Source organism: Halomonas sp. HMF6819 (genome assembly GCF_044335525.1).
In the GTDB taxonomy this organism is placed as follows: Bacteria; Pseudomonadota; Gammaproteobacteria; order Pseudomonadales; family Halomonadaceae; genus Vreelandella.
In genome coordinates, this window is the sequence record NZ_JBIQVY010000001.1 from 796265 (window position 1) to 1022797 (window position 226533).

Below are 226533 nucleotides of genomic sequence, written 5' to 3' on the forward strand. Positions count from 1 at the left end.
CGCTGGCGTAGACCTTCGGATCGCGTTTACAAAGGGCGAGATACTCCTCGAGGGTCAACTCTTCCTGCTGAATACGGGCGAACCGGTCTTGAACGTGATCAAAGATGCTCATTGAACTCTCCTGTGGCCCAGCCTCAGGTATACCGCTCAACCACCCTGTCAGTGCGGTGTACCAAACGAGGTATCGCTCTATTAGCGTAGACAGCATTAATCGAAAAAGAGTGATAAAAACTTCAACGCTAGAATGAATTTCGGGTTGAAAACAGGATGTTTCGCCTACCGCTTTAACGCGGTACTGGAACCCGGGGGGCGGCTCATGTTCGAATGGGAAGCACTAACTCAGGTCACGCCGAAAGGCGCCTACCTGACCGTTGATACGCTTGCTTTCTATGCCTGCTTTTACAACACTGGCTGTTCCAACATTTGCTTTTCTGACGCTTGCTTTTACAGCACTTGCTTTTACAAAACCCGGAGATATGAACGTATGCCGATTCGTCGCGCGCTGATTACCGCTTTACTTCCCCTGCTGGCGGCCACCGCCGCTTCAACGGTTCAGGCCCAGCAGAGCGCCCCGAACGTCGATACCCAGCGCTTTCAGGATTGGGAAGTGCGCTGCCCCGCCGGCAATACCGGCCAGCAGAGCTGCACCATGAACCAGATCGTCAACAATCCGGACAGCAACGAGCCGCTGATGCGCGCCATGGTGGGCTACCCACCCCAGGCCCAAGGCATGGCGGTGATGGCCTTCGTCATGCCGCTGGGCGTTAACCTGGCGCCGGGCATGCAGCTGCAGGTCGACAGCAACGAGCCGGTCGGATTTCCCTACCAGTTCTGCCAAGAGCAGGGCTGCCGGGCGGATCTGCCGCTGGAAGCAAGCCTTCTGCAGCAGCTTCGCGGCGGCTCTACCGCGACCGTCAGCGCCATCGCGCCGGACGGCCAGCGTCTGGATCTGAACCTGTCGCTCATGGGCTTTACCAGCGCGAGCCAGCAAATCTCGCCCTGATCCCGCCTTCCCCGCACCGCACGCCGCACTTTCATGTGCGGCGCGCGCGTTTCTAGCGTGCGCTCATTGCCTCGCTGACATCGGCCAGAAGCTGGTCCAGAAGCTCGACGGTGGTGTTCCAGGCGCATACGAAGCGCGCCCCGCCGGCGCCGATGAAGGTATAGAACGTCCAGCCGCGGGCTCTTAACGTCTCGACCACGTGGGCAGGAAGCTCGACGAACACGCTGTTGGCTTGGGTGGGAAACATCAGCGATACATCGGGAAGCTGCTGCAAGCCCTCACTGAGATAGCGCGCCATGGCGTTGGCGTGCTGGGCATTGGTCAGCCAGGCGCCACTTTCCAAAAGCCCAAGCCAGGGGGCGGAGACGTAGCGCATCTTGGAGGCGAGCTGGCCGGCCTGCTTGCAGCGATAGGAGAAGTCCTCGGCGAGCTCGCGGTTGAAGAACAAAATCGCCTCGCCAAAGGCCAGCCCGTTTTTGGTGCCGGAAAAGCAGAGCGCGTCCACGCCCACCTGCCAGGTCAGCTCCGCCGGGCTTGCGCCCAGGCTTGCGCACGCATTGGCGAAGCGCGCGCCGTCCATGTGCAGGCGAAGGTCATGCTTGTCCGCCACCGCGCGAATGGCCAAAAGCTCCTCGCGCGAATACACCGTGCCCACTTCGGTGGCCTGGGTGAGCGAGACGACTTTAGGCTTGGGGTAGTGGATATCGGAGCGCTTGGTGACCAGCGCCTCGATGCCGTCCGGGGTGAGCTTGCCGTTGGCGCCGGGCGAGGTCAAAAGCTTGGCGCCGTTGGAGAAGAACTCCGGGCCGCCGCACTCGTCGGTTTCGATATGGGCGAGCTCGTGGCAGATCACGCTGTGGTAGCTGCGCCCCATGGCCGAAAGCGCCAGCGAGTTGGCGGCGGTACCGTTGAACACGAAAAACACGTCGCAGTCGAAATCGAACATTTCGCGAAATCGATCCGCCGCGCGCGCGGTCCAGGTATCGTTGCCGTAGGCCAGATCATCGCTATCGTTGGCCTTCATCAGGTACTGCATCGCTTCCGGGCAGATACCCGAGGTGTTGTCGCTGGCGAGAAACCGGGGGGTGCACTCCGAAGGCATGTTGGATGGGTCCTTGTGGCTGACGAGCGCGGGCGAGCTGGGTGCCACTCACCGGACGCTGCGGTACGAAAACGCCCGCGGCGAGCGGTACGCGCGCCGCGGGCAAGAGGGTCTCAGTCTAGCGCTAATCCAATGAAAGCGTCATACGGACTCTAAACGCCGCCTAGAGCGTCGCCGCCAAGCGCATGCCCTGATCGATCGCCCGCTTGGCGTCGAGCTCGGAAGCTTCATCGGCGCCGCCGATCACGTATACCTCGCTCCCGGCTTGTTCAAGCGGTGTGACGAGATCGCGCACCGACTCCTGCCCGGCGCAAACCACGATGCTGTCCACCTTCAGTACCTGCTCTTCGCCGTTTTGGCGAATGTGCAGCCCCTCGTCGTCTATGCGCAGATATTCGCAGCCAACGAGGGTTTTCACTCCGCGCGCCTTGAGCGCGGCGCGGTGCACCCAGCCGGTGGTCTTGCCAAGGCCCTTGCCGGGCTTCGAGCTTTTACGCTGAAGCATGGTGATGCGCCGGGCCGGTACCGGCGGGTTGGGTGCCGTGAGGCCGCCACGCTCGCTGACCTTCAAATCCACGCCCCACTCCTGGCACCAGGCGTCTACATCGAGCGCCGGATGCCCCACGTGGGACAAAAGCTCGGAGACGTCGAAGCCGATGCCGCCAGCGCCGATCACCGCCACCTCGGGCCCGACACGGTCCGGCTGTTCGATCGCATCGGCGTAGCTAAGCACGCTCGGGTGATCCGCGCCGGGAAGATCGAGCGCGCGCGGCGTCACTCCGGTGGCGATCACCACCGCGTCGAAATCGGCAAGCGCCTCGGCGGTGGCTTCCACGTTCAGGCATACCTTTACGGCGTATTTATCCAGCATGACGTGGAAGTAGCGTAGCGTTTCGTCGAACTCCTCCTTGCCGGGAATCTTGCGCGCGTAATTGAACTGCCCGCCAAGCTCGCCCTGGCGCTCGAACAGCGTCACCGCGTGGCCGCGGCCGGCCGCCGCCACCGCCGTGGCGAGCCCCGCCGGGCCGCCGCCGACCACCGCTACCCGCTTGGAGGTTTCAGCGGGCGCAAGGCTGAACTCGGTTTCGTGGCACGCCCGCGGGTTGACCAGACACGATGTCAGCTTACCGGCGAAGGTGTGATCCAGACACGCCTGGTTGCAGGCGATGCAGGTATTGATCTCATCGCTCTGGCCCTGGGCGGCCTTTTGCACCCAGGCCGGGTCGGCGAGAAACGGGCGCGCCATCGAGACCATGTCGGCGTGACCCTCGGCCAGCACGCGCTCGGCCACCTCCGGCATGTTGATGCGGTTGGTGGTGATCAGCGGAATCGACAGCGCCGAGCGAATCCGCTGGGTCACTTCGGTGAACGCCGCGCGCGGCACGCTGGTGACGATGGTCGGCACCCGCGCCTCGTGCCAGCCGATGCCGGTGTTGATCACGTTGGCTCCCGCCGCCTCGATCGCCTGGCCAAGCGCCACGACCTCCTCCCAGCTGCTGCCCTCTTCGACCAGATCGATCATCGAGAGGCGAAAGATGAGCAGAAAGCGCTCGCCCACCGCTTCGCGAATGCGCTTCACGATCTCCACTGGAAAGCGGATGCGCGCCTGAAAATCCCCGCCCCACTCGTCATCGCGCTGGTTGGTGCGCCGGCAGATGAACTGATTGATCAGATACCCTTCCGAGCCCATCACCTCGACGCCGTCGTAGCCCGCCTTTTGGGCGAGCAGCGCGCAGCGCACGTAGTCGTCGATCTGCTGCTCGACCTCGTGGGTATCCAGCGCTCTTGGAGCGTGCGGGTTGATCGGCGCCTGCAGCGCCGAGGGCGCGACCAATTTCGGCGAGTAGGCGTAGCGCCCGGCGTGCAGAATTTGCATGCAAAGATGCCCGCCCTCGGCGTGCACGGCGTCCACGACCTGGCGGTGCTCGGAAAGCTCTGACTCATCGACCAACGCGCTTGCGCCTTCGAACACCGCGCCTTCCGGGTTGGGGGCGATGCCGCCGGTGACGATCAAACTCACGCCCAGGCGAGCGCGCTCGGCGTAAAACGCCGCCAACCGGGCGAAGCCGCCACGGGTCTCCTCGAGATTGGTGTGCATCGAGCCCATCAGCACGCGGTTGGGGAGCGTCAGATGGCCAAGCATTATGGGCGTGAACAGGTGCGGATAGGCGAGCGGCTTTGTCATCACGGTCTCTCGGCGTTGTTGAAGTCGTTATTAAAATCGTAGCTGGAATCGTTATTGAAATCGTAGCTGGAACCGTTGTTCAAACAGTATCGAGCGCTTTTACGGCGCGTTCTAAACAATATTCAAACAAGCGTATGACATTGGCCAGCCGGCGTACAGCGTCGGCGCCCTGTGGCGGCGCAAGGGTTTTGGTTTTGCCCCCTTGCCCACGCGCCAAAAGCGCGTCACATTAACCGGCTAACGAACAAGGAACCCGCTATGCCGTTGATTTACTTCCTCGCTCCGCTGGCCACGGTGATGATCTGGTCGGGCAACATGACCATCAACCAGCTCACCGTCGGTACCATCGCGCCGAGCAGCATCGCCTTTTTGCGCTGGTTTCTCGCTTTGCTGGTCATGACGCCGCTGGTGCTGCCGGCCACGCTCAAGCATCTTCCGGAGATTCGCCGCAACTGGCCAAAGCTTGCCACGCTAGGGCTACTCGGCATGGGGCTTTGGCAGGGTCTTGGGTACGTGGCGGCGGAAACCACTACCGCCACCAACATGGGAATTCTCGCCGCCATGGTGCCGCTTTTGACGGTGCTTTTGAGCGCGCTGATTCTGCGCGAGCCGCCCACGCTTGGCGGGGTGATCGGCGGGCTGTTGGCGTTTGTCGGCGTGAGCATTCTGCTCGGCCAAGGCAACCCGCTGTCGCTTTTGAAGCTCGAGGTCGCCTTTGGCGATGCGCTGATGGTGATCGCCGCGATCTGTTACGCCCTTTACGGGGTGATGCTCAAGCGCTGGCAGATGAACCTGCCGCCTTGGGTGATGCTTTACGCCCAGGTCTGCTTTGCGGTGCTGTTTTTGCTGCCGCCCTATCTTCTGGGGCCGATGACGCCGATCGACGGCCAGAACGTCTGGCTGATTCTCTACGCCGGCATTCCCGCCTCGATCATCACCACCTTTTTGTGGATGCGCGCGGTACGCCAGATCGGCGCCAACCAGGCGAGCATCTTCATCAATTTGATGCTGCTTTTTAGCGCGCTGATCGCCATGGCGTTTTTGGACGAGCGGATTGCAAGCTTTCATCTCTACGGCGGCCTGCTGATTCTGGCCGGCGTGATCATGGCGCAGACGTTCACCCGCCCGCTGGTCGGCATGGCCGGCAAAAAAGCCCGCAGCGCGCAGCAGTGATACACTAGTCACACTCTTTTTCACGTCTTTCTCAACGGTGGGTACCCACGACTATGTCCCTTGAAGAGCTGCATCTCAATCTTCGCAACCTGACGAGCGACGACTACGACCAGCTGAAAACGCTGATGGACGCGGTTTATCACGACATCGGCGGCGCCTGGCCCAAGCACACCATCGACAAACTGATCCAGGCCTTCCCCGACGGCCAGATCGCCATCGAGGACGACGGCGTGCTGGTGGGCGTGGCGCTCACCGTTCAGGTGGATTACGACGAGTTCTCCAACCCTCACCGCTACGACGATTTGATCGGCCACCGCGAAGTCATCCTCAATGACGAAGAGGGTGACGCGATGTACGGCCTCGACGTGCTGATTCACCCGGATTATCGCGGCTACCGGCTGGGCCGGCGCCTTTACGAGGCGCGCAAGGAGCTCTGCCGCTCGCACAACCTGCGCGCGATTCTCGCCGGCGGGCGCATTCCGGAGTATCACCAGTACGCCGACGAGCTGACACCGGCCCAGTACATCGACAAGGTCTCGCGCAAGGAGATCTACGATCCGATCTTATCGTTCCAACTGGCCAACGACTTCCAGGTCAAGCGGCTGTTGCGCAAGTACCTGCCGGAGGACGCCCAGTCCCGCGGCTACGCCACACTCCTGGAGTGGAACAACATTTTGTTCGAGCCCGCCGACAGCGTGCTCGATACCCGTCCCACTCAGGTACGCGTCGGCGCGGTGCAGTGGCAAATGCGTGAATTCTCCTCGGTGGAGGCCGCGCTTCAGCAGATCGAGTACTTCGTCGATGCGCTGTCGGATTACCAAAGCGACTTCGCCGTGTTCCCGGAGCTTTTCAACGCGCCGCTGATGGGCCTACAGGACCGTGCCGCCCAGCAGGACCAGATGGCCGCGGTGCGTTTTCTCGCCGGCTTTACCGAGCGCTTCAAAAGCGAGTTGTCGCGCATGGCGGTCTCCTACAACATCAACATCGTTGGCGGGTCGATGATCGAGGCGGGTGCAGACGACCGCCTCTACAACGTGGCGTACCTCTTTCACCGCGACGGCGAGATCGAAAAGCAGGCGAAGCTGCACATCACCCCTCAGGAACGCCGCGACTGGGTAATCGAAGGCGGCGATGATCTGCAGGTGTTCGACACCGACGCCGGCCGCGTGGGCATTTTGATCTGCTACGACGTCGAGTTCCCGGAGCTTGGCCGGCTGCTCGCCGATCAGGACATGGACATTCTGTTCGTGCCCTTCTGGACCGATACCAAGAACGGCTACCTGCGCGTGCGTCACTGCGGCCAGGCCCGGGCGATCGAAAACGAGTGCTACGTGGTGCTATGCGGGAGTGTGGGCAACTTGCCGTCGATCGAGAACCTCGACATCCAGTACGCCCAGTCGGCGGTATTCACGCCCTCGGACTTCGCCTTCCCCCACGACGCGGTACTGGCGGAAACCACGCCCAACACCGAGATGATCTTCTTCTCGGATCTCGACCTGACGCGGCTCACGGTGGTGCGCGCCGAAGGCTCGGTGACCAACCTAAAAGATCGCCGCAAGGATCTGTTCGACCTGCGCTGGCGCGACTGGTCCTGGAAGTCCGGGGCGAATCTGGACGATTGAAGTAAAACAGGTCATAACGCCGCTCCGGCCAACCCCGGCAGCGCTATTGTAGGAGCCCAATTCATTGGGCGATGGCGGCGTTAGCCGCCCCCAGGTGATAGCGGCCCGTTATGAGGCCATCCCGCCTAACACACCGGCAGCGCTGCGCGCTGCATCGCTGGCTGACGCCTGCTCCTACGGGGTGTCCGGCCATACCAGATGGCGCGGCACCCGGCCCTTGTCGTCGAAAGCAACCCCTTCGGCGCGCAGCTTTTCGTGCTGGCGGGCCGCGCCGCCGTGGTCGGCCAGCGCAAGGCTTGCCGAGATCACCCGGTGCCAAGGCAGCTCGTGGCCCTCGGGCAGATGCCGCATGGCGGAGCCGACCGAGCGCGCCGTGGCGCCTTCGGTCATCGCCGCGATACGCCCGTAGGTGGTCACCCGCCCTTCGGGAATCTGGGCCACGATGGTGTAGATCTGCTCCAGAATCACCGAGCGCATGAAGTAACCTCTTGGAGAGACATCAAGGAACGGCCGCCTCAAAGCCGATGGTTTCGGCACTAAAAGATGGCGTTGACCCCGCCAAAACGGGCGGGGTCAGCGAGCGCTAGCGCGCTAGTCGCGATCCGGCCAAGCGTTGGGGTCGACCTTGTGCGCGAGCTTCGGGAAGTCGCGAGGTCTGAACACCGGCTCCACCCCTGCCTTGAGCTGGGTTTCGTAATCGCGAAACAGCGCAAAGGCGATGGGCGAAAGCATCAAAATCGCGATCAGGTTGATGATCGCCATGGTGCCCATGGACAGGTTAGCGAAGTTCCAGATAGCCTCGAGACTCGCTCTCGCACCAATCATGATCATGCTAAGCACGGCGATACGATACACAAACACAGCTATGGTAGCGCGCCCCTTGGCGAGGTATTCGATATTGGACTCACCATAGGAATAATTGGCAATGATCGAGGTAAAGGCAAAGAGCAAAATACTCACGGCCACAAACATGCCGCCCCAATCGCCTACGTGGATTGAAAGCGCCATTTGAGTGAGCTGAATACCCTTGTTTTCATCGCCAGCTAAAAGCTCGGGGCCAGCCATGATGATGATCGCCGCCGTCGCGGTACAAATGACCAACGTATCTAAAAACACGCCGAGCATTTGAATGAATCCTTGGGCAGCCGGATGATCAGGCCGAGTGCTGGCGGTAGCCGCGGCGTTCGGCGCCGAGCCCATACCCGCCTCGTTGGAAAACAGTCCCCGCTGAATACCATTCATGATCGTTTGCGAGATCGCATAGCCAACCACCCCGCCCGCGGCCTGATTCAGGCCAAATGCGCTTTGCAAGATCGTCATCAACGCAGCAGGAAAATCCGCTATGTTGAGACCAACTACCACTAGTGCCAGTATCAGGTATAACAGCGCCATCAACGGGACAACGAGCTCGGCCACCTTGGCAATCGATTTTAAACCACCAAAAATAATCGGTGAGACCACTACCACTAGCACAACGCCCATCACCCAAGTGGGAACATCGAAGGCCTGCTCCATTGCTTGGGCAATGGCATTTGACTGAACGCTATTGAAGGCCAAACCAAAGGCGATGATCAGACAGACTGAGAAGAGCACCGCCATCCAGCGAAGGCCAAGACCTCGCTCGATATATCGGGCCGGCCCGCCTCTAAAAGTGTTATCACCATGATCGGTCTTGTAAGCCTGGGCGAGCGTAGATTCAATAAAGCTGGTTGACATGCCGACGACGGCCGTCATCCACATCCAGAAGACAGCACCCGGGCCACCGTAGTAGATCGCGACCGCAACACCTGCCAGATTGCCGGTTCCTACTCGGGCTGCAAGGCTTGTCGAGAGTGCCTGGAAAGAGGAAACACCACCGTCAGCATGACGTGAGTTTTTAAGCAACTTGAACATGTGGCCAAAGTAGCGCGCCTGAATGCCACCAGTTCGTAACGTAAAATAAAGACCGGCGCCAAGTAGCAAATATATGAGCACATAGTCCCATAACAGCCCGTTGCCGAGCTCAACCGCCGAGTTCCAAAGCGGCGCAAAAGAGAAATCCATACAGGCACCTTTAATAACGTTTAAGCCGGGCCATTCTTCATGGCCAAGTGAAAATGGCAAGCAAATTCATTATTTCTTTAGTCTCACTGCTTGAATCGTTAAAGCGTGAGACGGCTATTCCCAGCATCGTATTAGGCCTTAACCCAAGGCTCGCATGACAAAGACATCACGCGCTTCGGTTTCTCTACCCAGTGATCGAACAAGACGTAAGCCGCCATTGAACGCCTTAAGACGAACAAAAAGCGATCCATGCAGATGCTCATCGTGGATAACAGGAAGGACTGGGCTATCGTTGAAGCGCAACTTGATGAGCGCCATCTTCAACCCACCGGCCGGCTAGCGTATGCTGACGCTCTTTGAAACGGCCGGTGATCAACGGGATGTCACGCACGCTTTTAAAGGGCCTGGGCCTGGTCGCCCTGCTTGTTACGCTCGCCTTCGGCTGGCGCTGGCTTCAGCACTCCGGGTACATGAGCGCCCAAGGGCTCAACGATGCCATCGAGTACGTCAGCCGTTGGCGCGACGCGCCCTGGATGTTCGCCGCGGTGCTGGTGGTGTACAACGCAACGCTTCTGGTGATGTTTCCGCTAACGCTTTTGGTGGTGGCGACCGGGCTTTTGTTCGGCCCGGCCTGGGGGCTTTTCTACGCCACGATCGGCACGCTGAGCTTTTCGGTACTCTCCTACTGGATCGGTCACTGGCTGGGGCGCGACGCGCTGATGGACTACGGCGGGCGCCACCTGCGGGGGCTGTCGGGCTACCTCTCCAAACGTGGCATTCGCACCATGATCGTGATCAACGTGCTGCCGCTGGCGCCGTTTCCTCTCACCAACATGCTGGCCGGCGCCTTTCACCTGCGCTTTCGCGACTACATGATCGGCTCGACGATCGGCATCGTGCCGGGACTGGCCGCGGTGATTCTGCTGGGCAGCCAGCTCGGCGCGCTTTTGACCGCCGCCAGCAAGCGTGAAGTCGCCTTTGCGCTCGGCGGGCTGGCGCTGGGGGCGGTGCTTCTTTACGCCCTGAAACGCTACGCCGATGCGCGGGCGGCGCGGCGCAAGGCTCAGCGTGCAGCACAAGACGAACCAACGCGTGAGGATCAGCGCGACGACGTGTGATGCTGGGCCAGGGTTTGGGCGTAGAAGTGGGTGATTGCGTCGGCGAAGCGCTCGACGTCGTAGTCCTTGGCAAAGGCCCTGGCCTGATCGCCGAGAGTGCGGCGTAGCGCGGCGTCCTCACAAAGCTCGAGCACCCGTTCCCCCCACACCCGCAGATTTTGCGGCGTCTTAAAGCCGTTGTAGCCGTCGCGCACCACGTCGTCGATGCCGCTGGAGCGCACCGCCACCACCGGCAGCCCCGCCGCCATCGCCTCCAGAATCACCATGCCTTGGGTTTCCGAGGTCGAGGCGAATACGAACAGATCGCCCAGGTGGTAGTAGCTCGCCATCGCCTCCGGCGCGACGGCGCCCGTGAGCGTCACCCGATCCGACAGCCCAAGCTCGTCGATGCGCGCCTGCAGGCTCTCCCGGTCCGGCCCGTCGCCAATCAGCAAAAGTCGTAGGCGCTCGCCGCCCTGGCCTTGAAGCTGCGCCAGCGCGTCGAGCATGAAGCCGATGTTCTTCTCACGGCTCACCCGCGAGACGCTGATCAACACCCGCTCGTTTTCGTCGATCTTCCAGCGCTTTTTGAGCGCCTCGACCTCACCGTCGTTCGCTTTCGCGTAGCGGCGGGTGTCAATCCCCGTGGGCTGCACCAGCGTCGGCGTTTTCACACCGATCATGCGCAGGTACTCCTCCGCCGAGTAGGTCGGCACGATCACGCCATCGCAGCGGTTGGAGAAGCGCTTGATCAGGTAGTGCGAAATCAGATTGCGAAACAGCGCCCCAGGCAGCGGCACGAAGTGGGCGTAGTGTTCGAGCCGGGTGTGGTAGGTGTAGATCACCGGCACGTTCAAACGCCGCCCCATCCAGAGCCCCATCGATCCCAGCCAGAACGGGTGGTGGACGTGGATAATGTCCGGGCGAAACGCGCGAAGGCGCTGACGAAAGCGGCGGTTGAAGGGGTTGGTGAGGCGAAATTCACGCTTTTCGCCGAAGGCAATGAGCGTGGGCAGGCGCTCCACGCCGTCGTCGTCCTGGCGCTGCTCGGCGTAGCGCGGCACCAGCAGCGTGACGCGATGGCCAAGCGCTGCCAGGCTTTTGCGCAGCCGCTCAACGGAGATCGAAACGCCGGAAACGAACGGAAAGTAGTTGTTCGACACCATCGCCACGCGCAGGGGCTTGCCAAGATACGGGGTCGGGTCGAGATCGAAGTTCGGATAGTAGTCGCGCTCTTCGAAAATCAGCCGGTAAAGGCGCATCGCCAGAAGCGTCAACAGCCCCACGATCAACAGAAAGCGCGGGTAGCTGACATAGAAAAACGCATAGAGGGTCGAGGCGATACTGCCCAGCAGCCGCCACCAGCCGGGCTGGTCGACGTTCAGGCGAACCGGCGTGATCTGGACGCCGTCCCTGCCCACCTCGACCACCACGTAGTGGTGAAAGCTGCCCTGAATATCCATCAAAATACCGCCGGCGCCGCCGGTGGTGACGTAATCCACGCCGTCCAGCGTCTGGTGCGAGTAGAGCGACAGGTTGGCCGAAAACACTGCGTCCACCCGGTAGCGCTCGGCAAGCGATTGAATGCCTTCACTCAGACGCGGGTCGTTCAAGTAGTTATCGGCCTCGAACAGCGGCGCTTCGCTGATCACGTTGTGAAGCGGCAGCCCAACGAAGACGAAGCGGTGCGCGGCGGTCGAGGCGGAAAGCTCGCGCTCGAGCCAGTCGAGCTGCCAGGAGGTCGAGGATTTGCCCGTCCCGTCGAGGAAAATGAAGTGGCTGTCACCGGCCACGAAGGCGTAGAAGTGCGGGCCGAAATACTCGTAGAACAGGTAGCTTCCGAAGTCGCTGTCTTCATTGTCGCCGTAGGTGAGTACGAAAGGCATCGTAAGCTTAGAGAGGCTTTCGTAAATCGCCCGGTAGCTCTCCTGCTGGCCGCTCGCCACGGCGTTGCCCGCCGAGACCATGAAGTCGAGCCCGCTTTCGTTGAGACTTGGCACGATCGTCTTGCCAAACACGTTCACCGAGTTATTGATGTTGCCCACCACCGCGAAACGGTAGTGATCGCGCCCGGTCAGCGCCGTGCGGATCTTCGATACCTCCAGCGTGTGAAGTGATTCGAACTCCGGCTCGCCGGCGTAGAGCCACACCTGGTGGATCACCAACCCCGCGACCAGCGCCAGGTTGAGCGTAAAGGCAAGGCGCAGCCAGCGCTTGCGAGACAGACGAAGAAAACGTGGGACCATGGCGCTCGAGATGTTCGACAGGAAGGTGGACGTTGAGAAGCGATCGTTGAGAAGCCGTCTTTGAAAAGCGATCTTTAAAAATCGAAGCAAAAACGGCCAAGCGTAGCACAGCCAAGGCGTCTCAGTGCTCAAACCGCTTCAAGGCAGCGGTTCACTCGCCCTGAAGCGTTAGCACCAGCCGGCGGCGACCGCCGTGGTCACGATGCTCGCACAGATAGATCCCCTGCCAGGTGCCCAGGTTCAATCGCCCGCGCGTCACCGGCACCTGTACACTGGCGCCCAAAAGGCTCGCCTTGAGGTGAGCGGGCATGTCGTCGCTGCCTTCGAACACATGCTGGTAATATGGCGCGTTTTCCGGCACCGCGCGGTTGAAGTGGCTTTCGAAATCCGCGCGCACCGTAGGGTCGGCATTTTCGTTGAGGGTGAGCGAGGCCGAGGTGTGCTGAATGAACACGTGTAAAAGCCCCGCCTCGACCGGTGGCATGTCATCGAGCGCGCGGGTGATCTCGTCGGTGATCAGATGAAAGCCGCGCGGGTGCGCCGCCAGGGTGATGTCACGCTGTTGCCACATGAACGCTCTCCTGTTCCGGGTGGGCCTTGGGTCGAATTGGTGAAAGCTGATCGATTCCGCCACAATACGCAAGTTGCACGCCACTAAAGAGCCCCATGTTCAAACGCTGGTTCACCCGCACCCCCGCCTCGCCGCCGGCGGATAGCTGGCGTAAGGCCCGTCAGCAGACGCCGCTTCTGGCTGCGCTTGCGCCGATGGAGGCCGAGCTTCTGGCCGAGCGGGCCTGGCAGTTTCTTCGCAACAAGCGTCTGACCCGCCATGTCGAGCTTTCAAACGCGCCGTTTGACGATGCCGACCGGCTAGCCATCGCCGGCCAGGCGTGCCTGCTCACGCTTGGCTGGAGCGATGCGGAGCACCGCGAGGCTTTCGCCAACGTTCACGAGATCGTGATCCTGCCGGACAGTTTCACCCGCGAGGTGGAAGAGATGGACGAGTTCGGCGTGGTGCATCAAGGCATCGACGAGCGCGTCGGCGAAACCTCCTACCAGGGCCCGGTCGTCATCGCCTACGCCGATCTGATCGAAAGCGGCGACTTCGTCGGCTTCAACGTGCTCATCCACGAGCTCGCCCACAAGCTCGACATGGGCAACTCCATGGATATCGACGGCTTTCCGCCGCTGCCCCGCTCGCTCTCGGCCAAGCGCTGGCACGCGGTGTTCTCGAGCGTCTGGGAGGATCTCAACGCCTGCCTCGAAAAGGGCCTCACCCCGCCCATCGACGACTACGCCGCCAGCCACCCCGGCGAGTGCTTCGCGGTGTGCTGCGAGTACTTCTTTACCGCGCCGGATCACCTGGTCGAGGCCTATCCAGCGCTTTATGAGCTGCTGTGCGACTACTTCAACCAGGCGCCTTTGGGGCGACTGAACGCCCCTGAATTAGGGTAGCGGCGGCACACGCCCGGCCATTTCCCAAGCCAGCAAGTCGATGAACGCGCGCACCCGGGCGGGTACGTGACGCCTGGCTTGGTACACCGCGTAAAAATCCGCGCGCACCCCTAACCACTCGGGCAAGAGTGCGACCAGCGCCCCGCTCTTTAGATGCGCGTGCACGTCCCACCAGGAGCGCAGCATGACGCCATGGCCGTCCAGCGCAAGCCTGGTGATCACCTCGGCATCGTTGCTCGAAAGCCGCCCGCTTACCTTCACCGAATGCCCCGGGCCGCGCTTGCCCCTGGGCTCGAAGCGCCAAAGCGGGAAATCGGTGTCGTTCTCCTGCACCACCAGGCACGCGTGGCGGGTCAAATCCTGCGGGTTGTCGAGTGCCGGCATGCGCTCGATGTAACCCGGTGCGGCGCACAGCACTCGGCGGCTTTCGAGAATAGGTCTTGCGATCAGCCGTGAATCCGGCGGCTCGCCGACGCGAATGCCGATATCCAAGCCGTGATCGGCCAGGCTCAGGGGAAAGTTGGTCAGCTCCAGCCAGCCTTTAACGCCGGGGTGAGCGTGGCAGAACGCCGACAAAAGCGGCGCGACGTGGGCGCGGCCAAAGCCGAAGGTGGCGTTGATACGCAGCGCCCCGTTCAGCGTTTGGCCCTGCGCCTCGTTGAGCGTGCCTTCGAGCTCGGCAAGCTCCTCGAGAATCAGCGAACCGCGCGCAAGGTAGCGCTCGCCTTCTGGTGTCAGCGTCAGTCGCCGGGTAGTGCGTGCGGCAAGGCTCACGCCCAGGCGGGCTTCGAGCTGTTTCAGGCGCTTGCTCACCGCCGACAGCGAAAGCCCAAGCGTGCGCGCCGCCGCGGTCAGACTGCCGGCGCGGGCCAGGTGCTGGAAAAAGGCAAGATCATCAAAAGCGGCCACGTATTCTCTACTCAAAAGCAACAATGGCTTGCAGTGTAGCCCGATTATTTCCCGCGCCAAAGCCGCTACACTCGGTTAAATATCCCACCACCGAGGAGCTCTTCATGGCCCACACCATTGCAGTGATTGCCGGCGACGGCATCGGCACCGAAGTCATGCCAGAAGGTATTCGCGCGCTCGAAGCCGCGGCGAAGCGCTTCAATCTCGATTTGGACTTCACCACTTTCGAGTTCGGCAGTTGCGACTACTATTTGGAGCACGGCCAGATGATGCCGGACGACTGGTTCGAGCAGCTCAAGGGCTTCGATGCGCTTTTCTACGGCGCCGTCGGCTGGCCGGAGAAAGTGCCGGACCATATTTCGCTTTGGGGCTCGCTTTTGCAGTTCCGCCGCCGGTTCGACCAGTACATCAACCTGCGCCCCTGCAAACTGATGCCCGGCATCCAGAGCCCGTTGGCCGGTCGCAAACCCGGCGACATCGATTTCTACGTGGTGCGCGAAAACACCGAGGGCGAGTACTCGAGCATCGGCGGCAAGATGTTCGAAGGCACCGAGCGCGAAATCGTGATTCAGGAAACCGTGATGAGCCGCACCGGCGTCGACCGCGTGCTGAAGTACGCGTTTGATCTCGCCAAAACCCGCCCGCGCCAGAAGCTCACCTCGGCGACCAAGTCCAACGGTATCTCGATCACCATGCCCTACTGGGACGAGCGCGTCGCCGAGATGGCCAAGGCGTACCCGGACGTCAGTGTGGACAAGTTCCATATCGACATCCTGACCGCCAATTTCGTGCTTCACCCGGACTGGTTCGACGTGGTGGTGGGCAGCAATCTGTTCGGCGATATCCTCTCGGACCTGGGCCCGGCCTGCACCGGCACCATCGGCGTTGCCCCCTCGGCGAACATCAACCCGGAAGGCCACTTCCCCAGCCTGTTCGAGCCGGTTCACGGCAGCGCCCCGGACATCGCGGGCAAAGGCATCGCCAACCCGATCGGCCAGATCTGGTCCGGCGCGATGATGCTCGAACATCTCGGCCACGAAGAGGCCGGCAAGGCAATAGTCGACGCCATCGAAGCGGTGCTCGAAGCGGGCGATCCGCAGGTCTTGACGCGGGACGTCGGCGGGCAAGGCACGACCGAGACCCTGGGCCGCGCGATCGCCGAGAAAATCGCGGGCTAAACCGGCGTTGTAAAGGAGTCGGCGCGCCGGTCGATCAGGTGCTCGCGGCCAAGGTGATTGATATCGGTCACGCCCATGAGCGCAAGATCCCGAGTCAGTTCCTCCTTGACCAGCGTCAGGGCGTGGCGCACCCCGGCCTCGCCGGCGAAGGCGGCGGCGTAGTTCATCGGCCGGCCGATGAACACGAACGCCGCTCCCAGGGCGAGCGCCTTGATCACGTCGGTGCCGCGACGAAAGCCGCTGTCGATCATCACCGGGATATGCTCGACCGCTTCGACTACCCCAGGCAGCGCCTCGAGCGCGGCCGGGCTGTAGTCGAGCTGGCGCCCGCCGTGGTTGGAGACGATCACCGCGTCGCCACCCAGCGCCTCGACCCGCCTCGCATCCGCCGGGTTGAGAATGCCCTTGACGATCAGCTTGCCCGGCCACAATGCCCTGACCCGCTCGAGATACTCCCACTGCAGGTGGCTGCGCCCGGAGAAGTCGCGGGTGACGTTTTTCGACATCACCGCAATGCCGCGGGTGGCGTAGTTGTTCTCGAAGTGCGGCATACCGTGGCGGTAGATCGTGCGTAGAAAGGTGCCGAACAGCCAGCGCGGGCGCGTGATGCCATCGAGCGCCAGGCGCAGGCTCGGGCGCAGCGGCGACGAAAACCCGCTCTTGCGGTTGTTGTCGCTATTGGGCGGCACCGGGTAGTCCACGGTGATCACGAGCTTTTTGTACCCCGCACGCTCGACGCGCGCCAGCAGCGCCTCGATCTCTTCGAACGTGCCGGGCAGGTAGGCCTGAAACCAGTCGGTCTCCCCCACCCGCAGCACCTCCTCCAATGGGATTAGCGAGCTTCCGCTGAGAATCATCGGCACGCCTTCGCGGGCCGCCGCGCGGGCCTGAACGATATCGCCGCGGTAGGCGGACAGCGCGCTAATACCCATCGGCGCGATGCCGAAGGGCGCGCGGTAGGTATCACCCAAAAGCTCGGTTTCAAGCGAAATGGCTGATACATCCACCAGCGCCTGAGGCATCAGCCCGAGTTGATCAAAGCAGCGGCGGTTCGCCGCGTGGGTATGGCCCTCCTCGGCGCTGTTGGCGATGTAGCCAAATAGCGGGCGCGGCAAGTGGCGGCGCCCCAGCGCTTCGAAGTCGTGCAGGTTGCGGGCTTTGTCGAGTCGGCTCACGCGAAATTCCTTGGAGGTGGATGCCCTAAAACGCGCAAACCCCACGAGCGTGGGGTTTGCGGGGCTAACGGGCACTATAGTAGCGCCTGGCGGCTTTCAAACAATTAGCCCATGGTCTCAGCGGGCGAGCTTCGCGGTAATGCCCGCTACGTGCTTGCCCTGAAAGCGCGCGAGCTTCAGTTCGCGCTCGCTTGGCTGGCGGGAGCCGTCGCCGCCGGCCAGGGTGGCCGCGCCATACGGGTTGCCGCCGCTGACTTCGGAAATATCGAACTGCTCTTCGATACCGTAGCCGATCGGTACGATCACCATGCCGTGGTGGGCAAGCGTGGTCCAGGTGGAGGTGACGGTCATCTCCTCGCCGCCGCCGGTACCGGTAGAGGTAAACACGCTCGCCACCTTGCCACGCAGCGAGCCGTTGGCCCAAAGGCCACCGGTCTGATCAAAAAAGGTGCGCATTTGGCCGGCCATGTTACCAAAGCGGGTGGGCGTGCCGATGATGACGCCGTCATAGTCGGCGAGCTCGTCGGGTTTGGCTTCCGGCGTGGTAAAGTCCTGCTTGCCGCCAGCGTTTTTGTAGGCCTCCTCCGGCATGGTTTCCGGCACGCGCTTGACCGTGACTTCGACGCCCTCCACTTCCCTGGCGCCTTCGGCGACGGCCGCGGCCAGCGTATCCACGTGCCCGTACATGGAATAGTAAAGTACCAGTACCTTGGTCATTGCTCTCTCCGTTTGAGTCGACAGATAAACCACCCCTTTAGCCTAGCGGAAAATTAACCCAAGTGAAGGTCGCGGTGGCGTCGCTTGAATTGCCGGCGTTTGTCTCTTGCGCTTTTGCCCATCCCGCACTAGTTTTCAATGCGACCGTCACAGCAAAAAGGGAGTTTTACATGACGATTTTCGAAGCGCTTCGTAAGGACCACGACATTCAGCGCGACCTGCTGGCCAAACTGGTAGAAACCCACGGTGATAGCAGCGAGCGCGATACGCTCTATCAGCAGATCCGCGCCGAGCTCAAGTACCACGCCAACGCCGAAGAGCGCGCGCTGTACATTCCGATGATGGACATCGACCTCACCCAGGAGAAAGCCCGCCACAGCGTCGCCGAGCACCACGAAATCGACGAACTGATCGAGCTTCTGGACGAAACCGACTACAGCGCCAGCAACTGGCTAGTACACGCCAAGGAGCTTCAGCACCTGGTGACCCACCACCTGGACGAGGAAGAGCAGGAAGTCTTCCAACTGGCCGGTCGTGGTCTGCCGGAACAGCAGAAGACCTCACTTGCCGGTGAGTACCAGGACGAGATGCAGCGCCAGCGCGCCGAGTAATTCACGCCGTCCAAAAGCGCCTGCCCTCGAAGGGCAGGCGCTTTTTTTATGCCTGTTCAATGCGACTTTGCTGCCAGGCGGGCGTTGGCTTACACCTACGCCCGCCCCTTTTACAGCCTGGCGACACCGCTTTTTGTTTAGCCCGGCCCAACGTGATACATCTTCTGGATCGAAAACAAATAGCTCGAACAACGAATACCTCGAAAACAAATATCTCGAAAAAAGGGAGAATCGCGCATGCTGAGCCAGTGGCTGGACGGAGCGCTCGATGACGACATGCCCGCCAAGCGCGAGGGTCGCTTCGCCAGCGGCCGCTACCGCTTTGGCGCCCCGGGGGTGCTGGAACTCATCCCGAACGCTTCAAACATCGATGCCCACGCCTGCGTCTTTTCCGCTGCGATTCACGGCAACGAAACCGCCCCGGTGGAGCTTCTGGGCCAGTGGCTCTGCGCGCTAGAGGCGGGTAGCGCGCCCCTCAAAGCGCCGGTGCTGGTGATACTGGGCAATATTCCCGCCCTCAAGGCGCAAACCCGCTTTGTAGAGACCAACCTGAACCGGCTTTTCGAGCGAGGCCTGACAAAACAAGGCCAGGAGGCCGACCGGGCTCGCGAGCTGATGCGCGAGGTGGATCGTTTCTTCGAGCGCTATAAAGGCCGCCCGCGGCTTCACTACGACCTGCACACCGCGATCCGCCAAAGCCTCTATCCGCGCTTTGTGGTCGAGCCCTTTGGCGAAACGGCCACCCATGCCCGCCAGTGGACTTGGCTTGCCGGCGCCGACATGCAGGCGGTGCTGCACCAGCACCAGTCGAGCTTCACGTTCTCCCACTACAGCAAGCACTACCACCAGGCCCAAGCGTTTACCTTCGAGCTTGGCCAAAACGCGCCCTTTGGCCAAAACGATCTGGCACCGCTCACCCCCATGCTTGAGCTCATTCAGGCGCTCGGCGCCGGCGAAACGCCACAAGAAGGCGCCGAGCCTCCGCGCTTTTTCAAGGTCGAGCACGAGCTGATGCGCCGCTCGCAGGCGTTTACGCTCTGCTTTGACGAAGACGTGGCGAACTTTACCCGCTTCGAACCCCACACCAAACTCGCCCAGGACGAAGAGGCCGGCGACTTCATCGTTGGCGAAACGCCGCTTCACGTGGTGTTTCCCAACGCACGGGTGGAGATCGGCGCGCGGGCGGCGCTGCTGGTCACGCCGGTCGCCACGCAAGCAGCCAGACCATAAACGCCCTACACTAGGCAAAACCGTTGAACACGATCGAAGGCGGCGCTCACAGGCCGCCAGGATCAGCGCATTAAATCGCATAACAACGAGCGCATCGGGTATAAGGCCTGATAGAATCGCTCCCTTTTTCGCGCCAGCCGCTACGAATATCCGTATCGACACCGTTCGCTTAAGCGGCAACTCTGCTCTGGAGCCTGGTTATATGGCCACAACACCCACCCCTCTCGAAGTGCGCAATATCAAAAAGCGCTTCGGGGATACCGAAGTTCTCAAGGGACTCTCACTCGAAGCCCACAAGGGGGATGTCATCACCCTGATCGGCGCTTCAGGGTCGGGAAAAAGCACCTTTCTTCGCTGCATGAACCTGTTGGAGCAGCCCGACGAAGGCGAGCTGATCGTCCACGGCGATCCCATTCGCTTCAAGCAAACGCGCCAGGGGCGCGAGCCGGCGGATAAAAAACAGGTCGTCGCCATGCGGGCGAAGCTTTCGATGGTGTTTCAAAGCTTCAACCTCTGGGCGCACATGACGCTTCTGGAGAACATCATCGAAGCCCCCGTACACGTTTTGGGCCAATCGAAAAAGGAAGCAACCGAACACGCCTACGCGCTGTTGGAGCGGGTGGGTCTTACCGCGCGCGCCAAGGCGTACCCGGCGCAGATGTCCGGCGGCCAACAGCAGCGCGGCGCGATTGCCCGGGCGCTGGCCATGGACCCGGACGTGATGCTGTTCGACGAGCCAACCTCGGCGCTGGACCCGGAGCTTGTCGGCGACGTGCTAAAGGTCATGCGCGACCTGGCGAAAGAGGGCCGCACCATGATCGTGGTCACCCACGAAATGAACTTTGCCCGCGACGTCTCGAGCCAGGTCATCTATCTGCAGGAGGGGCTAATCGAGGAGTCCGGCACGCCCGCTGAGGTGCTGGACAACCCGCGCTCGCCCCGGCTCAAGCAGTTTCTCACCCCTAACCACTGACCGACGAGGCGACCATGCTGGATTTGCAAGGCTACGGCCCGCGCCTTTTCGAAGGGGCGCTCGTCACCGTCGAGCTCGCCGCGCTTTCGCTCGGGCTTGCGATCATACTGGGGCTGATCACCGCCACGGCCAAAATGTCGCGCAGCTGGCTTCTGCGGCGCGTGGCCGGCGTCTATACCACGCTGATTCGCGGCGTGCCGGATCTGGTGCTGATGCTGCTGCTGTTCTACGGCGGCCAGATCGGCGTCAACGCCATCAGCGACGTGCTCTACTACAACTACGATATCGACATCTATATCAGCTTCAACGCCTTTGCCGCCGGCGTGCTGACCATTGGGTTCATCTTCGGCGCTTACATGGGCGAGACCTTTCGCGGTGCCTTCATGGCCGTGGACGCGGGCCAGATCGAGGCGGGCAAGGCCTACGGCATGGGCAGCGCCCTGCTCTTTCGCCGCGTGCGCTTTCCGCAAATGATGCGCCACGCCCTGCCCGGGCTCTCCAATAACTGGATGGTGCTTTTAAAGACCACCGCGCTGGTCTCGGTGATCGGGCTGACCGACATGGTGCGCGTGGCCGCCGAGGCCTCGCGCGCGACCCACGAACCCTTCGTCTTTTTGATTCCCGTGGCGGTGGCGTACCTGCTCATCGCAAGCGTCACCGAGTGGATCTTCGCGCGCCTGCAAAAGCGCTACGACATCGGCTTCGGGGAGCACTGACATGTTCGATCTTTCTACCTGGTATCATGAGCTGCTCGACGACAACGCCATTTTCACCCCTGCCACCATGGCCCACTACTGGGAAGGGCTTGTCACCACCACGCAGCTGGTGTTTCTTTCGCTGGTAGTGGGGCTGGTGCTGGCGGTGCCGCTGGCGATTTTGCGAAGCTCCAAACGCAAGTGGATTAGCCTGCCGATCTACGCGTACACCTACGTGTTTCGCGGCACGCCGCTTCTGATCCAGCTCTATATCATCTACTACGGCGTGGTGTTTTTCGACGGCATTCAGGAGAGCTTTCTGTGGCCGGTCTTTCGCGACGCCTTCTATCCGGCGCTGATCGCTTTCACGCTCAACACGGCGGCTTACACCACGGAGATCTTTCGCGGCGCGATCAAGGCGACCGCCAAGGGGGAGATCGAGGCGGCGCGGGCCTACGGCATGTCGGACGCCCTGATGATGCGGCGCATCGTGATTCCCAGCGCCTTTCGCCGCGCCCTGCCCGCCTACGGCAACGAGGTGATCTTCATGCTTCACGCCAGCGCCATCGCAAGCGTGGTGACGCTGATGGATTTGACCGGCGCGGCGCGCTACGTCTATTCGCGTTTCTATACGCCCTTCGAGCCGTTTCTGTTCGTAGCACTGATCTATCTCTGCCTGACCTTCGCGATTCTGTTCTTTTTCCGCTTTTTGGAAAAGCGGCTACTAGCGCACCTCAGCCCGCCGTCGCTGTAAGCGACGGCTGCGTCAAACGAACGTTGGTTTTTAATGCGTTTTCGACTTTGCGCTCGCCCCTGCTTGGGTTACGTTAAAGAGGATCACTGAATACACCCGTTCACGACAGTGGAGTTTGATGATGAAAAAACTGCTTTCGCTCTCTTTGTTAGGCCTTGCGGTCGCCGCCGCGTCCTCGGCCCAGGCACGTGACTACGACACCGTGCGCATCGGTGTGGACGTTCCCTACGTTCCCATGGAGTACCGCACGCCGGAAGGCGATCTCACCGGTTTCGACATCGAACTGGGCAACGCGCTGTGTGAAGAGGTCGGCGTGACCTGCGAGTGGATCGAGCAGGAGTGGGACGGCATCATTCCCGGCCTACTGGCGCGCAACTACGACGCAGTGATGTCGTCGATGACGATCAACGACGAGCGCCGCCAGCAGGTGCTGTTCTCCGAGCCCTACATCACCATGCCGTCGGCCTGGTTCGCGGCTAGCGATCTGGACATCAGTGAGGCCAACGAGCAGACGCTCGACGGTCTGACCATCGGCGTTCAGCGCGGTACGCTGCAGGACAACTACGTCACCGACAAGTACGGCAGCGTCGCCGACATCAGCCGCTACTCCACCGCCGATGACATGGTGCTGGACATGGACGCCGAGCGTCTGGACATCGTGTTCCTCGACTTCCCGATCGGCCAGTCCACGCTGGTCGAAAGCGACGAAGGCGATTACACCATCGTCGGCGAGCAGATCACCGAGCCCAAGGAGTACTTCGGCGACGGTTTCGGTATCGCCTTCCGCCAGCGCGATGAAGACCTGGCCGAACGCTTCAACGAAGCGCTCGCGACGCTGCAGGAAAACGGCACCTACGACGAGATTCACGCGCGCTACTTCGACGGCGAATAATCTCTCTTTGTAAGTGTCTCGTCATTAAGCAAAACCCCGGCAAACGCCGGGGTTTTGCTTTTTGGGGCAACGCCCGGAAGCTTTGGGGTATAGTACGGATCGATAGATAGCTCGTTTGCACAGTACGTATGGATCGTACGTATGGACAGTACGCACGGATCGTACGTGCGGCTTCGCCCGAGCGGCGAACGCGCCGCCCGCTAACCGACCGGGCTTGAACTCGACGCGACCGTTCAAGTCTGAAGCCATTCAAGCCATGTCAACACGGAGGTTTTATGGCACATATTCCCGGCGACACCGCCCACGCCCACCTGACTTCTTCGCCGCGTCCTGCGGCGATAGCTCCCGAGCGCCCGCTGTCACACTGGACGGCTTGGGCGCAGTGGCTCGCGCTTTTGACCATGACCATCGATCACCTGGTGCGCTACGTGCTGCCGCACAGCTGGGATCTGGGCTGGGCGGGATCGTCCATCGGGCGCATCGCCTTTCCCCTGTTCGCGGCCATGGTGGCTTGGCACGGGCTGTTCAATACGCGCAATCCGCTGCGCTACGCCCGGCGGGTACTGGTGATCGGGCTCATCGCCCAGGTGCCGTACATGATGATGCCCCGATCCAGCGACGCCTTCATTCTCAACGTCTGCTTTACGCTGGCAAGCGGCTTGGCGTTCGGGGCGTTGGCGCGTCAGGGCTGGCAACACTACCGTCAAGAAACACTCGGGTTTGGCTGGCTGCTACTGGGGGCGGCGGTGGCGGTAACGCTTTGGTATCTGCTTGGCTTTTGGGTGGAGTATGGCCATAACGGCCTGATGCTGATCCCACTTTTCATGTTCGCCATGTACGCGCTCAACGACACCGATAACGCGCTTAAATCGAGGCTATGGGCGGGGCTGGCCGCGTTTCCGGTACTGTGGATCGCTGGCCAAATGAACGCCTCGGACATGTCCAAGTCGTTCACCGTCGGCACCTGCATCGTCGTTCTCATCCTCGCCGCCGGCGGTGCCCGCTACGTTCCCCAAGTATTTAAAACCATGCCGAGGCGGCTCTGGCTTGCCTGGTATCCGGGCCACTTCGCGCTCATCGCGCTGTGGGTGGTACTTAGCGGTCAATTAACGCTGTAACGCGGTCAGGTAGCGCGGCCTTCTTTAGTTGGTCGCGCATTTCCGGGCGGTAGCGGCAAAGCCGGCCGCGACCTTGCGCCTTGGCCTGATACATTGCGATATCGGCCTGCTTGAGGATCTCGGCATGGTCGCACTCGGCGGCATTGAAGCACGTGTAGCCCATGCTTGGCGTCACATCCACCTGCTGGCTCTCCAAGTGATAAAACCCGCCAAGCTTGCCTCTCAATGTTTCCATGCACGCCTTCGCCATCTCTTCGGCCCGATCGTCGAAGGGCCAGTCGAACAGTTTGAGCATCACGAACTCATCGCCACTTAGCCGTGCCGCCATGTCGTCGTCGCCTAGGTGGGCCTCCAAGCGCTTGGCGACCTGTATGAGCAGATCGTCACCGGCGGCGTGGCCGAAGGTATCGTTGATCATCTTGAAGCGGTCCAGATCCAGAAACATCACTAAGCCGGTTCGCTTGCGGTTCGATGACTCCTCGCACAGCGCCATTAGCCGTTCGATAAACAGACGCCGGTTGGGCAGATCGGTCAGCGAGTCGTAGTAGGCCTGCCGGTAGATAGTCGCTTCATGTTGGGTGCGCTCGGTGAAATCCTCGACGATGGCCATACCGCCGATTCGCTGATTATTGACGCAATTCACGCCGTTAAAAATGGCGCGCAGCGGCGTGCCCTTCTCAGCGCCGGGCAGATAGAACGTGCCTTCGAAATAGCCCGAGCCCTTCTCGAGGCTGTCGCGCACCCCTTGGGCCACCTGTTGATTCGCCGAGCGGTCGAGCATGCGATAGCCGACGAAGTCCTCGCGCGTGCCGCCCAAAATCCGAAGTAGCTGCTCGTTGCAGTCGGTGATCATTCCATTACGGTCGAAGTGCAGCACCCCCAGCGGCGAGTGATCAAAAATCGAGCGGTAGCGGTTTTCACACTCCTGAAGCTGCGCTTTGCGCGACTCGATATTTACCTTCAACGCGATGTTATCGTGAATGATGCGGTGAAACCGAATACAGGTCGTTAGCATCAGCGCCAAAAACACCAGTACGACGACGCCCATCAGTATCGATAGCATCGTCGCTTGTAACAAAAAGACGGCGGCTAGTGGCAGCAAAATGAGGCTAATGAACCCAATCCCGACCCACTTGACCGGCGAAAGTGTGGTCGTGCCGCCAGCGGCGATACCGCAAACAATGACCGCTAATGCCGCTGTTTGAGTGGGATTATCGGGGGAATAAAATAGCCCCCCCGCAGCTCCCCAGAGTGTCGCCGAACCAAGCGAACCCGCGCTAAAAATGTAGAGCCATATTTTTTGATGGGCGTTGGCCGCATCCTGTTGGTACCAGCGAGCCAACACCAGCCGCAAAATCGTTATGACGCCAAATGATAATAACCAGACCGAGATAGCAACCGGCGGATGCGCCGACCATAGGATCGCGGCGGTAAAGGCCGCCACGACCAGGCTGCTTATAACGGGCTGCCATAGCTTTTCGTATAGAAGTGCGACCTTCGCCGCTTCAAGATCGCATAGCGAGAGCGACTCATCGGCATCGCCGGCGCCATATCGAGCGGCCCCAGCGGGTTTGAGCTTCCACAGCATGTCCATTCCCTGCGCTTTTGGGTCGCCTAAAGTAAGGCAACCTGTCTTCGTTCAATGAAGTCTTATGCAGTAGTTGTAAACGAATTATCTCGTTAAAGCGAATACCAAAATCGACTTATAAAAAAAACCGCCTGACAGAAGGCGGTTAATGACATTCATTTCGTTACTTAAACCTTAAAACTCCACTGTACCGGAGGGGCTTCGGGTAAAAGCGCTTGGCACTGGCGCACTTTATCCAAAAGCTCGGCGTGCGAGTCGGCCAGCACGTTGATGTGCGCAAGCTTGCGCCCGGCGCGCTCGTCCTTGTCGTAGCGGTGTAGATGAGTATGCGGGATCGCCAACAACGCGGCGTTGTCGCCTTCGCGGCCGATGACGTTGACCATACAGGTCGGCGCAATGGCCTCGGTCGAGCCCAGCGGCAGCCCTTGAACCGCCCGCAGGTGATTTTCGAACTGGCTGGTCGCGGCGCCGTCCATCGTCCAGTGGCCGGAGTTATGCACACGCGGCGCCATCTCGTTGGCCAGCAGGCTTCCATCGGTGGCCTGAAAAAGCTCCAGCGCCAGCACGCCGACGTAGTCGAGCTCGTCGAGCAATTGGCGAATATAGCCGTCGGCCAACGCCTGAACGCTGTCGTCGAGATCCGGCAGCGGCGCGACCGAGTAGCGCAAAATGCCGTCTTCGTGCTGGTTCTCCGCCATTGGGTAGAACACCACCTCGCCATCACGCCCGCGCACGGCGATGATCGACACTTCGCGTACGAAATCGACGAACGCCTCGACGATCAGCTGAGAGTGCCCAATCGACGCCCAGGCATCCTGGGCCTGATCGGCGGACTTGAGCACGGCCTGGCCTTTGCCGTCATAGCCCTCGGTGACGGACTTGGCGACCACCGGGCAGCCAAGTTCCTCGGCGGCCTGGGCCAGCGCCTCGGCGCTCTCCACCACGCGGTAGGCCGGCGTCGGAATGGAGAGCCGGTCGAACAGCGCCTTCTCTTCTACCCGGTTTTGGCACACGGCGATCGCTTTACTGCCCGGGTAGACCGGCTTGTGCTTCTCGATCTCGCTCACGAGCGCCACCGGCAGATGCTCGAACTCGTAGGTCACGACATCGACTTTTTCGAGAAATGCGGCCAAATGCTCGTTGTGCGGATCGACGATCACCTCGCCAATGCCCGCGCTGGGGCTACCCGTGGTGTCCAAAAAGGTGAAGCGGTTGCCGAGCGGATAGCCGGCCAAAGCGAGCATGCGACCCAGCTGGCCGGCACCCAAAACGCCAATGTTCATGGTGGTCTCCTTAGGCCTGGTCGCTATCGATGCGGGGGTCCGGGTTATCGAGCACGGCTTGGGTCTGCTCGGCGCGGAAAGCCTCGACCGCCTCGCGCACGGCGCTGTCCTGAAGCCCGACGATCTGCGCGGCCAGAAGGCCTGCGTTGGTCGCTCCGGCCTTACCGATGGCAAGCGTTCCCACGGCGATACCGCCGGGCATCTGGGCAATGGAGAGCAGTGAATCGAGCCCCTTGAGCGATTTGGACTCCACCGGCACGCCGAGTACCGGAAGCGGCGTTTGAGAGGCCACCATGCCCGGCAGGTGAGCAGCCCCCCCCGCGCCGGCCACGATCACCTGAAGGCCGCGCTCCGCCGCGCCCTTGGCGTAGTCGAACAACAGATCCGGCGTGCGGTGGGCCGATACCACTCGGGTCTCAAAAGCAACGCCCAGGCGCTCGAGCATTTGGGTGGCGTGTTCCATCACGGGCCAGTCGGATTTGGATCCCATAATTACGCCCACTTGGGGTGCGCGGCTGGACATGGATTCGCTCCTCGGCCGAAGGCCATCAATCGGTAAAAGACGAAAAGCCGCAAGGCTTGGCTATCATTTTTAAAGGCGCATAGTTTACCAGAGCGGGCCGAATTAGGGGCTTCGATCGGTGGAGGAAATTTTAGCCGAATCAGGCATTGAAAAGCGCCCCCGATAGCGGCATTGTGTAGGTGTCACTTTTGACCCATGGAGTCACATGAGTACGGCAACGTCGACTGCTCACGTAGAAACGCTGGACCCTCCTCGAAGCAGCCCTGACCTCGACGTCAGGGAATTGGAAAAGCGCACGCGCTTGATGCGCATCATCACTCGTCTGGTCGCCGTATCGGATCTGGGAAGCCGCGAAATCGCCCGCCGGGCTGGCCTACCCGTCCAAAAGATCAGCGACCTGCTCGCCGGAAGGCTCGAGCATCTGGACTTGGACGAACTCAACGTCCTGCGCCGCACACTAGAGCTGGAGGCGCCAACGCCATAGCCTCCAGGTTTGAACCGATAAACGCCTCGCCAAACGCGAGGCGTTTTTTTATGGCGCAACCCTTACCCGAGCGCCACGCCGCCCAGCGTCACGATCAACACCACCGCCCAAACCGGCAGGCGCCACACGCTCAAGAGCAAAAACCCGGCCAGCGCCAGGGCGAAATCCAGGGGCTTAAACACCGCACTTGTCCACACTGGGTCGAAAAGCGCGAGCCCCAGAATCCCCACGACCGCCGCACTGGCCCCTCGCAGAAGCGCCTGAGCCCATTGGCCGCGGCGAAAACGGTGCCAAAACGGCAGCACCCCCACCAGCAGCAAAAAACCGGGGGCGAAAATCGCCACCAGCGCCAGCGCCGCCCCCACCCAGGCACTCACGCCCGGCCACAGCGCGCCGAGGTACGCGGCAAAGGTAAAAAGCGGCCCCGGAATCGCCTGGGCGGCGCCGTAGCCGGCCATGAACGCTTCGCTCGAGATAATGCCAGACTGAACCGTCTCGGCGCTCAAAAGCGGCAGCACAACGTGGCCACCGCCAAACACCAGCGCCCCGGCGCGATAAAAGCCGTCGACCATATCGAGCCACGCTGCCATTGGCGCCAGCAGCGGCAGCGCTCCCAACAGCAGCGCGAAAAGCACAAGCGCGACGCCACCGGCCCGGCGCGAGACGCCAAAACAGAGCGTATCGAACTCGGCACTACTCGAGTGCTGCCGGCAGAGCCAAAGCCCCGCCGCCGCGCCGAGCACGATGGCGGCGACCTGCCCCGCCGGGCCGCCTGTGAGCGCGGCCACGAACACCGCGCCCAACGCAATCCCCGCGCGGGCTCTATCCGGGCAGAGGCTTTGCGCCATGCCCCACACCGCGTGGGCAACTACCGCTACGGCTACGAGTTTCAGGCTATCAATCACGCGCTCGAAAAGCGGCCCGTCGAGTGCCGCCGCGCCCAGCGCGAACAGCACCAGCAACAGCGCCGAGGGCAGCGTAAACGCCACCCAGGCCGCAAACGCCCCCCACGGGCCGGCGCGCAGGAGCCCGAGCGCAAAGCCCACCTGGCTGCTCGCCGGGCCGGGCAGAAACTGGCAAAGCGCCACTAGCTCCGCGTAGGCCGCCTCGGTCAGCCAGCGTTTTCTCACGACGAATTCGGTATGGAAATACCCCAGATGCGCGACGGGGCCGCCGAAAGACGTGCAACCCAGCCACCAAAACGTTCGAAAGACGTCGAAAACCCGCCCGCGCCGGCTCGCCATTAGAAGGCCCTCTGATGAAACGAAAGCCCCACTCTAGCCGAGCCGTTTGACGCGCACGTGACAAAAAAAGGGCCGCGAACGCGGCCCTGGAGGTTGCCTTGAAAGGGCTTAGTCGTCCTGGTCGGTGACAGCACCAGTGCTGGCTGAGCTAACGTGGCGAGCGTACTTGGCGAGCACGCCGCGGGTGTAGCGCGGCGCGGGCTGCTGCCACTGGCTCTGGCGGCGGGCCATCTCGTCGTCGCTAACGTCGATATCGATGGTGTCCGCGTCGGCATCGATGGTGATGAGATCGCCGTTTTCGACCAGCCCCAGCGGGCCGCCCTCGAAGGCTTCCGGCGCGACGTGGCCGACCACGAAACCGTGGCTGCCGCCGGAGAAGCGCCCGTCGGTGATCAACGCGACGTCATTACCCAGGCCGCGGCCCATGATGGCGGACGTCGGCGTCAACATTTCACGCATGCCCGGGCCACCCTTCGGGCCTTCGTAGCGAATCACGACCACATCGCCGGCGACGACGGTGCCGTCGTTGATGCGCGCCTGGGCTTCCTCTTCCGAGCCGAACACCCGCGCCGGGCCGGAAAAGCGCGTGCCTTCCTTGCCGGTGATCTTGGCCACGGCCCCTTCTGGTGCCAGGTTGCCGTAGAGAATGCGCAGGTGGCTCTGCGCCTTGATCGGCTGGTCGAGCGGCGCGATGATCGACTGATCCATCGGGTAAGGCTCGACGTTAGCCAAATTCTCGGCCAGCGTTTTGCCGGTGACGGTCAGGCAGTCGCCGTGGAGAAGTCCGGCCTCGAGCAGAATCTTCATCAGCGGCTGAATGCCGCCGATGGCGACCAGTTCGCTCATCATGTAGTGGCCGCTGGGGCGCAGATCCGCCACCACCGGCACGCGCTTGCCGATCTCGGTGAAGTCGGAAAGCGTGAGCTCGACACCGATGGTGCGCGCCATGCCGATCAGGTGCAGCACCGCGTTGGTGGAACCACCCAAGGCGATGATCACGGTGATCGCGTTCTCGAAGGCCTGGCGGGTCATGATGTCGGAGGGCTTGATATCAGCTTTCAAAAGCTCGAGCACCGCCTCGCCGGCCGCTTTACAGTCGTCGCGCTTCTCCTGGGAGATGGCGTTCTGCGCGGAGCTTCCCGGCAGGCTCATGCCGAGTGCCTCGATCGCCGAGGCCATGGTGTTGGCGGTGTACATGCCGCCGCAGGAGCCGGGGCCAGGAATCGCGGTCTCTTCGATCTGCTTGAGCTCGATCAGGTCCATGTCGCCGCGCGAGTGCGCGCCCATGGCCTCGAATACCGACACGATATCGGTGTGGCCCTTGCCCGGCATGATGGTGCCGCCGTAGACGAACACGCTGGGGCGGTCGAGCCGCGCCAGGCCCATCACGCAGCCCGGCATGTTCTTGTCACAGCCGCCGATGGCGACCAGCCCGTCAAAGCCCTCGCAGCCGGCCACGGTTTCGATGGAGTCCGCGATCACCTCGCGCGAGACCAGCGAGTACTTCATGCCTTCGGTGCCGTTGGCGATACCGTCACTGATGGTGATGGTGTTGAACACCACGCCCTTGCCGCCAGCGGCGTCCGCGCCTTCGCGGGCAAGCTCGGCCAGCTCGCCGATATGGCTGTTGCAGGGCGTCACCATGCTCCAGGTCGAGGCCACGCCCACCTGAGGCTTTTTGAAATCCTCGTCGTTAAACCCTACCGCGCGCAGCATCGCACGGCTGGCCGCCTTGCCCGGGCCGTCGACGACCGGGGCGGAGTGGCGGCGCGAACCTTGCGCTACTTCGTCTTGCGACGTGCCGGTTTGTGAAGCGTTCTGCGAAGGGCTAGTCGGCTCGGTCATGGCGGGCTCCTTATGTTTTTCGTGTTCTAAAAAACGTCATAGCTTGGCGATGCGCGGGCCTCACTGCAAGATGCACGGAGTAATTATCCGGCAAAATTCCACTCACACGGCGAGTAAAGACAAACGTGTCGAAACTCATTAAGATCATGACCTTCCAACAACGTATTGATTTTCAAACGACACTGCGAGGACGCCATGGAACCGCATGAGAAAAACGAGCTATTGAAAAGCATCGCGGAGCCGCTTTACCGCGGTAAACTCTGGATGCAACTGATCGGCGTCATGCTCATTCTGGGTGGGGTGTTAACGGCGATTACCGTCGTCGGTATTATCGTTGCTTGGATTCCCATCTGGGCAGGTGTGGTGCTCTTTCAGGCGGCCAGTGCCAGCCAGCGCGCCTATCAAAGCGGCGACGAGCGCGAGCTGCGCTTTGCGCTTTCAAAGCTCAAGACCCACTTCACCATCTTCGGCGTACTGGTGCTTTTGTACCTGCTGCTGTTCGTGGGCATGACGTTTTTGGGCCTGATGGGCATCGGCAACGTCACGCTCTCCTACTAAACGTCACGCTCTTCTACTAAATGAGCGTTGGCGTTAGCCGGCCTCGCTGTACCGTTTTCCGGGGGTGTTCATGTCGAGCCTTTCTGCACCGCCGCTAACGCCGGGTTTCATGGTGGTTCACGCCAACCGTTTGGAAGACCTGCGCGCGGTGGCGATCGAGTGGATGCGCCTGCACCCACTTGGCCCGCTGGAAAACGAAACCATTCTGGTGCAGAGCAACGGCATCGGCCAGTGGCTAAAGTTGGCCCTGGCCGAGGACCCGGAAAACGGCGGCGCAGGCATCGCCGCCGCGCTCGACGTCACCCTCCCCGCCCGCTTTCTCTGGCAGGCCTACCGCAACGTGCTTTCTCACGTCAGCCACGATGCCGACGCGGTGCCGGAAACCTCGCCCTTCGACAAGTCACGCCTGGTGTGGCGGCTGTTGCGCCTGCTGCCCACCCTGGTAGCGGACCCGACGTTCGAGCCGCTCGCCCGCTTTCTGGCGCTCGACCGCGACCAGCGCAAGCACTATCAGCTCGCCGAGCGGTTGGCGGATCTGTTCGACCAGTACCAGGTGTACCGGGCGGACTGGCTCGATGCCTGGGCTCAAGGCGACGACGTGCTCATCGGCGCCCGCGGCGAGCATCGCGCGTTGGAAGAGCACCAGCGCTGGCAGCCCGCGCTTTGGCGAAGGCTTAGAGAGGACGTGGCCGCCACCCAGGGGCACAGCGGGCTCGAAAGCAGCCGGGCGAGCGTTCACCAGCGCTTTCTCGAGGCCACCGAACATCTGGAAGGCCAGGCCTGCCCCCTGGACGTGCCCCGGCGGCTGATCATCTTCGGCATTTCGTCGCTGCCGAGCCAAACCCTCGAGGCGCTGGCCGCGCTTTCGCGCTGCTGTCAGATCGTGCTCTGCGTGCATAACCCCTGCCAGTACTACTGGGCGGATATCATCGAGCACAAGGATCTGCTGCGCGCCAGCCGCTACCGCCAGCGGCGCAAGGAAGGCATGCCGGAGGCGCTCGACGTGCTCGGCACCGGCGACGCCGAAGGCGCGCTGCATCTGCACGCCCAGCCGCTACTCGCCGCCTGGGGCAAACAGGGCCGTGACTACCTGCGTCTGATCGACGAGCACGACGACACCGGCGATTATCAGAGCCTTTTCGAGCAGCGCGCGCTGCGTATCGACATGTTCGAGCCCTTCTCGCTGGAAGGCGGCGGCACGCTCTTGAGCCAGCTTCAGGACGATATCCGCGAGCTGCGCCCGGTGTCTGAGACCCGCGAGCACTGGCCAGCCCCAGACGCTGCCGACGACTCGATCGTCTTTCACATCGCCCACGGCCCCCAGCGCGAGGTCGAGATTCTGCACGACCAGCTGCTGGCTGCGTTCAGCCGTGATCCGAACCTGCGCCCGCGGGATATCATCGTCATGGTGCCGGACATCGACCGCTACGCGCCGCATATCGAGGCGGTGTTCGGCCAGCTCAGTCAGGACGACCCGCGCTCCATTCCGCACACGCTGTCGGACCAGGCCAGCCGCCACCGGCTGCCGCTGATGATCGCGCTGGAGAAACTGCTGCGCTTGCCGGAGCTTCGGCTTTCCACCAGCGAAGTGCTGGACCTGCTCGACGTGCCGGCGCTGCGCCAGCGCTTTGGGCTCGAGGAGCGCGACCTGCCTACGCTGGAGCGCTGGATGGAAGGCGCGGGCATTCGCTGGGGGTTGAACGCCCGCGCCAGAGCGCATCTGGAGCTGCCCGGCGGGCTCGCTCAGAACACCTGGGCCTTTGGCCTGCGACGGCTTTTGCTGGGCTACAGCGTGGGCGAGGCCGGCGCTTGGCAGGGCATCGAGCCATTTGACGATATCGGCGGGCTGGAGGCGCGCCTGGCCGGGCCCCTGGCCACACTTCTGGAAAAGCTCGAAGCCACCTGGGAGCGCTTTTGCGAGCCGGCGGACGCTACCACTTGGGTGGCGCGACTGCGCGCGCTGCTGGAAACCTTCTTTCTCACCGACGACCCGGCGGAAAGCGTCATGCTGGCAAAGCTCGAAAACGGCCTGCAGCAGATGCTCGAGAGCACCCAGGAAGCCGCGCTCGATGATGCGCTTCCGCTCTCGATGGTGCGCGAACACTGGCTGTCGCAGATCGACGAGCACAGCCTTTCCCAGCGTTTTCTGGCCGGCGCGGTCAACTTCGCAACGCTCATGCCGATGCGCGCCATTCCCTTCAAGCGGGTGTGCCTGCTGGGGATGAACGACGGCGAGTATCCGCGCTCCCAGCCGCCGCTGGATTTCGACCTGATGGGCGGCGACTACCGCCCCGGCGACCGCTCGCGGCGCGAGGACGACCGCTATCTGTTTCTTGAAGCGCTGCTTTCCGCACGCGACCAGCTCTATGTGAGCTGGGTGGGCAAAAGCCAGATCGACAACGCCCCGCTTCCACCGTCGGTGCTGGTCGGCCAGCTGCGCGAGCATGTGGAAGCCGGCTGGCAGCGCAACGGCAATGACCTTTTAGCGCGGCTGACCACCGAGCACCCGCTTCAGCCCTTCAGCCGGCGCTACTTCGGCGGTGATGACACGCTGTTCACCTACGCCCACGAGTGGCGCGAGGTGCACACCGCGCAGAGCGCCCGTCACACGCCACCGCTTCCCGCGCCCGCCGAGAGCGAGCCGGCCACGCTCAACCTCGCCCAGCTGGGCAGCTTTTTGCGCGAGCCGGTGAAGAGCTTTTTCAATACGCGCTTGGGCGTCTACTTCGAGCAGGAAGCGATTGCCGAACTCGACGCCGAACCCTTTGCGCTGGACGGCCTGCAGAACTGGCAGCTTCAGGACCGGCTGATCGCCGCCCAGCGCCGCGCGGTCGATAGCATCGAGCCGCGCATCGAGGCGCTCAACGAGCAGCTGTCGCGTTTTCAGGGCCAGGGCGTGCTTGCGATCGGCGCCTTTGGCGAGCGCATGCGCGCCTCTCTCGCCGAGCCGATGGAGGCACTTTTCGAGCAGTACGAGCAGATGCTGGCCGCCTGGCCGCATCAGGAGAGCGCCGCCCAACGGATGTGGCTCGCCTTTGAGCAAGGCCCAAGGCTCGAGGACTGGCTGGGCGAAGTGCGTTTGAACGAGGCCGGCGAGCGCTGCCGGGTGCTGCTTTTAAGCTCGAGCCTGGTGAAGCAGAGCAAGTACCAGTGGCACCACCTGCTGCGCCACTGGGTCGCGCACCTGGCGGGCAATCTGGACGCCCCCATGACCACCGCGCTGATCTCGAAAGCCGGTAGCGTCACGTTCGAGCCGGTAGCGCGCGACGTTGCGAAGGCGCACCTGGCCACCCAGCTCGACGCCTGGCGCCAGGGCCAGCAAGGGCCGCTGCCGCTGGCGACTCAAGCCGGGTTCGAGTGGCTGGGCAAACTCGGCACGGTAGAGAGCGACCGGGACAGCCCCGCGTACGCCGCCGCCGAAAGCGCCTATGAGGGTGGGCGCTACCTCAGAGGTGATCTTTCTCAAAGTGCTTATCTCGCCCACCAGTGGCCAAGCTTCGAGCAGCTTTACAGCGCCCGCACCGCAAAGGGTGAAGGGTTTGCTGAGCTGGTCGAGCATCTCTACGCTCCACTGTTCAAGGCGGTCAAGGGTGACAGGAGAACTGGCGAAAGAAGTGGCAAGAAAGATGAGAAGAGCAGCGACAAAAAAGGCGGGCGTTAAAAGCCCGCCGCGTGGCGTTTCAAAGCGCGAGCCGCTTTCGGCTCGATCAGGGGCAGGTTTCCGGCGTGGCGTGGCTTAGCGACAGAATGCGTTTGGCCAGGGCGATCATGTCCGGGTCGCCGGTGTGCTTGTCCGGCACGTCCGAAAGCTTGATGACCGGCAGCCACCCTTGCCCTTCCGGGCGCGCCTTGACCATCTTGATCACCATGTTCATCGGCTCGACGCCGACATCGTTGGTGAAGTTGGTGCCGATGCCGAAGGCGGTGCCAATGCGCCCTTGGCAGAACGCCTGAATACGCTCGACCCTCTCCGGCGTCAGCGCATCGGAAAAGATGATCGTTTTGGTTTGCGGGTTCACGCCCAGGCGCTTGTAGTGCTCGATGGTCGCCTTGGCGAACTCCACCGGGTCGCCGCTATCGTGGCGCACGCCGTCGAAGAGTTTGGCGAACTTCTTGTCGAAGCTTTCGAAAAACGCTTTCGAGGTGAAGGTGTCGGTCAGCGCGATGCCGAGATCGCCGCGGTAGACGTCCACCCAGTGCTCGAGCGCCAGGCTGTTGGCCATTTTGAAGCCAAAGCGCGCGCCGTGGAACATGAACCACTCGTGGGCGTGGGTGCCGATCGGCTTCACCCCGTGGCGCATCGCCAGCAGCACGTTGCTGGTACCGGTGAAGGTGTCGCCGCCGTAGTGGCGAAGCGCGCCCACGACCCGGTCGTGCACCGCAAACGAAAAGCGCCGCCGGGTGCCGAACTCGGCGATCTTGAGGCCCAGATCGCGGTAGTGTTCGATCTTCTCCCGGGTGCGCTCTTCGATCAGCTCCGCGGTGTTGTCCGGAGCGTGCTCCTCGCGCAGCACGTACCAGAGCTCGCTGATCAGCGCCATCAGCGGCACTTCCCACAGGATGGTGCGATACCAGGGGCCTTCGATGACCACCGATACCTCGCTGCCCTGCTGCTCGACGATCACCTCCGTCGGGTCGTAGCGAAACCCGGCGAGAAAATCGAGATAGGTGGGATCGAGATACGGGCAGGTGGTTTCCAGATAACGCTTCTCGTCCTCGGTAAGCGCAAGCGAGGCCATCTTGTCCACTTCCCGGCGAAGTGCCGCGCCGAACCCGTCAGGGAAGCGATGCTCGCCCCGGTTGATGAACGCGTAGTGCGCGTGGGCGTAGGGAAAGCGCTTGATCACGGCGTTTTGCATCGTGATCTTGTAAAAATCGTTATCGAGAAGCGATGTCAGCATGGGGTCTCATCGTCAGCATGAACCAGGTGCCCCCGCGGCATTTCAGGACCGGACTGGCGGGGCTGGCCGACAAGATTAGCAGGTGACGGGCCTGACTCACAGCCCGGGCAAGCGCTGCCCGCCTTTTGATCCCCTCAAACCATCGCGATATAGTGCCAAACCTGCGCCTCCGGGCGCCTTTTCCCGCCGCGCCCGGAGACCTCATGAGCCAACCCGCCCCGCTCGACCCACTGCGCCTGCCGCTACACGGCAGCCGCTTGATCGAGGCCAGCGCCGGCACCGGCAAGACCTTCACCATCGCGCTTTTATACGTGCGCCTGGTGCTGGGCGGGCACGCCACCGACGACGACACCGCCTACCAGCGCCCGCTCACGCCGCCGGAAATTCTGGTGGTCACGTTCACCAACGCCGCCACCCAGGAGCTTCGCGAACGTATTCGCGCACGGCTGGTAGAAGCCGCGGCAGTGTTTCGCGGCGCCCAGGACGACGACCTGCTGTGTGAGCTTCGCGCCCAGTACGATGAAGGCGCTTGGCCCGCCTGTGCCCGGCGGCTGGAGTTGGCCGCCGAGTGGATGGACGAAGCGGCGGTATCGACCATTCACAGCTGGTGCTACCGGATGCTGCGCGAGCACGCCTTCGACAGCGGCAGCCTCTTCTCGCTGAACCTGGAAAACGACCAGCGCGAGCTCGAGCAGGAGGTGGTGCGCGACTACTGGCGCACCTTCTACTACCCGCTGGACATCGAGGCCCTGGGCCACATCACCCGCTACTGGGCATCGCCGAAGGCGCTGCATGAAACGCTTACACGGCTTTTAGCGGAGTGCGAGGCGCTGGGCGAGCCGCGCCCGGCCCCCGAAGTGACCCTGGCCGCGGTGGAGGCGCAAAAGCGCGAGGCGTTGGCGGCGCTAAAAGCCCCCTGGCCTGAATGGCTCGACGAGCTGGTGCCGGCCCTGGAAGAAGCAGCGAAGGCCAAGGCGTTCAAGGGCCAGAGCTTCAACGCCAAAAGCCGCGCCAACTGGCTGGGGGCGCTCAAGGAGTGGGCCCAAAGAGATCTGGAGCGCCCGGCGCTGACCGATGCCGCCTGGAAACGCCTGACGCCGGAAGGCATGGCGGAGATCTGGAAAGAGGGCGAGCCGCCCTGCAGGGAGGCCTGGCAGGCGCTTGGGGCGCTCAAGCCCGCCCTCGATACATTACCCGAGCCCCACAGCGATCTTCTGATTCACGCCGTGCAGTGGTGCAAGGTGCGCCTTGAGCGCGAACAGCAGCGCCGCGCCGAAATGGGCCCCACCGAGCTGTTGACTCACCTGGACCGGGCGCTTCAAGGCCCCAACCGTGAGGCGCTGGCCGCCCAGATCCGCCGCCAGTTTCCGGTGGCGCTGATCGACGAGTTCCAGGACACCGACCCGGTGCAGTACCGTATTTTCGACGCGGTCTACCGGGTAGCGACCCCAGGCCGCGACAGCGCGATTCTGCTGATCGGCGACCCCAAGCAGGCGATCTACGCCTTTCGCGGCGCGGATATCTTCACCTATCTGCAGGCCCGCCAGGACACCGACGGCCGCCACGTGACGCTGTCGACCAACTTTCGCTCGACTCGCGCCATGGTAGAGGCGGTCAACCACTGTTTCCGCTACGCCGACGCGCACCCGCGCGGCGCGTTTTTATTTCGCGACGCGCACGGCGACAACCCGCTGCCGTTTCTGCCGGTGGACGCCCGGGGCCGCAAGGAGCAGCTGGTGCACGAAGGCGCCCCGCTTGCCGCGATGACGCTCTGGCCGCTTGCAAGCGACGAGCCGCTGTCCAAAACCGCCTACCAGACCGAGATGGCCGAACGCTGCGCCTCCCACATGGCCGCGCTGTTGGAGGCGGGCCGCCGCGGCCAAAGCGGCTTTGAAAGCGAGCAGGGCCTGACGCCGCTGAAGCCTTCCGACATGGCGGTGCTGGTCAACGGCCTGGCGGAGGCGCGCGCGATCCGCCTGGCGCTTGCGAGCCGCGGGGTGAAAAGCGTGTACCTGTCGGACCACGACAAGGTGTTTGCCTCCCCCATGGCCGCCCAGGTGGAGCGGTGGCTGCGCGCCTGCGCCGAGCCGCTGGCAAGCTCGCGCCAGGCCGAGGCGCACCTGAGAGCCGCACTCGCAACGCCCGCGCTGGGGCTATCACTTTCCGAGCTCGACCACCTGCAGCAAAACGAGCTGGCTTGGGAAGCCCGCGTGGTGCAGTTCGGCCACTACCACCGCCTGTGGCAGCGCCAAGGGGTGCTACCGCTGGTGCGCCGCCTGATGGCAGACTTCGAGATCCCCGCCCGGCTATTGAGCGAGTTCGAAGACGGTGAGCGCTTACTCACCGATCTGCTGCACTTGGGCGAGCTGTTGCAGCAGGCAAGCCAAGAGCTCGACGGCGAGCACGCATTGATCCGCTTTTTGATGGAGGCTATTGCCGACCCGGACAGCCAGAACGACAGCCACAAGCTGCGCCTGGAAAGCGACGCGGACTTGGTCAAGGTGGTCACCATCCACAAGTCCAAGGGCCTCGAGTACCCGCTGGCGTTTCTGCCCTTTATTCAAAACCACCGCCCGGTGAAGGCGGACGACCTACCGCTTCGCTGGCACGATGCTGATGGCCAACTGCGGCTCAGCCTGAACGCCGACGAGGACGTGTTGGCCATTGCCGAGCGCGAACGCCTGGGCGAGGATTTGCGCAAGCTGTATGTGGCGCTGACCCGCGCCCGCCACGCGACCTGGTTGGGCCTGGCACCGCTGAAGGAGGGCGAGGCGAGCGCGGTGGGGTATCTATTGAACGCGGGCCAGCCCATCGCCCCCGCCGCGCTCGTCACGGCGCTGGAGGCGCTGGCGAAAGGCAGCGATATTCACGTGGCCGAGCCGCCGGCGCCCACCGCGCTGCGGCTGGCCCCGGCGCTTGATAGCGAGATGCTGGGCCACGCCCGCGTGCCAACGCGGGCCGCCCGCGAGCACTGGTGGATCGCCAGCTATTCGGCGCTGCGCCTTTCCGGCACGCTCACCGCGCCTTCGAACGCGCCGCTGGAGCCCACCACCGCCCAGGAAGCCACCGCGTTCGAGGTGCTCGACGAGCCCCAGGACCTGGCCGAGCCCCAGGCCTTTCATCTGCATAAGTTCCCCCGCGGGCCGGGACCGGGCACCTTTCTGCACGGCCTTCTGGAGTGGGCGGGCCGCACCGGCTTCTCTACGGCGCTGGAAAATAGCGAGGCCTTCGAGGACATGCTTTGGCGCCGGGTGCAGCTTCGCGGCTGGCAGGTGTGGCAAGCGCCGCTTTCCGGCTGGCTAAAGGCGCTGTTAGCCACGCCCCTGCCGCTTGGCGGGGCGCAAAGCGTGGCGCTGACCGAGCTTAGTGATTACCAGGTGGAGCTGGAGTTCTGGCTGGCCGCGAAAGCGGTGGACACCCGCCGGATCGACGCGCTGGTGAGCCGCCACCTTTTGCCCGGCCACGCCCGCCCGGCGCTGGACCGCGACACGCTCAACGGCATGCTCAAGGGCTTCATCGACCTGGCCTTCGAGCACGACAGCCGTTTTTACGTGCTGGATTGGAAATCCAACTACCTGGGCCCGACGGACGCCGCCTACGAGCAGGAGGCGCTTCGCCAGGCGCTGCTGGAAAAACGCTACGATCTGCAGGCCGCGCTCTACCTGCTCGCCCTGCACCGACTGTTAAAAGCGCGCCTGAGCGACTACGACCCGCACCGCCACCTGGGCGGCTCGCTCACCGTATTCTTGCGCGGCAGTTTGAGCCAGGGCCGCGGCGTTTACGCCGAGCCCGCGCCCATCGCGCTGATCGAAGCGCTGGACGCCCTGTTCACCGGCGCCCCCCTGGAGGCCACCGCATGAGCCGCAAGGACACGCAAACCTTCGATCTTTTCGATGCGCCCCAAGCGGGCGAGCCCGCCCCGTGCGAGCCCAGCGCCGATGCCGCCCCCACCGCCCCGCACGCCGCCCTTGTTGAGCCCCAGGCGCTGCTCGATCTGCTCGAGCGCTGGGTGGCGCGGGGCTGGCTGCGCGATCTGGACCGGGCGCTGGCGCGCTTTCTGCTGACCGAAGCGCCAGACGCCCCGGCGCTTTTGCTGCTGGCGGCAGCGCTTGCCAGCCACCAGCTCGGCCGTGGGCACGTGTGCCTGGAGCTGGCCGCCACCCTGGAAGCGCCGGATTTCGCCCTGTCGCTGCCGCCGGAAGGCGACGACCTGATCGAGCCGCCGATACTGCCAAGTGCGCTGCTCGACACCTTGACGCTTACCCAGTGGCAGGCCGCGCTCGATCACCCGCTGCTGGTAAGCATTGGCCCCGGCAACACCCCGCTGGTCGTCAGCGACACGCGCGTGTATTTGCGCCGCTACTGGCAGTACGAGCAAACCCTGCACGCGGAAATCGCCACCCGCCTCACCGCAAACGAAGATGTATTTGAGCTGGCTAATACGGGTAGGAGCCCAGTTCACTGGGCGATGGATGACGCCAGTCATCCCGATCACGCCACAGTAACCAACCTTCTGCCCCGGGCCCTAAACACCCTCTTCACCAATACCCAAACCCTGGACTGGCAAAAAACCGCCTGTGCGCTGGCCGCTCGCCGCCGCTTCGCCGTGATCACCGGTGGCCCCGGTACCGGCAAGACCACCACCGTGGTGCGCCTGCTCGCGCTGCTGCAAACCCTGCGGCTTTCACACGCCCCGACAAAGCCGCTACGTATTCGCCTGGCCGCGCCCACCGGCAAGGCCGCCGCGCGGCTCAACGAATCCATCGCCGGCCAGGTCAGCGGCTTGCCCACCGCTGCGCTCGAGGCGCTGCTGGAAGAGCAGGTTGCAGGCGCGCTTGAAGGCGCTATTCCTGTCGAGGTCACCACCCTTCACCGGCTATTGGGCGCGCGCCCCGACACCCGCCACTTCCGCCACGGCCCGCACAACCCGCTGGCGCTGGACGTGCTGGTGATCGACGAAGCCTCGATGGTGGATATCGAAATGATGACCGCCGTGCTCAGCGCCCTGCCCTCGAACGCGCAGCTGGTACTGCTGGGCGACAAGGACCAGCTCGCCTCGGTGGAAGCCGGCGCGGTGCTGGGCGAGCTGTGCCGCCGCGCCGAGGCCGCCCACTACACCCCGGCGACCGCCGCCTGGCTTGAAACCGCTACCGGCCAGCCGATACCGCCTGAGTACATCGACGAACACGGTCAGCCGCTGGACCAGGCAATCACCATGCTGCGGGTCAGCCACCGCTTCAATGAGCAAAGCGGCATCGGCCAGCTGGCCCAGGCGATCAACCAGCCCGGCCACGCCATGAGCGAGCGTGACAAACAGCAGGCGGTGAACCAGCTAATGCGCCAAGGCTACCCGGATTTACAGCACCGCGTGCTGGGCGGCACGAGCGGCCAAGGGGACGCGACGCTGGACGCGCTGGTGATCGACGGGAGCCCCGCCGGCTTTGCGCAAAACGGCGAAGGCCGCACCGACCACAAGGGCGCCCCCGTGGCCCCGCCCACCGGCTACCGCCACTATTTGAACGTGCTGAACACCCAGCGCCCCGAAGGCGCCTCTTTCGAGGCCAACCCGCACGCGTTCGATACCTGGGCCGGCCAGGTGCTGGCCGCCTACGGCCGCTTTCAGCTTTTATGCGCGCTGCGCAAGGGCCCCTGGGGCGTGGAGGGCTTGAACCCACGCATCGCCCACACCCTGCGCCGCGAAGGCTGGCTGAGGGCCAACGACGTGACGCTGGAAAAAGGCTGGTACGAGGGCCGCCCGGTGCTGGTCACCCAGAACGACTACGCGCTAAAACTAATGAACGGCGACATCGGCATTACGCTGGCTGTGCCGGACCCGCGCGCGCCCGGCCAGTCGCTGTTACGCGTTGCCTTTCCGACGAGCGACCCGGCACACCCCATCCGCTGGGTGCTGCCTTCGCGCCTGCATTCGGTGGAAACCGTGTACGCGATGACCGTACACAAATCCCAGGGCTCCGAGTTCGTGCACACCGCCCTACTGCTGCCCGCCACGATCAACCCGATTTTGACGCGCGAACTCGTCTATACCGGCATCACCCGTGCGCGCGAGTGGCTGACCGTGGTGGAAGCCAAGCGCGGCATTTTGAACGAGGCGGTGGTGCGGGAAGTCATGCGGGCTTGATCCGATCAGGGAGTCAGGTTAAAACCCCACGACCGAATACCAGCAAGACAACGTTCGGCCAGTAAAAAAACCGCGTCGATGGAGGCGGTATAACACTTAATAACGCAAGGGATTTGCCAATGAAATATCAAAAACGAATGGGCCACATGGGGCGACAGGCCTTTTCCATGTTATCTCGGCTCGGCCGCCACGAACTCGCCCTGCTGCTCTGTTTGGCGGTCATTTCCGGCGGCATTTGGGGCTTCGTCGCGCTGGCCGGTGAAGTCATCGAGGGCGACACCCAGAGCTTCGACGAGCGCTTGCTGCTCGCCCTGCGCAACCCCGCCGACCTGAACGACCCGATCGGCCCTGGCTGGGTCGAGGAAATGGGCCGGGACTTCACCGCCCTCGGTGGCGTGGGCGTGCTGGTAATGCTCACGCTGGGAGCGCTGGGGTATCTGCTACTGGCCAGGCACTTTCGCGCCGCCCTGTTTGCGCTGGTGGCGGTGCCCGGCGGCATCCTGCTCAGCACCGTGATGAAGATGGGTTTTGATCGCCCCCGGCCGGATCTAGTGCCCCACGAAGCCATGGTCTACACCGCGAGCTTTCCCAGCGGCCACTCCATGATGTCCGCCGTGACTTATCTCACTCTCGCCGCACTACTAATCCGCATCCAGCCCGCGCTGCGCCTAAAAGCGTACCTGCTAATACTGGCGATACTGCTGACCCTGCTCGTAGGCGCAAGCCGCGTCTATTTAGGTGTTCACTGGCCGACCGACGTGCTCGCCGGCTGGACCGCCGGCGCGAGCTGGGCCGCGATCTGCTGGGGCGTGATGCACTGGATGCAGGGGCGTGGGCAGATTGAGGCGGCGGAGAGTGAGTCGAACAAGGAGTAGCTGGCAACCTGATTATGACCCAATATCTGGTGTTTGTTCGCATTGCCTGTGCCCGCGAATGGTTCAGATATTAAGAAGCCAAACGCGGGTTTTGTATAAGATTTTAGTATGGTGGATCTTAAAAGATCAGACAAGCTTGGTTATTAAAAGCATATAATAAGGAATAAAATATTATTTAAATAACATAAGACTAGCTATGCGATATTTGAATAATTTTTTCAATTTTACGATCAATTCTATTATTTGTTAGAAATGCATATACACTATCTTCATAGTTTGGAGATAGAATGTAATATGTTTCATCAGACTTTTTAGACTTAATTAAAACTATATCCTCTTTAACTAATTTAAATAAGAATGATTTATTTATTTGCTTTATCTTGTTTGACATTTTTATATAGGAAATCTTGTTGTCTGTGAATTTACCACGATGGTAAAAACTTCTGAGGAACTCTCTTAACTCTTTTTCAAATAACTCTTGATTTTTTACTGATTTTTCTTGAGCATTTTCAATAACTGCACTTAAATCACCCAGTCGACAACTAGAAAATATATTAGCGCTAATTTCCTCAGGAATAACTTCATTAAAAATTGAATCAAAATAACAATTTTTAAAGTGAGCATTATCAAATCTAGAGCTTGTGAAATTCTTATATCCTACGAACTTAGAGTCCACTATATTTAACCCTGTAAAGTCTATAGCTTTTTCATTTCCGTAAATGGCAAGATTTACTATTTCATTCTTACCACCCATTAATTCAACTAACTTTTCGGAAAAACTTGCTTTTGATATTGCTGGACCGGATATATCTGAAATAATCTTAATCAAACATGATATAGCTCTAAATTTTGTATCATTTTTATGATGAACCTCATCTAGTTCAATAGTTTTTTTAATCTCTGAAATTATAACTTTTGCTAAAGATAAAAAAACCTCGCCCTTATCTTTAAAGTATTTAACAACTTCATCAATTATAATATTTTCGCTATAAACAGTTTTTGATAGTAATTTAAAAAAATCAGAACTAATGTCCTTTCTATTTATTGAGTGAATTATACGAATTGACTTAAAATAATCAGAAATAAAATCATATTTAAAACGACAAATATTATTTTCGTCAATTGAAAGAAGTGGATTTCTAAGCAATTTCAATGATAGAGCTGAGGTATCTCCTGTAGAGAATATTGAAACAGTATCTATAAAGTCTTCCTTAGTAAAACTATCTTTATGTGCACTAGATATTTCTAAAAAAATATCTAAAACATCTTCAACAGGTATGTCTATTTGTTGTCTTTCATGCTCTCTACGAAGAATAGCATAAACTAAGTAATCAATAATTCCCGTGTTACTTTCATATTTCTTACCATGAAAAGATAATTTCATTTCAAAATTATTATCTTCAAAAGAATCTTCAACTAAGGTTGCAAGCAAATCTACTACAAATGGCAATACTCTATTTTTCTCATCAGCAGAAATCAAAGGCTCAATATTAGCAATTACTTTCTTTCGCATTGCATCTGCGGATTCGTATGTACGAAAACGTCTTTCCAAATATTTATTACAAGCTTCAGAATCAAATCCAAGAAGATTATACTTTGTCAAACCTTCGTAATTTTCAATACTCTGGGTATCAAAAACATCATTTCTAGATGTTATTAAAACTCTACATGATGCTAATTCATTATTAAGCTTGTCAATAGAGCTTAAAAATCTATCGAAGTTAAAACCTTCCGGGAAGAGTGAAATAATCTCATCCATGCCATCAATAACTAATATTAACCTACCTGTAAGAAGCGCAGCTTCAAATGTAGTACGGTCATATGTAAGAGCATCCTCTCTCAAAACTTTAGAATAAACTTCATAAAGATCGTATACAGATTCTATTCTTACAGAATCATATATATCTGTATTAGACTTTGCTCTTAATGCTTCTGATTGAATAAAAACTGACACAGCGCTTTCAGGGTTTTGATAGTGACTAGCAATATATTGGCAGAGAGTGGTCTTACCAGTCCCTCCAGGAGCAATAATTATATTAGCAGACACTTGCTCTTCTTTATCAAACTTCCTTTTTATAAATTCAAATGCTGGCCCAAGATCAGAATAACTCCCATCATTTGAAACAAGAGGTTGATCAATAAAAAATTTAGTTTTATATATATCAGAATTTATTTTTGCTTCATCATCAATACAAAACTCCCAAATATATTCAGAAAAAGACAGTTCATTCAAAGAAATATCAATATTATTCTCTTTAAACAATTTTGTAAGATACCCTTTTTCGCTCCCTGTAGACTTCAAAACAGTTAGTCGATCAATTTTAATATTGTGCTCAGAAATCAAAAAACAAAGTCTTTCGATAGTGGGTTTTATAACAATATTATCAAAGAGAAAGAGGTAATAATCCGTAGCTGGTGATTTAGTTTCCCAAAGTTCAAATTTAATTCGATTTTTTCCTGAGAAATCTCTCGTATCCTCTCTTTTAAAAACTAATTTCTTTTTTTTATGATTCATTCTTAAAAAGTCTTCAACACGTGTAAAGTTTTTCGACATGGAGTTGCTGATTAAAGACTTTGTTTTCGAAGGCCTTTTAGCTTTATAAGTCCCTTTTACATGTCGTAAAAGATAAGAAATAGATTTTTCGAACATTTCATCTTTTCGAAAATCAACATAAAATTTTTCTTTTAAATAATTTGGTGTAGTGGAGCCTTCTCTAAGAATAGATACGATATTACTACTATTACCATCTAATGCTTCTTACCAATGTCTAGCTACTGACATTTTGGTTTCTATTCCAACACCACCAGATCTGTTATTGGATTTTTCTACATAGTTGCTAGTTACAATTACTAGCATAATATCGTTTTCATAAACCCCTCTTTCCATAAAAAAATTCTTATCATCAGAAATATCTAAGTCATATTGATCCAAGATAACATGTATTTCAAAATACTCATCTAAACTATCGGCTAATTTCTTAACCCATTCTTTATGTTCATCTGAATCCCAGCTTTAAGTAATAAATATTTTTTTACTTTCCATTTTTCTTCTCACAGTTTTAAGTAAATTTTTAGCTCATAAAGTGGTTTTTTAATCTTTCAAACCAAGCCGTTGTGGTAACAGCGCATTTATTCCGACGTTTCCAGTCGTTACTAAAACCACATCTTAATGCAAATTAAACAAAAAAACACGTGATGATACCGGTAAAGCTGCTGGCTTACCTCAACGTCTACCAATTTTGCGCAAGATCGTAGGAATACTGGCTATCGTACTTTCAAAACTACAGCCTAAAACCGTACAAGAAAATAGCAAATCGATGAGACGGTTTTCCAATTCTGACAGCTTTCACAGTGAACAAAACCTGAGATCAAAAACGTTCACCTAATCCATCTAAACAACATCAAAGTTTTGGTGCCGACAGGGCTATGATGATAGATGCACGACCATCGTTCTTATCTGGCGTAGCCTAACGAATGGCGTAGAGCAAAACGCTCGCGGCCTAGCCAAGCCTTCCAATGCCAAATGCACGGGCTAGTTGGCGTTCAAAAAATTATAGTGTCGATGGCTTTTTCCGGGTTGCGGGCGTTTAGATCACCACTTTGATGCTCGGCACCTCACAGGTCAAGCGGTAGCGCTCCTAGTTCACCCTGCTCAGACTGGCACGAGGCTTGATTTAACTTAAAGGGCATGGAGTCTTATAACGATAGATTCATATTGCACGATGTGAACCAGTCTCACACAAGGAGATGATCCGTTCAGACCGAGTTAAATGTTTACTCACTTACCTGCTTACCCAACGAAACAAGATCCTTTGCTACACAATTCCGAGCCTCCTCGGCCTCTAAATTATTTTGCTGCTCGGAGCGGTACTCCTCAGGCCGGGCAATTAACGTGGTTTTCATACAAAGCGCCTTGGCGGTGCGCAGGTCGGCGTTATGTGCGGCGCTTAGCATCACCTCTGCAGGCGGTAAATTCAGTAAGCGGCATGTGCCCAGACAAACCTCTGCGTTCGGCTTGTAGTACTCGAAAAGCGCAGCACAGAAGAACATGTCCCATGGCAGATCAATGTGGAGGGCCACATCTATCACCAGCGAGGCGTTGCCCTCGGTCAAAGTGCTCGTGATGTAGTCTCCCTTGAGTTGCGTGAGGCCACACTGCACGCCCGGCCACGGTTCTAGCCGGTGCCAGAAGAGGTTGATGTGGTCGATGGTGACTTCATCCGATGTAATATCGTGTTGATCTAGAAGCTGGTTCAGACTTTCATGGTGCATTTCATAGAGAATTGTCCAAGGGATCTCACCCTTGCGGACTCGGTCCATTGAAGTTGCGTAGCTCTCCCGCTACTGATAGCTCAGTTCTTCTTTAGGGAATTCGATGCCTAACTCTTGCACCAATTCGCTGAACTACTGAATCAAGCTGGAGCGCCAGTTGGCCACAGTGGCAAATACGTCAAACAGAATCACTCTAATTTATTCCCCCCTTTACCCGATGGTTCATTCGAGCCTTGTTAGCAGGGCGGGTAATCAGGCTCATCAACTACAAAAGTGAGTTTTTTACAATTCAATATTGTCTTAGCGCTTTACATCGTCTTTTCGATTATCTCATCTTCGTGGTTTTATGGTCGCGAGTCTAAACTCCCTTCCATGATGCATAGTGTCTTATCAGGTTAAATCGCTTACTGGATGCTGCTATAGAAGTCCACCCTGTAAGCCTTACACTAGCTCGGCTACCTTCGCGTCATTGAATATATTAGCCCCATCTATATTATGTTCTGGTTTCAGCGAGTCACGATGACTCGAGCCGTTTTACTGCCGGTGCGTTGAGTACGCTGTGCCAACCGCTTTAACCCACCGTCAAAACCACTCCAAAGGAAACCGCACAATGAAGCCCATCGTTATAGTGGCGGGCCTGCTGGCTTGCACTGCCTCTGCCGCTTTTGCGCAGGATCGTATGGATAGTGGTTTGACCTATTTTCGGGACTACTGCCTGAAGCCCGGAGGGAATCTGGAAAAGTCGATAAACCGGCTGTCCAGCTCTGACATTTTCGGCGATAAACTCAGCATGGGGTCGGACCTCACCTATGTCAGCTACACCGGCCCAGACGGCATCAATGCCTCGGTGATGATCGGCGACTCGATGACGGACGATAGATGCACCATCATCATGACCGGTATGGACGAGCCAATGGCGCAGAGCGAAGCGCTGGCGGCCACCCTGGCGCAGGCCGCCGGTGCCGAGTTCACGCAGTGGGAGGCGTTCGAGGATTTTGGCAACGGCGGCTTTGGCTACAGTGATGTCCAAGGGGATGTGGTCGTCGCGCCAGTGACCACCGGTATTACGGGCGACTATGTGCACCTGAGCTTCTACCCACAATGATTCCAATCTCGCAAGCGCCTCTAACCGTGCTACTCGTCATCTGGCAGATAATCGCGGCAATTGGCGTCGTTGTTCTTGCACTGGCGCACAAGGATGGAGCAAAACGTCCGTTCTTCCGACGCCATAGGATTGTTTATGGCCTGATCTGGCTGATCGTCACGCCCGTGGCGGGCACCTATTTGCTGCTGACGCTGGCAGGATGGGCGGCAATACTATGGATTTGGATTCAGCGATAACGTCGGCTGAGCCTCTGATGACGCTTTCACGACCTGCCTCGGGCGCTTTACCGAAGCAGATCCCTATCAATAAGGCTCGCTCGAAGCTTGTGACCTTGCATAGGTTTTTGGGCGTGGCAGCGGTACTTAGCTTGCCGCGTTGATGCTGGGCATTTCACCCACCAAGCGATAATGCTCGTTGTTCACCAGCTCGACGAAGCGCTTGCCGTTTTTCACGTGGCGAATGTTGATCTCGCTGTCCTTGGTGTAGCGGTGGCCAATGGTGATTGCGTAGGAGTTGAACGCCCAGCTTACAAAGCCCTTGAAGAACAGTGCGGTATCCAGGTCGCGCCACTTCACGCCACGGCTGCCCTTCTGCCAGGGAAACACGCCCTCGTCGATCCACACGCCGGCCTCATCCACGAAAAGCCGTACGCTTCTTACGTAAATGACGTTGTAGATAAAGCTCACGATGGCCGCCACCAGCGCCACGTAGCTAAGCCAGGGCTGATTCGCAAAACCGGTAATGAGAAGCCCGATGGCCCCCACCACCAGCGCCATCAAGAAAGGCCTGAAATAGGCCAGCCACGAGAGTTTATAAACGTTCGAGCGATCGATGGTGTCCTGCATGTTCGTTCCTGGTTGCTTTAGCGTTGACTGTATTATTTTACCTGAATACAAACGGCGCAGTCGCGTTGAGCTGCATAACGCTAAAGAGCGCGGCGAACGCGCCGCGGCGAGCGGCGCGTTGGCTCACTCAGGATGACACAGGCGCTCGAGCTCCTCGGTAAAGCCCGGGTAGGTAAGATGGGCGTTGTCGATGACTTCGAACACGCTCTGTTCGCGGGAGTGCGCGTGCTGGTGGGCGAAGGCCTGAAAGGCGGCATTGGGCGTGGCGTTCACGTGGGGGTAATCCAGCGCCTCGCGCGGGCCAAGCCCGCCGGCCAGCAGCCACAGAAAGTCGTCAAGATCCCGGGCGATCACGCCGTTTTCGCCTTCCGAGCCTAAAAACACGATCGGCTGCTGCTCGATGGGCGTTTGCGGCAGTACCATCCAGAACGCCGCGTAGCCGCCGCTTCCGTCCTGACCGAATACCCGAAACTGTGCGCCTGTGGCGTGCGGGTTGCCGGTCCAGGCCTGTAGCCACTCTGTGGTTTCCTCGGCGGTCAAGAATCGCGTGTAGAGTTCAAAATCAAAACCTTCGTCGATATCGAAACTCAGCTGATCGAGCATGGCCAGCCGTTCCGGTAACTCGGTATCCCAGTTGTCGATGCTCATGGTGTGCTCCGTTCGGTGGGTTATTTTTTGAGCCTGCGGTGGTGCGTGAGTTCATCGAACTCGATCAACGCCAGCGCCTCAACAACAGCGCCATTACCGCGCCTTCCACCACGCCAGTAGCTTAGGCTCCAGCTCGCCCTTCTCCGGCAGCTGCCCGCTTCTGGCGAAGTTTGCCCAGAGCGTGCGCAGGCGCTGGCCGCAGGCGTGAAGCTCGTCCTCCGCCACGCCCTTGACGATATCCGCATCACGCCAGCTGTGCGGCTCGCCCAACAGCAGCGGAAGTTCCAGCGTGTGGGCGGCGCCATAGGGGGCGCGGCCCTTGTTCCAGTCGAACCGGTAAATGAAAGCGCGGCCACCGGCTTTGGCGTGGCGGCGGGCAAAGGCGTGGGCGTCATACCGGTAGACCTTGCGCGTGGTGGCAGCGACCATGGCGCCGGTGAGCGGCGCGCCCAGAAGCGGCATGTGGCGCAGGCGCGTCAGCCCCGGCGACATGACCAGAAACAGCGCGGTTTCTTCACAGGTGGTACCGATGAACACATCGATATTCGCCGCCGCACGCTGCCAGGCGGCGGGCGCCTGCTTCTCCTGGGGCAGCGGGTAGTGGCCGTACTGGGTCGAAAACGGCATAGCGGATTTAAGCCCAAAGCCCTGAGCGGTCTTGACGACCTTCGTTTGCAGGGCAAGCACCTCGCCCAGCGGCATGTCGTCGGTGGCTGCGCCGGCCTGCTCGAACATCCTGGCGTTCATTTTCGCCCGCCCCCGGCTGATGCCGAGCGGCGCACTCTGAATGATGGCGCGCTGGAAAAGGCCTTCGGCGCCTTCGGCAATCATCAGGTGCGCCGCCGCGTCGCCCCCGGCGGAGTGGCCGAACAGCGTCACGTTGTCGGGGTCGCCGCCAAAGGCTTCGATGTTGGTGTTAATCCATCGAAGCGCCGAGATCAGATCGAGCAGCCCCAGGTTCGCCGGGCGCCCTTCCCCGCCGAGAAACCCCAACAGCCCCAGCCGGTAGTTCACTCCCACCACGATCACATCGTTTTCAAGCGCCAGCGGGCGGGTGTCGAAGACCGGCAGATCCGCCGTGCCGAACACGTAGGAGCCGCCGTGGATCCACACCATGACCGGGCGCGGCGTGCTGGCGGGGCTTTCCGGCAGCGTCACGGACAGGTGTAGCGCCTCTTCACTAACGACGAACTCGCCGGCACTTACGCCCAGGGCGTGGTTGAGCTCCGGCACGATATTCTGCGGCGCGGCGGGCGACCATTCGGTGGCGTGAATGGGCTCGTTTGAAGGCGGCTCGTCTACCGGCGGGCAGAAGCGCTCAACGCGTGCGTAGCGGATGCCGGTGGCGCGAATCGCGCCGCGGTCAGTCCAGCCGATGATCTCGCCGGCGGGGGCGGTAAAGCGTGGGGCGTCTTGCAGGGTATCGGTCGTCGGCATGGGCATCCTGTTAATCAATGTCTTCGTTGACCAGCGGCCAGCCGCCCATGTCCATCGGCGGATCAAAAGTGCCGTGCCAGCCCACCAGCACGCGCTCGAATGCGTCGACGAAGTAGCGCTGCCCGGCGTCGATGGCGACGACGCTGTCACCATAGCCGACCAGCAGGCCTTGTTCGGCGCGCCGCGTTTGGCACGGGTGCCAGTGGCCGCTGGCGGGGTGAATGTCCGGATCAGTTGGGGCTTTCCAGTGGCCGCCCGCTTTGGGTGCGGCCTGGGCCAGCCACTCGCCAAGCGCCGTGTGGCCGCGCCGGGTTGCGATCGCGTCGGGCGTTTCGCCCTCGTGGGTGCGCGCCTCGAGACACGCGCCGAGGCGAAGCAGTTCGCGGCTGGCGTCTTCTCGGCCGAAATAAGCGGCCTGATGCAGAAATCCCCAGTTCGATCCCGCCTTTCGATAACGGCTACAGCGCCGGGCCAGCACTGGAAACGCCTGCCACTGGTCGAGCACGCGCGGCCATTCGCCCTGTTTGGCTTGGCGGTAGAGCGTGTCGATCAGCGGCGTGAGTTCGTTCATGGGCGCGTCCAGTGATGGTCATCGACCGGGAATGAAAGCGTTATCTTAGCGTGGCTGCGCCAGGCTGACAAAACGGCGGGCGCGGGCGCATTCTTTATTGGACGCCTTGGTCGATCACTACCTAGACTCAAGGCTTCTGCCTTTTGAGTGCCCTGCCCATGCGCGTTTTCTCCAATCCGGTCGGTGCCGGCTCCTTGTGGTTCGACAACCTGACCACGGCGGACGGCGTGCCGGTCGCCTACGACCCGCAGGCCCGCGCGTTCATCCCCATGCCGCCGTTTTGCGCCAATCGCGAGGTGATCGGCTGCAACTGGATTGCGCCGCAAAAAGGCCAGCTTTGCCGCGCCTGCGCGATGACCGCCGTGGCGCCGGACCCGAGCATTCCCAACGCCACCGCCAATTGGGCACAAACCGAAGCCGCCAAGCGCTGGGTGATCGACAACCTGGGCCGTTGGAACTGGTTTCGCCCGGAAGACCCGGGCGCGCCGCCGGTGTTCCACCTGCTGGCGGAGGGCAAAAAGCCGGTCATGATGGGCCATGTGGATGGCGTGGTGACGATCAGCATCGCCGAGGCCGACCCGGTGCTGGTCACCACCCGGCGCGAGGCGCTGGACGAACCTTACCGCACCATGATCGGCCACATGCGCCACGAGATCGCCCACATGCTGTGGTGGCGGTTGAGCCTGCGTGAAGACTTTCTCAAAGCGTTTCGCGACATGTTCGGCGACGAGCGCGCCGACTACGGCGAGGCGCTCCAGCACCACTACAACGAAGGCCCGCCGGAGAACTGGCGCAAGGAGTTCGTCTCGACCTACGCCTCGGCCCACCCTCATGAAGATTGGGCGGAAACCGTCTCGCACATTCTGCACCTGACCGACATCACCGACAGCTTCGTCTCCTCGGGCATGGATTCACCGGAGCTGCCCCGCGACCACAAGTGGGACGCCTACGCCGAGCCGGACGCCGAGCGGCTGATCCATATCGCCACCGCCCTGATCGCCGGTGTAAACCACGTCAACCGCGCGATGGGGCTGTCGGATGTCTACCCCTTCATGCTGACCGAAGTCACGCTCGAGAAACTCGCGTTCGTGCACGGCTGGCTGCGCCGGGGGGCGCAGGGGCTCTAACGTTTTTATCGTCATGCGCCGCTCTATTGCGGCGCATGGCTCAAGCTTTTTTAAACGACAACTTGTCTGAGCGGCTCCCTTTACCCGCCTTCGCTTTATTCTGCCCATGCGTCCTGGTTGTTTGGCGTGTTTGAGCAATACGCATTAGGCGTTGGAACGTGGGGCACTCCATATGGCTGGGGGCTGTGCAATTCGCCACGTGCCGTAAGCCATCGCGAAGCGCGATCATTTCCTTGATGTGGCGATCCAACTGGTCGGCTCTGGCACTGACCTTCTCACGATCGATTTCTGGCCGGCGTTCGTCGCCCAGCATGTCTCGTATCTCAGTCAGCGAGAACCCGGCCGTCTGCGCCAGAGCGATCAGCGATAAACGTGTGATCACCCGCGTTTCGAATACTCGGCGTAGTCCTTTGCGGCCCACGGATTGAATAAGCCCCACTTCTTCGTAGTAGCGAAGTTTCGAGGCAGGAACACCGCTTTGTTGAGAGAGTTCGGAAATATCGAGCACGGCCTTGACCTAAAGTCGACTTGAAGTAATAGGCTACTGATCTTCAGTAGATGCTTCAAGGAAATCGATAAGATGACTCCCTCCCCTCCATGTAATCCAAAAGACTTCGAACGCGGCCCGGCATTTACCCTACTCGCCATCATTCAGGCCACACTCATATTCACCATCACTTTGATCGCCGTTCCCCTGCCTTTGATCGCCAGCGATTTCGGTCTTGAAATTGCTGATCTCCTCGTGCTTCAAATCGCCTATGGCTTGCCCTATAGCGGACTCTTGCTACTTGGCGGCAATCTAACCGATCGCTTTGGTAGCACGCCTGTTTTACGAACAGGTCTCTGGATCTTTGGGATCGCTTCTTTGGGGTCGGCTCTGACGCCTTTCTTCGAACTTCTTGTTGCCATGCGGGGGTTACAAGGAGTTGACGCAGCCATGGTCGCTCCTGCAGCGCTGGCACAGGTCGCTGGGCTGTTTCCACGTGCTGACGACTTCGAGCGCGCCATAGCACGTTGGGGCGGCATTTCGGTACTGGGCGCCGCTGCCGGAACGGTGCTATCAGGCGTGATCACCACTTGGGTTTCATGGCGTTGGATGTTTCTTGTACCGGGTAGCGTTTCAGCCATCGCCTTGCTGATGACCCAACGCGTGTTACCTTCCTTGACGCGCCGGCACCGAGACCAACCGCTGGATCTACCCGGCGCCTTGCTCGTGCTATTGGGGCTATCGGCAGGCGGGTATGGTTTGGCTATAGGCGGTGAAACCGGCTGGACCTCGTCTCTCGTTCTCGTCGCGCTGTTATCGGGGGCTGCTTCACTGGTGAGCTTTATTTGGCATGAGCGTCGAATAGCGTCCCCTTTGCTGCCAATCGATTTTATGTGTAATAAAGAGCGTGTGGTTGGCGCTTTGGGCATCTTTCTGGCTGCTGCCAGCATGGGGCTCGTGACCTTCATTCTGGCGCTCTATCTTCAAGGAGAGCCAGCGTGGAGCCCACTGGAAACGGCCGGTGCCATGACACCCTTTCTCGCCATTTTAGTATTAGGTGGTGCCCCTTCTGGCTATCTCGTTACACGGTTAGGCGCTTGGCACGCCATGGTGCTTGGGCTACTGCTGGCAGCTACCGGGCTTTGGTCGCTGTCAGGCTTCAGCCAGAATTACCTGTTCGATATATTGCCCGGTTTATTACTGTTACCTGCGGGCACTTCACTTACCTTTGCAGCCTCAGCGGTATTGATGACGAAGGGCGTCCCGCCAGCACGCATGGGGCTTGCTGGCGGTGTCATGAATACCGCCATGGAGCTTGGACCCACCGCTGGGCTGGCCGCTTTCATGACGCTAACGGCGCTGCGTGCCGATATCGAGGCCGGCTGGATGCTGGTTTTTCTGGCGGCAAGCACGGCCTTCCTGCTGCTCTCGCTAGGGGCGCTTTTGATAGTTGGAAGAACCGTTACGGGAGCTCAAAAATGAAGAGCCTTCTGGTGGACGCTTTCATACTCGGTCTGGGCGCAACAGCGTTCATGGACATCCTCGCATTACTGCAAAAGCGGCTATTAGGAATTCCTTCGCTGAACTACGCGCTGGTCGGGCGCTGGCTGGGCCACTTGCCAAGCGCCATCCTGATTCATCGATCCATTGCTCAAAGTCCGGCTATTGAGGCAGAGCGTGCCTTGGGGTGGCTCACGCACTACGTGATCGGTATCGCCTTTGCACTGATCTTTCTGATAATTGCGGGCACGCAGTGGCTGGCACACCCAAAGCTGGTGCCTGCACTGGTTTTTGGCGCGGTAACGGTCCTGGCCCCTTTTCTCATTTTGCAGCCAGGTATGGGGGCGGGCCTGGCCGCACGTAAAACGCCTGCTCCCAACATAGCTAGAAGACGCAGCGTTTTGGCACACGTAAGTTATGGCGTTGGCCTATGGATTGCAGCGTGGGGCTACCGTTTCATTGTTTGAACCCGATATACACATCGCGTCTCACGCGGATCCGCGAGGCGTCTTATCGGGCACTGCGCGGCGTTCGGCGCCGCTGGTAAACGAGCAAAGCGAAAGATTGCGCGAATCATCATGTAAAGACGCGCCGTTACTCCAAAAGCGCGCGGCCAAGATAACCGGCGAAGCGCTCGCACAGTTCGCGGGAGTTCGAGGTGCTGAGCACCAGCTGGATGGCGGGCAGCGTCGGCACGCCGTTGCCTTCATCGAGCACGACCAGCTCGTCCGTCAGCGCGCTTTGGGGCAGAATGCCCACGCCCAGCCCGCTCGCCACCGCCTTTTTGACGTTATCGAAAGAGCCGCTGACGTAGGCAAAATAGTGCGGCCGCCCCACCGCGTTAAGGGCGGCCACCGCGCTTTGGCGAATCACGCAGCCCTCCATGAACGTTGCCAGCGGCACCTCGCCCATCTCGTCGAAATGCGCCGCCCCGGCGCTCACCCAGTAAAGCGGCTCCACCTGAATGACGCGCTCGGCGCTCGACACCACCGGCTGACCGGCGATGCCCTTGAGAATTACCACGTCCAAGCGCTGCTCATCCATCATGTGCGACAGCACGCTGGACGAGGCCGCCGTCACCTCGACGCGCAGCCCCGGGTTTTCGGCCAGACAGAGCGAAATCACCCGGTGCAGGTTGTGGATGGCGAAGTCGTCCGGCACACCGAGTGCGATGCGGCCTTCCAGTGAAGGCGTTTTCAGCGCGCCGATCGCCCGGCTGGTGCGCTGAAGAATGTCTCGGGCGGCGGGCAGCAGCCGTCGCCCCTCGTCGGTCAGGCCGATCACGTGGCCCTGGCGGCGCTCGATTAGCCGACACCCCACGTCCTCCTCCAGCCGCTTGAGCCCAGCACTCAGCGTTGACTGCGTGCGCGCCAGCACCTCGCTTGCCCGCCCAAAGCCGCCTTCCTGGGCAATGCACACGAAGGTGCGCAGCTGCTCCAGCGTAATGCCGCGCTCATTCAGTCGCTGCTCGTCCTGCTCCGTCATTGCCATTCAAGCCCCGCCTAAACACCGCAATCGATTTTGTCGATTATAAGCAGGCCATAATTCATTTAACAAATAGCCGATGTGACGGAAGAATCGAGTCGCCGGGTTTCCCGCGCCAAGCGCTGACCCGACGCCTCCATCCATCAAGAGAAAACCCTATGTTCATGATCGTCGTCCCCATCTTCATGGTCATTTTGCTGGGCTACGGCTTTGGCAAGGTGAAACCGGAAAGCGGCAATGCCGACAAGCTGATCAACGACTACGTCCTCTTCGTCGCACTACCGGCGCTGCTCTTTCTGGCCATCGCCCGTGCCGAGCTTTCGGAGCTTGCGCAGTGGGGCTTTATCGGCGCTTCGCTGCTGGGCATCGTCGTGGTCTATCTGCTCGCCGGGTTCATCGCCCGCGCCCGCGGCGTTGGCCTGCCCCGCTCGTCGATTCTGAGCATGGGCGCCTGCTACGGCACGACCGGCTACATGGGCGTGCCCATCCTCATCTCCGCCTTGGGGCCTGAAGCCGCCCTGCCCGCCGCCATCGCGACCATCCTGCACAACATTCCCGCCATCATGGCGGTCATCATCAGTTGGGATCTGTTCGCTGGCCGCGCGCACGCCGCCCGGCCCTCGGCGGCGGCGAGTCTCTGGAAAGCCTTCAAGGCGACCTTCACCAACCCGCTGACCGTCTCGGTGCTCGCCGGTCTCGTTTTCGTGCTTCTGGGGGTGCCGGTGCCCGAATTCTTGGCCACGTTCGCCGACTTTCTGGGCAGCGCCGCGGGGCCCACCGCACTTTTCGCGCTGGGGCTAGGACTCTCGCGGTTGAACGTTCAAGAGCACGTGACGCGCGAGGCGCTGGGGGTCGTCGCGCCCATGCTGCTGCTCAAGATCGTTCTGCAGCCGCTCGTTACCTGGCTTGCCGGCGTGTATCTGTTCGGCATGGCAAATGATAACGCGCTGTGGCTCGCCGCGGCAGTGGTCATGGCGGCGCAGCCCATCGGCGCCGGGGTCTACGTGTTTGCGAAGAAATACGACTACCGCCAGGAAACGGTGTCGCTGGCGATCATCGTGTCGCTGTTGGTGTCGCTCGTGACGCTACCGCTCGTTCTGGGATGGATGAGCCGCTAGGCCGGGCGTTTCAAGCGCTGGGGCTCTCGCTCAACACGAAAGAGTGAAGCTCGATATCGGTGCGAAACTGCCAGCCCAGGCGTTGCCAGAAGCGTTTGCCGGCGTCGTTATCCACCAGCAACATCAGGTGCGCCTTGTCGATGCCCTCCGAGCGCAGGGCATCCAGGCAGCGGCTGACCAGCGCGCTGCCGATGCCTTGCTTGCGCTGCTGCTCGACCACCGCCAGGTGCTGGATGAACCCACGGTGGCCGTCGTGGCCCGCCATGATCGTGCCGATGATCTCCCCGCCCTGCTCGGCCACGATACTCAACCCCGGGTTGCGCGCAAGGTAACGCGTGATGCCCTCGAAGGAGTCCGCGTCGCGCAGGCGCACGCCCGGCGTTTGCTGCCAAAGCGCCACGGCGGCGGCGTAGTCGTCGAGGGTCATGGGGCGGTAGTGCATGGGGGGCATCCAGAAAGTCAGTGGGTGGCGGTGAAGGAAGTGTGGATCGAGCACGCATACCCCGGCGGCAGATTGGCCGGCAGTGTGTTGGCATCGAAGGTGGCGATGCGCGAATGCTCGGCGCTCACTCGGGGGGCGAACTCACCTGCTAGCGCACAGCCGTAGGTGACGATGAACACGTGTTTGCTAGGAATAACCTCGAACAGGTAGCTGTCGATGATCCCCAAGGCTGTCACCTCGACATCCAGCTCTTCCTGGAACTCTCGGATCATGCACTCGGCGGAGCCTTCGCCTATTTCAATGCGTCCGCCGGGCAACTCCCATTCGTTTCGATCGTTGAGCGCCAGCACTACTTCGCTTGAAGGCAACAGCAGTACGCCTTTAATGGAGACTGGAAACATGGTTCTCTTGGCCGCTGTACAGTTGCCCTTGGTGGATATGGCATAGCGCCAAGTCCGGCTCGGTGCCATTGGCTGCTACCGTCAGTTCGCCTTCTCTATTCCAGCCACCACTGTTGCCGCAGGTTAGCCAGCCGCCAGTGGTGGATATGTGGTTGGAAAGCAGCACCGGCAGGTGATGACGTTTTGCCATGCTGGCCAGTAACTTGGTATCGGCTTCATAACCCGTCTCGGATATCAGAGCACTGGCGATATACACCTGCGCCTGTTGGGCAACGGCAGCTTCGATATGGGCGGGGTTGGCGAAGTCGGCGCATACCGCCAGCGCGATGCGCGTATTGTTGACGCTAAACAGGCAGTGCTGGTTGCCCGCCGAGCAATAAACATCCTCGCCTTCGTGCAGGTACTGCTTGTTATAGAACTCACGTCGGCCATCGGGGAAACAGATCACGGCCCCAATGCTCGGCTTCCCCTCCTCGTTAATCAGAGGACACCCTGCAATGATCACGATCGCGTGACGAGCGGCCGTCTTAGCAAGTGAGTCGAACACCTCGGAGGTTTTCGACAACGCAAGCGCCTCCAGCAACTCGAGCTCATAGCCAGTCAGCGAAAGCTCCGGGAAGACGACCAGGTCTGCCCCCAACTGCGCCGCACGCTCAATGTACGCCACATGCGTTGCCAAATTTTCTTCTATCGCTCCTTTTGACACGGGGATCTGGGCTAACCCAATCGTTATATTACCTGTGCTCATTGCGTCCTCACTGCCACAAAAATAAAGCCGCTACCCGCCATGGCTAGCGCACATCACTTTAGCGGTTGATCTTGACAAAACCAACGACGGGTATTGAGCAATTCTGTACAAGCATTCGAGCGGCCACCTGCCTTAAGCTTACCGGGTGACAGACGAGGAGCGCGGTATGCGAAACGCCAGCCGATTTGAATTCATCAAGAGCCAGCACGTACCGAGTTTGACCGTGCTGCACGCGGCGATGGAGGATTTCAGCTACGACCGCCATGCCCACGAAGAGTACGCCTTTGGCGTGACCCTGGCCGGGCGGCAGGATTTCTTCAGCGGCGGGCAGTTTCACCAGAGCCCGCCGGGCAATGTGATCGTGTTCAACCCCGAGGAGGTGCACGACGGCCAGCCCGGCGGTAAGGATACGCTGGATTACCTGATGCTCTACGTTCATCCGGAACAGGTGGCGCCGCTTTACGCCGAGGTGCTGGGTCATGAAAGCAAGGCAGGGTTTCGTTCGCCGAACACGCTGATTCAGGATGCCCGGCTTAAGGGCGATATTCTGGAGCTGGCGAGGCTAGTAACCCAAGGCGCGGGAAGCTGCATCGACCAGGAAAGCGCGCTTTACCGGGTGGTGGAGCGCACAGTTCAACTGGGCGGCACCTCGAATACCGTGCCACGCCCTACCCGGCCGGAAACGCTGCTCCACCGGGCGAAAGCCTACATTCATGCTCACCTGGAGCGGGACATGTCCCTGGACGAGATCAGCCAGGCGGCGCATCTTTCCAAGTACCACTTCCTGCGCCTGTTTCGCCAGCACTACGGCATCACGCCACACCAATACGTGATCAACTGCCGTATCAACGCGGCGCGCACGGCGCTAGACACGGGCGCTGCCACTAACGAGGTAGCGCAGCGCTTCGGCTTTGCCGACACGAGCCACTTCAACCGCCGCTTCAAACGTATCTACGGTATGACGCCGAGCCAGTACCGGCGCGATATTTCACGCTAAATCCCCCTCCGAGGTTTTACCATGCTGGGAATCATCCTGTATGGGCTGGGCGTCATGTACACGCCCGGGCCCGTGAACCTGCTCGGCCTGAATCTGGGCATCAATGGCCAGGCCAAATATTCCATTGGCTTTTGCCTGGGCGTGGGCAGCGCGATGCTGTTCTACCTGGTGGTACTGGGCTTCGCCGGTGCTGCGTGGATCGACGGCCAGATTCTTGTGGTGCTCAGTGCGCTGGGCTGCGGCTATATTCTCTATCTCGCCTGGAAGATCGCCCGCGCCAGCGCAGAACTCGAAACCGATGACGCGCCCACGCAGCTTTTCAGTTTCCGTGACGGGGTGGCGATGCAGCTTTTGAATCCCAAGGCCATGGTGGCGGTGTTGCCCATCGTCACGCTGCAGTTTCCGGCGGCGGGTATCGACGGCGTGAGCCTGGTGGTTTGGGCCGTGGGGCTTTCGCTGCTTGCCGCCGGCGCCCCCGGCAGCTACATGCTGCTGGGCCGTATTGTCGGACAGCGCATCCAGCAACCGCACCTGGTGAAAGGCTTCAACCTCGCCATGGCCGCACTGCTGGCGGCCGTGGCGGTGTCGATTGGCGTCGAGCACGTGTGGGTGCCGCTTACCTCTGCGGCAGGCTAGCGGTTTGCGTAGACAAGGCTAATGTCTATCGGTGCCGATCTCGTGGCTTAAAAACAGCCTCGTCGAATGGTGCACATAGCGGTAGATGCCGGTGCAATGATGGGCACTGGGCCCGGCAACGTTCAGCACTCGGACATCGAACTCGCGCACGAAGTCGTCCAGCAGCGTAGCTGCCGTCTCATACGTTACCAGGTCGATATCGATCAGTTTGTAAGGTTTAGCCTGACGAATACAGAAGAGCACCGTCGCCTCGGTGCCGCCGCGCGGGTAAGCGCTATAGAAAATGGCGGTGCCGTCGGCGTCCTGCACGTTGCGTTTGGTGCGCTGACGGTAACCGCCGCCGATTTCCGTCAGTGTATAGACAGCGCCAAGCGGCCCATCCTCGGCCATCCGCCCTACCGGGCAGGCGCCGCCAATGGGAAAGCCCGCGTCGAGCGCGGCATCGAGTGCCGCCCGGTCGGCGCCGGTCTGGCCGCCGCTGATGATCTTTTCCAGCATCTATCGTTATCCGTCCTGGCCCATGCCGTCTTGCGAGGGCGACGGATTAGCAGGGCTCTCGCCCAGGGCTGGCAGCACCACCTGTTCAACCAGACGCTCCAGCAGATCACGATCGATCGCGACCCTCAGAATCAGGGCGCGATAGGCCGCCATGGAGGGAATGATCTGGGCGGCGAGGGCAATATCTGCCGTTGGCGGGATGTCACCTCGCGCTTGGGCGCGCTCCATCAGCACCGCATTCGCCGTGATCCATGGCTCGAAAATCGAGTAGTCGCCCGTGTCTGCCAATCCCGGCACCTGGCTGATCATCGACACCACACCCGCCATGGCGCGCAATATCCGGTCCACCTTCGCGCCGTCCTGTGGCCGAAACATCGCCAGAAGATCGCCCCGTAACGAGCCGGTATCCGGCAGCGCTTCCAGGTCGATCTGTTGCGCCTTCATGTGCGCGACCGCGTCCAGTACCAGATCGGTTTTCGTCGGCCAGCGGCGATACAGCGTGCCTTTCCCGGCCTGCGCGCGATCCGCCACCTTTGCCGTGCTCAGCCCGTCATAGCCGACCTCCGCCAGCAGGTCGATCGTCGCCTCCAGAATGGCGACGTCACGTTCGGGGTCGCGTTTGCGTCCTCGCGCGGCAACAGGAAGATCATTGTTAGTCATTGACATTTTTAATCCGATACTACATGGTTCCGATACCACTTAGTTCCGATACTTTTTGGTATCGAAATTATCGAGTGGCTTGATCATAACCGGAGCTTATCATGCGCTACAACCTTCTGGGCCGCACCGGCCTCTTCGTTTCCGACATGTGCTTGGGCACCATGACCTTTGGTCAGAGCGGCGGCCCTTATGCAGCCGCCAGCGGCGTCATGCAGGACGAGGCCGAAGCGATCCTGCGCCGTGCTTTTGATGCAGGCATCAACTTCATCGACACGGCCAACGTCTATGCGGGCGGGCAGTCGGAAGAGATCGTGGGTCGCGCCCTGTCCTCGCTCGGTATCGCGCGCAAGGACGTTGTGCTGTCGACCAAGTTCGAGCATGGCACCGGCAAAGGTCCGAACGATGGCGGTGCCTCGCGCCAGCATATCCTGCGCGAGGTGCACGGCAGCCTGAACCGTCTCGATACCGACTATATCGACCTTTACCAACTGCACGGCTTCGACCCCGCCACCCCGGTCGAGGAAACGCTGCGCACCCTGGATGATCTTGTCCGCCAGGGCCTTGTCCGTCACATCGGCGTGTCGAACTGGGCCGCGTGGCAGCTGGCCACGGCGCTTGGTGATGCCAAACGTCTGGGACTGGAGCGGTTCCAAAGCTATCAGGGCTACTATTCGCTGGCCGGGCGCGACGTGGAGCGTGAGATTACCCCGCTCTTGCAGGCAGAAGGTCTGGGCCTGATGGTCTTCAGTCCGCTCGCCGGGGGCTATCTGACGGGCAAGTATCGCAACAGTGATGAAGGCCGCCGCGCCACCGTTCCATTCCCCCCGGTGAACGAAGCGCGCGGCGCGCCGCTTCTGGACGTGATGGACGACATCGCTGCGCGGCATGGCACCACCCTCGCGGCCATCTCGCTGGCGTGGCTCTTGCACCAGAAGGTCGTCACCAGCGTGATCCTCGGCCTGAAACGGCTCGATCAGTTGGAGGACAACCTGAAGGCCGCCGAGGTGGCGCTGTCCGAGGACGACCTAGCCGCTATGAATGCGGCAAGCGCCCTGACCCCGGAATACCCCAGCTGGATGATGGCCTCGGGTGAGGGGCCGCGCCGCAGCCTGATGGAGACCGGCAGGATGCCCGAGACGCAGTGGGGTGCCCAATGACGATCCTGGTCACCGGCGCGACCGGCCAGGTCGGTGCGGCAATTCTTGACCGTCTGCACGGGGCAGACATCCGTGCGCTGACCCGCGACCCCGCGCACCTTGGGGAGCGCGACGGAGTCACAGCGGTTCAGGGCGACCTGACCGACCCGGTATCGGTCGAGGCGGCGCTACAAGGCGTCGATACGCTATTTCTGCTGACATCGGTCAGTCCGGATGAAGCAAACCAGGCGATGATGGCCGTGAACCTGGCAAAGGCGGCAGGCGTGCGCGGCATCGTCTACCTGTCCGTCAGCCACGCAGGCCGCTATGTCGACACGCCCCATTATGCCAGCAAGCATCTGGTCGAGCGGATGATCTGGACGGCCGGGCTGCCCGCCACCATTCTGCGCGCCAATTACTTCATGCAGAACGACCTGACGGCAAAGGACGCGCTGCTTGAAGGCGTCTTTCCTCAGCCGATCGGTAAGGTCGGCGTGGCCATGGTCGACGTTCGCGACATCGCGGATGCCGCGGTGGCCGAACTCCTGCGGCGTCATCAGGCCGATGCGCCGCTGCCTGCCAGCCTGATCGAGGTGTGCGGCCCGGAGGTTCTGACCGCCGCCGACGTGGCGGCGATCTGGACCGACGCGCTTGGGTTTGAGGTTTCCCCCGGCTCGGCTGACCTCGGCGCCTTCGAGGCCGGTCTGCGCGACCGGATGCCCGCCTGGATGGCCCATGACCTGACGCGCATGTTCGGCGGCTTCCAGCGAGAAGGGATGGTACCGGCGCCGCAAGCGGTTGCCACGATGGAGCAACTGATCGGCCATCCGCTGCGGCGTTATCGCGACTTCGCGCAGGAGGCGGTGGCGTCGTGGAGAACCTGAGATCACCAGGCCGTCTTCGGCTGATAGTGGAAATGGGGGCGCTGTTCGTAGCGGCCCCCGTTGTGATGGCCTTCATCGCGACGCCGGGGCAGCTTTTTCCCTCGATCCTGCCGCTTCTGGGGATCGGTCTGATTCTCCTGCACATGACACCCGACTTTCGGTGGTCTTCGATCCTGCACGGTTGGCAAAACACGCGCGCCCTGCTCATCGCTGCCGCAGGGCTGACGACGTTCATCGCGGGCTGGATCGCCATCCAGTGGCTACAGCCCTGGGCGACCTTCTGGCTATGGCGCGAGGAACGATCCGTGTTCTGGGGGTTACTGGTAGCTTATCCGCTGCTGTCCGCCCTGCCGCAGGAACTCATCTACCGGACGCTCTTTTTCCGACGCTACGCCGCGATCCTGCCGACGGGCCGCCGTGCCATCCTGCTCAATGCCACGCTGTTTGCCCTCGCGCACGTGATGTTCTGGAACTGGGTGGTGCTGCTTGTGACGTTCTTGGGCGGACTGTTGTTCGCTTGGTCCTACCGTCAGCGTGGCCTTGTCGAGGCCTGGGCCCTGCACGGCCTGACGGGGTTTTTGCTGTTTGTCACCGGCGTCGGCTGGTATTTAACGCCTGAGGCGTCGGCCCGGCCCTTCTGACCTTTCTCTTCCCGGCCTCTCTCCGGTCTCTTACCGGCCTCTCCCCGGCTTTCATGGCTTATTTTGAAAGTGTCCGGAACGCGGCGGGCTATAAAGCGCGATATTTGCTCTAAGCTGTTGGTCGACATGCCCTATCAGGAGGAGACAACGCATGAATGCACAGAAAGTGGCGCTGGTCACCGGCGGCTCGCGCGGTATCGGCGCAAGCATTGCCAGAAAGCTCGCCAACGACAACGTCACGGTGATCGTCAATTACGCAAACAGCTTTGATGAAGCGGCGAAGGTGGTCGAGGAGATCGAGGGTCAAGGCGGCAGCGCCAAAGCGTTTCAGGCGGATGTGGCGAATGCGGACGCGGTGCGCCAGCTCTTCGACGAGATCGAAGCGCAGTACGGCCGGCTCGACGTGCTGGTCAACAGTGCCGGGATTCTGAAGCTCGCGCCGCTGGCCGAGTGCGACGATGCGCTGATCGACGCCCACATCGATATCAATCTGAAAGGCTCGATCTACACCATGCGCGAGGCAGCCAAACGCCTGCAGAACGGCGGGCGAATCATCAACCTGTCGACCAGCGTGGTGGGCCTGAAGCTCGAGAACTACAGCGTGTACGCGGCGACCAAAGCGGCGGTGGAAACCCTGGGGGCGATTCTCTGCAAGGAGCTTCGCGGACGCGAGATCACCGTCAACAGTGTCGCCCCCGGCCCCACCGCCACGAAGCTCTTTTTCGACGGCAAGTCCGACGAGTTGATCGACAAACTCGCCAAAATGCCGCCGCTGGAACGTCTGGCCGAGCCCGAGGACATCGCAAGCGTGGTGGCGTTTCTCGCCTCGCCCGCCGGCGGCTGGATCAACGGCCAGACGCTGCGCGCCAATGGCGGCGTTGTCTAGCTAACCACCTCCTCTTCACGGCAGCGCCGCACGCTCTGGGCCAGCTCGCGGACCAAACCGTGCACGCGCGCCACGCTTTCGTCGGGTGTCGCGGCTTGCTCGATATGGTCCACCAGCGCTGAGCCCACCACCACCGCATCGCTGAAACGGCCGATAGTCGCGGCCTGTTCCGGCGTGCGGATACCGAAGCCTACCCCGATGGGGAGCCGGGTATGGCGTTTTAGATCGGCGACTGCGCGCTCGACACTGTCCGGCGTGGCCGCCCCCGCACCGGTTACCCCGGCCACCGAGACGTAGTAGATAAACCCGGAGGCGTTGGCCAGCACCTGCGGCAGGCGCTTGGCATCGGTGGTGGGCGTGGCCAGGCGGATGAAGTCGATGCCGTGGCGGGCGGCAGGCGTGCAAAGCTCGTCGTCGTGCTCCGGCGGCAGGTCCACCACGATCAGGCCGTCCACGCCGGCCCGGGCGGCGTCTTCCAGAAAGCGCTCGACCCCGTAGCAGTAGATGGGGTTGTAGTAACCCATCAGCACGATCGGCGTGTCCTGGTTCTTCTCGCGAAAGCGCTTCACCATGGCAAGGGTTTTGGCCTGGGTCTGGCCTGCGTCCAGGGCGCGCAGGGCCGCTTTCTGGATCGCCGGGCCGTCGGCCATCGGGTCGCTGAAGGGCATGCCCAGTTCGATGATATCCACCCCCGCTTCCGGCAAGCCATCAAGCAGCCGCTGGGAGGTATCCGGGTTCGGGTCGCCGGCGGTCAAGAAGCTGACCAGCGCCGGGCGGTCTTGCGCTTTCAGTGCGGCAAAGCAGCGCTCGATACGTGAGATGCTGTCAGTCGAGTTGGCTTGGCTCATTGGAACTTGTCTCCTAGATGGTGAGCAACGCTCATCATGTCCTTGTCACCGCGTCCGCTCAGGTTCACCACCATCAGGTGATCGCGGGGTAGCGTGGGCGCGCGCTTGGCCACTTCGGCCAAGGCGTGGGCGGTTTCAAGCGCCGGAATGATGCCCTCTTCGCGGCAGCAGATCTGAAACGCCTCGAGCGCCTCGTCGTCGGTGGCCGAGACGTACTCGACGCGGCCCTGCTCGTGAAGCCAGGCGTGCTCGGGGCCGATGCCTGGGTAGTCGAGCCCCGCCGAAATCGAATGGGCGTCGATGATCTGGCCATCCTCGCTTTGCAGCAAGAAGGTGCGGTTACCGTGAAGCACGCCAGGAGTGCCGCCGTTCAGGCTCGCCGCGTGCTGGCCTGTCGCCACGCCCTTGCCGCCGGCTTCGACGCCGATCATCTGTACGCTGTCATCTTCAAGGAAGGGGTGGAAAAGCCCCATGGCGTTGGAGCCGCCACCGATGCAGGCAACGAGCGAATCCGGCAGGCGCCCTTCTTTCTCCTGCATCTGGCGGCGGGTTTCATGGCCGATCACCGCCTGGAAATCGCGCACCATGGCGGGGTACGGGTGCGGCCCCGCCACGGTGCCGATGATGTAGAAGGTGTCGTCGACATTGGTCACCCAGTCGCGCAGCGCCTCGTTCATGGCGTCCTTCAGCGTACCGGTGCCGGAGGTGACCGGCACCACCTTGGCGCCCAAAAGCTTCATGCGGAACACGTTGGGCTGCTGGCGCTCGATGTCGGTAGTGCCCATGTAGATCACGCACTCAAGGCCGAAGCGCGCCGCCACCGTGGCCGTGGCCACGCCGTGCATGCCCGCGCCGGTCTCGGCGATGATGCGCTTCTTGCCCATCTGTTTGGCCAGCAGTACCTGACCGATGCAGTTGTTGATCTTGTGCGCGCCGGTGTGGTTGAGCTCTTCGCGCTTTAGATAGATCTTCGCGCCGCCGAAGTGCTCGGTGAGCCGCTCGGCAAAATAGAGCGGGCTTGGCCGACCCACGTAGTCGGTTTGAAAGTAGGCAAGCTGTCGCTGGAATTCGGGGTCCGCCTTGGCCGCGGCGTATTCATCGCGCAGCTCATTGATCAGCGGCATCAGCGTTTCCGCCACGAAGCGCCCGCCGAAGCGGCCGAACATGCCGTTGCCATCGGGCAAGGCGGTCGAAGGAGTAAAAGGCTGGTTCATCGCGACCTCGAAGGGCTGGAAAGACGTTGCCTGGTAAGGCGTTCATTGATGTCGTCACGTTACCCGAGACGCGAGGGACAAAAAATCGATAAGATAGCGGTTATCTGTGAGTTTTAATCAACTATCGAGAATCCCTTCATGCAGAACAGTCTTCCGCCGCTGAGTGCGCTGCGTGCCTTTGAAGCCACCGCCCGGCTTGGCAGCGTGAGCGCCGCCGCCGGCGAGCTCAGCGTGACCCACGGCGCGGTCAGCCGCCAGCTCAAGACGCTGGACGAACATTTCGAGACGGCGCTGTTCGCCAAATCCGGTCGTCGCCTGGTGCTGACCCCGCACGGCGAAACGCTGCAGCGCGGCCTTGGCGAGGCCTTTGCGCAGCTGCGCGATAGTTGCGCCTCGCTCAAGCGTGAGGTGGAGGGCGCGCCCTTTACTCTGGCCTGCCCCGGCAGCCTTCTGGCGCGCTGGCTGATTCCTCGGCTCGAACCGCTGCGCCGGGCGCTGCCCGAGCTCAACCTTCAAGTGGTGGTCAGCGACACCGAGCAGCCCGGCGGCCAACAGAGCGCCAGCGCCACCCTTGCGTTTCTGGAGCCGCCCTGGCCCGTGAGCGGTGAGGTGATCGAGCTAATGGCCGAGGAGATCTGCGCGGTGGCAAGCCCGGCACTTGCCGCACGTCTTGACGCCGATGCACCGGCATCGCTGTTCGAACAGACGCTTCTGACGACCGCCTCGCGCCCTCAGGCGTGGCCGGCCTGGGCCCACGCGCTGGGGCTCGATGAAAGCGCTCTTAACAAGGCGTTGGAACACAGCCTGGGGTTCGACCACCTCTACTACCTGATGGAGGCCGCGGTCGCGGGGCTCGGGGTCGCGATCGCGCCCCGGCTGCTGGTGAAGGATGACCTTAAAAGCGGGCGGCTGGTCGCACCCTGGGGAAGTGTCGCCACCCCCGCCCGCCTCTGTCTGTGGCTACCGGACGAGCGCCGCACCGGCGCGGGAGAGCAGCTGGCAGCGTGGCTCAAGCGGGAGCTTGACGCGTCACGCTAGCGTTTGGCGGTACTCGGCCAGCGCTCGGATATCCGCAGGCGTGGTGCGACAGCACCCGCCGATACCCGCGGCGCCGGCAGCGCGCCAGATCGCCGCGCCCTGAACGAGCCCGGAGGGCGCGCCGCTGTGGTCGCAGGCCGCCGGGTGCCAGGTTTTGGTGGTCGGGTCGTACTGTTCGCCGGAGTTGGGGTAGACCAGTACCGGCAGGTCGCACGCCTGCTTGATGGCCTCGATCAGCGGCGCGATATGGGCAAGCGCGGTGCAATTGATACCGATGGCCGCCACGCCCGGGCGCCCTGCCAGGGCCCTGGCGCACTCGGCAATCGGCGTGCCGTCGCTGATATGCGCGCCATCCTTCGCCGAGAACGTGATCCACGCCTGCGCTCCGGGATGATCGGCGAGCAGGTCGGTGATCGCCAGCGCCTCGTCGAGCGACGGCAACGTTTCCGCCGCCAGCAGGTCGGCGCCTGCTTCCAACAGCAGTGCAAAGCGCTCGCGATGAAACTCGACAAGCCCTGCACGGTCCAGGTCATAGCCGCCGCGGTACTCGCTGCCGTCGGCAAGATACGCGCCATAGGGCCCCACGGAAGCCGCTACCAGCGGTTTCGGGCGCCCGCTATCCGGCTGCCAGACAGCGTCGCGGGCATCACACGCCAGCGTCACCGAGCGCGTGATCAGCGCGCGCGCCTCCCGCTCGGAGAGCCCCGCCTGCACGAAGCCGGCAATCGTCGCCTGGTAGCTTGCGGTGATCGCACAGTCGGCGCCGGCCTCGAAGTAGGCCTGATGCACCTGGCGGATCTTCTCCGGCGCCTCGCTTAAAAGCCGCGCCGACCAGAGGCTGTCGTTGAGATCGCATCCCAGCGCTTCGAGCTCGGTGGCCAGCGCGCCGTCGATCACCATGAAAGGCACGTCGCGAAGCAGAGTCTGGAGTGGGTTGGCGTGCTGGCTCATGCGGTGGTCTCCTTGGCGGTGCGGGCACGTTTGGCCGACTGGCGGCGGTGCAGGTAGTGAATCAGATAGCAGAGCGCGATGAACGGCACGCCGAAGTAGAGTGCGATGCGCTGCTGCGGATCAAACGCGATGCCGATACAGGCGGCAAGGCAGGCGCCGAAGGCGATCAACGGCACGAACGGATAGCCCGGCGTGCGGTAGACCAGATCCTCGAGCCGGCCGCCTTCGCGCAGGTACTGGCGGCGGAAGTTGAACTGGCTCAGCGCGATCGCCATCCACACGATCACCACCGCAAGCCCGGAGATCGACACCAGCACCAGATACACGGTTTCCGGCGCGTAAACGCTCGAGAACAGCGCCCCGAAGCCGCCGATCATGCTCAGTAGCAGCGCGTTCATGGGAATGCCGCGCTTGTTGAGCCGGCCAAGCGATTTAGGCAACGTGCCCTGATCCGAGAGGGTCCAGAGCATGCGCGCCGAGGCGTAGAGCCCGGAGTTGGCCGCCGAGAGCAGCGCGGTGATGATCACGAAGTTCATGATGTCGGCCGCCCCCGGCACGCCGATGCGCTGGAAGACCGCGACGAACGGGCTTTGGCTGAGCCCGGCCTCGGTGTGAGGCAGGAGGGCGGCGATCACCACCATGGTACCGACGAAGAACAGAATCAGCCGCCAGAGCGTGGCGCGAATCGCCTTGGGGACGTTGCGCGCCGGGTCCTCGGCTTCACCGGCGGCGATGCCGATCAGCTCGGTACCGGAGAAAGCGAACATCACCGCCAGCAGCGTCATGCCGATCGTCAGAAGGCTTGGCGGCATCGCGCCCTCGCCCCACAGCGCCGAAAGCCCGGGGGAGGCCACGGCGGCGCCGGTGTCGTCCTGCAGCGGCACGAAGCCAATGATCGCCGCGGCGCCGATCAGCACAAACGCCACCACCGCCAGCACCTTGATCAGCGAAAGCCAGAACTCGGATTCGGCGAAGAAGCGCGAGGTGAAGGCATTCACTCCGAACACGATGGCGGCAAAAAGCCCACTCCAGTACCAGCCGGGAATATCGGGAAACCAGCGCCCCATGAACACCGCCGCCGCGGTGAACTCCGACCCCAGCGCTACCGTCCAGGTGAGCCAGTACATCCAGGCGACCATATAACCGGTGCCGGGGCCGATGTAGCGCGTGGCGTGGGCACTGAACGCGCCGGAGTCCGGCATGTGCACGGCAAGCTCGCCCAGGCACATCATCACAAGCCAGGCAACGATACCGCCCACCAGGTACGCCAGCACCGCGCCCATCGGGCCCGCCTGCTGCACCGTATAGCCGGAGCTCAGAAAGAGCCCGGTACCGATCACCCCGCCAAGCGACAGCATCACCAGGTGCCGCGTGCTCATACTGCGCTTGAAGTGCGCGCCCTCTTGGTCACTCATGATACGTCCTGAAAATTGCCTGTTCGGCCCATCGGGCTCGCGATCCCGCTCAGCGGGCGCGCCATTTTAGTGCAAACTCATGACGACAAAAAGAAATTAAAAAGCAATCATCTATATTTTAATGGCATATAAAGGCGCGCAGTGCAGTGACCGAGAATGATGCCACGCCAAAGAGTGAGCCCAGCGCTACTGGTTCGAGGCGATCAGCGTCCCGCCAGCGGCCATGAACAGCCCCCCGGTCGCCCGGTTGAAGCGCTTGTAGCGCCGCGGGGTCTGGAACCAGCGGCTGATGCTGGCGCCCAAGCCCGCGTAGGTCGACATCAGGGTGAAATCGATCACCAGCCAGCTCAGCGCCAGGATGACGAACTGGAGAAGCTGCGGCTGGCTCACGTCGATGAAGTTGGGAAACAGCGCGGCGAAAAAGAGCAGATCCTTGGGATTGCTGATGCCCACGGTAAAGCCGCGACGAAAGCGTGTTGTGGCGGACACCTTCGGCCCTGCGGCCACGTTGGGGCTTGCCATCGCCGGGCTGGACGTATCGCGCCAGGCCATGATCCCCAGATAGATCAAATACGCCCCACCGACCATTTTCAGCATGTAAAAGGCGGTTTCGGACGTGGCAAGTACGGCGCCGAGGCCCAATGACGAGATCACCATCAGCACCAGCGAGGCCAGAATGCCGCCCAGCACGGTGGCAGTTGCCTGGCGGCGGCCGAACTGCAGCCCGTGGCTGGTGCACAGCAGCGCCACCGGCCCGGGAAAGATGATCAGGGCGAAAATGACGCTGACATAGGTCAGCCACGTTAGTGCATCCACGAGGTACTCCTTGTTTGCTGGGCTAGGGGCCGCTTTGACGCTTGAAAGGGCACGGTCTACTGCCCTCAAGCACGCCTTTTACTCGAACACAGTCTAACCCGCGTGCTGTTTAAAAAGGGAATTCGTTGGCAGGTGAGGCCGGATGCTTGTCAGCTTTCTCCCTATCACGGCCAAGCGACGCGACTAGCCGCGCCGCTTGCGCGTCAGGGTCTCAGTGACACGAAGTTGAGCCCGGTCGTTCTGGTGGCGGTTTCGATGGCGGCTTTCGGGTCGTCGATGCCTACCTCGACCATGCCTACTTTACCCAGATCGATCAGCCCGGCCTCGATCAGACGCCAGATCGACAGCACCGTTTCCGATCGGTACATGCGCGACCCGCGGATCGTCAGCCGACGGCGCAGTACCTCGCCATAGGGAAACGGAATGTCCTGGCGCACGCCGCCCATCAGCACCAGGGTGCCGCTATCCCGGAGCGCCGCAAAACCGGCCAGCAGCGGATTGGCGCTATCAGCGTCTCCCATGGTATCGATCACCACATGCGGGGCCCCTGCCACCGCCGTGATGGCCGCGGCGTCCTGGTCGATGTCGCCAGTCAGACGGACGGGTATCACACGCGCATCCAGCGTGGCCAGTTTCTCGAGCGCGGCTTGATTGCGACCCAGCGCGACCACCCGCGAAGCGCCTTTGGCCAAAGCGACTAGCACCGCCGCGCCGCCCATCTGCCCGGTGGCGCCCAGAATGGCCACGACGTCGCCCGGTTGTTGGCCGGACTGCACGACACCCTCCCCGGCGATGCCGAGCCAGGTAAGAAACGCCAGCCGGCCGGGGTCATCGAAATGCTCCGCCCCGGGCAGCCGGGTGACGGCTTCTTTCGGCAGCAGCGCCTTTTGCGCCATGGTGCCGTTTCGCCACCGCGTGCGCATGGCGTCCACTACCTCGGTGTCCTCGCCCCGCCCGCCTATCTCGCCCAGCCCCATGAGCACGTCTTCGGGGTGGTCGATATCCCCGGACTCGACCAGACAGTCGAGGGCCACGACATCCCCGACCTCCACGTTGAAGACATCATCGGCCTTTTCCCGCACCACGCCGACGCCGCCAGCGCCCAGCACCAGCGGCACTGGCAGCGGAATATCAGTGCTGTCGACCATCGCCATCAGGTAGGCGGGCACGTGGACCGCCCGCACATCCACGACGACGGCCCCTGGCCGGCATTCGGGATCCGGGCGTTCGACACAGGCAAGCGGCGTTTGAAGGGTTTCCTTGTACCAGGCTTTCATCAGCAGTCACTCCTTTGGGTGAAAGACATATAAATTGGATGTGGCAACGACAGCCACGGTACGAGGCTAAGACCTCGACTATAGTTGAGGTCAAAAGGTTTATTCTTGACTCAAGCTGCTGTATTAAAGAGACAGCAACCGAAATACATTCAGTAAACTCGAGGTTTGAACATCCAATGGCTACCGATCTATCCGTTGGCGACGTCGCCAGGCGCAGCGGCGTGCGCGTATCGACGCTTCATTTCTACGAGTCCAAGGGGCTGATAGCGTCCTGGCGAACCAGCGGCAATCAGCGCCGCTATCCGCGTAGCGTACTGCGCCGCGTTGCGGTGATTCGCATCGCCCAGCGCGCCGGTATTCCGCTGGCAATGACCAAGGCGCACCTGGATTCGATTCCCTCCGATCGCCCGCTGAGTGCAGCGGACTGGCAGGCGATCACGGCCGCCTGGCGCGAGGAGATCGATCGCCGGATGGAAAGCTTGATGCAGCTGCGTAACCAGATGGACCGGTGCATCGGCTGCGGCTGTCTGTCTCTCGCCGACTGCCCGCTGCGCAACCCGGATGACCACCTGGCCGAAGAAGGCCCCGGCGCACGCTTGCTGACCACATCAAACGTCTAGACGCGACACGCACGTTCGGTGGCGACCCTGCGGTTTGGAATCGCCCGGGAAAAGGGGTAGGGTTATTGATCAAACATTCAATAAAAGGAGTGTCCATGCAACGCCTTCCTTCTCTAGGTGCGCTGTCTCTAGGTCTTTTCGCTGCCGCCTCTTCCGTGCAGGCTCAAACGCCGCTGGAGCAGCAGCTAAAGGATCTCGAGTCGTTTCAGGTGATCGCTCACCGCGGCGCCAGCGGCCACGCGCCGGAAAGCAGCATGGCGGCGCTGGAGCTCGCCCACGCTTGGGGCGCGGACTACCTGGAGCTGGACATTCAGATGACCTCTGACGGCGAGCTGGTCGCCTTTCACGACGACACCCTGGAGCGCACCAGCAACGGCGAAGGGCATATCAACGACTACTCGCTTGCCGAGCTGAAGGAGCTGGATACCGGCAGCTGGTTCAACGAGGAGAACCCCGCGCTTGCCAACGAGGCGTTTGAAGGCGCCCACATCCTGACGCTGGAAGAGGTGTTCAACCACTTCGGCCAGGACGCGCGGTATTACCTGGAAACCAAGTCGCCGGCGCTCAACCCGGGCGTCGAAGAGGGACTGGTGCGCCGGCTGGAAGCCTATGACATGATCGAGACCGGCCGCGTGCTGATCCAGTCCTTCGATCAGGAAAGTCTTTTGAAGATTCACGACCTGAACGCGGATATCCCGCTGATTCAGCTGGTGTGGTACTCGCCGGATGACGAGAACGAAGGCCATCTGACGGAGTGGACCGGCGTCACCCCGGGCCCGGACGAGATCACCGACGCGGACTTCCAGGCCGTGGCGGATTACGCCGTGGGATTGGGCACCAACTACCTGTTTGATGACGAACCGGTCATCACCGAGGCGTTCGTTCATCAGGCCCAGGAGAACGGCCTGGCGGTGCATGTCTACACGGTCAACGACGCGAACGAAATGCAGCGCCTGCTCGACTGGGGCGTCGACGGCCTGTTCACCAACTACCCGGACCGCTTGCTCGAGCTGACCGAATAGCCCCGGCTATCTCGCCACCCCCCGCCCGCTGAGTCGCTCCTGGTGGCGGCTGACGAGCTCCGCCAGAAAATCCACCACGGCGCGTATTCTCATCGATGATGCGATATCGGCCTGGCTCACCAGGTAGATCGGCTGGGCCACATCGATATCGATTGAGAGGCACGCAAGCCCCGCGCGCTGGGCTACCAGATGCGGCAGCGCCGCAACCCCGATGCCCGCCTGGGCCGCTGCCACTTGGGTCGCCACCGAGGTAGTCGTCAATACCGGCGCGCGGCCTTTCAGCACGGCCTCGCACCACTTGGCCGCCGGCAAATGGGCGTACTCCTCGCTCCAACCAATGATCGCGTCCTCGTCGAAGTCTGCGCTTGCTTCTCGCCTGGCGGTGTAACCGGCACTCGCATAGGCACCGTAGCCCAGCGTGCCCAGCCGCCGTAACGTCACGTTGCCCCGCGTGGGCCTGACCATGCGCAGCGCCAGATCCGCATCGCGGCGGTGCAGGTTGACTGTGGTGATATCGGTGACAAGCTCGAGGGTGAGCCCCGGGTAGCGGCGGTACAGTTCTGGCAGCGCCGGCAGCACCAGCTCGGTCGCCAGGTTTTCCGCCGTGGCCAGGCGCACCCGGCCGGTGGGTAGACGCATCTGCCCGGCGCCGAAGGCGATGGCCGCGGCGGCGGCCTCCATCGCCTCGGCGTTTTCTACCAGCGCCGTACCCGCCTCGGTCAACCGGTAGCCCGACTGAAGCCGGATGAACAGCGCCACCTCGAGCGAACTTTCGAGGCGCTCGATGCGCCGGGAGAGCGTGGCAATGCCGAGCCCCAGCGCCCCCGCCGCCCCACTCAGCGTTCCGTGGCGCGCCACGGCCAGAAAAGCGCGGGTATCATCCCACACCCAAGCGGTGGCGGCGCTTTTCTCAGCCGCCGCCGGCGTTTTCTCGTTTGGCATCGAGCGCTCGTCCAAATTATCTAGCGCGTATGATCCAGCGCGGTGTCGCAAAACCGCTCGACGCGTTGGCGCGCCTCGCCCGTCAGCGTTTTGAGCGGCAGCGGCAGGCACGGCGCGCTCGCAAGCCCCAGCACCTCGGCCGCAGTGGCGATGACGCGCAGGCTGCCGTGCTCACGATACAGCGCCCAGAGCGGCTCGAAGGTCGCCGACAACCGCTGTGCATCCTCGATGTTGCCGGCCTGGGCGGCGCGGGTGATCGCGAGTGCGGCGTCGGGAAAGAGCCCGCCCAGTACCGAGTACCAGCCGTCACAGCCAGCCGCCAAGGCGGTGGCCGCCGCCGGGTCGCCGCTGATGCCGATGGTGACGTCACCAGGAATCAGTGCGCGCAGCTGCGCGATGCGCGTTTGGGCCGCGTCTTGATCCAGCGGCACCGGCGGAATCTTGATCGATGCCACCCTGGGAAGCGCTGCAATGCGGGCGTGTAGCGCGTCGCTGAAAGCGAAATGCGTGGTGCCCGGGTTGTCGTAAACGCATAGCGGCACATCGAGGGTGTCGCACACCGCCTTGTAGTGCTCGAACACCTCTTCCTCGGTCAGCGTTTGATACGACACCGGCGCCAGCAGCACCCCGCTCGCTCCGGCCTTCTGGGCATCCTCGGCCAGGCGGATCACCTCGCGGGTGGAAAGCGCGCCGATGCCGGCCACGACCGGTACGTCACCGGCACTGTCCACTGCCAGTCGCGTGACCCGGGCGCGCGTCTCGCGAGACAGGTACATGTAGTTTCCGGTCGAGCCCAGCACGCCGATGGAATCCACCCGCGCGCTCGAAAGCCGCGCCACGAGGTGCGTGAACTCAAGCTCGCGAACGCCCTGTTCGCTTACGGGCGTCAAGGGAAAGGCACTCAGGCCGGAGAACATGGGCAACTCCTTTTCGAAAGCGGGGTAGAAATTCGACGCTCACGCTATGCTGCCACGATAGCGCGGCAGGCCGGCAACCGGCAGGCGCACCGTGAAAACGTCGCCGGAGGCAGAATAACGCGCAAGCTCGTCATTGCTCATGCCAAAACGCGCCGAGGTCACGAAGAGCGTTCTCATGTCGGCACCGCCAAAGCAGGCGCTGGTGGGCCGAAGTACGGGCATCGAAAGCCGGTCGGTCAGTTCACCACAGCCGTTAAAGCGCAGCAAGCAGGCCCCGCCAAACTGGCAGACCCAAAGCCCGCCCTCCTCGTCCATGGCCATCCCGTCTGGCCGCCCAGGGTGCGCGGAGGTGTCAACGAAGGTGTCCACCCGGCCAAGCGCCCCGATATCCGGTGAATACGGCGCCTGCAGAATTCGCCGGGCGATCGAGTCCACGAAATAAAGGCGCTCGCCATCCCGACTCCATGCCAGGCCGTTCGGAAGCCCCATTCCCTCGTTCAGCGGCGTGGCAGAGAAATCGCTTTCGAAGCGGTAGATCCGGCCGCTTTCGCTTGCATGGTGCTCATCCATCAGGCCGCTGACGAAGCGCCCCTGCGGGTCACAAGCACCGTCGTTGAAGCGCTGGCTTGGCGCCAGACTCACCGGCCGGGAGGTTCGCTCGATGCGCCGCGTACCGGGATCGAACAGCGCCACTTGCGCGCCTTCGGCCAGCAGCAGCTTCCCGGACTCGGTAAGCGCCAGCGCGCACAAGGGTGCCCTGGACGAATAGAGCGTATCGAGGCGGCCTGTCGCATCCAGCGCGTGAAGCTTGCCGCCGCTGATATCGACGAAGTAGAGCGTTGCGGTGCGCGCCTCCCACACCGGGCTTTCGCCGAGTGCCGCCTGCACGCGCGCAAAGCGCCTGACCTCAGCCCGGCACATGCGCGCCGCCGGTAGCGTGCGATTGCTTGATCTGTGCCCAGCAACAAGCCACCTCGTCGAGGCTCGCTGCGTTGACGCGGTTCAGGTCGCGCGGGTAATCCACTCCCGCGTTCTCCTCGAACCGGGTCGCGCTGAACTGGCCGTTGCTGGCGCGCAGGATGTAGCCGCTCTCCTGGCACCGCTCGCTTGCCAGATACAGTACGCCCGGCGTTACCCACTCGGGCTTGAGATCCGAAGGCTCGCCGGTTTCGCCCCACATGCGCGTTCTGGCCACCGGCGACACGGCGTTCACCCGAATGCCGTGCTCGGCGCCCTCGAAGGCCAGCGCGTTCATCAGGCCCACCTGAGCCATTTTGCCCGCCGCGTAGGCCCCAAGCCCCTTCTGCCCGTAGCGCAGGTACATCGCGCGATCAGACGTGGTGAGCACGATGCGCGGGGCCCTGGACACTTTGAGCGCGGGCCAGGCGTATTTGGCAAGCCAGCTCGGCGCCCAGACGTTGACCGAAAGCGAACGCGCGAGAAACTCAGCCTCGGCGTCTTCGATGCGCTGGTAGCCGACCCAGCCGGCGTTATGGATGACGATATCCAACCCACCGAAGGTGGCCAGGGTGCGCTCGACGAGCGCCTGGCACTCGACTTTCTCCTCCAGCGCCCCGCCATGGGCGATGGCGCGATGTCCTTCCTGCGTGAGCGCCGCCGCGGCGTGATCGGCAATGGCGGTATCCGCGCCGCTGCCGTCACGGTCGGCGCCGCTGTCGCTGATCACGACGTTTGCCCCGGCGCGGGCGAGTGCCACCGCGTAGGCCCAGCCGAGCCCTCGGCCGCCGCCGGTGATAATGGCCGTCTTGCCTTGAAATGACATGGTGCTCCTCCTCGAAATGGCGTGGGTGAACGCCTTTCAAGGTACGCGTTGAATCATTTTTATCTAATACTATCCGAGCGCGGCTGTGATAGGTAGCTCGTATTACCAGCTCGCGCTGCATTGGTTTAAAGTATCAAAACGTTTCGCCTGACTCCGAGGCCCTGCAATGATCGAGACCCGACTGCTCAGGCAGTTCATCGTCGTGGCCGAGGAGCTACACTTTCACCGCGCCGCCGCACGCCTGCACATGGCGCAGCCGGCATTGAGCCAGGCCATCGCCAAACTCGAGGCGCGCTTGGGATTTGCGACATTGACCCGCAGTCGACGAAGTGTTGCTCTGACCCCGGCGGGCCGCGCCTTTCTGGAAACCGCCTACGCCACGCTCGACACGCTCGATGCCGGCATCGGCCGCGCGCGCCGAGTGGCCGACGGCGTCGCCGGCCGGCTGACCATCGCCACGCTGTCGCTGGCCGGCTATACCCCGGTCCTCGAGACGCTGCGCGCGTTTCGCCGAGCCCTGCCCGAGGTCGAGCTCGACCTGCGCGAGATGCCCTCGGCGCATCAGCTCGAGGCGCTCGTTGCCGGCGAGGTCGACGTAGCACTGATGCGCGAGCTGGCGCTGCCGGCGGTCATCGAAACCCGGCAGGTGCTGACGGAGGCCATCCTGCTGGCGCTGCCCACCGACCACCCGGGCGCGGCCAGCAATGAGCCGGTCGATTTGGGCCACTTTGCCGAAAGCGATTTCGTCTTCACCCCGCGCGCTCTGGGGCCGGGCTATCATCACCAGCTGATGGCGCTGTGCCAGGCGGCGGGATTTACACCGAATATTCAGCAGGAGGCGGCTCAGCTAACGACGCTATTGGGCCTGGTGGCGAGCGGGCTGGGCGTGGCGCTGGTGCCCGCCTCGATTGCGCGATCACTACGCCTGGACGGCGTGGTATTTCGTGCGCTGGCGCCGCTGCCCGGCAGGCCCGATGCGAGCTTGGCGCTCAACGTGAACTGGCACCGCGAGAACACCTCGCCGCTGATCGAGGACTTCATCGCGCGGCTCGCGTCTCAAACGCGCGATGAGGCGCTATCCTTTTAGCCGCTCTTCGTGGGTTTTGACGTAATCGGGATCGATCCGTTTGCGAAGCTTCTGGCACAGGATATAGACCAGCGAGCCGATGGCGAAGGCGATGGCAATGGGCACGAAGATGGCCAATAACCCGGTAAACAATCCGAGCCCGTAAGCATCGGCGAGCGGAACCGAGTAACCGATCATCAATACCAGGCTCAATAGTATCGAAGGGCCAACGATCAACGCGTGGGCAAGAAAGTAGCGGTAGAAATAGCCGCGGCCGTATCGTTTGTAGACGCCGTCGATATCGACCTTGGTCTCGCCCTCCTCCTCGCTTTCGAGCTTGAGCAGGATGGCCTCGCGCTTTTTCTTCAGCGCCAGCGGCGTCCCCTCAAACGTCTCAAAAGACACCTCGACCATGTGCGCCTCGAAGGGCTTCCCGACAAAGGGCATGAAGGTGTATTCCGTATCCAGTGGCCTGATGAACTCGAAGTCGCCAATGCTGTGGAAATACAGCGTGGTTCTGCCGTTATACGTGGCATGGGAGACGGCCTGCTGCTCCATCACGCCTTTGATCATCGTCACTCGAGCCGCCGTTTTGAGCCTTCGCTTGGTACCTTCACGAATCATCCCTCGTGAGACATACCCCAGAAGCCCTGTTGTGGCCGCCGCGATCAAAACGCCCACGATCTGAAAGCGAATCAAAAGCCCCAGCGTGAGCACTAAAAGCGCGATGCCCATTAGCCCGAACACGGCGCCGACGATGGCCGTTACGTGAAGCCCCATACGCTTGTAAAGCGCCACCTGACGAACGTGAAACCGCTCGTTAGGCGTCATTTCGCGCTCACCGACCGTGCTTGCCTCGCGGATGACGGCCTCGTCCTCTTTTAGCTTTTTAGTCACGGTCTCTTATGTCCTCATACTTTCTACCCTAGCCCTTGAGAATCTCTTCCGGCGTCAAACTCTGGTAATCAGGGTCCAGCCCTTTTCTCAGTTTCTTGTAGAGAACCTCGAGCAATTCGTACATCAAGCCTCCGGCGATGATGGAGGCCACCAGAACGCCCATGAACGCCCAGAACGTGAAGAGCTCGAATTTCACGATGAAATAGAACGCGAGCCCGAGGCTCAGGAACATGGGCGGGAGGCTGAGAAGATTGAAGCGCCAAGCCTGACGTTTGAACACCTTTCGCCCGTACTTCTCGAAGGCGCCGTCGAGGTTGATCCGGTCGCTCGCGTTGTCGCGGTCTTTCAAATTAAAGAGCAGCGCCTCGTCGATCCCTTCATAGCGCTTGCTCAAATTCAGCGGCGGATACATCCGTAGAAAGAGGGCGTGAACCTCGATGACATGGGCATTCAGCTTCTCGAGAAGGTCATACGACCCCGGTGGGCCGTGCAGCAGCGCGTTGCCGATGTAATATTCGTTGACGTAGTTAACGCCGCCGGCGTTGCTGGGCACGCGCTTTTTGCGAACGGTCAAAACGCCGCGAATGATGGCGACGTGCGGATCGATGCGCAGGCGGCGCTTACAGCCCAGCCAAAAGATAAAGGCCCCGCCCAGCATCTGGCCCACCACTAAAAAGACGATCAGAAGCCACGCGACCGTCTCCATCCACGGGTCATCCAGATAAATGACGACGCCAAGCCCTACTCCCGAACAAAAAAGCAGTACGCCCACCCCCATTAAAAACCAGAAGAGATAGCGGTGCGTCGCGACCACTTTTTTCGCGTAGTGGTACTCGTGGCGAGTGATTAGCCGCTCACCGACGATCGCGCCATGAACCTCCATGCGGGTGCTCTCCTTTAACGCCATTGCGTGATATCGCCCACGAAGAGGGCGGCCGGGTCAGCGCTTGAACGGCCGGTGTTTCTCATGAATGAACTCAACGGAGTGCTCAAAAAGCTCCCGAAGGTGCTCCTTGGCGGTATCGGCGGTGACGATGTGAAAGTCGCGGCTCAAGGAGCGGCGGCCCAACAGGTTGAACATACCGGTTTTGGCCACGACATCGAGATGCAGAGAGCCTCGGCGCTCCGCCTCGATCGGGGTGAGCATATAGATCGCGTGGGGGCCCTTGCGATCACCGAGCACGAATTCGAAGCCGCCGGCCGCGCCCAGCTCCTCGAACAGCGCCACCTCGCGCGCCCAGGGGTACTGGTCGATGATCTCGCACGCCTTGTCGTAACTATCGGTGTTGATCCGGCGGTTAACGAACTCGCGGTTGTCGGTGTAGTGGGAATAGAGGATTTGAACCATCGAGCGGCCTGCGGGTGGAAATAATTAAGCGCCTAATTATATACCACTCCAACCCGCAGGCCGAACCGGGTTCAGGGGTGGCCGCCACCGCCCCCCGCGCCGTAGACGTGACCGGTAGTGAAGCTAGATTCCTGAGAGGCCAGCGCGTAGACGCCGGCAAGCTCCACCGGTTGACGAGGCCTTTGCTGTCTTAGTGGTGCGGCAGGCAGCGGCAGCGGTTTGCGCAATGGCGCCCGGCTCTAAGCGCCCACCGCGTCGCGATGGCCATTGGAAATATTATCCAGCACGGTAACGACGTATTTCGCTCGGCACAGACGTTTGAGCTTGTACGAACCAATAAAGCGCGCCCCACCGACCACCAGGATACGCCCTTTAGCATGCCTCATCATGATGACCGCTTTTTATTGTAATGGCGGGATGCATGCAACAGTTCATGGCCACCTCTTAAGCCCACTTCTCCAGCTTGCGATAAAGTGTCGAGGGGCTGATGGCAAGCACTCGAGCGGCCGCTGGAACGCTGCCGGCGTGACGCGCGATTGTGGCTTCGATGATCCAGCGCTCGATTTCAGCCAGCGTCATACCCTCGAAAAAGGCTTCGATAGTGTGCGCTGAGACGGCTTCATGTAGTGCCGTCGCGGATGACTCCTCCATCAACGCGGCGCTCGAGGTCGTCGTTACCGAGGTATATGTGGATCTTACCGGCGTATTAGAGGAAGGCTCGTTGCTTTTCAGCGGCGGTAGCGTCAAGTCGTCACCCACGCTCATGACCACCGCGCGCCGGATGGTGTTTTGCAGCTCGCGCACGTTGCCGGGCCAGTCATGGCCATTGAGCTTGGCGATGTTGTCAGCGTTCAGGGCGTTGAAGGCGCGGCCCTCCTCTTCGGCGAAGCGCTGCAGGAAGGTCTCGGCCAACAGCACGACGTCCTCACCGCGCTGGCGTAGTGCCGGCAGTTCAATGGGCAGCACCGACAGCCGGTAAAACAAGTCTTCGCGAAAGCGCCCGGCACGCACCTCTTCGGCGGGGTCGCGGTTGGTGGCGCAAACTACCCGAACGTTGACGGCTTCCGGCCGGCTGCTGCCGACCCGCTGCACCGTGCCGGTCTGCAAAAAACGCAGCAGCTTGACCTGGAGTTTGAGCTCCATTTCGCAGATTTCATCCAGAAAGAGCGTGCCATTATCCGCCTCTCGCGCCGCCCCCGCGCGATTTTCCAGCGCGCCGGTAAAAGCCCCTTTGACGTGGCCAAAAAGTTCGGACTCCAATAGATGCTCGGGAATGGCGCCGCAGTTGATGGCCACAAAGCGCCCTTGGCGCCGGTCGCTCAGAGAATGTATCGCTTCGGCGGCCACCTCCTTACCGGTTCCGCTTTCTCCGGTAATAAACACCGTGGCGCGAGAATTGGCGACGTTTTCGATCGCCCGGTAGACCACCTGCATGGCGTCCGAGCGGCCCACGAAACCCTCGAACTGGTCACGTTTTTGCAGTTTGCGGGCGACCATCACCTCGCGCTCGAGCATTCGACGTTCGCCGGCTCTGAGCACCGTGGTGGTCAACCGCTCCGGCGAGACCGGCTTGACCATGAAGTCATACGCCCCGGCGCGCATCGCTTGAATCGCCCGGTTGATCGAGCCATCAGCGGTAATCACCACTACGCTCGACTGTGCCAGAAACTCCGGCGCCGACTCCAACAGCGCCAAACCGTCGCCATCAGGCAAGTTAAGGTCGAGTAGAATGACGTCAAACCCACTAGGTGATGCCGCGAAGCGCTCACGGGCCTCTTCACCGCGCTCGGCAAGCGTAGTGGTACAGCCTACCTTTTCAAGCTGACCGGCGTAGGTAAGTGCCAAGGATATCGTGTCTTCTACGATCAGAACGCGAGGCTTTTCGGTCATTCGCTACTCCGGTTTATTGCGGTAATTAAAAATCGGGCCTCGCCGGGGTGGCTGCTATCGCGCCAACTAACCTCACATGCCTCCCCATAGAAAATGATGCACTGCTGAACGAGCCCAAACGCAATGTGGGCAAACGCCCGATGCGAGCGATAGAGTACCTCAAAGCCCTCCTCACACTCTCGGGTTGTCACGCTGGGCGGATTAGCACCCGGATAGATAATTTTAACCTCTTCGTGAATGTGACTCTGAACGTGATCCAGCATCTCTCTTGTCGAGCCATAACGCCCCATAAGGTCGGGAAAACGTATCTCGAAGCGTTGAAATAGAAAGCGTCCAAAGGCTTCACACACCTCTGTGGCATTAGCATCGGCTAAACGCGAGGCTGCCGTTACCAGTTGCCCGGCATATTCACTTGGGTAAAACCCCACCGCTGTAAAAGCGGCTTGATTGGGCAAATTGGCCTCTTCGATGACCTGCTCGGTAAAGTCGCTACCAAAGGTTTCATCCATAAAGTTGATCAGCTCTACAAAGATTACGCCTTTCATATCGGTCGCTCTTGTTATTCATACCGTTAAGTCCGGCCATCCGAACGCCTTCCCGTCACTCTTTTTTAGTGCCGCAATGCCTGACACTCGCCTGATTACCACTGCTTTCTCTTTTGCCTCGCCCTTTAAAGGTAGCCTCAATCTGAATGAGCAATTTACGTGCCAGCCAATAATCTCGGCACAAGCGGCTCCAAGGGAACAAAAATTGCAAAATGCAAAAAAAATATTCGCAAAAAAAGAAAATTAATTCGCATTCTGCAATTTCCGTTGTCTGGCGCTTGGATCTTGCGCATGGACGACTGAACCAGTTTAATTATATTTATCATCGAACGAACAACCCAATACGCTTAATTACCGCCCAAGAAAGCGCTAGATCACTAAAATCAAATTAAAAATAAAGCATTACCATTATCCTTCAGTGAGTGGCCCATATTTTGTATCTCGTTAACTACCTGACACCGCCGATAGTCAATTAAAGGTATCATCATGAGACCTACGAGGCGTCACACAATTTGGCTTATGAGTCTGGGCATCCATGCTGTGCTACTCGCGGGATGCTCTTCTGCTCCGACCCCGCATAACCCACCGGGCGCGGCCTGGATGCCCGAGCAATTGGAGGATGAGACGACGCTCGCTTGTCACCCCACTACGTCTGTCGCCACCTCGCTTCCCGAAGAGAACTACGTCTTCGCACATCAACTGTTAACCGACACCCATAGGCTTTCTCCCGGCGACCGCTTGAAAGTGCAGGTGATCGGTGACGACGAGATGTTATCGGGTAATTACGTGATCGACGATACCGGCCAGCTCGTGATTGCCGGCATGGGTCGAGTGAACCTGCAAGGCATGACGATCGACGAGGCCGCTCAGCGCGTGCGCGAGCAGCTCATTGCGCGTGGGCTGGTACGGGACCTGCCCCGCGTCGTGGATATCAATTTGATCGAGAGCGCCGGGGTGTCAGTGGTCGTCAGCGGAGCGGTCTTCAACCCTGGGCCTGTTAGGGCGGGTGAGCGTGGGCCCGAGGCGCGGGCGGGCCTAACGAATAACGTCAACAGCGGCGATGCCAATGTCGGCCGCAGCTTGTCGACGGCGATTCGCGCGGCAGGCGGCATACGGCCCGACGCCTCGGTAAGCGATGTGGTGCTCCAGCGCGGCGATGCCTGGACCCAGGTGGACCTGAGCGGCTTGCTTGATGGCACCCGGTTCACGGATATGCGTGTTACCCACGGGGACCGTATTACGATCCCCAGCACCGGCTGTTTCGATGCTCGCTTGGTAAGACCCGGATCGCTCACCATTCCGGGTATTCGAGTGTACATGTCCAATCTTTCTCGCCCCGCGGCGAGCAATGCCACTGCGGCGATCGGCAAAGATACCACCAGCCTGCCCTACGGAACACGGCTGCTGCAGGGGCTGGTGTCCGCCAACTGCGTGGGGGGCTCGGCCATGAACTCCCATCGCAAGGCGATCCTGATTTCAAAAAACCCGATCAATCAACAGAGCGTGGTGATTAACCGCGATATCGAAGACATGCTCACCAGCGCCCAGCGCGACCGCATCAATCCTTACCTGATGCCCGACGACGCCATCGCTTGCTACGACAGCCGAATGATGAACTTCCGCGACGCCTTTTCGCTACTCGGCGAGATGGTCGGCCCAGCGGCGACCGCGATTTTGATCAACGACGTGGCCCAATGAGCAGCCCAACCCAAAAGCAACCGCGACGCCTTGTCCGGGTCTGGTATTTCATTAGGGACGGGCTCCCGTCCGCCGGCCGCTATCGCCGCTACATCATCGCTATTGCCCCTTTTTTGATTGGGATATGGGCGCTAGTGGCCTGCTATATCGTGCTGGCGCCGGTGACGTATAAAAGCTCCATGTCGCTGATTCTGCCAGGCTCCGGCGTCGGCGGTATGTTGAGCCTGGAAACCATTGGCCAAGCCTCTTCGCAGACCTCCTCGGCGTTCTCGAGCCCCTCGCTTAGCCCCACCCAAAACTACAAGCGTCTGTTGACGGCAGATTTGACCCTGCGAAGCGGCGCCGAGCTATTAAACGATGGCAGCGACCGGCTGCCATCGCCAACGATTAACCTGATCGACCAGACCAACCTGATTCTGGTCTCAATCAAGGGAAGCAGTCCCGAGCAGGCCCAGTCACGCCTGGAGGCGCTTCGGCGTGCTTTCTTAACGGTGCTTGACCAGCTGCGTGAAGATGAGGCCGCGAGACGCGAAGCGGCGGACCGCGACCGTCTCGATGAGCTTCAGCAAAAGCTGCAGGAAGCGCAGCTTCGAGTGATCCGGTTTCAAGGCGACACCGGCCTTGCGACCATGGACCAGTTCGGTAAGCGAATCAGCGTCGTCGACGCCCTGCGCGCCACGGAGCGCGAGCTCCAGCAGGCGCTGTCGGAAAAGGAGTCGGTGACTCGCTCGTTGAGCGATTTGCTGGCACTCAGCGTCGACCAGGCGCGCTCAGCCCAACTGCTCAAGGCCGACCCGCTGTTTCAATCACTTTTAGAGAGCTACGCCGATACCCTGTCCGAGTGGACGCAGGCTCAGGCAACGCTGGGCCCTAATCACATAACGCTGGCCGAGCTCGATGCCCAGCGCGTGAGCCTGAATCAGGCCATGCTACAACGCGGTCAGACGCTGACCGATTTGCCACTCGACAGCCTAAGAGAGTTCGTCGACCTGTCCGTGAGCGACAGCCGCGAGCGCTTGCTGGATGCTTTCCTGGCGGAAACCTCCGGCGTAGTGGGTCTTCAGGCGTCGCTCGAGCAGGTGCAGGAGCAAATCAAACTGCATGACGACGACATGGAGGCGCTGGTGCAAACCGCCGCCAGGCTGGCGGACTTTCTGCGCGAGCAGCGCGTGGCCCAAGCGGTCTTCTCCTCCGCCCTGGCACGCCTTGATACCAACAAATCGGACCCGTTTGCCTCTTATCCGCTGGTACAGACGTTCGAAACTCCCTCCCTGCCCGGCGCCCCCTCTTCGCCGTCGCTCCCGCTGGCAATCGTTGGCGGCGTATTGGGCTCACTGCTCGTCACCATGGGCTTCTTACTGTTATGGCTGCGTCAACCTATCATCCAGCTAATCCTGCCGAAAAAATAATCTCTGTCGCCATCCAGAGCACTTGGCTACTCTGGATGGTTGGCGGGCTCTACATTGCCGGTCCGGTGCTCGCTTGGCTGCTGGCCCTGCTAGCGGCCGCGCAGCTCTACATCGCGCCGGGGCTTCCCGAGCACAAGCGTCCCCCGCCGGTTCATCCCTGCATCTGGCTCTGGATGCTTGGCATGCTGGCCATGCTGATCATTCTGATCGTGGGTCATCTGCTCAATGAGCTCGGCACCGGCAAGACGATCAAGTCATCCATTGGGTGGGCCAAAGGGTGGGCACTGATTGCACTCTTTCCATTTATTGGGGCGGTACTCGATATCCGGCCCGAGATTATCTACCGCGCCGTATGTCGACTTGGCGTGCAAACGCTCCTATTGATTCCACTTTTTCTAGTTGCGCCGTTTATCGGCCTGCCCGGGCTTCTCTACGTATCTCCCCTGAAAATCGTCGGCGGTTCGGGCCCCGAGTATTTCGCCGTGATTCTCTACACCATCGAGCCGGGCGTGGGCACACCGCGTTGGCAATTTTTTGCTCCGTGGTCGCCGGCAGCAGGGCTGATCGCCGTGGTGCACACGCTGTGCGCGCTGGAAGAAAAAAGCTGGAAGTGGAAAGTGATTGGCGTCACGGCGAGCTTGATGATTGCGCTGCTTTCTCAGTCACGGCTGGCGCTGGTGGCTCTTGCCGTGGTCTGGCCCGCGGCGTTTGGCATCAGCCAGCTACGCAAGCCCTGGGCCTGGTTTACCGCGGCCGGACCCGTGCTGGTGGCCACCATGGTTGCCGGGCAACTACTCGAGCTCATGAACCAGGCGGTGGAAAGTTTCAAAGGGGCCCGGGCGGATTCGAGCCGGGTCCGTGCGGCGCTGGGTAGAATTGCGGTGGAGCGCTGGCGAAACGAGGCGCCCTGGTTTGGCCACGGGGTAGTCGAGCGCGGGCCGCATTTGGTTGAGTACATGCCGATTGGCAGCCACCATAGCTGGTACGGCCTGCTGTTCGTGAAAGGTATCACCGGGGTGGTCGCCCTGCTGGTACCGCTGGTGGCCACCCTGCTGGTGACGGCGAAGCTCTCCTTGCACGACCCGGTCGGTCGGGTGGCCTTCTCGCTGCTGCTTTTGCTGACGCTCTACACCTTTGGCGAAAACCTCGAAATTCTCAGTTATCTTTACTGGCCGGCACTCGTGCTGGTGGGCATCGCCTGCCGCCGCGCCGTCGTTTTTCGCCAGCGGCGCTTGGCCCACGCTAGCCGGCAAGCGCCACCCCCTGACGCCAGCGAGAGAGTCTGAACAGCTTTTTCCAGGCCAGAACGCGCTGAGTCTGGAGCCCTTCTACAGAGAGCTTGCCTTCGCGAGACATGCGCGCAAACGCCTTCGGCGTCAGTGCCTCCAGGGCTCTGGATAACGCGCTCTCCGAGCTAAAATCCAGCGCGATCCCCGCACGTCCCTGACAGGTCTGCTCGGGCAGGCCATCCACATCGGCGACGATAATCGGCCGTCCGGCCTGACGCGCTTCGGTCGCAACCAGCCCGTAAGCCTCAAAATGCGAAGGAACCACGACGATATCGCAGCCAGCCAAAAAGCTGGCCCGATTGGCGACATGGCCGTAGAAATGCACGTTGGCAAGGCCGTAACTTAGCGCTTGCAGGCTCTGCGCCTGCTCTCCAAACCCACCGAGCACCAGCTCGAAGCGCTCGGCGGGCAGCGTTTTAAACTGCTTCAACAGCCGATCAAAGCCCTTCATCTGCGTAAAGCGACCATAGGCGCCGATCACCAGCGGCCGTTCACCGTTCCAAGTGGGCAGTGGCAATGCTTCGAGGCTATCCACAAGGCTCAATGGTGGGATGATGCTCAAACGATTCTCCAGGCCGCCTACTACCTGATTCAACCACGCGGCTTGGCCTTGCGACACGGCCACGACATCGTCAAACAGCCGGTAGGCGATGCGAAGCATGGTGCGAAACCTGAACCGATGCGCCACGCACTGCGCCTCCCAGCCGCCGGTGTAGCTATGTTCGATATGCACCAGCTGAGCGTGGGGGTTGCGGCGCTTTAACGCGGCCAGAAACGTCAGCGCACGCCAGCGCGGTGGAAAATGGGTCATGATAATGTCGGCCTCCAGCGTCGGCGCAGCGTCGGCCTCCGGGTTGATCTGCAGAATACGGCAGGTGAGCCGCTCAGCCAGTTCGGGTAGATCAAACACGGCAAGTGCCTGCATTACGCCGCCGGGCGCGACATCATCGAGCAGGTGGACAACGTTCAAACGGTTCATGTCGGTTCTCCTGTGCCAAGACGATACGCCGCCAGTTTGCTAAACCACTGACGCGGCATGAAGCGGGCAGCGACTGCGGCCAGCCCGGTCTCCAGGGTTTTGTAGGGCTCAGAGACAATAATCGACAAACTGGAGCCTAACGCGTCCTTGAACAGCGAGAGCGCAAAGGCGCCGTCACCCATTTGCACCGCCCGCCGCGCCAGATAGCGCAGCTGGTAGGCGCGCGCCTTCTTACCATGACGGTCCACCAAGGCCGGTGCATACTGTCTGGCTTTTTCCATCACACGCTCCCAGCTCTCGAACTGGCGAACCATGTTGGCGGACAAGCCACCGTCCACGATGCGGTAGTCAGTCAGAAGCCCTTCGATCCCCTCGAAGGTGCAGCCGTGTTCGGCGCTCATACGCAGCCAGAGTTCGATGTCTTCAGACTGGCGAAAGCTCTCATCGAACCAGCACTGACGGCCCGGCTCCTCGGGATGGGCAAAGCTTGCCCGGTACAGCGCGCGGCGGCGAATCACCGGTGCGGAGCCGTTACCGACCGGGTTGCGCATCATTATGTGGCTCGAGCGTATACCCGTCAGGCGAGGCGCTTGCACAATGCCCATGGGCTTGCCTTGCGAATCGATCAATTGCGAGCCGCTGTAGCTCACATCAACCTCGGGGCTCGCCGTCAAGTGGATGAAGTGCAGCGCCAGCTTGGTCGGGTGCCAGCGGTCGTCGGAGTCGAGCAGCGCAATGAATTCGCCCCGGGCTGCGGCGATACCGCTGTTACGCGCTCCGGCCAAGCCGCGGTTTTGCTGGGTCACGATACGAATGCGCGAATCGTCGAAGCTGCGGCAGATATCCATGCTGCTGTCCGCCCCACCATCGTCGACAATGATAAGCTCAAAGTCGGTGAAGGTTTGCGCCAGAACGGACTTGACGGCTTCGGCAACGAAGGCTTCGACGTTGTAAACGGGCATGATAACGGAGTAGGTAGGGTTGTTCATGGCAGTAGCCTCGATACGTTGGGTTTATGAACTTTCACAGTCAACTTACGGGCCATGTTTTTTTATTTATATATAATTCAGCAACATAAATAAAAAATAGTGTGCCAATCACCCGATATTTAGAATGCCGTATTGCAAAATGCAATGCCCCTCATGAATCTTCTGCTGGCATTTTTGCAAAATGCTATGCAATTGGCATAACGCTAAATGCCTCCTTTCCGGCTTGCGCTGGCGTTCGGGCGTCACGGGCTGGCTTAGGTGTTGAAAACCTAAAAGCAACGGCGACATAAACGCAGGCATTGGCGAAGAGGCAGCGTAGTTTACACAGGGAAGTTACAAGGAAGTTCGTGCAAGGGGAAAACAGGTAGTCCGGAGCGACTCAACGAGTATTGTCGGGGCCTGGCACTTGTCGAACAGCGCCTGAAACAGGCGAAGCCGAGCACGTTTAATCTCATATCGGCTCGCTACGCTCAAGGGGGAACCACCTACGGGATGAAACCCCATGGAAAGCGGTGATTGGCGTTCTTTTACCGGCAGTCTCTTACTCGCCCATAAAGGCCTCAAGCAAAGATTCTGGCTCGTAAACGCCGGGTCATCACGGGGCCCAGCACCACCCCTGCCAGCGTTAGCGCGCCGCGCTTGGGGTGATTGAAAAAACCGCTCGGTGAGTGTTTCAGGCCATCCAAGGCGTAGTGCCACGCCACGCGATGAGGCAAGCCCGCTCTGAGCGCACGGCGCGCCAGGTAGCGGCAGTAGATGGCGCGCGCGCGATCAACGTTACAGTGCGCCTTGTACTCGAGCGCCAGCGCCCACCAGCCATTGAGCATCGCCTCCAGATTGACCGACAGCCCCTCCTCAGACAAGCGGTAACCTACCAGCACCTCGGCGATCCCCTGGAGTACCCACCCTTGAGAGACGCAGCGCGCCAACCACTCCTGATCTTCGGCGTGATTCATGCCAATCCGAAAGCCTCCGCTTTGCTCCCAAGTCTGACGGCTAACGACGATATTAGAGCTGGTGCAAACGGGGTTTTCGCCCAGCACGCGCTCCAGCGTCACCGGACCTGTGGGCACCGTCGACCATGCCCGGGCGTCGGCGAACGCGTGAGCGTCAGAAGGTAAAAAAGCGATGCCGGCATAGCTGATTGACACCTGAGGGTGTTGCTGATGAAAACGTTCGTGGGCGAGCAGCTTATCGGGATGCCATAGATCATCGGCATCGAGAAAGACGATCCATTCCCCCCTGCTCGCGCTAGCGCCCTGGTTACGTGCGGCGGAAACGCCGGCATTGACTTGGTCGATCACCCGGATACGCGAGTCCTGGGCTTGCCACGCCTCGAGCCTTGCCAAGCTGGCATCCCTGGAGCCGTCGTTAACCGCGATCAATTCGAAGGAGGCTTGGCGCTGAGCGAGTACTGACGCAATCGTGGCATCCAACGTCGCGGCGCCATTGTAGACCGGCATCACAATGGAGAAGAGTGGATCAGGCATGCGCAGCCTCCAGTATCGGTGCGGGATGGTGCCGGGCCCTGAACAGCGCACCAAGCGTCACCGGTATCATGATGACCGCCATGCCGACCACATAGGCCACGGCGACCATCTCGAGCCCCAATGAAGAGAATAGCAAAATCGCTCCCAAGCAAACGGCGGTCACCACTGAATTCCACTTGGCTTCCGTCGCGGGGAATTCGTTGGCACGCCACCAAGCGCTTGCACAGGCGGCGAACACCATCGGCACTCCCCCTAGCACAAGAATAGCGACTAGCGGGGCGGCGTCACGCCACTGCTCGCCGAACACCAGAGGCACATACCAACCGGCCAAGCCCGACTGCAGCGCCAGTAACGGGGTAAATACGGCCAGTCCCAGCAACAAGCCTACGCGGCCCCGACGCAAGCATTCAGTCGCGTGACCCGCCTTACAAAGGTAGGGGAAGAGCACTTGGCCCAATGCCATAATGAAGGAGGTCGTTAACCCTAGACCCGCGTTGAAGGCGAAGTAGTAGATCCCCAGCGCTTGAACGCCGAACAGCCATCCCACGATGAGTTTATCCAGCTGGCCCCGCGCTACGACGAGTATTTCGGAAATGAGCACGCCTAGTGCAAAGCCGGTGAATTGCTGCCAAGCGGTGTAACCCGCCGCAGGCTCGGGGCGCCAAGCCATGCGCTGCCTTGCCAGCACCAGCCACAGCGGCGCGGTAAGTAGTTTCGGCAGAACGATCGCCCAAGCGCTCGGCCATACCAGCACCAGTACCAGCGTCAGCAGATGATCGCTGATGGTTTGGGCAGCTCCAATACTGGCAATGGCGCCAAACCGCTGGGCCCGCATGAGCAGAAAAACTTGTACCAGGCCACCGGGCATCAGCAGGTACACCCCGGCCAACACCGCCAACATGGCGGCAATATCCGGTTTGTCAAACAGTGCCAGCCCTCCGGCAATCGAGAGCTGTATAGCGGCTACCACGAGGCACCAGAGCCAAAAAAGGCGGTGTGCCGTATTACAGGTAGCCTGCAGGTTTTCCTCGGATTCGGCGATGATACGTTGCCCTATGCCAGCGTTGGCCAACACCCTCACCATTTCGAAAATACTCAGCGCCAGCGCTGCCAGCCCCATCATTTGAGGTGAAACCTGCCGGGCAATGATGACGATAGAGAGTATGCGCACGACGCGCGTGATCATCTCGGCGCTTCCAAAACAGGCGAGCCGCCGCACCAGCAGATTCGCCTCCCCTCTTGTACTGCGCGATAAAAGCGTGCCCATTTTCATGTCGATTCCTCGTAGTTAAATAGCGCCACTAATGACTGGAACCAGAGCCATAATCGCGCCAACCCGAGTAAAGTCCTTTTATTTCATAGACTTGATAAATATTTAGTAAGCGTAAATAGCTTGACCGAGTGTTTTTTAGCTTTTTGCAATGACGGCATTAGCAAAATGCAAAGAATTTTGCGAACACTCCTTATTCAAACCCCACTTGGCGTCCCAAAAAATAACATAAGAGATTGATAAAAATGGATAAAAAATATATGGCACGAAAAATGTAGTACTCCAGGCACAGACCCAAATCCGGTCTTGACCGCCAAGGAGCACTGTCATGAACGCCATCAACCATGCCCTTCACACTCCGTTGACCACCCGCCTTTTCGGTCTTCCTCTGGTTAATGCCACGCGCATCGCCGCCGTGGAGGATATCCTGAGCATGACCCGGCTGCGCAAAAAGTCCACGGTCAACTTCGTCAATGCCCACTGTATTAATACCGCCATGCGCCACCCGAAGTACCGCGCCGCGCTGGAAGCGTCCGACCGTTTGCTGCCCGACGGCTCGGGCATGCGAATCGCTTCTCGCTGGGCCAACGCCCCCTTTGGCGAGAATTTGAACGGTACCGATCTTTTCCCGATCATTTGCCAGCAGGCAGCGCAGCGAGGGCTCTCAATCTACTTACTGGGCGGTCGCCCCGCCACCGCCGCGCGCGCCGCGGCCAGAATGGTCGAACGCTTCCCGGCGCTCAAGATCGCGGGTACTCAGGACGGCTACTTCGATGCCGACGACAGTGAACGCGTTATCGCCACGGTAAACGCGAGCCAGCCCGACCTCGTGCTGGTCGGATTCGGTGTCCCGACGCAAGAACTCTGGATCAACGCTCACCGCGACGCCATCGATGCACCGGTGGTGATGGGCGTGGGCGGTCTCTTCGACTACTACGCTGGCAATATTCCCCGGGCGCCGAAAGCGATGCGCCGGGTGGGCTGTGAATGGATTTGGCGGCTCATGCAAGAGCCTCGCCGTTTAGCAAGCCGCTACCTCATCGGCAACACGCTATTTTTGGCACTGGCGCTGCTGCACGCCTTGAGCCTGCATCACCCGATGCGCCTCTTCCAGGCGTTTCTCAAGCGCGCGCTGGATATCACCATCGCAGGCTCGGCTGTCGTGATGCTGTCACCTGCCATCGCCTTGATCGTAGCCTGCATTCGCTTGGAAGACGGTGGGCCGGTACTCTTTAGTCAGCAGCGAATCGGCGCAAAAGGCAAGCCGTTCAAGATGTTCAAATTCCGCTCCATGGTTCAAAACGCCGAAGCTCGCCGGGCCGAGCTGATGGCCCAAAGCGAGCGTGAAGGCGCCTGCTTCAAAATGAAAAAGGATCCTCGCATTACCCGTGTGGGCGCCTTGCTTCGCCGCGCATCGCTGGACGAACTGCCTCAGTTGCTCAACGTGCTTCGCGGCGAGATGTCCATCGTTGGCCCGCGCCCGGCACTTCCCGATGAAGTGGTTAACTATCAAGGCCAGAGCTGGCTGCGCTTGATGGGCAAACCGGGTATTACCTGCATTTGGCAAGTGTCTGGCCGCGCCGATATTCCCTTTGATCGCCAAGTCGAGATGGATGTGGAGTATCTGCAAAACCCCTCCCTTTGGCAGGATATCAAGCTAATCTTCAAAACCATTCCCGCTGTCATCACTGCACGGGGCGCCTATTGATAAACCTCTCTTTACTCAGCGGCATTGATCTCGGCGAACAGGGTGTGAGAGCGAGCAATCACTTTCACACCCTGTTCGCGTATCTGTTTAAGCAGTGTTTCCGCTAGTGGTGGAGAGGCCTCCCTGAACGCTACGATGGTTTGAAACAGCGCCCGAGCGCCAAAATTGCCCGCGACCCCCTTAAGACTGTGCGCCGCCTGCTGCAGGGTATCGCTATCGCCAGCGGCATGGGCGTGGGTCATCTCATGGGTCAGCCTTTCTATATCGGCCACCGCTGCGTTGAGCAGCATGGCCCGGCGATCGGCGGGCAACGACGCGAAGATAGCGCGAAAGTAATCTTCATCCAGTACATCCGCTTCATCTACGTTAGCTGTCGCTTTTTCGTCGGACGTGCCCTCAATGGCCGGTCGCAGGGGCTCGATAAACGCGGTCAATTGACTGGCCAACAGCTCGGCTACCTCCGTGCGCATGACCGGCTTGGTCAAAGCCGCCGTAAAGCCCTTTCTTACTAAATCATGGAGTTCACGACGGTTGGCGTGGGCGGTCACCGCAGTGATGGGTAGCGTTGCAAATTGTGGCTGACGTCGAACGGCCTCGACGACTTCCCGCCCCGATAACCGGGGCATCAAAATGTCCAGCATTACCGCATCAAAGCGCTCGGTCTGAATCATCTCGATCGCTTCATCACCATCGCAAGCAAGCTCAACGTGACATCCCAGAACGTCGAGCATTTGTGCCAGCACCATGCGGTTAGTCTCGATATCATCGACCACCAATACCAAAGGCCGCTGAACACCGCTAAATACCCGCTCATGAGACATTGTCGATTGTAGTGACGCCGCTTTTTCGCAGCTTTCGACACCGTGCCCTGATAGGCTGGTCTGCGGCGGCTGGTAGGCGGCATCGGCATTGGCCATATCGATGATATCCTCGATATGGCTTTTTAATTGATCTGCCGACAGCTGCGCGACGCGCAAGCGCTCTTGCTGCGAGGTATCAAGTGATCCCAGCGACATCAAATCCATCATGCCCAGCAGCCCGTTGAGCGGCGTACGAATATCGTGGCTCATCGCTGCAAGAAATTCCGAGCGCACCCGGTAGGCATCACTGGTGGCCTTTCTGCTCGCCTCGAGCTCTTCACTCAAGCGGGTCAATTGCTTCACACGGCGATCGGCGACCAGCGCCAGCGCTCGGGCGCGTCGGTCGGCCGCGCGTTGCTCGGTAATGTCCTGCACGGTGCCCAAAAGCGATTGAAACGATCCCTTATCGTCATTTTCACGCCGTAGTACCCAGCGCACCCAACGCACCTCGCCATCGCGCAATATACGGAACTCGTATTCGTGGTCGACCTCGGCCTGCCGGTGGCGATAGAAGTCCTCCTCGAAGCCTCTCACGCGCTCTAAATCGAGCGGGTGAATGGTTTTTAGCATGGTCTCTTCGTCGACCTTTGCCGCCGGGTCCAAGCCAAGTAACCAACTAAACTCGGGGGATGTCGAAAGCCTGCTACCGCGGTCGCGGTGAAAGGTGGCGATACGGGCCGTGCGCTGGGCTCTAAGCAGGTACTGGCTCTCTTTTTCCAGACGTTCACGCAACTGCGACTCGCGCTCCATGAGCTGCTCGTTGGCCAGCATTAGCTCGCGCCCGCGCCGCTCAAGAATCTGCTCGGCTTCCTCGCGGGCAAGTTCAGCACGCGCTAAACGTCGTTGAAGCCTCTCGATGACCTGCGGGGCGTTGGCCGCCGCTTCTTCGCGACTCAATGCTGCCCCTCCCCCTGTTGGGGTGAAGCACCGCTATCAAGCGCATGACGCCGATCGATGGCTCTCAACAACCCAAGTACCTGCTGTTGATTGAGCGTGGCAACACAAGCGGTTAAAAAGCCAAACAGCGCTTGCGCCTTTTGGTCCCCGTTGTCACGCGCCTTTTGTTGCAAGCTCTCTAGAAACCGGATTCTTGCTGTTGGGTCACTTTCTTCCAAAACAGTTACGACACTCGACAGCATCGTACGTACGTCAGGGGGGAGCTCATGGCGATATTGGGAACAAGGAGGCGTTGTCTCACCAAACAGGTAATTAAGCGTTGTATAGAGCTTTTCGCGACTTAGTGGTTTCTCGAGAATGGCATCAAACGTTGCGGCCAGATATGTTTCGCGAACATCGGTTTGACGATGGGCGGTATACGCAATCACTGGAATGCGGCATAACGGCTCCGGCAGTTGGCGAATCAACTCGATACAGCGCTCCCCATCCATTACCGGCATGCTGCTATCCAGGAGTACTGCGTCAAAGGATGAGGTCAGCAAGGTTTCAAGCGCGTCCAGACCATTCTCCGCCTCTTCACAGGTACCCCCGATGGCCCGCAGCATTCCCTCAGCGATCAGAACGTTGGTTTTATTGTCGTCAACTACTAACACATGCGGGGCGCGGGAGCCGATAAGGGGTAAAACCATTTTGCCATCCGACGCCTTTTTCTGGGACTTGACTCGACGCAGCGGCAAACGTACCCAGAAACAGCTGCCCACGTCGGGTTTACTCTTCACGCCCAGGCTACCCTCCATGGCTTCTGCCAAGCTGCGGCATATAGAAAGCCCAAGACCGGTACCGCCAAACCGACTATATATGGAGTCGTCCGCTTGCTGAAAAGGGGTGAAAAGTTTTTTCTGATCCTCTTCGGCAATCCCCACCCCTGAATCGGCTACCTCGATCAATAGCTGACCATCGGGCTCTTCACTCAACGAAACCTTTATGAAGCCTTGCAAAGTGAATTTAACGGCGTTGCTCAGGAAATTCGCCACGATTTGCTGAATGCGTTTAGGATCTCCTACGACGTCGACCGGCCCGATGACCGAACGCTCCAAACTGAGCTTTTTATCTATTACGCTGGGCTGGAAAAGATCCGCCGTCCCATTGATGACATCGGCCAAATCGAATTCGAAGTCGTCGAGCTGGAAATGGCCGCTCTCGATTTTGGTATGGTCCAGCACATCATCCAGGGTAGCCATCAGCGATTTCGAGGCGCTGCTGATGGCCCGCAGTCGCTTAAAATTTTCTTTTAAATCGAAGGTGGTTTTCACCCAAGCATCTTCGACCAGCAGCGCGTCCAACATACCGATGATACCGGCCAGCGGCGTACGAATCTCATGACTCATGGTGGCCAGTAGCATCTTGTTGGCTTGAGCTTCGGCCAGCGCCTCATCACGAGCGGCAATCAGCTGACGCGTCACCGTATTTTCCTGCGTGCAATCGTGAATCACACCAAATACGGACACCGGCTGCTGTGCTTTGTCCAGCTCGATATTCCACTGTACGTCGACGGCTCGAAACACCCCGTCCGGCCGACGGATCGAGGCCTTGAAAGCCGTGCCCTCCTTACGTGCCACCGACTCCGCCAAAAGTTGATTAACCCGCTGTCGGTCATCGGGCAGGTAGGCATCCATGACTTCTTCCAGGGAGACGTCGCTTCCCTCTTCAAAGCCATGAATGTTGTATACCCCTCGGGACCAGATGATGCTTTGGTCGCTGAGCATGAGTCGCCAATGGCCAAGCCCTGCTTTTTGCTCGGCGTCATTGAGCATACGCAGGCTCTCTTTTAGCTGCGCCTGAGCCTGATGTGCCGTTGTAACATTCTCGACAGAAACGATAAAACGGTCAGGGGTTTCAACTTTTTCTGGCAGATATTCGATTTGGATATCGAGCCAAATACCCTCACGCTCGGTACGGTATTGATAGCTCGAGTCTTGCTCAGCAGCCTCCCTTGCGCGCGACAGTAACTGCGCGACAGTACAACCATCGCTATCATCAGGTTCACGTGGAAGCGGAAGCAGGCTGCAAAGAGGCGTACCAATGCCGATGTGGCGCTCGACGCCGAGCAATTTCCACGCTCCTCGACTGCCAAGGCGGATGGTGCCAGATGTATCCAAGAGCAAAAGAGCTTGATGCGAAATCAGACTAAATAGATTCGCCGATTCGGCATCGAAGACTGGCTGCTGCATGAGCGCCCCCACCTACTTTGTAATTTGTTTGACTACATTATCGCGTTGTCGCTTCAAGCAATTTCACAAAATACGCTACTACTAAAAGGTTAATACTAGAATAGCGGCCAGATGATCACTTCTCATAAAAATGTACCACACCGTAGCCATGGGGCTAGAGGGTCAATCAACTAATAAATATGATCAAAACGACAATTGAAAAAGTGGTCTGAGCCGACCTGGTTTCCATTTCGATTGATAAAACAAGCGACTTAACGTAACCGAAAAAACATCGAATACGCCTACTGTAGTGGGGGCCGGTGTGCATCGCGAATGCGCTTGGGGTTGTCGGTAGCAAAGCATTTTTCAGTTGGTATTATCAGAAAAAGCCGTTCGGGCCGCTCGGTGAAAAAGCTAGCCTCGGGGATGCTCGAGGCCCTCGCATACGGTTTCCAACCGGTAGCCGACTGGCGCTTGCTCTTAGGCCCGTGCCCAAGGCGTGGCCGTTGACGCCACACTTGCCGCCATCAGCGCGCTGGCGGCGCGGTGGCCGGCGTCGCGCGGTGCGCGTGGTGTCGCCCGCGACCGCGCAGCAGCGCCAGTGTCAGCCCGGCGGCGCCGGCGCTTGCGAGCATCGCCACGAACCCAAGCGTGGTGCGGGTAGCAGCCATGAGCGTGGACATCGGGGCAAAGCGGTCGACCAGATGAAAGGTCAAAAACAGCGCGATGATGGCCAGCAGCGGACAGAGCAGCAGCCGATAGCGCCCGGCCAGCGCCAGCCGCGATATGAAAAGCGCCACGCCCTGAGAGACGGTGAAACCCACTGAAAACAGCAGCGCGTAGATCGGTGAGAAGGTGACCAGATCCCAGAGCGTGGTCATCACGCGGCCAAACGCTGAGACCTCGACGCCCATGGTCGAAAGCGCCGCCAAATTGGCTTGGGTCTGGATGATGCTGCCAAGCACGATGCCCACCAACAGCGCGATCGCAACATGCAGGCTGACGGTAAACCAGGGGGATCTTTTTTGCATGAAAACGCTCTTCCCAACGTGAGGTGCCAGAACAGGGGGGCCGCGAAACGTACCATCGACCAAGGCACTCTAACGCAGCTGACTATCCTTGCTACCGCGGCGGTTATAGCCGCTGGTGCGGCTGGCGTGCTTGTCCTGCTCGGTCTGGCAGGCGACACAGAGCCTGACGCCGGGCAATGCCTTGCGCCGCGGCTCGGGAATCACCGCCTCGCACTCTTCGCAGTGATGGCGGCTTTCGCCGCTGGGTAGCTGGCTGCGCGCCCATTCCACCCCCTCTTCGAGCGTGCTCTCGATCTGCTCCTGCTCGGCGCCATCCTTTGCCCATCCACCGGCCATGTGACTCTCCTTGACTGTGTGCAGACAGCGCATCCGCGCGCCGTACTTTTTGTGACCTTCGCCATGAGTATAGTGCCCTTGGTGCTTGGCTGCCTTTGGCAAAAACGCCGCCGATGCGCTTTCCCGCGCCGTTTTTCGCCGTGCACCGAGATAGCGCGGTTTTATCCGCTATTGAAGGTTTTAGCCCTCCTCGAAAGCCGATAAGCTCGCCTTATGAAAAGCGTCTAATAAAGGGCATTTGGCCTGACTGCGCTTGGCTCACCTGCATTTAAATGAACAGGTTTTGACAGGCAAGCGACAACGGACACATGCTTTCATCATCACCTTCATACGTTTTTAAGCGTTATTTAACGGGAAACATCTATTCATGCAGCCTACGGCAAACTGCCAGTCGCCTCGCTGGCTGAGCCTGACTTGGCGTGTACTGGCGCTGAGCAGCCTTTTGCTTATGGTACTGGTGGTGCTTTTCGTTTGTTTGGGTCAGTACTATTTGAACCAGCAGCTGGAGTCGACCCGCTATCAGCATCACGAGCGCCAGCAACGCGAAATTCATCTGGCCATGCAGCGCTCCAGCGATAGTCTGCGCCAGCTGGCCGGGCTTGCCACCACCACCCCGGAACTGGGCACCGCCCTTGAAAACGATGACCTGCCCACGCTTCGCTCGCTGCTGGGCGCCCAGTGGCCAACGCTGCAACTCGAAGGCGGGGTGGATAACATTTTCGTGTTTAACCGCCTTGGTGATCAGGTCGTGCATCTGGGCCACGGCGACGAGATGCCGATTTTCCCCGCGCGACGCTGGATCGATGACGTGCTGCAAACGCAAACGTCGATGTCGCGGCTTCGCTGCGCGCTGACCTGTCATCAGTTCGTCGCGCTACCGGTGCTCAGCGATGGTGTCAACCAAGGGGTGATGATCCTTTCGCGCAACCTCGCCGAGACGATGCGCGAGGTCAAGGCGGTCTCGGGCAGCGAGATCGCCTTGATGGTGACTAGCAGCGACGACCGCGATAGCGCGCAGCAGTTGAGCATCCCCGAGTGGGAAGGCTACATCGTCGCGCTGACACGCCCGGAGCAAGCGATGCCGGTTTTGCGAACGGCTGCAAAAGATGTTTCGATTCATCAGCTGGTCAACGCGCCCTATAGCGTGTCCCGTGAGAACCGCCAAATCGAGGTGAGCGCCGTCTACATGCAGGATGACGGCGACTGGCGAAGCGCCGGCTACTTTCTGCTGGTGGCAGACACGTCGCTTCAGATGATCGCCATCGAGTCAGCCACCCGCACGCTGATGCTGACGGGGGTGGCCGGCGGGATACTCGCCGAGCTTCTGCTACTGCTCATTCTTTTTGGGCCGATGGCGCGGCTTCGCCACGTTTCCGAGCTGCTGCCCTCTCTGGCGCGCGGAGAGTTCGACAGCGTACAGCGCCGGCTGTCGTTTACCCACTCGCCTTGGCGTAACGAAATCGACGTGCTCGAAGAAGCCACCCGCGATCTGGCCCTGCAGCTCAACACTCTCGAGGACGATGCCAAAGAGCGCAGTGTCGAACTCTCAAGCCGCATCGAGGAACTCGCCGGCGAGCGCGACTTCGTCAACAGCCTGCTCAACACCGCCCAGATGTTCATCATCGCCCAGGATGCGCTGGGCTATATCCGCCTGGTCAACGGCTACACCTGCAAGGCACTTGGGCTCGAGCAAGACGATCTGATCGGGCGTCGGTTCGGCGAAGTGTTCAATCACCCCTACCCAATGATCCTGCCGCTGGTGGAGCGCCGCCGCCCGTTAAGCGGTGAGCCGCTTAGCGTCGAGCGGCCCGCCCCGGAGGAGAGCACGTTCGAGACGGCCAACAAGCAACGCTCTACCGTCGCTTGGTATCATGCGCCCTTGAACCAAGCGCACAACGGGGGGCTTTCACGCATTACCGTGGGGCTGGACATTACCGAGCGCAAGATTGCCGAGGCGCGCCTGACCTGGCTTGCCGAGCGTGACACCACCACCGAGCTCTACAACCGCCGCTACTTCCAGGATGCGCTGCAGCTCTCACTTAAGGAGCATGCCGAGGTGGCCGTGTTGCTACTCGATCTCAACCAGTTCAAGGAGATCAACGAGCTCAGTGGTCATCACGTCGGCGATTCGCTGCTCAAAGAGGTCGCCTTCACGCTCAGTGCCAATCTGGGACAGCGCAGCACCATCGCGCGCTTGGGTGGCGACGAGTTCGCGCTACTGATGACCGATATCGGCAGCGACCAGGCCATTGGCGTCGCTCAGTATATCGTTCAGCTCATCAATGCCATCGACTTCAGCGCCGGGGGTCGCAAGCACCACATTGGCGCCAGCGTCGGCATCGCGCTCTACCCGCTGCATGGCAATACGCCAGAGGATCTGCTGGCCAGCGCCGATATCGCGATGTACAAGGCGAAAGAGCGCGGTAACCCCTACTGGCACCTGCTGTCGATGGTCGACAATGCGAAAAGCGAGCTTCAGGAGCGGGTCTACTGGATCGAGCGGGTGCGCACGGCGCTGGAAAACGACGAGTTCGAAATCTGGGTTCAGCCGATCATGTGCCTCAAGGATCACTCAGTGAAGCACTTCGAGGTGCTGTTACGCCTGAGAAACGCCGACCAGAGCCTGGTGCTCCCGGCGCACTTCATTCCCATTGCCGAGCAGAGCGGGCTGATTACGCAAGTGGACCGGTGGGTGATTCACCAAAGCCTGCAGGCGTTGACCATACTGCAAGGGCGCGGCATTTCGCTGGCGCTCAATCTGTCCGGGCAGTCGTTGCACGACCACGGCTTGCGCCAGTATCTGACCCAAGAGCTTCAAACCCACCGGATCGATCCATGTCGGCTGATTCTCGAGGTGACCGAAACCGCCGCGATCACCGACTTTTCGATTGCCCACAACGTGCTACAAAAGCTGCGCGAACTGGGCTGCAAAACGGCGTTGGACGATTTCGGCGTGGGCTTTAGCAGCTTCCACTACCTGGGGCAGTTGCCGGTGGATTACATCAAGATCGACGGGTCGTTCATCCGCAACCTGCTGACCGACAGCGACAGCCAAACCATCGTCAAAGCCATTGCCGATATCGCTCGTGGTTTCGGTAAACAGACCATCGCCGAGTTCGTCGATCAGCAGGCGCTCGTGCCCATCCTCCAGTCACACGGTATTAATTACGCCCAAGGGTATCATTTGGGCAGGCCCATACCGCTGAAGGAGCTGCTCAACGACGCCATCCAATGGTGAGGGCCAAGCCCTATTTCATTTCGAAGCCGCGCTCGATGAGAAACTCGCGCATGTGGGCGCGCAGCTTGGTTTCGAACAGCGGGGTTAAATTGTGCGACCAGTCGGTGTCCTTGTTGGCGCTGCTGCGTGCCTGGTAGTAGGCGCGCATGGTCTCGTCGAAAGCGGCGACCTGCTCGCGGTCATCCTGGTAGACGTCCTGCTTGAGGATCGCCTCCACCGGTAGGCGCGGCTTCACTTCAGGCAATTTGTCCGGCTCCGGATAGCCAAGGCAGAGCCCAAACACCGGATAGACCTGGTCGGGCAGCGCTAGAAGTTCGCTGACCGCTTGGGGGTTATTACGAATACCGCCGATATAGCAGATCCCCAGGCCTTCGGACTCCGCCGCGACTACCACGTTCTGAGCGACCAGCGCCGCATCGACGGTGGCAACCAGCAGCTGTTCGGTCATACCCGAGACCACCTCGGCCCCAGCGCGCTCGGCGGCCTCGAGCGGACGCTTCATGTCCGCGCAGAACACCAGAAAGTGGGAGGCGCTGGCGATATAGGGCTGTCCGCCAGCAAGCTCCGCGAGCTTTTCACGCTTTTCCGGCGCTTTCACATCGATGATGCTATAGGCCTGCACGTGGCTCGAGGTCGCCGCCGCCTGGCCGGCCTCGATCAGCTCCAGCAACAGCCCCTGCGGGATGCTCTGATCGCGAAATTTACGTACCGAGCGGTGGCTCATCATCTGCTTGATCGTGTCGTTCATGGGGGCTGTTCTCTCAAATGCGTTTCGAAAAGCGCCCTAGCATCGCACACTTCTACGCACGACTCCTACCACGCGTTGCTTGCAGCCCCCCAGCCCTTGCCGTATACCCTCAAAACGAGGCGCCCAGCGCCAAGTAGATCAGAAACGATGGCAGAGCGACGGCCAGCGCGAAGGGAATCTGAGTCTTGATATGATCGATATGATCCGACGCTGCCCCCGTGGATGCCAACACCGACGTATCCGACAACGGTGAACAGTGATCGCCGAAAACGCCGCCTCCGGCAACGGCGGCTACGGTGGCATAGACCAGTGGCGTCAAGGCATCTGCGCTGAAGTTGAAAGCTAGTGGTACCGCCAGCGGCATGACGATCGCGAAGGTGCCCCACGAGGAGCCGGTCGAGAAGGCGACGAGTGCGGCGATCAGGAAGGTCACGGCGGGCAGCAGGGACGGGGTCAGCCAACTGCGCGAAGCCTCGACGATATAGCTGGCGGTGCCCATGTCCTTGGATAGCTGGTTGAGCGAATACGCCAGCGCCAGGATGATGATAGCGGGCATGACCCCTTTCATGCCGGAGATGGCGGTCTTCATGATGTCATCAAAAGGAATGCCTTGCAGTCGCATGACCACTCCCAAAAAGATCGCCGCGGCCAGGAAGGCCTCCATCGTCTTAGCCGAGTCGAGCACGATGAAGGTTCCCACGGCGATACCGATGACGATGAGCACTGGCGCAAAGAAGTTCAGAAAAAGGCTGGTCCGCGCACCTTCATAGGCGGGAATATCCGTCAACTCTTCGCCTACCAGCGGTTCGGCCCCGTCGCGCAGAACCTTGCCCTCCTCCATTGCCCGGCGTTCGGCACGCCGCATCGGCCCGAACAAAGGTACGACGCCCACGATGACCAGCCCGACCACAAGCACAGAGAGCCAGGCATAGAGATTGAAAGGGATCGCCTTGAGGAACACGCCCATGGCCTGGCCTGGCGTCTCGATGGGCCCCATGCCGATCAGAAGCCCGGAGATGAACACTGCCCAGCCGGTGATCGGCACTAACACGCTGACCGGTGCCGAGGTCGAGTCCGCGATGTAGGCAAGCTTCTCCCGCGAAACTCTGTAGCGGTCGGTCAGCCCGCGCATGGTGCTGCCCACGAAGAGCGGGCTGAAATAATCGCTGAAAAAGACGAACATGCCCATGACCCAGGCAATGAGTTGCACCTTCATTCGCGTCAATGCTCGGCGTTCGACCCAAGCGGTAAAGTTCTGGATCGCGCCGGTCCGCTGAAAGAAGGCGATCACGGTACCGATGAAAAGCTCGAGCAGCAGTATCCAAGAAAAGCTCGTTGTCCCCAGGGTTTCCTTGAGCAGAGTCGGAAACCCCATCAACCCCTGGCCAAGGGTCAAAACGCCCACAAAACAGGCGACCGCGAGCGAAAATACCGTATTACGCGTGACGAAAGCCAACAGGATGGCAAGCGTCGCGGGCAGGATCGAAAGCACTCCAATATGCGCATCAGGGGACATGGCAATATCTCTTCTTGTAGTGGGACGTATCGTTTCTTGTAGTGAGGAATGTCGTTACGTGAAGCGAAGCGGTGGCTCAGGTTTCACTGATGGCCTTACGCCGCTCCATGCGACTTTTGATATGAAACCCCAGCCGGCGAAGCGGCTCGGGCGGCATCCAGCTCGCGGTGCCGAACAGGGCCTGAACGTCTTCCACCTCGAGCCCCATCGCTCGACGTGCCAAGGCATCCCCCAGATAAGTGCCTTTAACGATGCCACCGCCGTTGCAACCCGCCGAGACGTGAAGCCCTGGGGCGATCTCGCCCCAGAGCGGCGCACCGTTGTAGGTCAGGCCGGTGGTGCCTCCCCACAGGCTTTCGAAGCGAATGGGCGCAAGCTCCGGGTAGCGTGCTTCGAGGCTCGCCTTCAGCTCGGCTTCTATGCGATCGTTATCGGCTTCGCGCTCATAGCTGTAGCGCGAACGAATCATCAAGCGCCCGTCTTCGGTGGTACGCAGCGTACAGCCGAGTCGGTGAGCCGGCAGAAGCCCCCAGGGCTCGCGCGCGATACGCAGCCGGTGTTGTTCGGGCAGAGGCTCGGTCAGCGCGGCATAGGTATAGATGGCCACCAGACGCGAGGTATCGGCGCCCAGTGCCCGCGAGAAGGCATTGTTGGCAAGCAGAACACAGGGAGCGCGGACCTCGCCTTGCGCGGTGGAGACGCGCCAGTCGCTGCCATCGGCGATGATATCGCGCACCGCCGTCTGCTCGTAAAGCTCTACGCCAGCGGGCAGCCCCTCCACCAGCGTACGAATCAGCGCCGCCGGCTGAACCAGGTAGCAATCCGGCGAGTAAAGCCCTTCCAGGTAATACTCGGTTCCCAAGCGCTCTACGAGCTCGCCCTGGTTCAGCCCTTTATAACGAAGCTTCGCTGCGTCGAGAAACCCTCGATACTGCGCGAGCGAGCGTCTGCCCACGTCACTGCGTGCGGCCCGATAGGTACCGCTATGCTGTAGCTGGCAGTCGCCGCCCAGCTCTTCGACACGTTGGCGCAGCGTAGCCATCGTCTGCCGACTGAGAGCGTTGAGCTGTGACATACGCGCCAGCTCGTCGGGATGCGCATCGTTGGCCAGGGCTACCTCCAACATGAAACCCGAGTTTCGGCCGGGACTCCCCTCGCCCACCTGATCGGCTTCGAGGAGCAAAATGCGATCCCCCGGGCGCTGGCGATGCCACGCCAGGGCGGCAGCCACGCCGGTATAGCCTGCACCGACGATGACCACGTCGGCACGCTCCGGGCCCACAAGCGATGGACGCGGCGTCCGCGAGGGCAGCCAAGCGTTCCAGCCGCAACGGCGTTGATGAGTCGGATGTGTAGCTAAAGGCATGGGGTATCAGTCCCGTCGGATCATTCGAAAAAGAGCAGACCGTGCGCTTGATTGACCAGCTCGAGGGTTTCTTTTTTCATATGTGCCAGCACATCCTGTCGATGCGCATCGGTCATGCGTGACTTAAGCATTGAGCAGCTCAAGGCCCCCAGCGGATGCCCGCTGTGATCGAGAATGGGCACTGCCAGCCCCGCGAACTCGGGTAGCAGCGAGCCTTCCACTCCTCGCGAGAAACCGTGTTCATGCAAATGATCGATCTCGGTTTTTACAGCGCAGATCGAGATCGCATACTCACGCTCGAGCAGACTGGCGTTGATGGCGAGGATCTCGTCGCGTTCGCCCTCTGGCAGGCACGCCAAAAGCGCAATGGATGCCTGACCAACGCCCAGCGGTACGCGGCCACCGGTCGCTCTAACGAAGCTTCCCACCGGATAGGCACCGTTCTGGACCTCGAGGCAGACGGCATTGACGCCATCACGAGCGAACAGGTAAAAACTGTCTCCCAGCGACTGGGCCAGAGAGAGCATACGAGGCCTCGCCAAATCGCGAAGGCCCGCACCATTGCCCGCCTGGGCGCCCAATACGAGCAGTTCATACCCCAACAGATATCGCCCCCGCTGGGTGGAGGAGCGCAGAAAGCCTTGCTCCTTGAGACTTTTAAGCAAGCGGTAAAGCGTTGGGCGGCTGACGTTAAGCGCATCCAGATAGTCGTCGATGCCGGCGCCGCGATGTGCTCCCTGCGCCGTTACTTGCAGTATCTGCATGGCGTGAAGAAGCGTCGAGGGGCCCGAGGTGAGCGTAAGCTCTTGGTTGGCCATGGCTGTCTTTATGCTTGTCGTTATGAAAGGGATGTCTAACAAACTATCAAGACAAAATACTGATTTCATCTCGCATAATGAGACAACAGCCGGAGCATTATCGACATGACGCTTTTACATACCCGAGCAATCGATTTATCTTTGCCTATGACTTAGCGATACAGCAGCGAGTTGAACCGGGTGCCAAGCTATACTGGATAAGTCTATTGCCCTTCTCAATGACGTCAGGAAACAACCATGACCGATATTTCGAATAACACCTCTGGGCAAACCTGGGATGCTACCAGCTACTCGCAGCATGCCGATTATGTCGTGACTTACGGCAAGGATGTCGTCAAGTTGTTATCGCCGAAGCCGGGCGAAAGAATTCTCGATTTAGGCTGTGGAGACGGCGCACTAACCGAATACATCGGCCAAACGGGCGCCGAGGTGGTCGGCGTCGATGCCTCCGAGGATATGATCGAGGCGGCTCTGGCCCGAGGCGTGAACGCGCGGCGAATCGATGCTTACCAGCTTCCCTTCGATCAGGAGTTCGACGCGGTGTTCAGCAACGCCGCGCTGCACTGGATGCTCGACCCGCAAACGGTGCTGGCCTGCATCAAGCGCGCCCTAAAACCCGGCGGGCGCTTCGTGGCGGAGTTCGGCGGACACGGCAACGTCGCCGCTATCTGCACCGCGCTGATCGCTTCGCTGCAGTTTCGAGGCATCAGCGCCAAGCACCGCCATCCCTGGTACTTCCCCACCGTCGAGGAGTACGCCCACCTGCTCGAAACCGTTGGTTTCAAGGTCGATAGCATCGAGCTGATCGCTCGGCCCACGAAGCTTCCGACCGGCATGGCCAACTGGCTCGATACCTTCGCCAGCCCCTTCTTCCACGGCCTTGATGACGACATCAAGGAGACGGTGATGGACAACACGCTGAATTTGCTCTCCCACAGCCTGAGCGACGGCCAGGGTCACTGGAGCGCCGACTACGTGCGCCTGCGCGTGACGGCCCACTTGCCCACATCCTAGTTTGGGCGCAGCGCACCATGCGAAAACGCCGCCCGCAGTGAGCGGGCGGCGAGTATCAAGACGCGATGTCCAACACCAGGTTTAGGCGTTTTTCAACGTCGCCATGTCGATTACGAAGCGGTAGCGCACGTCGCCTTTCTCCATCCGCTCGAAGCCTTCGTTGATGTCGTTGATATCGAGCATTTCAATATCGCAGCTGATGCCCTGTTCGGCACACAGCGTCAAAAGCTCTTCGGTTTCAGCGATGCCACCAATTAGCGAGCCCGCCACCACGCGACGCTTGAACACCAGATTGAAGGCTTCGATGGCCGGCTCGATGGGCTCCAGCAAACCTACCAGAATGTGCGTGCCGTCGTACTTGAGCGAGGCGAGATACGGGTTCAGATCGTGCTGGACCGGCACGGTGTCGAGCATGAAATCGAACGTCTCTGCCACCGCCTCCATCTGCGCCTGGTCGCTCGAGACTACGACATGATCGGCACCGTTACGCTTGGCCTCCTCGACCTTGGCGCTGGAGCGCGTGAACACGGTGACTTCCGCGCCCAGCGCCTTGGCAAGCTTCACGCCCATGTGACCAAGCCCGCCCATGCCGATCACGCCCACCTTGTGGCCCTTGCCCACGCCGTGATGCTTCAACGGAGAATAGGTAGTGATGCCGGCGCACAGAATGGGCGCGGCCGAGGCCAGATCGATGCCGTCCGGCATTCTAAGCACGAAGTGTTCGCTGACCACGATGGAATCCGAGTAGCCGCCCTGGGTGATGGTGCCGTCCTGCCGGTCGGGGCTACCGTAGGTCATGGTAAAGCCTTCGAGGCAGTACTGCTCCACGCCGTTCTTACAGGCACTGCAGGTGCGGCAGGAATCGACCATGCAGCCCACGCCGACCAAATCACCTGTCTTGAAGCGGCTGACCTTGTCGCCTACCGCCGTGACGCGGCCGACGATCTCGTGCCCCGGCACGACCGGATACTGGCTCATGCCCCAGTCGTTGCGCGCGAAGTGAAGATCGCTGTGGCAGACGCCGCAGTAAAGAATCTCGATGGCGACGTCATCGGCGCGCGGCGCACGGCGATCGAAGCTGAAGGGGGCCAGCGGCTGATCGGCGGCAAACGCGGCAAAGGATTGTGTCTGACTCATTTGAGTACTCCTGAAGGGTCAATCGTGGGTGCTGATTATCGCCCCCCAGGTGGCGCTTTACGATGCAGAAAGCTACGCAGTTTTTGCTCGTTTCTCCAAAACCGAGTGATCAAGTAACAATAAAGCGGACAAAAATGGCACAATCTTTTGAAATCACCCGCCTCGAGACTCTCCATGGTCACCCCTTTTCATACCTCGACGACGCTTTCGGGGCTCATTGCGGCGCTGATTCGCCACGACGGCTTTAACGCCACGCCGCTGGAGCAGGTGTCGCTTTTGTATCTTGGCCGCCACCAGCCGCGCACGCCGCTGATGTACGAGCCCAGCCTGATCGTGATCGCTCAGGGGCGTAAGACCGGCTATCTGGGCGACCGTGAAATCCACTACGATCCGGGGCAGTACCTGGTGCAAACGCTGCCGCTGCCCTTCGAGTGTGAAACCTACGCAAGCTCCACGGCGCCGCTTTTGGGCGTGTCGATCAAGCTCGACCCGGCGCTTCTGGGCGAACTGACCAGCGCCATGGGTCAACCTGCGCCGGTCGAGGCGTTTCCTCAGCCCATGGCGTCGGTGGCAATGAGCGCGACCATGCAGGGCGCCATTATTAGGCTGGCCGAAACGCTGGGGGATACGGGAGCGTGCCGAGCGATGGGCGCGGCGCGCATTCGCGAGGTCGTGTTCGAGGCGCTCAACGGCGAGCAGGGCCCGGCGCTGCGCGCGCTGGTGCAAGGCCACGGGCATTACGGGCGTATCGTGCAGGCATTGTCGACGCTGCACGACCATTTCGACCAGGAGGTGAGCGTCGAGGCGCTGGCGCGGCGGGTGAACATGTCCGGGTCGGCGTTTCATCAGCACTTCAAGCAGATCACACGCACCTCGCCCGGTCAGTACGTCAAACGCCTGCGCTTGTTGAAAGCGCAGGCGCTACTGGCCGGCCAGAGTCATAACGTCAACCAGACGGCGCTCGCGGTGGGCTATCGCAGCGCCGCCCAGTTCAGCCGCGACTACAAACGCTACTTCGGTCATACGCCGTTGGCGCACCGCCAGCGAGAACGCCAAACCTGAGCGCGGCCCTATTTAGCGAAAATCTGGCTCTTGTCCTTGAAGGCCTTGAACTCGAGGGCATTGCCGCAGGGGTCGAGCAGAAACATGGTGGCCTGCTCGCCGACCTGACCCTTGAAGCGCACGTAGGGCTCGATGACGAACTCGATACCCTGGTTTTTCAGCCGCTCGGCCAGCGTTTCCCACTCGTCCCACTCCAGCAGCACGCCGAAGTGCGGCACCGGTACATCGTGGCCGTCCACCGGGTTGGTGTGGGCGTTCTCCTGGCCCGGGGTTTTCGGATGGCCGTGAATGACCAGCTGATGGCCGAAGAAGTTGAAGTCTACCCAGTTGTCGCTGAAGCGGCCCTCTTCGAGACCGAACACGTCGTTATAAAACGCGCGTGCCAGCGGCACGTCATAAACAGGAATGGCGAGATGAAAGGGGGAAAGGCTCATGGCAGGCTCCTTTATAAGGTCATGAGTGCGTCGATTGCGCGTAAAATCCATGCTAGGCCGCTTTATGCCAAAATAAAATCAATATTTTTTTGCCCGATTCACAATAAGGATTGATCAATGATCCGCGAACTCACAACGCTTTTGGCGGTGGCCCAAGAAGGTACGTTCGCCGGCGCCGCGCAAAGGATCGGCCTGACCCAGGCCGGCGTTAGCGCCCAGATCAAGCGGCTCGAGGAGCATTTAGGGGTAGCGCTGTTCGAGCGCCAGGGGCGAAATTCCCAACTTACTCATCAGGGCCAGGAAGTGCTGAGCCAAGCGCAGGAGCTGATCGCCCTTTACGGCCAGCTCGGCCTTGCCGGCGAGCGAGCCGAGACGCAAACCGTGGCCATCGGGGCGATCGCCTCGATGCAGCGGCTGATTCTGCCCCAAGCACTGGCCCGCTTTCACCAGGCCCACCCCGCGTGTAAAACCCGCGTGCTGCCCGGACTCTCCATGGCGCTGTTGGATCAGGTGGACGCCGGCGAGCTCGATATGGCGATCATCATTCGCCCGCCCTTCGCGCTGCACCGCGGCCTTTACTGGCACACCCTGGCACAAGAGCCGTTTCAGCTGCTGGTGCCTGCCGGAATCGAAGGCGATGATTGGCGCGCCCTGCTCACCCGCCACCCGTTTATCCGCTACGAGCGGACGTCGTTTGGCGGGCGCCAAGTAGAGCGCTTTCTGCGCGAGCAGCACTGCCAGGTGGAAGACGTGTGCGAGGTGGACGAACTCGACGCTATCGTTGCGCTGGTGGCAAGCGGCGTCGGCGTGGCGCTACTGCCCGCCTCGAAATCGCTGACGCGCTGGCCCGCTAAAGTGCGCGCAATCGAATTGCCTGCGCCGGACTTCTATCGAGAGATTGGCCTGGTCCACCGCGGCGCCGGGCTCTCCACGCCCAGCGCCCGGGCGCTGGCCGATATACTGGTCGCCGGCGCCGCCGCCACGTAAGCTTTTGGCTATTAACTTCCCCACCGGTCAATCACGACCAATACGGAGCGCGCTGTGAACCCGGAAGATCTGGAAAAACTCGTTACCTACCCCATGCCGTTTGGCAAATACCAGGGCTGGCTCATCGCCGACCTGCCGGGACCTTATTTGAACTGGTTCGCGCGGGAAGGCTTTCCCAACGGTGAGATCGGTACGCTACTAGCGCTGATGCACGAGATCGACCACAACGGCCTGAGCGAGCTTTTGACGCCACTTCGAGAGCGCCCAGCCGTTTCACATGGCCGCTAGCGGTTAGCCAATGCCTGCGCAAACTCGTCGCGGTAGGCGTCCTGCTGAAGAGAAAAATCTGAAGGAAAGCGCTCGAGCGTGCGCGCCAGCTCGAAAAAACCCTGGCCGGGCACGGCGTCGCGCCGGCTTACAACGAGAGCGGCGATAAAGGGCCGACCGCTGGCCGCGTCTTCATGCATGAGCGCTTCAAGGGCCTGGGTGACCCGAGCAATGGTGCGCGGCGGCTCGAGCCCGAGCGCCGTGGCGACCTGTTGATAGGTTAGCGGCAGCGCGCTTGCCGGGGTAGCTGTCAGCAGGGTTCTAACCGCAGCGGTCAGCGAATCGGATGATGCCATGGTCTACTCCAGGTGCTAAACGGGCAGATGAAGGATGGCATGGCGCAGACGATGCTCGTCACACCAGAGTTTTCCAAGCGTCAGCGGAAGCTTGAAGCGGCGCTTGCCCGCCGCGCCCGGGTTGAACAGCAAACGGCCACCGCGCCATGCGTGAAACGGCTTGTGCGAGTGGCCGTGAAGCACCGCGTCACAAGCGGTGGCCTCATTGAAATCCTCGAGCCGATGCACCAGGTGCAGGCGCCAGCCATTGACCTCGAGGTTTTCCGTCATGGGCAGCCGCCCAGCCCACGGGGCGGTGTCGATATTGCCGCGAACCGTGTACACCGGCGCAAGCGCTTGTAGGCGCTCGAGGATCGTTTCGTGCTCGGGTTTATGGCCCACGTCGCCCAAGTGCAGAATCAGCCCGCAATCGTCGAGCAGCCTAAGCGCTTCGTCGCGCAACAGCCCGTGGGTATCGCTGATCACCCCGACCGGGGCGTCGAGTTTCACCCACGCCTACCCGAGAAGCTCGCCGATGGAGCGCTCGCCGTTCAAGAGCGTTACCGAGCGATTCTCGAGCGCCGGGTGCTGACTAACGTGAACGAGGGCATAGGCCACATCCGCCCGGGTGATCGAACCGCTCGGGGAGTCCTCTTTTGAGTCGGTGAACCCGTGGGTCGGTGCCTCATCAGTGAGCGGGCCGGGCTTCAATATCACGTAGGGCAGCCCGGAATTTTCCAGGTAGCGGTCGGCGGCGAGCTTGGCGGCCATGTAAGGGCGCATTTTCTCCGGGGCCTCCAGCGGCTTCTCAGCGCGAATGGCGCTGACCATTAAAAAGCGCTTTAGGCCCTTCTCCTTGGCGATATCCACGGTGCGCATCGCGCCGTGCAGATCGATCAACAGCGTTTTGTCCGGGCCGGTGTGGGGCCCGGAGCCCGCGGTGAAAACCACTTCGCTGCAGCCATCGAAGGCGTGGGCCATCTCGCCTTCCAGATCGCCGATGACCACGTCGATGCCGCGCTCGGTAAACCAGGCGGCTTGGTCCTCACGGCGCACCATGGCTCTCACGGCGATGCCGTTACTGTGCGCCTGCTGGCAGTACTGCTTGCCGATCTGGCCGTTCGCGCCGACTACGAGTGTCGTCATGGTGCCTCCCTGGCGTTTGCCTGAAGATGTTGATTTAAGCGCTGATGCTTGCCTATAGCCGTGTAAATGCCGGCGCCGAACGCTGAATTCAACCCGGCCGCTCGATCACGAAGCGGTCGGTGATGCGCACGTAGTCGTTGCCCGCCAGCCGCCCGGTCGGCTTGAGCGTTTCCATGTCGACGTGGCGGCCGTCCCAAATGTTTTCGTCCACGTAGATGCTCTCGATGCGCGCCAGCACCAGCGACCCGGCCAATGGGTTGTCGCCAAAGCGCACGATATCGAACAGCTTGCAGCCAAATGCGACGGGCGCGGCCTTGATACGCGGTACGCTGAGCCCCGGCATGTCGGCCTTTTCGAGCCCGGCGTGCTCGAACTCGTCTTCACCGGCACCCAGGGTGGCACTGGTAGCGTTGAGCGCCTCAATCAAATCTTCGCTGCCGACGTGCACCACGCACTCGCCCACTGCGTCGAGGTTGTTCACCGTGTCCTTGGCCTTGCCCTCGCCATCCAGAAGCGGCGAAAACGCCAGCACCGGCGGGTCGATGCTGGCGACGTTGAAAAACGAAAACGGCGCCAGGTTGGCCCGGCCTTCGGCATCGCGGGTAGCGACCCAGGCGATCGGGCGCGGGCAAACGGTGCCGGATAACAGCCGGTAAATCTTGCCCGCGCTCAGCTCGTTATCATCGATCGCGTAGTGTGGCATTGCATGCTCTCCGGTAAAGCTCGTTGACCAAGTCTCGTTGAATGAGGCTCGTTGAGTAACGCAAATCGCGTCTTGAAAACCGTTTCAAGATAGCAGGTGATCAAAACCGCGAATAATCCGACCCAGCGACTGTGTTTTAATGGCGCTATATCAATGAACGATTCAGGGAGCCCTCATGCTGACGCTTTCCAACAACGTGACGCTTGCGGACTGGGAGATCACGCTCACCCAGATTCGCGCTCAGGGCGCCGGCGGGCAGAACGTCAACAAGGTCGCCTCTGCGGTGCATCTACGCTTCGATATCCAGAGCTCGACCTTGCCGGCGATCTACAAGGAGCGGCTGATGGCGTACTCGGATCAGCGCATCAGCAAAGAGGGCGTGATCATCATCAAGGCCCAGAGCCACCGCACGCTGGAGCTTAACAAGGAGGATGCGCTGAACCGGCTCAAGGCATTGATTCTGGAAGCGGTCACGCCGCGCAAGGCGCGCCGCCCTACTAAACCGAGCAAGGGTGCCAAGCGCCGCCGAGTGGATAATAAAACGCGCAAGGGCGCGGTCAAATCGCTGCGGGGGAAAGTATCGCACTAACGCGCTTTTGACCTCGATGGGCAGCGGTGCGCCGCAACACCGGCGCTCGCAAGTGACCCGGGGCGGGGGTCTTTCGCCAGGGAAGGCGAAAGTAGCGTACAGGGAGGTATTCACAGCGCCCCCGCCCCGTGTGGCTTGCGAGCCCACAGACGTTAATCATAACGCCAAGCGATGCGATCAGTTCATTGGCCTCAATGCCGGTCACTTAGAATATGGTGCAGCCCGCCACAGGCCACCATGGGGTCGTCGCAGTTGATGACGATGCGCGACTCGGCCAGCACGTAGCTGCGCCCGGTGATGGTGTTCTCGACCACCTGATACGCCCCCTCCTGATGCGTGCCGCTAAAGGTGCCGATGAAGCCGGTTTCGCGCAGCGACACCGTTTCGAGCCTATCGCCCACGTTGAGCCGCCCCTCGAAGTTCATTAGCGCAAGCCTGGCCGAGGTGCCGGTGCCGGTGGTGCTTCGGCAAATCACGCCAGGATGCACGTAGGTCGCCGAGCGCGAGCGAATGTAGTCGTCGGCGACCGGCTCTTCGGGCCCCATGAAGTGCAGAAACGGCAGCGGCCCCACGTCGCCCAGGGTGTAGTGGGAGAAGCCGCGCTTGGCCTTGATCGCCTCGACGATCTTGTAAGCACAGGCGGCAAGCTTCGCCTCCTCCTCGCGAACCAGTTTGAAGCCGAGCGCCTCGGCGTCGACCAGCGCGTAGAAGCCGCCGCTGTAGGCGATCGAAAACGTCACCTCTCCAATGCCCGGCACGGCAATGGTCTCGCGGTAGGTATCGATATAGCTTGGCAGCCCCTCACAGGTGACCCACTCTACTACGCCGTCCCGAACCAGCGCCTCGATCTGAACGAGCCCCGCCGGCGCCTCGAGCTTGAAGCGCTGAAGGCCCTCCCGCTTGGGCACCAGGCCGCTTTCGAGCACCGCCGTGGCGGTACACAGCGTGTTCGAACCGGAGTAGATGGGATAGCCCATCACCTCCATGATGATGTAGCCCGCCACCGCCTCCGGGTGCGTGGCGGGCACGATCAGATCCACCGACATCTCGGGAATGCCGTAGGGCTCACCCAGCAATAGCTGACGCAGGCCGTCGGCGTCGTCGCGCAGGTACTCCATTTGCGCGCGTACGGTGTCCCCAGGCAGCGCATCGATGCCGCCGGTGACGATCCGGCTGACGTCGCCGCCGGCGTGGGTGTCCATCAGCGCGATGGTATGGCGATTTTTCACGGGCGGCTCCGGTCAGTGAGTAAAGGCAGTGAGGGAGGTGATCGAACGTCGTTACTCTCGAAATCGCTACTTTCGAAATCGTTACTTTCGATCGAGCGCGTAGGCCGCGCCGTGGGCGTCCCACTGGGCGTCGGGCACGATCACGACCTTGCCAAGGTAGTCGCTCCCGCGGCTGACGAAGTAGCGCTCGGCGTCGTGAAGCTTCGAGAGCTTGAACGCGGCGTGCAGCACCGGCTTGAGCGCGCCGCTTTCGATCCAGTCCATCAGTTGGGCCGCCTCCTCCCGGGTGCCATGGGAGACGCCGAAGATCTGCACCTGATAGAGATAGATCCGCGTCCACATGATCTCGCTCACGTTGCCGCCGCTGGCGCCGGCGATCGAGAGCCTGGGGTAGGTGGAGCGTGCGCTCATGTCGGCAATCATGGTGTCGATGAACCGGTCGGTCATCTCGCCGCCGACCAGATCCATCACCGCGTCGATCGGCGCACCGCCGGTGGCCTCGAGCACGCGCTCGACGAAAGAATCGAGATCGCTTCGGTCGATCACTGCCTCGGCGCCGAGTGCTAAAAGCGCTTGCGCCTTGTCCGGTTGGCTGACGGCGAAGGGCACCGCGCCGACGACCCGGCAGAGCTGAATCAGCGCGGTGCCCACGCCGCCGCTGGCGCCGCTGACCAGTACGCACTCGCCCGCGCGCACGCCTGCGGCGGTCATCATGTGATAGGCGGTCTGGTACGAGCACATACCCATGGCGGCAAGCTCGGCGTCGTCGAGCGCCGGGTTAGGGATGTGATAGAACTGATCGGAAGGAACGGCAACGTACTCGGCAAAGCCGCCGTCGGCGCCGTGGCCATAGTAGTCCGGCGCCAGGTTGATGTCGGCACGGGCGTCCGGGTAGAGGTTGAAGTCCAAAAGCCCGCGCTCGCCAAGGCGCGCCTCGCTGACACCTTCGCCCACGGCCACCACCCGCCCGGCGATGTCCGCACCCTGAATGCGCGGAAAGGTCAGCGTCGGCGTCCCGCCCATGGCAAAAGAGGTCACCTCTTCCTTGCCTTTGGTCGGGTAGAGGCCTTCTCGCGCCTTGCGGTCGGTGTTGTTCTTGGCCGTGGCGGTGACCTGCACCAGCACTTGGCCGGGGCCCGGGCGCGGGGTCGTCACGCCCTCGCGGTACTCGAGTTTTTCGACATCCCCGTGCCCGGTCAAGAGCATCGCCGCCATGGTATCGGGAACGGTTGAGCGCGCGTTGACCATAAAAGGTCTCCTGTCTCGGTACGTGAGGTGGGGTTGAATGACCATATCAAACTTTCCACCCCGCTCAATCCCCCGGCCGGACCATTATTTAACCCAAGTCAAAACCACTTCTTGCGCTGGAAGTACCAGATCAGCATGCCGGCGATGAAGAGCATCAGCGCCCAGACGAAGAAGTAGCCGTAGCGCCAGCCAAGCTCCGGCATGTTCTCGAAGTTCATGCCGTAGATACCGGCGATGAAGGTCAGCGGCACGAAAATCGCGGTGATCACCGTCAGTATTCGCATGGTGATGTTCAGCTGGTGCGAGGAGATCGAGATGTAGCCGTCGACCAGGTCGCCGCAGATGTCGTAGTACATCTGGGTCAGGGTGTAGAGGCGCTCGAAGCGCTCGGCCACGTCGTTGATCGCGTGCAGGGTTTCGCTTTGATCCCGCGGCAGGTGCTCGTAATCGTAGGCGGTCAGCTCCTGGGTGATGCCCTTGTGGTAGCTGAATATGCGCCGCATTTTGACCAACTTTGAGCGATAGCTGATGATCTTGCGCATCAGCACGTCGTTGCCGTCTTCCAAAAGCGCGTCTTCCAGATCGCTCAGCGCGGTCTCGAACTCCAGCAGGCTGTCACTGTAAAACCCGGCGGAGGTGTACATCACTCTGAGCGCCGCGCGCTCCGGCGACTGCGCCAGCAGCGCATGGCCCTGGGCGTTGAAAAGCCGCTCGACGCTCATCGCCTCGCCCGGATGCAGGGTGATCAAAAACCGCTCGCCGATGAAAAACGCGATCTGCTGAGGCACAAAGTTGAGCTCGGCATCGAAGGACGAAATGCCGCGGTAGATGATTAGCGTATGGTGCTCGAACTCCTCGATCTTCGGTGGATGGCGATCCTTGTGGGCGTCCTGAATGGCCAGCGGGTGGCACTCGAAACGCTCCAGCAGGCCGCGCTCGACCTCTTGGGTTTCGCCCTGAAGATCGATCCAGATATGGCTATCCGGGTTACTGCGCCACTGCTCGATGAGCTCTTCGCCGCCGACCAAGAGCGCGCTGCCCGGCGTCGTCAACATGGTGCGAATCATCGCCTGGTCTTCCTTAAAACGTTTAAAACCTTGCCGTTGCGGGCCCTAGAGGCTGAATACTTTAGCCTACGTTGAATTAAAGCGTTAACGCGACCGACAATAATTAATGCTAACCCGGCAAAAAAGCCATACTTTTATATCAGACGCTCACCACGAGGAAACACCATGAATCAGACCGAGGCCAAGGAACATGTGCAAGGCCGACTGCACGCGCTGTTTGCCGACCCCTACCGTGCCTTCGACAACGATATCCCCGAACGCGAGCTGCATATCAAGGTCGCGCTCTACGTGCTGCTCGCCCGCCCCATCGCGCGGGGGTTGGTAACGCTTAGAATCGTCCACGGCTGGGAAAACGGCAACGACGACCCGGCGGCACTCGCCCATATCGACTACCCCCTGGCCTCGCTCGATGACTTTCGCGCGGCGGCGAGCGGCTTTAAGGGCGCCCGCCCACCTGCGCCTTCAAACGCCGGCGCCCTGCTGGCCGAGCCGTTGGCCGACGCGTTGACCCATGCCCGTGAGCAAGGACTCACCCTAGAGCCGGGCATCGAGCGGGCCCCGGCGCGCTGGCCGGCGTTCGAAGGCGGGCTCACGCTTTATACTCAGTTCAAGATGTATCACCGCCTGGTCTACGGCGAAGACGACAGCTACCGCTGCTCACTGTGCCAAACGGCGCAGGGAGCGCGTGAGATTCACGAATTTCATCTCGAGGAGGGAGAGTTCGCGCTGCTCGCCCCGCAAAAGAGCGAAGCGTACAGCGCGAAGACGCTGCTGATTCTGCACGAAAGCCAGCTCGATCAGATCGAGCGGCTTTTCGAGCAGTGCCTGCCGCTGGCAGACGATTAAGCGTGTTTTCGCCCGGCAGACGTTAGCCGAGCGAAATGGTGCTGTTGATGCCGCCGGAGACGTTTTCTGGCTCGAACCAGCGGGCGGTGACGGTTTTGGTCTGCGTCCAGAACGCGATCGCCTGTTTACCGTTAGGGCCCAAATCGCCCAGTTTCGAACCTCTGGAGCCGGTGAAACTGAAGTACGCCACCGGCACCGGAATCGGCACGTTGATACCGATCTGACCGACATCGATATCGGTCTCAAAACGCCGGGCCACCCAGCCGGAGCTGGTGAAGATCGAGGTGCCGTTGCCGTTGGGGTTGGCGTTGATGAACGCGATCGCCTCCTCCAGGGTGGCCACGTTGACCACGCACAGCACCGGGCCAAAAATCTCTTCCTGATAGATACGCATCTCTGCGGTCACGTCAGAAAAGAGTGTCGGGCCGACGAAGTTGCCTTCCGGGTAGCCTTCCACCGCGTAGCCGCGCCCGTCGAGTTTGAGCGTGGCGCCTTCACGCTCGCCTTGCTCTATTAGCCCTTCGACCCGCGCTTTTGCCTGGGGCGATACCAGCGGGCCGAGATCCGCGTCGCGCTCGGTACCGGGGCCTACGCGCATGTTGCGCGCGCCGTCGACGAGCTCGTCGAGCCAGGCCTGGGCCTCGCCGACGAGTACCACCACCGAGTTGGCCATGCAGCGCTGACCCGCCGCGCCAAAGGCGGAGCCCAACAGGCTATTGATCGCCTGGCTCTTGTTGGCATCGGGCATCACCACGCAGTGGTTTTTTGCCCCCATCATCGCCTGCATGCGCTTGCCCGCCTTCGCCGCCCGCTCGTACAAAAGCCCGCCGACGTGAGAGGAGCCGATGAACGACAGCGCCTTGATGCTCGGGTGATCGGCGATCAAATTGGCCACTTCCGGCCCGCCGTGCACCACGTTGAGCACGCCCGGCGGTACGCCGGCCTCATGGGCGAGTTCGACCAAACGCATGGTGGAGCTCGGGTCCTGTTCAGACGGCTTCAACACGAAGGTGTTGCCAGTGGCGATCGCCAGCGGAAACATGAAGCACGGCAGCATGATCGGAAAGTTGAACGCGGTGATACCCGCGCCGACGCCGAGCGGCTGGTGCATGGTGTACACATCCACTTCGTTGGCCGCGTTCTCGGCCAGCTCGCCCAACTGAAGCGAGGTGATCGAACAGGCGTGCTCCACGACCTCGAGCCCGCGGCCGACCTCGCCTTCGGCGTCCGGCAGGGTTTTGCCGTGCTCCTCGGTGATCAGTGCGGCAAGCTCGCCAGTGTGCTCGCGAATCAGCGCGGCGAGTTTCATCATGATGCGCATGCGCTTGTTCAGCGGTGTCTTGCGCCATTCAGTAAAGGCCCGTTGCGCGCTTTCGATGGCGCGCTCGACCTCATCATGGGTGCAAAACGGCACGCGGGCCACGACCTCTTGGGTCGCCGGATTCACTACGTCGCGCCACTCGCTGCTTTGCGAGGTGACGGCGGCGCCGTCGATGTACAGGGGGATATCGCGTAGAGCCACAGCGTCTCTCCTTGGCTTTTATTATTGCTTTATCGAAGGTAAGCGTACCGGCCAAGATATAGCAGCAAGTTGACGTAAACGTCAATTAACCCTGATGGCCTGAAGGAGCTCGTGCGCGCCATAGCGGCTTTACCCGGGCCCGACTATGCTGCGAGGTACTGCTTGCGAAGTACTGCGCGCCTTGTAAAAGGACGTCATCCAGGCGCGGGAGAAAGAGTAAAAGGTCGTTACCAGGAGGTACTCATGCAGACCTTTAGCTGTGGCTGTGGTAATCCGCTGTTTTTCGAAAATACGCGCTGTGTCGCCTGCGACTCCGAGGTCGGTTGGTGCCCGTCGTGCCGCGCCATCGTGGCGCTCGACCCGCTTGAACAGGGCGGCTACCAGTGCACGACCGCCGGCTGCGACGCGCACCTGGCCAAGTGCCATAACTACGCCGTCGAGAACGTTTGTAATCGCATGGTGGTGACCGCCACGGTAGAGGATCCGCCGATGGATGAGGCATCCGGCAACGGCTTCAAGAGCACTGCCTCAAACGGCGATACCACCGGTACCGACGTACTCGGCAGCGATCCGCTGTGCGACTGCTGCCGCCACAACGACATGATTCCGGATCTTGGCGTCGAGGGTAGCCGCGAGCGCTGGGCCGCACTGGAGGCGGCCAAGCGACGGCTTTTCTACACGCTGGATCTCTTGAAACTGCCCCACGGCGCCACGCCCCAGGAGACCCATGTGCCGCTGCGCTTTTCGTTCATGGCCGACGCCCTGCCCGACCAGGGGCTATGGCGTTCGGTCGCCGGCCAGCAGAAGGTGTACACCGGCCATGCCAGCGGGCTGATTACCATTAACGTGAAAGAGGCGGACGCGGTCGAGCGCGAGCGCCTGCGGGTGGACATGAACGAATCCCACCGCACGCTGATCGGCCATTTCCGCCACGAAGTGGGCCACTACTACTGGGATCTACTGGTGAAGGATCAGGATGAGCAGGCGTGCAAGGCGGTCTTTGGCGATCATGAAAACCCGACCTACAGCGAAGCGCTGGAGCAGTACTACCAGCAGGGGGCGCCCCAGGACTGGGCCGAGCGCCACATTTCCGCTTACTCCACCATGCACGCCTGGGAGGATTTCGCCGAAAGCTTCGCCTACTACCTGGATATGGTGTCGGTGCTCGATACCGCGCTTCACATCGGTCTTTCCCGCGCCGAGTACGACGGCACGCTGGACAGCATGCTGCTGGCCTATCACCAAGTGGGCCAGGCCGTGAACGAGCTCAACCGAGACATGGGGCTTTTGGATTTGGCCCCGGCAGTACTCGCCCCGCCAGTGCGTGAAAAGCTCGACTACCTGCACGCGCTGATCGCGCGTGCAGGCACCCAGCAGCCCACGCCGCCTACCGACTAGTCGTTATCCTGTTCCCCGCTGAAGCTGCCTTGCGACTGGCTTTGGGTGACACGGGGAACGTCTTCACTGTTGACGAAGTAGGTGGTGCTGAGCGTGTCGTGAATTTTGGCAAAGCCCACCTGCAGCTCGTCGACGAAAGCGTGCAGCTTGCTCGGCGAGTGGGCGAGCGCCTGAATATCGGCGTCGACCACGTCCGCGCGCACCAGCGATACCGTCGCCACCACCCGGTCCTGGCGCGGCAGCCACTGAAGTTCGTGGGCCAAAATCTCCAGGCTGCAGGCGATCGCCCGCGGTAAATGGCTATCCTGAAGCAGAAAACGCAGCACGTCCGGACCACGCACGCGCAGGCGCACCTGCTGGCGATACATCTGGTAAGCGGTCAGCGATTTGAGCACGCTCATCCACTGAAGGTTCTCGAAGGGCAGAAGCTCCTCCGGGTTTTGCGGCAACAGACTCGCCGAGCGCACGTCGAGAATCCGCGTGGTCATATCGGCGCGCTCGAGCTGGCGGCCCAGTTGAATGAAGGTGCGCGCCGGGCCATAGCTCAGCGTGCCTTCGATCAGCCCGGTCAGGGTTTGGCAGCTTCGAATCACGTTCTTCAAAAAGGTGTCGCGCCGGCGCGGGCTGACGCCGTTTTCGGCGTGATCCGCCACGCTCAGATAAAGGTGATTCACCTCCTCCCAAATCTCGCGCGGCACCACGTCGCGGGTGGTGCGCAGGTTCTCCCGGGCGCTGGCGAGCGCAGCGAGAATGGAGCTTGGATTTTCGGTATCGGCGCAGAGAAAATGCACCACCGCCTGCTCGTCGAAGTGATCGAAACGCGCGCGGTACTGCTCGAGCGTACCAGTCATTTCAATCAATGGCGCCCAGCCCAGCGGCAGGTTGCGCGGCAAATCGAGCATCAGATGGCTATTGACGCTCAAAAGCCGCGCGGTATCCTCGGCGCGCTCGATGTAGCGCGCCATCCAGTAAAGATTTTCAGCGACCCGTGACAGCATGGCTCAATCCCCCTTTTGATCGGCGTGGGCCGGGTCGAGCTCGTCGACCTCGACGATCCAGGTATCCTTGCTCCCTCCACCCTGGGAGGAGTTGACCACGAGCGACCCTTCCACCAGCGCGACCCGCGTAAGCCCTCCGGTGGTCACGTGGATGTCCGGGCCGGAGAGAATGAACGGGCGCAGGTCGACGTGGCGCGGCTGCGGAAGCCCGCCGGCAAGCGTCGGCGTGGTGGACAGCGCAAGCGTTGGCTGCGCCATGTAGTTGCGCGGGTTGGCGCGAATCAGCTCGGCGAACTCCTCGCGCGTCTCCTTGGTCGAGCGCGGGCCGATCAGCATGCCATAGCCGCCGGACTCGTTGGCTGGCTTGACCACCAGCTCGTCCAGATGCTCGAGCACGTAGTCGCGGTCCTTGTCGAACATGCACAGATAGCTCGGCACGTTGGGCAGAAGCGGCTCCTCGTCCAGGTAGTAGCGAATCAGCTCCGGCACGAAGGCGTATACCACTTTGTCGTCGGCCACGCCCGCCCCCGGGGCGTTGGCCAGCGCCACGTTGCCCGCCCGCCAGGCGCGCATCAGCCCGGCTACGCCGAGCTTCGATTCCGGGTTGAAGGCTTCCGGATCGAGAAACTCGTCGTCGACCCGGCGATAGATCACGTCCACCCGGCGACGTCCTTCCACCGTGCGCATGTAGACCACGTCCTTGTCGTCGACCAGCAGGTCGCTGCCCTGAACGAGCTCCACGCCCATCTGCTGGGCGAGATAAGCGTGCTCGAAGTAGGCGGAGTTGTAGATACCCGGGGTGAGCACAACCACCTGGGGGTCGTCGCCGGGTCGCGGCGACATCGCCGCCAGCATGTCGTAGAGCTGGGCGACATAGTCGTCCACCGGCAGGATCTTGTTCGAGGCGAAAAGCTCTGGCAGCACGCGTTTGGTCACGTTGCGGTTTTCGAGCATGTAGGAGACGCCGGAAGGAATACGCAGGTTATCTTCCAGCACGTAGAGCGTGCCGTCGCCGCCGCGCACCAGGTCCGACCCGCAGATGTGCGCCCAGACCTTGTGCGGCGGGTTGATCCCCACGCACTGCGGGCGAAAATTGACCGACTGCGCTAGCACCTCCGCCGGCAGCACCTTATCCTTGACCACTTTCTGGTCGTGGTAGAGGTCATCGATAAACAGGTTCAACGCCTGCACGCGCTGCTTGAGCCCGGCCTCGGTCTTGCGCCATTCGCTGGCCGAGATGATGCGCGGCACGATGTCGAAAGGCCAGGCGCGGTCGATCATCGCGCCTTCCGAGTACACCGTGAAGGTAATACCCATGGTACGAATGGCGATTTCAGCGGCGGTCTTGCGCTCGGCGAGCTCATCGGCGCTAAAGCGGGCAAGCATGTTGCAAAGCTCGAGCGCCGAGGCGCGGGGTTGGCCGGGCGCGGCGATGAGCTCGTCGAAAAAATCCCGGCAGGGGTAATGATTCCAGTTCACTTGGCTCATGGGGCGCTCTCCTGGCGCAGCGAAGGACCACGGGTCCGATAGCTTCAGTTTAGATCCTTCTTTTGTAATCGCACTCTAACGAGTAACGCTCTGTAAACGTTATTCAACTCTCGACACCTCATGAAACATTCAACGCAAATAGTGCTGCAAAAAAAGCGACCCAGGGCGATACTTCACTTCATTCAGCGATGATCCGCCGCGGTGCCGGTGTCAGGGCCTGGGCGACTCGATCGAACTTCGTTTCAACCAAGGGTGGCCCATGACCATTCGCGTTGCCTTGCACCACCGTACCACCTACCGCTTCGATCGCGCGGTGGCGCTTTCGCCGCACGTCATTCGCCTGCGCCCGGCGCCGCACTGCCGTACCCAAATCGAGGCGTACTCGCTGGACATCTCCGGCGACGATCACTTCGTCAACTGGCAGCAGGACCCCTTCGGCAACTTCAACGCGCGAGTGGTGTTTCCCACGCCACGGCGCGAGCTCACCATCGCCGTCGAACTCATCGCCCCCATGACGGTGATCAACCCGTTCGACTTCTTTCTCGACGATATCGCCCAAACCGCGCCCTTCGTCTACCCGGATGGACTCAAGGCCGAACTTGGCCCCTACCTCGAGGTAGAAGCGCCGGGGCCAAAGCTTGCCGAATGGCTAAGCGAGGTAGACAAAACGCCGATCACGACGGTGGATTTTCTGGTCGCGATCAACCAGCGCCTGCAGCGTGACATCAGCTATCTGGTGCGCATGGAGCCGGGGGTACAAAGCTGCGAAGAGACGCTGACGCTGGGCAGCGGCTCGTGTCGCGACAGCGCCTGGCTTCTGGTGCAGATCTTTCGCCATCTGGGGCTGGCGGCGCGTTTCGTTTCGGGCTATCTGATCCAGCTGGTGCCGGACGTCAAGGCACTGGACGACGGGCCGAGCGGCACCGAGGTAGATTTCACCGACCTGCACGCCTGGACCGAGGTCTTTCTGCCCGGTGCAGGCTGGGTTGGGCTCGACCCGACTTCGGGGCTGTTCGCCGGGGAAGGCCACATTCCGCTGGCGGCCACGCCGACCACCGGCAGCGCCGCGGCGATCACCGGGTTCTCGGAGAAGTGCGAGGTCAGCTTCGATGTCGAGATGCGCGTCGAGCGCATTCACGAGGACGCTCGGGTCACCAAACCCTACAGCGATGCCCAGTGGGCAAGCATCGTCGCGCTCGGCGACCAGGTCGACGCGGAGCTGCAAAAGCAGGACGTGCGTTTGACCATGGGCGGCGAGCCGACCTTCGTCTCGATCGACGACATGGAGAGCCCGCAGTGGAATACCGAGGCCCTAGGCGCCCACAAGCGCGAACGCGCCGAGGCGCTGTTGACCCGGCTGCAGGCGGCCTACAGCGACGGCGGCGTGGTTCAGCAGCAGCAGGGCAAATGGTACCCGGGCGAGCCGCTGCCGCGCTGGGCGCTGGCCTGCTACTGGCGCAAGGACGGAAAGCCCTTGTGGCGCGACCCGAAATGGCTCGCCTGCATGGCGGATGCCCCCAACGTCCACGCCAACGAGATGCTGGCCAAAAGCTTTACCCACGCGCTGGCCGAGCGGCTCGGGCTCGACCCGCGCTTCTGGATTCCAGCCTTTGAAGACGCCTACTACTATCTGTGGAAAGAGCAGACGCTGCCGGTCAACATCGACCCGCGCCAGACCAATCTGAAAGACGACGCCGAGCGGCGCCGGCTGGCCAGGCTACTGGAGCGGGGCTTGGGCGAGGTGGTGGGCTACGCCCTGCCCCTTCGCCACTCCGTGAGCCAAAGCCACCGTTGGGAAACCGGGCGCTGGCCGATCAAGCGCGATCATCTCTATCTGACCCCCGGCGATTCGCCCATGGGCCTGCGTCTGCCGCTGTCGGCCCTGCCCTGGGCGGACCCGGATGATCAGCCCAAGGCTCAGTCGGTGTTCGCCCCGCGCGACGAGCTTGGCGACATTCACGGCGAGGTGGCGCGGCGCCACGCCGAGCAGCACCGCTTTAGCAGTGCCGAGCGTTCCGGCCAGAGCACTCATACAAGCTCGAGCCACCCGGAGGGCGAGTCGGTGCAGCAGCAGCCCAGCGCCGAGGAGGACCGCGGCAAGGGCGTGGTGCACACGAGCCTCTGTGTCGAGCCGCGCGACGGGCGCCTGCATATCTTTTTGCCGCCGCTGACGCACCTGGAGCACTACCTGGATCTGATCGGCAGTATCGAGGATTGCGCCAAAGAGCTTGGCTGCCCGGTGATGATCGAAGGCTACGCGCCGCCCCGCGACCCGCGTCTGGAGAGCTTCATGATCACCCCGGACCCGGGCGTGATCGAGGTCAACATCATGCCCGCCGCCAGCTGGCAAACCCTGGTGGCGCAAACCGAGCGGCTTTATGAAGAGGCGCGCCTGTCGCGGCTGGGCACCGAAAAATTCATGCTCGATGGCCGCCATACCGGCACCGGTGGCGGCAACCACGTCACCCTTGGCGGCATGACCCCGGACGACTCGCCGTTTCTTCGCCGCCCGGACCTGCTGGCAAGTCTCGTCACCTACTGGCAGCACCACCCAAGCCTTTCGTACCTGTTCTCCGGGCTCTTCATAGGCCCCACCAGCCAGGCCCCGCGGGTGGATGAGGCACGCCACGAGGCGCTTTACGAGCTCGAGATCGCGCTGTCTCAAATGCCGGTCGGCGAAGTGGTTCAGCCCTGGCTGGTCGACCGGCTGCTGCGCCACCTGCTCACCGACTTGACCGGCAACACCCACCGCGCCGAATTCTGCATCGACAAACTCTACTCGCCGGACAGCGACAGCGGCCGGCTGGGGCTTTTGGAGCTTCGCGGCTTCGAGATGCCGCCCCACGCGCGCATGGGATTGATGCAGATGCTGTTGATCCGCGCGCTGGTCGCTCGCCACTGGAAAGCCCCCTACCGCGCTAAGCCAGTGCGCTGGGGAAGCGCGCTACAGGATCGCTGGATGCTGCCCCACTACCTGTGGGAAGACTTGAACGACGTGCTGGGCGACCTGCGCCACCACGGCTTTCACTTCGAGCTCGACTGGTTCGAGCCGTTTCGAGCGTTTCGCTTTCCCGTCCACGGCCGGCTCACGACGTCGACGCTCGACATCGAGCTTCGCCAGGCGATCGAGCCCTGGCACGTGCTGGGTGAAGAAGCCACCGCCGGCGGCACTGCGCGCTATGTCGACTCCTCCGTCGAGCGCCTGGAGGTCAAGGTGAACGGCATGAGCGACGAGCGCTATATCGTCACCTGCAACGGGCGCCGCGTGCCGCTCAAGGCAACCGGTCGCTGCGGCGAAGCGGTCGCCGGGGTGCGCTATCGTGCCTGGCAGCCGCCCTCGGCCCTGCACCCGCACATTCCGATTCACGCGCCGCTGGTGTTCGATGTGATCGATACCTGGAACGAGCGCAGCGTGGCAGGCTGCACCTACCATGTGGTTCACCCCACCGGGCGCAACTTCGAACACTTTCCGGTCAACGCCTTCGAGGCCGAGGCGCGAAGGCTCGGGCGCTTCATTCCCGGCGGCCATCGCCACGGCTTCCAGATGCCCGGCGTGGAGCTTCCAAGCCAGGAGCTGCCACTGACGCTGGATTTACGCCGCCGGCCCGGCTAACGGGTTATCATCCACACTCAATCGCCGTTTTGGAACACTGTATGACCGCCTCTGTGACGCCCTTGCCCGCCGCTACCGGGCTGGTCGAGGGTTATATTGAACAGCTAGGCAAGGGAATGCCCGCACCGTTCGACGCCATGGTCGACCGCCACGGCCAGCTGCGCCCGGGCTGGCCGGCGCTGCTTTCGTGCCTGGACGCGCTGGGCGCGCCGGGCCGCTTTCGCCAGCAGGAGGATTTGAACGGCCTTTTGGCCGAAAACGGCGTGATTTTCAACATGCACGACGAGCACCAGGGCCGCTCCTGGCGGCTCGACCCGCTGCCCTGGGTGATCCAGCCCAGCCAGTGGCAAACCCTGGAAGCGGGGCTTGTGCAGCGAAGCCGGCTGTTTAACGCCATCTATCACGACCTTTACGGCCCGCGTACGCTGTTCGATGCAGGGCTTTTGCCCACCCAGGCGCTGCTCGCCTCGACGGATTTTCTGCTGCCTGCCCATGGCGCCCACCCGGCGGATCGCGCGCCGATCAACTACCATGGGGTCGATGTCATTCTCGACCGCGACGGCCGCTGGCGAGTGGTGGGCGACCGGCTTCAGGCCCCGTCGGGCACCGGGTTCGCGCTCGAAAACCGCATCCTGATGGCCCGCGCCCTGCCGCAGATGTACCGCAACGCGCCGCTCAAGCGCTTGGCGAGCTTTCTCGACGCTCATCACCGTACGCTCACCGTGCTGGCCTACCAGCACCGCGACAACCCGACCGTGGTGCTTTTAAGCCCGGGGCCACAAAGCCCGCGCTACTTCGAGCACGCTTATCTGGCCAACTATCTCAACATCGCGCTGGTCCAGGGCCAGGACCTGGTGGTGCGAGAGAGCCAGCTCTGGCTTCGAACCCTTGGCGGGCTCAAGCCTGTCGACGTCGTGCTGCGCCACTGCCGCGACGCCGAGTGCGACCCGCTGGAACTCAATGGCGACTCGGCGACCGGCGTACCCGGGCTTTTACAGGCCGCGCGCACCCGGGGCGTGGCGCTCTCCAACGCCCTGGGCGTCGGGGTATTGGAAAGCCAGGCGCTGACGAGTTACTTGCCCGCGCTATGCGAGCACCTGCTCGGTGAGCCGCTCAAGCTCACCGCCGCGACCGCCGACACCGACTGTGCCACCATGCCGGTGTTCGATGAAACCCTCACTACACTGAGCCCGGCGACCTTCAACCTGCGCTGCTTCGTGGCGCGCACGCCCAAAAGCGTAACGGCGCCAAAGGCCACCGACGAGGATTACCAGGTGCTGCCCGGCGGGCTTGGCTGGCTTGGCGAGCCGGGCTCGCCGTCGCTTCAAAGCCCGGTGGTCAAGGACGTGTGGATCACCGCCGACAGCGCCCAGCCCCACGTCAGCCAGTTCAAGCAGGCGCATGGCCCGGTTGTGGTCACTCGCGACAGCGAAGATTTGCCGAGCCGCGTGGCGGAGTGCCTGTACTGGCTGGGGCGCTACGGCGAGCGCCTCGATAGCCGGACACGGCTTTTGCGCGAGGCGCTGATGCGGCTGATGGAGTACGACCAGGACGATATCGCCGACCAGGTGCTGGACGAGCTTCTACTGGCGCTCGATTTGTGCGACCCCAAAAGCGCCGACGCCGCACCGCCTCAAGGCTTTGGGCCGAAGCGGGCGGCACTTCTGACCCAATTCGACGGGCGCGATCCGCGCGCGCTGCAGCCGCTTTTCTCGCAGCTTTTGCATAACGCCCGCAGCGTGCGGGACCACTTGGGCGACGACTCCTGGCGTGTCGTTCACCAGCTTCGCCAGCAGTTCGACGCCTTCGACCCGGATATCGATACCAGCGCTGCGCGCCGCGCCTGTGAAGGAGTGTTCGCACAGCTCGCCGGCTTTTTTGGGCTGTGCAACGAGACCATGCCGCACCATTTTGGCTGGCGGTTCATGGATATCGGCCGGTTTCTGGATCGGGCACTGGGGCTTTTGACGCTGTTGAAACTTACGCTCAATGCGCGCCCGGAGCGGCGCCTGGCGCTTTGGGAGGTCGTACTGGCCACCACCGACAACTTCACCGCCTACCGGCGGCGCTACCGAAGCGAGCTTCATCCGGCGGCGATCATCGATCTTCTGCTCTTCGATGAAACCAACCCGCGCTCGGTGGGCTATATGCTCAAGCGCCTGCACAAGCAGGTCGAACGGCTGCCCGGCAGCGCCACGCCCTATCGCAATGCCGAGCGCAGGCTTTTGATTCAGGCCAACGCCGCGCTGCACTTGGCCGATATCGACCGGCTAAGCCACGTCAACGACACGCCGGAAGCCCAGCAGGCACTCGCCCAGCTGTTCGATGAACTGCTCGCACCGCTCAACGCGCTTTCCGATGCGATCAGCCACAGCCACTTCAGCCACGTCGAGCGCGCGCGACTGCTGGTCAGCGTAGAGATCGCGCCGTGAAATACACCCTTCGTCACACCACGCGCTACCACTACGGCGCGCCGGTCACACTGTGCCATAGCGAGGCGCGCGTGCTGCCCCGCAAGGCGCAGTATCAGCAGTGCGGCGCCTCGACACTCACCATTACCCCAACGCCGCACTATCAGGCCGAGCGGCGCGACGTGTTCGGCAACCGGGTGCTCTATTTCGCGTTGGAAGAGCCTCACCAAACCCTCGACGTGACCGTCACCACGCCCATCAACACTTGGGCAATGAGCCCGCTGCCGCCGTCATCGAGTAGCTGGGAGCACGTTGCGGCGCTACTGGACGCCGACGCGCGCTTCGAGACCCAGCTCTACCGCATGGATTCGCCCTTCGTGCGTAAAAGCGATGCGCTCGCCGCCTTTGCCAAACAATGCTTTACCCCCAACCGGCCAGTGGTGGAGGCCGCCCAGGCGCTGACGGCGTACGTCCACGCCCACTTCGAGTACGACCCGAGCTTCACGACCCTCGCCACACCGCTTTCCGAGGTGCTGGCCAGCCGGCGCGGGGTTTGTCAGGATTTCGCCCATCTAATGATCGGCTCGCTGCGCTCGATCGGGCTCTCGGCGCGCTACGTCAGCGGCTATCTGGAAACCGAGCCGCCGCCGGGCAAGGCGCGGCTGATCGGCGCCGACGCCTCGCACGCCTGGCTTGCGCTGTGGGTACCGGAGTGGGGATGGCTGTCGCTGGACCCGACCAACGGGACGCTGGCCGGCGAGCGCCACCCGGTACTGGCCTGGGGGCGCGACTATTTCGATGTGACCCCGCTCAAGGGCGTGATGAACGGCGGCGGCGGCCATCATCTGGAGGTCGAGGTCGACGTGATTCCGTTCAAACGCAGCGCGGTTTGACCCTTCTACTTACCTGAACCCGGCGCCGAGCGGCGAGGCGCTCGGCCGCGTCTCAGGCAGCCTCATAGGCGGCTTTGAGCCGGTAAAACTCGTCGACGATCGCGGACATCTGGTGGTCGTCGTAGTCGCAAAGCCCGCTGACCACGAGTTTTTTCGATCCCACCCCGACCGATTCGCCGGCGGATTCGATGGCAAACTCTAAAAGCGCCTCGGCGCGTTTGCCCTGAACGCTCAGGGAGGAGTCGGTCAGCGCCAGGTTGGGCGTGAAGCCATCCAGACGCGTCAGGGAAAAGCCCATGCTGTCGTAGATGACCAGCGGACGCTTGGGGTTGAACATCACCCCGTGCTCTTCCATGAGCGGCTTCAGATAGTGCGGGAAGTTCTTGCCCGAGAAGGCCACGTAGCAGCGCGCGAAATTCTCGATCACGTCCGGCTCGAACGTCGTTTCCCCCGAGCGCGTCACGTGCAGGTAGCACTTGCCGGCGTCATCGCACACGTGAAGCTTGCCGTCGTCTCCTTCGCTGAACTTGAGCGGCGTGTCCGCCGCGACCATATTGGTAAAGCGAAATTCCATATGGCGCGAGAGCCCGAATTTGGCCAGCACCAGGGTGAACAGCAGATCCCCGGGCACGCAGAAGCGCCGCGCGTCCGGATTATGGATCGGGTTGTAGTCACCGGCGACGCCCTTGGCGAAACGGCTGGCCTGCTCCGCGGAGATCACCACGTGATCGCCGCACTGCGTGTAAAAATCCTTGAACATGGCTTTGCTGCCTGCCTAGCGTTGAAGTCGAAAACCCATATCAGTCCCTTGTCGCGCATAATGCCATAAAACATGCGCCAAAAGGAGCCATTATCAAAAGCCGTAGGTTGCCCAAAACCACCCTGTTGCCCAGATGGCTAGTGCTAACTCTGAGTATAGTCCTGATCCTGGCCATCATACTTTCGATGGCGTGGTGGCTGGTCAATTCCCTGCTTCTCAACAGCCAGTGGATGGCGGACCGGCTATCGAAAATCGATGGCGTCGAGGTGCGCTGGGAGCGCGCTCACAGCCAGCACCCCGGCCGCTGGGAAGTCGACCAGCTGACCCTGACGCGCCAGGACGCAGCGCTACCGGTCAGTATCAGCGTCGAGCGCGCTACGCTCTCTCTGTCACTCGCCGCGCTGCTGCGCGGGACGCTGCATATCCAAGCGCTCGAAGCCGACGGCATCCGCCGCTTTCGCGTGGGCGATATCGCCCTGAACGCCGAGGGCAATCTTCGCCTCGTAGATGCCACGTTCAGCGGCGACACGCTCAGCGCCGCCAACCTCATGCTAGCAGTCGAGCGGGGCCGGCTGGTGCGCGCAAGCGATGGCGCGATACTCGCCCGCGACATCGCCCTGGACGCCGAGGCCACGCTCGCGCCGCTGCTCACCCGAAAGCCAGACGGCGCCTCGCTCACACCCGCGCTTTTGGAGGCGCTCACCGCGCGGCTCGACGCCTCGGCGCGCGCGGATGCCTGGGACGTGTTCATGCCCTACCTCGAAGCCCTCCCCTGGCTGGACCTGGCCGGTAATGGCGACCTGAAAGTGGCCCTAGCGGTGGAGAAAGGCACGCTCCGTGAGGCAAGCGAGGTAACGCTGCGCGCCCCGCGGCTTACACTTGGCGTCGATACGGCAGCGCTTTCGAGCGCGCCGCAGCCTGTTGGGCTTTCACGGCACACCGCAACGGGCAGCGGGCAGGTGCGGCTGAACGTCAGTGACGACGCGCTGCACTTCGCCGCCGCGCTCGAGGACGTCGTGCTGGCCGACCACACCCCCTACGCCGAGCAGGCCGCGCTCTCAATCACCGCCGCGATCCCCAACCGGCGTTTGGATCAGCTCGAGCCGCCGAGCGGCGCCGAGGTCGAACTCGACGGCCGGGTCACTCGCCTGGATATGCTCGACCGCTACCTGCGCCCCTCGACGCCGGGGGCGCTTGCGCTAAGCGGCCAGGGGCGGCTAAGCCTGCGCGCCAGCGTGCGCCAAAGCGAGCTTCACCGCGGCCGGCTCGATATCCAGGCCCAAAACCTCGGCGCCGCCTACGACGATATAACCGCTCAGGGCAACGGCACGCTAAGCGCCGAGCTTGCCCCAAACGCGCCGCTCGATGCTCATCTCGCGCTGGAAAACGCCTCGCTGACGCATCAAAACCGCACGCTGCTGGCCGATGGCGATATCACCCTCGATCTGGAAAGCCCGATCGACAATACGCGCATCGAGGACGCCACCGCCCGGCTTGGCTGGCAAAACGCGACGCTCCCCAGCATCGCCGCCCTCACCCCCTACCTGAACGCGGCGCTTCCCACCCCCGAGGCGCTTGAGCTCGTCAGCGGCCGGGCCCGAAGCCAGGGGGCGCTGTCGTTAAACGGTGGGCACCTTGCTGGAGAGATTACGCTTTCCGGCGAGCGCTGGGTGACCCGTTTGCCCAGCGAGCGCCAACCCAAAACGCTTGAAAGCGACGCCCGGCTGGCGCTCAACGTTCGACATGCCGCGCTCGACGGCTCGACGTTTGATCTCGGCGGCTCTTCGCTTCGCTGGCAGGTGGCCAGCCGCGAGGCCCAAACCGAGCGCCTGGAGAGCGTGCTGGTGCTCAGCCAGGGGCGCTTTCGCCGTCAAAACGGCGTGCTCGGCGGCGAACTGTCGCTGGAAGGCGAGGTTCAGCGGCTCGGCTTTTTGAACGCCTTTCTACCCGAGGGCCCGGGGCTTTCCGTGGCGGGAAGCGGCGAGCTGTTGCTGGACGCCGCTTTTCTGGGCAGCGATCTTCTACCCCCAACCCGGCTGCAGGTGAACGCCAACGACCTGGAAGCTCGCTTTCTGGATTTCGCGGCGAGCGGCCGTGGGGAGCTTCATGCCGCGCTTTCAAGCCGCGACGACGCCTCGCTGACGCTTTCGATCCCGCGCTTCGCGCTGACCCGCGAAGGCGACGACCGCGCGGCGCTCGCCGGGCGCCACCTCACGCTTACGACTCAAACGTCGCGCTTTCGTCAGGCGCGCGAGGCGCCATCTCCCGAGCACTTCACCACCCGCGTCGAGCTCCCCATAGTCGAGGTACCGGACATCGCCCGCTACAACGATTTTCTTCCGGACACCGACGGCGTGACGCTGTTAGGCGGCCAGGCAAACCTTGAAAGCCAGTGGCGTTTGCAGGGCTACCAGGTGGAAGGTGAGATCACGCTGCGCGCTTTTCAAACGGAGCTGGCGCTTTTGGAGCAGCGCCTGCGCGGCGACCTCGAGCTGCACCTGGCGCTGACCGAAGGCGACTGGCAAACCCGGCGCTTTCGCGCCGACGACTCCTGGGTCCGGCTGGAAAACGTGTTTCGCCTGAGCGGCGAAGGCCGTCAGGACGCCGGCTGGTGGGTACGTCTCGAGCTGTTCAACGCCGCGCTGACCATGGCCGAACCCGTCGAACTTACCAGCACGCTGCGCCTTGGCATGCGCGACACCGGCCTGCTGGCGCGGCTATTTTTGGCCCGCGCCCGGGACAGCGACTGGCTGGGGCGGCTTTTGAACGTGCACGGCATCGAAGGCAGCGCCGAGCTCTCCATGAGCGGCGAGCGCCTCGCGCTTAATGACCTGACGCTTTCTGGCGGGCCACTGTGGCTTTTATCGGATGTTTGGCTTGAAAAGCGAAGCGTCAACGGTGCGCTCTACGCAAGCCTGGGAGCGCTAGGGCTCGGCGTCGAGCTCGTCGACAGTGAGCCGAGCCTGCGCCTTTTACAGCCCAAACGCTGGTTCGACCGCTGGCGCCAGGCACAGCGCTATCCACGCCCTTGAACCGTGCTAGCGCCGGCGCTGGCGGCGGATCATGCGCACCCGCTCCTTCGCCTTTTTTGGGGTGGAGAGCGCGCTGTCGCTTGGTTCGACTTTTGGCGCTACCTTCACCCAAGCGAACTGCGGCAGCGCCAGGCGCCAGCGAATCGCGGCCAGGCGCAGCCCGAGAGTGACGAAAAGCGAGGCGGCAATGGCGAAATAAAGCGGCGTGCCAACCGTGTAGAGCCCGGCGTAGACGATGCCGCCGGCCATCGCCGCGGTGGCATAGATCTCCTCGCGCAGCACCATCGGCACCCGCCGGGCGAGCACGTCGCGCAGCATGCCGCCGGCCACTCCGGTCATGATGCCCATCACCACCGCCACCACGGCGGAGGTGCCGAGCAGCAGCGCCTTATGCGTGCCGATCACCACGAACAGCGCAAGGCCAAAGGCATCGGCCACGGGCAGAAACCGGCGCGACAGCCGGTGAATGTAGTGAAAGCCTAAAAGCGCCACGCCCACCGTGGCCAGAATCACCCACAGGTAGGTGGGGTCGCTGACCCAGAACACCGGGCGAATGCCAAGCACCAAATCGCGCAGCGTGCCGCCACCGATGCCGGTGACCGCGGCGAGCACCAGCATGCCGAACGGGTCCATCCGCGAGCGACACGCCAGCACCACGCCGGACAGCGCAAAGACGATCACCCCAATCATATCCAGCCAGTAGACCACTCCTGACACACGACTCCCCTTTCATTCGATGCGCTTGAACGGGGCGCGCTGCCCCCCCTTATTGCGGTAAGCTAGCATCAATGTGCGTTATTACATATGGATTGCCGCCGTCGACGTTGGGTCATCACGCGGCGGCGTCTCAAGGGAGGAACGCCCCATGGAGTGGAACCCCGCTTACACTTGGCTCGTGCTGGCGCTGCTTTTGAGCCTGGCCGAGCTGACCTCCGGCGCCATGCTGCTACTGGCGCTGGGCGTAGCCGCCGCGCTCACGGCGCTGGTCACCGCGTTTGGGCTCGGCCTTGCCTGGCAGCTGGTCTGCATGGGCGTTTTCTCCGGCGTGCTGGTACCGGTCGGCATAGGGTACATTCGCCCGCGTTTTTCACCCCGCGGCGTGGCCTACGGCACCACCGGCACCGGGGTCGAAAAAGGCAACCGTTACACCACGCTCAAGCGCGATTTCGACGGCGCCACCGGCATCAAGGTCAACGGCGATTTCTACCGCCTGCGCGTGCTCGAAAGCAACGACACCGAGCTCCCCGAAGGCAGCGTCGTGCTATTCAAGCGCTTCGAAGGAACGACCGCTCTGGTCACCCGCGATATCGATGCGCCCCCTGCTTCCGTAGAACCCACCGAGTACAAGGAACCCTGAACATGGATCTACCCATTAGCCCCGGTCTGATCATTAGCCTGATCGTCGTCGTCATCGGCATTACGATTATCGCCAAGGGGCTGGTGATCGTGCGCCAGTCCGAAGTCATGGTGGTCGAGCGCTTGGGCTCGTTCCACCGGGTGCTGGAGAGCGGCATCAACGTGATCATTCCCTTCATCGAGCAGCCCCGCGCCATCACCATGCTGCGCTATCGTAAGCTCGGCGATGAGTACCAGGCGATCACCACCGATGAGATCCGCATCGACCGCCGCGAAACGGTGATGGACTTCCCCGGCCAGCCGGTGGTCACCACCGACAACGTCACGGTGCGTATCAACGGTGCGCTCTACTTCCAGATCATCGACCCCAAGCGCGCGGTGTACGAAGTGGAGAACATGAGCCAAGCGGTCGAGGTACTGGCCAAGACCACGCTACGCTCGGTCGTGGGCAAGATGGAGCTCGACAAGCTGTTCGAATCCCGCGCCGAGGTAAACAACGAAATTCAGGCGGCGATGGAAGAACCCGCCTCCAAGTGGGGCGTGAAGATCTCCAGGGTCGAGGTGCAGGACATCGCCATGCCCGAAGAGGTGGAGTCCGCCATGCGCCTGCAAATGGCCGCCGAGCGTAAGCGCCGCGCCACGGTGACCGAAGCCGAGGGCGAGAAGTCCGCGGCGATCGCCATGGCCCAAGGCCAGCGCGAGTCCGCGATTCTCAACGCTCAGGGCGACAAGGAGTCGGCGATTCTGCGCGCCCAAGGCGAGCAGGAGTCGATAAAGCTGGTGCTCAATGCCATCGGCGAAAGCGAAGACGACAAGCGCACCGTGGTGGGCTATCTGCTGGGCCAAAGCTATATCAAGGTGCTGCCCAACATGGCCAAGGACGGCGAGCGGGTATTCGTGCCCTACGAGTCCTCGGCGCTTTTGGGCTCGATGGGCATGTTCCGCGAAATGGCGGGCTCACCGGAAGATACGGTCGCCAATCACCTGCGCGGGAGCGATACCCACCGCGCCACGCGTCCAAACGCCTTTCAAAGCGGCGTAGTAGGCGGCGCCGCAGGCCAGTAAGCGCCCTTCACTCGCCTCACCTTTCAAACGCCGAGCCGCCGCGCTCGGCGTTTAACGTCAAATGCCGCCGTCAAACGGATTTAACGCTTTTGTAGCGTTAATTGGGGTATATTGCTTTCACCGTTGCATGTACTGCTTAAAGTGCTTATTAAAGCACTTGTTTATGCACTTCATTACGTACTCCTGACGTGGCGCTCAAGGATGGCGAGCCGGTCAAGCGCCGGCATGCTGCGTATCGGCCAAGAGACTCACGATGCGTTCGTTTGCTTTTTTTGCTCGCTACGGCTGGCTAGTGCTTTTACTGCTCGCACTGGCTCAGATGGCTCAGGCAGCCAGCCCACCTGCCCCGCTCACCCAGTGGGAGTACCGCTATGGCGAGGCGCCCATTGCGCGAAATGGCGCCACCGGTACAGAAAACGATCCTTCGGCTTGGCAGCCAATCACCTCGCCCTCCAACCCGCCGGGGCGAGGTGACCAGCGCTATCTCTGGCTTCGCACGACCCTGCCCCAGGGCGAGTGGCACGACCCGGTGGTCTATATCACCAGCATCAACCTGGTCGGGCGGGCCTATCTCGATGGCGAATTGATCTACCAGCACGGCGCGCTCGACGCCGAGGGGCGCGGCCCCTTTGCCGGCTGGCCCTGGCACGTGATCACGCTCCCCCCCGACAGCGCTGGAAAGACCCTCGTCTTCGCGCTCTACTCCGACTACACCAGCATTGGCCTTTGGGGCCAGGTCCAGGTCATGGAGCGCTTCGATGTATTCCAGCAGGTGCTTCACGGCTCCGCCCAAGCGCTCGCGGTCAGCGCGCTGGTGCTCGTACTGGCGCTTCTAACTACCCTTTTCATGCTGATCGGTCCGGAGCGCCGCGGTTTTGGCGCCCTTGCGCTGTTCGCCTACGCCGGCGGGCTCATGCTCGTCGCCGAGTCGCCGGCGCGCCAGCTCTTTTTCACCAACGCCCTGGTGTGGGATACGCTGCGCGCCGCCAGCTATTTCACCCTGCCGATCGCGCTGGCTCTGTTGCTCGGCCACTGGCTCGAAGGCCGCGCGCGGCAACTCATGCCGTGGATCTGGCAGTTGCATCTGCTCTACCTGGCCACCTCCATGGCCGCGGTGGCGCTTGGATTGGTGGCGCTGCCGATGACGTTTCCGCTGTTCGATGCACTTTTGCTCGTCACGCTGCCCCTCATGCTGGCGCTTTCGTACTGGCGTTTTTCGACACTTCCCCTCGAACAGCGCCTTTTGATCATGAGCATTACGCTGTTCGCGCTACTGCTGGTGCTCGACATGCTGGTCGCTCACGGCTTCATCGGCTGGCGGCTGGTGCCGCTGAGCAGTGGCCTGCTCGCGTTTACGCTGGCCAACGCGGCGATCTTTCTCTGGCACTACCGGCGCACCCAGCGTCAGATCGCCCACGCCAACGAAACCCTGGAGCAGGAAGTCGCCAGGCGCACCGAGGAGCTCGATCGGTTGGTCGCCAAGCTTCGCGGGCTCTCCTACAAGGATCCGCTAACCGGGCTTTACAATCGCCGCCATTTCGACCTCTTGTTCGCACGGGAATGTCAGCACGCCAGCACCAAAGAGGAGTCTCTGACGCTTTTGATGCTCGATCTCGATCACTTCAAGTCGATCAATGATCGTTACGGTCACGCCGTTGGTGACAGGGTACTCACCGACATCGCCGACCATTTAAAGCGTCATTTAGCTGAGATCGCCACTGTCTGCCGCTTTGGTGGGGAGGAGTTCGTCGCCGTCATTCCTGGCTTGACCGCGCACAAGGCACAGGGCTTTGCCGACTCGTTGGTGAGCACGATGGCCAACGTGCCGCTTGGTCGAGATGAGCAGCCCACCCTTCAGGTCACGCTTTCCTGTGGGCTCGCAAGCTACCCGGACGACGCCTCAGAGCCCACGGCGCTGCTGTCACTGGCCGACCAAGCGCTTTATGCAGCCAAACGCGGCGGACGCAACCGCTGCGTGCGCTATACACCGGTGCCGTCTTTTGGAAAGCTGCCAGGCTTCGACGCCGGCTAAACGGGCGTCACAACGCGGCGGGCTTAGCTGGCCCCGCCCATGAAGTGCTCGGTGAACAGGCGATAGTCCTGTTCGACGCAGTCGGCGTAGCGCGTTGCAAACCCGGCCACGCTTTCGCAAAACGCCTCTTCACGGCCATCGATGCGCCGACACACCGTGTCGGCAAAGCGCGCCTCGTCCCGATTGAGCGCCGCCGCCCCCTTCACGTGGTGCTCGGCGAGCAGCCCGCCCCACTGATGCGCCAGCCGCCGGTAAGCCTTGGCACTTTTGAGCTTGTGCACCGGCAGGCGTTTCTCGAAGCCTGCCACCCGGCGCACCGCGAAGATCCGATCATTGAGCGTCAGCCAGCCTAGATACGGGTCGGCGTGGGGCATCAATGCGTGAAACGCCGCGGCGTGGCGAAGCGCTTCGTTGGGAAAGAGTTTGCGCCAGCCCTGCTGGTCGGCGCGGCTCAACAGATGAAACGCCGCTGGCGGCACTTGCTCGACGACCTCGATGATCACGTCGTCGTGCTCGCCCTCGGCGCCGCCTTCCAGCAGCGCGTAGTAGTGCTCCAACCCCAACGTGTTGAGCCGGCGCGCCGTGTCCTTGACGCGAAAGTGGCCCTCGTCGCCCTCCTTGACCGGTTTGGGCAGGGTTTTCGGGTAGTCGTTCTCGATCAGCCGTTTGAGCCGGCTTGCTACATCCGCCGGTAGATTGGCGAGCTTGTTCGGCCGCGGGGCAAACCTTCGCCCCTGCTGCTCGGTGAGTTCGGTCCACTTGTCCAGCGCGCGGCCGGGGTGCTGCTTGTCCACCACCTTGCCTAAAAACGCCCTGAGCGGGCCTTTGGCGTTTTTAAGCTCGCTCCCTTTTGCCGATTTCCCGTCGCTGCGACGTACCAGCGCCGCCCGATAGCCTTCGGCCAGCGCCCACAGCGCGCGGTCGAGCGCTTTCGAGGAAAGCTCGCCATGCTCGCGTGCGATCAGCGCAATGCTTGCGGCCAAGCGCCACAGATCGAGCTGATAGTCACCGATCAGCGCGCAATCCACGCCAGTCAAGCCATAGTGAATCGGCTGGCCCGGGTGGCCCACCGCGGCAAACGCATCGACTCTTGCATCGCCGTGCAGCCAGGTCTGCGTTTCCGGCCAGCCCCCGAACAGCGCCAGCCGCCACTCCGACCACACGTCCTGCCAGTAAAGAGATGGCGTCGCGTCAAAAAAGCGCCGCGGTGACGCCGCCATGCGCGCGAACCTCGCCTGGCGCTGCGCTGCGGGAAGCGACTCACTGGCAACGTGAAGCGCTTCGATAACCTGTTGAGGGCGGTTACGCCCGACCAGCCGATGACTCATTGCGCGGCTCTCCTGAATGGATGCAAGCCTCTCAGTCTGGCCGCGCTTCGTTAAAGGATTAAGACAGTGCTAGGCGCGTTTGAACCCGCGCGGCGCCGAAATACGGAAAAACCGCTCGACCACGCTCGCCTCGACGGCGGGGGTGGCCAGCGATACCGCGACGAACACCGGCAGGTTGAGCATCAGCCCCCAGAAGCCGGCGTGAATACCCAGCGGATGCGACCACACCGTGGTGAACGCCACGGTCACCGCGAACCCCGACAAAATCCCCGCCATCACGCCAAGTTTCGATGCGCGCGGCCAGAAGAACATGCCGATGAACGCCGGCAGTACCTGGGAGGCAAATCCCAGCCCCACCAGCAGGATCATCACCAGGCTCCCCGGCTCGGCGATCGCCAGCGGCGCGATAATGAGCGCCATTACCGGTAGCAGCAGCCAGCGGGCGAGCTTCGCGGTAAACGCATCCGATAGCTTGAACAGCGGCTGCAGCACGTCCTTGGTCGCCGAGAGCGCCACAGAGTGGATGAACGGCTCGCTCGAGGACATCGAGGCGGCAAGCGTCCCGGCGCCCAACAGCCCCACCAGCACCACCGGCAGGTTCGCCATGGCGTACTCCAGCACCACCGTATCGGCACGCTCGAGATCCGGCAGCGAGTAAATGCCGATGAACCCGACCACTACCACGGGCAGGATTACCACGTAGTAGGTAGGAAGCCAGGTGGCGCTGCGGCGAATGGTGCGCGCCGAAGAGGCACACATCCACTGCGTCCACACCGGCGGCATGAACGAAAACATCGACACGATGATCGAGGTGGTCCAGAAGCTAAAACTCATATCACCCCGGGCGCCAGGCAGCGTCAGAAACTCGGCGTGGTCCTGCTGGATGCGGGTGAACACCGCGGACATGTCGAGCCCGCCGGTGGCACTATGCACCGCCCATAGCCCCACCGCCCAGGCAACCACCAGCATCAGCGCGCCCTGAAAGGCGTTGGTGCGCCCGATCGCGCGCTGGCCGCTGATGTAGAGATACACCGCGATACAGGAAAGCACGATGATCACCCCGAGCCACACGGGGATAGCGCCGCCGCTCATCACGAACAGGATGTAGGCCGAGCCCACGGTCTGGAGCACCGCGTAGGCGATCGACCCCACCGCCATCACAATGGATGCCAGCGCGCCAAGTGCCGGGCTCTGGTAGCGATCCGCAATCGCGCTTGCCTGGGTGACGTGGCCAAACTGCTCGCCGAACTGCCACACCTTGGGGCCGAAATACCAGGCCACCAGCGCCAGGTAGGCCAGATACACCGCCACGTAGAACACCGCCACGCCCTTGGAGTAGGCCCAGCCTGGCGCGCCCATGAAGGTGTAAGCGCTCACACTGCCTGCGGCAATAAGCATATACAGAGTGACCGGCCCCATACTGCGCCCGGCCACACCCCACTGCTCCAGCGACTCCATGCGGTGCCCGGCGCGAGCGGTCAGGCCGATGATCATGGCGATGGCGATATACCCAAGCGTAATGACGAGCGGCCAGACGCTATTCATGCCCATCCCTCTCGACGAGTCGGTTGCCGACGAGCATCACGCCCACGCAGGAAAAAATGATCACGTAGCTCCAGACGATCATCAGCGGCAGGCCATACACGAGCGCGGCCTGGTTGATCAAGCCGATCACCGGCCAGGTACCGGCCAGCACCAGCACGATGAAGGCGAGCAGAAGCCCCCAACCCGCCCGGGAAGTGGGTAGAACGAACAAGCGTCGCATGACGAATCCCTTAGTCGCGCCCTCTCAGTGCGCGCGCATTATGATGTTATCGATCAGGTAACCGACGCGCGATTGAAAGAGCATTCGCGCCAGTGCGACTAATATTTAAATTTTTAAGCGTTCGTGTCCACTTTTTGTGTTCACTTTATTCGGCGCAAGACTCCAAAGCGCGAAGAGACTCGGTGAGAAGCGATAGGCAGGTATCGACGGCAAAGCTTCGCGTGCGGTGACGATAAACACACAGATCCATACGCGCCGCCTCAAGCGTATCGGCGGCGAGCGGTATGCTCTTGAGCTCGCCCCGCGCGCATTCGCGGGCTACCGCCATCGGCGGCAGCACCAGCACGCCCGCCCCGTTCAAAGCCAGCGCTTTCTGGGTTTCGAGCGAGGCGGTGTCGAAAGAGGGTTTGAGCGAAATGCCCGCGCGCAGCGCCCCGCGCTCGAGCGCCTGGCGCGCTCCGTAAGTCGCATCGGGCAGGATAACGCGGTGCTCGGCGAGCCGCGTCAGGGTGATCTCGTCGTCGCCCGCCAGCGCATGATTTGGCGCCATGACCGCGTGATGGTCGAGCCGAGCGCTCTCCAGCACGGTGATATCGTCGTGGCGCGGCGTGAAGAACGAAAGCCCGATATCGACCGTGCCCAGCCGCAGTCGCTCCACCATCTGCCCGGCGCTGGTGATATCGATATCGAAACACACCTTCGGATAGCGCTCGCCCATATCGGCAAGCGTCGGTGCCAAAAGCCCCGCCACGACCCCCTCGGCGGCGCCGAGGCGAACGCGCCCGACCTGCAGCCCCTTGAGGTCGGCGATATGTTCCTGCACGCGCTCAAAATCGCGCAGCGTCTCCCGCGCTTGAGCAGCCAGCAACTCACCGGCATCGGTCAGCACGATGCCGTTGGGGCTTCGCTCCAGAAGCGGCGCCCCAAGCTGCGCTTCGAGCTGGTCGATCTGGCGGCTGATCGCCGTCGGCGCCACGTTGAGCATGGCCGCCGCTTGGCGCAGCGAGCGACATCGCGCCACGGTATCGAAGTAGTGAAGCGCGCGGCCGCTGATCATTGGGCGTCTCCGTGTCGGTCAAAGGTGCGGGACATGATGGTGACATCCTCCCCGCGGCACTGGTCGCGCGCCACGGGCTGCCAGCCCAGGCGCTGATAAAGCGCCTGCTGGTCCGGCGTATAAAGATACAGCCGCTCGATGGCGTTGGCGCGCGCCTCCTGCTCCACGCGTCGTACCAGCTGTGAGGCAATTTGGCGGCCCCGCCTGGACGGCACGACGAAGACCGAGGCAAGCCAGGGCGAAAGTTCCGGTCGATGGGGCATGTCCTCGGCGATCAGACTCGCCGTGCCCACCGGCTCACCGTGTTCCAGCGCCACGAACAGCGACGGCACGCCGCGAGCCCCGCATTCACCGCGCGTCTCGTCCAGCGCCTGTTCGAAGGTTTGCCCCGGGTGCAGGTGTCCCCACATGGCGAAAGTCCAGGCGGTGACGGTCGGCAGGTGCGGGCTATCGGCGTGAAGACGCTCGATTGAAAAGGGTTCGGACATGGGGTGTTCTAATTCCTGTTGAGCAAACGGGCCTAGGCTCTGTCTGAAAAGTGTCTACGCTCGACAATACGGCGTTAAAAATTGGCTCAGAATGCTCATTTACTTAACGTAAACTCCGCTTCTTCTCCAATTTTTGCCTTGTCTTGCCTTCGCTCGTCGACTTTTCAGACAGACCCTAGGTATTCTGCCGGACGAACTCCACGCTCTGCGGATGTCGCTCGCAGTAGAAGACGTAGATGAGACCGACCGCGGCCCAGTCCAGGTTCGCCTCGCCTTCGGAGTCGAGCTGGGCGAAGAACGACATGGGGTTCGAACAATGGGGGCAGTCGGGCACGTGCTCGCCCTGCAGGTAAAGCGGGTAGCCGCCCTGCCAGCTTTTCAGATCATCAATACAGCCCGCCCGCGCTACTGCCTGATCCAACGCCTGCCAGGGCCTTTCCGGATCGAGCTCGCAACAGAGCGCTTCGGCTTGCGTACTTTGGGTATCGAGCCCCTCCCAGCCGGGCAGTGAGCGCACCACTTGGCGCGTGATCCGACACGGCGTGATGGCGTTGCGATCGGTGCCGGGGCGCTCCAGGCGAATCTGCTTGTCGCTTGCTGGTGCGTGAAACCACTGCGCGTGCCAGAGCCCCCGGTCGCGCGGGTCGTCGCCGGCGGGCAGGCAGTCAAAGCAGTAGTAAAAGGCGAACAGCGCGTTCGTCCTCTCCTCAAAAAGCTGAAACACGAAAGTGAGCGGCTGGGTGCAAAGCGTGCATACAGGCCACGTTGCCCCCACTTCACAGTAAGGTAAACCGCCGAACTTGCTGGCAAGCAAGGGCTCCATTGCGCCCGGGTCGGCGTGGGGCGTCAATACCTGCGCCTCTTTGATCAGCGGGGCGAGCAGCGCGTCGAGTCGGTCTTCCATGAAACGATTCCTTTGTCGATTAGACGACTCTAACCTAAAACCCGACGAGCGATAAGCGCCGCCCTATCGTGAAGCCTTATCCTGAAAAGCTGTCGTGACGCTCGCTAGATGCTGACTCGTACTTTCCTACGATTAATGAATAAGTCCTCTTAAATGACACGCATGCTAACCTCATACAAACAATGATCCGAGGGACCCACGGCATGCCATTTCCCCTACCACTCCCTCGTTCCAAGCGATTACATCGCCTGACGCTCGCCACGACCGGCCCACGGGTGTTTGCCTTTGTGCATGCGTTCGGCCTCACGGTGTGGATTGCGCGGGTGGAGGGAACACAGTGGCAGCTGATATTGCCCGGCGTAATTCTGCTGATTTGGCCGGGGATCGCCTACTGGCATGCAACGCTTGCCAAAAACACCAAACGCGCCGAGTTCAAAAATCTGCTTTTCGATACGCTGCTGTTTGGTATCTGGTGCAGCGTGCTGGATTTCTATGTGCTGGGTACCATCACGCTGGCGCTGGCCTGCCTGTTGAACAACCTCGTGGTGGGCGGGCCACGCCGCATGCTGATATCGGCGCTGGTGTTTACCTTTTCAGCGCTGGCCGGCGCGTTGGTCACCGGCCCGGACTTTCGCCCCTACGTCAATGTCTGGGTCGATATCTATCAATGGACGGGGGCCGTGGTCTATTTCATGGTGATGGGCCGCGTTACCTACCAGCAAAACCGTCATATCGGCCGCAGCATGCGCGCCATCGAGATGCAGAATCGCTTCTTTCAAACCCTGCTCGACCTGACCTTGCTCAGCCATCACACGATGACGATTCCCGCCTTGCTCGATCAGTTTCTCGATCACCTTCGCACCCATTTTCCGGATTACGGGTTCGCCGTGATCCTCCATGAGCGCGCGCGGCCGGATACCGTTTCGTTCGCGGCCACCACCAACTTGACCGCCGACGACCAGCATCAGTTGAGGACACTGACCACCGACCTCTCGGCCGAAAAAACAGGCCGTACCCTTGTCCGCCAAAGCGACGATGACGCCACGCTCTATTTAACCCCCATGGATAACCGCTCTGGCCTTTATCTGGGCTGGCTCATCGTCAAGGCACCCGGGGAAAACAGCGGGCTCGAGCAGATCCTGCCGCTGTTCGCCGATCAGCTGGCTGGCGCCACCGAAAACAAGCTGCTTCAGCTCGAGCTCACCCGGCTTGCCGAACGCGATGCTCTCACAGGCCTATACAATCGCGGCTTTTTCGACTCGGCGCTGCACGCCTGTATCGCCAACAAGGAGCGCCTGTCCGGCGCCGATTTTGCCGTCATCGTGATGGATATCGACCGCCTGAAAGAGTCAAACGACCGCTACGGCCACGAGGCAGGCGACGAGCTGATTACCTGCGTTGCCCAGCATCTGCAGGCATGTACCCGGGAGAGCGACATCCTTGCTCGTTACGGCGGCGATGAGTTCACGTTCCTGCTGCCCGCGACAAACCTCGACGCGGCTCAAGCGTTGCTCGAGCGAATTCGCTCTCACCTCGCCGAGAAGCAGTGCGTACTTAACCTTTCCACCGGTCCGCATAGCCTCGCCATCGGGCTTAGCCTGGGGTGCGCCTGTTCAAGCGAAGCCCTCTCTCAGGAGGTGCTGGCGCTGGCTGACGAACGCATGTATGCCGACAAGCGCGCAAACCGGGAGCGCTGTGATCAGCGATAAGGCGTTGATTGCGCGCTAGCCACCGCCGGTCCTGCGACCTTGAAAGCTACGCGTTTTGCTCGTCATCAAAAGAGCCGGCCAAACCGTTGGCCGGGCGCTGCCCCCAGAGATCGGCATGCACGAGCGACGCCAGCGGAAGCCTGGAGCGCCAGCCCTTCGCCTCCAGCTCCGGCTTTTCCAGAAACTCACTCACGTAGCCAAGGCAAAGATAGGCCAGAGGATAGACGTGCTCCGGAAGCCCGAGTGTGTTGGCTAATTTTTGCGGGTCGATGATGCTCACCCAGCCCACGCCGATGCCTTCGGCGCGGGCGGCGAGCCAAAGGTTCTGCACCGCCAGGCAGGTGCTAAACAGATCCGTTTCGATGACGCTGTCGCGCCCCAGCACGTGCGGCCCACCGCGAGTACGATCGCAGGTGATGCAGAGATTGATCGGGCTTTCGAGAATGCCCTGAAGCTTCAGGCCGCGGTAGAGCGCTTGGCGCTCGCCGCTAAAGCGCGTCGCCGCCTCATCATTGGCCTCGTTGAACAGCTCGAGAATCGAGGCGCGGACTTCCCGGCTCTCGATGACGATGAAGTCCCAGGGCTGCATGAAGCCCACCGACGGCGCGTGGTGCGCCGCTTCAAGAAGCCGTTTTAGCACCTCTTCCGGGACCCTGTCGGGCAAAAATTGCGAGCGCACATCGCGGCGCTCGAACATGGCGCGGTAGACGCCGCGGCGCTCGGCCTCGCTAAAGCGGTAGCTCGAGGCCGTCATGGCGCGAGCTTGATCATTTCAATGTGCGGGATGCCGTCTTCATCGAAGGGCTCACTCACGGCGTCGAAACCGAGCGAGGCGTAAAAGTCCGCGAGGTGCGCCTGGGCGCCAATGCGAATGCTTTGGCCCGGGTAGGCAGCTTCGGTAAAACGAATCGCCTCCGCCATCAGCTCATGGCCAAGGCCCTGGCCGCGAAAGGCCGCCACGGTCATTACCCGCCCGATCGACGGCTCAGCGAACTTCTCCTTTGGTCCCACCACGCGCACGTAGGCGGCAAGCTCACCGCCTTTGGTGGCGCGCAGGTGCCAGGCCGTTAGATCGAGCGCGTCGAGTTCGGGATAGGCACAGGCCTGCTCGACCACGAAGACCGTCTCGCGGGCGCGGGCGATCTCGAAAAAGGCGCGGGTGTCGAGCTCATTAAAGCGCGACCAGTTAAAATCCAGTGACATAACAACTCTACCCTTTCGATCGTGGCGTTCAAGCCGCCAGTATATCGTGATGGGCTGCTCGTGTGGTCACACACACGTTTGAGACGCGACCTCATGAGTCTACCCGGTTGTCTTATTAGCACGACATCAATTAATATCAATTATCATTAACATTAACGTACAACTCGCGACGGACCCACCATGTCGAACCGTTCATTGAAGCACCTGCGTCAACGCGTGGTCGTCTCGTTTATTGTCTTCATCGTTTCATGGAGTAGCGCTTCCTTGGCTCAGCAACGCGACCCTCAACAGACGCTGGGACACACTGTGTTCGACGAGCAGCTGGCAAGCTACCGCTTCGAGCGCTTCACCGTCGAAAGCCAGACGCCCGAGCGGCACTGGCGAGTCACGCTGGGGATTCCTCGACAGGCACCGCCGGACAAAGGCTATCCCGCCTTCTGGATGCTCGACGGCAACGCGGCACTGATGGAGTTCGACGCCGCGCTGCTCGAGGCGATCGAAGACCAATCCGCACCACCAGTGCTGGTGTTTCTGGGCTACGACAACGACCTGCGCATCGACCGCACGCGTATACAGGATTACACCTATACCGCCTTGGCGGATGACGAAGGCCGAGGCGGCGGCGCGAAGGCGTTTCTGGCCGCGATCGAGCGCCACATTCGTCCGGCGGTCGAGCGCCACGTTCATACCGACCCGCACCGCCAGACGCTCTGGGGTCATTCGCTCGGCGGGCTCTTCGCGCTATATACCCTTTTTACCCAGCCCGACGCGTTCAGCACCTACGCCGCGGGCAGCCCGTCGCTCTGGTGGGGTGAAGGCGCGCTGCTCGACGCGCTCGACAGCGACAACGCCACCTACACAACGGGCGAGCGGCGCGTGCTCCTCAGCCTGGGCGGCGGTGAGCGCGAACGCGACACCTCTCACCGTGACATGAGCGACCCGCGGGTCCGCGCGCACCTGCAACGCGTTTCGAGCGTACCGCCGGAGGCCGTCGAGCAGTTGGCCGAGCGCCTCGACGGCTTCGACGGCGTTACCGCCGACTACCGGGAATTCCCCGGCCTGAGCCACGGCGAGACCTTTCGCGCCTCGCTAATGGCGGCGCTTGGCGACGTGACGGGTATGTCACCCATCGACTAATACAAGGCAATACCGCAGGGGCCCGCCCCACCTACCTTCAAGGAGAGAACACCCTGCCATCCTCACTTAAACGCCACCGGATCACACCGTTGGCCGTGGCCCAGAGCGCCGACGGCCAGGGCCACGTGTTCGCCGTCAACAAGTCCCAGGGCGAAGACGACCCGCAAGGCGATCATCTACGCCGCCTGCAGCCCGCCGAAGGCTAATCCCCCGCCCGCCGTCGCCTGCATGGCGGCGGGTATCATCCCAGGCGCCAGCGAAGTGGCGCCGTCTCCCGCAGCACGCCCGCCTCGTCCCAGTCCTGCCAGCCGGCAAAGGGAATCGGGTCTTCGCTTTCAAGATGCCCCAACCGCTCGACCCAGTGACGCTTGCAGTCCGCGAGATGCGCCTCAAGCGCCTCCTGCTTTTGGTACTCAATGCCGCCGCCCTGCACGCCGTAGCTTACCTGGGGCGCCAGCACCTCGAAGCCTACGTAGTAAAGCGACGCGTGGATCGGCCAGAGCCAGGCGGCCATGTCACCGGCGCGGCCAAAGGGCTGAAAAGCTTGCCGGGGCGAGCCTGCGGTGACCGAGAGCAGCGCGCGTTTGCCCTTGAAATAGCCATTGTCATAGCGCATACGGCTCGAGTAGCGCCCCCCGTAGACCATCACGCGATCGAACCAGCCCTTGAGAATCGCCGGCTGGGCGTGCCACCAGAGCGGAAACTGGAAGATCACCAGATCCGCCCATTCGAGCCGGTCGAGCTCGCGGGCGACCTCCTCGGGCAGCGTCTGGCGCTTTGCATGATCGCGCTGCGCGTCCAGCAGTTTGAAGACGCCGTCGTCGATATCAACATAGTGGCTCGCCCGCTCGACCGGGTCGAAGCCCTCGGCGTACAAATCACTGACCGCTACCGCGTGCCCCGCGCTTTCAAGGCGGGCAACGGCGGTTTTCATCAGCGCGGCGTTGAACGAGCGCGTCTCCGGGTGGGCCAATACGATCAAAACGTTCATGGAATACCTCTGGCTGTCACGACATCAGCCGACAGGCTACCCTGTACGCTATTGCAACAACATTCGCCAATTTCGACAATCGGGTTTGCATGAATGCACAGCACATGAAGTGGGATGATCTGCAGCTGGTGCTGGCCGTAGCGCAGGCGGGCTCGCTTTCCGGCGCGGCCCGCGCGCTTCGCTTAAGCCACGCCACTGTGTTCAGACGGCTCGCCGCGCTCGAACAGCGCCTGAACGTTACCCTGTTCGAGCGCCATCGCCACGGCTATACGCCGACGCTCGCCGGCGAGGAGCTGGCGGCCAGCGCCGAGCGGGTGCGAGAGGAGATTCACCGCGCCGAGCGCCGGCTCGCCGGCCAGGATTTAAAGCTTTCGGGCAGCCTGCGCGTGACTACCACCGACACCCTGTTCGCGGGGCTATTGAGTCCGGTCTTTGCCGACTTTCGTCGAGCGTTCCCGGAGATCCGCTTGGAAGTCGCCATCTCCAATCAGCGTCACAGCCTTTCGCATCGCGAGGCCGACATCGCCCTGCGCCCGACCCACGCGCCGCCGCCAACGCTGGTCGGTCGCCAGTTGGGTACGCTGGCGCTGGCGGTCTACGGCCAGCGCCAGCGCTGGGAAGCCGCCTCGAGTGACAGGCTTGCCGCGGCGCGCTGGATCGGGCCGGACGCGCACATGGGCGATCCCGCGCTGGAAAAATGGATGACGGACAAGCACGTTGTCTACTGGCTGGATAGCCTGTTGGCGATCCAACACGCGCTGCGCCTGGGCGACGAGGTGGCGGTGCTGCCCTGCTACCTGGGCGACGCCGACCGCACCCTGTTACGCCTGAGCGATCCCGTCGAGGCGCTTGCCACGCCGCTTTGGCTGCTCACCCATCCAGACCTTCGCCACCTGGCGCGGGTGCGCGCCTTCATGGAAGCGGTCACCGACGGCGTGCGCCAGCGCCTCGCTCAGCCGGAATAGAAGCGCGTCCAGCCCCACAGTAAAAGCAGCGCGAAGAGCAGCCAGACCAGGGTAGCGGCGGTCAGCGTGCCGGTCAGGGTGAGCCGGTAGCTGGCGTAGTAGATGGCGGCGAGATAGGCCGCGTAGGGAATCAGCGAGCAGAGGCCGAACAGCGCGGTGGTGCGCAGATCCGCCATACCGCGCTCACTACCGACGATGTAGTGCGCAATCAGCGCAAAAGTGGGAAACAGCGGCACCAGCCCGGCGATGAAAAAGCTTTTGGTCCGCGACAAAAGTGCGATGAGCAGCACCGCCAGCGCGCCGAGCAGACATTTCAACAAAAGCGCCATCGCATTTCTCCACCCTTAGAGATTCATGAGCCGATCACTCGATCTCGGCCAGCGACTTAATGAGCCGCGCATCGAACTCGACGCGCGGCCCTCAAGCCCGACGCGTCTTGTTTACCCATTGGATATACGCGTGCACATGTCTAATGTCCTAGCGCCTTTCTATTCTGCCGTTTCGCTAGCCAATAGAAAATAACGATCATCGCGGCGATACTGATGATGACAGTAAAGCTACTTTGCGTTATACCGGCGATAAGAAAGGAGACCAGTGCAATTGCGCCATTAACCAGTGCATAGGGCAACTGCGTCTTAACATGGTCGATGTGATCGCACCCTGCGCCAGTCGAGGCCAGAATGGTTGAATCTGAAATCGGTGAGCAGTGATCACCAAAGATGCCGCCCGACAATACCGCCGCGATGCTGACGATAATGGGTGCCTCCAGGCCCGCCGCCATTGGTATGGCCAAGGGTAGCATGATCGCGAAGGTCCCCCAGGAACTACCCGTAGCAAAGGACATGCCCGCCGCCGAAAGGAAAACAATAGCAGGAACAATGAACGGCGGTATTGTGCCTTTCGTCAATTCCACGATATAGCTTGCGGTCCCCATTTCCTTGAGCAGCGACCCCAGTGACCAGGCAAGCACGAGGATCAGTACGACATTGACCATTTTCTGCATGCCGCCAAGATAGGTATCAAAGATGGCCACCAGACGCTTGACCTTGAACAAGAGCATCATCGCAATTAGCACGACTGACGCAAAGAGATAGGCCGTGCTCAGCGCCACGCGAAACTGGCTGCCGGGCACTGTCTCAAACGGAAACCCAGCGGCGATGAGAAGACCAAACAGAGTCACAAAAAGAACGCTTAACGGCAGCCAGATCAGTGAAGAGTGGCTTGCAACACCGGCATGCGCATGATCGGTATCTACATTACGTAATGGCGTTGAGCCTGGCCAGTAGAGTTGACCTGTATCCTTAACGCGCTGGTCCGCTCGACTCATGGCACCGAAATCAATCCCCGCGATAGCAACCGCAGGGATCGCCAGCACGGTCAAAATCGCATAAAACTGAAACGGTATCGCCTGTACAAAAGCACTGAATTCCGAGGTAGCAATTCCCAGGTGCCCAAACTCTTCGCCAATGAGTCCCATGATATAGACCCCCCAGCCAATAAAGGGAATCAAAATAGCGACCGGCGACGATGTAGAGTCCAGTATCCAGGCAAGCTTTTCACGCGATGCCTTGACCTTGTCAAAGATCTTTTCGAATACGGGCCCGACAATCAAGGGTGTTCCCATATCGGAAAAAAAGATGATCAGGCCACCACACCAGGCCGCCACCTGCGTCTTGGCTTTGGTATTCAGATAGGTAATGGTCCTGCCTGCCATTGCCGCGCCCCCACCGGAATGCTCTACCAAAGACACAAATCCGCCGATAAAGAACAGCAGGACAATCACGGCTGCATTGTAGCTATCCGTCAATTGTGGGGTGAGGTAGTCGCGGATGGTACTGGTGGTTGCCTCAAGCGGATTACCGCCCGAAAGGATCAAAAGTCCCGTGAAAAGGCCCGCAAAAAGCGAAAGGATGACGTTTCTGAACGTAACGGCAAGCGCAATGGACAAAAGCGGGGGAACCAGGGAGACGAATCCCATATTCTCCATATCATTTACTCCTGATGAGATCATCTTTATTGACAGGGGAAAATGAACGAGACAAGCGCCATTCATGGCTCAAACGTCCTTTTCAGGGCGACGGATACTCATGAAGGCGAGCATTAGCGGATTCGATTAGCGTTACAAGATTTTCAAAAAACTTCCAATAAATTCGCGCCACTTCCCCTCGCTCATTTCGGCGCACAATATCTTATACCGTGAGAATATAATCAATCACTTATGCAAAAACGCTTAACTATCGATTTCCACTTTTTCACGATAAAGGGTCCAAAAGTCGCCTTAACAAATCATCGAGCTGTTCAAGCTCATCGTCATTTAAGCCGCTCACAAGAGTTTTTTGAGTTTCGACGTGGGCGGTCACGGCGTCGTCGATCAGCGCGAAGCCCTCGCTTGAGAGCGAAATCAGAAAGCCGCGCCCGTCCTCGGGGTTTTTCACCCGCTCAATGAGCCCGGCTTTTTCGAGCTGCTGAAGGCGGTGGGTCATGGTGCCGGAGGTGACCATGGTGGAGGCCATCAGCGCGCTCGGCGACAGCGCAAACGGTGGGCCTTCGCGCCGGAGCGTGGCGAGCACGTCGAAGCTCGACTCGCTTAGCCCAAACGGCTCCCAGGTTTTCTCCATGGCGCGCATCAGCACCTGGTTGAGCCGCTTGAGGCGGCCAAGCGTGCCCATCGGCGCCACATCGAGCTCAGGGCGCTGGCGCTGCCACTGCAAAAGTATTCTATCGACATGATCCATGGCTGCGAGCTTACGACTTTTTATCTTGACGTCAAGATAAAAAAACAGATACCTTGATATCAAGATATTTGAACAGGATGTCCTCATGCCGCCAATCCGCTCCGATTTTACCGATAAGGCCTTTTCCTCAAGACGTCTCGCCCCGCTCGTCTATCTGCTCGCCGGGGGTTCACTGCTGGGTCTTTCCACCAACCTGGCCAAGCAAGCCGGCGAGATGGCGCTGTCGCCGCTGGCGTTTCTGTTCTGGTCACTTTTCGGGGCGGCGCTGATTCTGCTGGCGCTGGCCGCCGCGCGCGGCCGGCTACCGCCGGTCAACGCCCGCACGCTCGAGTACTACACGGTGTCGGCGCTGGTGGGGGTGGCGGGCTCCAACCTGCTGTTCTTCTCGGCCATTGCGCATATCGGCGCCGGTTTCGTGGCGTTGGTCATCACCCTGCCGCCGCTTTTGACCTATCTCGGCGCGCTGGCGCTGAAGATGGAGCGCTTTCAGCCAAGCCGCGGCCTGGGCGTGCTCCTGGCACTGGCGGGAGCGATGACCCTCGCCGCGCACAAGATCGCCACCCCGGAGGCAGACGTTCGCTGGATACTGCTTGCACTGCTCGGCCCGGTGCTGCTGGCGATTGGCAATCTTTATCGCACGCTGCGCTGGCCGCCGGGGGTAGCCGGCGAAGCCCTGGCGCCGGGCATGCTGGTGGCTGCGGTAGCACTATTGCTGGGCGTCAGCCTGCTGCCCGGCTTTACGCTCGCAGTGCCCGTTCGGGCGAGCGTGGCGCTGTTGATCGCGCTTCAGGCAGCGGTGTTCGCCGGGCAGTTTCTGCTGCTTTTCTTGCTACAAAAAAGCGGCGGCCCGGTGCTTTTGAGCCTGTTGGGGTCGGTGGGGGCGCTGTTCGGCGTGCCGGTGGCGATCCTTGTTCAGGGCGAAAGCGCCCCGGATGGATTACTGATGGGAGCGCTGCTGATTGGCACAGGGATTGCGCTCTTGAACCTCAGCAAGGCGGGAATTTGGTCTCGCTTTGCCAAGTCGGGTCGATAGCTCGAAAGTCTTAACGGCGTTTAGACGAGGCGGCGCTGCATGAAATGAACGTTGACCTCGGTTTTGACGATTCGAAACCCGTGACGCGCGTAGAACGCGACCGCCGGATTGATGCAGAACACCTTGAGGCGTAGCGCGGCGCTGCCCACCTGCCCCGCCCGCGAAAGGGCAAAATCGAGCGCCGCCGCGCCTAGCCCGCAGCGCTGCCACGCCGGGTCGATTTGAAGCTCGCGGATATGGCACGCATCATCAAAAGCGTCGAGGCATAAAAGCCCGACCGGGCGGTCGTCGAACACGAGCTGGTAGCTTTCCATCTCGCGCCACTGGCGCGCGAACAGCGCTTCCTCCCAGTGCATGCCTAGCGCCTCGTAATAGCCGGCCATGTTGCGCTGAATGAGCCTGGAGGCGAACGCGCGGTCGCGGGTGGGCTGGATGAGCGGCGTCACGCGTCGAGCAGCGCCAGGTGCGCGCGGGCGATGTCGTGCTGGCTGAACACGCGCACGCCGTGCTGGCGCAAAAGCGCGGCGGTAACGCCCATGCCGGCTACCTTGTGGCCGGCAAAATGGCCGTCATAAATTGTCGTGCTGCCGCAGGAGGGGCTGGACTCGGCCAGCACGGCAACCTTTATACCGAATCGTCGGCACCTTTCGAGCGCTATCGACGCCCCCTCGATAAAATCGGCGGTGACATCGCGCCCCTCGTTTTCCCACACTTGGGTCTCGCCCGCCAGCACGCTTGCGCCGTCGCCGGCGATGATCTCCGCCGGCGGTCGCGGCGTACTCATGCCCGCCTCGACCTCGGGGCACACCGACACGATGCGCTTTTCAGCCCGCCACTGCTCAAGGATTTCATCGGCAACCGTCAGCGCCTGACCGTCGTAGCGGACCTTCTTGCCCAGCAGGCAGGCGCTGACCAACACGTAGTGCACGTTCACTTCTCCAAAGCGTTTTTCGATATGGGTTTGCCGACGCGCTACCCCAGCTGAAACGGATACACCGATCCCATTTCGAGCAGTTTTGTAAGCTCATCGAGGGCGGCGAGCGACTCGCGTGCAAGCTGCGGGTCGGCCAGATCCTTGGGTGCCAGCCGGTCGCGGTAATGGTGCTCGACCCAAGCGGTCAGGTCCTCGAACAGCGCGGGCGTCAGCAGCACGCGGGCATCAATCGCCTCGCGCTCGGCGCTCGAGAGCGCCACGCGCAGGCGCAGACAGGCCGGGCCGCCGCCGTTTTGCATGCTCTGCTTGACATCCTTGACGAGCACCTCGGAAATCGGATTATAGCCCGCAAGAATCAGGTCCTGAATCACGCGCCATACCGTTTCGTTCTCCTGACACTCGCCAGGGACCACCAGCGTCATGCTGCCGTCCGGGTTGGAAAGAAGCTGCGAGTTGAAGAGATACGAGCCGACGGCGTCGTCAAGGCTGATCGCCTCGACCGGCACGCGCACCGGGATCAGGGGCGTGGCCATTTTGGCGCGCAGCGCCTCCAAGATGCCCTCTTCGTCCAGAAAGGCCAGCTCGTGATAGAGCAGTACCGGGCCGTTGCCCACGGCGATCACGTCGTTATGGAACACGCCAGCGTCGATCGCCTCCGGGTGCTGCTGGGCGAACACGGTTTGCGCCTCACTCAGGCCGTGCTGTCGGGCCACGGCCTGGCTTGCCTCAAGCGTTTGGCGCGCCGGGTAGCGAGTCGGCGCGCGCGCGCCGGCATCAAACGCCTTGCGGCCGTAGACGAATAGATGCACGCCGACTTCGCCGTGCTCACCGCAAAGCCTTGTATGGTTCGCCGCGCCTTCATCGGAAAACGCGGGCGTGGCCGGAAGCGCTGGATGGTGGGCGAAGTGGCGCTCGTTTTGAAAAACGGCCTTCAGCACGCGAGCGGTGGTGTCTGGCTCTAGAAAGCGGTGAAAGCTGGACTGCAGATTGGCCGGGGTGAAATGAACGCGGCCGTCCGGCGCGTCGATGCCGGGGGTAACAGTGGCGGCGTTGGCCGTCCACATGCTGGAGGCCGAGCACACCGCGCGCAGAAGCTGTGGGGCGTCGCACGCGGCACGCGCCAGGACGTTTTCGTCGCTACCGCTAAAGCCCAGCTCACGCAGCGCGCCGATGTCTGGGCGCTGCTGGGGCGGAAGCACGCCCTGAGCGTAGCCTGCCTCCATCAGCGATTTCATCTTCAAAAGCCCCTGCAGCGCACCCTCTTTCGGGTTGGCGGTGAGCCCGCCGTGGCGCTGGGAGGCCAGGTTGCCGGCGGCCAGGCCCGCGTAGTTGTGAGTTGGGCCGACCAGTCCGTCGAAATTGATCTCCCTGACGCTTTCATCCCCGCGGCTCATAATGTGATACCTGGCGGCAGCGTTTCCGGCATCTCCAGCGACTCGGCTTCCATCGAGGCCACCGGGTAAGCGCAGTAATCCGCCGCGTAAAAGGCGCTGGGGCGGTGGTTGCCGCTGTCGCCTACGCCGCCAAAGGGCGCATCACCGGAGGCGCCGGTGGTTTGGCGGTTCCAGTTGACGATACCCGCGCGAATACGCAGCAGAAAATCGTCCCAGTCGGCCTGGTCGCCGCCGATCAGCCCGGCGGAAAGCCCGTAGCGGGTGTCGTTGGCAAGCGCAATCGCCTCGTCCCAGTCATCGAAGCGATGAACCTTTAGCAGCGGGCCGAAGTGCTCCTCGTCGGGAACTGTAAGTCCGGTTACATCAATCAGTGCCGGGCTTAGAAGGCTCGTGTTTTTTTGGGTACGCTTCATGCGGTTGATCACGCGCGCGCCATGGGCCTCTAACGCTTTTTGGGCGTCAAGCAGGCCGTCGGCGGCGGCCAGACTAACGAGCCCGCCGTAGAACGGCGCCGGGTGCTCCTCGAACTGCCCGGCCACGTGAAGGTTATCGATGGCGTTCGAGAGCGCCTCGATCAGGCGATCGCCCTCCGCTCCCTTGGGCACCATCAGCCGTCGGGCGCAGGTGCAGCGCTGGCCGCCGGAGAGAAACGCCGACTGCAAAATGGTCAGTACGGCGGCGCGCTCGTCCTGCACATCCTTGACCACCAGCGGGTTGTTGCCGCCAAGCTCGAGCGCGAGGATCTTGTCGAGCTGGCCGGCGAACTGCTGATGCAGCATTCCCCCCACCTTTGCACTGCCGGTAAACAGCAGCCCGTCGATGCGGGCGTCGCCGGCCAGCGCCTGGCCCACCTCGACACCACCCTGCACCAGGTTGATCACGCCATTCGGCAGGCCCGCCTCTTGCCAGCACTGCAGCGTCAGATCCGCGGTGAGCGGGGTCTGGTCGCTGGGCTTGAAGACCACGGCGTTGCCCGCCAGAAGCGCCGGCACGATATGGCCGTTGGGCAAGTGGCCTGGGAAGTTGTAGGGGCCGAACACCGCCATCACGCCGTGGGGCCGGTGGCGCAACACGGCACTGGCGCTTCCCACCGTTTTTTCGCGCTCGCCGGTGCGCTCCTGGTAGGCCTTTGCCGACAGCGCGACCTTGCCGACCATGGCGCCGGCTTCGGTGCGCGCCTCCCAAAGCGGCTTGCCGGTTTCCGAAGCGATCGCTACGGCCAACTCTTCGCTTCTCTGCTTGAGCACCTCGGCGAAGCGCTCGACCAGTGCCAGGCGCTGCTCAAATGGCGTGCGCGCCCAGGCGTTGAACGCCGCGCGCGCCGCCTCGACGGCCTGGCCGACCTGGGCGGGGCTTGCGGCCTCGCCCTGCCAGAGCGTCTGCCCGCCGACCGGGTCCGTTTTGCTAAAGCGCGCGCCGTCACCGGCAAGCCAGCGGCCGTCGATCAACTGCTGCGCCTTTGCGCTGAATGGTTGTGCGGTCATGACGCCTCCTGAGTATCGAGTAGTCTGAGCGTGTCGCCGGCGCCGACGTCCAGGCGCCGCGCTTCCTCTTCGCTGAGCACGATCGTGCCGCTGTCACCCGGGCCGCGGCCCAGCCAGGCGGCTCGAAACGCGCCGATCGTAGTGGTGGCCGCCAGCCAGCGGCTAACGCTTTGGACGCCCGGGTCGCGCGCGATCTCCACCGAGTAAACCTCGGAGGTGCGCACCGCGCGTACGTCGTCGATATAGGCCTCCACGGTCGGGCCGCCGTCGAAAATATCGATATAGCCCTCCCAGCGTAGCCCCTCTTTCTTGAGCATTTCGAGCGCCGGGCGCGTGTCGCGGTGGACCTGGCCGATACAGGCGCGCGCCTTCTCGGACATGAAGGTGGTGTAGATGGGAAATTTCGGCATCAGCTCGCCGATGAAGCTTTTCTGGCCAAGCCCGGTGAGCCGGTCGGCCTCGTTGAAATCCATCGGAAAGAAGTGCTTACCCAGGCTCTCCCAGAACGGGCTCTGGTGGTTATCGTCGAACACGCCGCGCATCTCCGCCAGCACCTTGTCTGGGAAGCGGTCGCGAAACTCGGCGATGAAAAGCCAGCGCGCCTTGGAGAGCAGCGCGCCGCAGCGCAGGTGCTTGTTCGCCTCGCCGCGATACTCCGGGCGCACGTAGAGCGAGCACACCTCGGCGTCGCCGGTGTGGTCCGAGCTCAAAAACAGCGTGTCGATGGTCCGGTGCAGATCGAGCTGAATTGAGGAGTGCGCAAGCGTGCCAAGCCGGTAGTGGTAAAACGGCACTTCACGGCCGACCTGGCCTTCGATGGCGCAGCAGCCGGCGAGCTCGCCGGTGGCGTCGTCCTCGAGCACGAAGAAGTAGAGCCGGTCGTCGACCGGGGTGCGCTCCTCAAAAGCGCGGGCAGCGGTTTCGATCTTGCCGGCCAGAAACTCGCGGTTGTCCGGAAGCGACGTAAAGCCAACGCCGGTTTGCTGCGCCAGCATCTGCAGGCCGTCGATATCGCCGCGGGCAATGGGTCGAATGCGCATTACATCTCTCCCTCGTCGAGAACGTCCTGAGCGCCGGGAAGCGTCAGCGGCGCCACCAGCACCGCGCGCCCCTCCTCCACGCCGAGCCTTTCGGCGTGCTCGGGGCTGAGCATGAGCTGGCCGGTGGGCGAGAGCGCGTAGCGCGCCACCAGGCAGCGAAACGCCGCGCTCTGGTTGGCGATCAGCGCGGGCTCGGCGTCCGGCAGGGTGTGCTCCGGGCGGATACGCACCGGGTGCCAGCTGGCCTGGCGAAAGGTTTCGAGGCGCTCGCGCTCGGCCTTAACGATCGGGCCGGCGTCGAAGATGTCGACGTGGCGCGAGCGCGCGAAGCCTTCCGCCAACATTTCCTGCAACGGGCCTTCATGGGCCGGGTGCTCGCGGCCGATCGCCGCGCGGGCCTGGGGCGTGAGCAGCGGCAGATACAGCGGAAACTGCGGCATCACCTCGGCGATAAAGCTTTTCGAGCGCATGCCAGCGATGTGGTTGATCTCCTGAAAGCTGCGCGCAAAGAAGTGATTGCCCACGCTCTCCCAAAACGGCGATTGCTGCTGGCTATCGAGATAGCCCGGAAACGCTACCGCCAAAATGTTGGAGAAGCGCTCCGGGTACTGGGCGATGAACAAAAGCCTTGCGCGACGCAGCAGGCTCTCGGCGCTGGTGCCCTGATAGCGCGGGTTCAGCGAGAACGCGCATAACAGCGTGGCATCCGACACCTCGTGGGAGAGCGCAAGGGTTTGTACCTCGCGGCGCACGTTGAGCTGCTGGGAGGCATGGATCAGCGTCTCCTGGCGGTAGGTATAGTAGGCATCCGTCGCCCCGGCCTGGGCGCGGATGGTGGCGGTGCCCAGCACCCGCTCGGCCTCGTTCTCGGCGCCGGTGTCCTCCAGCACGAACATGTAGTGTTCGTCGCCGGGAAACTCCGCCTCACGAGCAAACGCCTCAAGCGAGCGCGCGATGCGCTCCTCGAGGCGCGCCCGGTTGGCCGGCAGGTTGGTCAGCCGCGGCACCGCGTTCTCGGCCAGCGCCATCAGCGCGTCGAGATCCGTCATCGCCACCGGGCGCACGATTCGCATACTCAGCCTCCCTGGCGTCAGGGCCGGACCGTCCCCACTCATGACTGCGCGACGAGGCGTTCGATCGCACGCTCCAACCGCGCCATGGCCTCCTCGATATCCGCCTCGGGGATCACCAGCGACGGCGCCAAACGCAGCACGTTGGGCCCGGCGATCAGCGCCATCAGCCCCTCTTCGATCGCCAGCGGCAGAATATCCTTGGCACGGCCCTCGAAGGCGTCGCTCATCTGCGCGCCCATCAACAGGCCCATACCGCGAATCTCCTTGAACACGCCGTACTTCTCATTGATCGCCTCCAGGTGCTTTCGAAACAGCTGGTGGCGCGCCTGAACGCCGTCGAGCACTTCCGGGGTATCGATGATCTTCAGAGCGGCGAGTGCGACCGCCGAGCCCAAGGCGTTGCCACCGTAGGTCGAGCCGTGGGTGCCGAAACCCAGCGAGGCGCCGATTTTGTCGGTGGTCAGCATGGCCGCCATGGGAAAGCCGCCGCCCAGGGATTTGGCAGTGGTCAGAATGTCCGGCGTTACCCCAAAGTGCTGGTAGGCGTAGAGCTTGCCGCTGCGCCCGACCCCGGTTTGCACCTCGTCGAAAATCAGCAGCGCCTGGTGCTCGTCGCACAGCGCGCGAAGTCCTTCCAAAAATTCCTGGGTAGCGGGAATGATGCCGCCTTCGCCCTGCATCGGCTCGACCATCACCGCGCAGGTATCGTCATCGATCAGCGCGCGCACGCTCTCCAGATCGTTGAACTCGGCATGTTGAATGCCGCCGGGGACCGGGCCGAAACCTTCGGAGTATTTGGGCTGGCCGCCTACGGTGACAGTAAAGAGCGTGCGGCCGTGAAACGACTGGCGAAAGGAGATGATCTTGTCCTTTTGCCTGCCGAAGTGGTCGAACGCGTAGCGCCGGGCCAGCTTGAGCGCGGCTTCGTTGGCCTCGCCGCCGGAGGAGCACAGATACACCTTCTCCGCGAAGGTGCTTTCGACCAGCTTGCGGGCAAGCGCCAGGGCCGGCTCGTTGGTGTAAATGTTGGAGAGGTGCCAGAGCTTTTCGCCCTGCTCCTTGAGCGCGCCGACCAGCGCCGGGTGGCAGTGGCCCAGCGCGTTGACGGCGATGCCGCCGGCCAGGTCGATGTACTCACGCCCCTCCTGATCCCACAGGCGGCTGCCTTCGCCGCGCACCGGCACCACCTGCTGCGGCGCGTAGTTGGGGGTCATGTAGGTGTCGAAATCCTGACGGCTGGGCGTATGGCTCATGTGACTCTCCGGTTGGGGCAAAAGAGTTCCAGTATACGCAGCCGGCCACGTTTCGCACTTTCACGAATGAGACGGTTAATTATGTAAAGCGGCGCTGGCGCTACGTTATTCGCTCACGGCGCAGCGTTTTTGAAAGGATGACGGAAAGGGTGCTTGAAAGAGTGCCAAAGACATTGTGAAAGAGAAGGCCAGAGAAAGTGCCGGCTTGATTTTCCCGCCTCAGCGACCATAGTGATTAACGCGATGATTAGCCGGCTAATACGACGGCCCGAGCCATTTTGACGACCCACCCAGGAGAAACGCATGCAGATCGATTTGAGCGGTAAACGCGCGGTAATCACGGGCTCTACCGGCGGCATTGGCTACGCGATCGCCAAGGGGCTCGCCGCAGCGGGCGCCAGCGTCGTGGTGACCGGGCGCAGCAAGGAGCGGATCGACCAGGCGCTGGAAACGCTCGGGCGCGACGTCGAAAACGCCAACGCCACCGGCGTGGCGGTGGATTTGAGCACCGCGGACGGCTGCCAAAAGCTGATCGAGCGCGTGCCGGAGGCCGACATCCTGATCAATAACGTCGGTATCTTCGAAGCCGGCGACTTTTTTGAGACCGACGACGACACTTGGCAGCGCTTTTTCGACACCAACGTGATGAGCGCGGTGCGTCTGTCGCGCCACTACGCCCGCGGCATGCGCGATCGCAACTGGGGCCGAATCCAGTTCATTTCCAGCGAATCGGCGCTGAATATTCCCACCGAGATGGTCCACTACGGCATGACCAAGTCCGCGCTGCAGTCGGTGTCGAGGGGGCTCGCCAAGGTGCTCACCGGCACCCAGGTCACGGTGAACGCCATTCTGCCCGGCCCCACCCGTTCGGAAAGCGTCAACGCCATGATCGAAGAGCAGGCGCGCGAGAAAGGCGTGTCGATCGAAGAGGCGGAGGCGCGCTTCATCGACGAGAACCGCCCCTCGTCGATCATCCACCGGCTTGCCGATACCGACGAAGTCGCGAATCTGTGCGTCTACGTCGCCTCCGAGCAGGCCAGCGCTACCACCGGCGCGGCGCTGCGGGTCGAAGGCGGTATCGTGGATACCATGGCGTAAGCGCTTAGGGCACCAGCCGCTCCTCTCGGGGCGTCAGGCCAAAGTGGTTGCGGTAAGCGGTCGAAAAGTGCGCCCCGGAGGAAAAACCCACGGCCAGTGCGATCTCGCCGATCGGCTGGTCGCTTTCGCGCAGCCGCGAGCGCCCGGCCTGCAATCGGAGATCCAGATAGTAGCGGCTGGGTACCGCCTGCAGGTATTTCTTGAACAGCCGTTCGAGCTGGCGGCGCGACACGCCTAGATGCTCGGCGAGCTCCAGGGTCGAAAACGGCTCTTCGATGTTCGCCTCCATCAGCGCCACCGCGTCCACCAGGCTTTGTGGCGCGTGACCCAGGCGGCTTCGAAGCGGCACGTGCTGGGGCTCGTCGGCTGTGCGCACGCGCTCGTAGGCGAACTGCTCGGAAACCCGCTGGGCAAGCTCGGCCCCCAGCTCGCGGCGAATCAGCGTCAGCGCCATATCGAGCGCGGCGGTGCCGCCGGCCGCACTCAGGCGGTCGCGGTCGATCTCGAACAGGGTCTGGGTGAAGGTGACCGCCGGGTAGGCCTGTGAGAGCGCGGCAAAGCGCTGCCAGGGAAGCGTCGCCCGGTAGCCATCCAAAAGCCCGCAGCGCGCCAACACCTCACTTCCACCGGCGAGTCCCCCTAGCGCCGTTTTGGAAGGTAGCGCGCGCAGCCACCCCACCAGCGCCGCGCCGAGCGGATACGGCAGCGGTGAAGGCGCGGCGATAAAAACGCAGTCAAAAGCCTCTGTGCCGTCGTTGAGACCGAACTCGACCTCGGCGCTGAGCGCAGCGGCGCTGCGCACGCTGCCCTTTTCAAGACCGAGAGAGACCACCTGATAGCGGCGTTGGCCGCTTAGCTGGTTGGCCAGCAGCAGCGGCTCGACCAGGCAGGCGTGAGAAAGCAGTGAGAAGCCGGGCAGCAGCAGCACGCCGAATCGCTTGGGAGTGGACGAAGGAGCATCGATGGGTGACGCGTGCGCCATGAAAACGACCGGTTGAAAACAAAGGGCTATCTTAACCAATAACGCTTGGGGAATCAGCGCAGCCTAATGATAAAAGCCGCCAACGCAAACAGGGCAAGGGGAAGCCCCTTGCCCTGTGTGTTTTAGCGCCAGCGTGCGCTGACTACGAACGCGGCGTGTTACTGGCCGCGGTTCGGGTGGTTGGCGAGCTCGCCTACCTGCATGTCGCCGTCAACGTCGCTGTAGTTGTCCTCGTTGTACTCTTCGGTCGCGGACTCGATTTCATCGCTACCGTAGGTGGTCTGCATGACGAGCTGGTCGTCTTCGAGGTTGATCTCCTGCAGCGCCAGCGCCACGTCGGTGGCACCAAAACCCCAGAAGCCGCCGATGGAGACGACGGCGTAAAGGTCGCCGGAGTCGTTGTGCTCGACCACGTTATCGACCTCGCCGATCTCCTCGCCTTCCTGATTGACCACCGTCATGCCTTCGACATCGCTGATCGTAAGCGACATCAGGCCGCCCTGAGTGTCGTTTTCGGCGAGCGTTTCGTCGGGCTCGAGGTTGTCCGGATCTTCCATGGCGTTCGGGCTACGGTTCTGGTTGCCCTCCTCCATCTGACCCTCGCTGTCGTCGGCGGCCTCTTCGGTCATGGACTCATCCGCCGGCATGGCTTCATCTGCGGTGGCGTCGTCGGAGTTGATCGAGGGCTGGCTTTCCATCTGGCCGTCGCTTTCAGTGTCAGCGTTTTCTGCGGTGTCGGTATCCATGTCGCTACCCTGATCACCGTTCATCTGACCCATGGTGTCGTTGTCGGCGCCAGAGGCGCTACCGGTGCCGCTGTCGGTATCCGCGTTGGCGTCAGGCTCGGCCGCCGTGCTCATGTCGGAGTCCGATTCCATATCGGTATCGGTAGCCGTGTCAGCATCCGATTCCATATCGGTATCGCCGCTTTGCAGGTCGCTGCCGTCTTCGGTGCTGGTCTGGCTTTGCGCACCCTCCACGCCTTGGCCAGCTGCCTCGGATGCTTCCTGCTGCTCGATGGAATCGCCGGAGGTGCTCTGGCTCTCTTCTTCGGCCAGTGCGCCAAACGACATGCCGGTACAGATCGCTGCGATGGCGACCGCCAGTGCTGTCCGTTTCATGGGGTGACTCCTTGTAGTTGATCGACTCTATTGAAGCTAGTGAGCAAAGCCGCGATACGCAATTTATTTTGCGCACGCGCAGTCAACGACACCAGGCGAAATCAGGTGCCATTTGAAAAGTCGGTGAGGGTCACTTACCGGCGAGTATGCCCGCGATAATGAACAGAGCGAGCGCCACGGCAAGTAGGGAGACGACAATGGGCAGGAGTCTATAAAACCCTTTGGGCGAACGCCGGGCTTCGGGTTGTCGATGGGCGGGCATTTGCGGCGCCCTTTCAGGTTGGCGCTGGCCCAGTACGTGCTCTTTTTCTTGGCTGCGGGTGTTGCTTTCGCGTGTATCCATGGCCTCGCCTTTTGAGCGGGCGCCCGGTTTGGGCGCCCGCCTCGTAGGCTTCGAGCCTTTTGAAAAGCGTCGTTAAAGCGAAACGACGTCGAAATCGACCTCCGGGTCGACGTCGGCGTCGTAGTCGACGTCCTCACGCTCGAAGCCGAACAGTTTCAGGAATTCGTGCTTGTAACCAGCATAGTCGGTAATCTCGAAAAGATTCTCGCTGGTGACTTCCGGCCACAGGTCCTGACACGCTTTTTGCACGTCGTCGCGAAGTTCCCAATCGTCCAGGCGAAAGCGGCCCATCTCGTCGAGGCCCTGGGCGCTCTTATCGGCATAGAGACGCTCGCCGAACAGGCGGTTGAGCTGGTCGATGGTGCCTTCGTGCACGCCCTGCTCTTTCATGATGCGATACACCATGGCGATGTAGAGCGGCATGACTGGGATGGCCGCACTGGCTTGGGTGACCACGGACTTGAGCACCGCCACGTTTGCCTGGCCGCCGGTTTCACCGAGCTTGTCATCGATCGCCGTGGCCGCGCGGTCCAGGTCCTCTTTCGCCTTGCCAAGCGCGCCGTGCCAGTAGATCGGCCAAGTGATCTCGGTGCCGATGTAGCTGAACGCGACGCTTTTCGCCCCCGGGGCCAGCACGTCGGCATCCGCCAGCGCGTTCATCCAGAGCTCCCAGTCTTCGCCGCCCATCACGGTGATGGTGTCGTCGATCTCGGCTTGCGTGGCCGGCTCCACTTCGGCTTCGATGATGGTGTCCTTGTTGGTGTCGATCGCGGTGGCGCGGTAGGTCTCGCCGATCGGCTTCAGGCTCGAGCGCTTGAGCTCACCGGTATCCGGCAGCTTGCGCACGGGTGATGCCAGCGAGTAGACCACCAGATCCACCTGACCCAGGTCCTGCTTGATCAGCTCGATGGCCTTTTCGCGGGCTTCATGAGAGAAGGCGTCGCCATTGATCGCCTTGCTGTAGAGGCCTTCCTGCTTGGCGAACTTGTCAAACGCCGCGCTGTTATACCAGCCGGCGGTGCCGGGCTTTTTCTCGGTGCCGGGCTTTTCGAAAAACACGCCCAGCGTGTCGGCGCCATAACCAAAGGCGGCGGTGACGCGCGCCGCCAGCCCGTAACCGCTGGAGGCGCCGATTACGAGCACTTTTTTCGGCCCCTGGCTTTTATCGAGCCCGCGAGCCCGGGTCGCCTCGATCTGCTCGCGCACGTTCGCCTCGCAGCCCTTGGGGTGCGTGGTAGTGCAGATAAAGCCGCGTACTTTGGGTTTGATAATCACTGGGATCTCCTTATCGAAATCGGGGTTCATCGACGGGCAGGCCCGTGGCGTTGGCGCCTATTCTAGCGGGCCGAGGCTGCGCTGTCCGCACTTGAGCCTGGCGGGTTTTCGCGTCAGGATACTCGAGTGAACGTATCCGGCCCTGTAAAGGCGGATGCTCGGACGGCCAACCCGCAGTGATGACTCAATGAACGCACAGCAGTTAGTGGATGAACGCGGCGACGTTTGGCTCGCCCTCGCCCCGCTCTGGCTCGACCGCGAGCCCGGCGAGCGCGACTACGCGCACATGATCGAGGTGATCCAGGCGCACGGTTTATCGCTCAAGGAGCTCGAGTGGATGTTTCGCATCGAGCTTGCGCCGGTGATGGCGCGCCATCAGCTATCGATTGCCAGCGAATGGAGAGCGTTCGACGATCGCAAGCTGATGCAGCAGCTCGTCTCGCACAACCTGCGCCTGCGCGGCTGGCGACGCAAGAGCTGGGCGCTGTTTTCGGGCCTGACCACGATGATGGTGCGCCACCGCTGGGGCGCGCTGATGCAGCGGCTGATGGTCGCGCGCGGCGACGTTCAAGGCTCTTGATCGAGCGCGGCTTCGACCGCCCGGCGCAGCGTCAGACCGCGCTCCTTGGGGCCGAAGCGCGCGATCACCCGGCCGTCACGGCCGACCAGAAACTTGGTGAAGTTCCACTTGATCATGCGGGTACCCAAAAGCCCCGGCGCGTCGCGCTTGAGTGCGGCGAACAGCGGGTGAGCGTCGGGGCCGTTGACCCGCACCTTCTCCATTAGCGGAAAATGCACGCCGAAGCGCTGCTCGCCGAACTTACAAAACGCCTCGGCGCTTTCCGGCGACTGGCGGCCGAATTGGTTGCAGGGAAATCCCAGCACGGTGAAGCCGCGGTCGCGGTAGCGCTTGTAAAGGCTTTCGAGCTCCTCGAGCTGCGGGGTGAAGCCGCACTGGCTTGCAACGTTCACCACCAGCAGCACCTGCCCTTTCAGCGCGCGCAGGTTGAACGGTTCGCCCTGGTGAGTATGGCAGTCCTGCTCAAAAATGGTCATGGCAAAGCCCTTGTCGAAAACCCATTGAAAACGTTTACATCACTCGGCGCGTCAGGCCTCGACCAGCGGTCCCATCACCACGCGCAGCGCCAGCAGTAATAGCAGCACGCCGGTTACTCGGTTGATCCAGTGCGAGCGGCGCTGAAGCCAGGGCAGCACGGAGGTGTGCGAAAGTCCCAGCGCGACGATCAAATACCAACCGCCGTCGATTACCACCGCCGTCATCACGATGATCAGCTTGGCCAAAAGGCCCATCTCCGGCGACACGAACTGACTCAGCAGCGCCACGAAAAAGAGAATCAGCTTGGGATTGACCAGCGCCACCAGCAGCCCCTCTTTTGCAGCCAGGCGCTGGGTGCTGGCCACGTGGCCCGGCGAGAGGACGCCGGCGCTTCCGGCGCGCAGCGCCTTGATGCCAAGCCAGGCCAAATAGGCGGCGCCAAGCCAAGTTACCCATTTGAAAAGCTCCGGGTGATTCACGATCAGCGCGCCAAGGCCCAGCACCGTCAGCAGCGCGTAGATCCCCACGCCGAACGCATGGGCCAGCGCCGCGGCCACCCCGCTTGGCCGGCCTCCGCCCAGCGTGTGGCGCAAAATGAGCGCCAGACTCGGCCCGGGCGACATCGCCCCCAAACTACAAATGGCGGCCAGCGACAGCCAGAGTGACAGCGGCATGCGTGCTTCCTTTTCGTTTTTATCGTCGCCAGGGGCGGCTTTCAAGCGGGGCCAACACCTCTTTGTCCCGCGGTCTTAAATAACGCTGTTAGCATGTTACGCTGTTGGGTAAAATTTTTCCCTTTTGATGAACCATGGCGTTGATCGACCCGGGCTCTACGGCCCGCAGTATCGATCCACCATGGCGTTGATGAATCTAGCGCCTGACGTTCAGGCGGCTTTGGCGATGAAAGGACGTTAACATGGGTAGGGCGTTTCAAAACCGCAAGGAATCGATGGCCAAAACGGCCGCGGCAAAAACCAAGGTGTACAGCAAGTACGGGCGCGAGATCTACGTGGTCGCCAAGTCTGGCGGCACCGACCCCAACGGCAACCTGGCGCTGCGTGGTTTGATGGAGCGCGCCAAAAAGGATCAGGTGCCTTCGCACGTAATCGACAAGGCCCTGGACAAGGCTAGCGGCGCCGGCGGTGAGGACTTCGCCACCGCCCGCTACGAAGGATTTGGCCCGGGTAACGCGATGGTGATCGTCGAGTGTCTGACCGATAACCCCAACCGCACCTTTGGCGACGTGCGCGGCTGCTTCACCAAGACCAAAAGCAAGATCGGCACGCCAGGAAGCGTCAGCCACATGTTCGACCACTGCGCGATCTTCTCCTTCAAGGGCCAGGACGAGGAAGCGGTGCTTGAGGCGCTGATGGAAGCCGACGTCGACGTCACCGACATCGAGCAGGAAGACGAGCGCATCACCGTTTTCGCTCCGCACACCGACTACGCCAAGGCCAAGCAGGCGCTGCTCGACGCCTTTGGCGAGCTCGATTTCGAAGCCGACGAAATCCAGTTTTTGCCCCAGACCACTACCCCGGTGCAAGGCGACGACGCGGTGATGTTCGAAAAGTTCTTCGACATGCTCAACGACCTGGACGACGTGCAAAACGTCTTCCACAGCGCGGAGCTGCCTGAGCAGGCGAGCTAACTCCGCGCTAGCCGCGCGGCTTGCTCGGCCCCGAGGTCACCTCGCCGGCGTCAAGTGCGGTGTCCGGCGGCAAGTGCGCGGTTTTGATCCCGGCCTGACTAAGCACCTGTTTGGCGCGCACGGTCAGGTCGGTGATGAATAGAAACTGCTGGCGCGGGTCGACCGGATAGGCGCGAATGCGATAATGCGTGCCCCAGGGTTTCTCCTCGGCAACGACGATGATCGGCGCATCGAATCTTAAATACGCGCTGGTCAGCGCCACATCCTTGAGCGCCTGGCGCACCCAGCCCGCGGCGTCCTCCACGCAAAGATAGAAACTCGCCACGCACTGCAGCGACGGCCCGCCGTTGTTAGCGTTATAGACCGGCGTATCCCACAGTTTCAGGTGCGGCATGGCCACCAGATCGTCGTCCGGAGTCTGGATGTGCACGGTGCGCATGCCCACGTGCTTCACCTCACCGTAGGCATCCTCGATCTGCACCCAGTCCCCCGGCCGATACGGAAGCTCTACCGCCGACACCACTCCGGCGATCAGGCTGCTGACGTAATCCTTTAGCGCGAAGCCGATCGCCAGCCCCAGCGCGCCGAATAGCGTCACCATGTTGCGCAGCGACGGGTCGATGATCATGGGCACGATCAGCACGATCGCCGCGATCAGGATCAAAAGCCTGGTTAGCGGCACCAGCGCAAACACGCGAAAACGCAGCTGGCCGTGAAGCCGGTTGGCCAGCCAGTTGAGCCCGCGCTGGCTTAAAACGATCAGTAAAACTGTCGCCAACAGAATCAGGCCGACGGTAATAACCGTACCGCTGTCGATGTCGTTAAAAAGCTCGGCGTATTTTTTTCGCTCTTCCATGAAGCGTCCTAAAGCGGGTCCACGAGATAGTTACGCGAGGTCAGAAGCTCGCGAACGCTGGCATAGCTCAAGGGCGCGACCTGCCACCGCCCTTCGTACTCAGAAAGAATCTCCATTCGGGTCAGTGCCATGCGGGCGTTGAGCGCCTCGTGCCGAGTGAACGGCACAACCTCGGCGAGCGCCTCGTCACAAAGCCCGCCATGAATGAGCAGCGCGTGCAGCACGAGCGTGGCGACATCGCCGGTTTCATTGGTCAGCTCCGCCTCGTCGAGTGCGTCGAGCAGCCAAAGCTCTTCGTCACCTTCGCTTTGCTGTACCGGTTCACGCAGCTGCTCGCGCCAGTAGCTGCGCGCGATACCGAGCTGACCCCGGCAGTGCGCAGCCAGGTACTGAAAATCGCTCTCCCGTTTACGCTGCTTTTGGCTCTCGGTGGAAAGCGGCTCGCCGGTGCGCGCGCTGTAAACCGTAAGCGCCGAGTGCCCACGCCCGGCACCGATGAAGTACTCGGCGAGCTGCTCGCCCTCCACGCCCTGAAGCGTCAGGGTCGGTACGCTCTCAAGCCCAATGATGTGCTTGAGAAAGGCGTAGCTCCAGCTGTCGCAGCCGATGACACCTTGGCCCAAATGCCCGCCGAGCGCGCGTTCCAAAAACACGCGCACGCCCTGGATGCCGGCATGGTTGCGCAGAAAGCAGCGCTCCAATGCCGGTAGCGCCCAGCGCGCTTGCTCGTTGAACTGCATGACCCAGTCCGACTCTCCCGCCAGCAGCTCCTCGACGGCAGGCGCCTCGATGAGCCCTACCCTATGCGCTTTTGCCCAGCGAGAGACGATATCAGGGTGCCCTCCGTAGGGCGGCGTAACAAAAAACACGACCGGTTGCTCGTGAAAATCCCGGTCCAAAGTGTCGCCAAGAGCGGCGGCAGGTCGCGACCAGTCAATGGGCGGCGCCAAGTGGGCCAGACGCACTTCGGGAAGCTTACGTAGCTTATTCTCTTCGATTGCGTGTCGCTGGGCGTCGCGTTTGCCGGTAAGCCAGGTCCTGAGCGCCCTGATATAGTGCTTACGACGAGACCGCTGAGTCTTCTCAGGAGTAGAAAACGCCTCGATTTCAACGACCTCCCAGAGCGAGGAAGAAGCATTTTCCAAACGCTTTGCCATGGCGCATCTCATTGGTTGCTAAAGACGTTTAGCTTAGCACGCCGAGTTAAACCCGTGTCTTACGAACTTAACGCGGGCAAAAAGGTCAATAAGAAGTAATCACCGTCGCCAAGAGTCCATTCAAGGGCCCTTTAAGGTGGTGCCAAGCGAACACTCAAGCATGTAGACTCCGGTGTTATTATCGGGTGTTGCCCAACGGGAGGTCGCAATGAGCGTTGTTCCGGTTAATGAGAGTGAGCTTCACGATAAGCTGACCAAGTGCATGGCAGGTGAGCGGGTGCTGATCGATCACGACGGCAACCGCTTCAGCGCGCGCATCCAGCAGGCCGATACGAAAGGCGTCAGGGTCATCCCCGAAGCGCTAATCAAAAGCGCTCAAGGCGCTTCTGACGAAATCGAGGGCTTGACGCTCCCCTACCAGGACGTGTGGGAGCTGGAGGTCAAGGGCGTTGTCTATAGTCGTATCGACGAGCCCGTCGAGCGCAGCGCCTAACGCCGTTTTAATGCGCCTTGTATAAAACGACTGCACGCCCTTGGGCGTGCAGTCGTCGTTTTAAGCATCGAAAATCGAGGAAGTCACTTAGAAGCTCAGGCAGATCTTGCCGAAGTGCTTGCCGGACTCCTGATGGCGAAAGGCATCACCGATCTCTTCCAAACCAAATTCATGATCGATGACCGGGCGCAGGTTGGAGGCCTCGATGGCACGAATCATCTCCAGCTGATCCCGGCGGCTCCCCACGATCAGTCCCTTGAGGGTTGCCTGCTTGGCCATCAGCTTGGCGGTGGGAATGTCGCCTTCGCGCCCGGTTAGAATGCCGATCAGCGCCATGTGGCCGCCGATTTTCACCGCGTCGATCGACTGCGGCAGCGTTTTCGGCCCGCCTACTTCGACGATGTGATCGACGCCCTCACCACCTGTGAGCTCCTTGACCTTCTTGCCCCACTCCGGTGTTGTTTGATAGTTGATAGTGTGCTCGGCGCCGAGCGCCTTGAGCTTTTCGAGCTTCTCGTCGGATGACGAGGTGGCGATGACCCGCGCGCCCATCATTTTGGCGAACTGCAGCGCGAAGATGGACACCCCGCCGGTGCCCAGCACCAGCACGGTGTCGCCGGCCTTGAGGCCGCCATCGACCACCAGCGCCCGCCAAGCGGTCAGCCCTGCGGTGGTTAACGTGGCCGCCTCTGCGTGGCTATAGCCCTTCGGCTGATGGGTGAACCAGGTAGCCGGGCGTGTGATCTGCTCGCAGGCGTAGCCGTCCACGCCGTCGCCGGGCGTGGTGCGAAAATCACCCACCCGCGCCGGGCCTTCCAGCCAGCTCGGGAAGAACGTCGAAACGACAGGGTCGCCGACCGCGAACTCGGTTACGCCCTCGCCTACCGCCTCGACGACGCCGGCGCCGTCGGACATAGGGATACGCCCGTCCTCGGTCGGGATCATGCCCGCGACCACCGCGTAGTCGTGAAAATTTAGCGAGCTTGCGTGAACGCGCACGCGGATCTCACCGACGCCGGGGGCACTTGGGGCTTCACGCTCACTAACGCCGAGCTGGTCGAGCCCGCCGGGCGCTTTCAAGGTAACGGTACGATTGGACATGCACTCCTCCTGACTCATCCATTAATCAACTGGTCTACTGCACTTACGTCACGTTAGCAGACGAATCCGCATCCGACACGTCCAGCCCCAAAAATCCGCCGGACTGGCGCTGCCAAAGACTCGCGTAGATACCGCCTTTCGCCAGCAGCTCCTGATGGGTGCCGCTTTCGACCATTTCGCCGCCGTCGACCACGATTAGGCGATCAAGCATGGCGATCGTCGACAGCCGGTGGGCGATGGCGATCACTGTCTTGCCCTCCATCAGCGCGTCGAGCTGTTCCTGAATCGCCGCCTCCACTTCGGAATCGAGCGCCGAGGTCGCCTCGTCCAACACCAGAATCGGCGCGTTTTTCAACAGCACCCGGGCGATGGCGATGCGCTGGCGCTGCCCGCCAGAGAGCTTGACCCCGCGCTCGCCGACGTGGGCATCCAGCCCGCGCCGACCATGGGGGTCGACAAGGTCCTGCAAAAAGCCATCGGCGTGTGCCCGGCGCACCGCTTGCCATACGTCTTCGTCGTTGGCATCAGGGCTTCCGTAGCGGATGTTGTCGCGAAGCGAGCGGTGCAGAAGCGACGTATCCTGAGTCACCATGCCGATCTGGTGGCGAAGCGAGGTTTGGGTGACCTCGCTTATGTCCTGACCGTCGATTTGAATGCGCCCGCCCTGCAGGTCGTAAAAGCGCAGCAGCAGATTGGCAAGCGTGGACTTGCCCGCCCCGGAGCGGCCGATCAGGCCGATTTTCTCGCCGGGCTTGATCGTCAGGTCGAAGCCGTCGAACACGGTGCGGTGCTCGCCTTTGGCTTGGGTGTAGTGGAACGAGAGCGCCTCGAAAACGATCTCACCGCGGGGAACCTCGAGTGCTAGCGCCTGGGGGGCGTCCTGAATGCTCGGCGCTTGGGCGATGGTGTTCATGCCGTCCTGCACGGTGCCGATGTTCTCGAAAAGCCCGGCCACCTCCCACAAAATCCAGTCGGACATGAAGCGAATGCGCATCACCAGCGCAATGGCGATCGCCAGCACGCCCAGTGAAATCGCCTCGAAATACCAGGCGCTGATCGCCATGCCGGCGATGCCCACCAGCAGCAGCGTATTGAGCAGCGTCAAACAGACGCTCATCACCGTGACCAGGCGCATCTGACGATGCACGGTGGTGAGAAATCCTTCCATGGCGTCCTTGGCGTAGCGCTGCTCGCGCAAGGTGTCGGCAAAGAGCTTGATGGTTTGAATGTTGCTGTAGCTATCCACCACGCGCCCGGTCATCTCGGCGCGGGCGTCTGCCTGAGCCATGGAGACGTCGCGAAGCCGGGGCACGAAGTAGCGCATGATGCCCAGATACCCGGCGAGCCACAGCCCCAGCGGCAGCAAAAGCCAGGGGTCGGCGCGGCCGAGCAGAAACGCCGCGCCGGTGAAATAGACCAGCGCGTAGACCATCAGGTCCATCACCTTGGTGACGGTTTCGCGGATGGCCAGGGCCGTTTGCATCACCTTTTGCGACACGCGCCCGGCGAACTCGTCCTGATAGAACGCCAGGCTTTGGCTCAACATGTGGCGATGCGAAAGCCAGCGCCCGATCATCGGGTAGTTGCCGAAAATGCTTTGATGGGTGATCAGTGACTGCAGCAGCACCAGAAGCGGCAGCCCGACGATGACCAAAAGCCCAACGCCGATCAGCCAGCCGCCGTTTTGCTCCCAGAAGCCCTCGCGCTCGACCTGCCCCAGCCAGTCAACCAGCTCGCCCATGTAGCTAAAAAAGAACACCTCCGCCGCCGACACCGCGCCGGTGACCAGCGACATGGCCAGCAACAGCGGCCAGATCGGCCGCGAGAAGTGCCAGATGAACGGCAAAAGCCCCTTGGGCGGTGTTGTCATCTGCTCTTCCGGGTAAGGGTTCACGCGGTTTTCAAAAAACTGAAACAGCGATTTCATAGTTCGAGCGAGCATGGAAGGTCCTTGAAACCGGAAGTTAAGAGGATAAAAGAGCGTTCAGGAAGTTAACGATAGGCGTCGCCAGCGCATGGTTAAACGCGCGGCTTGAACCTCCTAACACACGATCGCAAGCTACCGGTGCCGGGTGAGATAGCGCGCCCAGAACGGCGCCACGATCATCAGGGTGATCATACGCAGCAGATGGTGAAAAGCGACGAACACCGGGTCGATGTCGAGCGCTACGGCAAGAATGGCGATTTCGCCGATACCGCCCGGCGCCAGCGCCAAAATCGCCACATCGCGCTCGACGCCCAGCAGTTGGTGAATCGCCTCGGCAAAAAGTGCCAGCACCGAAAGCGCCAACAGCGTGGCAACGCCGGATTGCCACAGGTAGCGGGCGAGCTGGCGCCCGGTCATGCCCTTGAAGCGCGAGCCGATGGCGCTGCCCAGCACCCAAAGCATCAAGTTCATGCCCCAGTCCGGAAGCGCAAGGCTTGCGATATCGAATCCCGAGAGCAGCGCGGCCACCAGAAGCGGCGCCAGCAGCGCAGCGCTTGGCAGGCGCAGCCAGCGCCCCAGAGGTAGCACGAGCGGAATCAGCAGCAGCATCCAGCCGCTTTCCAGCGCGGTGCCTGGCGGCGCGGGGCTTGCGCCATCGCCGCTGGCGATCCAGAAAAACGCCGGCAGAAAAAGAATCACCAGCACCACGCGAAGCGACTGGGCGACGGCGATGCGCTGCGGGTCGCCGCCGCAGCGATCGCCCAGCAGAATCATCGCCGTCATCGCCCCGGGAGCGGCGCTGAACCAGGCGCTGGTCGCATCGAACCCGCAGCGCCGGTACCAGGCGGCCGCGGCGGCGGTGGAGGCCGCCACGCCCGCCAGCAAAAGCGCCGCCGAGACCGGCCAGTCGCCTACGCGGTGAGCAAGCTGCGGGGTGACCTGGCTTCCGAGCACCAGCCCCATCACCGCCAGAAACACGCTGCGCAGGCGCTCGGGCACCGCCACGTGAACGCCGTTACAGGAAAGCAGCAGGTTCGCCACCAGCGGCCCGAGCATCCAGGCAAGCGGCAGACCGATCAGATCAAACGCCGCCCCGCCGATTGCGCCAGCGCCAAGCGAGGTGAAAAGCCCCTTGGCCGTGCGGTTGGTTGCGATTGCCTTCAAACGAATACCCCGGGCGCTTCGCGCCGTTTCTTAACCTGCTAATGAGCTATGCCGCTTAGCATAGCATCCGAGCGATTAAGCGAGGTTAGTACGGGTAGCCGTCATCATCATCGTCGTCTTTGAGCCGCGCTTGGCGCTCGGCTTCCTCTTCCTTGGCGTCGTCGATCACGTCCAGCAGCTCGTCGACGTTGGCGCTTCGGGTGTCGAACTCGAAGTGGCCGGTGAGCTTGCTCTCCGGGGTGAGCTTGCCGGCCTCGAAAAGTGCCCACATCTCCTTGCCGTAGTGGGTGGCCAGAAGCGACGGCGCGTAGCGGCCGAAGTAGGCGCGCATGTTGTTTACGTCGCGCTCGAGCATGGCGGCGGCGCTGTTGTTGCCCGCGGCGTCCACCGCCTGGGGCAGGTCGATGATCACCGGGCCGCTGGCGTCGACCAGCACGTTGAACTCGGATAAATCGCCGTGAACGAGGCCGGCGCAGAGCATGCGCACCACGTCACCGATCACCTTGTCGTGGTAGGCGAGCGCCTGGGCCTCGGTGAGCGTGACGTCGCCAAGCCGCGGGGCCACGTCGCCTTCGGCGTCCGTGATCATCTCCATCAACAGCACGCCGTCGACAAAGCCGTAGGGCGTGGGCACGCGCACGCCGGCGCTTGCCAGCCGGTAGAGCGCGTCGACCTCGGCGGTGAGCCAGGCCTGCTCCTGCTCTTTTTGGCCGTAGCGGGTCTTTTTCGCCATGGCCCGCGCCCGGCGGCTGTTGCGCTCCTTGCGGCCCTCCTGATACTGGACGGCCTGCTTGAAACTTCGCTGACTCGCCTCCTTGAACACCTTGGCGCAGCGCTTTTCACCGCTGGATCGGACGACGTACACCTGCGCTTCCTTGCCGCTCATCAGCTGCATCAGTACTTCGTCGACGAGGCCGTCGTCGACCAGTGGCTGTAATCGTTTGGGTATCTTCATGGCCTCTGACGGTCACTCCTGATGGCGAATGCGTGAAGCGGTGAATGCAAGTGAAAACGGTACACGGTTCAAATTCGGCGCACGCGAAACGCGCGGCCCTTGAGCTTGTCGCGCGAAAGCTTACCCAGCGCCTGGTCGACCACGCCCCGCTCGACGGCGACGAACGCGCTTCTCGCCTGCACCTTGATGCTGCCGACCTGGTCGCCGCGAATGCCGCCCTCGCCGGTCAACGCGCCGAGAATGTCGCCGGGGCGCAGCTTATCCTTTTTACCGCCACCCAGCTGCAGCGTGGTCATCGCCGCGGTAAACGGGGTGCGACGGGCGGGTCTGGGCAGCGGCTCGACCTCGAGCGGCTCGCCGAGATAATCGCTCAAACGCTCCAGCCGGTAGCGCTCCTGCGGGGCGATGAGCGTGGCCGCGACGCCGCTTTCACCGGCCCGACCGGTACGCCCGACGCGATGCACGTGGGCGCCCTGCTCGCGGGCAAGCTGGTAGTTGAACACGGCGTCGAGTTTGGCGATATCGAGCCCACGCGCCGCCACATCGGTGGCCACCAGAATGGAGACGCTCTGGTTGGCGAAGGTCACCAGCAGCCGGTCGCGCTCCTTCTGCTCCAGATCGCCGTGCAGCGCCACGGCGCTGAAACCACGTTCCAACAGCGCCTCGGCGACCTCGTCGGTTTCGCGCTTGGTGTTGCAAAACACCACGCTGGAGGTCGGGCGGTAGTGCAGCAGCAGATCCTCGAGTCCGGCCAGGCGCGCCTGCTCGCTTTGCACGGCGAAAAAGTGCTGCTCGATGGTAGCGGCGTCGTGGCCCTCTTCGATGGCGACGCTGACATGGTCCGTCAGCACCCCGCGGGTCATCTCGAAAAGTTCGCCGCCGTCGTTATCGTCCGGGAAGGTGGCGCTAAAGAGCAGCGTCTGGCGCGCCTTGGGTGTCTGTCGAATGATCGCGTCGATCGCCGGGCGAAAGCCCATGTCGAGCATACGATCGGCTTCATCGAGCACCAGGGTGTTGAGGGCATCGAGGTTGAGCGTGGCCTTTCGCAGGTGCTCGTCGATGCGCCCGGGCGTGCCTACCACGATATGCGCGCCGTGTTCGAGCGAGCCGATTTGCGGGCCCAGGGGAGCGCCGCCGCAAAGCGTAAGCACCTTGACGTTGGGCAGCGCCCGGGCGAGCTTTCGAATCGACTCGGCGACCTGATCGGCAAGCTCCCGGGTCGGGCAGAGTACCAGCGCCTGCACGCGTGAGCGCTCGACTTCGAGCTTGGCCAAAAGCGCCAGCCCGAACGCTGCGGTCTTGCCCGAGCCAGTCTTCGCCTGGCCAAGCACGTCGCGGCCTTCGAGCATGGGCGGAAGGCTTTGGGCCTGAATCGGCGTCATCTCGTGATAGCCAAGCGAGGCCAGGTTGTCGGTGAGCGCAGAAGGCAGCGCCAGAGAGGCGAAAGAGGTATCGGCCACGAATATTTCCTGAAAAAAAGAGGCGACGGTGCCGGTCACTGCCAGGTGCCGTCGCTGGTGCGCATAACGCGCACGATACCAGAAAGCGGCCCGCTTTGCGCCGACCTCACACCGCAAGCGGCGCAAAGCGCGCCTGCCCCAGCGCCACCAGCGCCTGGGGCGCCAGCTCGATTTCGAGCCCCCGCCGCCCGGCGCTGACGAAAATGCTTTCAAGGGCGCTGGCGCTTTCATCGACGTATAGCGCCAAACGCTTTTTCTGCCCCAGCGGGCTCACGCCACCTAGTACGTAGCCGGTAGCGCGCTCGACGGCATCGACCTTCGCCATGGCCGCTTTCTTAGCCCCCGCCGCGCGGGCGATCTGCTTGAGCCCCAGTTGATGGGTGACCGGCACGACACCTACCGCCAGCGTCTTGCCGTCGAGTTCGACCACCAGCGTTTTGAATACGCGCGACGGGTCGACATCGAGCTTTTCGGCAGCCTCCAACCCGTAAGAAGGGGCGCCGCTTTCGTGGGTGTATTCGTGAACGGTAAAGTCGATACCCGCCCGTTTGGCGGTATTGATGGCTGGCGTCATGGCGCTTTCCTTGCGTTGTTTCGGCAGGCGTTCGAGAAGTAGCTAAACTTTAGCAAAGCATCATGAAAAAGATAAACGCCTCCCCATCATCAGGAAAAAAAGCGTCAGGAGAAAAAGATGCCGGCAAAATCGAAGGCTCAGCAAAAGGCCGCAGGGGCCGCCTTGGCCGCCAAGCGCGGCGAGACCAACGTGAGTGAACTGGTAGGCTCGTCAAAGGAGATGTACGACTCGATGAGCGAAAAAGAGCTCGAGGAGTTCGCCAGCACAAAGCGCAAGGGCAAGCCGGAGAAGAAAGGCGACGACTAGTCGCTCGTTGCGATTAGCCAGCGCCCTCCCCCTAATCAAAACGCCCGGCATCGATGCCGGGCGTTGTGTGCAAGGGCTAACCTTACTGGCAGGGCACGACCTTGCGCAGCGTGTCCTTGGCCCACAGGTTCTGGCCATCCGGAGTGCGGCCCTGCTCGTTCCAGCGCTCGGTGGTTTCCAGGCAGTACGAGCCCATGTCCTCGGTGCGCGGGTCGGCGCTCGAGGGGCGCTCGCCGCCAACGCGCATGACGTCGGTATTGGTCGAGGTATAGCGGGGGGCAACGGTGGTGCTGGCACAGCCCGCGACCAGCGTAGTGGCGACCAGCAAAGCGATGAAGCGGCCGAGTAGCATGTTTCAAACCCTCAAAATCCGGCCCGATTGCCGGTAGCGCTAGATACCACCCGCTCACGACGGCGTCAACGCTTTTCGCCAGGCTTAGGTCACCAGCGTAATGCTGGTGACCGGGCGCAGCTGGCGATGGTGGCAGTGGCGCGCCACGCTCTCGACGATGGCTTCGGCGTCGTCGATCTGCGCCTTTTCGAGCTGAATGTCGACCATCAAAAAGTTGCCCACCCGCGCCAGGCGCACGTCGCTCTCCTCGACCGCGAAATCCGCCACGCCTACGGCCAGCTCCTCGCGCATGCCGCCGCCGGGCTCGCCGAACATCAGCTCTTTCAGCGCCCCGCGGATCATTCGCACCGGCATTGGCAGGAAGTAGGCGACGATCAAAAGCACCATCGCCGGGTCGGCAAAGCGCGCCCAGGCGGCAAGCGGCGAGAGCGTCAGCAGGTAAGTAGCAAAAAAGCCGATCAGCACCGCCGCCGAGAGCCAGGTATCCATCGCCCACTGTTTGAGCTCGGCGGCCATGAGCGATGAGTGGCGCCCGCGGGCGTAGCGCGTCAGCCGCCACCAGGTAAACAAACACCCGATGACGTTGAAGGCGCCAAACCCCAGCGCCAAATCCAGCGTCACGAGCCGCCCGCCTTGATAAAGATTCCAAAGCGCCGACACCAGTGAGAACAGACACACCAGCGCGATCACCACGCCCTTGAGCAGCACCGCCAGCGGCTCGACGGTCAGCCTGCCGAAGGGGTAGCGCTCGTCGGCGGGCTTTTGCGCGTGGCTGAGCGCGACCAGCGACAGCGTTGCCAGCACCAGACTCAGTAGCGAGTAGCCGCTATCGAACAAAATGGTGATGGAGCCGGAGGCGAGACCGATGACGAGCCCGGCGAGGGCGAAAACCGAGGCACAGAGCGCCGAAAACCTGAGCGCGCGGCGCTCGACCGTTGACGAAGACACGCAGAAAACATCCCGAAAGAGGTGAAAGGTGCGCCATAATAGGCGCCCACCCCGCTTTTCACCAATCGCTCACCGCCAACTTTTTTGGCGCTGGAGGCCTTGTGCGTATCGAACAGGTTCAGGCGTTCATCGAGGTCGCCGAGCAGCGCTCCTTCGCCGGCGCCGCCCGCCATACCGGCGCCAAGCGCAGCACCCTGAGCGCCATGGTAAGCGCGCTGGAAGATCACCTGGGCGTGGCGCTTTTTGAGCGCTCCGGCAACAGCCTCACGCTTTCGCCGATGGGCGAGAGCATTCTGCCGGACTGCTACCGCCTGTTGACCAGCGCCACGCGCATCGACAACTACTGCCAGCAGCACAGCCTGGGGGTGGAGAGCCAGCTCTGCATTGCCCGCGACGACGCCCTGCCCGAGGCGTTTTGGCAGGGCGTGATGCACGACATCAAAACGCGCTTTCCGCTCACGGCGATCTCGGTCTATCTTGCACCTCCGCAAACGCATCAAACGCTGATCGCGCGCCAAACGGTGGATATCGCCTTCGGCCTTTACACTGCTCAGGCGCTGCCCCACTACGCCAAGCGCCTGGCGCCGATCGACATGCGTTTGGTGGCCGCGCCGCACCACCCCTTGAGCCGGCTCCCCAACGTGCACCGCGACGATCTTGCCCAGTACACCCAGGTTTGCTTGAGCCACTTGCAGGACGACCGGCTGGTGAGCGAGGCGCTGTTCTCAGCCAACTACCTAAGCGTGACGATGTTCGAGCTAATGCGCGACGCCGTGATCCAGGGCACCGGCTGGGCGCTTCTGCCCGCCCCGCTCATCAGCCAAGCGCTGAAGGCCGGCACGCTCAGCCGCCTGCCCCACGAGCTCACGCTCGAAAGCTACCACTACCGCTCGCTGGTGAGCGGCCCCCAGGGGCCGGTGGCGAGCGCGCTGCTTAGCCGGCTCACGCGGTTTTTGGCCCACGAGGAGTGAACGCGGTTTCGTTGAAACGTGTATTGGCAAAAAGTGGCATTGCCCACCACGCTATAAAAAAACCACAGAGGAGAGCGATGACACTCTAGAGCGTAGAACACGGGCAGTGTCATGCGTGCGTCAAAAAGCCCTGCCAGTGTCGATGTTGCCGTCCACTTAGGAGCGACTTCCACGATGGTCAAACTCGATAAGAAAGCCAAACGGCTTTATGTGCTCGACACCAACGTTCTGATTCACGACCCCGCGGCTCTGTACCATTTCGACGAGCACGATGTGGTCATCCCCATGACCGTCCTTGAGGAGCTGGACAAGCATAAAAACGGCATTCGCGAAATCGCCCGTACGGCGCGCCAAATTAGCCGCACGCTGTCGGATCTCACCAGTCAGGTCACCTTCAAGGAAGTTCAGCACGGCGTTCCCATCCCCCGGCTTTCCGGCGAAAGCGGCCGGCTCCATTTCCTCTGCTACAGCGATCTGAAGCTTCTCAACGAAGTCAGCGACACCCCGGACAACCGTATACTGGCCGAAACCTGCCGGCTGCGCGACGAGCACCCGGACGCCTCGGTCATCCTGATTACCAAGGACATCAACCTTCGTATCAAGGCCGCCGCGCTCAAGGTGCCGGTGGAGGATTACCACAACGATCGTGCCTTCTCCGACAGCGACGCCATGATCGAGGGCGCCAGCGTCTACCAGCACGCGGCAAGCGAAAGCGCCACACTTTGGGAAACGTTAAACGTCGAGGTCGACGTCGAGCGCACCGGCCATCACACCTTCTACCACCTCAAGGGCGAGATGCCCGTGGAGTGGCACACCGGCATGCTGGTCAGCGATAGCGAAAACGGCGCCGAGTTCGAGGCTATCGTGCGCGAGCTGAGTTCTGAGCGCGCCACGCTCCAGCTTCTGACCAACTACCGCCACCACTCGGGCGTTTGGGGCGTGCACGCCCACGACAGCCGCCAGAACTTCACGCTGAATCTGCTGATGGATCCGGAGATCGACTTGGTCACCATCGCCGGCAACGCCGGCACCGGCAAGACCTACATGACGCTCGCCGCGGCGTTTCAACAAACGCTGGACGCCAAGCAGTTCGAGCGCATCGTGTTCACCCGCGCGCCGATCCCCATGGGCGAGGACATCGGCTTTCTACCGGGCACCGAGGAGGAGAAAATGTCGCCCTGGATGGGGGCGTTTCACGACAACATGGACAACCTTTTGCGCAACGACGACGGCGAATCGAGTTGGGACAACGGCGCCACTCGTCAGCTGATCGGCTCGCGGGTGCAGATCCGCTCGCCGAGCTTCATGCGCGGGCGCACCCTGAACGATACCTTTTTGATTATCGACGAGGCGCAAAATTTCACCCCCAAACAGCTCAAGTCGCTGGTGACCCGCGCCGGTCGCAACACCAAGATCGTCTGTTTGGGTAACGTCGGTCAGATCGACACGCCTTACTTGACTGCCAACACCTGCGGCATGGCCGCGGTGGTCGAGCGCTTTAGAGACTGGCCTCACGCCGGGCACATCACGCTAAAAAGCGTCGAGCGCTCGCGTTTGGCGCTGGCCGCCGAAGAGTTGTTGTAAGCCCTTCCATCAATTCCCCTTCCACCACCTTCACACTCGCGCCGCCGACGGCGGCGCGACTAGCGGGTATCCGGCTCACTCTCATCGTCTTCCTCACCCATCGGGTTGGGCACGCCCACGGTGTCCGCAGCGAAGGCCTTTCGCTCACCCAGCGGGCGCGAACGCCCGACGGTGGTGTCTTTTACGGTCTGACGCTCCAGCTCGCAGTTGATCTCGGCGCCGAACAGCACTAAAAATGCCGAGATCCAAAACCACATCATCATGGCGACCACAGCCCCCAGCGAGCCGTAGACTTCGCTGAAGGTGGTAAAGGTACGCACGTAGAGCGACAGTGCCGCCGACCCCAGAAGCCAAGCGAGCGTGGCAAACAGCGTGCCGTAGTTGAGCCACTCCCAGCGCGGCTTTCGCCGGTAGGGCGCAAAGCGGTAGAGCAGCGTGACCAGAAAACTAGTGATGATCAAAAGCGCCGGCCAGCGCAGCCAGTTGATGATGTTGTTCAGCGGCGCCTCGATCGCAAGCGACTCCACCGCCATCGGAATCAGCGCGATGAAGCCAAGCGATATCAGCGTCATCGCGATCAGCCCGAAGGTGAGCAGGGTCAACAGCACCGTGCGGCGCACAAAGGGGCGCTTCTCGCTTTCGCCGTAGACGATGTTGAGCCCCACCACCAGCACCGCCACCCCCTTCGAGGCGACGAACATGGCGATGCCAAGCCCGATCATTGCGGCCATGAAGTTGCCCGCTTCGGTGTTTTCGATCACCTGCTCGGCCTGCTGGTCGATCAAGTTCGCCGCGTCCGGCGGCATGAAGCGACTGATCTCGTAAAGCTGCTGGGCTGCTTCCATCGGGTCGAACAGAAGGCCCCAAAGCGAGATGACCGCCGCGATGGTCGGAAACAGCGCCAGCAGCGCGTAGAAGGCGGTGCCTGCGGCCAGCATGGTCAAGCGGTTACGCCGCGCCGCGCGCACCACGCGCCAGCACACGTCCAGAAGCCCGGGCGTGGGAATCTCTTCCGGCGTTTGCGCGCGGCGCCCGCGCAAGCTCTTTTGCGGTGTCTCGCTCATTGGCTCCCCTCCCAAATCAGTAATAACGCCAGCACCACCGCCAGCGCCATCATCAGCCCGCTGCCGTGACGGCGCAGCCATCGCTCCCCTTCAAGCGCATGATTCAAGCGCGCCATAGCGTAGCGTTCGAGCACCAGCGCACGGGCAACGCTTGAACGCTTAACGCGCTTGGCTCGTCGCGCCACGCCTTTACAAAGCGCGACCAGCCATCCCGCCCCCTTTTGATACGGCCACCACAAATCCCCTGCCGGCAGCGTCGGCGCGCTTAAAGCGCGGGCAATCACCACTCCAACGACCACCAACGCCACGCCAGCAGGCAGCGGCCATACCAGGGATTTCAGCGACTTTAGCGCCGGCACGTGCACGCTCTCCTCCGGCAGCGGCAGCCACCAGGGCACGGTCAGGGCGGCCAGAATCGCCAGTGCCCAGCCGGCTAGCTGCCAGGCATCGCTGTCGCCGGTGTTGCGGTCCTGCCACTGGCGCCACAGGCAAACGCTGACCAGCGCCGTGGTGCCCACCGCCGCCCACGTTAGTAGCAATATGATGTGGTGATGCGCGCCCTCCTCCAGAACGTGCTTGACGCTGTACTTGCTGATCAACCCCGCGCCGAAGGCGCCGGTCAGCGACAGAGCCGGCAGCGCCAGCACAATCCACAACAGCGCGGTGGGCAGGCGCGGCATGTGCTCGCTCACGCTGGTGCCCAAAAACAGCGCGCCCTTCGCCAGCGCGTGGTGGCCGGCAAACAGCGCAATGCCTGGCAGCAGCGCCGGCCAAAGCGTTGCGTCGAGCAGCCCCACCGCCACCAGCGCGGTCATCATGCCCATCTGGCTGATACTCGAGTAGGCGAGCACCGCCTTCGGGTGGCACTGGCCCACTCCGTAAAACGCGGCGCCAAAGGCGGCGGCGAACCCGGCCACGAGCATTATCTCGCCAAGCGTCGAAAACGCCGGCGCCAAACCCTCCACACCCAGCGGCAGTAGCGCGAGCCACCCCAGAAGCCCTGCCTTGATCATCGCCCCGCTGAGCACCGCGCTTGCCGGCGCCGGCGCCACCGGGTGGGCTAGCGGCAGCCAGACGTGAAGCCCGATCACCCCGGCCTTGACGCCAAAGCCCAGCCACAGAAGAAGCGCCATCCACACGCCCTGGGGAGCGGCGGCGATCGCCTCGCGCACGCCTTCGAGCGTCGTTGTCTCGCCGCTGCCCGCTGCCCACAAAAGCCCGCCGAGGATCAGGGCTTCACCGATGACCGCAAGCACGATATAGGCGTGTGCGCCGCGCTTGGCCGCACCGCTTTGCTCGTGCAGCACCAGCGCGTAGGCGGCGAAGGTCATCAGCGCAAAGCCGAGATAGAAGCTCGCAACGTCCCTGGAGAGAATCAAAAACGCGTTGCCCAGAAACGTCAGCGGCCAGAACAGCGTGAAGCGCAAAAGCTTACCGCTTTCGCCGTCATCGCCCAGGCGTGCGCGCGCCGCCGCGCGCTTGAAGTAGCCCCGCGCGTGGAGCGCCGCCAGACTCCACAAGAGTGCGGTGAAGCCAAGCCAGGCTCTTGCGAGCGTGTCGAGCGCCCACTGCCCGCCGAGCAGCCAGGCCTGCCACTCCCACGCTCCTTCGCCAATGAACGCCAGCAACAGCGCCGGCCAGGCGGCGCTGAGCCACCCGAGCGAAAAAAAACGCCTCGCCTCGGGCGGGCGAAACATCTGGCGCACCACGTAAAGCGCCACGCAAAGCGGCCATAAAAGTGCGGCCAACAGCAGCGCGGTCATGGCAGGTACTCCCCGACCGCAACGCGGGTCGCCCAGTCCAGCGGGCTAAAGGGCAGCCCCGCTAACAGCCCGGCCAGAAGGCCTACCGTTGTGGTAAAAACCGCCGGCCACAAAAGCCAGCCGTGAGTCTCGAAGCGCCCCAGGCGCTGCTCGCTCGGCCACTCGCCCACCCCGTGGGCCGGCCCCTGGCAAAACCAGAGCCGGTAAATGATCGGTAGAAAGTAGAGCGCGTTGAGCACGCTGCTGAGTACTAGCACCGCCACGACCCAGAGCATCCGGGCCTCGATGGCGCCGATGCCCAAATACCACTTGGTGATGAAGCCGGCGGTCGGCGGCAAACCCACCATACCGAGTGCGCTCAGGGTAAACGCGATACTGGTCAGCGGCATGCGCCGCCCGGCGCCGTTCATCTCGTCGATGCGGTGAATGCCGAGCTCCTCGGCGTAGCTGCCGGCGCAGAAAAAGAGCGTCACCTTCATCAAGCCCTGGTGCAGCAGGTGCGCCAGCGCCCCGATGGTGCCGAAAGGCCCCACCACGCACGCCCCCAGCACGATGTAGGAGACTTGGCTGATGGTCGAAAAGGCAAGCCGTGGTTTCAGCTCGGCCTGGGCCATCGCCCGCAGCGAGCCGTACAGGATGGTGAAGGCCGCCAGCGCCGCAAGCCAAGTGGTTACGCCAAGCTCCACGCTGAGCTCGATGCCGTACAAATCATAGATGATACGCAGAATGCCGAAGGCGCCGGCCTTGACCACGGCAACGGCGTGCAACAGCGCGCTAACCGGCGCCGGCGCGACCATCGCCCGCGGCAGCCAGCCGTGCAGCGGCACGATCGCCGCCTTTACCGCCAAACCGCCCACCAGCAGCGCGAAAATGAACGTCAACAGCCCACGGTGATCGCCCAGATAGCGATCCAGCCCCTGTTCCGAGGCAAACGACTGATCGCCGGTCAGGCTGTAGAGCAGCACCACGCCGAGCAACAGCACCACGCCGGCGCTGAGCGTATAACGAAGATAGACCCGCCCCGCCGCCAGCGCCTTGGGCGTACCGGCGTGGGCAACCAGCGGGTAGGTCGAGAGCGTGAGCATTTCGTAGAAGATCAGGAAGGTGAACAGATTGCCCGCCAGCGCGATCCCCAGCGTACTGGTCACACAGAGGCTAAAGAAGCCGAAAAAGCGCTTGCGGTTCGCCGCACCTTCCAGATACCCGATGGCGTAGACGGTGGTGCAGAGCCACAGTATTGATGAGAGCCCGGCGAACATGACGCCGAGCGCGTCGGCGCGCAGCACGAAGTCGATGCCGCCGATGATCTGAAAGCTAAAGGTGTCCTCGAACCCCTGGGAGACCCGCCAGACCATCAGCACCACCAGTGCCACCTTGCACGCCGCCGCGGCGAGGTTGATCACGGTGCGCGCCGGCCGCGCGGTTTCCGGCAGTGAAAAGATCGCGATCGCGGCGAAAAGCGATACCGAAAGCGCGGCGAGCGGCAGCCAGGCCATGTTCATGCGCCCCCTCCGTGCAGAAGCGAAAGCGGAAAGTGCGCCAACAGCCCAAGTGCCAACGCCGCCAGCGCAAGCGTCAGCGCGACGGCGTCCATGCCCCGCGCCAGCGGCTGGTATCGGTGGTGCGGGGCGCGCTCGTCAAAGGAGTAGCGAAACATGCGAAAGATGTACGCCGCGGTCAACAGCGTGCCGACGAGCAGCGACGCCACCCCGACCCACTGCTTCGAAAGCACCATGGCGTGTAACAGCAGCCACTTGGCGGTGAACCCGGCGCTTGGCGGCAGGCCCATTAGCGTGATCGAGGCGAGGCCGAAGATCAAAAGCGACAGCGGCAAATGCCGGCTGGTACCGGCCAGGCCCTTCAGCGAGCTTTCGCCGGTGGCGAGCATTAGATTGCCTGCGGCGAGAAACATCGCCGCCTTGGCCAGCCCATGGCCGATCAGCTGCAGCCAGAACCCCTGCCAGGCAAGGGCTTTGGGAATCGGCGCGATGTCAGGGCCCAACAGCAGCGGAAAGGCGACCATCAGATAGCCCAGCTGCGCCACCGTCGAGGAGGCCACCAGGGACTTGAGCGTTTGCGCCCGCCAGGCGGTCAGCCCGCCCCAAACGATCGCCAGCCCGCCAAGCCAGGCGATCAGGCGCGGCGCCCAAAGCGTCTGGGGTAGTAGCAGGCTCCAGAGCAGGATCAGCATATAGAGCGATGCCTTGAGCACCAGCGCCGCGTGCAGGGCGCTCACCGGCGTCCAGGCGTTTTCGTGCACTGGCCCAAGCCAGGCGTGCAGCGGAAAAAGGGCGGCCTTGAGCGCAAGCCCCGCGCCCAGTAGCGCCGCCGCCACATAGGCCACCGCGCCGGGCTCGACCGCAACGGCCAGCCGCGATAGCTCGAGCTCGCCCCACTCGCCGACGATCAGCGCCACGCCCATCAGATAAGCCAAGGAGCCGACCAGCGTGAGCAGCAGATAGCGCATGCCCGCCTCGAGCGCCTCGCTCTTTTGCGACAGCAGCAACATCGCCACCGCCGAAAGCCCGAGCGCTTCAAGCGCAAAGTAGAGCGTGAGCAGATCCGCGGCGAGCCACAAAAGCGACAGCGCGCTGACGGTCACCCCCATCAGCGGCCAGAGCCAGCGCCCCGCCGGCCCCGCCTCGATCAAGCGCAGATAGCCCGGCGCGTAGAGCGCCGCCGCCGCCGAGACGCCTTGCGTGACCAGCAGTAAAAGCGCCCCCAGCCCGTTCAAGCGTAGCGATAGCGTCACCCCGAGAATCTCGGTCTGCCAGCGTAAAAGCCCGGTCTGGTAGGCATCGAGGGTGAGCGCGGCCCCGGCGGCCAGCAGCAAAGCGGCCACGACAAGCACCGGCGCGCCCCGCCTGGGCGGCAAGACAGCGGCGAGCAGCCCCGCCAGTAGCGGAAGCAAAAGCGCACACAAAAGCGCCCAGTGGGTGAGCGCCAGCGGCGCGAAAGTGCTTTCAAACAGGCCAAATCGCCAGATCATCCCGGCCTCCCCGGGGCGCCGGCCTGCTCCTGGCTCGCCTCGTCTTCGTGGGCGTTGAGCTCGCGAATGAGCACCGCCCCCAGCAGCGAGCCAAGTGACGCCACCAAAAGCCCGACGCCCACCAGCGCCTGGGAACCTTCGGCGGTGCCGGCAAGCCCGACCACCAACAGAAACACGCCGCTACCCAGCACGTTAAAAGCGAGCAGCCGGCGCAGGCGATGCCGGTGCAGGGCGAACGCGCCCATCGCCAGCCCCACCAGCAGTACCGCCACCAGCATCAGCGGATGCTCGGAAGGGTTATAGGCCATCTCCGGCATGACCAGCCGAATGACTGCACCGACCATGCCGCACCAGGCAACCGTCAGCAGGGTCCGCGCCAGTCGGTGGCTGACCGGGCCGCGAAAGGTATCGATATGAGGGCCGTGGCGGCGAAGCGAGGTGACATGAAAGCGCAGCCCGCGACGGCGGGCGTCCAGCGCGCCGAGGGCGTAAAAGAGACTCGCCCCGGTGACAAGCCCGCCGAGCACGAGCTCGATCAGCGCTAAAAGCGGCGCGCCCAGCCACAGCCAAGTGAGCACCAGTGAGAGCGCAAAGGCAACGTAGGCGCCGGTTGCGCGGCCCACGTGGCGGTCGAACAGGCACACGAGCGCCGCTGCGCCGAGGCAGAGCGAAAGCCCTATTTCCAAAAGGTCGACGGACGCTAGCATAGGCCTTCGCTGATTCCCTGCTCGGCTATAAGAGGCTACGGTAGAAAGTCGTTGGTCAACGCCACGGTTAGAAACTGACGTTAAAAGCCATGGTTAACATCTACTGTAAACAGCCACTGTGCCTGCGTTTTAGGCGCTTGTCGATGTCGCCTCAGCCAAGGCGCGCCTGCAGCCATTTACCGATATCGTTGACCTGCTGCGGGCAGAGCGCGTGGGCCATGGGGTACTGGCGGTAGTTGACGCTATAGCCCTTCTCCTTGAGCCGCTCGGCGCCGGCGCGCCCCAGAGTTTCCGGCACCACCGGGTCGAAATTGCCGTGGTGCACTTCGACGGGAATGGCGGCGTTGGCCTCGGCAAAGGCGATGCTCTCGCCGGTGGCCAGGTAAGTCGACATCGCCAGCAGCCCGCCAAGCGGGGCATCAAAAGTGAGCGCGGCCTGGTAGGCGACCGCCCCGCCCTGGGAGAAGCCCGCGACGATGATACGCCGGCTATCCATGCCCTGGTCGAGCTGCTCCTGAATCAGCGCCTGAATGCGCTCGGCGGAGCGTTTGAGCTGCGCCTCGTCCACCCGGCGGCCAAGGTCCATTGCCAGAATGTCGTACCAGGCGGGCATCACCATGCCGCCGTTGACGGTCACCGGCAGACGCGGCGCGTGGGGCATGATGAAGCGCACGTTCAGCTTCGAAGACAGCCCCATTGCCGGAATCAGCGGCTCGAAGTCGTGACCGTCCGCGCCGAGGCCGTGGATGATGAACACGCAGGCATCCGCCGGCTGGCCATTTTTGGGCTCGATGATCAGTTCACCCGGCTCTGACATAACGCGATCTCCTCGTAAACAAAAGCGACACCCTAGCGCAAAGTGGCCGCAACGGCGAGCGTTAGAACGGCCATACCAGCGGGATCAACGCCACGGCGATCGCCCCGGTCAGCACGTTGAGCCCGCCGCCGACCTTGAGAAAATCGCTGATGCGATAGCCGCCGGGGCCATAGACCATCAGGTTGGTCTGATAGCCGATCGGGGTCAAAAAGCTGGCCGAGGCGGCGAACATGATGGTCACCACGTAAGGCATGACGCTCACGCCCATGCTCTCGGCGGCGGCGGTCACCACCGGAAAGATGATCACCGCCGCGGCGTTGTTGGTCACAAGCTCGGTCAAAAGCGCCACCACGCAGTAGGTGCCCAGAAGCAGAAGCCAGGGGCTGCCCGCCACCATCGAGAGCACGCCGCCAGCGAGCACGTTCGCCGCGCCAGAGGCCTGAAGCGCCGCGCCCACCCCAAACGAGGCGGCAATGGTCAACAATACTTGAGTGTCGAGGCCGCGCTTGGCCCCGGCCACCGAGCAGCAGCCGGTCAACAGCGCCAGCGCCGCCCCCAGCATCGCCGCGTTGAGCATGCTCATCACGCCAAGTGCGGCCAACAGCACCGCGCCGATCAGAATGCCCCAGGCCAGCGGCGCCTTCTCGTGCACCGGGCGGGCGGCGCCGTTGAGCTCGCTGATCAAAAGAAAATCGCGGGATTCGCGATGGCGTTCGATGAACGGCGGGCGCGCCTCCAAAAGCAGCACGTCAGACGACTGCAGCCGTACCTGGCCCAGGTTGCCGGTAACCCGCTCACCGCCGCGGCAGATCGCTAGCACCGCCGCGCCGTAGAGCGTGCGAAAGCGCCCGTCGCGGATGCGCTGGCCGATGAACTGACACTGGTGTGACACTACCGCCTCGACCAGCCGGCGCTCCTTGAACTCCTTCTCCAGGTTCGAGCCCCGTTCGCTCGACGGCACCAGCCCGCGAATCTGCTGTAATTCGACGGCGGCGTCGCTGGTGCCGGTGAACACCAGCCGGTCGCCGCCCTTGAGCCGCTCGCCGGGGCCAACCACGCTGACCACGTTACCGGCGCGCTCGATCTCGACCAGAAACAGCTCCTGCAGATGCCTAAGCCCCGCCTCTTCCACGGTGCGATCGACCAGTACGCCGCTGGGTTCGACCTCCATCTCGATGGTGAACTCCCGCGGGTTGGCGAACGCCCGCCCCATGCCCTCACGATTGGGCAACAGTCTGGGCGCGACGAAAATCAGGTAGATAAGCCCCGCCAGCGCCACGGGCAGGCCCACCCAGGCAAGGTCGAAAAGGCCCATCGAAAGCTCGGGGTAGCGCTCGGTCAAAAGCCCGTAGACCACCAGATTCGTGCTGGTGCCGAAAAGCGTGACGGTACCGCCCAAAATCGAGGCGAAGCTTAGCGGCATCAACAGCCGCTGCGGCGAGCGGCGAATGCGCCGACTCCAGCTCATGACCGCAGGAATGTAGGTCGCCATGACGGGGGTGTTGTTCAGAAAAGCGCTCAAGGAGGCGACCGGCAGCACCAGCCGCGAAAGCGCTCGCCGCTCGGTGGCGGGCGTGCCGAGTACGTGGCGAATGATCAGATCGATGCCGCCGGTTTCACGAATACCCGCCACCAGCACGTACATAAAGGCCACGGTAAAGAGCCCTGAATTGGAGAACCCTCCCAGCGCCTGGCCTGGGTCGATCACGCCCAGGGTGAGCAACACCACCACCGCGCCCATCAGGATAATATCCGGCCCCAGCCGAGAGAGCGCCATCAACGGAAATACCGTTAATACGACCCCGATCGCAATCCAAGCATCCAGTGACATGACGCGCGCCTTGAAAAAAGAAACGCGCTCATTGTGACGCTTGGCAGATATTCCAAAAAGCTATTTTTAGGAACACATTTATTCGATAAAAACATATAAGAGATTAGCCGTGCCGCTCCGTTTGAAGCGTGTCTCTAAAAGAGCCATGGCATTAGCACAAAATCGGCGAAAAGCGCCGAGCGCCTTCGAGTAAAGCCCGCTAAGCTCGTTAAAGCGGCCGTTACCAAAAATATAAAAGGCTAACTCTTCTTTACATACTGGATAGGCGGTACCTGAATCGTACGTGGTGGTCGGCCGGACTGTTTCGTCATTACAGGAGAAGACCGCATGCAAACGCAGCATATCTTCGTCGTCGGGCTCAACGACTTCAACCGCGAGCGCTTGAATCGCCTGCGAGGCGCCGAGCACTTCGAGTTTCACGGCGTCATCGAGCCCGCCGAGGTGTACGACACCGAAGTGTTCCCGATCGAGTCCATGGTCGAGCGTGCAGGCGAAACGCTCTCGAACTTCGATCACGATATCGGCGCCATCGTCGGCTACATGGATTTTCCCGTCTCGACCATGCTGCCGCTTTTGTGCAACCGCTTTAACACCCGCACCACGAGCCTGGAAAGCCTGTTGAAGTGCGAGCACAAGTATTGGAGCCGGCGCTGCCAGCGCGAGGTGATCGGCAACTTCATCCCTCGTTTTACCGCCTTTGACCCCTTCGATGACCAGGCGCTGTCGGAAATCGGCCGCGCCGGGCTCTACTTTCCGTTTTTCATCAAGCCGATCAAGTCCTCGGGGTCGCGCCTTGGCTTTCGCATCGATAGCCCCGAGGATTTCGAATCCGCGATCAAGGAACTTAGACGCGATATCGGGCTGATCTCCGAGCCGTTCAACTTCATTCTCGACCAGGCCGAGATTCCCGAGGAAGTACGCCGGGTCGATGGCGGCTTCTGCATGGCCGAGGAGATCATCGGCGGCTGGCAATGCACCGTGGAAGGCTACGTGTTCGAAGGCAAGGTGGTGCCCTATGGCATCGTTGACTCGCTTCGCTACCCGCGAGTGCTGAGCTTTCTGTACTACCACTACCCCTCCACCCTGCCGGAGAAGATTCAGGACAAGATGCGCGAGCTGACCACGATGCTGCTGTCGCATATCGGCTACGACAACGCCGCCTTCAACGTGGAGTTTTTCTGGGACGAAGTGCAAAACCGCATCTGGCTTTTGGAGGTCAACACGCGCATTTCGCAGTCCCACTGCGACCTTTTCGAAAAAGTTGACGGCGTCAGCCACCAGCAGGTCACCATCGACCTGGCGCTGGGCCAAACGCCCAACATGCCTCACCGCGAAGGCGCTTATCCGGTAGCCGGCAAGTTCTTCTACCGCGTCTTTTTCGATGATGCCACTGTCGCCCGCGTGCCCTCCAAAGAGGAGATTAAGGCGCTGGAAGAGGCCTACCCGGGCACGCTGATCGACCTTCAGGTGACACTTGGCCAGCGGCTCTCGACGCTTCCCGAGCAGGACGCCTACAGCTACGCGCTCGCCTACATCTGGATGGGGGCACCCACCAGCGAGGCGCTAGAAAAAAACTACCGCAACCTGGCCGTGCGGCTTCACTTCGAGTTCAGCGACGTGACCGGCTAAGGGGCAAGTTCGCTTTTAAGGAAGGAGAGTGCTTATGCAGATCGTGGATGACTTGCCCCGCCGCGTGTTCGAAGAAGAGACCTGGATCGAGATGAGCGACGGCACGCGCTTGGCCGTGCGCATCTGGCGACCCTTCGATTCCGACACCGACCCGGTGCCCGCCATCGTCGAATACCTGCCCTATCGAAAGCGCGATTTGACCGCTCAGCGCGACGCCGGTATGCACCGTTTTTGGGCCGGTCACGGCTACGCCGGCGTGCGGGTAGACATTCGCGGCACCGGCGAGTCCGACGGCGTGCTTTATGACGAGTACCTGCCCCAGGAGCTCGACGACGGCGTCGAAATTCTCGCCTGGCTCGGCCGCCAAGCCTGGTGCACCGGCAAAGCGGGCATGGTAGGGATTTCCTGGGGCGGCTTCAACGGGCTGCAAATCGCCGCGCGCCAGCCGCCGGAACTCAAAGCAATCATCACCATTTGCTCCACCGACGACCGCTACGCCGACGACGTGCACCACATGGGCGGCTGCATGCTGGTGGATAACCTTTCCTGGGCCTCGACCATGTTCGACGGCAACGCCTGCCCGCCGGACCCGGCGCTGGTCGGCGAGCGCTGGCGCGAGATGTGGCTGGAGCGCCTTGCCGGAAGCGGGCTGTGGCTCAAGCAGTGGCTCGAGCACCAGCGCCGAGACGACTACTGGAAGCACGGCTCGGTGTGTGAGGATTTCAGCGCGATCAAATGCCCGGTCTACGCCATCAGCGGCTGGGCGGATGGCTACTGCAACGCGGTGTTCAGGCTCATGGCCGGGCTCGACGTGCCGCGCAAGGGGCTCATCGGCCCCTGGTCGCACAAGTACCCGCACCTGGGCGTGCCGGGCCCCGCCATCGGCTTTTTGCAGGACGCGCTGCGCTGGTGGGACTACTGGCTCAAGGGCATCGACAACACCATCATGGACGAACCCATGCTGCGGGTCTGGATGCAGGAGTCGGCGCCGCCCTCTACCCGCTACGAGCACCGCCCGGGGCGCTGGGTCGCAGAGCCGGGCTGGCCCTCGCGCAATATCGTACCCCAGTACTTCAGGCTCACCGCCGGCCACGACCTGTTGGCCGACGACGACGCCTCGAGCGGCAGCGCAAGCGGTGCAAGCGAGACGCCGATGACGCTGCGTTCGTCGCTGTCGGTGGGCCTTCACGCTGGCAAGTGGTGCTCCTACAACGCCCCGCCGGATCTGCCCCACGACCAGCGCGACGAGGACGGCGGCTCGCTGATTTTTCAGACCGCGCGGCTTGAAGCACCGCTCGAGATCTGCGGCCAGCCGGTGCTGGAGCTCGAACTCGCATCGAGCGAGCCGGTGGCGATGGTCGCGGTGCGCTTAAGCGACATTCACCCGGACGATAAGGCCACCCGCGTCTCTTATGGGCTTTTGAACCTGACCCACCGCGACAGCGACGAGTTTCCCGAGCCTTTGGAGCCCGGCAAGCGCTACCGCGTGCGGGTCGCGCTCAAGCACATCGCCCAGCAGTTCATGGCCGGCCACGCCGTTCGCGTGTCGATCTCGACAAGCTACTGGCCGATCGCTTGGCCGGCACCGGAGCCGGTGCGCCTGACCTTCCACCCCGAGGCGTGCCGGCTGGTGTTGCCTACCCGCGAGCCGCGACCCCAGGAGGAAGCGGCGCTGCCCGCGTTCGAGCCGCCGGTATCGGCGCCGGGCCTTGCCACCACGGTCATCGAGACCGGCGGCGAGGTGTGGCGAGTGATTCGCGATTTGGCCACCGACGTCAACGAGGTGCTGGTGATCAACGACGAAGGCGCCTACCGCTTCGACGACATCGACCTGGAGATCGCCGGCAAGGTGACCGAGCGCTACCGCTACGCCTACGGCGACTACCGCAGCATCGAAGGCATCACCGATTGGGAGCGCACCTTCCGCCGCGGCGACTGGATGGTGCGCACGCTGACCCACACGCGGCTCACGGCAAGTAGCGATGCCTTTCGCATCCAGGCAACGCTCGATGCCTGGGAAGGCGATACGCGGGTCTACTCGCAAAGCTGGGACGAGTCGATCCCCCGCGATCTGGTCTAGGTGGCCAAACGATAGGCATTAAAAAACCCCGCGATGAGCGGGGTTTTTCTTGCCCGATTGCGTTAGCAAGCGGGAAACATCAGGGGTTCGAAATTACAGAACCTTGATGTTAGAAGCCTGAAGGCCTTTTTTACCCTGGGTGACGTCGAAGGAAACCTTCTGACCGTCTTGCAGAGTTTTGAAGCCGTCAGCCTGAATTTCGGAGAAGTGAGCGAACAGATCGTCGCCATTGTCGTCCGGAGAGATGAAGCCGAAACCTTTAGTGTCGTTGAACCACTTAACGGTACCAGTTGCCATGATCGAAATCCTCGATGTAGCTTAATGAAAAGCCGGGTAATACCCGAGTTACAGTGGGTAGAACAAGAAACTTTCACCAGACTCAACGCTTAAGCGTTTCGATGCTGCTGACAACGTTCGACTTGCTAACCTACTGTTTTGAAGCATGCACCTATGCAGCACACTCGTCAACACTATGCCATAAAAAAATGTCAATGCGATGACGCTTCATCCAAAATCCACTTAGCGGCTTTTTCGGCGATCATTAGGGTGGGTGAATTGGTGTTTCCGCTGGTGATGGTGGGCATGATACCGGCGTCCGCCACCCGGAGTCCGGACACGCCCAGCACCTTCAATCGGGCATCTACCACCGCCATCGGATCCTCCGCTTTTCCCATCCGCGTGGTGCCCACCGGGTGAAAGATCGTGGTGCCGATATCACCGGCCAGGCGTGCCAGCTCCTCGTCGCTTTGGTACTGCGCGCCGGGTTTGACCTCTTCGGGTTCGTACTTTGCAAATGCCGGCTGAGCGGCGATGCGCCGGGTCACGCGAAGCGAGTCCGCGGCGACCCGCCGATCCTCCTCGGTACTCAGGTAGTTCGGGCGAATCGAAGGCGGATCGATCGGGTCGCGGCTTTTAATGCGCACCGTGCCGCGACTGGTCGGGTTCAGATTACATACGCTTGCGGTGATCGCCGGGTAAGGATGAAGCGGTTGGCCGAAGGCCTCGAGACTCAGCGGCTGCACGTGGTACTGAATGTTGGGGTGGGCGTAGTCGCTAGAGCTTCGCGTAAACGCGCCCAGCTGCGAGGGCGCCATGCTCATCGGCCCGGTGCGCCTGGTCACATACTCCCAGCCGATGCCGGCCTTGCCCAACATCGTCGAAGCGATGGCATTGAGCGTTTTGGCGTTGCTGACACGATACACCGAGCGGATCTGGAGGTGATCCTGCAGATTCTCGCCTACCCCGGGCAGCTCTTTCACCACCTGAATACCGAGCTTTTCAAGATGCTCGCGCGCACCGATACCGGAGCGCTGCAGCAGTGCCGGCGAGCCGACGGCGCCGGCGCAGAGCACCACTTCTTTTGACGCACTCACCCGCTCGAGGTGTCCGCGGCGCTCGAGCTCGACGCCAGTACAGCGCGGCTCGCCCTCGCCTTGCTCGAAGCAGAGCCCGTTGACCTGGCTTGTGTGCCAGAGCGTAAGGTTCGACCGCTTGAGCGCCGGGCGCAGAAACGCCTTGGACGTGTTCCAGCGCCAGCCCGCGCGCTGGTTGACGTCGAAGTAGGCCACGCCTTCGTTATCGCCGCGATTGAAGTCGTCGGTGCGCGGGATGCCCGCCTCGACGGCGGCGCGGGCGAAGTCGTCGAGCACCGGCCACTTGAGCCGCTGCTTCTCCACCCGCCACTCGCCCCCTTGACCGTGAAAGCGCCGGTGCGTCTCGTCGGCGTCGCCGCCGTCGTCCATCCGGTAGTGGCTTTCATGACGCATGAAGTCCGTAAGGCAGCTTTGCCAGTTCCAGGCCGGGTCGTCGACCACTTCCGCCCAATGGTCATAGTCGCGGGCCTGGCCGCGCATGTAGATCATGCCGTTGATGCTCGAACAGCCGCCCAGCGTCTTGCCGCGCGGGTAGATCAGCGAGCGGCCGTTCAAGCCCTCGTCCGGCTCGGTCTTGTAGAGCCAGTCGGTGCGCGGGTTGTTGATACAGTAAAGATACCCCACCGGCACGTGAATCCAGTGGTAGTTGTCGCGCCCGCCCGCCTCGATGAGCAGCACCCGGTTGCCCGGGTCGGCGCTCAGGCGGTTGGCCATCAAACAGCCCGCGGTGCCGGCACCGATCACGATATAATCGAAGGTGTCGCCGGCGCCTTGGTTGGCGTTGTTATTGCGCGCTGCCATAAAACCTCCTGACTATTTAGCCGTGGGCATCATGAAGTCGGCGCCGTCGTCGATGGAGTCGGACCAGCGCTGCATGATCGATTTCTGTTTGGTGTAAAAGCGCACGCCCTCTTCGCCGTAGGCGTGGGTGTCGCCGAACAGCGAGCGCTTCCAGCCGCCGAAGCCGTGCCAGGCCATGGGTACCGGAATCGGCACGTTGATGCCCACCATGCCGACCTGAATGCGCCGGCCAAACTCCCGCGCCGCACTGCCGCTCTCGGTGAAAAGGCTCACGCCGTTGCCGAACTCGTGGGCGTTGATCAAGTCGATCGCGCTTTTGATATCCGGCACGCGTACGCAGGCGAGCACCGGGCCGAAGATCTCCTCTTTATAGATGGTCATCTCTGGCGTGACGTGGTCAAAGAGCGTGCCGCCCATCCAGAAGCCTTCGCCGTTGCCCTCGCCGGTCTGGCTCGAATCGAATTCGCGCCCGTCGACCACCAGCGTCGCGCCTTCTGCCGCGCCCTTCTCGATATAGCCGGTGATGCGCGCGTGGGCGTCTCTGGTGACGATCGGCCCCATTTCGGCGTCCTCTTGCATCCCGTCCTTGACCTTGAGCGTGCGGGCGCGCTCGGCAAGTTTTGCTACTACCTCATCGGCAATGTCATCGACCAGCACCGCCACACTGATCGCCATGCAGCGCTCGCCGGCGGAGCCAAACGCCGCGCCGACCAGCGCGTCCACCGCCTTGTCCAGGTGCGCGTCGGGCATCACCACCATGTGGTTCTTCGCCCCGCCCAGCGCCTGCACCCGCTTGCCGTGGCCGGCGGCGCGCTGATAGATCGCGTTGGCGATCGGCGTGGAACCCACGAACGACAGCGCTTGCACCTCAGGGTGATCGATCAGCGCCTCGACCGCCTCCTTGCCGCCCTGCACCACGTTGAACACGCCGTTGGGCAGGCCCGCCTGCTTTAGAAGGTCGGCGATCAGAAGCGAGGCGCTCGGGTCCAGCGGGCTCGGCTTCAGGATGAAGGTGTTTCCGGTGGCCAGCGCCACCGGAAACATCCACATGGGCACCATGGCGGGAAAGTTGAACGGCGTGATGCCCGCCACCACGCCAAGCGGCTGGCGCAGCGTCCAGTTGTCGATGCCGGTGCTCACCTGGTCGGTGTAATCGCCCTTGAGTAGCTGCGGCACGCCGCAGGCAAACTCGACGATATCGATGCCGCGGGCCACTTCACCCTGGGCGTCAGTCAAGACCTTGCCGTGCTCTTTGGTGATCGCCTCGGCGAGCTCGTCCTTGTGCGCGTTCAAAAGCGCCAGAAACTTGAACAGCACCCGAGCGCGGCGAATCGGCGGCGTATCCGCCCAAGCGGGAAACGCCTGGCTTGCGGCCTCGACGGCGCGGTTCACGTCAGCCTGGTTTGCCAGCGCCACCTGGCCGGTGGTTTGGCCGGTGGCCGGGTTGGTGACGCCCTGACGCTCGGCGGCGTCGCCGTCTACGCGCTGGCCGTTGATGTAGTGCTGAATCGCGGTGGACATAAGCTGCCTTTTGTTCGGTGATCGCTGAAGCGGTTTGCCGTGCGCTAAATTAGCGATACGGCCTAAACCCCTGGTTCATTCGAGCTTACCGCGCGCCGGGCCAGGATCAATTGAGTAATTCTTAAGCGCGATATAAGCTTTTCTGATAACAAAACGGGCCAAGGAGCTTTCATGCAGGAGTACGCCGCCCTGCGGGCGTTCGTAGCAGTGGCGCAAAGCGGCAGCGTCTCGAAAGCCGCCTCCCAGTTGCACCTGACTCAGCCCGCCGTCAGCCTAAAGTTGAAGCAGCTTCAGGCGCACTTGGGCCTAACCCTCTTTATCCGCCGCCCACAAGGCCTGGCGCTGACCCACGATGGCTTTGCACTGTTGCCCGCCGCGCGCCAGGCGCTGGCCAGCGCCCAGGCCTTCGAGCAGAGCGCCAGCGCCCTGCAACAGACCCTGCGCGGCAAACTCCGAGTCGGCACCATCGTCGACCCGGAGTTCATCCGCCTGGGCCACTTTTTGAGCCGGCTGATGGCCCGCGCACCGCAGCTCGAAACCGAGCTCGCCCACGGCATGAGCGGAAGCGTCATCACCCAAATCGAGCGGGGCGAACTCGACGTCGGTTTCATTCTCGCCCCGCCCGGCGAGGGCCCCGGCGTCGATACACTCGGGTTTCGCGAGCTGACCCACTTTCACTACCACGTAGTGGCCCCACCGGGCTGGGAGAACCGACTTTTGGATACCCGCTGGGAAGCGCTGGCGCGGCTTCCCTGGATCGTCACGCCCACGGACTCCGCCCACCACCGGCTTTTGAGCCTCGCCCTGGCCGAATGCGGCACCGCGCCCAATCGTGTGGCCCAGGTCGACCAGGAGGCGTGCATGCTGGATTTGGTGCGTGCAGGAGTAGGCTTGAGCCTGGCCCGCGACGCTCAGGCCATGGCCGAGCGCCAGCAAAACGGACTGGCGGTGGTTGACGATGTGCGCCTGCCCTGCGCGCTTAGCCTTGCCTGGCGACAGGACCGTGAATCCGAGCCGCCGATTCGCGCGGCGCTCGACACTCTGGATAGCGTTTGGCTCCACCGAATTTGAGCCGGCATTGCCGCTGGCAACCCGGCGTGAATCCTTCGGAACCATCCTTGCAGTCGAGTGATCAAAACGAGCTACGCTGGATAGGCCGAGCCTTTGCTCAGGCCTAATCCAGGCCTTTAGACATTCATGTTTGGCTAGCCCGGCGTTTGTCTACTAGGGTTAAGAGCGAACCAAATAGACCAGTCGGCTAATGGGTGATTCACCCAAGGGCTGGACGCGGGCTTTGTGGCCCGCACTCAAAGCGTTGATTAAAAGACAGGAGGTCTTATGAGCAACAGCATTACGACGGTCAATCCGGCCACCGGCAAAAACCTCGAAAGCTACACGCTGATGGACGAGAGCCAAGCGCTCAAGGTCGTCGAGCAGACCCACGAGGCTTTTCTACAGTGGCGGCTCAAGTCACTGGACGAGCGGGCAAAGGTCATCAAGGCGATCGGCAAGGCGCTTGCCGATAACAAGGAAGCCTTCGCCACGCTCATGGTCGATGAAATGGGCAAGCCGCCAGAAGAGGCGCGCCAGGAGATCGACCTGTGCGTCGGCATCTGCGACTACACTGCCGAGCACGGCCCGGACAAGCTCGCCGACGAGCAGCGCAAGCCCGGCAACGGCGAGCGCGGCATCGTGACCTACTCGCCGATAGGCGTGATTTACGGCATCCAGCCATGGAACTTCCCCGCCTATCAGGCGGTACGCTACTCGATCGCTAACCTGATGGCGGGTAACGGGGTGCTGTTGAAGCACGCCGAAAACGTCACCGGCAGCGGCCTGTTCCTCGAGAAGCTCTACCGTGATGCGGGCCTGCCGGAAAACGTCTTCCGCACGCTGGTCATCTCCCACGACGTATCGGACAAGATCATTGAGCACAAGCACGTGCGCGGTGTGACCCTGACCGGCAGCGACACCGCCGGCCGGAAGGTGGCTGCCAAGGCCGCCGAGAACCTGAAAAAGACCGTGCTGGAGCTCGGCTCCAATGACGCCTACCTGGTGCTCGACGACGCCGACCTGGATCTGGCGGTGGATACTTGCGTCACCGGGCGCGTGTTCAACGGCGGCCAGACCTGCGTGGCGGCAAAGCGCTTCGTGGTGACCGAGAAGAACTATGAAGCCTTCAAGGAGCGTTTCGTCGAGAAGATGAAGGCGCTCAAGGTCGGCGACCCGAAAGAGAGCGGCACCGACGTTGGCCCGATGGCTCGCGTAGATCTGCGCGATGGCCTGCACGACCAGGTCGAGAAAAGCGTGCAAAACGGCGCCAAAATCCTCTGCGGAGGCGAGAAGCCGTCTGGTCCCGGCGCGTTCTACCCGGTCACGGTGCTGGATAACGTCACCCCAGGCCAGCCAGCTTACGATGACGAGCTGTTCGGCCCGGTCGCCGCGCTGATTCGCGCAAAAGACGACGAAGACGCCATGCGCATCGCCAACGACAGCCGCTACGGCTTGGGCGGCGGCATCATCTCGAAGGACGTGAAGCGCGCCACCGAGCTTGCAAGCAAATACTTCGATACCGGCATGGTGTTCATCAACGGCTTCGGTGTGGCAACCCCGGAAATGCCCTTTGGCGGCGTGAAGGACTCCGGCTACGGCCGCGAACACGGCGGCTTCGGCATGCACGAGTTCGTCAATGCCAAGGCGGTCATCATCGTTCAGGAGTAAGGGGACGGTGTCGGCCTGAAAGGCCTTTACTAGCGTTACTGATTGACGCCGCAAGCGCTGCTTGCGGCGTTTTTTATGCGCGCGTCAAATAGCGCGCGGGGCGTAGGTCCGGCGGTAAACCAATAGCAGCGCGGCCAACAAAAGCCACGTCAAAAATGCGGCGATGACGTCGTCCAGCACTACGCCGAGCCCGCCGGGTGCGAACTCGGCCAGATGGATGGGCGGCGGCTTGATCGCATCGAGTAGCCGGTACACGATGAACGCGGCGGCCATTACCCAGAGCGTTCGCGTCGCCTTGAGACCAATCACGGCCAGCGGAAAGGCGACGATTTCGTCGAACACGATACTGCCGTAGTCGAGCCCGCCGTAGTAGCCGGAGGCGAAGTGGCAAACGAGTACGCCCAAGCCCAGCAGCAGCGCGTTAATCGCCATCTGATGGCTAATGCGAAAGCCCAGCAGCCACCAGGCCAGCGCCACGCCCCAAAGCGTGCCCACGGTGCCCGGGGCGAGCGGCGCAAATCCCACCCCCAGCCCCGTGGCCAGCGCAATGTTGAGCGCTTCGAGCATCAGCTCGCCTGGGCGGCTTTACGCTTGAGCCGGATCAGCGTTTCGCGATCGAGCCCCAGGGCATCGGCGAGCTGATCGATCCAGGCGTTTTCCATCTCGTGGCGCTCGCCGGCCACCGCCAAGCTGACCAGCATGATTTCCCGGGCCGCCTCGGGGGAATCCGCCTGCTCGGCAAGCGCGCTGGCATCCAGCGGCGCGCTTAGCTGCTTTTCTACCCAGGTGTAGAGCTCGTCGTCGGCGCCCAGATCACTCATTTTTTGGGTGACCCGGGTGCGCGTCTGCTCATCGCTTTGGCCGGTGGCGCGCGCGGTCAGGATCATCGCCTGCAGCAGTGTGCGGCTGCGCTGCTCCTGGTGCTCGCCGCTGAGCGAATCGATGTGCTCGCCGCCGGCGGTGCGGGCCTGGTCACGGTCCCATTCATCATCGGCACCGGTGCTCGGTCCGTTACGTAATTCCGAGCTTTGCCACGCGTTCCAGGCATACATACCGATACTTGCCACGATTCCATACTTGAGCGCCTTGCCGGTCAGCTTGCGGCCAGGCCTTGAGCCCATCAGCAGCGCCATGGCGCCGCCGCCCAGCGCGCTTCGGGTATCGAAGCCTGCGCGCGGCCGGGGCGACTGAGTGCGGTTTGGGCGCGGGCCGCGCGGACCCGGCGTCGGCTCGTCCAGCACGCCCTTGAGGCCCAGCTCGCCGCTGCCTTGCTCCATCAACTGCTTGAAAATACTGCTTGCGTTCATCCGTGGACTCCTTGATTCAGTGGAGTGGCAACCCGCCACCCTACCAGCAGGTTAGACGTTTTCGCTCCCTTTCACCTCTACCCAACGCCGTCGACGACCATTATCCGGCCTGAGCCGCCTGGCGCTCGAGCTCGGCGACCATCTGCTGATCCAGGTCGAGTTCCAGCGCGAGCTGGTCGAGCCAGGCTTTTTCCATCGGGTTCTGCTCGTCGCTCACCGCCAGGCTGATCAGGTACATCTCCCGCGCCGCCTGGGGCGAATCCGCCTGGGAGGCGAGCGCTTTGGCGTCGAGCGGGGCGTTGAGCTGCTGCTCGACCCAAGCGTGCAGCTCGTCGTCGGCACCGAGGCTATCGATCTGCTCGCCAATCAGCGCGCGCTCGTCGGCGTCGATATGGCCATCGGCGCGGGCGGCCATGATCATCGCCTGCAAAAGCTCGAGGCTGCGCCGCTCCTGAATTTCACCTTCGAGCACGTCAATCCGCTCGCCCTCCTCGCGACCGGATGCGTCGCCGTGGCTGCCCTTGGCCTGGTGGCTTTGCCACGCCTTCCAGGCGAGCATGCCGACGCCGGCGATCGCGCCGTACTTGAGCGCCTTGCCGCCAAGCTTGCGCCCGCGCTTGGAGCCCACCAGCATGCCCATGGCGCCGCCGCCGAGCAGGCTTTTGACATCCAGCCCGCTACCGCCGCCGCTGCTTTTGGCGCCTTCGCCGCCGCCGAACTGGCGCGAGAGGCCGTCGAGCACGCCCTTGACGTCTACCCCGCCGTTTTGGCTCTTGCCGCCCGCCTGCTTCATCAGCTGCTGTAAAATGCTGCTCGCGTTCATTGATTCCTCCTTGTCGTCGAGACGTCAACGTTCAATGGACCGCGCCCTTGATCGAGGTCGTACTGCCCAAGCGGTGCGCGGCTACTTCGATACGAACCGCCATCTGCTCCTTGAGTTCACTGACGTGGGAAATAATGCCGATCATGCGCCCGCTGGACTGCAGCTCGCAGAGCACCTCGATCGCCTGATCCAGCGCGTCCTGATCGAGGCTGCCAAACCCCTCGTCGATGAACAGCGTGTCGAGCTTGATGCCGCCGGCGTAGGCCTGGACCACGTCCGATAACCCCAGCGCCAGCGCCAGCGCCGCCATGAAGGACTCGCCCCCAGACAGGGTCGCCACCGGGCGCTGCTTGCCGGTGTAGGTGTCCGCCACGTCGAGCTCGAGCCCTGAGGCGCTGTTGCCTTTCGAGGGGTCTTCCCGGCGCACGAGCTGATAGCGCCCGCGGCTCATGCGGGTGAGCCGCTCGGAGGCCTGAATCAGGACGTCGTCGAGCAGCACGCCGAGCACGAAGCGCTGCAAACTGATGCGATGACCGGTGCGCCCGTTGGCCACGTCGCTAAGCGTGCCCCAAAGCCGGTACTCCGCCTCGAGCGCCTGCTGGGCCTCATGGGCAGCCTTGAGCTTCTCACGCACGCCGTTCAAGGCGTTCTGGCGCTCGCTTAGCCCGCGCCACGCCTCGAAAACCGCCTGCTCGCGAGCCAGGCTCGCCTCGACCTCTGACTCGAGTGCTGCCATGTCCGGCTCGGGCTGATCCGTGAGCCTGGCGTCGGCGCTGGCGATAGCTCCGGTAAGCTCGTCCAGGCGCCGCTGGTAGGCCTCGACGCGCTGGGCCGCCGCCTGGCGCGCCGGCTCTTCGAGCCGGGCGGCATCGAACGCGCGGGTGTCCGCGAAGGCGCTCGCCGCCAGCGCCTTCTGCCACTCGGCGCGGGCGCTTTCGAGCGCCTGCTCGGCCTGTTTGAGGCGCGTTTCGCCGCCGCTTGCGCGCTCCTCGGCGCGAGCCTGCAGGGCCACGCTTTCGTCGTGGGCCTTTCGGGCACCGGCGTGGGCCGTTTCGATCTCGCTGATCTCGGCGGCAAGCGCCTGGATACTGGTGCGAAGCGCCTGCGGGTCGCGGGCGTCCGCGGGCAGCGCCTCGCTGAGCTGGTCGCGCTGAGTCAAAAGGCGAAGCGCCTGCTCTTTCGCCGCATCCCGCTCAGTCTGAGACGCTTTCAGCGTTTGATCCTGAGCGCTCCAGTCGCGGCGCAGCGTCTCGCGCTGAGTCGACAGCGCGTCGATCTCGCGCTCGACGCTTTCGCGCCGCGCCGCGCTGGCCTCAAACGTCGAGACGGCGCGCTCAAGCTCGCCTAACGGCGCACCGGCCCACTCGCCAAGCGCCTGGCTCAGGCGGCTTCGCTGCTCGGCGTGCTGGCGGGCATCGAAGCGCGCCGTCTCCAGCGCGCGCTCGGCGTCCTGCTGCGCCTGGCGGGCGCTGGCCGCCTGGGCTCTGGCCTGCTCTACCTGCTCTTTAGTGACGATATCACCGGAAGGCTTCGCGGGCGCCGGGTGATCAGAGCTTCCGCACACCGGGCAAGGGGCATCCACTTGGAGCGTTTGCGCCAAAAACGCCGCCTGGCCCTGGTGCCAGCGCATCTCGCACTCGGTGGCGGCGCGTTCGGCGTGGCGGGTCTGCGCCTGGCACTGCTCGAGGGTTTGCGCCGCGCGCTGCTCGCCGGTTTGGGTCTGGCGCTCCTTGTCGGCCAGCGCCTCGAGTTCGCGGCGCGCCGCAAGAAGCTCCCGATGGCGATTGAGCTCCGCCGGCGCCCCGGCCAGGCGTTGATACTCCGCCTGAAGCGCCTCGAGACGCTGGCTGGCCGCCTCGCCCTGCCGGCGAATCTCCTCCAGGCGCTGCGTGTGCTGCTGGAAGGTGGACGCCGCCTGCTGATGCGCCTGGTCGGCCTGGCGGGCCCGCGCGGCGAGCTCCTCCAGCGCTTGGCCCTTTTCGAGGTACTCGCCGAGCGCCCGGCGGCGCTCGGTACGTTCACTGAGCTGCTCGAAACGCGCTGTCGCCTCGGCCAGCGCCGCTTGCGCTTTCGCCGTGCGCCCGCGCTGATCATCGAGCCCCGCCTGGGCCTGGCGCTGCTCTTCTCGCGCCGCTTCCAGCGCTTTTCGTGCTTGGGCCTGGGCCTCGAACGGTGCGCGAAGCGCTTGGGCGCGCTCGTTTTGCGCCAGGCGCTGGCGCTCGCCTTCGATGGCATCACTGCTTTCCAGGTGCGCGCTCTTTTCACGCACCAGCGCCTCCCGCGCCTGGCGCTGGCGCTCGATCTCTTTACCTGCGTCGCGGCGCTGCTCCGCCTGGCGGCGCTCGCGCTTGGCGGCCTCGAAGCCGGCGGTGGCCTCCTCGACCCGGGGCGAAAGCGCGGCAAGCTCTTCATCGAGGGCGGCCTCGCTTTCGAGCTCGCCACCGGCCAGCAGGCCGCTAATGTGCTCGCGGTGGCTTTTGACCCGAGCGACGATCCCCTTCGAGCGCTCCAGCAGCTCATCCTCGATACGCTTGAAGATCTGCGTTTGAAACAGTCGGGCGAAAATCTTTTCGCGCTCGCTGGACGGCGCGACCAGCAGCTCACGGAACTTGCCCTGGGGCAGCACCATCACCTGGCGAAACTGTTTGACATCCAGCCCCAGCAGCGCCTGAACCTGAGCGTTAGCCTCCCCCACGTTTTTGGCCACCAGGCACGTCTGCTCCTCGAGCGCCTCGTTGAGCTGCCAGAGCTGGGCTTCGGCGTTTTGCGTGGTGGTGCCTTCGCCGCGCGCCTTGGGGCGCTCCTGCTGGGGTACGCGGCGCAGGCGGTAAAGGCGCTCCTGCAGGCGAAAATCCAGCGTCACCTCGGTGAGAAGGGTTGGGCTTGCGCTGTCGCAGCGCATCTCCGTGCCGGTGCGCTCCTCGCCGGTGGTCTGGCCGTAAAGCGCAAAGCAGATGGCGTCGAGAATCGAGCTCTTGCCGGCGCCGGTGGGGCCGTTGATCAGAAAGAGCGGGTGGCGGCCCAGAGCGGTGAAGTCGAGGCGCTCGACCCCGGCAAAGGGGCCGAAGGCCTGCATGGTGAGCACGAGTGGGGTCACGAGCCGCCCTCCGCCTTGTTGAGCTCTGAAATCAGCGCTCGCACGACCGTTTTCTGGTCGTCGTCGAGCGCTTCGCCGCTGGTCTGCTCGAAGAAGTCGCTGAACATGTCCAGCGCGCTGAAGTGGAGCTTTTCGCGGTCGAGCTGCTGGGCGCCGCGCGCCTCGAGCATGCCCGGCTTCTCCAAATGGAGCACGTTGGGGTAGAGCGCGCGCAGCTTGCTCATCGGGTCGAGAATGGCGTGGCGGTCTGTCAGGCGCACCAGCAGGTAGTCCTCGCGGCGCTCGACAGCCTCGTTTTGTGCCTGGGCCAGCAGGTGTTCAAGCTCACCTTCGAGCACGCGCACCTCGCGCCTGGGGGCGAGCGTGCGCCACTCGAACGTAAGCTTGCCGTCGGCGTCGATATCGACCAGCGTTACGCCCTTTCGCTGGCGCGCCTCGGAAAAGCTGTATTTCAGCAGCGAGCCGCTGTAGCGGATGTGCTCGCTGCCGCGGTACTGCGGGCCGTGCAGGTGGCCAAGGGCCACGTAGTCAAAGCCCCGCATCGGCTCCCAGGCCACGCTCTCCGCCCCGCCGAGATTCAGCGGGCGCTCGGAGTCCGAGGCCGCGGCGCCGTCGACGAAGCAGTGGCTCATCAGAAACGTCGGGCGGCTCTTTTGGCGGGCGGCCTCGATACGCTCGAGTAAAAAGCGGTGGGCGCTGTCGAAGTCGCGCGCCTCGCACTTGAAGGTGCTGCGCACGTGCTCCGGGTCGGCGTAGGGAATGCCGAAGATATCGACCGTCACTCCGTTCGCCTCGAGGGTGACCGGCGTGTCGATTCGGTCGAGCTCTGAGAGGATATAAAGCCCGGCCTTCCTGAGATGGCGGGCGCCGAAGCGCAGCCGCTCGGCGCTGTCGTGGTTGCCGGAGATCATCACTACCGGCAAGCCCCGCCGGTCGCAAAGCTCATAAAGTACGTCATCGAGCAGCGTCACGGCACCGGCGGGGGGAATGGCGCGATCGAAGATGTCGCCGGCGACCAGCACCGCATCGACGCCGTCACGATCGACGATCTCGATGAGCTGGTCGAGTACGAAGCGCTGGTCATCGAGCAGCGATACGTTGTGGAAAAGCCGCCCCAGGTGCCAGTCCGCGGTGTGCAGTAGTCGCATGGCATCGCCCTAATGAAAGTGCCCGCATCTTATCATCGACCTCCACGCCCGGGCACTTGCTCGACGGCGGTAGTGAACGCCTATGGCGCGATGGGCAGGTCGCGCTTGTGCTGGGTGCGCTCGAACGTCTGCACGATGGTCTTGCGCGCTGCGCCGTCGATCGCCTCGCCGGTCAAAAAGGCGTCGATCTCGGCGTAGGTCACGCCCAGGGCGTCTTCGTCGGCGAGCTGCGGCTTCAGGGTTTCGAGATCCGCGGTGGGCGGCTTTTTCACCAGCGCTTCTGGTGCGCCAAGCTCGGCGCCGAGGCGGCGCACCTGGTCCTTGGTAAGCCCGGCCAGGGGCACCACGTCGCAGGCGCCGTCGCCGAATTTAGTGAAAAAGCCCATCAGCGCCTCGGCGGCGTGGTCGGTGCCGACCACCAGCCCCGCGTGGGCGCCGGCCACCGCGTACTGCGCCACCATGCGCTGGCGCGCCTTGATATTGCCCAGCACGAAATCGCGCTGGTGCTCGTCGCGAAACACGAGACCGCCCTCCTCGAGCGCTTGGAGCGCGGCGTCGCTGGCGGGCTTGATGTTCACCGTGAGCAGATGATCGGCGCGAATGAAGTCGAGCGCCTGCTGGGCGTCGTTTTCATCAGCCTGCACGGCGTAGGGCAGGCGCATGGCGTAGAACTCGGCCTCGAGGCCCTCGGCGCGGGCTCTCTCTACCGCGAGCTGGCAAAGCCGCCCGGTCACGGTGGAATCGACGCCGCCGCTAATGCCGAGCACCAGCGTACGCAGGCCAGTCTCCTTGAGGCGCTGGTAAAGAAACGCCACGCGCCGCTCGATCTCCTCGTTCACATCAATCGACGCTTTGACGCCGAGGGCCTGGCGGATACGGGTCTGCTGATCGCTTTGCGAGTCCATGCGGTTCTCCTTTTCAAGATTTAAAGCCCACTGCCTTGAGCGTTTCATCCAGCGTAGCGAGGCGGCGCTCATCTGCCAACGGGCCCGGCGCCTTTCGCCACGTTTTGGTTCGCCCAACGAAAAGCCCCCGCATCGGGCGGGGGCATGAGGCTTGAGTGCTAAACGCTTGCGACTTAGTTGCGAAACGCGTCCGGGTACACCGTCAGATCCACGCTCCAAAGTGCCGGGAGCAGGAAGTAGGTCGCGGCCACGATCAAAATCAGCGCGATGATATTGAGCCAGAAGCCGTTGCGCACCATTTCGGCGATGGTGATCTTGCCGGTGGCGAAGATGATCGCGTTGGGCGGGGTGCCGACCGGCAGCATGAAGGCGCAGTTGGCCGCCATGGCCGCCGGCACCATCAGCACGAACGGATGCACGTTCAGCGCCAGCGCCAAGGAGGCCAGTACCGGCAGAATCATGGTCGCGGTCGCGGTGTTGGAGGTGATCTCGGTAAGGTAGAGCACCATGGCGGCGGAGAGCAGAATCACCATCAGGAAGTTGACGCCTTCCAGCACGCTCATCTGATCGCCCATCCAGGCAGCCAAACCCGACGAGTTGAAGCCGGCAGCGATCGCCAGGCCGCCACCGAAGAGCAGCAAAATGCCCCAGGGCACGTCACGGGCGATGTCCCAATCCAGCAGGCAGCCGCCCTTGGTGCGCGAGGGAATCAAGAAAAGCGCCACCGCCGCGGTGATCGCGATCATGGTGTCGTTGATACCGGGGATATCGATGATCTGGCCCTGCCACAAAAACGAGCGGGTGATCCAGAAAAACGCCGCCAGCAAGAACACGGCCAGCACCGCTTTCTCCTCGAAGCTGGTGCGCCCGAGCGCCTTCATCTCCTTATTGATCAGCTCCTTACCGCCGGGCAGATGGCCCAGGTTCATCGGGTAGATAAAGCGCGTGAGCATGATCCAGCCGATGAACAGCAGCACGACCACGACCGGAAAGGCGAACATCAGCCAGCTGGCAAACGAGATTTCATAGCCGAACAGCTCGCTGACCACGGCGGCCAGAATGATGTTGGGAGGCGTGCCGATCAGCGTGCCCAGCCCGCCGATAGTACCGCCGTAGCCGACGCCGAAAATCAGCGCTTTGCTGAACTTGTCAATCTCACCGCTGTGATCGCCGTCGCTCTTGGCAAGCTCCTGGGTGACCTGATAGACGATCGCGGTGGCGATCGGCAGCATCATCATCACCGAGGCGGTGTTGGACACCCACATCGAAAGAAAGCCCGTGGCGGCCATGAAGCCGAACACGATGCTATTGATGCTGGTGCCGAGTATGGAAATGATCGTCAGCGCAATACGCTTGTGCAGATCCCACTTCTCCATCGCCAGCGCGATCAAAAAGCCGCCCAAAAACAGAAAGACGATGGGATTACCGTAGGCGGCGGTGACCGCGCTGCCCTCGAGCGCCCCGGTAATGGGCAGCAGTATGATCGGTAAAAGCGAGGTCGCCGGAATCGGAATGGCCTCGGTGATCCACCAGATAGCGACCCACAGCGTGGTCGCCAGTACCATGCGGCCTTCGAAGCTTAAGTCTGCCGGCTCAAAAAACAGCACCGTCAGCGCGAACATCAAAGGCCCCAGCACGAGCCCAATGGACTGCGCACGGTTGTAGGCCGGCGGGCGCGGCGAGGGGTTGGGGTTTTCATCGGGAGGTGTCGGCGTGCCTGAACCGCCTTGCGCCCCGTTCGCGCCGGGGGCACCGGAGGTCGGCAGCGCGCAGAGAAGAAGGTTTTTGGCCTGATAATGATAGTGCCAAAGCTGGTCCCAGACCGATAGGGTGGCCGTTTTGAACATGGGGCAGTACCGCTTGGTATTGAGTGAGCAGTAAAGACGCTTCGCGACAGCGCCTTGAGATGGCTAAAACAGCGTCGCCGATTTTAGAGCGCCCTTTATTCCCTGCAAGCGGCGATTAGTCCAGCGAATTAGCCTCGATTAATACCAAAGTCTAACAACTTTAGTTGAATACACCGCCTGCTCCTTTTATATGCGCGACTGCTTAACAAAAATCGACGCGCGGGCTGGCTCAGGACCATCGCCTTTGATATTAGCCGGTTAGCGAGCGAACGTTTCTCACATGCCGTTTTGATGACCTTCAGGTTAACTTTTTGTACAACTTTCATGAACGCTGGACCCGGTGCATGGTCTATACTTTCGCCAAGACCCAGAGAATGTCTGTACAAGCATCGGGCTGGTCGTAAAACACGTACGAGGGGATTTACTCAAATAGTTTACGCTCAAGGAGTTAAGATGATACGCCAACATCTTTTCAATGGGGCTCAGCCAGGAAGCCCAGAGCATCTTGAAAAATATCTAAGCGAACAGAAACTTAGGAGAGAAAAAGAGAGCAACACGGAGTTTTTATGGCTGACCGCCGCCTCTTTTCTCGCCGGAAGCTTGGCAACGCTTGCCTTCGTAGTACCGCTTTAAGACCCCATTTGTACAGCGAAAACCCCGCCACCGTGAGCGGGTTTTTTTTATACGTGGAGATTTTTTCGACAGGGCCAAAATTGGTGATTGCTTCTGCTGGTGAGGTGTATTACTGTGAGTTGGTACAAGACACGTATAAATAAATACTTTACCAAGTATCAGCATTCACAAGGAGTGGTGGCATGCACAGATTACAACTGGAAAACATTTCGGAAGCCGGCCTGCAAATGGCGATCAAGGAAATCCGCAGCGAAATGTTTGATACCCCGCATACGGACTTTACCATTGCCAAAATGTTGAGCCATTGCGGTCATTTCTCTTCCGCAGAACTGTATCTCGACGAGATGCTGATGAAGTGGGGCTCGTCTCCTGACGTGGTCGAGTTGATCAACAAGGGCTACTCCATGGTCGATGCCATGAGCGCGACCGCCAAGGCCCAAATTGCTAGCCCGGTAGCGGCCCACCAAACCAGCGTTGAGACTGAAGCCGCCGTGGCATAACGTTGTAACGGCCGAGAACTGATAAAAACGGCTTGCTTTCCGGATGAAAGCAAGCCGTTTTTTTGTGTCCGCTCTTTAAAAACGCCTACGTCGTTTCGAGCTCGTCGTTTTTTTCTCTTAATGCCCCCGCCCTGCCCCTTCGCTGCTAGAATGCCCGCCTTTCGCGAGCGTCGCGCAGCGCGTCGGCGCCTTGTCCTGACTGACCAAGAGCTTTGCAATGATTGCGACTGCCCAAGCGGCGCTTCGGCCTTTATTACGGCTGGGCCTGATTTCTCAAATTCTCATCGGTATCGCCGTCGGCGTTGCGCTGGCGCTACTTTCGCCGGCGGTGGCGACCCGCGTGGCACTACTTGGCCAGCTATTCATCAGCGCGCTGCAGGCGGTCGCGCCGATTCTGGTGTTCGTGCTCGTGATGGCGGCAATCGCGGCACACCAAAAGGGCCGACCCACCCAGATACGCTCGGTGCTGGCGCTTTACGTCATCGGCACGCTGATCGCGGCGTTGATCGCGGTGAGCGCGAGCTTTTTGATGCCCACCGAGCTTGCGCTCGATGCGCCTCGTGCCGATGGCAACCCGCCGGGCGACATCATCGGCGTGCTGCGCGACCTGCTGCTCAACGCGATCGCCAATCCGGTCAGCGCGCTGATGGAGGCCAACTTCGTGGCCATTCTGGTGTGGGCTGTGGGCCTGGGGCTTGCACTGCGTCAGGCGAGCGACACCACGCGCCGGGCGCTTTCGGATCTCTCCGGGGCGGTCACCCAGCTCGTTACGCTGGTGATTCGTCTGGCGCCGCTGGGCATCTTCGGCCTGGTGGCGGGAACGCTCGCGGAGTCCGGCGTCTCAGCGCTGCTCAAGTACGCCCAGCTGCTGGGGATCATCGTGGGCTGCATGGGTGTGGTCGCGCTCATTACCAATCCGCTGCTGGTCTACATTGTTACCCGGCGAAACCCCTACCCACTGGTGTTGACCTGCCTGCGAGAAAGCGCCATCACCGCCTTTTTCACCCGAAGCTCCGCGGCCAACATTCCGGTGAATCTGGAGCTTTGCCGCCGGCTGGATCTCGACGCCGATACCTACTCGATCTCGATACCGCTGGGCGCGACCATCAACATGTGCGGCGCGGCGATCACCATTACCGTGATCACGCTGGCCATGACCCACACCCTTGGCATCGGCGTCGACTTTCCGACCGCGCTGCTGCTGTGCGTGGTCTCGGCGCTGGCCGCCTGTGGGGTTTCCGGCGTGGCCGGCGGCTCGCTGATGCTGATTCCCATGGCGGCGAGCCTGTTCGGCATCTCGACGGAAGTGGCAATGCAGGCCGTGGCGATCGGTTTCGTGATCAGCGTCGTGCAGGACGCCACCGAGACCGCGCTGAACTCCTCGACCGACGTGCTCTTTACCGCCGCTGCCTGCCGCGCGAAAAAACCAGCCGCCTGATTTATCACTCCGCGCCTGCCTTTTATCTCTTCTCTCATCTTTTTATTAGCCACGCCGGGTTGACGACCCGGCGTTCTTTTTATAAAACGTTTCTTATATAAAGCGTTCTCTAAAAAGAACACTTCAAAAATAGCACGACGCTAAATTCGCGAACGGTTCACCATGAAAGAAGAAACGTTACGCACGCTAGGGGCGCACCTTCAGCGTTTGCGCCTGGCGCGCGGGCTGTCGCTGAGCCAGCTGGCAAGCGCGGCGGGCATGGCCAAGTCCAACCTGAGCCGGCTCGAGCAAGGCAACGGCAACCCGACGCTGGACACGATCTGGCGCCTGGCGGTGCAGCTCGGAGTGCCCTTCGGCGCCCTAATTGCGCCGGTCGACGAGGCGCTGGGCGACGACGACGTACAGCTCACGCTGATCGAGCAGGGTCAGGGCACGCCCCAAGTCGACGCTTACTGGATGGGGTTCGCACCCCATACCGAGCGCCAGGCCGAAGGGCACACCCCAAACACCGTCGAGACGCTGTTCGTCATTAGCGGGCATATCGAGGCGGGTGAATACGGCGCACTGCGCACGCTGGCCCCCGGTGACAGCGCTCGATTCAACGCCGACCGGCCGCATTTTTATCGCACCCAACACGAGCGCGCCACGCTGCTCGTCACCATTACTTACCACTAGCCATTCGCGTCAATCGCTATCACGTACCACTCGCTACCACGTACCAATCACTATCACGCACCACCCGCTACCGCTTATTACGCACCACTAATAACAGCTCAAAGGCATCGAGGTCCCATGCGCGCGTCCACCGAATCCAGTGCCCGCTCCCACGCCGTTTGGCACGCCGCCCTTCAGGGCGCGCGCGAGGGCATTCCGCTGCTGGGCGGCTACATACCGGTATCGCTGTCGTTCGGGCTGGTGGCGACCCAGGCGGGCTTTACGACGTTCGAAGCGGCGGCGATTTCGCTTTTGATCTACGCCGGCGCCTCGCAGTTTCTGTTTGTGGGCATGATCGCCACCGGCGCGCCGCTTTGGCTGGTCGTTGCGTTGACGCTGCTGATCAACGCGCGCCACTTGGTGTATGGCCCGAACCTGGCCGCGCTGCTGCCCCGAAGCCGCCACTGGCTCTGGCTGATGCACGGGCTGACCGATCAGGTCTTCGCCCTGGCGCTGACGAGACTCCCAGCGCTCGACCCCGCGCGGCGGTTCGGCTGGTTTTTAGGCTGCGCGCTGATGGCCTGGGCGGTTTGGGTAGTGGGCACCGTGGTGGGCGCGGTGGCCGGCGAGGCGGTGACCGCGTACTGGCCGCTGCTGGGCGAGATCATGCCCTTCGCTCTACCGGCACTGTTTCTTGCCATGACCGCGCCGCGGTTTGTCGATCTGCGCTGGTCGCTGGCGCTTATCGCCACGATTATCGCGTCGCTGGCGCTGACGCTGACCGGCGCCAGCAACGTCGCGATTCCGCTGGGGGCGGCGTGCGGGGCGCTGTGCTTTTACGCGGTGCGGTTTTCCGCCAGGAGGCGCGCATGAGTATCGAGCTTTGGATCGCCGTGGCGCTGTCGGCGCTCGGCACGCTGCTGATTCGTGTGGCGCCGTTTCTCTGGATGCAGCGCCGGCTCGATCAAAGCGATGGCCCCACGCCGCTGCCGGAGTGGCTGGCCATTCTCGGCCCCCTGATGATCGCCGCCGTGCTGGGCGTGTCGATCGTTCCAGTCAACCCCAACGCCACGTCCTGGCTTGCCACCGCGCTGGGGCTTTTCGCTACGGTGCTGGTTTGGCGGCGCACCCGCTCGCTTGGCTGGCCGGTGGCGGCGGGGGTCGCGGTGTTTGGCATCGCGGTGTTGAGCGCTTCGCTCATCGCTTAGCATAACGCCTGATAACGCTTTGCATTCTCTTCTAGCGCGTGACAACATCGCCTCTTTTGATTGGGTACCCTTCGTGGCGATCACACCGCGCCTTCGCGACGACGGCCTTACGCGCCGTCGACTTCTCACCGTTTGCACGGGGCTTGGCGCCCTGCTGGCCGCCCCCGGCGCTATGGCGCTTTCGGCTGACACCTTGGCACACGATGCGTCAGTGCGCGATACATCGGTGCGCGACGCCTCCTCACCCGAGACCCTGCGCATCGTCACGCTTTTTCAGGGGGCGACGGACAACGCCGTGGCGCTGGGACTGACGCCCATCGGCGTGGTGGATTCATGGCTCGAGCGGCCGATGTATCGCTACCTGCGAGACGATCTGGCCGGGGTGGAGCACGTGGGCCTCGAAACCCAGCCCAATCTTGAGAAGATCGCCTGGATTTCCCCCGAGCTGATTGTTGCCAGCGACTTTCGCCACGCCCGGGTCGCCCCGCTTCTGCGCGCCATCGCGCCGACGCTTTCCATGCCCACGGTGTTCGATTTCAAGATCACGCTGAGCCAAATGGCCGAGGCCACCGGGCGCGAGGCGCGCGCCGAGGCGCTGCTTGCGCGCTGGGATGCGCGAGTCGCCGACTTTCGCCGCCAGATCATGGAGCGGTTCGGCAGCGAGTGGCCGCAAAAGGTGGCGGTGGTGCGCTTCAAGAGCGATCACCTGCGTATCTACACCAGCGGCTTCGCCGGCTCGATTCTCAGCGAGCTGGGCTTTGCACAGTCCAAGACACTGACCGCCCAAAGCTGGGGGATGAAGCTGACAAGCCCAGAGAACATTCCGGTGCTGGACGCCGACGTGATGTTCGTGCTGCTCGAGCCGGATGACCCGGCCATCGCCGACAACTACCGCCGCTGGTCGGCGCATCCGCTTTGGCAGCGGCTGACGGCGGTCGAGCGTGACCGGGTATTCGAGGTCGAGCCGGTCAGTTGGATGATGGGCGGCGGCATCCTGGCCGCCAATGCCATGCTCGACGACCTTTACCGCCATTACCAGCTTCGCCCTTCCGCGTTTGGCGAAAGCGCCTTCGCGGCCGGTAGGGAGAACGCCCCATGCTGAGCCATACATCGAGCCGGGCGCTCGGGCTGCTTGTAGGCGCGCTTGCGCTGCTGGCGGCGTTTCTGGCAAGCGTGATGCTGGGCACCACGCCAATCGCCTTGAGCGCCCTGCCCCAGGCACTTTTCCACTACGACCCGGGCCGGGTAGATCAGATCATCCTGCTCACCGAGCGCATCCCGCGAGCCTGCGTGGCCGCGCTGGTCGGCGCGAGCCTTGCCGTAGCGGGGGCTTTGATGCAGACCGTGACCCGCAACCCGCTCGCCTCTCCCGGGATTCTGGGCATCAACGCCGGCGCCATGTTCTTCGTGGTGGTGGCGGTGTCGCTTGCGCCGCTGAGCACGCCGGGGCAGATCGTCTGGGCGGCGCTTTTAGGCGCCCTGTTAGCGGCCGGCCTGGTGGTAGCGCTGGCCCGCGGCCGCCAGGGGGAGTTTTCACCGCTTCGCGTGGTGCTGGCCGGCGTCGCGGTCACGGCGCTGTTCGTGTCGTTCAGCCAGGGACTTCTGGTGATCGATCAGCAGAGTTTCGAGAGCGTGCTTTACTGGCTGGCGGGCTCGGTGTCCGGGCGCGACCTTCATCTGGTGGCGCCGCTGCTACCGCTGTTTCTGGGCGGTCTCATACTCAGCGCGCTGCTCGCCGGGCGCGCCAACGCGCTGCTGCTGGGCGACGACCTGGTCACCGGCCTTGGCATGTCGGCGACGACCACCAAGCTGCTGCTGGGCGCGGCGGTCATCGTGCTGGCGGGAAGCTCCGTGGCGCTGGCGGGGATGATCGGTTTCGTGGGCTTGATCGTGCCGCACATGGCGCGCGGGCTCTTCGGAGTTGACCACCGCTGGCTGCTGCCCGCCTGCGTGCTGCTCGGGGGGGCGCTGCTGCTGCTGGCGGACGTCGCCGCGCGCTTCGTGATGCCGCCCCAGGAAGTACCCGTGGGCGTGATGACCGCGCTGCTCGGCACCCCCTTCTTCATTTACCTGGCAAGGCGCAGGCTGGCCGCCCAATGAACATGAACGCTTCTTCGCGCACAGCGCCCGCCGCGCTCGCCTCCTTTCGCGCCACGCTGCTATCGCTTTTTCTACTATTGATCGCCAGTGCGACGCTGTCGCTGTGTCTGGGCAGTTTTCCGACCTCGCCGGCCCGAGTGGCCGAGGCGTTAATCGCGCCGTCAAAAAGTGATATCGCCTTCATCGTCTGGGAGCTTCGTCTGCCGCGCATCGCGCTGGCGGTGCTGGTCGGCGCGGCGCTAGCCGTGGCCGGGGCGCTGTTGCAGGCGATCGTGCGCAACCCGTTGGCCTCGCCGGACGTGATCGGCATCACCAGCGGCGCCGCCTTCGCCGCGGTGGCGTTTCTGGCGCTGCTGGGGTCGACCTTAAGCATCCACTGGCTGCCCGTGGCGGCGATGCTCGGCGCGCTGGCTGCGGCCTTTGCAGTGATCGGGCTAAGCTGGCAACGGGGCATTCGCCCGACGCGCATGGTGCTGGTGGGGATTGGTCTGGCGGCGGCGCTGGGCGCGGGGACGACGATGATGATCGTGATCGGCGACGACGCGGCGGCCATGGCGGCCTATGTCTGGCTCACCGGCAGCCTTTACGGCGCGCAGTGGGACGATGTGCGGGGGCTACTGCCTTGGCTTTTGGTGACGCTGCCGGTTTGCTTGATGCTTGCCCGCCACGCCGATGCCATGGCGCTGGGCGACGACGTGGCGCTGGGGCTAGGGGTGGCCATCACGCGCAGCCGGTTGGCGCTTTTAACCTGCAGCGTGGTACTGGCGGGCGCGGCGGTGGCCTTTGCCGGGGGCTTGAGCTTCGTTGGGCTGATGGCGCCGCATCTCGCGGCCAGGCTAACCGGTCGCCATCTGGCAAGGCTTGTGCCCGCCGCCGCGCTGGTCGGCGCGCTCATCGTGCTTTGCGCCGACCTGCTGGGGCGGGTCGCCTTTCTGCCCAAGGATTTGCCGGCGGGAATCTTCGTGGCCGGCATCGGCGCGCCCTTTTTCGTCTATCTGCTGTATAGAACGCGCTAGAAATCCAGACGATAGCCCAGCGTCAACGTGCGCCCGCGACCGGCGAAGTAGCGCTCGTCGTTAACCAGCGCGCTCTGCGAGTAGTAGGTCACGTACTGCTCGTCGAGCAGGTTGGACACCCCGACGTTCATCTGGCCGACCGGCAGTCGATAGCCGATCGCCGCGTCCATCAGCAGGTAGCCGTCGAACTCGCGGTTCGCCTCATCGAAGGTTTCATCGAAGGCGTAGTTGGCCTGCACGAAGGTGGAGAGGTCATCGGTCCAGTTCGCTGACCAGCTGGCGGTCAGACGATCCGGCGAGACATCGAGCCCCGAGAGCTTGGCATCCAGGTTTCCGTCCTCGTTGCTGTCATAGCGCCCGTCCATGCGCGAGTAGGCCACCCGGCCGGAGTGGCGGTCGTTGAACTGGTAGTCCAGCGCGGCCTCGACGCCCTTGATCTCGGTCTCCTGGCGCTGCATGTAGAAGACGTCGTCGATCTCGGTCAGGCGGCTACCGAAGTCGGACGAGGATTCGTAGTAGCTGAGCTCCGCCGCCAGGCGGCCGTTCTCGAAGCGTACCCCGGTTTCGATGTTGTCGGTGACGATCGGGGCGAGGTTATCGATGCTGCCAACGGACTGATTCGGCGTGCTGATGCCGCGAAGCGCGCGCCCCACATCGGGAATCGAGAAGCCTTCGGAGTAGTTGGCGAACAGGCTCCAGTGCTCGACCGGGCTCCAGACCGCGCCCAGGTTATAGAGCGTTTCGTTGAAGCTCGGGTCGCCGCCTTCCACCGCCACGCCGTTGTTGGCCGCCACGGTGCGGTAGCTGTCGATGTCGAGCTTTGCGTACTCGTAGCGCGCGCCGGCGGAGAGCAGAAGCGAGTCGACCGGGCGCAGGTCGGCCTGCACGAACGGCGAGAGATCGGTGTAGTCGGTGGGCGGCACGTAGGTGCGATCGCTGGTGTACAGGTACTGCTCGGTTTCATCGAACAGCGTATCGAAGCCCAGGGTTACCTTCAGGCGTTCGTCCCACAGATCGTCGCGGGTCAGCGAGACCTTGGTGCCGAACTTGGTGGTCGCCGCCAGGGTCTGGTCGAAGTAGGTGCCCACCGGCGCCAGCGCCGGGTCCTGAAAGGTCGCCGAGTCGGTCGCGCCGAACAGCGCCTCGTAGTCCTGGTAGAACGCTTGGGCGCTGAGCTGCATGCCGGCTAAATCGAAATGGTCGTAGCCAAGCCCGGTCGTCCACACCCGGTTGTAGGGCGCATCGCCTTCGGGGGTGCCGCGCAGCGAGGTCGTGACCACGCCGTTCGCGCGGTCGCCTGTAACGCTTAAGTAGTCGTTGTGGCCTTCGATATCGTAGTGATTGAGCGTGAACTGCAGGCGCTGGTCGTCGTCGATCCAATAGGCGAGCTTGCCCAGCAGATCATACGAGCGCGAATCCATGAGATCGCCCTGGGTGTTGTCTACCCCGACCGCGTCGCCGTTGCCGTCCAGAAACAGCCCCTGGTCTTCCACACTTGCCGAAAACAGATAATCCACGTCGCCGCTGTTGCCGCTCACGCCGTAGCCCGCCTTGTAGCTCAGCGTCTCGCTGTCGAGCTCACGAGTGGGCGTGGTGATCTGCCCCTCTACGTACTGGTTGAAGGAGCCGGGTTCCGGGCGCTTGGTGATCAGGTTGATCACCCCGCCCGCCGCGCCCACGCCGTTGGTGGCGTTGGCGCCCTGGATCACTTCGATCTGCTCGACCATCGAGAAATCGATGGCGTGCGCCTCGCGCCCGGTCGGGCGCAGCGGGTTGGATTGGGGAATACCGTCGATCAGGATCAGCGGCGTGCGGCCTCTCAGCGTCTCGCCGCTGCCGCTCATCTTCTGGCGGCTGGGTGAGTAGGACGGCAGCAGGTTGCTGAGTATCTGCGACGAATCGCTGGTCATCTGGCGCTGCTGGGTGATCTCCTCCTCGCTAATGATGCGCACCGTCTGCGGCGAGTCTTCCACGGTTGCATTGGTGCGCGAGGCGGTGACCACCATGGTCGGCTCAGCGCTGCTGCGCCCGGCGGGCTCGGTTTGTTGAGCGAAGCCCTGCGTCGCTGCCACCAGCCCGGCGAGGGTGACCGTTGGCCAGATGGCCATGCGTTTATCGATATTCACCTTGTCCTACCCCTTTTTTTAACAGCTTTTTTTCACCGCTTTTTAAGCCGCTTTTCGATGTGCCTTGTGTTGGCGCGCATAAATACCCGCATTGGAACGAGCATCTAAATGATAATGATTGTATTACGCATATTAGACCCTTATTTTCTATAAAATGGAACACCGCGTTCGACTCATTCCTGCGCGGATGTCTTTTAATGGATAGCGATATGACGTACCGGAAAAAGGCGCAAAGGAGGGAAAATATTGAAAATGAGAATTTTTTATCCTAGGGTTTGCTCCGTTCGCTGACTGCACGAGCCCGCCCATGACGCTCTCTTCGCCCCCACTTTCTCGCCTGACCGGCGCTGGCCTTCGCGTCGGCTACGATGTCGAGCCCGTGCTAAAAGGGGTGGATATCGCCATCGAGGAAAGCCGGCTCACCGTGCTTTTGGGCCCCAACGGCTGCGGCAAGTCGACACTGCTCAAGACCCTGGCGCGTACGCTCGCCCCCAGCGCCGGGCAGGTCTACCTGGACGGCAAGGACATTCACCAGCGCCCCACCCGCGAGGTGGCCAAGCGCTTGGGAATTCTGCCTCAGGGCCCGGTGGCACCAGAAGGCTTGAGCGTTCGCCAGCTGGTCAGCATGGGCCGCTTTCCTCACCAAGGGTTATGGCAGAAAAACAGCCGTCAGGACGAGGAGGCCGTGCGCGAGGCGATGGCCTACACCGACGTTGGCGCCTTTGCCGAGCGCGGTGTCGATGCGCTCTCCGGCGGCCAGCGCCAGCGCTGCTGGATTGCCATGGTGCTGGCCCAGCAAACCGACCTGATCCTGCTCGACGAGCCCACCACCTTTTTGGATTTGAAGGTGCAGGTGGATCTTCTGGAGCTTTTGTCGCGGCTCGCCCACGAGAAGAGCCGCACGCTGCTGCTGGTACTGCACGACCTGAACCTGGCCGCCGCCTACGCCGACTGCCTGGTGCTAATGCGCGACGGGCACATCGTGACCCAGGGCGCGCCTGGCGAGGTCTTCACCGCCGAGAACCTTAAGCGCGTGTTCGAACTCGACGCCCAGGTATTGCAGGACCCGGAAAGCGGCCGCCCGATCTGCGTGCCGCGAAAGCGCGCCCCTGAGCGCCCGCCCAGCCGCCTTTCACCCCGAAAAGCCTCATGACCCACACCTTTTGCGCCGAGCTGAGCCAGCAGCAGCACGACCCGCTGGCGGGCAGCGCCGCCCACGCCGAGCAGAACCTGCTGATCAGCTGGCCCCGCGCCAAGTGGCAGCGCAACCTGCGCCACGCAAGCGACATGGCGGATCCGCTGAAAACGCAGTTGGACGAGATCGCCGCCGCTGGCCGGCGGGTCAACCTGATTCACCGCCGGGCACAGGACGCCACCTGCCATCAGATTTTTCTGATGCCGGAACGGCGCCGCTTCAACGTGGCGCGCGATGAGCTGCCCCGCTTTCTCGACCGGTGGCGTCAGGGCCATTCGCTTGCCAAGTGGGAGCAGGCGCCGCCGGAAGCCGACCTGATTCTGTGCTGCACTCACGGCAAGAAGGACAAGTGCTGCGCGAAATACGGCTACCGCACCTACAAGGCGCTGGCCGCCGCCGTTTTGGAGCACGCCTTGCCTTTCGATGTATGGGAAAGCAGTCACCTAGGCGGGTGCCGTTTGGCCGCCAGCCTCATCGTGCTGCCCCAGGTGCGCAAGTATGGGCGCCTTCACCCCGAGCAGGTGCTGCCCTTTCTGCGCACTGAGGCCAGCGGCCGGCGGTTTCTGCCCGGCTACCGCGGTGACTCGCGGCTTACCCCGGCCCAGCAGTGCGCCGAGGTGGCGCTGCTCGAACGACTTGAGTTTGAGGCGCCCTTTTCCCAACTGACGCTGACCGACGATCAGGGCGACGAACAGCAGCGCACGCTTCGCTGGCAGTGCCAGCAGGCCGAACATACCACCACGTTCGAGGTGCAGTGCCAGAGCGTCGCGCTTTTACGCGTCGACACCTGCGCCGATCTCGACCAGGGGCCCACGGAAAGCTTCGTGTGGCAGGCTACCCGCATTGAGGCCATTAACGGTTGATGGATATCCACATCTAAACCCACAAAAAAACGCGACGAGTAAACATCGCGATGTAGCGATTGCAGCGTGATAAGCCTCATTAGCCGATGGCGGTTTCCAGCAAATCGGGCAATTCCAGTACGGCCTGCATAATCGCTTGTTCGCCGCGCTTCAAATGCTCATCCATCAGCCGGGCGGCGATATCGCCTTGGCCTTTTTCGAGTGCGCTGACAAGCTCGGCGTGCTCTTCGCTCCAATAGCCATCGCTTTGCCCATACACCATGCTAACGTAGGCAATGCGCATATGATCTTCCGATAGCTCCTCAATGAGCCGCGCTAGGCGCTGATTGCCAGCGGCGCGCGCGATCAGGCTGTGAAACCGATGGTTAGCATAGGAGTAGTCGATCATTTCGGCAGTGCTGTGGCGGTCATAGGTCGCTTGGCTGCACTCCTGAAGAGCGCTGAGCGTTTCCTTATCCAGTCTGCCCGCCGCTAACCGGCATAGTTCAGGCTCGAGCAGGCGCCTAGCCTGATAGCTTTCGCGAATGCCCTTAAGGGTGATCGGGGCAACGGTATAGCCAAGACGGCCGTGATTGACGGCTAACCCTTGCTGGGCCAGTCGCGTCAAAGCATGGCGAATCGCCGCCTTTCCAAACGCGTAGTGCTCGGTCAACCACACCTCGGTGATGGTCGTCCCCGGCCTCAAACGGCAGGCAATGATATCGCGCTTGATAATCTCGAAGGCTTGAGCATTCAGGCTGACTTTCTTCTTGGGAGCCATGAAACGTTCCATGTTAAAAGCAAGGCGGTGTCCGGAAACCCGAGACACCACCTTAGTTTATCATCTAGCCTGGTTTTCGAAACGATTCAAAGCAGCGACAGCACCACGAAGACGGACATAATGGTGGCACCGCATATCAAGGTCCACATAACGCAGTAACCCATGATGTCGCGAGCGGAAAGCCCGGCCACGCCCAAAAGCGGCAGCGCCCAGAAAGGCTGCATCTGGTTGGTCCAGGCATCGCCCCAAGTGAATGCCATAATTGTTTGCGGGATATCGGCGCCCAAGCGCTGCGCAGCTTCAAGCATAATGGGACCCTGGATCGCCCACTGGCCGCCGCCGGAAGGAATGAAGATATTTACAATACCCGCGGAGATGAAGGTCACGACCGGGAAGGTGTGAACATTGGCGATTTCGACAAACCAGCCAGCCATGCTGTCCGCCAGCCCCGACACCTGCACCATGCCGGCAATACCAGCATAGAGCGGGAACTGGATAATGATACCGCGGCAGGCAAGAATGCCCTCCTTGACCGCC

The 226533-nt window shown here is 61.9% G+C and carries 206 protein-coding genes and 1 pseudogene (2 of these 207 only partly in view); 79 read left to right on the forward strand and 128 right to left on the reverse strand.

The window, feature by feature from the left end; all coding sequences use genetic code 11:
* On the reverse strand, positions 1-112 hold the 5' portion of the coding sequence (locus ACGLWX_RS03615) for a PrkA family serine protein kinase (RefSeq protein ID WP_252107230.1). The gene continues 1811 nt to the left of window position 1, outside the view; only the first 112 of its 1923 coding nucleotides appear in the window; it begins with the start codon at positions 110-112; the stop codon falls past the left edge of the window.
* Between the two features lie 372 nt (positions 113-484).
* On the opposite strand from ACGLWX_RS03615, the gene ACGLWX_RS03620 reads away from it, so the two are divergent.
* Positions 485-1003, forward strand: coding sequence for an invasion associated locus B family protein (locus tag ACGLWX_RS03620; RefSeq protein ID WP_252107229.1), 519 nt, complete (start codon positions 485-487; stop codon positions 1001-1003).
* 52 nt (positions 1004-1055) lie between these two features.
* On the opposite strand, the gene ACGLWX_RS03625 is transcribed toward ACGLWX_RS03620, so the two are convergent.
* Positions 1056-2105, reverse strand: coding sequence for a low specificity L-threonine aldolase (locus ACGLWX_RS03625; RefSeq protein ID WP_252107228.1), 1050 nt, complete (start codon positions 2103-2105; stop codon positions 1056-1058).
* A 163-nt stretch (positions 2106-2268) separates the two neighbouring features.
* Positions 2269-4290 carry an FAD-dependent oxidoreductase gene (locus tag ACGLWX_RS03630; RefSeq protein ID WP_396237396.1) on the reverse strand — a complete coding sequence of 674 codons (2022 nt, stop codon included), beginning with the start codon at positions 4288-4290 and terminating at the stop codon, positions 2269-2271.
* 258 nt (positions 4291-4548) lie between these two features.
* Here ACGLWX_RS03630 and ACGLWX_RS03635 point away from each other — a divergent pair, with 258 nt between their 5' ends.
* Complete coding sequence (locus tag ACGLWX_RS03635; RefSeq protein WP_396237398.1) at positions 4549-5463, forward strand: DMT family transporter; 915 nt, start codon at positions 4549-4551, stop codon at positions 5461-5463.
* Between the two features lie 53 nt (positions 5464-5516).
* Positions 5517-7085, forward strand: coding sequence for a bifunctional GNAT family N-acetyltransferase/carbon-nitrogen hydrolase family protein (locus ACGLWX_RS03640; protein ID WP_252107225.1), 1569 nt, complete (start codon positions 5517-5519; stop codon positions 7083-7085).
* A gap of 174 nt (positions 7086-7259) precedes the next feature.
* Here ACGLWX_RS03640 and ACGLWX_RS03645 read toward each other — a convergent pair whose 3' ends face one another.
* Both ACGLWX_RS03645 and ACGLWX_RS03650 read right to left on the reverse strand, forming a co-directional pair.
* On the reverse strand, positions 7260-7562 hold the full coding sequence (locus ACGLWX_RS03645; protein WP_252107224.1) for an MGMT family protein: 303 nt from the start codon (positions 7560-7562) through the stop codon (positions 7260-7262).
* Between the two features lie 114 nt (positions 7563-7676).
* On the reverse strand, positions 7677-9128 hold the full coding sequence (locus ACGLWX_RS03650) for an alanine/glycine:cation symporter family protein (RefSeq protein WP_396237400.1): 1452 nt from the start codon (positions 9126-9128) through the stop codon (positions 7677-7679).
* A 380-nt stretch (positions 9129-9508) separates the two neighbouring features.
* Between ACGLWX_RS03650 and ACGLWX_RS03655 the strand changes: the two genes are divergently transcribed.
* Positions 9509-10246 (forward strand): TVP38/TMEM64 family protein, encoded by a 738-nt coding sequence (locus ACGLWX_RS03655; RefSeq protein WP_396237402.1) that lies wholly within the window; start codon positions 9509-9511, stop codon positions 10244-10246.
* On the opposite strand, the gene ACGLWX_RS03660 is transcribed toward ACGLWX_RS03655, so the two are convergent.
* On the reverse strand, positions 10228-12471 hold the full coding sequence (locus ACGLWX_RS03660) for a glycosyltransferase (protein ID WP_396237404.1): 2244 nt from the start codon (positions 12469-12471) through the stop codon (positions 10228-10230). The genes ACGLWX_RS03655 and ACGLWX_RS03660 overlap by 19 nt on opposite strands.
* Positions 12472-12622: 151 nt before the next feature.
* Complete coding sequence (locus tag ACGLWX_RS03665; RefSeq protein WP_252107220.1) at positions 12623-13042, reverse strand: secondary thiamine-phosphate synthase enzyme YjbQ; 420 nt, start codon at positions 13040-13042, stop codon at positions 12623-12625.
* A gap of 95 nt (positions 13043-13137) precedes the next feature.
* On the opposite strand from ACGLWX_RS03665, the gene ACGLWX_RS03670 reads away from it, so the two are divergent.
* Positions 13138-13926 carry a zinc-dependent peptidase gene (locus ACGLWX_RS03670; protein WP_396237406.1) on the forward strand — a complete coding sequence of 263 codons (789 nt, stop codon included), beginning with the start codon at positions 13138-13140 and terminating at the stop codon, positions 13924-13926.
* Here the strand turns inward: ACGLWX_RS03670 and ACGLWX_RS03675 are convergent.
* On the reverse strand, positions 13918-14835 hold the full coding sequence (locus ACGLWX_RS03675) for a LysR family transcriptional regulator (RefSeq protein WP_396237408.1): 918 nt from the start codon (positions 14833-14835) through the stop codon (positions 13918-13920). The two genes, ACGLWX_RS03670 and ACGLWX_RS03675, sit on opposite strands and share 9 nt — an antisense overlap.
* Positions 14836-14939: 104 nt before the next feature.
* Here ACGLWX_RS03675 and ACGLWX_RS03680 point away from each other — a divergent pair, with 104 nt between their 5' ends.
* Positions 14940-16013, forward strand: coding sequence for a tartrate dehydrogenase (locus ACGLWX_RS03680; protein WP_396237410.1), 1074 nt, complete (start codon positions 14940-14942; stop codon positions 16011-16013).
* On the opposite strand, the gene ACGLWX_RS03685 is transcribed toward ACGLWX_RS03680, so the two are convergent.
* Entirely contained in the window at positions 16010-17188 is a 1179-nt protein-coding gene (locus ACGLWX_RS03685; RefSeq protein ID WP_396237412.1) for an alpha-hydroxy acid oxidase, read from the reverse strand. The genes ACGLWX_RS03680 and ACGLWX_RS03685 overlap by 4 nt on opposite strands.
* A gap of 117 nt (positions 17189-17305) precedes the next feature.
* Entirely contained in the window at positions 17306-17905 is a 600-nt protein-coding gene (gene wrbA / locus ACGLWX_RS03690; RefSeq protein WP_252107215.1) for an NAD(P)H:quinone oxidoreductase, read from the reverse strand.
* Between the two features lie 170 nt (positions 17906-18075).
* Between wrbA and ACGLWX_RS03695 the strand changes: the two genes are divergently transcribed.
* From ACGLWX_RS03695 to ACGLWX_RS03725, 7 genes are all read left to right on the forward strand, one after another.
* Positions 18076-18516: a hemerythrin domain-containing protein gene (locus tag ACGLWX_RS03695; RefSeq protein WP_263584594.1), complete on the forward strand. Its 441-nt coding sequence runs from the start codon at positions 18076-18078 to the stop codon at positions 18514-18516.
* A 237-nt stretch (positions 18517-18753) separates the two neighbouring features.
* Positions 18754-19746, forward strand: coding sequence for a succinylglutamate desuccinylase (locus ACGLWX_RS03700; protein ID WP_396237414.1), 993 nt, complete (start codon positions 18754-18756; stop codon positions 19744-19746).
* Between the two features lie 202 nt (positions 19747-19948).
* Entirely contained in the window at positions 19949-20719 is a 771-nt protein-coding gene (locus ACGLWX_RS03705) for an ABC transporter ATP-binding protein (RefSeq protein WP_396237416.1), read from the forward strand.
* Between the two features lie 14 nt (positions 20720-20733).
* Positions 20734-21435 carry an ABC transporter permease gene (locus ACGLWX_RS03710; protein ID WP_396237418.1) on the forward strand — a complete coding sequence of 234 codons (702 nt, stop codon included), beginning with the start codon at positions 20734-20736 and terminating at the stop codon, positions 21433-21435.
* A gap of 1 nt (position 21436) precedes the next feature.
* Positions 21437-22168 carry an ABC transporter permease gene (locus tag ACGLWX_RS03715; protein ID WP_396237420.1) on the forward strand — a complete coding sequence of 244 codons (732 nt, stop codon included), beginning with the start codon at positions 21437-21439 and terminating at the stop codon, positions 22166-22168.
* 121 nt (positions 22169-22289) lie between these two features.
* Positions 22290-23060, forward strand: a complete 771-nt coding sequence (locus tag ACGLWX_RS03720; RefSeq protein ID WP_252107209.1) for a transporter substrate-binding domain-containing protein — start codon at positions 22290-22292, stop codon at positions 23058-23060.
* Between the two features lie 275 nt (positions 23061-23335).
* Positions 23336-24178: a TraX family protein gene (locus tag ACGLWX_RS03725; RefSeq protein WP_252107208.1), complete on the forward strand. Its 843-nt coding sequence runs from the start codon at positions 23336-23338 to the stop codon at positions 24176-24178.
* Here ACGLWX_RS03725 and ACGLWX_RS03730 read toward each other — a convergent pair.
* From ACGLWX_RS03730 to purE, 3 genes are all read right to left on the reverse strand, one after another.
* A complete protein-coding gene (locus ACGLWX_RS03730) occupies positions 24156-25766 on the reverse strand; it encodes a diguanylate cyclase domain-containing protein (protein WP_396237422.1) in 1611 nt (536 codons plus the stop codon). The two genes, ACGLWX_RS03725 and ACGLWX_RS03730, sit on opposite strands and share 23 nt — an antisense overlap.
* 167 nt (positions 25767-25933) lie before the next feature.
* Positions 25934-27049, reverse strand: a complete 1116-nt coding sequence (locus tag ACGLWX_RS03735) for a 5-(carboxyamino)imidazole ribonucleotide synthase (RefSeq protein ID WP_396237424.1) — start codon at positions 27047-27049, stop codon at positions 25934-25936.
* Positions 27050-27059: 10 nt separating this feature from the next.
* A complete protein-coding gene (gene purE / locus ACGLWX_RS03740; RefSeq protein ID WP_396237426.1) occupies positions 27060-27572 on the reverse strand; it encodes a 5-(carboxyamino)imidazole ribonucleotide mutase in 513 nt (170 codons plus the stop codon).
* A 205-nt stretch (positions 27573-27777) separates the two neighbouring features.
* Here purE and ACGLWX_RS03745 point away from each other — a divergent pair, with 205 nt between their 5' ends.
* Positions 27778-28056 (forward strand): helix-turn-helix domain-containing protein, encoded by a 279-nt coding sequence (locus ACGLWX_RS03745; RefSeq protein ID WP_252107204.1) that lies wholly within the window; start codon positions 27778-27780, stop codon positions 28054-28056.
* 62 nt (positions 28057-28118) lie between these two features.
* Here ACGLWX_RS03745 and chrA read toward each other — a convergent pair whose 3' ends face one another.
* Together chrA and ilvD are read right to left on the reverse strand one after the other, a co-directional pair.
* The gene (gene chrA, locus ACGLWX_RS03750) at positions 28119-29300 is read right to left on the reverse strand and encodes a chromate efflux transporter (protein ID WP_396237428.1); all 1182 of its coding nucleotides are present in this window, start codon (positions 29298-29300) and stop codon (positions 28119-28121) included.
* 108 nt (positions 29301-29408) lie between these two features.
* Positions 29409-31145, reverse strand: coding sequence for a dihydroxy-acid dehydratase (gene ilvD, locus ACGLWX_RS03755; RefSeq protein WP_396237430.1), 1737 nt, complete (start codon positions 31143-31145; stop codon positions 29409-29411).
* A 195-nt stretch (positions 31146-31340) separates the two neighbouring features.
* Between ilvD and ACGLWX_RS03760 the strand changes: the two genes are divergently transcribed.
* The gene (locus ACGLWX_RS03760; RefSeq protein ID WP_252107201.1) at positions 31341-31703 is read left to right on the forward strand and encodes a DUF5362 family protein; all 363 of its coding nucleotides are present in this window, start codon (positions 31341-31343) and stop codon (positions 31701-31703) included.
* Between the two features lie 70 nt (positions 31704-31773).
* On the forward strand, positions 31774-35364 hold the full coding sequence (gene recC / locus ACGLWX_RS03765; RefSeq protein ID WP_396237432.1) for an exodeoxyribonuclease V subunit gamma: 3591 nt from the start codon (positions 31774-31776) through the stop codon (positions 35362-35364).
* Between the two features lie 46 nt (positions 35365-35410).
* On the opposite strand, the gene pncB is transcribed toward recC, so the two are convergent.
* A complete protein-coding gene (gene pncB, locus ACGLWX_RS03770; protein WP_396237434.1) occupies positions 35411-36604 on the reverse strand; it encodes a nicotinate phosphoribosyltransferase in 1194 nt (397 codons plus the stop codon).
* 203 nt (positions 36605-36807) lie between these two features.
* On the opposite strand from pncB, the gene recB reads away from it, so the two are divergent.
* From recB to ACGLWX_RS03785, 3 genes are all read left to right on the forward strand, one after another.
* Positions 36808-40464 (forward strand): exodeoxyribonuclease V subunit beta, encoded by a 3657-nt coding sequence (recB, locus tag ACGLWX_RS03775; protein ID WP_396237436.1) that lies wholly within the window; start codon positions 36808-36810, stop codon positions 40462-40464.
* Positions 40461-42743, forward strand: a complete 2283-nt coding sequence (gene recD / locus ACGLWX_RS03780; protein WP_396237438.1) for an exodeoxyribonuclease V subunit alpha — start codon at positions 40461-40463, stop codon at positions 42741-42743. The genes recB and recD overlap by 4 nt, the downstream gene beginning before the upstream one ends.
* Positions 42744-42910: 167 nt before the next feature.
* Complete coding sequence (locus tag ACGLWX_RS03785; RefSeq protein WP_396237440.1) at positions 42911-43618, forward strand: phosphatase PAP2 family protein; 708 nt, start codon at positions 42911-42913, stop codon at positions 43616-43618.
* Between the two features lie 190 nt (positions 43619-43808).
* On the opposite strand, the gene ACGLWX_RS03790 is transcribed toward ACGLWX_RS03785, so the two are convergent.
* From ACGLWX_RS03790 to ACGLWX_RS03800, 3 genes and pseudogenes are all read right to left on the reverse strand, one after another.
* On the reverse strand, positions 43809-46268 hold the full coding sequence (locus ACGLWX_RS03790; RefSeq protein ID WP_396237442.1) for an NACHT domain-containing protein: 2460 nt from the start codon (positions 46266-46268) through the stop codon (positions 43809-43811).
* Positions 46269-46376: 108 nt separating this feature from the next.
* Positions 46377-46619: pseudogene (locus ACGLWX_RS03795) on the reverse strand (toll/interleukin-1 receptor domain-containing protein); the annotation flags it as partial.
* A 773-nt stretch (positions 46620-47392) separates the two neighbouring features.
* The gene (locus tag ACGLWX_RS03800; protein WP_396237444.1) at positions 47393-47938 is read right to left on the reverse strand and encodes a haloacid dehalogenase type II; all 546 of its coding nucleotides are present in this window, start codon (positions 47936-47938) and stop codon (positions 47393-47395) included.
* 562 nt (positions 47939-48500) lie between these two features.
* Between ACGLWX_RS03800 and ACGLWX_RS03805 the strand changes: the two genes are divergently transcribed.
* Both ACGLWX_RS03805 and ACGLWX_RS03810 read left to right on the forward strand, forming a co-directional pair.
* A complete protein-coding gene (locus ACGLWX_RS03805; RefSeq protein ID WP_396237446.1) occupies positions 48501-48995 on the forward strand; it encodes a hypothetical protein in 495 nt (164 codons plus the stop codon).
* A gap of 26 nt (positions 48996-49021) precedes the next feature.
* A complete protein-coding gene (locus ACGLWX_RS03810; RefSeq protein ID WP_396237448.1) occupies positions 49022-49231 on the forward strand; it encodes a hypothetical protein in 210 nt (69 codons plus the stop codon).
* 126 nt (positions 49232-49357) lie between these two features.
* Here ACGLWX_RS03810 and ACGLWX_RS03815 read toward each other — a convergent pair whose 3' ends face one another.
* The 4 genes from ACGLWX_RS03815 to ACGLWX_RS03830 form a co-directional block, all read right to left on the reverse strand.
* Positions 49358-49840, reverse strand: a complete 483-nt coding sequence (locus ACGLWX_RS03815; RefSeq protein ID WP_396237450.1) for a hypothetical protein — start codon at positions 49838-49840, stop codon at positions 49358-49360.
* Between the two features lie 123 nt (positions 49841-49963).
* The gene (locus ACGLWX_RS03820; RefSeq protein ID WP_396237452.1) at positions 49964-50488 is read right to left on the reverse strand and encodes a hypothetical protein; all 525 of its coding nucleotides are present in this window, start codon (positions 50486-50488) and stop codon (positions 49964-49966) included.
* A gap of 93 nt (positions 50489-50581) precedes the next feature.
* The gene (locus ACGLWX_RS03825) at positions 50582-51925 is read right to left on the reverse strand and encodes a carboxylesterase family protein (protein ID WP_396237454.1); all 1344 of its coding nucleotides are present in this window, start codon (positions 51923-51925) and stop codon (positions 50582-50584) included.
* Positions 51926-51935: 10 nt separating this feature from the next.
* Positions 51936-52496: a hypothetical protein gene (locus tag ACGLWX_RS03830; RefSeq protein ID WP_396237456.1), complete on the reverse strand. Its 561-nt coding sequence runs from the start codon at positions 52494-52496 to the stop codon at positions 51936-51938.
* Positions 52497-52654: 158 nt separating this feature from the next.
* On the opposite strand from ACGLWX_RS03830, the gene ACGLWX_RS03835 reads away from it, so the two are divergent.
* Positions 52655-53623, forward strand: a complete 969-nt coding sequence (locus ACGLWX_RS03835; protein WP_396238172.1) for a putative zinc-binding metallopeptidase — start codon at positions 52655-52657, stop codon at positions 53621-53623.
* Between the two features lie 40 nt (positions 53624-53663).
* Here ACGLWX_RS03835 and ACGLWX_RS03840 read toward each other — a convergent pair whose 3' ends face one another.
* A complete protein-coding gene (locus ACGLWX_RS03840; RefSeq protein ID WP_396237458.1) occupies positions 53664-54131 on the reverse strand; it encodes a helix-turn-helix domain-containing protein in 468 nt (155 codons plus the stop codon).
* A 72-nt stretch (positions 54132-54203) separates the two neighbouring features.
* Here ACGLWX_RS03840 and ACGLWX_RS03845 point away from each other — a divergent pair, with 72 nt between their 5' ends.
* On the forward strand, positions 54204-55592 hold the full coding sequence (locus ACGLWX_RS03845; protein ID WP_396237460.1) for an MFS transporter: 1389 nt from the start codon (positions 54204-54206) through the stop codon (positions 55590-55592).
* A complete protein-coding gene (locus ACGLWX_RS03850) occupies positions 55589-56077 on the forward strand; it encodes a DUF2938 domain-containing protein (RefSeq protein WP_396237462.1) in 489 nt (162 codons plus the stop codon). Before ACGLWX_RS03845 ends, ACGLWX_RS03850 begins: the two co-directional genes overlap by 4 nt.
* Before the next feature lie 127 nt (positions 56078-56204).
* On the opposite strand, the gene ACGLWX_RS03855 is transcribed toward ACGLWX_RS03850, so the two are convergent.
* Positions 56205-57101, reverse strand: a complete 897-nt coding sequence (locus ACGLWX_RS03855; RefSeq protein WP_396237464.1) for a LysR family transcriptional regulator — start codon at positions 57099-57101, stop codon at positions 56205-56207.
* A gap of 152 nt (positions 57102-57253) precedes the next feature.
* Here ACGLWX_RS03855 and ACGLWX_RS03860 point away from each other — a divergent pair, with 152 nt between their 5' ends.
* Positions 57254-58213, forward strand: coding sequence for an AEC family transporter (locus ACGLWX_RS03860; RefSeq protein WP_396237466.1), 960 nt, complete (start codon positions 57254-57256; stop codon positions 58211-58213).
* Positions 58214-58223: 10 nt separating this feature from the next.
* Here ACGLWX_RS03860 and ACGLWX_RS03865 read toward each other — a convergent pair whose 3' ends face one another.
* Genes ACGLWX_RS03865 through ACGLWX_RS03875 form a run of 3 tightly spaced genes read right to left on the reverse strand, consistent with a single transcriptional unit; the run spans position 58224 to position 59804 of the window.
* Positions 58224-58655, reverse strand: a complete 432-nt coding sequence (locus ACGLWX_RS03865; protein ID WP_396237468.1) for a GNAT family N-acetyltransferase — start codon at positions 58653-58655, stop codon at positions 58224-58226.
* Positions 58656-58672: 17 nt separating this feature from the next.
* Positions 58673-59056, reverse strand: a complete 384-nt coding sequence (locus tag ACGLWX_RS03870; protein ID WP_396237470.1) for an NUDIX domain-containing protein — start codon at positions 59054-59056, stop codon at positions 58673-58675.
* The gene (locus ACGLWX_RS03875; RefSeq protein WP_396237472.1) at positions 59037-59804 is read right to left on the reverse strand and encodes a carbon-nitrogen hydrolase family protein; all 768 of its coding nucleotides are present in this window, start codon (positions 59802-59804) and stop codon (positions 59037-59039) included. Before ACGLWX_RS03875 ends, ACGLWX_RS03870 begins: the two co-directional genes overlap by 20 nt.
* A gap of 166 nt (positions 59805-59970) precedes the next feature.
* Between ACGLWX_RS03875 and ACGLWX_RS03880 the strand changes: the two genes are divergently transcribed.
* Both ACGLWX_RS03880 and ACGLWX_RS03885 read left to right on the forward strand, forming a co-directional pair.
* Complete coding sequence (locus ACGLWX_RS03880; protein WP_396237474.1) at positions 59971-60801, forward strand: helix-turn-helix domain-containing protein; 831 nt, start codon at positions 59971-59973, stop codon at positions 60799-60801.
* 21 nt (positions 60802-60822) lie between these two features.
* Positions 60823-61437 carry a LysE family translocator gene (locus ACGLWX_RS03885; RefSeq protein ID WP_396237476.1) on the forward strand — a complete coding sequence of 205 codons (615 nt, stop codon included), beginning with the start codon at positions 60823-60825 and terminating at the stop codon, positions 61435-61437.
* An 18-nt stretch (positions 61438-61455) separates the two neighbouring features.
* Here the strand turns inward: ACGLWX_RS03885 and ACGLWX_RS03890 are convergent, their stop codons facing one another.
* Both ACGLWX_RS03890 and ACGLWX_RS03895 read right to left on the reverse strand, forming a co-directional pair.
* A complete protein-coding gene (locus tag ACGLWX_RS03890; protein ID WP_396237478.1) occupies positions 61456-61935 on the reverse strand; it encodes a YpsA SLOG family protein in 480 nt (159 codons plus the stop codon).
* 6 nt (positions 61936-61941) lie between these two features.
* On the reverse strand, positions 61942-62595 hold the full coding sequence (locus tag ACGLWX_RS03895) for a TetR/AcrR family transcriptional regulator (RefSeq protein WP_396237480.1): 654 nt from the start codon (positions 62593-62595) through the stop codon (positions 61942-61944).
* Between the two features lie 101 nt (positions 62596-62696).
* On the opposite strand from ACGLWX_RS03895, the gene ACGLWX_RS03900 reads away from it, so the two are divergent.
* The 4 genes from ACGLWX_RS03900 (at position 62697) to ACGLWX_RS03915 (ending at position 66142) form a co-directional block, all read left to right on the forward strand.
* Positions 62697-63752 carry an aldo/keto reductase gene (locus ACGLWX_RS03900; RefSeq protein ID WP_396237482.1) on the forward strand — a complete coding sequence of 352 codons (1056 nt, stop codon included), beginning with the start codon at positions 62697-62699 and terminating at the stop codon, positions 63750-63752.
* Positions 63749-64615, forward strand: a complete 867-nt coding sequence (locus ACGLWX_RS03905; RefSeq protein WP_396237484.1) for an SDR family oxidoreductase — start codon at positions 63749-63751, stop codon at positions 64613-64615. Before ACGLWX_RS03900 ends, ACGLWX_RS03905 begins: the two co-directional genes overlap by 4 nt.
* Positions 64603-65256: a type II CAAX prenyl endopeptidase Rce1 family protein gene (locus tag ACGLWX_RS03910; RefSeq protein ID WP_396237486.1), complete on the forward strand. Its 654-nt coding sequence runs from the start codon at positions 64603-64605 to the stop codon at positions 65254-65256. The genes ACGLWX_RS03905 and ACGLWX_RS03910 overlap by 13 nt, the downstream gene beginning before the upstream one ends.
* Positions 65257-65407: 151 nt before the next feature.
* Positions 65408-66142: an SDR family oxidoreductase gene (locus ACGLWX_RS03915; RefSeq protein WP_396237488.1), complete on the forward strand. Its 735-nt coding sequence runs from the start codon at positions 65408-65410 to the stop codon at positions 66140-66142.
* On the opposite strand, the gene trpA is transcribed toward ACGLWX_RS03915, so the two are convergent.
* Both trpA and trpB read right to left on the reverse strand, forming a co-directional pair.
* Complete coding sequence (gene trpA, locus ACGLWX_RS03920; protein WP_396237490.1) at positions 66139-66990, reverse strand: tryptophan synthase subunit alpha; 852 nt, start codon at positions 66988-66990, stop codon at positions 66139-66141. The two genes, ACGLWX_RS03915 and trpA, sit on opposite strands and share 4 nt — an antisense overlap.
* The gene (gene trpB, locus ACGLWX_RS03925) at positions 66987-68204 is read right to left on the reverse strand and encodes a tryptophan synthase subunit beta (protein ID WP_396237492.1); all 1218 of its coding nucleotides are present in this window, start codon (positions 68202-68204) and stop codon (positions 66987-66989) included. Before trpB ends, trpA begins: the two co-directional genes overlap by 4 nt.
* Positions 68205-68342: 138 nt before the next feature.
* On the opposite strand from trpB, the gene ACGLWX_RS03930 reads away from it, so the two are divergent.
* Positions 68343-69242, forward strand: a complete 900-nt coding sequence (locus tag ACGLWX_RS03930; protein WP_396237494.1) for a LysR family transcriptional regulator — start codon at positions 68343-68345, stop codon at positions 69240-69242.
* Here ACGLWX_RS03930 and mmuM read toward each other — a convergent pair.
* The 4 genes from mmuM to ACGLWX_RS03950 all read right to left on the reverse strand — a co-directional run bounded on the left by mmuM (position 69234) and on the right by ACGLWX_RS03950 (position 73701).
* Complete coding sequence (gene mmuM / locus ACGLWX_RS03935; protein WP_396237496.1) at positions 69234-70193, reverse strand: homocysteine S-methyltransferase; 960 nt, start codon at positions 70191-70193, stop codon at positions 69234-69236. The genes ACGLWX_RS03930 and mmuM overlap by 9 nt on opposite strands.
* Positions 70190-71608, reverse strand: a complete 1419-nt coding sequence (locus tag ACGLWX_RS03940) for an amino acid permease (RefSeq protein WP_396237498.1) — start codon at positions 71606-71608, stop codon at positions 70190-70192. The genes mmuM and ACGLWX_RS03940 overlap by 4 nt, the downstream gene beginning before the upstream one ends.
* Positions 71609-71794: 186 nt before the next feature.
* A complete protein-coding gene (locus ACGLWX_RS03945) occupies positions 71795-72424 on the reverse strand; it encodes a LysE family translocator (protein WP_396237499.1) in 630 nt (209 codons plus the stop codon).
* 203 nt (positions 72425-72627) lie between these two features.
* Entirely contained in the window at positions 72628-73701 is a 1074-nt protein-coding gene (locus ACGLWX_RS03950) for a zinc-binding dehydrogenase (RefSeq protein WP_396237501.1), read from the reverse strand.
* 176 nt (positions 73702-73877) lie between these two features.
* Here ACGLWX_RS03950 and soxR point away from each other — a divergent pair, with 176 nt between their 5' ends.
* Entirely contained in the window at positions 73878-74321 is a 444-nt protein-coding gene (gene soxR, locus ACGLWX_RS03955) for a redox-sensitive transcriptional activator SoxR (RefSeq protein WP_396237503.1), read from the forward strand.
* Positions 74322-74416: 95 nt separating this feature from the next.
* Positions 74417-75343, forward strand: coding sequence for a glycerophosphodiester phosphodiesterase (locus tag ACGLWX_RS03960; RefSeq protein WP_396237505.1), 927 nt, complete (start codon positions 74417-74419; stop codon positions 75341-75343).
* A 6-nt stretch (positions 75344-75349) separates the two neighbouring features.
* Here ACGLWX_RS03960 and ACGLWX_RS03965 read toward each other — a convergent pair whose 3' ends face one another.
* The 4 genes from ACGLWX_RS03965 to ACGLWX_RS03980 are packed head-to-tail and all read right to left on the reverse strand — an operon-like array spanning position 75350 to position 78985.
* The gene (locus ACGLWX_RS03965) at positions 75350-76285 is read right to left on the reverse strand and encodes a LysR family transcriptional regulator (RefSeq protein WP_396237506.1); all 936 of its coding nucleotides are present in this window, start codon (positions 76283-76285) and stop codon (positions 75350-75352) included.
* Between the two features lie 20 nt (positions 76286-76305).
* Entirely contained in the window at positions 76306-77202 is an 897-nt protein-coding gene (locus ACGLWX_RS03970; protein ID WP_396237507.1) for a dihydrodipicolinate synthase family protein, read from the reverse strand.
* A gap of 39 nt (positions 77203-77241) precedes the next feature.
* The gene (locus tag ACGLWX_RS03975; protein ID WP_396237508.1) at positions 77242-78090 is read right to left on the reverse strand and encodes an SMP-30/gluconolactonase/LRE family protein; all 849 of its coding nucleotides are present in this window, start codon (positions 78088-78090) and stop codon (positions 77242-77244) included.
* A gap of 19 nt (positions 78091-78109) precedes the next feature.
* The gene (locus ACGLWX_RS03980) at positions 78110-78985 is read right to left on the reverse strand and encodes an SDR family NAD(P)-dependent oxidoreductase (protein WP_396237509.1); all 876 of its coding nucleotides are present in this window, start codon (positions 78983-78985) and stop codon (positions 78110-78112) included.
* A gap of 166 nt (positions 78986-79151) precedes the next feature.
* Between ACGLWX_RS03980 and ACGLWX_RS03985 the strand changes: the two genes are divergently transcribed.
* Positions 79152-80072: a LysR family transcriptional regulator gene (locus ACGLWX_RS03985; RefSeq protein ID WP_396237510.1), complete on the forward strand. Its 921-nt coding sequence runs from the start codon at positions 79152-79154 to the stop codon at positions 80070-80072.
* Here ACGLWX_RS03985 and ACGLWX_RS03990 read toward each other — a convergent pair.
* From ACGLWX_RS03990 to ACGLWX_RS04015, 6 genes are all read right to left on the reverse strand, one after another.
* On the reverse strand, positions 80061-80948 hold the full coding sequence (locus tag ACGLWX_RS03990) for a hypothetical protein (protein ID WP_396237511.1): 888 nt from the start codon (positions 80946-80948) through the stop codon (positions 80061-80063). The two genes, ACGLWX_RS03985 and ACGLWX_RS03990, sit on opposite strands and share 12 nt — an antisense overlap.
* 28 nt (positions 80949-80976) lie before the next feature.
* Entirely contained in the window at positions 80977-81831 is an 855-nt protein-coding gene (locus ACGLWX_RS03995; protein WP_396237513.1) for a hypothetical protein, read from the reverse strand.
* A 57-nt stretch (positions 81832-81888) separates the two neighbouring features.
* Positions 81889-82296 (reverse strand): hypothetical protein, encoded by a 408-nt coding sequence (locus ACGLWX_RS04000; RefSeq protein ID WP_396237515.1) that lies wholly within the window; start codon positions 82294-82296, stop codon positions 81889-81891.
* 239 nt (positions 82297-82535) lie between these two features.
* A complete protein-coding gene (locus ACGLWX_RS04005) occupies positions 82536-82685 on the reverse strand; it encodes an NAD-dependent epimerase/dehydratase family protein (RefSeq protein ID WP_252107153.1) in 150 nt (49 codons plus the stop codon).
* Positions 82686-82740: 55 nt separating this feature from the next.
* Complete coding sequence (locus ACGLWX_RS04010) at positions 82741-84186, reverse strand: sigma-54-dependent transcriptional regulator (protein ID WP_396237517.1); 1446 nt, start codon at positions 84184-84186, stop codon at positions 82741-82743.
* The gene (locus ACGLWX_RS04015; RefSeq protein WP_396237519.1) at positions 84183-84731 is read right to left on the reverse strand and encodes a heme NO-binding domain-containing protein; all 549 of its coding nucleotides are present in this window, start codon (positions 84729-84731) and stop codon (positions 84183-84185) included. The genes ACGLWX_RS04010 and ACGLWX_RS04015 overlap by 4 nt, the downstream gene beginning before the upstream one ends.
* Before the next feature lie 600 nt (positions 84732-85331).
* Between ACGLWX_RS04015 and ACGLWX_RS04020 the strand changes: the two genes are divergently transcribed.
* Genes ACGLWX_RS04020 through ACGLWX_RS04030 form a run of 3 tightly spaced genes read left to right on the forward strand, consistent with a single transcriptional unit; the run spans position 85332 to position 89124 of the window.
* Complete coding sequence (locus tag ACGLWX_RS04020) at positions 85332-86429, forward strand: polysaccharide biosynthesis/export family protein (protein WP_396237521.1); 1098 nt, start codon at positions 85332-85334, stop codon at positions 86427-86429.
* Positions 86426-87838, forward strand: a complete 1413-nt coding sequence (locus ACGLWX_RS04025; protein WP_252107148.1) for a hypothetical protein — start codon at positions 86426-86428, stop codon at positions 87836-87838. Before ACGLWX_RS04020 ends, ACGLWX_RS04025 begins: the two co-directional genes overlap by 4 nt.
* Positions 87839-87873: 35 nt before the next feature.
* A complete protein-coding gene (locus ACGLWX_RS04030; protein ID WP_396237523.1) occupies positions 87874-89124 on the forward strand; it encodes an O-antigen ligase domain-containing protein in 1251 nt (416 codons plus the stop codon).
* Here the strand turns inward: ACGLWX_RS04030 and ACGLWX_RS04035 are convergent.
* The 4 genes from ACGLWX_RS04035 to ACGLWX_RS04050 all read right to left on the reverse strand — a co-directional run bounded on the left by ACGLWX_RS04035 (position 89081) and on the right by ACGLWX_RS04050 (position 93858).
* Entirely contained in the window at positions 89081-90106 is a 1026-nt protein-coding gene (locus ACGLWX_RS04035; protein WP_396237525.1) for a glycosyltransferase family 4 protein, read from the reverse strand. The genes ACGLWX_RS04030 and ACGLWX_RS04035 overlap by 44 nt on opposite strands.
* The gene (locus tag ACGLWX_RS04040) at positions 90103-91095 is read right to left on the reverse strand and encodes a glycosyltransferase family 2 protein (RefSeq protein WP_396237527.1); all 993 of its coding nucleotides are present in this window, start codon (positions 91093-91095) and stop codon (positions 90103-90105) included. The genes ACGLWX_RS04035 and ACGLWX_RS04040 overlap by 4 nt, the downstream gene beginning before the upstream one ends.
* Before the next feature lie 560 nt (positions 91096-91655).
* Entirely contained in the window at positions 91656-92585 is a 930-nt protein-coding gene (locus tag ACGLWX_RS04045) for a glycosyltransferase family 2 protein (protein WP_396237529.1), read from the reverse strand.
* Positions 92578-93858, reverse strand: coding sequence for an oligosaccharide flippase family protein (locus ACGLWX_RS04050; RefSeq protein WP_396237531.1), 1281 nt, complete (start codon positions 93856-93858; stop codon positions 92578-92580). The genes ACGLWX_RS04045 and ACGLWX_RS04050 overlap by 8 nt, the downstream gene beginning before the upstream one ends.
* Before the next feature lie 325 nt (positions 93859-94183).
* Here ACGLWX_RS04050 and ACGLWX_RS04055 point away from each other — a divergent pair, with 325 nt between their 5' ends.
* Positions 94184-95563: a WecB/TagA/CpsF family glycosyltransferase gene (locus ACGLWX_RS04055; RefSeq protein WP_396237533.1), complete on the forward strand. Its 1380-nt coding sequence runs from the start codon at positions 94184-94186 to the stop codon at positions 95561-95563.
* Positions 95564-95574: 11 nt separating this feature from the next.
* Here the strand turns inward: ACGLWX_RS04055 and ACGLWX_RS04060 are convergent, their stop codons facing one another.
* The 4 genes from ACGLWX_RS04060 to ACGLWX_RS04075 all read right to left on the reverse strand — a co-directional run bounded on the left by ACGLWX_RS04060 (position 95575) and on the right by ACGLWX_RS04075 (position 100897).
* Entirely contained in the window at positions 95575-97194 is a 1620-nt protein-coding gene (locus ACGLWX_RS04060) for a response regulator (RefSeq protein ID WP_396237535.1), read from the reverse strand.
* A 122-nt stretch (positions 97195-97316) separates the two neighbouring features.
* Complete coding sequence (locus tag ACGLWX_RS04065; RefSeq protein ID WP_396237537.1) at positions 97317-99551, reverse strand: ATP-binding protein; 2235 nt, start codon at positions 99549-99551, stop codon at positions 97317-97319.
* Positions 99552-100057: 506 nt separating this feature from the next.
* On the reverse strand, positions 100058-100561 hold the full coding sequence (locus ACGLWX_RS04070; RefSeq protein ID WP_396237539.1) for a hypothetical protein: 504 nt from the start codon (positions 100559-100561) through the stop codon (positions 100058-100060).
* A 69-nt stretch (positions 100562-100630) separates the two neighbouring features.
* The gene (locus tag ACGLWX_RS04075) at positions 100631-100897 is read right to left on the reverse strand and encodes a DksA/TraR family C4-type zinc finger protein (RefSeq protein ID WP_252107139.1); all 267 of its coding nucleotides are present in this window, start codon (positions 100895-100897) and stop codon (positions 100631-100633) included.
* Between the two features lie 367 nt (positions 100898-101264).
* Between ACGLWX_RS04075 and ACGLWX_RS04080 the strand changes: the two genes are divergently transcribed.
* Positions 101265-104135: an EAL domain-containing protein gene (locus ACGLWX_RS04080; protein ID WP_396237541.1), complete on the forward strand. Its 2871-nt coding sequence runs from the start codon at positions 101265-101267 to the stop codon at positions 104133-104135.
* A gap of 10 nt (positions 104136-104145) precedes the next feature.
* Here the strand turns inward: ACGLWX_RS04080 and nfsA are convergent, their stop codons facing one another.
* The 4 genes from nfsA to ACGLWX_RS04100 form a co-directional block, all read right to left on the reverse strand.
* Positions 104146-104883 carry an oxygen-insensitive NADPH nitroreductase gene (nfsA, locus tag ACGLWX_RS04085; RefSeq protein ID WP_252107137.1) on the reverse strand — a complete coding sequence of 246 codons (738 nt, stop codon included), beginning with the start codon at positions 104881-104883 and terminating at the stop codon, positions 104146-104148.
* A gap of 109 nt (positions 104884-104992) precedes the next feature.
* On the reverse strand, positions 104993-106399 hold the full coding sequence (locus ACGLWX_RS04090) for a Na+/H+ antiporter NhaC family protein (protein ID WP_396237543.1): 1407 nt from the start codon (positions 106397-106399) through the stop codon (positions 104993-104995).
* A gap of 76 nt (positions 106400-106475) precedes the next feature.
* Positions 106476-107765, reverse strand: a complete 1290-nt coding sequence (locus ACGLWX_RS04095; protein WP_396237545.1) for an NAD(P)/FAD-dependent oxidoreductase — start codon at positions 107763-107765, stop codon at positions 106476-106478.
* 20 nt (positions 107766-107785) lie between these two features.
* Positions 107786-108583 carry an IclR family transcriptional regulator gene (locus ACGLWX_RS04100; RefSeq protein ID WP_252107134.1) on the reverse strand — a complete coding sequence of 266 codons (798 nt, stop codon included), beginning with the start codon at positions 108581-108583 and terminating at the stop codon, positions 107786-107788.
* A 237-nt stretch (positions 108584-108820) separates the two neighbouring features.
* On the opposite strand from ACGLWX_RS04100, the gene ACGLWX_RS04105 reads away from it, so the two are divergent.
* Complete coding sequence (locus tag ACGLWX_RS04105; RefSeq protein ID WP_396237547.1) at positions 108821-109597, forward strand: class I SAM-dependent methyltransferase; 777 nt, start codon at positions 108821-108823, stop codon at positions 109595-109597.
* Positions 109598-109678: 81 nt separating this feature from the next.
* On the opposite strand, the gene ACGLWX_RS04110 is transcribed toward ACGLWX_RS04105, so the two are convergent.
* The gene (locus ACGLWX_RS04110) at positions 109679-110734 is read right to left on the reverse strand and encodes an NAD(P)-dependent alcohol dehydrogenase (protein WP_252107132.1); all 1056 of its coding nucleotides are present in this window, start codon (positions 110732-110734) and stop codon (positions 109679-109681) included.
* A gap of 174 nt (positions 110735-110908) precedes the next feature.
* Here ACGLWX_RS04110 and ACGLWX_RS04115 point away from each other — a divergent pair, with 174 nt between their 5' ends.
* The gene (locus ACGLWX_RS04115) at positions 110909-111796 is read left to right on the forward strand and encodes an AraC family transcriptional regulator N-terminal domain-containing protein (RefSeq protein ID WP_396237549.1); all 888 of its coding nucleotides are present in this window, start codon (positions 110909-110911) and stop codon (positions 111794-111796) included.
* Between the two features lie 8 nt (positions 111797-111804).
* On the opposite strand, the gene ACGLWX_RS04120 is transcribed toward ACGLWX_RS04115, so the two are convergent.
* The gene (locus tag ACGLWX_RS04120; protein WP_396237551.1) at positions 111805-112230 is read right to left on the reverse strand and encodes a VOC family protein; all 426 of its coding nucleotides are present in this window, start codon (positions 112228-112230) and stop codon (positions 111805-111807) included.
* A gap of 117 nt (positions 112231-112347) precedes the next feature.
* Here ACGLWX_RS04120 and ACGLWX_RS04125 point away from each other — a divergent pair, with 117 nt between their 5' ends.
* Together ACGLWX_RS04125 and ACGLWX_RS04130 are read left to right on the forward strand one after the other, a co-directional pair.
* Positions 112348-113217 (forward strand): LysR family transcriptional regulator, encoded by an 870-nt coding sequence (locus ACGLWX_RS04125; RefSeq protein WP_396237553.1) that lies wholly within the window; start codon positions 112348-112350, stop codon positions 113215-113217.
* A 54-nt stretch (positions 113218-113271) separates the two neighbouring features.
* Positions 113272-113505, forward strand: coding sequence for a DUF3820 family protein (locus ACGLWX_RS04130; RefSeq protein ID WP_252107128.1), 234 nt, complete (start codon positions 113272-113274; stop codon positions 113503-113505).
* On the opposite strand, the gene ACGLWX_RS04135 is transcribed toward ACGLWX_RS04130, so the two are convergent.
* The 4 genes from ACGLWX_RS04135 to ACGLWX_RS04150 all read right to left on the reverse strand — a co-directional run bounded on the left by ACGLWX_RS04135 (position 113502) and on the right by ACGLWX_RS04150 (position 115668).
* On the reverse strand, positions 113502-113840 hold the full coding sequence (locus tag ACGLWX_RS04135) for a hypothetical protein (RefSeq protein WP_252107127.1): 339 nt from the start codon (positions 113838-113840) through the stop codon (positions 113502-113504). The two genes, ACGLWX_RS04130 and ACGLWX_RS04135, sit on opposite strands and share 4 nt — an antisense overlap.
* A 15-nt stretch (positions 113841-113855) precedes the next feature.
* A complete protein-coding gene (locus ACGLWX_RS04140; RefSeq protein ID WP_396237555.1) occupies positions 113856-114329 on the reverse strand; it encodes a metallophosphoesterase family protein in 474 nt (157 codons plus the stop codon).
* A 6-nt stretch (positions 114330-114335) separates the two neighbouring features.
* Complete coding sequence (locus ACGLWX_RS04145; RefSeq protein WP_396237557.1) at positions 114336-114965, reverse strand: SDR family oxidoreductase; 630 nt, start codon at positions 114963-114965, stop codon at positions 114336-114338.
* An 88-nt stretch (positions 114966-115053) separates the two neighbouring features.
* Complete coding sequence (locus ACGLWX_RS04150) at positions 115054-115668, reverse strand: flavin reductase family protein (RefSeq protein WP_396237559.1); 615 nt, start codon at positions 115666-115668, stop codon at positions 115054-115056.
* 175 nt (positions 115669-115843) lie between these two features.
* Here ACGLWX_RS04150 and arfB point away from each other — a divergent pair, with 175 nt between their 5' ends.
* Positions 115844-116257: an alternative ribosome rescue aminoacyl-tRNA hydrolase ArfB gene (gene arfB / locus ACGLWX_RS04155; RefSeq protein ID WP_252107123.1), complete on the forward strand. Its 414-nt coding sequence runs from the start codon at positions 115844-115846 to the stop codon at positions 116255-116257.
* A gap of 191 nt (positions 116258-116448) precedes the next feature.
* On the opposite strand, the gene ACGLWX_RS04160 is transcribed toward arfB, so the two are convergent.
* The 3 genes from ACGLWX_RS04160 to corA all read right to left on the reverse strand — a co-directional run bounded on the left by ACGLWX_RS04160 (position 116449) and on the right by corA (position 119801).
* Positions 116449-117486, reverse strand: a complete 1038-nt coding sequence (locus ACGLWX_RS04160; protein ID WP_396237561.1) for a proline racemase family protein — start codon at positions 117484-117486, stop codon at positions 116449-116451.
* Positions 117487-117567: 81 nt separating this feature from the next.
* The gene (locus ACGLWX_RS04165; RefSeq protein ID WP_396237563.1) at positions 117568-118734 is read right to left on the reverse strand and encodes a zinc-binding dehydrogenase; all 1167 of its coding nucleotides are present in this window, start codon (positions 118732-118734) and stop codon (positions 117568-117570) included.
* Positions 118735-118832: 98 nt separating this feature from the next.
* Positions 118833-119801: a magnesium/cobalt transporter CorA gene (corA, locus tag ACGLWX_RS04170; protein ID WP_396237565.1), complete on the reverse strand. Its 969-nt coding sequence runs from the start codon at positions 119799-119801 to the stop codon at positions 118833-118835.
* 165 nt (positions 119802-119966) lie between these two features.
* Between corA and ACGLWX_RS04175 the strand changes: the two genes are divergently transcribed.
* Positions 119967-120647 (forward strand): hypothetical protein, encoded by a 681-nt coding sequence (locus ACGLWX_RS04175; protein WP_396237567.1) that lies wholly within the window; start codon positions 119967-119969, stop codon positions 120645-120647.
* A gap of 22 nt (positions 120648-120669) precedes the next feature.
* Here the strand turns inward: ACGLWX_RS04175 and ACGLWX_RS04180 are convergent, their stop codons facing one another.
* Positions 120670-122169, reverse strand: a complete 1500-nt coding sequence (locus tag ACGLWX_RS04180) for a CoA-acylating methylmalonate-semialdehyde dehydrogenase (protein ID WP_396237569.1) — start codon at positions 122167-122169, stop codon at positions 120670-120672.
* Positions 122170-122412: 243 nt separating this feature from the next.
* On the opposite strand from ACGLWX_RS04180, the gene ACGLWX_RS04185 reads away from it, so the two are divergent.
* Complete coding sequence (locus ACGLWX_RS04185) at positions 122413-123567, forward strand: putative zinc-binding metallopeptidase (RefSeq protein WP_396237571.1); 1155 nt, start codon at positions 122413-122415, stop codon at positions 123565-123567.
* Here ACGLWX_RS04185 and ACGLWX_RS04190 read toward each other — a convergent pair.
* Together ACGLWX_RS04190 and ACGLWX_RS04195 are read right to left on the reverse strand one after the other, a co-directional pair.
* A complete protein-coding gene (locus ACGLWX_RS04190; RefSeq protein ID WP_252107116.1) occupies positions 123564-124565 on the reverse strand; it encodes an alpha-E domain-containing protein in 1002 nt (333 codons plus the stop codon). The two genes, ACGLWX_RS04185 and ACGLWX_RS04190, sit on opposite strands and share 4 nt — an antisense overlap.
* A 3-nt stretch (positions 124566-124568) precedes the next feature.
* Complete coding sequence (locus tag ACGLWX_RS04195) at positions 124569-126053, reverse strand: circularly permuted type 2 ATP-grasp protein (RefSeq protein WP_252107115.1); 1485 nt, start codon at positions 126051-126053, stop codon at positions 124569-124571.
* A gap of 259 nt (positions 126054-126312) precedes the next feature.
* Between ACGLWX_RS04195 and ACGLWX_RS04200 the strand changes: the two genes are divergently transcribed.
* Genes ACGLWX_RS04200 through ACGLWX_RS04210 form a run of 3 tightly spaced genes read left to right on the forward strand, consistent with a single transcriptional unit; the run spans position 126313 to position 132970 of the window.
* A complete protein-coding gene (locus ACGLWX_RS04200) occupies positions 126313-129666 on the forward strand; it encodes a DUF2126 domain-containing protein (RefSeq protein WP_396237573.1) in 3354 nt (1117 codons plus the stop codon).
* Positions 129667-129707: 41 nt separating this feature from the next.
* A complete protein-coding gene (locus tag ACGLWX_RS04205) occupies positions 129708-132098 on the forward strand; it encodes a circularly permuted type 2 ATP-grasp protein (RefSeq protein ID WP_396237575.1) in 2391 nt (796 codons plus the stop codon).
* Complete coding sequence (locus tag ACGLWX_RS04210; RefSeq protein WP_396237576.1) at positions 132095-132970, forward strand: transglutaminase N-terminal domain-containing protein; 876 nt, start codon at positions 132095-132097, stop codon at positions 132968-132970. Before ACGLWX_RS04205 ends, ACGLWX_RS04210 begins: the two co-directional genes overlap by 4 nt.
* A gap of 52 nt (positions 132971-133022) precedes the next feature.
* On the opposite strand, the gene ACGLWX_RS04215 is transcribed toward ACGLWX_RS04210, so the two are convergent.
* Complete coding sequence (locus ACGLWX_RS04215) at positions 133023-133730, reverse strand: DUF3581 family protein (protein ID WP_396237578.1); 708 nt, start codon at positions 133728-133730, stop codon at positions 133023-133025.
* Positions 133731-133870: 140 nt separating this feature from the next.
* Between ACGLWX_RS04215 and ACGLWX_RS04220 the strand changes: the two genes are divergently transcribed.
* The gene (locus ACGLWX_RS04220; protein WP_396237580.1) at positions 133871-136762 is read left to right on the forward strand and encodes a hypothetical protein; all 2892 of its coding nucleotides are present in this window, start codon (positions 133871-133873) and stop codon (positions 136760-136762) included.
* Between the two features lie 6 nt (positions 136763-136768).
* Here the strand turns inward: ACGLWX_RS04220 and ACGLWX_RS04225 are convergent, their stop codons facing one another.
* Positions 136769-137479 (reverse strand): trimeric intracellular cation channel family protein, encoded by a 711-nt coding sequence (locus ACGLWX_RS04225; protein WP_396237582.1) that lies wholly within the window; start codon positions 137477-137479, stop codon positions 136769-136771.
* A 148-nt stretch (positions 137480-137627) separates the two neighbouring features.
* On the opposite strand from ACGLWX_RS04225, the gene ACGLWX_RS04230 reads away from it, so the two are divergent.
* From ACGLWX_RS04230 to ACGLWX_RS04240, 3 genes are all read left to right on the forward strand, one after another.
* Positions 137628-138119 (forward strand): nodulation efficiency, NfeD-like protein, encoded by a 492-nt coding sequence (locus ACGLWX_RS04230; protein ID WP_396237584.1) that lies wholly within the window; start codon positions 137628-137630, stop codon positions 138117-138119.
* 2 nt (positions 138120-138121) lie between these two features.
* Positions 138122-139183, forward strand: a complete 1062-nt coding sequence (locus ACGLWX_RS04235; RefSeq protein WP_396237586.1) for an SPFH domain-containing protein — start codon at positions 138122-138124, stop codon at positions 139181-139183.
* A gap of 253 nt (positions 139184-139436) precedes the next feature.
* Positions 139437-141215, forward strand: coding sequence for a GGDEF domain-containing protein (locus ACGLWX_RS04240; protein WP_396237588.1), 1779 nt, complete (start codon positions 139437-139439; stop codon positions 141213-141215).
* 23 nt (positions 141216-141238) lie between these two features.
* On the opposite strand, the gene ACGLWX_RS04245 is transcribed toward ACGLWX_RS04240, so the two are convergent.
* The 6 genes from ACGLWX_RS04245 to ACGLWX_RS04270 all read right to left on the reverse strand — a co-directional run bounded on the left by ACGLWX_RS04245 (position 141239) and on the right by ACGLWX_RS04270 (position 146757).
* Positions 141239-142543: a DUF2252 family protein gene (locus tag ACGLWX_RS04245; protein ID WP_396237590.1), complete on the reverse strand. Its 1305-nt coding sequence runs from the start codon at positions 142541-142543 to the stop codon at positions 141239-141241.
* A gap of 69 nt (positions 142544-142612) precedes the next feature.
* Positions 142613-144088, reverse strand: coding sequence for a sodium:solute symporter (locus ACGLWX_RS04250; protein ID WP_396237592.1), 1476 nt, complete (start codon positions 144086-144088; stop codon positions 142613-142615).
* Complete coding sequence (locus ACGLWX_RS04255; RefSeq protein ID WP_396237594.1) at positions 144081-144308, reverse strand: hypothetical protein; 228 nt, start codon at positions 144306-144308, stop codon at positions 144081-144083. Before ACGLWX_RS04255 ends, ACGLWX_RS04250 begins: the two co-directional genes overlap by 8 nt.
* Before the next feature lie 145 nt (positions 144309-144453).
* Positions 144454-145365: a LysR family transcriptional regulator gene (locus tag ACGLWX_RS04260; RefSeq protein WP_396237596.1), complete on the reverse strand. Its 912-nt coding sequence runs from the start codon at positions 145363-145365 to the stop codon at positions 144454-144456.
* Complete coding sequence (locus tag ACGLWX_RS04265) at positions 145362-145853, reverse strand: GNAT family N-acetyltransferase (RefSeq protein WP_396237598.1); 492 nt, start codon at positions 145851-145853, stop codon at positions 145362-145364. The genes ACGLWX_RS04260 and ACGLWX_RS04265 overlap by 4 nt, the downstream gene beginning before the upstream one ends.
* A gap of 175 nt (positions 145854-146028) precedes the next feature.
* Entirely contained in the window at positions 146029-146757 is a 729-nt protein-coding gene (locus ACGLWX_RS04270; RefSeq protein WP_396237600.1) for a DUF1963 domain-containing protein, read from the reverse strand.
* A gap of 203 nt (positions 146758-146960) precedes the next feature.
* Between ACGLWX_RS04270 and ACGLWX_RS04275 the strand changes: the two genes are divergently transcribed.
* Positions 146961-148466 carry a diguanylate cyclase domain-containing protein gene (locus ACGLWX_RS04275; RefSeq protein WP_396237602.1) on the forward strand — a complete coding sequence of 502 codons (1506 nt, stop codon included), beginning with the start codon at positions 146961-146963 and terminating at the stop codon, positions 148464-148466.
* A gap of 46 nt (positions 148467-148512) precedes the next feature.
* Here ACGLWX_RS04275 and bluB read toward each other — a convergent pair whose 3' ends face one another.
* Together bluB and ACGLWX_RS04285 are read right to left on the reverse strand one after the other, a co-directional pair.
* Positions 148513-149220 carry a 5,6-dimethylbenzimidazole synthase gene (gene bluB / locus ACGLWX_RS04280; protein WP_396237604.1) on the reverse strand — a complete coding sequence of 236 codons (708 nt, stop codon included), beginning with the start codon at positions 149218-149220 and terminating at the stop codon, positions 148513-148515.
* A complete protein-coding gene (locus ACGLWX_RS04285; protein ID WP_396237606.1) occupies positions 149217-149669 on the reverse strand; it encodes a GNAT family N-acetyltransferase in 453 nt (150 codons plus the stop codon). Before ACGLWX_RS04285 ends, bluB begins: the two co-directional genes overlap by 4 nt.
* A 180-nt stretch (positions 149670-149849) precedes the next feature.
* Here ACGLWX_RS04285 and ACGLWX_RS04290 point away from each other — a divergent pair, with 180 nt between their 5' ends.
* Positions 149850-150806 carry an alpha/beta hydrolase gene (locus ACGLWX_RS04290; RefSeq protein ID WP_396237608.1) on the forward strand — a complete coding sequence of 319 codons (957 nt, stop codon included), beginning with the start codon at positions 149850-149852 and terminating at the stop codon, positions 150804-150806.
* Positions 150807-151047: 241 nt separating this feature from the next.
* Here ACGLWX_RS04290 and ACGLWX_RS04295 read toward each other — a convergent pair whose 3' ends face one another.
* Positions 151048-151797: an NAD(P)H-dependent oxidoreductase gene (locus tag ACGLWX_RS04295; RefSeq protein ID WP_396237610.1), complete on the reverse strand. Its 750-nt coding sequence runs from the start codon at positions 151795-151797 to the stop codon at positions 151048-151050.
* Positions 151798-151886: 89 nt separating this feature from the next.
* Here ACGLWX_RS04295 and ACGLWX_RS04300 point away from each other — a divergent pair, with 89 nt between their 5' ends.
* Positions 151887-152762: a LysR family transcriptional regulator gene (locus tag ACGLWX_RS04300; RefSeq protein WP_396237612.1), complete on the forward strand. Its 876-nt coding sequence runs from the start codon at positions 151887-151889 to the stop codon at positions 152760-152762.
* Here ACGLWX_RS04300 and ACGLWX_RS04305 read toward each other — a convergent pair.
* The 3 genes from ACGLWX_RS04305 to ACGLWX_RS04315 all read right to left on the reverse strand — a co-directional run bounded on the left by ACGLWX_RS04305 (position 152750) and on the right by ACGLWX_RS04315 (position 155497).
* A complete protein-coding gene (locus ACGLWX_RS04305) occupies positions 152750-153091 on the reverse strand; it encodes a GlpM family protein (protein WP_252107093.1) in 342 nt (113 codons plus the stop codon). The two genes, ACGLWX_RS04300 and ACGLWX_RS04305, sit on opposite strands and share 13 nt — an antisense overlap.
* Before the next feature lie 140 nt (positions 153092-153231).
* The gene (locus ACGLWX_RS04310; protein WP_396237614.1) at positions 153232-154749 is read right to left on the reverse strand and encodes a Na+/H+ antiporter NhaC family protein; all 1518 of its coding nucleotides are present in this window, start codon (positions 154747-154749) and stop codon (positions 153232-153234) included.
* A 265-nt stretch (positions 154750-155014) separates the two neighbouring features.
* The gene (locus ACGLWX_RS04315; RefSeq protein WP_396237616.1) at positions 155015-155497 is read right to left on the reverse strand and encodes a MarR family winged helix-turn-helix transcriptional regulator; all 483 of its coding nucleotides are present in this window, start codon (positions 155495-155497) and stop codon (positions 155015-155017) included.
* Positions 155498-155582: 85 nt separating this feature from the next.
* Here ACGLWX_RS04315 and ACGLWX_RS04320 point away from each other — a divergent pair, with 85 nt between their 5' ends.
* Positions 155583-156530 (forward strand): EamA family transporter, encoded by a 948-nt coding sequence (locus ACGLWX_RS04320; RefSeq protein WP_396237618.1) that lies wholly within the window; start codon positions 155583-155585, stop codon positions 156528-156530.
* A 20-nt stretch (positions 156531-156550) separates the two neighbouring features.
* Here ACGLWX_RS04320 and ACGLWX_RS04325 read toward each other — a convergent pair whose 3' ends face one another.
* From ACGLWX_RS04325 to ACGLWX_RS04355, 7 genes are read right to left on the reverse strand one after another with little or no spacing between them, the layout of a single operon-like run.
* Positions 156551-156976, reverse strand: coding sequence for a GNAT family N-acetyltransferase (locus tag ACGLWX_RS04325; protein WP_396237620.1), 426 nt, complete (start codon positions 156974-156976; stop codon positions 156551-156553).
* Positions 156973-157458 carry a DUF523 domain-containing protein gene (locus ACGLWX_RS04330; RefSeq protein ID WP_396237622.1) on the reverse strand — a complete coding sequence of 162 codons (486 nt, stop codon included), beginning with the start codon at positions 157456-157458 and terminating at the stop codon, positions 156973-156975. Before ACGLWX_RS04330 ends, ACGLWX_RS04325 begins: the two co-directional genes overlap by 4 nt.
* A gap of 44 nt (positions 157459-157502) precedes the next feature.
* Positions 157503-158858, reverse strand: a complete 1356-nt coding sequence (gene astB / locus ACGLWX_RS04335; RefSeq protein WP_396237624.1) for an N-succinylarginine dihydrolase — start codon at positions 158856-158858, stop codon at positions 157503-157505.
* Positions 158855-160342: a succinylglutamate-semialdehyde dehydrogenase gene (astD, locus tag ACGLWX_RS04340; protein WP_396237626.1), complete on the reverse strand. Its 1488-nt coding sequence runs from the start codon at positions 160340-160342 to the stop codon at positions 158855-158857. The genes astB and astD overlap by 4 nt, the downstream gene beginning before the upstream one ends.
* Positions 160339-161382: an arginine N-succinyltransferase gene (gene astA / locus ACGLWX_RS04345; protein ID WP_396237628.1), complete on the reverse strand. Its 1044-nt coding sequence runs from the start codon at positions 161380-161382 to the stop codon at positions 160339-160341. The genes astD and astA overlap by 4 nt, the downstream gene beginning before the upstream one ends.
* Complete coding sequence (locus ACGLWX_RS04350; RefSeq protein WP_396237629.1) at positions 161382-162455, reverse strand: arginine N-succinyltransferase; 1074 nt, start codon at positions 162453-162455, stop codon at positions 161382-161384. Before ACGLWX_RS04350 ends, astA begins: the two co-directional genes overlap by 1 nt.
* A 38-nt stretch (positions 162456-162493) precedes the next feature.
* A complete protein-coding gene (locus tag ACGLWX_RS04355; protein ID WP_396237631.1) occupies positions 162494-163708 on the reverse strand; it encodes an aspartate aminotransferase family protein in 1215 nt (404 codons plus the stop codon).
* A 303-nt stretch (positions 163709-164011) separates the two neighbouring features.
* Between ACGLWX_RS04355 and ACGLWX_RS04360 the strand changes: the two genes are divergently transcribed.
* Positions 164012-164806, forward strand: coding sequence for an SDR family NAD(P)-dependent oxidoreductase (locus ACGLWX_RS04360; RefSeq protein ID WP_396237633.1), 795 nt, complete (start codon positions 164012-164014; stop codon positions 164804-164806).
* A 4-nt stretch (positions 164807-164810) separates the two neighbouring features.
* Here ACGLWX_RS04360 and ACGLWX_RS04365 read toward each other — a convergent pair whose 3' ends face one another.
* From ACGLWX_RS04365 to fabV, 4 genes are all read right to left on the reverse strand, one after another.
* Entirely contained in the window at positions 164811-165788 is a 978-nt protein-coding gene (locus tag ACGLWX_RS04365; RefSeq protein WP_396237635.1) for a GlxA family transcriptional regulator, read from the reverse strand.
* Between the two features lie 158 nt (positions 165789-165946).
* Entirely contained in the window at positions 165947-166909 is a 963-nt protein-coding gene (locus ACGLWX_RS04370; protein ID WP_396237637.1) for a PRC-barrel domain-containing protein, read from the reverse strand.
* A gap of 130 nt (positions 166910-167039) precedes the next feature.
* Positions 167040-167252 (reverse strand): hypothetical protein, encoded by a 213-nt coding sequence (locus ACGLWX_RS04375; protein ID WP_396237639.1) that lies wholly within the window; start codon positions 167250-167252, stop codon positions 167040-167042.
* Between the two features lie 72 nt (positions 167253-167324).
* Positions 167325-168527: an enoyl-ACP reductase FabV gene (gene fabV, locus ACGLWX_RS04380; protein WP_396237641.1), complete on the reverse strand. Its 1203-nt coding sequence runs from the start codon at positions 168525-168527 to the stop codon at positions 167325-167327.
* Between the two features lie 187 nt (positions 168528-168714).
* Here fabV and ACGLWX_RS04385 point away from each other — a divergent pair, with 187 nt between their 5' ends.
* Complete coding sequence (locus ACGLWX_RS04385; protein WP_396237643.1) at positions 168715-169107, forward strand: hypothetical protein; 393 nt, start codon at positions 168715-168717, stop codon at positions 169105-169107.
* Here ACGLWX_RS04385 and ACGLWX_RS04390 read toward each other — a convergent pair.
* Together ACGLWX_RS04390 and ACGLWX_RS04395 are read right to left on the reverse strand one after the other, a co-directional pair.
* The gene (locus ACGLWX_RS04390) at positions 169095-169583 is read right to left on the reverse strand and encodes a glutathione peroxidase (RefSeq protein ID WP_396237645.1); all 489 of its coding nucleotides are present in this window, start codon (positions 169581-169583) and stop codon (positions 169095-169097) included. The two genes, ACGLWX_RS04385 and ACGLWX_RS04390, sit on opposite strands and share 13 nt — an antisense overlap.
* A 51-nt stretch (positions 169584-169634) precedes the next feature.
* A complete protein-coding gene (locus ACGLWX_RS04395; protein ID WP_396237647.1) occupies positions 169635-170258 on the reverse strand; it encodes a LysE family translocator in 624 nt (207 codons plus the stop codon).
* A gap of 242 nt (positions 170259-170500) precedes the next feature.
* Here ACGLWX_RS04395 and ACGLWX_RS04400 point away from each other — a divergent pair, with 242 nt between their 5' ends.
* A complete protein-coding gene (locus ACGLWX_RS04400; protein ID WP_396237649.1) occupies positions 170501-171232 on the forward strand; it encodes a YebC/PmpR family DNA-binding transcriptional regulator in 732 nt (243 codons plus the stop codon).
* Between the two features lie 7 nt (positions 171233-171239).
* Here the strand turns inward: ACGLWX_RS04400 and ACGLWX_RS04405 are convergent, their stop codons facing one another.
* Positions 171240-172088 carry a mechanosensitive ion channel family protein gene (locus tag ACGLWX_RS04405; RefSeq protein ID WP_396237651.1) on the reverse strand — a complete coding sequence of 283 codons (849 nt, stop codon included), beginning with the start codon at positions 172086-172088 and terminating at the stop codon, positions 171240-171242.
* 8 nt (positions 172089-172096) lie between these two features.
* Positions 172097-173245, reverse strand: coding sequence for a hypothetical protein (locus ACGLWX_RS04410; RefSeq protein WP_396237653.1), 1149 nt, complete (start codon positions 173243-173245; stop codon positions 172097-172099).
* A gap of 208 nt (positions 173246-173453) precedes the next feature.
* Here ACGLWX_RS04410 and ACGLWX_RS04415 point away from each other — a divergent pair, with 208 nt between their 5' ends.
* Positions 173454-173738 carry a hypothetical protein gene (locus ACGLWX_RS04415; protein ID WP_396237655.1) on the forward strand — a complete coding sequence of 95 codons (285 nt, stop codon included), beginning with the start codon at positions 173454-173456 and terminating at the stop codon, positions 173736-173738.
* Positions 173739-173825: 87 nt separating this feature from the next.
* Here ACGLWX_RS04415 and ACGLWX_RS04420 read toward each other — a convergent pair whose 3' ends face one another.
* The 6 genes from ACGLWX_RS04420 to ybaK form a co-directional block, all read right to left on the reverse strand.
* Complete coding sequence (locus tag ACGLWX_RS04420) at positions 173826-174839, reverse strand: NAD(P)-dependent alcohol dehydrogenase (protein ID WP_396237657.1); 1014 nt, start codon at positions 174837-174839, stop codon at positions 173826-173828.
* A 43-nt stretch (positions 174840-174882) separates the two neighbouring features.
* Positions 174883-176781, reverse strand: coding sequence for an ABC transporter ATP-binding protein (locus ACGLWX_RS04425; RefSeq protein ID WP_396237659.1), 1899 nt, complete (start codon positions 176779-176781; stop codon positions 174883-174885).
* A 117-nt stretch (positions 176782-176898) separates the two neighbouring features.
* Positions 176899-177930 (reverse strand): AbrB family transcriptional regulator, encoded by a 1032-nt coding sequence (locus ACGLWX_RS04430; RefSeq protein ID WP_252107068.1) that lies wholly within the window; start codon positions 177928-177930, stop codon positions 176899-176901.
* 85 nt (positions 177931-178015) lie between these two features.
* Complete coding sequence (locus ACGLWX_RS04435; RefSeq protein ID WP_252107067.1) at positions 178016-178885, reverse strand: PA4780 family RIO1-like protein kinase; 870 nt, start codon at positions 178883-178885, stop codon at positions 178016-178018.
* 68 nt (positions 178886-178953) lie between these two features.
* A complete protein-coding gene (gene dbpA / locus ACGLWX_RS04440; RefSeq protein ID WP_396237661.1) occupies positions 178954-180345 on the reverse strand; it encodes an ATP-dependent RNA helicase DbpA in 1392 nt (463 codons plus the stop codon).
* A gap of 106 nt (positions 180346-180451) precedes the next feature.
* Positions 180452-180919 carry a Cys-tRNA(Pro) deacylase gene (gene ybaK / locus ACGLWX_RS04445; RefSeq protein WP_396237662.1) on the reverse strand — a complete coding sequence of 156 codons (468 nt, stop codon included), beginning with the start codon at positions 180917-180919 and terminating at the stop codon, positions 180452-180454.
* Between the two features lie 117 nt (positions 180920-181036).
* Between ybaK and ACGLWX_RS04450 the strand changes: the two genes are divergently transcribed.
* On the forward strand, positions 181037-181225 hold the full coding sequence (locus tag ACGLWX_RS04450) for a DUF3008 family protein (RefSeq protein WP_252107064.1): 189 nt from the start codon (positions 181037-181039) through the stop codon (positions 181223-181225).
* Positions 181226-181307: 82 nt separating this feature from the next.
* Here the strand turns inward: ACGLWX_RS04450 and ACGLWX_RS04455 are convergent, their stop codons facing one another.
* Both ACGLWX_RS04455 and ACGLWX_RS04460 read right to left on the reverse strand, forming a co-directional pair.
* Positions 181308-181577 carry a hypothetical protein gene (locus ACGLWX_RS04455; RefSeq protein ID WP_252107062.1) on the reverse strand — a complete coding sequence of 90 codons (270 nt, stop codon included), beginning with the start codon at positions 181575-181577 and terminating at the stop codon, positions 181308-181310.
* Positions 181578-181661: 84 nt separating this feature from the next.
* Entirely contained in the window at positions 181662-182525 is an 864-nt protein-coding gene (locus ACGLWX_RS04460; RefSeq protein ID WP_396237664.1) for a cation diffusion facilitator family transporter, read from the reverse strand.
* 101 nt (positions 182526-182626) lie between these two features.
* Here ACGLWX_RS04460 and ACGLWX_RS04465 point away from each other — a divergent pair, with 101 nt between their 5' ends.
* On the forward strand, positions 182627-183496 hold the full coding sequence (locus ACGLWX_RS04465; protein ID WP_396237666.1) for a LysR family transcriptional regulator: 870 nt from the start codon (positions 182627-182629) through the stop codon (positions 183494-183496).
* 174 nt (positions 183497-183670) lie between these two features.
* Entirely contained in the window at positions 183671-185080 is a 1410-nt protein-coding gene (locus tag ACGLWX_RS04470) for a PhoH family protein (RefSeq protein WP_396237668.1), read from the forward strand.
* 59 nt (positions 185081-185139) lie between these two features.
* Here the strand turns inward: ACGLWX_RS04470 and ACGLWX_RS04475 are convergent, their stop codons facing one another.
* From ACGLWX_RS04475 to ACGLWX_RS04510, 8 genes are all read right to left on the reverse strand, one after another.
* Positions 185140-186144, reverse strand: a complete 1005-nt coding sequence (locus tag ACGLWX_RS04475; protein WP_396237670.1) for a YihY/virulence factor BrkB family protein — start codon at positions 186142-186144, stop codon at positions 185140-185142.
* Positions 186141-187907: a proton-conducting transporter membrane subunit gene (locus ACGLWX_RS04480; protein ID WP_396237672.1), complete on the reverse strand. Its 1767-nt coding sequence runs from the start codon at positions 187905-187907 to the stop codon at positions 186141-186143. The genes ACGLWX_RS04475 and ACGLWX_RS04480 overlap by 4 nt, the downstream gene beginning before the upstream one ends.
* Positions 187904-189409, reverse strand: coding sequence for a complex I subunit 5 family protein (locus ACGLWX_RS04485; RefSeq protein ID WP_396237674.1), 1506 nt, complete (start codon positions 189407-189409; stop codon positions 187904-187906). Before ACGLWX_RS04485 ends, ACGLWX_RS04480 begins: the two co-directional genes overlap by 4 nt.
* Complete coding sequence (locus ACGLWX_RS04490) at positions 189406-190896, reverse strand: complex I subunit 5 family protein (protein WP_396237676.1); 1491 nt, start codon at positions 190894-190896, stop codon at positions 189406-189408. The genes ACGLWX_RS04485 and ACGLWX_RS04490 overlap by 4 nt, the downstream gene beginning before the upstream one ends.
* Positions 190893-191603 carry a hypothetical protein gene (locus tag ACGLWX_RS04495; protein WP_396237678.1) on the reverse strand — a complete coding sequence of 237 codons (711 nt, stop codon included), beginning with the start codon at positions 191601-191603 and terminating at the stop codon, positions 190893-190895. Before ACGLWX_RS04495 ends, ACGLWX_RS04490 begins: the two co-directional genes overlap by 4 nt.
* Before the next feature lie 151 nt (positions 191604-191754).
* The gene (locus ACGLWX_RS04500) at positions 191755-192420 is read right to left on the reverse strand and encodes an alpha/beta hydrolase (RefSeq protein ID WP_396237680.1); all 666 of its coding nucleotides are present in this window, start codon (positions 192418-192420) and stop codon (positions 191755-191757) included.
* A 61-nt stretch (positions 192421-192481) separates the two neighbouring features.
* Positions 192482-194251, reverse strand: coding sequence for an SLC13 family permease (locus ACGLWX_RS04505; RefSeq protein ID WP_396237682.1), 1770 nt, complete (start codon positions 194249-194251; stop codon positions 192482-192484).
* 78 nt (positions 194252-194329) lie between these two features.
* Positions 194330-194593 (reverse strand): hypothetical protein, encoded by a 264-nt coding sequence (locus tag ACGLWX_RS04510; protein ID WP_396237684.1) that lies wholly within the window; start codon positions 194591-194593, stop codon positions 194330-194332.
* Between ACGLWX_RS04510 and ACGLWX_RS04515 the strand changes: the two genes are divergently transcribed.
* A complete protein-coding gene (locus tag ACGLWX_RS04515) occupies positions 194579-195880 on the forward strand; it encodes an acetyl-CoA carboxylase biotin carboxylase subunit family protein (RefSeq protein WP_396237686.1) in 1302 nt (433 codons plus the stop codon). The two genes, ACGLWX_RS04510 and ACGLWX_RS04515, sit on opposite strands and share 15 nt — an antisense overlap.
* A gap of 34 nt (positions 195881-195914) precedes the next feature.
* Positions 195915-197960, forward strand: a complete 2046-nt coding sequence (locus tag ACGLWX_RS04520) for a CocE/NonD family hydrolase (RefSeq protein WP_396237688.1) — start codon at positions 195915-195917, stop codon at positions 197958-197960.
* Between the two features lie 93 nt (positions 197961-198053).
* On the opposite strand, the gene ACGLWX_RS04525 is transcribed toward ACGLWX_RS04520, so the two are convergent.
* The 3 genes from ACGLWX_RS04525 to ACGLWX_RS04535 form a co-directional block, all read right to left on the reverse strand.
* On the reverse strand, positions 198054-198257 hold the full coding sequence (locus ACGLWX_RS04525; RefSeq protein ID WP_009101184.1) for a cold-shock protein: 204 nt from the start codon (positions 198255-198257) through the stop codon (positions 198054-198056).
* A gap of 191 nt (positions 198258-198448) precedes the next feature.
* On the reverse strand, positions 198449-200134 hold the full coding sequence (locus tag ACGLWX_RS04530) for a GMC family oxidoreductase (RefSeq protein ID WP_396237690.1): 1686 nt from the start codon (positions 200132-200134) through the stop codon (positions 198449-198451).
* A 12-nt stretch (positions 200135-200146) separates the two neighbouring features.
* Positions 200147-201655, reverse strand: coding sequence for a CoA-acylating methylmalonate-semialdehyde dehydrogenase (locus ACGLWX_RS04535; RefSeq protein ID WP_396237692.1), 1509 nt, complete (start codon positions 201653-201655; stop codon positions 200147-200149).
* A 171-nt stretch (positions 201656-201826) separates the two neighbouring features.
* Here ACGLWX_RS04535 and ACGLWX_RS04540 point away from each other — a divergent pair, with 171 nt between their 5' ends.
* Positions 201827-202726 (forward strand): LysR family transcriptional regulator, encoded by a 900-nt coding sequence (locus tag ACGLWX_RS04540; protein WP_396237694.1) that lies wholly within the window; start codon positions 201827-201829, stop codon positions 202724-202726.
* A 267-nt stretch (positions 202727-202993) separates the two neighbouring features.
* Entirely contained in the window at positions 202994-204376 is a 1383-nt protein-coding gene (locus ACGLWX_RS04545; RefSeq protein WP_396237696.1) for an NAD-dependent succinate-semialdehyde dehydrogenase, read from the forward strand.
* 84 nt (positions 204377-204460) lie between these two features.
* Here ACGLWX_RS04545 and ACGLWX_RS04550 read toward each other — a convergent pair whose 3' ends face one another.
* The 7 genes from ACGLWX_RS04550 to ACGLWX_RS04580 form a co-directional block, all read right to left on the reverse strand.
* The gene (locus ACGLWX_RS04550; protein ID WP_396237698.1) at positions 204461-204943 is read right to left on the reverse strand and encodes a phosphatidylglycerophosphatase A; all 483 of its coding nucleotides are present in this window, start codon (positions 204941-204943) and stop codon (positions 204461-204463) included.
* Positions 204943-205683, reverse strand: coding sequence for a tellurite resistance TerB family protein (locus ACGLWX_RS04555; protein WP_252107040.1), 741 nt, complete (start codon positions 205681-205683; stop codon positions 204943-204945). Before ACGLWX_RS04555 ends, ACGLWX_RS04550 begins: the two co-directional genes overlap by 1 nt.
* A gap of 100 nt (positions 205684-205783) precedes the next feature.
* Positions 205784-206506 (reverse strand): tellurite resistance TerB family protein, encoded by a 723-nt coding sequence (locus ACGLWX_RS04560; protein ID WP_396237700.1) that lies wholly within the window; start codon positions 206504-206506, stop codon positions 205784-205786.
* A 31-nt stretch (positions 206507-206537) separates the two neighbouring features.
* Positions 206538-209603, reverse strand: coding sequence for an AAA family ATPase (locus tag ACGLWX_RS04565; RefSeq protein WP_396237702.1), 3066 nt, complete (start codon positions 209601-209603; stop codon positions 206538-206540).
* Positions 209600-210751: an exonuclease SbcCD subunit D gene (locus ACGLWX_RS04570; protein WP_396237704.1), complete on the reverse strand. Its 1152-nt coding sequence runs from the start codon at positions 210749-210751 to the stop codon at positions 209600-209602. Before ACGLWX_RS04570 ends, ACGLWX_RS04565 begins: the two co-directional genes overlap by 4 nt.
* 80 nt (positions 210752-210831) lie before the next feature.
* Positions 210832-211656 carry an ammonia-dependent NAD(+) synthetase gene (gene nadE / locus ACGLWX_RS04575; protein ID WP_396237706.1) on the reverse strand — a complete coding sequence of 275 codons (825 nt, stop codon included), beginning with the start codon at positions 211654-211656 and terminating at the stop codon, positions 210832-210834.
* A gap of 173 nt (positions 211657-211829) precedes the next feature.
* Positions 211830-213503 carry an SLC13 family permease gene (locus ACGLWX_RS04580; RefSeq protein WP_396237708.1) on the reverse strand — a complete coding sequence of 558 codons (1674 nt, stop codon included), beginning with the start codon at positions 213501-213503 and terminating at the stop codon, positions 211830-211832.
* 815 nt (positions 213504-214318) lie between these two features.
* Between ACGLWX_RS04580 and ACGLWX_RS04585 the strand changes: the two genes are divergently transcribed.
* The 8 genes from ACGLWX_RS04585 to ACGLWX_RS04620 all read left to right on the forward strand — a co-directional run bounded on the left by ACGLWX_RS04585 (position 214319) and on the right by ACGLWX_RS04620 (position 221052).
* Complete coding sequence (locus tag ACGLWX_RS04585; RefSeq protein ID WP_252107029.1) at positions 214319-214636, forward strand: hypothetical protein; 318 nt, start codon at positions 214319-214321, stop codon at positions 214634-214636.
* Between the two features lie 217 nt (positions 214637-214853).
* Positions 214854-216074 carry a serine/threonine transporter SstT gene (sstT, locus tag ACGLWX_RS04590; RefSeq protein ID WP_396237710.1) on the forward strand — a complete coding sequence of 407 codons (1221 nt, stop codon included), beginning with the start codon at positions 214854-214856 and terminating at the stop codon, positions 216072-216074.
* Between the two features lie 162 nt (positions 216075-216236).
* Positions 216237-216749, forward strand: a complete 513-nt coding sequence (locus ACGLWX_RS04595) for a helix-turn-helix domain-containing protein (protein WP_396237712.1) — start codon at positions 216237-216239, stop codon at positions 216747-216749.
* Between the two features lie 117 nt (positions 216750-216866).
* Positions 216867-217601 carry an AzlC family ABC transporter permease gene (locus ACGLWX_RS04600; RefSeq protein ID WP_396237714.1) on the forward strand — a complete coding sequence of 245 codons (735 nt, stop codon included), beginning with the start codon at positions 216867-216869 and terminating at the stop codon, positions 217599-217601.
* Positions 217598-217936, forward strand: a complete 339-nt coding sequence (locus ACGLWX_RS04605; protein ID WP_396237716.1) for an AzlD domain-containing protein — start codon at positions 217598-217600, stop codon at positions 217934-217936. The genes ACGLWX_RS04600 and ACGLWX_RS04605 overlap by 4 nt, the downstream gene beginning before the upstream one ends.
* 19 nt (positions 217937-217955) lie before the next feature.
* Positions 217956-219038, forward strand: coding sequence for an ABC transporter substrate-binding protein (locus ACGLWX_RS04610; protein WP_396237718.1), 1083 nt, complete (start codon positions 217956-217958; stop codon positions 219036-219038).
* Positions 219032-220036: a FecCD family ABC transporter permease gene (locus ACGLWX_RS04615; protein ID WP_396237720.1), complete on the forward strand. Its 1005-nt coding sequence runs from the start codon at positions 219032-219034 to the stop codon at positions 220034-220036. Before ACGLWX_RS04610 ends, ACGLWX_RS04615 begins: the two co-directional genes overlap by 7 nt.
* Before the next feature lie 2 nt (positions 220037-220038).
* Positions 220039-221052, forward strand: coding sequence for a FecCD family ABC transporter permease (locus ACGLWX_RS04620; protein WP_396238174.1), 1014 nt, complete (start codon positions 220039-220041; stop codon positions 221050-221052).
* Here the strand turns inward: ACGLWX_RS04620 and ACGLWX_RS04625 are convergent.
* A complete protein-coding gene (locus tag ACGLWX_RS04625) occupies positions 221049-223178 on the reverse strand; it encodes a TonB-dependent receptor (RefSeq protein WP_396237722.1) in 2130 nt (709 codons plus the stop codon). The genes ACGLWX_RS04620 and ACGLWX_RS04625 overlap by 4 nt on opposite strands.
* Before the next feature lie 307 nt (positions 223179-223485).
* Here ACGLWX_RS04625 and ACGLWX_RS04630 point away from each other — a divergent pair, with 307 nt between their 5' ends.
* Both ACGLWX_RS04630 and ACGLWX_RS04635 read left to right on the forward strand, forming a co-directional pair.
* Complete coding sequence (locus tag ACGLWX_RS04630; protein ID WP_396237724.1) at positions 223486-224331, forward strand: ABC transporter ATP-binding protein; 846 nt, start codon at positions 223486-223488, stop codon at positions 224329-224331.
* Complete coding sequence (locus ACGLWX_RS04635; RefSeq protein ID WP_396237726.1) at positions 224328-225236, forward strand: sucrase ferredoxin; 909 nt, start codon at positions 224328-224330, stop codon at positions 225234-225236. Before ACGLWX_RS04630 ends, ACGLWX_RS04635 begins: the two co-directional genes overlap by 4 nt.
* Positions 225237-225315: 79 nt before the next feature.
* Here the strand turns inward: ACGLWX_RS04635 and ACGLWX_RS04640 are convergent, their stop codons facing one another.
* Together ACGLWX_RS04640 and ACGLWX_RS04645 are read right to left on the reverse strand one after the other, a co-directional pair.
* Positions 225316-225996, reverse strand: coding sequence for a GntR family transcriptional regulator (locus ACGLWX_RS04640; RefSeq protein ID WP_396237728.1), 681 nt, complete (start codon positions 225994-225996; stop codon positions 225316-225318).
* 86 nt (positions 225997-226082) lie between these two features.
* Positions 226083-226533, reverse strand: the final stretch of a protein-coding gene (locus ACGLWX_RS04645; protein WP_252107015.1) for a short-chain fatty acid transporter. Its footprint extends 866 nt past the window's final position; the window shows 451 of its 1317 coding nt (coding positions 867-1317); its start codon lies off the right edge, out of view — the gene reads right to left on this strand; the stop codon is at positions 226083-226085.

Coding starts and splice junctions, on each gene's coding strand:
- recB (WP_396237436.1), top strand. CDS start 36,808: ATGAGCCAACCCGCCCCGCTCGACCCACTGCGCCTGCCGCTACACGGC.
- ilvD (WP_396237430.1), bottom strand. CDS start 31,145: ATGACCGAGCCGACTAGCCCTTCGCAGAACGCTTCACAAACCGGCACG.
- corA (WP_396237565.1), bottom strand. CDS start 119,801: ATGATTCGCACCATGTTGACGACGCCGGGCAGCGCGCTCTTGGTCGGC.
- ACGLWX_RS04480 (WP_396237672.1), bottom strand. CDS start 187,907: ATGACCGCGCTGCTGTTGGCCGCACTTTTATGGCCGCTTTGCGTGGCG.
- ACGLWX_RS04015 (WP_396237519.1), bottom strand. CDS start 84,731: ATGAAAGGCGTAATCTTTGTAGAGCTGATCAACTTTATGGATGAAACC.
- ACGLWX_RS03835 (WP_396238172.1), top strand. CDS start 52,655: ATGCGCGTTTTCTCCAATCCGGTCGGTGCCGGCTCCTTGTGGTTCGAC.
- ACGLWX_RS04320 (WP_396237618.1), top strand. CDS start 155,583: ATGCCGCCAATCCGCTCCGATTTTACCGATAAGGCCTTTTCCTCAAGA.
- ACGLWX_RS04065 (WP_396237537.1), bottom strand. CDS start 99,551: ATGCAGCAGCCAGTCTTCGATGCCGAATCGGCGAATCTATTTAGTCTG.
- ACGLWX_RS03705 (WP_396237416.1), top strand. CDS start 19,949: ATGGCCACAACACCCACCCCTCTCGAAGTGCGCAATATCAAAAAGCGC.
- ACGLWX_RS04115 (WP_396237549.1), top strand. CDS start 110,909: ATGGTCACCCCTTTTCATACCTCGACGACGCTTTCGGGGCTCATTGCG.
- ACGLWX_RS04455 (WP_252107062.1), bottom strand. CDS start 181,577: ATGCTACTCGGCCGCTTCATCGCTTTGCTGGTCGCCACTACGCTGGTC.
- ACGLWX_RS03715 (WP_396237420.1), top strand. CDS start 21,437: ATGTTCGATCTTTCTACCTGGTATCATGAGCTGCTCGACGACAACGCC.
- ACGLWX_RS04310 (WP_396237614.1), bottom strand. CDS start 154,749: ATGGAGAATATGGGATTCGTCTCCCTGGTTCCCCCGCTTTTGTCCATT.
- ACGLWX_RS04315 (WP_396237616.1), bottom strand. CDS start 155,497: ATGGATCATGTCGATAGAATACTTTTGCAGTGGCAGCGCCAGCGCCCT.
- ACGLWX_RS04525 (WP_009101184.1), bottom strand. CDS start 198,257: ATGGCAACTGGTACCGTTAAGTGGTTCAACGACACTAAAGGTTTCGGC.
- astD (WP_396237626.1), bottom strand. CDS start 160,342: ATGACCGCACAACCATTCAGCGCAAAGGCGCAGCAGTTGATCGACGGC.
- ACGLWX_RS03710 (WP_396237418.1), top strand. CDS start 20,734: ATGCTGGATTTGCAAGGCTACGGCCCGCGCCTTTTCGAAGGGGCGCTC.
- ACGLWX_RS04125 (WP_396237553.1), top strand. CDS start 112,348: ATGATCCGCGAACTCACAACGCTTTTGGCGGTGGCCCAAGAAGGTACG.
- ACGLWX_RS04060 (WP_396237535.1), bottom strand. CDS start 97,194: ATGCTGGCCAACGAGCAGCTCATGGAGCGCGAGTCGCAGTTGCGTGAA.
- ACGLWX_RS03820 (WP_396237452.1), bottom strand. CDS start 50,488: ATGAGCATCGACAACTGGGATACCGAGTTACCGGAACGGCTGGCCATG.
- arfB (WP_252107123.1), top strand. CDS start 115,844: ATGCTGACGCTTTCCAACAACGTGACGCTTGCGGACTGGGAGATCACG.
- ACGLWX_RS04545 (WP_396237696.1), top strand. CDS start 202,994: ATGAGCAACAGCATTACGACGGTCAATCCGGCCACCGGCAAAAACCTC.
- ACGLWX_RS03900 (WP_396237482.1), top strand. CDS start 62,697: ATGCGCTACAACCTTCTGGGCCGCACCGGCCTCTTCGTTTCCGACATG.
- ACGLWX_RS04150 (WP_396237559.1), bottom strand. CDS start 115,668: ATGCCACACTACGCGATCGATGATAACGAGCTGAGCGCGGGCAAGATT.
- ACGLWX_RS03905 (WP_396237484.1), top strand. CDS start 63,749: ATGACGATCCTGGTCACCGGCGCGACCGGCCAGGTCGGTGCGGCAATT.
- ACGLWX_RS03860 (WP_396237466.1), top strand. CDS start 57,254: ATGTTCATGATCGTCGTCCCCATCTTCATGGTCATTTTGCTGGGCTAC.
- sstT (WP_396237710.1), top strand. CDS start 214,854: ATGATTGCGACTGCCCAAGCGGCGCTTCGGCCTTTATTACGGCTGGGC.
- nadE (WP_396237706.1), bottom strand. CDS start 211,656: ATGGACTCGCAAAGCGATCAGCAGACCCGTATCCGCCAGGCCCTCGGC.
- ACGLWX_RS04290 (WP_396237608.1), top strand. CDS start 149,850: ATGTCGAACCGTTCATTGAAGCACCTGCGTCAACGCGTGGTCGTCTCG.
- ACGLWX_RS03700 (WP_396237414.1), top strand. CDS start 18,754: ATGCTGAGCCAGTGGCTGGACGGAGCGCTCGATGACGACATGCCCGCC.
- ACGLWX_RS04615 (WP_396237720.1), top strand. CDS start 219,032: ATGCTGAGCCATACATCGAGCCGGGCGCTCGGGCTGCTTGTAGGCGCG.
- mmuM (WP_396237496.1), bottom strand. CDS start 70,193: ATGAGCCAGCACGCCAACCCACTCCAGACTCTGCTTCGCGACGTGCCT.
- ACGLWX_RS04255 (WP_396237594.1), bottom strand. CDS start 144,308: ATGCGACGCTTGTTCGTTCTACCCACTTCCCGGGCGGGTTGGGGGCTT.
- ACGLWX_RS03875 (WP_396237472.1), bottom strand. CDS start 59,804: ATGAGCACAGGTAATATAACGATTGGGTTAGCCCAGATCCCCGTGTCA.
- ACGLWX_RS04405 (WP_396237651.1), bottom strand. CDS start 172,088: ATGGAAGAGCGAAAAAAATACGCCGAGCTTTTTAACGACATCGACAGC.
- trpB (WP_396237492.1), bottom strand. CDS start 68,204: ATGAACCAGCCTTTTACTCCTTCGACCGCCTTGCCCGATGGCAACGGC.
- ACGLWX_RS04185 (WP_396237571.1), top strand. CDS start 122,413: ATGCAGACCTTTAGCTGTGGCTGTGGTAATCCGCTGTTTTTCGAAAAT.
- ACGLWX_RS03805 (WP_396237446.1), top strand. CDS start 48,501: ATGAAGCCCATCGTTATAGTGGCGGGCCTGCTGGCTTGCACTGCCTCT.
- soxR (WP_396237503.1), top strand. CDS start 73,878: ATGGCTACCGATCTATCCGTTGGCGACGTCGCCAGGCGCAGCGGCGTG.
- ACGLWX_RS03670 (WP_396237406.1), top strand. CDS start 13,138: ATGTTCAAACGCTGGTTCACCCGCACCCCCGCCTCGCCGCCGGCGGAT.
- ACGLWX_RS03745 (WP_252107204.1), top strand. CDS start 27,778: ATGAGTACGGCAACGTCGACTGCTCACGTAGAAACGCTGGACCCTCCT.
- wrbA (WP_252107215.1), bottom strand. CDS start 17,905: ATGACCAAGGTACTGGTACTTTACTATTCCATGTACGGGCACGTGGAT.
- ACGLWX_RS03645 (WP_252107224.1), bottom strand. CDS start 7,562: ATGCGCTCGGTGATTCTGGAGCAGATCTACACCATCGTGGCCCAGATT.
- ACGLWX_RS03620 (WP_252107229.1), top strand. CDS start 485: ATGCCGATTCGTCGCGCGCTGATTACCGCTTTACTTCCCCTGCTGGCG.
- ACGLWX_RS03855 (WP_396237464.1), bottom strand. CDS start 57,101: ATGGCAATGACGGAGCAGGACGAGCAGCGACTGAATGAGCGCGGCATT.
- ACGLWX_RS04010 (WP_396237517.1), bottom strand. CDS start 84,186: ATGACCGAAAAGCCTCGCGTTCTGATCGTAGAAGACACGATATCCTTG.
- ACGLWX_RS04350 (WP_396237629.1), bottom strand. CDS start 162,455: ATGCGAATCGTGCGCCCGGTGGCGATGACGGATCTCGACGCGCTGATG.
- ACGLWX_RS04580 (WP_396237708.1), bottom strand. CDS start 213,503: ATGTTCAAAACGGCCACCCTATCGGTCTGGGACCAGCTTTGGCACTAT.
- ACGLWX_RS04550 (WP_396237698.1), bottom strand. CDS start 204,943: ATGCTCGAAGCGCTCAACATTGCGCTGGCCACGGGGCTGGGGGTGGGA.
- ACGLWX_RS03730 (WP_396237422.1), bottom strand. CDS start 25,766: ATGCTGTGGAAGCTCAAACCCGCTGGGGCCGCTCGATATGGCGCCGGC.
- ACGLWX_RS04030 (WP_396237523.1), top strand. CDS start 87,874: ATGGTTGGCGGGCTCTACATTGCCGGTCCGGTGCTCGCTTGGCTGCTG.
- ACGLWX_RS04040 (WP_396237527.1), bottom strand. CDS start 91,095: ATGAACAACCCTACCTACTCCGTTATCATGCCCGTTTACAACGTCGAA.
- ACGLWX_RS03980 (WP_396237509.1), bottom strand. CDS start 78,985: ATGTCATTTCAAGGCAAGACGGCCATTATCACCGGCGGCGGCCGAGGG.
- ACGLWX_RS04540 (WP_396237694.1), top strand. CDS start 201,827: ATGCAGGAGTACGCCGCCCTGCGGGCGTTCGTAGCAGTGGCGCAAAGC.
- ACGLWX_RS04495 (WP_396237678.1), bottom strand. CDS start 191,603: ATGCTAGCGTCCGTCGACCTTTTGGAAATAGGGCTTTCGCTCTGCCTC.
- trpA (WP_396237490.1), bottom strand. CDS start 66,990: ATGAGCCAAGCCAACTCGACTGACAGCATCTCACGTATCGAGCGCTGC.
- chrA (WP_396237428.1), bottom strand. CDS start 29,300: ATGGCGAGCCGGCGCGGGCGGGTTTTCGACGTCTTTCGAACGTTTTGG.
- ACGLWX_RS04230 (WP_396237584.1), top strand. CDS start 137,628: ATGGAGTGGAACCCCGCTTACACTTGGCTCGTGCTGGCGCTGCTTTTG.
- ACGLWX_RS04355 (WP_396237631.1), bottom strand. CDS start 163,708: ATGAGCCATACGCCCAGCCGTCAGGATTTCGACACCTACATGACCCCC.
- ACGLWX_RS03660 (WP_396237404.1), bottom strand. CDS start 12,471: ATGGTCCCACGTTTTCTTCGTCTGTCTCGCAAGCGCTGGCTGCGCCTT.
- ACGLWX_RS04095 (WP_396237545.1), bottom strand. CDS start 107,765: ATGCCTTTAGCTACACATCCGACTCATCAACGCCGTTGCGGCTGGAAC.
- ACGLWX_RS04300 (WP_396237612.1), top strand. CDS start 151,887: ATGAATGCACAGCACATGAAGTGGGATGATCTGCAGCTGGTGCTGGCC.
- ACGLWX_RS04200 (WP_396237573.1), top strand. CDS start 126,313: ATGACCATTCGCGTTGCCTTGCACCACCGTACCACCTACCGCTTCGAT.
- ACGLWX_RS04205 (WP_396237575.1), top strand. CDS start 129,708: ATGACCGCCTCTGTGACGCCCTTGCCCGCCGCTACCGGGCTGGTCGAG.
- ACGLWX_RS04055 (WP_396237533.1), top strand. CDS start 94,184: ATGAACGCCATCAACCATGCCCTTCACACTCCGTTGACCACCCGCCTT.
- ACGLWX_RS04175 (WP_396237567.1), top strand. CDS start 119,967: ATGAATCAGACCGAGGCCAAGGAACATGTGCAAGGCCGACTGCACGCG.
- ACGLWX_RS04600 (WP_396237714.1), top strand. CDS start 216,867: ATGCGCGCGTCCACCGAATCCAGTGCCCGCTCCCACGCCGTTTGGCAC.
- ybaK (WP_396237662.1), bottom strand. CDS start 180,919: ATGACGCCAGCCATCAATACCGCCAAACGGGCGGGTATCGACTTTACC.
- ACGLWX_RS04435 (WP_252107067.1), bottom strand. CDS start 178,885: ATGAAGATACCCAAACGATTACAGCCACTGGTCGACGACGGCCTCGTC.
- ACGLWX_RS04450 (WP_252107064.1), top strand. CDS start 181,037: ATGCCGGCAAAATCGAAGGCTCAGCAAAAGGCCGCAGGGGCCGCCTTG.
- ACGLWX_RS04595 (WP_396237712.1), top strand. CDS start 216,237: ATGAAAGAAGAAACGTTACGCACGCTAGGGGCGCACCTTCAGCGTTTG.
- ACGLWX_RS03830 (WP_396237456.1), bottom strand. CDS start 52,496: ATGAACGAACTCACGCCGCTGATCGACACGCTCTACCGCCAAGCCAAA.
- ACGLWX_RS04370 (WP_396237637.1), bottom strand. CDS start 166,909: ATGAAACGGACAGCACTGGCGGTCGCCATCGCAGCGATCTGTACCGGC.
- ACGLWX_RS04390 (WP_396237645.1), bottom strand. CDS start 169,583: ATGACCATTTTTGAGCAGGACTGCCATACTCACCAGGGCGAACCGTTC.
- ACGLWX_RS03950 (WP_396237501.1), bottom strand. CDS start 73,701: ATGAAAGCCTGGTACAAGGAAACCCTTCAAACGCCGCTTGCCTGTGTC.
- ACGLWX_RS03760 (WP_252107201.1), top strand. CDS start 31,341: ATGGAACCGCATGAGAAAAACGAGCTATTGAAAAGCATCGCGGAGCCG.
- ACGLWX_RS04585 (WP_252107029.1), top strand. CDS start 214,319: ATGCACAGATTACAACTGGAAAACATTTCGGAAGCCGGCCTGCAAATG.
- ACGLWX_RS04510 (WP_396237684.1), bottom strand. CDS start 194,593: ATGCTGCGTTTGCATGCGGTCTTCTCCTGTAATGACGAAACAGTCCGG.
- ACGLWX_RS04050 (WP_396237531.1), bottom strand. CDS start 93,858: ATGAAAATGGGCACGCTTTTATCGCGCAGTACAAGAGGGGAGGCGAAT.
- ACGLWX_RS04395 (WP_396237647.1), bottom strand. CDS start 170,258: ATGCCGCTGTCACTCTGGCTGTCGCTGGCCGCCATTTGTAGTTTGGGG.
- ACGLWX_RS04530 (WP_396237690.1), bottom strand. CDS start 200,134: ATGGCAGCGCGCAATAACAACGCCAACCAAGGCGCCGGCGACACCTTC.
- ACGLWX_RS04250 (WP_396237592.1), bottom strand. CDS start 144,088: ATGAATAGCGTCTGGCCGCTCGTCATTACGCTTGGGTATATCGCCATC.
- ACGLWX_RS04420 (WP_396237657.1), bottom strand. CDS start 174,839: ATGTCCAATCGTACCGTTACCTTGAAAGCGCCCGGCGGGCTCGACCAG.
- ACGLWX_RS04035 (WP_396237525.1), bottom strand. CDS start 90,106: ATGAACCGTTTGAACGTTGTCCACCTGCTCGATGATGTCGCGCCCGGC.
- ACGLWX_RS04515 (WP_396237686.1), top strand. CDS start 194,579: ATGCAAACGCAGCATATCTTCGTCGTCGGGCTCAACGACTTCAACCGC.
- ACGLWX_RS04240 (WP_396237588.1), top strand. CDS start 139,437: ATGCGTTCGTTTGCTTTTTTTGCTCGCTACGGCTGGCTAGTGCTTTTA.
- ACGLWX_RS03695 (WP_263584594.1), top strand. CDS start 18,076: ATGACGATTTTCGAAGCGCTTCGTAAGGACCACGACATTCAGCGCGAC.
- ACGLWX_RS03885 (WP_396237476.1), top strand. CDS start 60,823: ATGCTGGGAATCATCCTGTATGGGCTGGGCGTCATGTACACGCCCGGG.
- astA (WP_396237628.1), bottom strand. CDS start 161,382: ATGCGCATTCGACCCATTGCCCGCGGCGATATCGACGGCCTGCAGATG.
- nfsA (WP_252107137.1), bottom strand. CDS start 104,883: ATGAACGACACGATCAAGCAGATGATGAGCCACCGCTCGGTACGTAAA.
- ACGLWX_RS03665 (WP_252107220.1), bottom strand. CDS start 13,042: ATGTGGCAACAGCGTGACATCACCCTGGCGGCGCACCCGCGCGGCTTT.
- ACGLWX_RS04365 (WP_396237635.1), bottom strand. CDS start 165,788: ATGGCGCACGCGTCACCCATCGATGCTCCTTCGTCCACTCCCAAGCGA.
- bluB (WP_396237604.1), bottom strand. CDS start 149,220: ATGACGGCCTCGAGCTACCGCTTTAGCGAGGCCGAGCGCCGCGGCGTC.
- ACGLWX_RS04400 (WP_396237649.1), top strand. CDS start 170,501: ATGGGTAGGGCGTTTCAAAACCGCAAGGAATCGATGGCCAAAACGGCC.
- ACGLWX_RS04075 (WP_252107139.1), bottom strand. CDS start 100,897: ATGGCCGGTGGATGGGCAAAGGATGGCGCCGAGCAGGAGCAGATCGAG.
- ACGLWX_RS03985 (WP_396237510.1), top strand. CDS start 79,152: ATGATCGAGACCCGACTGCTCAGGCAGTTCATCGTCGTGGCCGAGGAG.
- ACGLWX_RS04265 (WP_396237598.1), bottom strand. CDS start 145,853: ATGTCCGAACCCTTTTCAATCGAGCGTCTTCACGCCGATAGCCCGCAC.
- ACGLWX_RS04500 (WP_396237680.1), bottom strand. CDS start 192,420: ATGTCAGAGCCGGGTGAACTGATCATCGAGCCCAAAAATGGCCAGCCG.
- ACGLWX_RS04305 (WP_252107093.1), bottom strand. CDS start 153,091: ATGGCGCTTTTGTTGAAATGTCTGCTCGGCGCGCTGGCGGTGCTGCTC.
- ACGLWX_RS04635 (WP_396237726.1), top strand. CDS start 224,328: ATGACCCACACCTTTTGCGCCGAGCTGAGCCAGCAGCAGCACGACCCG.
- ACGLWX_RS03865 (WP_396237468.1), bottom strand. CDS start 58,655: ATGCACTACCGCCCCATGACCCTCGACGACTACGCCGCCGCCGTGGCG.
- ACGLWX_RS04190 (WP_252107116.1), bottom strand. CDS start 124,565: ATGCTGTCACGGGTCGCTGAAAATCTTTACTGGATGGCGCGCTACATC.
- ACGLWX_RS04090 (WP_396237543.1), bottom strand. CDS start 106,399: ATGTCCCCTGATGCGCATATTGGAGTGCTTTCGATCCTGCCCGCGACG.
- ACGLWX_RS04630 (WP_396237724.1), top strand. CDS start 223,486: ATGACGCTCTCTTCGCCCCCACTTTCTCGCCTGACCGGCGCTGGCCTT.
- ACGLWX_RS04505 (WP_396237682.1), bottom strand. CDS start 194,251: ATGTCACTGGATGCTTGGATTGCGATCGGGGTCGTATTAACGGTATTT.
- ACGLWX_RS04470 (WP_396237668.1), top strand. CDS start 183,671: ATGGTCAAACTCGATAAGAAAGCCAAACGGCTTTATGTGCTCGACACC.
- ACGLWX_RS04025 (WP_252107148.1), top strand. CDS start 86,426: ATGAGCAGCCCAACCCAAAAGCAACCGCGACGCCTTGTCCGGGTCTGG.
- ACGLWX_RS04120 (WP_396237551.1), bottom strand. CDS start 112,230: ATGAGCCTTTCCCCCTTTCATCTCGCCATTCCTGTTTATGACGTGCCG.
- ACGLWX_RS04570 (WP_396237704.1), bottom strand. CDS start 210,751: ATGCGACTACTGCACACCGCGGACTGGCACCTGGGGCGGCTTTTCCAC.
- ACGLWX_RS04020 (WP_396237521.1), top strand. CDS start 85,332: ATGCCCGAGCAATTGGAGGATGAGACGACGCTCGCTTGTCACCCCACT.
- ACGLWX_RS04045 (WP_396237529.1), bottom strand. CDS start 92,585: ATGCCTGATCCACTCTTCTCCATTGTGATGCCGGTCTACAATGGCGCC.
- ACGLWX_RS04490 (WP_396237676.1), bottom strand. CDS start 190,896: ATGATCTGGCGATTTGGCCTGTTTGAAAGCACTTTCGCGCCGCTGGCG.
- ACGLWX_RS03635 (WP_396237398.1), top strand. CDS start 4,549: ATGCCGTTGATTTACTTCCTCGCTCCGCTGGCCACGGTGATGATCTGG.
- ACGLWX_RS03625 (WP_252107228.1), bottom strand. CDS start 2,105: ATGCCTTCGGAGTGCACCCCCCGGTTTCTCGCCAGCGACAACACCTCG.
- ACGLWX_RS04605 (WP_396237716.1), top strand. CDS start 217,598: ATGAGTATCGAGCTTTGGATCGCCGTGGCGCTGTCGGCGCTCGGCACG.
- ACGLWX_RS04070 (WP_396237539.1), bottom strand. CDS start 100,561: ATGCAAAAAAGATCCCCCTGGTTTACCGTCAGCCTGCATGTTGCGATC.
- ACGLWX_RS03850 (WP_396237462.1), top strand. CDS start 55,589: ATGAAGAGCCTTCTGGTGGACGCTTTCATACTCGGTCTGGGCGCAACA.
- ACGLWX_RS04415 (WP_396237655.1), top strand. CDS start 173,454: ATGAGCGTTGTTCCGGTTAATGAGAGTGAGCTTCACGATAAGCTGACC.
- ACGLWX_RS04235 (WP_396237586.1), top strand. CDS start 138,122: ATGGATCTACCCATTAGCCCCGGTCTGATCATTAGCCTGATCGTCGTC.
- ACGLWX_RS03725 (WP_252107208.1), top strand. CDS start 23,336: ATGGCACATATTCCCGGCGACACCGCCCACGCCCACCTGACTTCTTCG.
- ACGLWX_RS04145 (WP_396237557.1), bottom strand. CDS start 114,965: ATGACGACACTCGTAGTCGGCGCGAACGGCCAGATCGGCAAGCAGTAC.
- ACGLWX_RS03965 (WP_396237506.1), bottom strand. CDS start 76,285: ATGCCAAACGAGAAAACGCCGGCGGCGGCTGAGAAAAGCGCCGCCACC.
- purE (WP_396237426.1), bottom strand. CDS start 27,572: ATGTCCAGCCGCGCACCCCAAGTGGGCGTAATTATGGGATCCAAATCC.
- ACGLWX_RS03630 (WP_396237396.1), bottom strand. CDS start 4,290: ATGACAAAGCCGCTCGCCTATCCGCACCTGTTCACGCCCATAATGCTT.
- recD (WP_396237438.1), top strand. CDS start 40,461: ATGAGCCGCAAGGACACGCAAACCTTCGATCTTTTCGATGCGCCCCAA.
- ACGLWX_RS03815 (WP_396237450.1), bottom strand. CDS start 49,840: ATGCAGGACACCATCGATCGCTCGAACGTTTATAAACTCTCGTGGCTG.
- ACGLWX_RS03995 (WP_396237513.1), bottom strand. CDS start 81,831: ATGGAGGTTCATGGCGCGATCGTCGGTGAGCGGCTAATCACTCGCCAC.
- pncB (WP_396237434.1), bottom strand. CDS start 36,604: ATGCTGACATCGCTTCTCGATAACGATTTTTACAAGATCACGATGCAA.
- ACGLWX_RS04475 (WP_396237670.1), bottom strand. CDS start 186,144: ATGAGCGAGACACCGCAAAAGAGCTTGCGCGGGCGCCGCGCGCAAACG.
- ACGLWX_RS03650 (WP_396237400.1), bottom strand. CDS start 9,128: ATGGATTTCTCTTTTGCGCCGCTTTGGAACTCGGCGGTTGAGCTCGGC.
- ACGLWX_RS03640 (WP_252107225.1), top strand. CDS start 5,517: ATGTCCCTTGAAGAGCTGCATCTCAATCTTCGCAACCTGACGAGCGAC.
- ACGLWX_RS03970 (WP_396237507.1), bottom strand. CDS start 77,202: ATGTTCTCCGGCCTGAGTGCCTTTCCCTTGACGCCCGTAAGCGAACAG.
- ACGLWX_RS04555 (WP_252107040.1), bottom strand. CDS start 205,683: ATGAACGCAAGCAGTATTTTCAAGCAGTTGATGGAGCAAGGCAGCGGC.
- ACGLWX_RS03735 (WP_396237424.1), bottom strand. CDS start 27,049: ATGAACATTGGCGTTTTGGGTGCCGGCCAGCTGGGTCGCATGCTCGCT.
- ACGLWX_RS04000 (WP_396237515.1), bottom strand. CDS start 82,296: ATGGTTCAAATCCTCTATTCCCACTACACCGACAACCGCGAGTTCGTT.
- ACGLWX_RS04270 (WP_396237600.1), bottom strand. CDS start 146,757: ATGGAAGACCGACTCGACGCGCTGCTCGCCCCGCTGATCAAAGAGGCG.
- ACGLWX_RS04195 (WP_252107115.1), bottom strand. CDS start 126,053: ATGAGCCAAGTGAACTGGAATCATTACCCCTGCCGGGATTTTTTCGAC.
- ACGLWX_RS04100 (WP_252107134.1), bottom strand. CDS start 108,583: ATGGCCAACCAAGAGCTTACGCTCACCTCGGGCCCCTCGACGCTTCTT.
- ACGLWX_RS03915 (WP_396237488.1), top strand. CDS start 65,408: ATGAATGCACAGAAAGTGGCGCTGGTCACCGGCGGCTCGCGCGGTATC.
- ACGLWX_RS04640 (WP_396237728.1), bottom strand. CDS start 225,996: ATGGCTCCCAAGAAGAAAGTCAGCCTGAATGCTCAAGCCTTCGAGATT.
- ACGLWX_RS03940 (WP_396237498.1), bottom strand. CDS start 71,608: ATGAGTGACCAAGAGGGCGCGCACTTCAAGCGCAGTATGAGCACGCGG.
- ACGLWX_RS03655 (WP_396237402.1), top strand. CDS start 9,509: ATGTCACGCACGCTTTTAAAGGGCCTGGGCCTGGTCGCCCTGCTTGTT.
- ACGLWX_RS04425 (WP_396237659.1), bottom strand. CDS start 176,781: ATGCTCGCTCGAACTATGAAATCGCTGTTTCAGTTTTTTGAAAACCGC.
- ACGLWX_RS04105 (WP_396237547.1), top strand. CDS start 108,821: ATGACCGATATTTCGAATAACACCTCTGGGCAAACCTGGGATGCTACC.
- ACGLWX_RS04620 (WP_396238174.1), top strand. CDS start 220,039: ATGAACGCTTCTTCGCGCACAGCGCCCGCCGCGCTCGCCTCCTTTCGC.
- ACGLWX_RS04410 (WP_396237653.1), bottom strand. CDS start 173,245: ATGGCAAAGCGTTTGGAAAATGCTTCTTCCTCGCTCTGGGAGGTCGTT.
- ACGLWX_RS04295 (WP_396237610.1), bottom strand. CDS start 151,797: ATGAACGTTTTGATCGTATTGGCCCACCCGGAGACGCGCTCGTTCAAC.
- astB (WP_396237624.1), bottom strand. CDS start 158,858: ATGAGCCGCGGGGATGAAAGCGTCAGGGAGATCAATTTCGACGGACTG.
- ACGLWX_RS03880 (WP_396237474.1), top strand. CDS start 59,971: ATGCGAAACGCCAGCCGATTTGAATTCATCAAGAGCCAGCACGTACCG.
- ACGLWX_RS04135 (WP_252107127.1), bottom strand. CDS start 113,840: ATGGCATCATCCGATTCGCTGACCGCTGCGGTTAGAACCCTGCTGACA.
- ACGLWX_RS04110 (WP_252107132.1), bottom strand. CDS start 110,734: ATGAGTCAGACACAATCCTTTGCCGCGTTTGCCGCCGATCAGCCGCTG.
- ACGLWX_RS04520 (WP_396237688.1), top strand. CDS start 195,915: ATGCAGATCGTGGATGACTTGCCCCGCCGCGTGTTCGAAGAAGAGACC.
- ACGLWX_RS03870 (WP_396237470.1), bottom strand. CDS start 59,056: ATGTTTCCAGTCTCCATTAAAGGCGTACTGCTGTTGCCTTCAAGCGAA.
- ACGLWX_RS04245 (WP_396237590.1), bottom strand. CDS start 142,543: ATGAGTCATCGGCTGGTCGGGCGTAACCGCCCTCAACAGGTTATCGAA.
- ACGLWX_RS04215 (WP_396237578.1), bottom strand. CDS start 133,730: ATGTTCAAGGATTTTTACACGCAGTGCGGCGATCACGTGGTGATCTCC.
- ACGLWX_RS04385 (WP_396237643.1), top strand. CDS start 168,715: ATGAACGCACAGCAGTTAGTGGATGAACGCGGCGACGTTTGGCTCGCC.
- ACGLWX_RS03680 (WP_396237410.1), top strand. CDS start 14,940: ATGGCCCACACCATTGCAGTGATTGCCGGCGACGGCATCGGCACCGAA.
- ACGLWX_RS04165 (WP_396237563.1), bottom strand. CDS start 118,734: ATGGTCAACGCGCGCTCAACCGTTCCCGATACCATGGCGGCGATGCTC.
- ACGLWX_RS04285 (WP_396237606.1), bottom strand. CDS start 149,669: ATGTCACTGGATTTTAACTGGTCGCGCTTTAATGAGCTCGACACCCGC.
- ACGLWX_RS03800 (WP_396237444.1), bottom strand. CDS start 47,938: ATGGACCGAGTCCGCAAGGGTGAGATCCCTTGGACAATTCTCTATGAA.
- ACGLWX_RS04360 (WP_396237633.1), top strand. CDS start 164,012: ATGCAGATCGATTTGAGCGGTAAACGCGCGGTAATCACGGGCTCTACC.
- ACGLWX_RS03930 (WP_396237494.1), top strand. CDS start 68,343: ATGCAGAACAGTCTTCCGCCGCTGAGTGCGCTGCGTGCCTTTGAAGCC.
- ACGLWX_RS03895 (WP_396237480.1), bottom strand. CDS start 62,595: ATGACTAACAATGATCTTCCTGTTGCCGCGCGAGGACGCAAACGCGAC.
- ACGLWX_RS04260 (WP_396237596.1), bottom strand. CDS start 145,365: ATGATCAGCGGCCGCGCGCTTCACTACTTCGATACCGTGGCGCGATGT.
- ACGLWX_RS04080 (WP_396237541.1), top strand. CDS start 101,265: ATGCAGCCTACGGCAAACTGCCAGTCGCCTCGCTGGCTGAGCCTGACT.
- ACGLWX_RS03890 (WP_396237478.1), bottom strand. CDS start 61,935: ATGCTGGAAAAGATCATCAGCGGCGGCCAGACCGGCGCCGACCGGGCG.
- ACGLWX_RS04535 (WP_396237692.1), bottom strand. CDS start 201,655: ATGTCCACCGCGATTCAGCACTACATCAACGGCCAGCGCGTAGACGGC.
- recC (WP_396237432.1), top strand. CDS start 31,774: ATGTCGAGCCTTTCTGCACCGCCGCTAACGCCGGGTTTCATGGTGGTT.
- ACGLWX_RS03790 (WP_396237442.1), bottom strand. CDS start 46,268: ATGTTCGAAAAATCTATTTCTTATCTTTTACGACATGTAAAAGGGACT.
- ACGLWX_RS03960 (WP_396237505.1), top strand. CDS start 74,417: ATGCAACGCCTTCCTTCTCTAGGTGCGCTGTCTCTAGGTCTTTTCGCT.
- ACGLWX_RS04275 (WP_396237602.1), top strand. CDS start 146,961: ATGCCATTTCCCCTACCACTCCCTCGTTCCAAGCGATTACATCGCCTG.
- ACGLWX_RS03785 (WP_396237440.1), top strand. CDS start 42,911: ATGTTATCTCGGCTCGGCCGCCACGAACTCGCCCTGCTGCTCTGTTTG.
- ACGLWX_RS03845 (WP_396237460.1), top strand. CDS start 54,204: ATGACTCCCTCCCCTCCATGTAATCCAAAAGACTTCGAACGCGGCCCG.
- ACGLWX_RS04005 (WP_252107153.1), bottom strand. CDS start 82,685: ATGATGAGGCATGCTAAAGGGCGTATCCTGGTGGTCGGTGGGGCGCGC.
- ACGLWX_RS04375 (WP_396237639.1), bottom strand. CDS start 167,252: ATGGATACACGCGAAAGCAACACCCGCAGCCAAGAAAAAGAGCACGTA.
- ACGLWX_RS04560 (WP_396237700.1), bottom strand. CDS start 206,506: ATGAACGCGAGCAGCATTTTACAGCAGCTGATGAAGCAGGCGGGCGGC.
- ACGLWX_RS03825 (WP_396237454.1), bottom strand. CDS start 51,925: ATGCCGACGACCGATACCCTGCAAGACGCCCCACGCTTTACCGCCCCC.
- ACGLWX_RS03720 (WP_252107209.1), top strand. CDS start 22,290: ATGAAAAAACTGCTTTCGCTCTCTTTGTTAGGCCTTGCGGTCGCCGCC.
- ACGLWX_RS04485 (WP_396237674.1), bottom strand. CDS start 189,409: ATGAACATGGCCTGGCTGCCGCTCGCCGCGCTTTCGGTATCGCTTTTC.